The following is a 230,686-nucleotide window of genomic DNA, read 5'->3' on the forward strand; positions in this document are numbered from 1 at the left end:
GGTCTCATGTTTCTTGGAAAAAATTTTTTTTTATTGTAGCATGAATTTTTCATAGCACTAAGTAATATTACTCAAATAATTTGAAGAAGATGTTTCAAAGATCAATTGCCCTAATTCTTTAGATACACTAAATAAGTTTAATAAAAAGTCCGCATTCATTAGCGAGTCCAATAGTTCTTTCTATCTCTAGAATAATCACTTTATCTTTCTGTATGGCTAATCCTTTATAACCATAATTAGCTAAGTTACTTATTGTCTCTGCTCCTATTGTAGGTATATCAATTCTAGTATCTTGATCTTTCTTCATCATTTTAATAAGTACACCACCTATAGAATTTTTACGTAAATATGAACATCTTTCTATTAAATTATCTGTACCCTCAGCCGCTTCAATACCTATAATATACCCATTATCAACAATTACTGACTGTCCTACATCAAGATATCCTATACTATCTAATAGCTTTATCCCCAGTTCAATATCTGTGTTATCTATTTTAGATGGAACAGCTATGGTCATAACATCATTATTTGTTCTTAATATTTCATAACTAGAAATTACTTTAAACCCTTTTTCTTCTAGGAAATCTGTCACTATACTAAGAAGTTTATCATCTCCTAAAAATTTTTGTTTCAATATGCGTGCAAGTAACCTTGATCCCATTAAATCTACTTTAATTGATCGCAAATTAGGACGATTTACACTACCAGCAAGAATTATATTTTTTACATCATACTTACGAAAATATTCAATTATTGGCTTAACCATACCGATTTTAAAAAATTGGTGGGTAAAATCCTTATACAATACCGGATTTGCTTCTCCCTCCAAAGCTGCGATATAACATTGCCCGCCTTGCTTAATGAAACTATTGGCGAGTGAAATTGGCAATAAGCCATTTCCTGCTATAATTCCAACTATACTCTTTTGCTTTAAAGGGTATATTTGCAACATTTTATTTACTTACCTTATCATGTTCAACTTGTCTTGGCTGGCAAAATGCTCTACTAAGATCCTGTTTTATAAAAGTGATAATTTGTTCTACAATAGGATTACCTTTATATTGCTTTAAAACTATCTCAATTCTATCAGTAAAAATACCTTCGCCAATAAAAATCTCATCTACGGCTTTTATAGTATCAAGCGTTTCCTGATTATCAAAGCCACGTCTTTTCATCCCAACTAAGTTTATTCCTTCAAGAAATGCCCTTTCATTTGTAGCTAGCCCAAATGGAATCACATCTTTGCTCACTGCAGACATACCACCCACCATCGAATGTTGTCCTATACGTACGAATTGCAGAACAGCAGAAAGACCTCCTATAATGGCATAATCATCAACTTTAACATGACCAGCTAGGCTAACATAGTTAGCAAGAATTACATTATTACCCACAATACAATCATGTGCTATATGCACTCCAACCATCAATAAACAGTTATTACCTACAGAGGTAACCATACCACCACCTTTACTACCGGCTTGAATAGTTACATATTCTCTAATAGTATTATTATTACCTATGATAACCTCTGACTCTTCTCCCTCATACTTAAGTATTTGAGGGGGCTGACCAATAGAAGCAAATGGATATATAACTGTATTAGCACCAATTTTTGTTTTTCCCTCTATAACTACGTGCGATTTTAACTCAATATTATCCGCCAAAACCACATTCGGCCCAACAGTACAAAAAGGACCGACTCTGACATTTTTACCAATCGAAGCCTTTGTATCTATTATGGCAGTTGCGTGTATAGCTGATAAGGTCATTGTTAATTCCTATTTTTAACCATTGCAGTAAATTTGCTCTCTGCAACTATATGATCATTAACTTTGCTGTTACTTGAAAATTTCCAAACAGAGCCTCTATTTTGTTCTATTTTAGCATAAATATGTAATGTATCACCTGGCTCAACAACTTTACGAAATTTTGCCTCTTCAATAGTCATAAAGAAAACATCTTTATCTTTGAAGTCCATTGATTTGGCTACTAAAATAGCAGATAGTTGAGCCATAGCCTCAATAATTAGTACACCAGGCATTACTGGTTTTGTAGGAAAATGACCAGTAAATTGCGGCTCATTAAAAGTAACATTCTTGATACCAACAATAGACTCATGAAGCTTAAATTCTAGTACCTTATCTATTAATAAAAATGGATAACGATGAGGTAGCATTTCCATTATTTCTATAATATTAATTGTCATTATATACATTCCTCTTTCTTATCTGTAAGCTATTTCATTTTTAGGTCAGCAAATCTTAAATCGAGCTTGTAATCATTTAAAGGACGACATGCTATTATCTTAAATTCTTAAAACATAGATTTTTTAGTTATCTAAACTCATTTTTTTGTTTACAAGTTGCTTCATAATTACTGATTGTTTATGCCAATCTCTAATTGGTACTGCAGGATATCCACCAACTGTAGCTCCTAGTGCAACATCTTTTATCACGCCAGATTTGGCTGCTACTTGGACTTTATCGCCTAGTACTATATGTCCGGATATGCCTGACTGCCCACCTAAAGCACAATATGCTCCTACCTTAGTACTACCTGCTATACCTACTTGGGCAACAATAACTGACCCCCGTCCTATTATAGCATTATGTCCTATCTGCACTAAGTTATCTATTCTACAAAAATCTTCTATTATTGTATCATTTATCGATCCTCTATCAATAGTAGTATTACTACCTATTTCAACATTATTCCCTATTTTTACCATACCAGTGTGCAAAATTTTCTTATGAATTCCTTTATCTGTTGCAAAACCGAATCCATCTTGTCCAATTCTCGCTCCCGCTAATATTACCACATCATCACCTATTATACTGTAACTTACTGAAACATTTGAGTGTATTAACGCTCTATTACCTATTACTACTCCAAAATCTATACTCGTCCCAGATTCTATAATGCAATTATCTCCTATTATAACATGATCTTCAATAACAACATTATGTCCTATATAACAATTCTTTCCTATAATAGCAGAATCTGCAATATAGCTAGAAGGCATAATTTTGTTAGGATAAGTTTTTGCTTTACTATAAAATAAATCTACTAATTTTGCATAAGCAAAATACGGATTTTTTGTTTTTAATAAAATTGTTCCATTATTAGATTCGTGCGAAAAATCCTCTGGGACTATGCAGCATGAAGCTTTAGTGTTTTGGAATTGAATAATATATTTGTTATGAATTAAAAAACTTATATCACCAACATCAGCCTCTTCTAATGACTTAACATTATGGATTAACAAATCATTTGAGTATACTATCTTAGCATCTATTAATTTTACAATTTCTGATAATTTATAAGGAGCAGATTTTTTATAAAAACGTGAGTTTATCATGGTTATTTAATTTTACAAAATAATGGCAACAGTATAAACGCCAGTTAGAAAATACTCAAGTTTTCTTACAATAATTTATATTTCAGAATATTGTTCATTATTGTATAATAGTTATTATACAATTTAGAAGTATAGTATAAGAGATTTATCATAGAGATGGTGGCTAGAGCCGGGATCGAACCGGCGACACAAGGATTTTCAGTCCTTTGCTCTACCAACTGAGCTATCTAGCCGCATGAACAGACCTATTGTACCCCAATTCGGGATAAGAATTGACAAATTCTTATCCCGAATTCGCGTTGTAGCCCCATCAATCTAACTTCGTTACAACTAACTTTCGGATTTGACATCAGATATCTGAACTTGATATTCCTTATTAAGTGCTTTGATCGCGTATAGCCACAATATTACAATAACAAAAAACACACCAGCAAAATAAGGTGTAGCTTCAGTGAAGGTAAAAGCAGGGAGCAAGATAAAGAATGTTGACTGGATAATACCACCACCAGATTTACCGAACCTACCACCTATAACTTCTACTGCCGCTTGACCTTTTGTTCTAAGATCCTTATCAAGAGGAATATATGCCATATTCTTGGTAGCATCAAATAGTGAATATTTTGTTGCCTTACTTAAAATATTCTGAATCATCCCAATCATCACTGCTACTGCCAAAGGTCCAGAAGTGAATAGACCAGTAACATACATCGCAATAGTACTATCAAAGAAAATGAAAACAAAAAAAGCAATACCAGTAATTAACATCATCACAGGAGTAATCATAGCGGCGGTGAACCAAGAAACCCTTCTTAAAATGTTAGAACCAACAATCATGAATAATATAGCTGTCACACCTTGCCAAGCCTGAAATTGCCCCATATACATGGTATATTCTTCTTTAGTTGGATATAGCTGCTGAATTTTTGATTTCCATACACCTTCTACAAGATTTACTGACACACCATAACATATAATTAGTAAGGCAATAAGTCCTAAATATTTTGAGCTAAAAATCATTTTGAAGCTTTCTATGAGAGATAACTTAACCCTGCCTTTCTTGTTTGCTTTACTTGTTGAGTCATATAAAGTAGGATCGGTTAAAACATGCTGATTCATCCATCTATATAATAACATGATAACTACAGCACTACTCATCATAATAACAAATAGTGGCGTAAATTTCAGTTCTTCTGAAACTATTTGAGTTTCTTTGCTTAAAAAATAGCCAAGTATTAATGCAGTAACTGGTAAAGATAAATTTGCTAACATACCAAACATAGAATAAAAACGCTTTGCCTCTTCAGTCTTAGTAATTTGGTTAGCAAATTGCCAAAATAATAAGCTAAGCATCATACTTCCCCAAAGTTCTGATATAGCATAAAAGATTGCAAAGCTCCACTTACCAACTACCCTAATGAACCACTTAAAATTTGGATATGCAATACTTAATGTATCAATTGTTTCAGGATTGGGATGCACCAACTCTGGGTAAGGATATAAGACAAAAGTGAATAGGACAAAATATGCAAGAAAAAAACTAGTTACAGCATAAAAAACATTTTCTTGTTTTAAAATATCACAAAGCTTTACGTAAGCAACCATAAGTAGTACTGCCATTGGTAAAACAACATAGGTTTTTACAAAACTTATTGCTTCAGGACCAATAGCTGTTACCACAAATCCATCTTTTATCGATCTAAGAGTGGAATAGTTGAGCAAAATACAAAACATCATGCCAGCCATAGGTAAGAATTTCTTATTTTCATGCCATTCAATTGGCCAAACTACTCTTCTCATTTCTGAGAAATAACTATTATTTTCTACCTTATTCATACTATTTTATTATTATTATAAGTCAGTGGACTTATACAGATATATACAAGAAAAGTCAAACGAAATGATTACCTTTTGCTAGATAAGTCTAATTATAGGTTCTTATATCTTAAAAACATATTATAACCTCAGTTCGATATAAGAATTAATAATTCTTATATCGATACTTGCTTTGTTATAAGGAAAAATGCACTCTTGAAGCGGCTGACGCGGGTGCATTTTAACTTTTTTCATCATTCAATATGTGATTTTAATTGTTAAAATCACATATTGAATGGAGTGTTATATTTTAACAATCAGGTGGGCAGCCGCTTCAAACCTGATTGTTTCTATATATAATAACCTGAATTCGATGTAACTTGTTACATCGAATTCAGGTTATTATAAGTAGTTATAAGAGGGTGACTTGATAAGAGCTAGACTGAAATAGTCGTGCATAGAATAAGTACCCTCTTATCGTTAAGTTTGCTTTGAACAAATTGTAGAAGATGCTGCAATGCAGTAGCCTTATACAATAAGATGAAGGAAATTATACTATGAATAAAATAATAGGTCTAGGTGTAAGTAAAAAATGGCTTGATATATGTGTATATATAATGGTATGGACCTACCCTATATACAGAATGAGAAGCGTATGCTAATCTTCTAGGATAGGAAATGAATCCTAAACAATAATAAGGAGATCCATATGGAAGTTACCACAATTGGTATAGATATTGCAAAAAGAATTTTTCAAATTCACGGTGTAGATAAAAATGGCAAGACAGTATTGAAGAAAAAATTAACGAGAGAGCAGATTTTAACTTTTATGGCTAACGTACCAAAATGTCTAGTAGGCATGGAAGCTTGCGGTGGAGCTAGCTATTGGGCAAGAGAATTAACAAAATTAGGTCATAAAGTAAAATTAATGGCCCCGCAGTTTGTTAAACCTTATGTTAAAACTAATAAAAATGATCAAGCTGATGCAGAAGCAATATGTGAGGCAGTAGCAAGACCTAATATGAGGTTTGTACCTATCAAAACTGTAGAGCAACAAGAAATTTTATTTATTCATAGAGTAAGGCAACGATTGGTAAAAAACCGTACTGCTCTTGCTAATGAGATCAGGGGATTATTACATGAATTTGGTTTTGTTATTCCGCAAGGAATCAATAAGATTATGACAAAATTAACTGAGATTTTAGATGCAGGGGCTTTAAGCCAGCTAAGCTATCAAACGTTTAGTGAGTTAAAAGAAGAATTTGTAGAAAATGATAAAAAAATAAAAGAGCTAGAACAACGATTAAAAATCATAGCTAGCCAGTATAGTAATCACCAACAACTAATGACGATACCAGGTATAGGTTTAATAACTGCCACAGCCTTAATAGCCTCAATAGGGAATGCTAGTTGTTTTGAAAATGGTAGGCAATTATCAGCATGGCTGGGATTAGTGCCAAGGCAACATTCTAGTGGTGGTAAAGATAAGTTGCTTGGTATTAGTAAAAGAGGTGATATTTATTTACGTACTTTGTTAATTCAAGGAGCAAGAGACGTTCTGAATAGCAAGATAAGATTTACCACGGAAGAACAAAAATCTAAAAAAGATTATAGCAAGTTTACTGAGTGGATGTTTAATTTATCTGAGAGAAACAGTCATAATAAAACAGTTGTCGCGGTAGCTAATAAGCTAGCAAGGGTGGTATTTGCATTACTCAGTTCAGGTAATGATTATACCGAGAGTAAAGTTTGTAGTTAAAAAAACTGCTCCAAATAATTGATGAAATGACATTATAGGTAATAAAAGTTTAACAAATTCCAATCCGGAATATGCGAAGAATGATAATATTGATGGTAAATAAGACGAACCTTAGCTTACAAAAAAACTGAATTTAGCAATGGCTCTTTAGAAGTCGAATATATGATAAGTATAAGTTTGTAAGCCAGCGAATTCCATCAGGGCTATAGGGTAAATTGCTTGATTTATTGTCTATAAGCCGGATACATGACTGCATTCGATTTTTTTGCTGTTATATATTATTTTTTTCTTGCATTGTTGGGTAGGTCCATACATGGGTAGGTCCATACATGCCAAATAATAAACCAATATATCACTGTTTTTTAAATGAGCAATCAGGTCATGAAGAATTTATAAACTTAATAAAAGAGCAAAAAGTTAAGCTAATTGTAGCTTGTATGTGTAAATTACTTGAAGTTTGTCATAAGCTTATTCAACAAAAACGCTTATTTGTTGTTAATCAATAATATTTTTTATTGATATAAAATACAGATAAAAATATTTAATTTTTTTTAAAAGATAATTGCTTGCTAAGAGCCTTAGAACTTATAGTTCGATATATACCAAATTTATCATATAAGAATTTGGTAATTATTTTAATATTCCCATTAACTATAGCTTTGTATTATAAAATTTTTCTTTCTAATAAAGTACCTAATCTAACACTATGGAGTTTGCATAGATCAGATGACTTATTATTTATTGATAATAATACAGCCGTTGCATCCTTAATAGCTACCATCTATATAGACCTAGATAAGATAAAAATTATACCAAGAACAAATACTCTTACAACCTCAGCTAATAGTTTTATTATTCCAGTTTTTCGTTTAGAAATGAAAGCAAAAGGAAAATTAGACGCAAAAAGTTTAACTGATCTAAGTAATATTATTTTATCTGCATCTAAACCTGAACAACTGATACAATTAGATTTTGATGCCACTTATAATCAAAGAAAAATTTACTCTCAACTAATTGAAACATTAGTAAAAAACAATAGGAAAATTTCTATTACTGCCTTATCTTCATGGTGTATGTTTGATAATTGGATAGATAAACTTTCAATAGAATATGCCGTGCCAATGGTGTATCAAGGCAGAAAAGAAAATCAAGATATAAGACGAGTAAAAAAATTTTTTACTGATAATAAAAATTGGCGTAGCAAAAAATGTCAAAATTATATTGGTCTTATGGCAGGTGATGTGCTTACTGTACCAACAAGCTTTAAAGTCTTTATATTTAATAAAGATAAATGGAATAAAGAAACATATTATAAAATAACAAAAAATATTCAATCATGAAATCTAAGAACACACCAATTAAATTGATTTATGCAGGAACTCTAATATTAATTACCTTTTTCATGCATATTAGCTTAGCTTGTATGAGTACAATCGAAACAAGGTCTTTCCCGTATGAAGAAGATATCTTCGATATAACCATACCTTTAAGACAAGAAGGAATATTAAAGACCTTTGCTAGAGGTTCCATAGCAATATTGCCTGATAAAACTAATCTGCTAGGGCTAATTCTAGCATATCGTTATTTATCAAATAATCCACCTACTACAGAAAACCTAGATAATTTATCTAAACCAATAAATGAAGAAATTAACTCACAAAATATATGGCGAGAAAATAGCAATAAAATAGTTAATGAAGAAAACTATCTTTCGTCATATAAATCAGTTAGCAACAAAGAAAATCAGGTGCAAACTAGTTTCTATTTTGAGAATTGCTTGAACAATGCTTTTACCTTTGCTGTAGAATTATTTAATGATAAAAGCAAGAAATATAATGCTTCTCAAATAAAACAATGGGTATCTAACCAAAATAAAGTATTTAATAACTGTGATCAGAACGTATTAATACTACCTACTATTTTGTCAGAAAATGCAACAAAAGAAGAATTAGATGATTATAACTACCAACTTGCTTCAGCTTATTTCTATGCTATGCATTATGATACTAGTAGTGAATTATTTACCAAAATATCAGAGAGTGATTCTCAATACAAAGATTTAGCTCTTTATTTAATATTTCGTTCTCTTTTTAGGCAAATAAAATATCAAAATAAAGATAATAATGATTTTTTTGTATTATATAAAAAATTACAACCTTTAATTAATACATCACCTTTTAAAGCTGAAATAGATAAATTATTAAAATATTTTATAATTAAACAAGATATAAATAAAGAAGTAATACAACTCACTGAACAATTAATCTCCAAAGAGATAAGGTCAGAAGATTATAATGATCATACTATAAAAAATGGGCTGATTACTAACCACCCATTTTTAGAATGGGCAAATTATTTTTATATTCAAGATAATTTTTTAGATACATATAAAAAATGGCAAAACTATAATTCATTACCTTGGCTGATACTATCTTTAAAAAAGATCAAATTATCAGATATTAAATCGCAGGAAGCTCAAAAAGTTATCCAAAAAGCACAAGAAATTACTGAAAATACGCAAGGATACATATTAACTCAATATTATTTAGCCAAACTTGCCTTATCTGAAAAAAATTACAAACTATTGGATGATATTACAACAAAAGTTTTAAAAATTCCTAATTTAGCACCTTATGAGGTAAATTTATTTAATTACTTACGTTCATATGCTGCAAAAAATTACCATGAGTATTTAACTTACATAGTACAACCTGTGTTATATATGTATACTGATTCCTCAATAGAATATGCGAATGATATCTCAGGAAAAATTATGGATATAATAGGACAGAGCAACAATCTCATTGAAAATGTCCCTACTAAAATGCTTACTGAATCCCTAGATTGTAATATACCAAAATGGTTAAAGAAACGCCTAATTGCTAGTGCTTGGACACGCTATATATTATTGGGAGAAATATCAGAAGCTGAAAATATATCTTCTCTTTTGGTGAAATTAAATCCGGAATTAAATGATGTTATTAATGGATTTTTATCTGAGAAAAATTTAGAAGTTAAACAGAAATTAGCTCACCTGATTATAATGCGTTCTCCTAGTTTAAATATATTTATCAAATCATATTTATGGCGCAACGATTCTTATTATCAAAAGGATCTAAATTTAACAGAATTGAGTATGAATAGTGAGAATTGGTGGAATGACCAAGATTTAGAAAATTTTGAGCTAAATAATTATGGGGAATTTTTAACAAAAGAAGATAAAGAACTAGCTAAAAAAGAATGGTCTTTTTTCAAAAAAAATCTTCCTAATAAAGTGGATTATTTTTGTCATTCAAGTATTGATAGTTACAATAAATTTAAAAATAAAGATTTTATTCCTGAAATGCTGCATTTATGTGTAAAGATGAGTAAAAAATGTCATAATGCCCCAAAATCATCTTATGAAGCTTTTATCATGTTGCATAAATATTATAAAAATAATAAATATACTCTATTAACTCCTTATAATTATTATGTAAAGCCAAAATAAAGTCGAGTAACCTACTCCAGTTACATGTATTAGTTGATACGGAGTGGAGACCCTTCAAAAGCAGGGGGAAAGCTAAATTTTGCTAAAAATATGCCTAGCTTTTTATAGTAACTGATAAATTGCTTTTATATGTCTGACAATACTAAGATTTACCAATTTAAAGTACATTTTAAAGATATAAGTCTAATGATTTGGCGTAGATTTCTAATTCAAATTTAGCTTTGCCCCTACTTTTGAATGGTCTCCAATTGCCAATTTGACTGCTGATTCTTTAAATTCGACCGAATAAATTAGTCATTTTTGTACTTCCTTTCTGTTAATCTTTCTGTTAATATTGTCTCGTATTAACTGTCCGGAAAACTGTTGACAGATCAATTTTTTCATAATACATTTAATCAGTAAAATGAGGTTATATTCAATAAAAATGTTTTTAAGCTTTCTATTATAGATTTTCGTATTTGGCTTCATCTTGGATGTACTGAGGAAGAGAAGGTTCATCCCCAAATGATTAGTTTCAATATTGACTTGTGTTTTAAGGTGTGTCCTCAAGGTGCTTATACAGATAAGCTAAAGGATGTTGTTTGTTATCTTAAGATAGTTGAGTTAATTACCGTTTTTTGTCAAGGAAAGTGCTTTAATGTTGTTGAGCATTTGACAGAATCTATTTATAAGGCAATTTTTGATTATTTAAATTCATTCCAACATCTAATCCAATCAATTAAAATTGAGACTCGTAAAGTTTCTCCTCCTGTACCCAACATTCATGGGGGTATTAGTTGGACGCATTACATTAATTTTATTAATAGACCTCTTGCGAAATTCGCTTATGCTAGGGAATTTGTAGGAGACACGGAATCTCGACCCGCAGCGTACTCAAATGTACGTGAGGAGCAGAGTACCGGTATCACGCACAAATTACCAGCAGAAGTAGAATTACGCAAGAGGTCTAATGAGGATGCGTGATGATTTATATAAGCTTGGGATCAAATTTAGGTAATCGCCTCGATAATTTATGGGAATCTGTTAACTTAATTAGGCAATATTGTTTATCAAATATTAGATGTTCTATCATCCTTGAAACTAAGGCAATTTTACCATGCAGTGCTTCTACTGACTGGGATAAGCCATTTTTAAATATGATAGTTGCTGGAGAGACAAACTTATCACCAACAGAATTATTGAAATCATTGCAAAATATAGAAATAACCATAGGACGTCCTAGAAAGCATGAACTATGGACCCCACGTATTATTGATTTAGATATTTTGTTTTATAACGATCTAATTATAAACACAAAGTATCTTGTTATTCCCCACCCTAAACTGGAGAATCGTGATTTTCTCAAACATCTATTAGCATTAATGGGTAAAGAGCCATGGAAATTCCAACCAAGTATAGAGAACTCTTTTATAAAAAGCTCTGTCTTAAATCCTCGGTTGGTAGGAATCGTTAATATAACTAAGGATTCTTTTTCAGATGGCGGAAATTTTTATGAAACAAATAAAGCTATAAAACAAGTGATAAAGCTTGTAGAAGATGGAGCTAGCGTTATTGAAATTGGTGCTCAATCAACAAGACCTAATGCAACTATTCAACCTATTGAATCTGAATACGCTAAGTTAGATGAAGTGTTAGAGGAACTAGCCCCTATTATTACTGATAAAAAGATCGATATAAGTATTGATACATTACATCCTTTTATTGCTGTAAATCTTATAGAAAAATATCATATAAGATGGATTAATGATGTTGGTGGAGGGTTTGATGATAATACATTAAGGGCTATAGCAAAAGCTGGTTGTAAATTTTGTCTTATGCATTCTATTACTATTCCACCAAGCAAAAATCAGATTATACCCTTAAACGTCAAACCAATTGATTATCTGATTCAATGGGGTAAGGGTGCTATACAAAGGCTTACTAAGCTTGGATTTACTCTAGAGAATATCGTTCTAGATCCTGGTATAGGGTTTGGCAAGACAGCTTATCAAAATATTGAAATATTAAGAAGTATAGATCAGCTTAAAAGCTTAGGTTCTTTGATAATGATAGGCCATTCTAGAAAATCATATATTCATGCTTTTTCTGAAGAACCCCATGCTTATGCTAGAGACATAGAAACAATTGGAGCTTCCTTGGCTATTAAAGATAAAGTAGATTTTTTACGAGTACATAATGTGAAAGATCATATGAAGGCTTTGGTTGCATATCACTCATCTAATAACGAGTAATGACATGATAAGCAAACAATCTATATCTATTATAGGAATCATGGCAGCAACAAAAGATGGGGTCATAGGACGTAATAATGCCTTACCATGGTATTATCCAGATGAAATCAAGCATTTTAGAGCTATTACCCACAACAGTATAGTTATTATGGGGTGTAATACTTATCAATCTATGCCGAAAACACTATTTATAGACAGGCAGACCTTTGTTTTATCTAATGATAACAGCTTGCAATTGAATGGCACTAAGGTTTTTACCTCTCTACAAAAATGTTTAGAACATCTTAAAAAATCGAAAACTAATGATAAGATTTTTATGATCGGAGGTGGACAAATAGCTCATTTATTTCTAGAACATAATTTAATTTCTTCCTTTATTCTTACAGAAATACATAAATTATATTCTGGTGATGTATATTTGGATCTTCGGTATTTCAGAAGATGGACAAGATATACTCTAAAGAAATCAAGTAATTATACAATTTATCTATTAAAAAACCCTGAGGAGGTTTCATGGAGTTTATAAATAATTTGGACGATACATTGGAAAAATGGTCTTTACTTAAACATCCATTTTATCAAGCTTGGAATAATGGTATCTTGGACAAGAATACACTGAACGTTTATGCTCAAGAATATTATAATCATGTTGCTGCTTTTCCTAGATATATCAGTCAGATTCACGCTTTATGTGTTGATATCCAGGCCAGACAAGTCTTATTAGAGAATTTGGTTGATGAAGAACAAGGTGACAATAATCATCCGGAGCTATGGTTACGTTTTATCGAAGGATTAGGTGTTTCTCGAGATAATGATAAGAATTCCAAATTTGAGTCAACAAAAAGATTGGTTAATGGTTTTTTTGAGTTAACTCAAACAGATTATCCTACTGGACTTGGAGCCTTATATGCTTATGAAAGACAAACTCCAACAGTATCAAAAGTCAAGATTGATGGTCTGAAAAAACATTATAATATTCACAATCAAAGAACCTTAGAATTTTTCGCTGTCCATGCAAAAACTGATATATGGCATACCAATGAACTTATTAAGCTGATTAACAAACTTAATAACATAGAACAAAAACAAGTACATTATGGAGCTGTGAAGGGGGCTAAATTACTTTGGCAATTTCTTGATGGGATGGAGTTATATGCAAATTCATGCTATTAAGACTCATAAAATCCAATATGGTGAGTCATTACAAACTATATTGACTCAATATATTGCGGATTTAAAAGAAGGTGATGTTGTAGCTATAACTTCAAAAGTAATTAGTGTATTAGAGGGAAGGTTTGTTAAAAAAGGTGATATTGATAAATATACATTAATTCTACAAGAGGCAGATCAAATATTAGAGACAGAAGAAAATAGATATAATATTTATTTAACTCTAAAAAATGGCTTACTAATTCCATCTGCGGGTATTGATGAATCTAATGCCGATGGTGTTTATGTATTATATCCTCAAGATGTTCAGAAAACAGCCTATTGGATTTGGCAATATTTGTGCAGTACACATAATATCTGCGATCTAGGAATTGTTATAACCGATAGTCATACAACTATTATGAGACGAGGTGTAACTGGAATTGCTCTTGGTTGGTGTGGTTTTAGCCCCTTATATTCCTATATTGGTAAGCATGATATTTATAATCAATCTTTAAATGTCACACAAATTAATATATTAGATTCATTAGCAGGAGCAGCTGTTTTTGTTATGGGGGAAGGCAATGAACAAACCCCTATAACTATTATTAAGGATGCTCCCCGTCTAACCTTTCTTGACAGACCTCCATCGGAAGAGGAAAAACTTAGCATTGTCATTAGTATGGAAGAAGATTTATATGGTCCATTATTAAAATCGGCGAAATGGGTGAGTTAAAAAGCGTGCAATAATGACCTAGTAAATGGGTTAATGTGCGTTGAAAAATAAGATTATTAACGGTAAGAGCTTCATTTTACTTAAAAACGATGATTGATATAAACCAGCAACAAATACTAAATAAAATTTCAGATATCACTTTTAGTGACAATACAAAATTAGTCAGTATTATATCTAATATTATAATTAAGGATAAAAATATTGGGTTTGCCATTGATATTCTTGGTAAAGATTCCAAGGAAATCGATGAAATAAAAATTAAAGCTATTAATAAATTAAATGAAATACCTAATATTGGGAAAATAACTATAGTTTTAACTAGTAGCAAAGGTGTAGCTAAAAAATCAACTAATCCAAAAGTTAAACATTTCATTGACGGAGTAAAGAAGATAATATTGGTGGCATCCGGTAAAGGAGGAGTTGGTAAATCTACTATAACAGCATTGATAGCGGAGCAATTAAATCTTGAAGGATACAAGGTGGGAATAGTGGATGCTGATATTTATGGTCCGTCAATTCCACAAATATTTGGTATTAGTGGTGTACCTGAAATAGTGTATAATAAAATGACCCCTTTAAAATCGCGAGGCATTGAAATTATTTCTATCGGATTTCTTATTAAGGATAATTCAGCCATTGTTTGGCGTGGTCCAATGGCTAGCAAGACCATTTATCAACTATTATCTCTCACCCATTGGCAGGAGTTAGATTATTTAATTATTGACATGCCCCCTGGTACTGGTGATATTCACTTAAGTATTTTAGAAAATTACCAACTAGACGGAGTAATAATAGTAACTACTCCACAAAAAATGGCTGCAATAGACGTCGTTAGATCGATTGATTTATATAGAAAATTTAACCTACCAATTTTAGGTATTATAGAAAATATGAGCTATCTAGTTGAACCAAGTTCGGGAAAGACAATTCAGATATTTAACGGTAATAGTGGAGAAAATTTTGCCAAAGAATATAATATACCCTTAATCTGTAAGATTCCTATTGAACCCAAATTATCTTACAACTGTGATAACAGCACTAGCCTTACAGATATAGTTAAACTACCAATAAAAAATTTTGTTTAATGATATACTCAAATGATTTGAATATAAAACTCATAAAAAAGCAGGCCATAAACAAAGTAGGATTATATGTCAAACATAATCAAGATAGAAGAAGCTCAAACCCTTAAAAGACCTGATTGGATAAAGGTTAAAGCACCAAATTCATATCAATATCATGATACAAGAAAACTAATTGAGAGTTTAAAATTAAATACAGTCTGTCAAGAAGCTGCTTGCCCTAATATAGGGGAATGTTGGGCAAAAAAACATGCTACAGTTATGATTTTAGGATCTGTCTGTACTCGTGCTTGTAGATTTTGTAATGTTAAAACTGGTCGTCCCGATTTACTCGATCCTCACGAGCCACAGAGACTAGCACAAGCCGTAATGAAATTAGGGCTTGAACATGTGGTAATTACTTCAGTTGATCGAGATGACTTAGATGATGGTGGGGCTGAGCATTTTGCCAATTGTATAAAGGAAATAAGATTAGTTGCACCTAATACCACAATTGAAGTTCTAACCCCAGATTTTCTTAAGAAAGATGGGGCAGCTGAAATAGTGGTATTAGCAAAACCTGACGTTTATAATCATAATGTAGAGACAGTGCCTTCTCTATACAAAACTATCAGACCAGGAGCGAGATACTATAATTCATTAAGTCTTTTGCATAACGTAAAAAAATTAGACTCTGATATTTTTACTAAATCAGGTATGATGGTTGGTCTTGGAGAAACAAACGATGAAATTATGCAAGTAATGGACGATTTAAGGGAAGCTAAAGTTGATTTTCTAACTATAGGACAATATTTACAGCCAACCAAAAACCATGCAGTAGTTGCTAGATATGTTCCCCCAGAAGAATTTAAATATTTTGAAAGAGTAGCAAGGGTTAAAGGGTTTTTGATGGTTTCCGCCAGTCCATTAACCCGTTCTTCTTATCATGCTGGTGACGATTTCCAAAAATTAAAGGGTGCTAAGGCCTCGGTTTCGGCATAGTATAAGAAAATGAAAAAACTACCTAAAAAGCTTAATCTACCCGTAATAATATCGTTCTTACTCGGCATTACTACCGGGATAGGATATAATGAAGTACGAGAAACAGCTTCTTGGCATAGTTTTCATACCGAAACTGATAATTTAAATGTTTGTTTTACCCCACCATCCGGCTGCGGATCATTAATAGCAAAAGAAATATCCAAGGCTAAGGATAGCATTTATGTTCAAGCATTTGGTTTAACTTCGCAAAATATAGTGGATCAACTAATTAAAGCTAAGCAAAACGGTGTTCAAATAAGGGTATTATTGGATCGTAGTAACTTACACGATAGATATTCTAAAATGCATGAATTAAAACGGGCTGGTATTGATGTCTCAATAGATAAAGTACCAGGTATTGCTCACAACAAAGTTATGATCATTGATAAAAGTAAGGTGATTACTGGTAGCTTTAATTTTACCAATGCAGCTGATAATAGAAATGCCGAAAACGTCTTATTAATAGAGAATAGCGATATTGCAGAAACTTATTTGCAAAGCTGGTTTAGTCGTAGAGCAAAAAATTAATTAATTGAACCTCAGTTCGATATAAGAATTATTAATTCTTATATCGAACTGGCTTTGTTATAAGGAAAAATGCACTCTTGAAGCGGCTGACGCGGGTGCATTTTAACTTTTTTCATCATTCAATATGTGATTTTAATTATTAAAATCACATATTGAATGGAGTATTATATTTTAACAATCAGGTGGGCAGCAGCTTCAAACCTGATTGTTTCTATATATAATACTGAATTCGATGTAACTTGTTACATCGAATTCAGGTTAATTGAGGTATACTCGAATAATCATACGAATTGGGGTTAATTAGTCCTGACCGAAACTATAGCAGACATTCCTAGTATCAAATTACTAGTAATATCTTTAGGAGTCTCAAAATCTATTAGCACAGGAATCCGTTGAACAATCTTAGTAAAATTACCAGTTGCATTATCAGTCGGAATTAGACTAAATTTTGAGCCGGTAGCTGGTGATATATTACGTATTCTGCCGTATATGATCTTTTTTGGTAAAGAATCAAACTGTAATTTAACTTTTTGCTTTGGTTGCAATTTTGCAATTTGCGTCTCTTTAAAATTAGCTTTCACATACATTTGTTCATCCTGCACAACAAAAAATAATACTCTCCCTAGATTAATAAAATTACCTACCTGCAAGCTACTATTTGCTACTATTCCGTCAACTGGGGCTATAATTTGGGTATTTACTAAACTTCTAGCTACTATATTTTTATCTTCCAGTAACCCTTTCATTTTTTCTTCCTCAGCAGTTTTCTGTAAAGCTAAAAGTAGTAAGTTCTGCTGTGCAATTTGCAAGTTTAACTTTGCCTGATTATAATCAGTCTTTGCTTTAGTAAAAGACATTTTAGATTCATCTAATGTTTTTTTACTAGCAAATTTCTCTTTGTTAAGCTCTTGAGTTCTTATATAATCAACTGAGTTAATCTCCAAATTAGTACTAGCAGAATCAACAACCTCTTGACAAAGCTCTAAACTAATTTGAGCTATTAAAGTCTTTTGTTCTATGATTTCTATATTTTTAATAGATGCCTTAATAGAAGCTTCCAGTGAAGCAAGACGTGACTTATAATCCTGATCATCGATCTCAGCAATAAGATCACCTTTTTTTACTCTCATATTATCTGAAATAAATACATTTTTAATCACTCCACTAATCTCAGAGCTAACGCTGGATATGTCAGCCTCAATATACGCATTATCAGTCGATTCTGTATGACTCCAAATATAAATATGATAAGCTAGGTAAACGACTATTACACCAAACAAAATCAGAAAATATTTAGCAAATGGATGAGACTTATATTGTTCAAAGATTTTTAACATAAATTAACCTCAGTTTTACGTAATAAATTAATAGTAAGCTCAAGTAATCATCGCCATTAGGGGGGATGTCCACAACTGTTGAAAGTTTACAAATACCTATACCACAGCGTCATTGCGAGCGTAAGCAAAGCAATTGTAAGCCAGCGAATTCCATCAGGGCTGTAGAGTAAATTTTATCTGTATTATTGAAAATATTAATAAAATTCACTTTGCTATAAGCCGGATACATGACTGCATTTGCTTTTTTGCTATTGACGTTATTTTTTTCTTGCATTTTACAGAAGCTCCATACATAAGTTAATAGTCAACTCTAAGAAAATACAACCCACATGCTGGAGCTTTTATACCTGCTGCCTCTCTTTTTTTAGCATCCAAAGCTTTTTGTATATCACCTGCCTGCCATATATTACGTCCAACTAATACTAAACTACCAACAATATTTCGAACCATATGATGTAAAAAAGATCGAGCAGAAACATATATTTTTATATCGTTGTTTTCTTGTGTAATAACTAACTTAGATAAGGTTTTTATAGGTGACTTTGCTTGGCAATATTTACCTCTAAATGAGCTAAAATCATGATTTCCTATGAGATAGAAAGCTCCATATTTCATTGCTTCAACATCAAGAGGTTGTTTTATCCACCAAGCACGATTTAAATCTATTATAACTTGACTAGGCCTATTAATAATTCTATATACATAATGACGTTCTACAGCAGAAAATCTTGCATGAAAATCTCCGTCGACTAGAACACAATCAACTACCCCTATATTATGAGATCTTACAAAATAGTTGATAGCCTGCATAACTTTATAGGGTTGCATATATTTCACTAAATCGAAATGTGCTACTTGCCCTAAAGCATGAACCCCTGCATCAGTCCTGCCAGCTCCGTAAATTACGGCTTTTTCACCGGTAAATTTGTAGATCCCATCTTCCAGTATTTGTTGAATAGATATAGCATTACACTGTCTCTGCCAACCAACAAAAGCAGTTCCTAAATATTCAATGGTAATCTTATATCTATAAAAATCAAGTATTTGATTCATCAATTTATTTACCGCCTATTTCAGCTCTCCATACTGCAATTCATACACTCTATGCATCTTATGTGCCATTTCATGATTATGAGTTACCACAATAATAGAGGTATTTTGTTGTTTGGCAGTTTTAAGTAATAAGTTAAAAACCTCATTAGCAGTATTAGGATCTAGATTCCCAGTAGGTTCATCAGCTAAAATAATTTGAGGATTATTAATTAGGCTACGAGCAATAGCTACTCTTTGTTGCTCACCGCCAGATAGCTCACCCGGCATATTATGTATTTTATTAGCTAGCCCTAACTCTGCTAATAGCTCTTCTGCCTTCTTCAGAGCTAATTTATAACTATCACCAGCAATTAATTTTGGCATTGCTACATTCTCTAAGGCAGTAAAATCTTTGAGTAAATGATGTTGTTGATAGACAAAACCTATATTACGCAGTCTTATTATATGAGCGTGATTTTGGCAATAGTTTGTTGACTCTATCTGCACCTCTCCACTATTTGGGGTATCAAGTAGACCAGCTATATGCAGTAAAGTTGATTTACCGCTACCAGAAGAGCCTATTATGGCAACTAGTTCTCCTTGCATTACAGTTAAGTTAACATTACTTAATACTTCAATAATAGATTTTCCCTGCTTATATTTCTTAGAAATATTTTTTAACATTAATACGGCTTTATTCATAACGCAAGGCATCCACAGGATTCAACTTAGCAGCTTTATATGAAGGATAAATTGTTGCACAAAAACATAGAACTATAGAGATAGTTGATACTAATATAACATCTTCTAATCTTACCTCTGATGGTAGAGTATATAAAAAATAAATCGCTGCTTCAAAAATTTTAGTACCAGTTACTTTCTCCAAGATATTTCTAATAGACTGGATATTATAAGCAAAGCTTGTACCCAATATGATACCTAAAATCGTACCGAGCAAACCTATAAACATGCCATTACAAATAAAAATAAGCATAATCTGCCTAGTACTTGCACCAATAGTACGCAGTACTGCAATATCCGAAGTCTTGTCTTTAACTAACATAAATAAGCTAGACACGATGTTAAAGGCTGCTACCATAATAATCAAAGAGAGAATAGTAAACATTGCTATCCTTTCAACAGCTAAAGCATTTAGAAACTGTAAATGTGATTTCTGCCAACTTGTTACTTTTAACCTTAATCCTAAAAGATTTTGTATCTCCCAAGCAAAATTTTCTGCTTTATTCGGTTCTATGGTTGTTACCTCAATTAGATTAATAACTTCCTTGAAAGACAGAAAATTTTGGGCAGCAATAAGTGGCATTAAAATAGTTGCTGAATCATAATCATACATACCGCTAGTGAAAGTAGCCACAACCCTGAATTCTTTAGATCTAGGCATACTACCAAAAGCAGTAGAAATTGAATTGGGAGAAATTAATTTTATTTTTGCACCTGCTTGAACTCCTAGGTTACGAGCAAGTTCATTACCAACTGCTACCACATCTGTACCAAAAAAATCGGTAAAATCTCCAGTATTAACATTCTGTAAAATTTGATTTTTATATTTGAGTTCAGTTAAATCTATACCTTTAATTATAGCACCACTATTCATTCTTTTACCTAGTGCAAGAGCTTGACCGACAATGCTTGGAGAAATATGTTTTATATAATTCTGACTAATTAATTTTTTGTTAATTTCATCATAATTTGCGATAGAACGTGATACTGGTGTTATGCTAATGTCACCATTAAGACCAATAATGTTTTTAGTCAGTTCATAATGAAAACCGTTCATAACGGACATAACCACTATCAATGCAGCAACACCGATAGTTACACCCATCAAAGAAACACCAGCAATAATAGAAACAAATCGCTCATTCTTCTTAGCTCTAAAATATCGATCTGCTACTTTTAGAATAAAATTATCTTTTATCATTTATTTAGGTTCATCAAATATTCTATCTACTTGCAATAATTTATAACAACCAATCAATGCTATAACTATAGTGATGCACATAACAATTGCTAATTGCTTAAAAGTACCCTGATAAAAATAACTAACTAGCTGCAAACATAATGCGGTAACAATCAATCTTCCTGATACCAATATAGCAGTAATCCTGCCTTTAGCATTTGGTATACTCTCTAATGCCAAAGGCCATAAAATATTACAAGGGAATATCATGCCAATAGCCACTAATTGTGTTACTATTGTTATAGTTAATGGGTCATTAGTCTTGCATATCACCAAAACTATAGCGGCAATTATAAAAGCTACAAGTGCTAAAATACTAAAGAAAAAACATTTTTTTTGTCCAAAATTCTTCAATAAATAACCACTGCTAAAACTTACAGCCGAGAATACTGCAGCCATTGCTCCCTGATAAAAACCAAACTGCTGAATAGACACTCCTAAATCTCGCATGTACAAAATGGGAGAGATAGCAATAAAAACCCAATAACCCTGCATAATAAAAAGCATGGTTACTATATGATAGACAGCTTTTCTAGATTTAAATACTACGCTATAGCCTTTTAAAGATATGTTAATATTATAATTTATCTGCCCTTTGGGAATAAATAATAGGCCTGTTATCAAACAAAATATCCCGAATATTAACAGTATAGCAAAATTACCTCGCCAACTAAGCAAAAAATTTACATAACTTCCTACTACCGGTGCAAAAGCCATGGCTAAAGTAATTGCACCATTTAAAGTTCCCGCCATTTTTTGTTGTTGTTTAACCGAATATAAATCAGCCAGTACTACATAGCCTAATACTGCTACCCCAGATATACCTACCCCTTGCAGAAATCTACCAAATAGTAACACGTAATAATTGGGGGCAAAAGTACAAAAGCTACTACCAATAATAAATATTATAAGACCTATAATGATAATTAACTTCCTGCCAAACCTGTCCCCTAAATTTCCTACAATCAGAGAAGTAACACAGTGGGCTATGAGATTTATTCCTAATAAAAATTCTACCTTAAAAGTAGAAAGATTAAAGGTATCTTGTAAATCTGGAAAACTAGGGACAAATAAATCTACCTCTGCTCCGCATAAAACCTCCATAATTAAAATAGTAATAAACAAATTCATAAAAAAATATATACTCCTTGCAAATGAATAGTTGATAAACAACAAGGCAATTTAAACGTCATAATCAACAGTTAATATAAACATAAGCAAAACTACCTGCTTTTTTATCTAATTTTTCCAGTCCATTATATACTTAAACTTCACAATTTGTAATACATACTCTATAACTCCTTAATGCTCAATACTAAATTTAGGAAATAATATTATGAAGAATTATCATTTATTTACTTCTGAGTCTGTCTCTGAGGGACATCCAGATAAGATGGCTGACCAAATTTCAGATTCTATACTGGATGCAATTCTTAAGGAGGATCCAAAAAAGAGCCGGGTAGCATGCGAAACACTTATAAAGACTGGACTAGTATTTATAGCTGGAGAAATTACAACAGATGCTTAGGTTAACATTGATCAAATAGTACGCAATATTATAAGAGATATAGGCTATACTAGCTCTGATATAGGTTTTGACGCAGACTCTTGTAGTGTGATTACTTCAATAAGCAATCAATCTCCGGATATTGCATTAGGTGTAGATAATCGTGAAGATCATGAAATAGGTGCTGGTGATCAAGGTTTGGTGTTTGGGTACGCAACGAATGAGACTCCTACATTTATGCCTGCACCAATTATCTATGCTCATAAATTAGTTATGAGACAAGCTGAACTCAGAAAAAAGGGCATCTTGCCTTGGTTAAGACTAGATGCTAAAAGCCAAGTCACTTTTAAATATGTTGAGAATAAACCAGTTGGTATAGACACCGTTGTGCTTTCTACGCAGCATCACCCTGATATTTCTCATGCTGATTTAGTAGAAGCAGTAATTGAAGAAATCATTAAGCCTGTGTTACCAGATGAATGGATTGATAAAAATACTAAATATCTTGTGAATCCAACAGGAAGGTTCGTAATTGGAGGACCTTTAGGAGACTGTGGACTTACAGGAAGAAAAATAATAGTTGACACTTACGGCGGAATAGCACGCCACGGTGGCGGATGCTTTTTTGGTAAGGATCCAACAAAAATCGATAGATCTGCATCTTATGCAGCAAGATATATAGCAAAAAATATTGTAGCAGCAGGTGTTGCACAGCGTTGTGAAATTCAAATTTCTTATGCTATTGGAGTTGCCCAGCCAGTGTCTATAAGTATTGAAACGTTTGGAACTAGCAAAATGAGTGAATCAGCAATAATTGAATTAATAAAGAATAATTATGATTTAAGCCCAAGCGGTATTATAAAAAAACTATCTTTATATAATCCAATTTATCTTAAAACAGCATCATATGGGCATTTTGGACGGGAAGATCAAGATTTTCCTTGGGAAAGAATAGATAATATAATGGGACTATAAAATAAGTTGATAATGCAGTATATGAGTAAGATTTTTAACTATAACCCCAATAAGAAATTAGCCATTATTGCTCTTAAGGTTAAAGCTAACGCAAAGACAAATAAGATAAGTGAGTTTGTCATAATTAATAATCAATATCATCTAAAATTATCTATAAAAGCAGTTCCAAAGGATGGTAAGGCTAACGATGCTATTGTCAATTTTCTATCCAAAGAATGGAAAATTTGTAAAAATAATTTTGAGATAATATTAGGTCACACTAATAGTATAAAACTCTTAGCAATAAAAAATATTGAATTAGACTATTTAAATTTACATTTAAAGCATTATATACATAACTAATAACATTGAAGTATAGTATTTTATAGGACTTACATGACCCAAGAAAAAAAGAAGTTTGACGCTGAAGTTGGTAAGATTTTAAACTTAATGATTCACTCTCTTTATAGTAATAAAGAGATTTTTATGCGTGAATTAATATCTAATTCTTCTGATGCTTGTGATAGATTAAGATATTTATTACAAAGTGACGCAAAGCTTATTGCAGATGATCCTCACTTTAAAATTACCGTCAGAATTGATAAAGATAAAAGGCAGATTATTGTTAGAGATAACGGTATTGGTATGAACCGAGAAGATTTGATTGATAATCTAGGAACTATCGCAAGGTCTGGTACAGGAAATTTCTTAAACAATCTGTCTGGAGATGCTAAAAAAGACAGTATGTTAATAGGACAGTTCGGGGTTGGGTTTTATTCAGCTTTTATGATTGCCGATAGCATCACCGTTACCTCAAGAAAAGCAGGAGAAACAAAAGCTTATGTTTGGCAGTCAGATGGTCTTGGAGAATATACTGTAGATGATCTAGACCATGATTTTACAAGGGGAACTGAGGTGGTTATTCATGTCAAGCAAGATGAAGATAGTTATATTGATCATTTTAGATTGAAGCATATAGTTAAAAGTTATTCTGATCATATAGCCATACCTATATATTTTATTGATGAGTCAACTGCTAATGAAATACAGCTTAATTCAGCTTCAGCATTGTGGACAAGACCTAAGTCTGATTTGACTTTTGAGCAATATAAAGAATTTTATAAAACTCTGTCTTATTCGCTTGATGACCCTTGGTTAACTATTCATAATAAAAATGAGGGTACAGTTGAATTTACTAATTTATTATTTATTCCGTCAACCAAGACTTTTGATTTATTCCACCCTGACCGTAAGAGAAGAGTAAAATTATACATCAAAAGAGTTTTTATTTCTGATGAAAATATAGATTTAATACCTTCTTACCTAAGATTTTTAAGAGGAGTAGTAGATTCAGAAGATTTACCTCTAAATATTAGTCGTGAATCTTTGCAGCATAATAGTACTTTAGAAAAGATTAAAGCAGCTATAACTAAAAGAGTCTTGAGTGAACTTAAAAAGAAAAAAGACGAGTCTATAGAGGAATACAGCAAATTTTGGTCCAATTTTGGAGCTGCTTTAAAAGAAGGACTGTGTGAAGCAACTAGTGATCATGACAAATTACTTGAGACATGTATATTTAGCAGTAGCCTTTTAAATAAGATGATTAGTCTTGATGACTATATTAGCAACTTTAAAGAAGGGCAAGACACTATATATTATCTTAGTGGTGATGATCCAGCAAAATTACTTTCTAGTCCTCAAATAGAAGGATTTTTAAGTAAAAACATAGATGTACTTCTTTTTACTGATACAGTTGATGATTTTTGGGTTAATGTCAATAGTAGCTACAAGGGTTATGCCATTAAATCAGTTACTAGAAGTGATATTGATTTAGAGAAATCTGAGCAGAAAATAGAAGATGTAAAAGACGAAAATGATGAATATATAAAATTAACGGAATATTTTAAAGAAATATTAGGTGATTTAGTAAAAGATGTAAGGATTTCTAAAAAACTTACTTCAAGCCCAGCTTGTCTCGCCGTTGGAGACGGAGCTATGGATATTCGTATGGAAAGATTCTTAATTGAACAAAAACAATTAATAGCAGCATCTGCTAAAATACTTGAGCTAAACCCTAAGCATAAAATTATTGAGAAAATTAACGCTGATGTAATCTCAAATAATAAGGACTATGCTAATGAAGAATTGGTTAGATTAATGTATGACCAAGCCTGTATTGTAGAAGGTGAGCCAGTCAATAATACTGGCGGATTTGCAAAAAGACTTAATGATATTATGCAAAAAGCTATCTTATAAACTTAACAATCATATGCAGAGACGTCTCAAATCTGATTGTTTCTATAATTTCACCGATTTGGGATAAGAATTGACAAATTCTTATCTCAAATTCGCGTTATACGGGTTTACTGGGTTTCCGAAATTTGTCCAAAACTATTATATTATCTGCTGAATTAGATTTACTTTTAGAATCGCTAGACACCTTAATTGTTTCTCTTTTCTTCTCGTTAGGCAATTCATTAGATTTGATTGTTTCTAACTTAAACTTTAGGCTGTAACCATTATTAGGATCAACAAAGCTGATAAGCGAATCAAATGGTACATAGATAGTTTCTTTGATACCATCAAAACTAATTGTTACAGAAAAGCCATTGAGCCCTACAGTTAAATCTTCAAATTGATATTGTATTACTATAGTTATTTCTTTGGGATAACGCTCTTTTATCCTAGAAGATAAAACTACGGCAGGATTATCAGTTTTGTAAGAAATATACAAGAGTTGATTCAGCTGCAACTTATCGGTACGAATTTTTGAAAGAATCTTTTTTACAAATTCCAACATACATTCGTTAAGAAATTGTTGATATGGGGTCTTCATAGTTATAAACTAAACAAAGAAAATAACACAAAACTCGATATAGCTAATCCGAAAATGTTTGATCCATAGTAACAACCTTGATGTCATTCCTAGCTAAAAACGGGAATGACATAGCTTCTAGCTAGGTCACATTATAACTAAAACCTTTTCAGGTTAGCTATAGGCTGAACAAAATTTTAATAGTCTTAGTTCAAGCCTTATTCACATGAGGTTTAGTATATCTCTAGTTATGCAAGATAAAATTCTAGCGGGGCTTTTTCTGTTGCCCGGTTAAGCCCCCAACCGCGTAGGACTAAGCAGCTAGTGCTGTAGTTCCTACGAAACGTTCATTATCATTTGCGTTTCTTTTTTTTAACCCAACGACACAAGGTCCGGCGGAATTATACCGAGTAAAGATAATTTTTTTATTAAGCACGTCGATCCTATTTCGCCCCCATGAAAGCTTATGGATAAAACCTGTAGTATCCTTCTATCACAACTTAATTTGGTGGAAGCGTCGGGTACCGCCCCCGAGTCCGCAACCTCTATTCTAAATCACGTTTATTACTATAGCTACAAAATCAGCAATTTTATGCTACAACAATTATAATAGGATGTAAAGGGCAAATTTTAAAAAAGTCTATTGTATATACTTATAAGAAGTGCGATAATCAATTAACATGAGTTCGATTCTAATTCCCTCGATGTCATTCCCGCGTAGGCATTATACCCAGTATAGAAGGATAATTATTACATCGAACTCACGCGAATTTGGGATAAGAATTAGTCAACTCTTATCCCAAATTCGGGTAACTCAGATTAATTAAAACAGTTATTTGATTTTTATGAAACTAATAAAGCTATTCTTCCTTGTTATATGTTGTTCCTTTTTGATGACTGGTTGTGATAATCAATCTAAGGAACAAAATTTAATAGTTGCAACTTCTGCAGATAACCCCCCTTACGAATTTATCCAAAATGGTCAAATAGTAGGATTTGATATTGATATTATTAATGCTATAGGAGAACAAATAGGGAAAAAAGTTATAATTAAAAATTTTGATTTTAATGGTTTACTTGCATCCTTGACTACTGAGAATGTTGATATAGTGATAGCTGGGTTATCAGTAACCGAAGAGCGTAAAAAACATATTAGCTTCTCAGTTCCTTATGTATCAACGAATGTGTCAATATTGTATAGATCAGCAGATAATTTAAAGAATACTGGAGATTTGGATAATAAAGCTGTGGGTGTACAACTTGGTACAACATGGGCGGTAATAGTTCAGGATTTAGCTAAGCAGTTTAATATTAGAATAAATTATTTATCAAATAATTTAATGCTAGTCGAAGAGTTAAAGTCAAAAGTTATAGATGCGGTGGTACTAGAGGCATCCCAATCTAAGAAATTTATTGAGAATAATCCTGATCTTGCTAGCTTCAGTTTAACAGAGTTTTCATCTGAACTAGCTATCGCTATGCCAAAAAATTCTAAACTTATTGAGAGTGTTAATAAAGCTATTGTTGAATTGACAGAAGATGGAACAATTAGCCGTATTACTAAAAGATGGCTTCAACAGTGAATTCCGAACGATTTAAACAAGCTCTTAGTACTTTTCCTACAGGGGTTACTATTATCACTACTTTATACAATAATAAGCTATTTGGTTTTACTGCAGATTCCTTTACCTCAGTTTCTTTGTTACCACCTTTGGTATCGTTTTGTCTTGATAAACAAGCTTTTAGCATGAGTGCTTTTACTAGTAGCGAGTATTTTGCTGTTAGTATTCTAGCTGAGGATCAAGAAGATATTTCTAGGCATTTTTCTAAGTTTAACACTGATAAATTTGCGGGTATTTCGTATAATTTAGGGTGTACTACTAATTGTCCTTTGATTGAGGGAGCAGTTTGCCATATTGAATGCAACAAGTTTAGTCAATATGAAGCAGGAGATCATGTTATACTGATTGGTGAGGTGATAAATACTATAGTGAACAGTAACTTAAACCCTCTAGTACATTGTTTAAGACAATATAGAGGATTAAAATGACTGTTTGTATAGGTGTTTGTGGTGCAACTGGTAAAATGGGGCAGATGATAATTCAAAGAATGAATGGATTTAATGCTTGTACACTTTCTACAACATTTACTAGAAAAAATAGCATAGATGATCTTGCTAAGTTTTGTCAGAATTCTGATGTAATTATCGACTTTTCTAGCAGTGAAATATTAGAAAAATTACTTGATTATGCTATTAGCTACAACAATAAATTAGTGATTGGCACTACTGGCCTAACTCAATATCAGCTTGATCACTTAAACGCAGCTTCCAAAAGCTTGGCTATATTATATTCAGCTAATATGAGTTTAGGTGCGAACTTACTTACAGTACTGGCAGAAAAGGCAGCAAAAACTCTAGATAATACTTACGATATAGAGATTCTAGATTGTCACCATCGTATGAAGAAAGACGCCCCTTCTGGTACAGCTATAATGTTGGGTAAGGCTGTAGCTAAGGCTAGAAATTTAGATTTTGATGAATATGCAGTATTTGATCGTAGTCAAAAAGGTCAAAGACAGCCTGATGAAATTGGTATTAGTTCTATTAGGGGAGGACAGGTACATGGGGAACATGAAGTGTTATTTTTAGGTAATAACCAAGTTCTTAGTATAAAACATCAAGCATTAAGTAAAGAATCCTTTGCTGATGGTGCAATTCAGGCTGCCATTTGGTTATTTGATAAACCAGCCGGTCTTTATTCAATGCGTGATATGTTCTCGCTACTCATCTTCTAGACGAAAAAGTGCTTAAAACACCTAAAGAATAAGGTTTATAAGGATTTTGCCATAAGATTTGTAGTCATGTAAATGATATTTTTTATTTGACAATGCTAGAATTTAGAGATATAATCTCTTTCATGTATATTACAACTGTTCCAAACAGAAATTCTCGTCCTGCAATATTGCTTCGTACCTCTTATCGCTACTCATCTTCGAGACAAAAAAGTGCTTAAAACGTCTAAAGAATCAGGTTTGCAGTGGTTTTAGCATGAAGTTTGTAGTCATGTAAACATCACTTTTCTACTTGACATACTAAAAATTAGTCAACATAATGCTTCTTATGTGTATTACCATTGTTTTGTTTCAAATAAAAACTCTTGTCATTAAAGTACACTTTTATCAGTATTTCTTTATTATAAAATTCCACAGGTGAAAAAATAATGGTATGGACCTCCTGATATACAGAATGAAAAGCAGTTGCTAATCTTCTAAAGTTAATATTAAATATTAAAATAACAATCAGGATGCTAAGATGGAAGTTACCACAATTGGTATAGATATTGCAAAAAGAATTTTCCAAATTCATGGTGTAGATAAAAATGGTAAGACGGTATTAAAGAAAAAATTAATGAGAGATCAAGTTTTAACATTTATGGCTAATTTACCAAAATGTTTGGTAGGGATGGAAGCTTGCGGCGGAGCTAGTTACTGGGCAAGAGAAATAACTAAATTGGGGCATACAGTAAAACTAATGGCAGCACAATTTGTCAAACCGTATGTTAAAACTAATAAAAATGATCAAGCTGATGCAGAAGCTATATGTGAAGCGGTAACAAGACCAAATATGAGGTTTGTACCAATTAGAACTGTAGAACAACAAGATATTTTATCAATTCATCGAGTAAGAGAGAGATTGGTAAAAAATCGTACTGCCCTTGCTAATGAAATTAGGGGTCTACTACATGAATTTGATTTTATTATTCCTCAAGGGATCAATAAGGTTATGACAAAATTAACCGAGATTTTAGATGAAGGAAATTTAAGCCAGCTGGGTTATCAAACATTTAGTGAACTGAAAGAGGAATTTTTGGATAATGACAAAAAAATAAAAGAGATAGAAAAAAGATTAAAAATAATAGCTAGCAACTTAACTCAATATCAACGATTAACAGCTATACCTAGTCTTGGTTTAATTACTGCTACTGCTTTAATAGCATCAATAGGTAATGCTACAAGTTTTGAGAATGGTAGACAATTATCGGCATGGTTTGGATTAGTGCCAAGGCAGCATTCCAGTGGAGGGAAAGATAAGTTGCTTGGAATTAGCAAGCGAGGTGATGTTTACTTGCGTACTCTATTGATCCAAGGAGCTAGAGCTGTACTAAATGCCAAGATAAGATTTACATTGGAAGAACAAAAATCTAAAAAAGATTTTAGCAAATTTACGCAGTGGATGTTTAATTTATCTGAGCGAAATGGACATAATAAAACAGTAGTTGCTGTAGCTAATAAACTGGCAAGAGTGGTGTTTGCAGTACTAAGGTCAGGGGATGATTATGTAGAGAGTAAAGTTTGTAGCACAGAGCTATTATAATTAACATAAAATAAAATAAATAGTGGTTTATTAATTAATAGGTAAACAAAGAATATGTAAAAGATTCCAACCCGGAATATGCGTGAGATAATAATATTGATGGTAAATAAGACAAACCTTAGCTTACAAAAAAACTGATGACTACAATGGCTCTTTGAAGCCGATAAAATGATAAGTATATAGTAAATTTGTAAGCCAGCGAATTCCATCAGGGCTGTAGGATAAATTACACATAATTTATTAACTATAAGCCGGATACATGTATGCATTTGCATTTTTGCTATTAGATGTTATTTTTTTCTTGCATTTTACAGGAGGTTCATACATGTAGTCAGTAACGAGAATTTAATTCTACACTCCACTCGTCGCATAATACTCACGTTCTATAGCATAATTTCTGCTCATATTTATCTCGAAGATAAGACGCGAATCCTTGATATTCTCAAAAAACAATTCGTAGGAGCAGAAGAGTACACTCCCTATTAAAGAGAATCTATCCTAAAGTTTTCTGATAATTGACCTCTTCCTGGTCCAGTTTAGCTGCAAGTTTACGCATCCTATTCATGTAAAAGCCTGTTCCTGCTGGTACTAATCTACCAACTATGACATTTTCTTTCAACCCACGCAATTTATCAATTTTTCCAGCTATAGCAGACTCCGTTAGAACTCTTGTTGTTTCTTGGAAAGAAGCAGCAGAAATAAATGATCTAGTTTGCAACGATGCCTTAGTAATACCTTGTAGGATTGGTTGGGCTTCAGCCGGTCTTAAACCGTTATCTATAGCTTTTTTATTAATTTCAGCAAATTCACGATGATCTATCTTCTCATCAACCATTAATGTCGTATCCCCAGAATGGGTTACCTCTACTTTTTGTAACATTTGGCGAATTATTACCTCAATGTGCTTATCGTCAATTTTTACGCCCTGTAAACGGTAAACTGCTTGGATTTCTCCTACCATGTAGCTTGTAAGAGCTTCCACTCCCATTACCTTTAAAATATCCTGTAGAACTGGATTGCCATCAATTAACATATCGCCTTTTTTAACAAAATCACCTTCATTAACAACAACATGTTTGCCTTTTGGTACCATATATTCAATTGGTGTAGTGTTATCACTTGGCTGAATAACAATACGCCTTTTTGACTTATAGTCTTTGCCAAATTCAACTCTACCATCTACTTCTGCAATAACAGCATGATCTTTTGGACGTCTAGCCTCAACAAGTTCAGCTACTCGTGGAAGACCCCCAGTAATATCTTTTGTTTTAGTTGATTCCCTTGGAATACGTGATAAAATATCACCTACTGACACCTTAGCACCATCTTCAACATTTAAAATAGCATTCACTGGCATGTAATATCTAGCCTCCAAACCATTGGATAGCATAATAGTTTCTCCATTCTCATCAACTAATTGAATACGAGGACGTAACTCTGCTCCGCGTGAATATTGTTTTGATTCAATTATAACTTTGCTAGAAATACCAGTTGTTTCATCAGTGATATCACGAATTGACACTCCTTCTACCATATCCTTAAATACAACCTTTCCAGATTTCTCGGTAATAATCGGAATAGTGTACGGATCCCTCTCTACTAATTTTTGTCCTTTTTTTACCTTATCTGAATCATCAGCTATTAATCTTGCACCATACGGTACTTTATGTCTTGCCTTCTCATTATTATTAGCATCCAATAATAATAACTCACATGAACGACCCATTACGATCTTACGTCCCTCAGAATCAACAACCACATTACGACCTAAAATCTTCACTTTTGCATCATGAGAGGCTTCTATTGAAGATATTTCAACACCTTTCGTTGCAGCTCCTCCAATATGGAAAGTTCTCATGGTCAGCTGGGTACCTGGCTCACCAATTGACTGGGCAGCAATCACTCCTACTGCTTCTCCGACTGATACTAAAGAACCAGTGGCTAGATCTCTACCATAACATCTTACACATATTCCATCAACAACCTCACATGTTAGAACAGATCTTACCATTACCACATCCAAACCAGAAGATTCGATTTCTTCTAATTTTGCTTCATTAATTAATTCACCGGCTGATAGTAATAATGCATTAGTAACTGGGTGATATACGTTAATCGCAACTGTTCTACCTAAAATTTGCTCTGCGAGCGATACAATAACTTCACCACCATCGATAATACTTCTAACTTCTATGCCTTTTGTAGTTTTACAATCTTCATCAGTAATTATACAATCTTGAGCAACATCAACTAATCTACGGGTTAAATACCCAGAATTAGCTGTTTTCAACGCTGTATCTGCAAGACCTTTACGTGCACCATGTGTAGAATTAAAATATTCAAGAACAGTAAGACCTTCTCGAAAATTAGAAATAATCGGGGTTTCAATAATCTCACTTGATGGTTTAGCCATCAAACCACGCATACCAGCTAATTGCTTAATCTGTGCTGCTGATCCCCTTGCTCCCGAAGTAGCCATCATATATATCGAATTTACTTTCTGATGATTAGGCTTATTATTAACAGGTGTCATAGCAATTTCTTTCATCATGTCATTTGCCACTTTATCCGTACATTTAGACCAAGCATCAATCACTTTATTGTATTTTTCACCGTAAGTAATTAGACCATCAGAATATTGTTGTTCAAATTCTTTTACCTCAGTCAATGTTGAATCAATATGACTATCTTTTGATTTTGGTACAACCATGTCGTCCATACCAAAAGAAATACCTGAGGAACAAGCATATTTAAATCCAAGTTTCATTAGTTGATCAGCAAAGATCACTGTAGCCTTTTGTCCACAGTGGCGATACACCAAATCAATAACCGCAGATATATCCTTTTTAGTCATGGATTTATTTACGAACTTAAATCCAACATTATGATTACGTGGTAATAATTCTCCTATAATTAACCTACCAAAGCTAGTATCCACTATAGTTGATACAACCTCCCCTTCAACATTAAGCACATCGCGACGAAATTTTATCTTTGAGTGAATAGTTATTACCTTATTATACAAAGCATGTTCAATCTCCGACATGCTAGCAAAACTCATCCCTTCACCAAGTTCATTGTCAAAAACCATTGTTAAATAATAAAGACCTAGTACTATGTCCTTATCAGGGACGATAATCGGACGACCATTTGCCGGACTCAATATGTTGTTTGTTGACATCATAAGTACTCTTGCCTCAAGCTGAGCTTCAATTGAAAGAGGGATATGCACTGCCATCTGATCACCATCAAAATCAGCATTGAACGCAGCACAGACTAAAGGATGTAGCTGGATAGCTTTCCCTTCTATCAGTAAAGGTTCAAAAGCTTGGATACCTAAACGATGCAAAGTTGGTGCTCTATTCAGCAATACTGGATGTTCACGTATAACTTCTTCTAAAATATCCCATACTTCTGATTTCTCAGCTTCAACCATTTTCTTAGCAGCTTTTATAGTGGTAGCAATTCCATATAATTCAAGCTTTGAATAAATAAATGGCTTGAATAATTCCAACGCCATCGTCTTTGGTAAACCACATTGGTGTAACTTAAGCTCTGGTCCCACAACGATAACAGAACGACCAGAATAATCCACTCGTTTACCAAGCAAATTCTGACGAAAACGACCTTGTTTACCTTTTAGCATATCACTAAGTGACTTAAATGGACGTTTATTAGTATTTTTCACTACTTTACCACGACGACCATTATCAAATAATGCATCGACCGATTCTTGTAACATCCTTTTTTCATTTCTGATGATAATATCCGGTGCTTTTAGTTCAAGTAGTCTTTTTAATCTATTATTTCTATTAATAACCCTTCTATAAAGTTCGTTAAGATCAGAAGTTGCAAACCTTCCTCCATCAAGCATAACTAATGGTCTAATTTCAGGTGGGATAACTGGCAAAACAGTCATAATCATCCATTCTGGCTTATTCTCAGATTCAAGAAAATCTTCAACTAACTTAAGTCTTTTAACAATCTTCTTCTTTTTAACTTCTGAAGATGTATTTAATAAATCTTCTTGCAAACTCTTCTTTAATTCAGGTAAATCAAGTTCTGTAAGCATCTGCTGAATTACTTCAGCCCCAATAGAAGCAGTAAAACTATCTTCTCCGTACTCATCTTGTGCCTTTTGCAAACCGTCTTCCGATAAAAGGTCACCTTTTTGCAGAGCAGATAACCCAGGATCAACAACAACATAACTTTCAAAATATAGAACTTTTTCTAGATCCTTCATAGTCATATCTAGCAATGTACTAATCCTTGATGGTAAAGATTTCAAGAACCATATATGGGCAACTGGTGCTGCTAGCTCAATATGCCCCATTCTTTCTCTTCGGACTCTAGATGTAGTAACTTCAACACCACATTTCTCACAAGTGATGCCACGATATTTCATACGTTTATATTTACCACAAAGACACTCATAGTCCTTCACGGGTCCAAAAATTCTAGCACAAAATAGTCCTTCTTTCTCTGGCTTGAAAGTACGGTAATTTATTGTCTCAGGTTTCATTACCTCACCAAAAGACCATGAACGCACTTGATCAGGACTAGCAATATTAATTCTTATTTGATCAAATTGCTGAGTACTGCTTAATTGTCCGTAAAAATTTGTCATCCCTGTTGTCATAAAGATTCTTCCTTAAAAAATTTTTCAGATATAGTTTAGTAAAAAGCCTCTTGGATCTTCTGTAGCAATTGCAAAAAATATCTTTAATCTGTGGTAGTATCCTCAAGCTTTACATTTAAGCACAAGGACCTGAATTCTTTGATCATCACGTTAAACGACTCAGGAATACCCGATTCAAAATTATTATCACCTCGGACAATAGATTCATAAATTTTAATTCTACCAACCACATCGTCTGATTTTACAGTTAACATTTCTTGTAACGTATAAGCAGCACCATAAGCTTGCAGTGCCCAACACTCCATCTCACCAAATCTTTGACCTCCAAAATGCGACTTACCACCTAATGGTTGCTGAGTTACCAAACTATAAGGACCGATAGAACGAGCATGAATTTTATCATCAGCCAAATGATGTAATTTTAGGAAATATTTATAGCCAACTGTAACGGCACGATCAAAATACTCTCCTGTTCTACCATCAATCAACCTAATTTGACCTGATGGGTCTTGATCTGCAAGGACTAGCATTTCTTTTACATTCTCAACCTTTGCACCATCAAAAACTGGGGTTGAAAAATATACCCCCTTATCGATATTATTACAAAACTCAATAATCTCTTGATTGGACATTTTCTTTATATTTCTTGTCGTTGAGTTATGCCCATATACCTCGGAAACAAAAGATTTAAGCTCTTCTACATCAATTTTGTTGTTATGAACTTGATCCAACATAGAAGATATTTTTTTACCAAGATTTACTGCCGCCCAACCAAGATGAGTCTCTAAAATCTGCCCTACATTCATACGTGAAGGTAAGCCAAGTGGGTTAAGAACTATATCAACTACTGTGCCATCTTCTAAAAATGGCATATCTTCTTCTGGCATAATACGAGAGATAACACCCTTATTTCCGTGTCTTCCGGCCATTTTATCTCCAGGTTGTAACTTATGTTTAGTAGCAATGAATACTTTTACAACTTTAAGAGCACCTTGTGGTAAGTCATCACCACTTTGTAATTTCTCTACTTTGCTAGTAAAACACTTATTAAGCTTCTCTTGCTTTTCATCATAATGACGTTTAATTTGCTCAATTTCATTCATTACATTAGCATCTTCAACAATCAGTTGCCAAAATTGTCCTTTTGATAATGACTTAAGAGTTTGATCACTAATCAATTGACCGGATTTTACGGATTTAGGGCCGCTAACAATTATTTGTCCTGTTAAAATCTTCTCTAAACGCATAAAAACAAAATGCTCTATGATTCGAAGTTCATCATCCCTATCTTTTGATAATTTTTCAATTTGTTGTTTTTCAATAGCTATAGCACGCTCATCCTTTTCTATTCCCCTACGAGAAAACACTCGTACTTCTACCACTGTACCAGTGATCCCAGTAGGAACACGTAAAGATGAATCCCGAACATCTGAAGCTTTTTCTCCAAAAATAGCTCTGAGTAATTTCTCTTCTGGAGTCATAGGTGACTCACTTTTAGGGGTAACCTTACCCACCAAGATATCGCCTGGTTTTATTTCTGCACCAACATATACTATACCAACTTCGTCAAGATGGCGTAAACTTTCATCACTAACATTTGGAATATCGCGAGTAATTTCTTCGGGGCCAAGTCTTGTATCTCTAGCAATTATTTCAAATTCTTCAATATGAATTGAGGTATAAATATCATCTTTTACAATACGTTCTGATATTAAAATCGAATCTTCAAAATTATAACCATTCCATGGTAAAAAAGCTACTAGCACATTTCTACCAAGAGCTATTTCACCATTATCTGTACTTGGTCCATCAGCAATTACTTCACCTTTTTTTACATAATCACCAACGTTAATCAACGGCTTTTGATTAATACAAGTATTATGGTTAGATCTTTGAAATTTTAATAAATTATAAATGTCCACACTAGGTGATCCATCTGTTTTCTGCTCCTTAGTCCTTACAACTATTCTAGTTGAATCAACTTGCTCTACTATCCCATCATGCAAGGCTACAACTGAAACCCCAGAATCTTGTGCAACAATTCCTTCAATACCAGTACCAACTAAAGGGGCATCACTTCTAATAAGCGGTACAGCCTGACGTTGCATGTTTGACCCCATCAAGGCTCTATTAGCATCGTCATTTTCTAAAAATGGAATAAGTGATGCAGCAACGGAAACAACCTGCATCGGGGTAACGTCAATGTAATCCACTTCTAGAGGGGTAACCATAACAAAATTACCACCTTCAGTTCGACAGTTAATTAATTCTTCTTGTAACAAACCTTTTTGATCGACAACTGCATTAGCTTGAGCAACTTTATATTTTCCTTCTTCAATAGCTGACAAGTAAACAACTTCGTCAGTTACATGACCATACACGACTTTTCGATAAGGTGTCTCAATGAAGCCATGCTTATTAACTCTAGCATAAGTAGCCATGGAATTAATCAAACCTATGTTCTGTCCTTCTGGTGTTTCAATTGGACATATCCTCCCATAATGAGTAGGGTGGACGTCCCTCACTTCAAACCCTGCTCTCTCCCTGCTAAGTCCACCAGGCCCTAAAGCTGATAATCTTCTTTTATGAGTTATTTCTGATAATGGATTAGTTTGATCCATAAATTGAGAAAGTTGTGAAGTACTAAAAAATTCTTTTACTACAGAAACCAAAACTTTTGAATTTACTAAATCATGAGGCATAACGGCATCAAGATCAACCACCGACATTCTTTCAAGTACTGATTTCTCTATACGAACAAGACCAATTCTGAACTGATTCTCAATTAGTTCACCAACTGACCTAACTCTTCTGTTACCAAGGTGATCAATATCATCTATCGAACCTTTACCATCTTTTAGCTCTACTAAAACTTTAAGAATATTTTTAATATCTTCAATAGTTAAAATAGCTGTAGATTCTGGTATATTAAGTTCCAATCTTGCATTCATTTTAATACGACCAACTTCTGAAAGATCATATCTTTCATGGTCAAAGAACAAGTTGTTAAATAATGTTTTAGCAGCTTCAATATTAGCTGGTTCTCCTGGTCTTAATACCCTAAATATGTCTATCAATGCTGATTCATAATTTTGATTTTTATCAGCAAATAAGGTGTTCCTTATGTAAGGACTTGATTGTGGATTTATAGCAAGTACATCGACAGACGGAATTTCAAGAGTCATAATAGAGTCCAGCATATCCATTGTGATCATTTCACCAATTTCGGCTAGTACCTCACCATTATCCGGATTAACAAGATCTTGTGCTAAATATTTGCCTACTAAATATTCACGTTCTACCAAAATATTTTTCACTCCATCTTTAGCAAATTTTTTAGCAAAACGAGGAGTAATCTTCTGACCAAATGCAAGTATCACATTGCCGGTATCCGCATCCACTAAGTCATTAACTAGCCTATGAGCAGTTATAGACTCAGGTATAAACTTTGTTGCCCAGCTTGCATTTTTGGTAAAACATGTTACCGTATCATAATAGAATTTTATAATTTCATTGGTAGACATTCCAATGGCTCTAAGAAGAGTAGTAGCATAAAGCTTTCTTTTCCTATCTATTCTAAAGTAAACAATATCTTTAGCATCAAATTCAAAATCTAGCCATGATCCTCTATAAGGTATAACTCTAGCAGAATATAGAAACTTCCCTGAAGAATGAATTTTCCCATCATCATGATAGAAAAATACGCCAGGTGACCTATGCATCTGTGATACCACCACTCTTTCTGTACCATTAATAATAAAAGTACCATTCTTTGTCATTAGGGGAATATCCCCCATATAAACTTCTTGTTCTTTAATACCTTTGATTTCTTTTGCTCCAGTGTCTTCATCAATATCCCAAATACTTAATCGCAATGTGACTTTAAGAGGAGCAGCATAACTAAGACCTCTTTGAGTACATTCTTCGACATCATATTTAGGATTATCAAATTCATATTTAGCAAATTCTAAATATGCAACATTAGAGGGATCGTGAATCGGAAAAATTGAACTTAATACTGATTGTAATCCTCTGTTTTCTCGCTCAGAATCTTTAACTCCTAATTGTAAAAAACCTTTTTCATAAGAATTTTTCTGAACCTCTATCAAATTTGGTATAGACGCTACCAAATTTATGTGACCAAAATTTTTTCTTACGCGTTTGCCAATTGATAAGGATTGCGTTGTCATATAATCTCCCGATTAATGCTTTTAATAATTTTTTATTTTGAAACCAAGTAAAAATCTACTTCAAACTTGGAATCTCACATATTACAATAGTCTCAATGTCATTCCCTTCAATGTCCCCCTACGAAAGTAGCAAGGTCTAGAAAAAGCCTAGAAGGCTACTTTTTTAGATTCCACTACCCACGCTGGGATAATATAGAGTTTGCTTATCCCTGTATCATAGCTCGGATAACATCAACCCTAACAAAGATAACATTAAATTTGCTACTAACTTGTTACATCAAATTCAGGTTATTTAATTCAAAATTAAACTTTAATTACCAATTTCTTTACCTTAACATAAACTAAATTGTTATACTCGAATGATCTGAAGAATGGGGACAACAAACAAAGGGTGAACAAACGCAACGTAGTAAACCGTTGTTCGTACGCGAAATCCCCGCAACTATTTGCGAAAGCAATTCTTCAAAGCAGAAGAGTATACCTTAAATTTCTTTTTTAGTATTCCATATAAACTCCAAATAAAGATAAAAATCTAAAAAAACTCGATTTAAAAATATACTTGAATGATTTAAAGAATTAGAGCATAAAACAAGAGGGGAGCGTAGCATATGTACATTAGGAATAAAAACATGCGAATACTCTGTAATTTTGCGAAACCAATTCGTTAAATTATTCAAATATAATAGGGGTGTACTTAAATGATTTGAAGAATGGGGACAATAAACAAGGGCTAAGCGAACTAGGCGTACATCTAGTACGTAAATACACAAATACCCGAAATTTTGCCACACCAATTCTTTAAAGTAGAAAAATATACTAAAATGTACAAATCTGTTTCTTATCTTCATCTGATTCAGAATTTTGGATAAATAAATACAAAGACCTCTTAAAGCAAAAGAACTTTGTCTTAAAAGTTTTATAAGTTTTTGTACAAAATGTAATAGTTTATACGGGTATGATAACATATTTAGCAACATAACTCGTAAACCAAATAGAATATCACACAACAAGTTCATTTCCATTATTAACAATACAAACCTAGATTTAGTCCCAAAATGTTTCTACCAATCTATGTATATTCTAAATCTTGCGGTATACTCGAATGTGACTCCGAATTGGATTTGAAAATGAGGGGCGAGCAGACTAGGCGTACATAAGGTACGTGAGTACGCGAGTCCCTGATATTCTCAAAAAATAATTCGGAATCACATTCGAGTATACATATATTTATTATTGTTTTGCTTTATAAAGAAAGGCTATCACAAAACTACTACATGGGTATAACTTAAGCAGCCTAAGTATAATCTGTCTGCTTTGAAAAATTATTTTTTGAAAATATCAGGGACTCGTGTACTCACGTACCTTATGTACGCTCCATTCACTCGCCCCTCATTTTTAAATCCAATTCTCCAAATCATTCGAGTATATCATCCCTGTGACGGTTAATGTCATTCCTGCCTACACGGGAATGACATCTTTTTTGTTAAAATACTGCTCAACAATAACAAAACCCTGTGCTTAAGTTAATACCCATAAAAACTGCTGGGGATTCACATACTTACAAATGTACGCTTAATCCTTTATCCCTTTGTCCCTATTCTTTGATCACTACACTCTATAATTAACTTAGAAAGTTATCCTAACAACCTTCACAGAGCCTAATTAATATGAACTTACACAAACAAGCTATTTAATACACCCCCAAAGTAAACTCTAGGCTTTTTCTACCCGATGGTACACTCAATTATTTTAATTCAATTTTTGCTCCAACTGCTTCTAATTTTGCTTTAAAACTTTCAGCATCTTCTTTATTTACACCAGATTTAATAGTTTTTGGGGCAGCATCTACTAACTCTTTAGCCTCTTTTAAACCAAGACCAGTAAGTTCTCTAGTTACCTTAATTACCTCTATTTTTTTATCACCACTACTGACTAAAACAACTTCAAATGCTGTCTTTTCAGCTACTGCTTCTGATGCTACAGAACCCACCGCCTGTGCTACAGGAGCTGCGGCTGTTACACCCCATTTTTCTTCTAGCATTTTTGCAAGCTCTGCTGCTTGAATTACTGTAAGTGTTGACAATTGATCTACGATTTTTACTAGGTCTGTCATAATTTTCTTCCTCTTAAAACTTTTTTATTAAATTATTCTTTATTTGCATAAGCTTGAAAAACTCTAGCAAGCTTGGCTGCAGGAGCTTGCACCACACCAGCAATTTTAGTTGCAGGAGCTTGCACCACACCAATAATTTTCCCTCTAAGCTCATTTAATGAAGGCAATTTTGCAAGTTGTTGTACAGAATTCGCATCTAATATTTGATTATTTACTAAACCACCAACTACTTTCAAACATTCATTAGTTTTAGCAAATTCTACGACAACTTTCGCAGCCTCAACAGGGTCTTCAGAATATGCAAAGGCTGTCGGACCAACAAGCAAATGTACTATATCACCAATACCAGCCTTATTTGCTGCTATTTTTGACAAAGTATTTTTAACTACTTTGAACCCCGCATTTTTTGCTTTAAGAGACCTACGCAGTAGAGTTACTTGACTAACAGTAAGCCCATGATAATGAGTAATTATCACGGAATTTGACCGTTTATACACCTCTTCAAGTTCTACGACAAATTCATGTTTCTCTGATCTTAACACCTTAATTCTCCTTGTCGTATTTTACGATATACTTGCTAAATCTATTTTTACTGATGGACTCATAGTAGAAGATAGATATATTGCTTTTAAATAATTTCCTTTAGCACCAAAAGGCTTTGCTTTAACTACAGCAGATATCAAAGTTGATGCATTATCTAGCAAATCTTGTTTAGAAAATGATAATTTACCAACTCCAGCATGAATAATACCTGCCTTTTCAACCCTATACTCTACTTGACCACTTTTGGCATTTTTAATTGCCGTTACAATATCGGTAGTTACAGTCCCAAGTTTTGGATTTGGCATTAAGCCCTTTGGACCTAAAATTCTTGCCACTGCACCTATTGCTGACATCATATTTGGTGTTGCAATACAAACGTCAAAATTAATTTTTCCTGCTTTAATATCATCGATAATTTCTGTAGAACCAGCAATATCTGCTCCAGCTTCTTTAGCTTCTTCTATCTTTTCATCCTTACAAATCACTGCAACTCTACTAACTTTACCCGTACCAGCTGGTAATGCGACAACACCACGTACCATTTGATCTGAGTGCTTAGGATCTATCCCTAATTTCATCACCACTTCCAAAGTAGAGTCAAATTTAGTATAAGACACAGACTTAAGCAACTCTATTCCTTCTGCTAAAGTGCGGTTGCCAACTAGAGCTACTTTTTTTCTTGCTTCTCTAATCTTTTTGCCACCAACTAATTTTTTATCAACTAACATATATTAATCTCCTACCACTTCAAGACCCATAGATTCAGCAGTACCACGAATAATTTTAGCGGCAGCTATTAAATTATCAGTATTAAGATCTACCATTTTAATTTTTGCAATTTCAATGCAATCTGACATGGTAACCTTACCAACAAATGCTTCTTTTTTAGTAGCACTAGAACCTTTAGGAATTTTAGCAAATTGTTTTAAGTAATACGATGCTGGAGAAGTCTTAGTTACAAAAGTAAAACTATTATCTTCATAAGCAGTAATCACGACTGGGATAGGAGTACCTAGTTCAATAGCACTAGTTGCTGCGTTAAACGCCTTACAAAACTCCATAATATTAAGTTTCTTCTGACCAAGTGCAGGACCAATAGGTGGGGATGGATTAGCCTTACCTGCTGGCACAGTTAACTTAATATAAGCGGTTATTTTTTTTGCCATTATAATCTTATCCTTACTTATTTAATTAATAGCATTATTCACGTGAGCCTTGTCAATACACTCTCGATGTCATTACCATGTAGGCATTGCCCACAACTGTTGAAAGTTAAAAATCGTCTATTAGCAAAGCACTGTTGTAAGGCTTAAACCGTCATTGCGAAAAGCCGCCGCAAGCGGCAACGTGGCAATCTTGTGAAGGATACCTTACTCCACGAAGATTGCACAGCACCTAACGGCACTTCGCAATAACGGTTTTTTAACTTTCAACAGTTATGGCATTACCCACGCGTGGATCAAAAAGCCAACGTAAGTAATGGTACTTACAGAACCAAAAACGAGGTCATTCCTAGCTAAAAGCGAAAATCCAAAAAATAACCTGTAAAGGCTATTAAACCCTAACTTACGTTGGGATGACATCAACGACAAATATTATATCGAATTCAACTTAACCTCAAGTATCGATGTAACAAATTAATACTAGGCTTAGTATTATCCCTACCCCCTACGTAGGCAGAGTCTAAACAACCTAGAAGGCTCTTTTTAGACCCCAAATTACGCTGGGATGACATTAAGTTGACAATCATACACCTTTAGCTAGGATGGTAGAGACAATAAACTGCATACTCTTCTGCTCCTACGAATTGTTTTTTGAAAATATCATGGATTCGCATGTGTAACTATACTATATGTACGCTACGCTTTCTCACCATTCATTTTCAAATCCAATTCATAGGATCATTTGAGTACACACCCTACTCTAAACAAACCCTAATTATTTTTCTTAACCTGCGTAAAATTTAGTTCTATAGGAGTTGCTTTACCAAAAATAGATATAGACACACGCAATCTATTTTTGTCATAATCAATTTCTTCTATAACCCCTGTAAAAGTCTCAAATGGACCATCAGTAACAATTACTGCCTCACCAATTTCATATAATTTTGAAATCCTAGCATCTTTGGTTTCAGATTCCAGTTTACTAAAAATATTTTGTATTTCTTTTTCGCTAAGGGCTTGTGGAGTACTTTTACTACCTAAAAAACCTGTAACCTTAGTTACACTTTTTACCAAATGCCAAGAATCATCTGTCATATTCATTTTAATCAGAATATAACCAGGCATAAATTTCTTCTCTGTCTTAACGTTTTTACCACGTTTAACTTCAGGTACTTCAATAACCGGAACAACGATATCCTCAAAAAACTCCGACATACCCTGCTTAGCAATTTGATCGAGAATCATTTGCTTTACACGCTTTTCTGAGCCTGATAATGTATGAATAACGTACCACTGTACCACAACTTTTCCCTAAACCTATTCTTTACTTCCCAATATTAAGTAAAACCTGCATTATGCTATGTATACCGTAGTCTAACACCAAACAAATTATACTAAAAATAAATACAGCCACCACTACTATAAGAGTTGAAGTTATCAGCTCTTTCTTACCAAGCCAAACAATTTTATAAACTTCTTGCTTTACTTGCTCATAAAATTTGTAGACTCTATTTTCCTTTAACATATTATACGAACTCATTACAGTTGGCAGGAGCGACAGGAATCGAACCCGCAACCTTCGGTTTTGGAGACCGACGCTCTACCAATTGAGCTACACTCCTATCATATTTTTACTAAAAAATCAAACTATTTTTTTAATAAAGTTCTATATTTACCAAGTGTGCAAGTTTTATTAACTTAAGTAACCTCGGTGTCATCCCCGCTTTGGTGCGGGATATAAAATATCTAACAACATTATCCATAGTATTTTTTAGATTCCCGCCTACGCGGGAATGACATCAACCTTTAGGACTATTATACTTACTTAAACTTACACACTTAGTATATTTGTAATTTCTTCTGACCCATCCCCTATAGTAGTTACTTCCTCGAACTGTTCTTGTTCTGAATCAGTTAATGTTACGTTAGATAACGTATCTGATATTGTCTCATCAGAACTATCTTTACTATCACCGGAAATTAGTTCTTGTTTTAATGTCTTATCTCTAATCTTTGCGTAGTCTAGTAAACATTTTTCCATCTCACTATTACTAAAGCTTTCTGCCAAAAATAACACTGTATCATACTCATCTTTCTGTATGGCAACACTACTTAGTAAATAATCCATTATTTTAGTATTTTTACTAAGGCATGCCGCCTTATATAAGAGTTCTTTTTGTAGCTCTTGCAACTCATCACGGTTATTAATATCTCCGTTAATATCTTCCATCATCAAATTTAATTTTGAATAAACCCAGTTGCCATACAAGTCAATATCACCCTTAACTAATTGCAATAATTCATTAGACATTTTGCAAAATTCTACTTTTACCGATGATTCGGACATCGATACGGTACTTGAATTCTCACGTACGTCTGAGTACGCTGCGGCTTTGCGTTCCGTGTCTCCTACAAATTCCTCAACATACGACATCTTAGCCATTTTCACGCCTTATATTATTTATTCACAAAAAATAACATTATAGCATATTATATATGATACACTAATAGCTATCTTAATAATTTTTTTATTTCTTAGCTTTAATAGTTTCGGTCACCTGTAATGATACTTGCTCATAATGAGAGAAAACCATACTATATTGAGATCTACCTTGTGATAAAGATCTCAAAGTACTAACATACCCAAACATCTCGGCCAACGGCACATTTGCAGTTATAACTTGTGCATTACCTCTTGGATCCATACTTTGCATTTGTCCTCTACGACTGTTTAGATCACCAATAATATCCCCCATATACTCATTAGGAGTAATTACTTCAACTTTCATAATTGGCTCAAGTAATTTTGGATTACCTTTTGGCATACCTTCTCTAAAAGCAGCTTTTGCAGCAATCTCAAATGCAAGTACACTTGAATCTACATCGTGGAATGCTCCATCTATCAAAGTTGCTTTAAAATCAATCATTGGATAGCCGGCAACTACACCTGTATCTTTAATATTATTTAGACCCTTTTCAACACTAGGAATAAATTCTTTAGGTATAGCTCCTCCAACAATTTTGCTTTCAAAAGTAAATCCTGTTCCAGCTTCTTGAGGTTCAAATATTATTTTAACCCGTGCAAATTGTCCAGCTCCACCAGATTGCTTTTTATGAGTATAATCAATTTCACAAGGCTTGGTAATTGTCTCCCGATAAGCTACTTGTGGTGCTCCAATGTTAGCCTCAACTTTAAACTCACGTTTCATACGATCAACCATAATCTCTAGATGCAGTTCACCCATACCTTTAATAACAGTTTGACCGCTTTCCTGATCAGTTGATACTCTAAAAGATGGATCTTCAGCAGCTAACCTAGACAATGCCATTCCCATTTTTTCTTGATCAGCAGTTGATTTTGGCTCTACAGCTAATTCAATAACCGGTTCAGGAAATTCCATTCTCTCCAAAATAACCTGCTTATCCGGATCACACAAAGTATCACCAGTAGTGGTATTTTTAAGACCAGCTAAAGCAACAATATCTCCTGCAAAAGCTTCCTTAATATCTTCTCTTTCATTAGCATGCATCAGAAGCATCCTACCTACTCGTTCTTTTTGGTCTTTTACCGTATTAATGACAGTAGCACCTGAACTAATCTTACCAGAGTAAATCCTGATAAATGTAAGAGATCCAACAAATGGATCGGTCATTACCTTAAAAGCTAAAGCAGAGAAAGGTTCAGATGCTGATATTTTAAAATCTTTTTCTTCTCCAAAATTAATATCTATTCCCTTGACTATTCCAATATCGATTGGTGAAGGTAAGTAGTCAACAACTGCATCTAGCAAAGGTTGCACACCTTTATTTTTAAAGGCACTACCACATAACACAGGAAAAAAGACTCGGTCAATCGTTCCTTTCCTTATTACTACTTGAATTTCTTCCTCAGTAAATTCTTCACCTGATAAATATTTCTCCATCAAATGATCATCATTCTCAGCAACCATTTCAATTAGCAAAGCACGGTATTCCTCAGCCTTTTCTAACATATCAGCAGGGATTTCTTGGTACGAATATTCAGCTCCAAGAGATTCATCCTTCCAAATTATTGCCTGCATCTTGATTAAATCAATAACTCCTTTGAAATTCTCTTCAATACCAACTGGCAACTGAATTACTAGAGGTTTTGCACCAAGACGATCTTTAATCATTTCTACACATTTGTAGAAATTAGCACCCATTCTGTCCATTTTATTGACAAAGCACATTCTAGGTACTTTATATTTATCAGCTTGTCTCCAAACTATTTCTGACTGAGGTTCAACACCGGCCACACCATCAAATACCGCCACTGCTCCATCTAAAACACGTAAAGACCTTTCTACTTCTATTGTAAAATCCACGTGACCTGGGGTATCAATAATGTTAATCCTTATATTTTTCCAATAACAGGTAGTAGCAGCAGAAGTAATAGTGATACCACGTTCTTGTTCTTGTGCCATCCAATCCATAGTGGCACCGCCTTCATGAACTTCACCAATTTTATGTGATTTTCCTGTATAAAAGAGAATACGCTCGGTTGTAGTAGTTTTACCAGCGTCAATATGAGCACAAATACCTATATTACGAGTATTAGCAAGAGAAAATTCTGTAATCGCCATATGATTTAATTACCTTGGTTGCGATTTTTTGGGACTAAAATGAGCAAAAGCTTTGTTAGCTTCAGCCATTTTATGAGTGTCCTCTCTTTTTTTAATAGCAACTCCTCTATTATTTGATGCTTCAAATAATTCCTCCGCCAACTTATCAATCATCATTTTTTCAGAACGTTTATTTGCTGCATTGATAATCCAACGTGACGCAAGTGCATACCCTCTTCTTTCATCAACAGGGGAAGGAACCTGATAATTTGCACCTCCCACACGCACTGAGGTAACCTCAAGATATGGCTTTACATTATTCATAGCATTATTGAAAGTTTCATAAGGATCTACCCTATGTTTTTTTTCTATTTTACTAAAAGCAGAATATACTATCTTTTCGGCTAGAGCTTTTTTCCCTTCCTTCATGATATTATTAATAAACCTAGCAAGCAGAGGGCTATTATATTTCATATCAGGCAAGATAACCCTTTTCTCTGCGGCATGACGACGTGACATTTTATCTCTCTATTTCAAATTATTTTTTTACAGCTTGCTTCGCTGATGTACCATAACGTGAGCGTCCTTGCTTACGATTTTTTACACCCTGAGTATCATAAGCACCGCGTACTATATGGTACTTAACACCTGGAAGATCAGGAACTCTTCCGCCCCTTACCAACACCGTAGAGTGTTCTTGTAAATTATGCCCTTCACCAGGTATATAAGCATTCACGTACTGCCCATTACTTAAGCGAACACGTGCCATTTTACGAAGAGCAGAATTAGGTTTCTTAGGAGTAACAGTTTTCACTATTACACAAACACCTTTCAAAAATGGATTAGATTCCAAAGCTGGGGATTTTGTCCTACGAATCTTCGACTGTCTTCCAAAACGTACTAACTGATTGTTTGTTGGCATTCAATACTCCAAATTTTTCCTTTTGATATTTATCTATCAACCCTTAAAGCTATAGGGGAAACTATATACTGTACCACTTTACGCGAATTTGGGATAAGAATTAGTTAATTCTTATCCCAAATTCGGTGAAATTATCGAAACAATCAGATTTGAGACGACTCTGCATCTGATTGTTAAATTAATATTTTACTAAAAACATAATTTTAATCTTTTAAAATCATGTTTTTAGCTTTAGAAAGGTTTAAAATGCATTCGTAAAACCGCTTTAATGAATGCATTTTTCCTTTATTAAAGTCAATTCGGGATAAGAATTAACTAATTCTTATCCCGAATTGGGGTACTTTCACTATTAAGCAGCAACAAGTGGAACTATAGCTATTTTTTTTATAAAAGCAACGAGTTTTTAACAACATTGACTAGATTAGTTATTTTTATGAACTTAGGGTTGTAATTATTCCCCTTAAAGTTTGTAGTTCTGTACTAGATAATTTATCTATACGAGTAAAAATATTCATAATATTTTGAGTCATGTGTAATTTTTTCTCAGGCACTTTAAAGAAATTCTTTTTGTTTAATTCAGTAAACAAATGTTCAAAGAAATATCCTAACTCTCCTTTTGATACTACGTCCTGTTCATTACTAACATTTATTCTCAGCTGTTTATTACGAAATAGCTCATAACATATAATAATTACTGACTGTGCAATGTTAAGAGAACTAAACCCCACTGTATTAATGTTAATAATTTTATGGGCATAAGTAATTTCTCTATTTCGCAAACCACAATTTTCACGACCAAACATGATGGAAACTTTAAGACCTGTAGGATAATCCTGACTTAAATGCTCTGATAGAACATAGTTTTTATTGATATTACGTGTTGCTGAACTTGTTGCATATAAATAATCAATATCCTCTATACTTGCTTCCAAACTATCATAAATCTTAGCATTATCTATGATATTTACCGCTGATACCGCCATATTACGTGCCTGTTCATTCGGCCAACCATCTCTAGGTGAAACGATTCTCAACTCTGAAACATCAAAATTCTTCATTGCTCTAGCAGCAGCACCAATATTCTCACCCATTTGAGGTGCTACTAAAATAATAATTGGCATAAATATCTTTGATTAATATGTAATTATTTTCTTCTAAATAGCTACTTAATTCCTACTAACTACTCGTATATAATTACTATACTCTTTCATCTCTGTCAACTATTAGTTTCATAATGAGCCAATGATTTTTTTATTTTATCTAATCTTCTTTAATCAAAGAACGTATCAATGCATTAACTGCTTGCTGATGTTCTGAGTTACGAATTTTCATAAAATTCCTTGACACTTCTATACACATACGCTGATGTTGAGTAAGTACAGGCTCGACATTGTCAGCATCTTCTAAACCTTGATAGAAATAATCGATATTTTTATCTAATGCTTTAGCAATAAGAACCAACCTACCTATTGATATTCTATTAATACCCTTTTCATATTTTTGTAACTGCTGATGTGTTACCTCTATTACCTCTGCAAGTTGTTGACGTGACAACCCCTTGGCAAGCCTTAGAGAATAGATTTTCCCACCTATAAACTGATCAACTTTTTGTATGTAGTCATTTCTTCGTACCATAATTAACTCCCTTATGCATGAACTATTAAATTTTAAGAATATAATAGATTATTAACAAATAAAAAGATTACTGTCATATATTATATAACCTAGAAAGCCAACAATTCACATAGGAATACCCACATGTAAACTGTCTACTATCAGTAAGTATTGATTATATTTTTTGTTTATGTACAAGTAGTGCTTAATATTTTTTAACTATTATATAATTATACTGATCTTATAGATACTTAGCAACCTTGTAAATTATAATTTCATTTTTATCGTATTTTTTTAACCTTTTTTTACTATTCTAGATAGAATAAGACTAAAAAATTAAAATCATAGAATTAACTAGGATATTTAAAGAATTATTGCAGAATGTTAAAAAATATACTTAATATAAAAAGTGATAATGTTGAATTTTATATGTATGGACCTACCCAACAATGCAAGAAAAAAATAATATATAACAGCAAAAAAATCGAATGCAGTCATGTATCCGGCTTATAGACAATAAATCAAGCAATTTACCCTATAGCCCTGATGGAATTCGCTGGCTTACAAACTTATACTTATCATATATTCGACTTCTAAAGAGCCATCGCTAAATTCAGTTTTTTCGTAAGCTAAGGTTCGTCTTATTTACCATCAATATTATCATTCTTCGCATATTCCGGATTGGAATTTGTTAAACTTTTATTACCTATAATGTCATTTCATCAATTATTTGGAGCAGTTTTTTTAACTACAAACTTTACTCTCGGTATAATCATTACCTGAACTGAGTAATGCAAATACCACCCTTGCTAGCTTATTAGCTACCGCGACAACTGTTTTATTATGACTGTTTCTCTCAGATAAATTAAACATCCACTCAGTAAACTTGCTATAATCTTTTTTAGATTTTTGTTCTTCCGTGGTAAATCTTATCTTGCTATTCAGAACGTCTCTTGCTCCTTGAATTAACAAAGTACGTAAATAAATATCACCTCTTTTACTAATACCAAGCAACTTATCTTTACCACCACTAGAATGTTGCCTTGGCACTAATCCCAGCCATGCTGATAATTGCCTACCATTTTCAAAACAACTAGCATTCCCTATTGAGGCTATTAAGGCTGTGGCAGTTATTAAACCTATACCTGGTATCGTCATTAGTTGTTGGTGATTACTATACTGGCTAGCTATGATTTTTAATCGTTGTTCTAGCTCTTTTATTTTTTTATCATTTTCTACAAATTCTTCTTTTAACTCACTAAACGTTTGATAGCTTAGCTGGCTTAAAGCCCCTGCATCTAAAATCTCAGTTAATTTTGTCATAATCTTATTGATTCCTTGCGGAATAACAAAACCAAATTCATGTAATAATCCCCTGATCTCATTAGCAAGAGCAGTACGGTTTTTTACCAATCGTTGCCTTACTCTATGAATAAATAAAATTTCTTGTTGCTCTACAGTTTTGATAGGTACAAACCTCATATTAGGTCTTGCTACTGCCTCACATATTGCTTCTGCATCAGCTTGATCATTTTTATTAGTTTTAACATAAGGTTTAACAAACTGCGGGGCCATTAATTTTACTTTATGACCTAATTTTGTTAATTCTCTTGCCCAATAGCTAGCTCCACCGCAAGCTTCCATGCCTACTAGACATTTTGGTACGTTAGCCATAAAAGTTAAAATCTGCTCTCTCGTTAATTTTTTCTTCAATACTGTCTTGCCATTTTTATCTACACCGTGAATTTGAAAAATTCTTTTTGCAATATCTATACCAATTGTGGTAACTTCCATATGGATCTCCTTATTATTGTTTAGGATTCATTTCCTATCCTAGAAGATTAGCATACGCTTCTCATTCTGTATATAGGGTAGATCCATACCATTATATATACTTGAATGATTATATAAAACAAAAGAAAGTTACTTGATGAAAAGAATTATAAAATGCCTATATCAGGCAGCCTTTAGAACAATTGAACATGATGGTGTTGAACATTCAGGGTATATGTCATTTATGGTACTCCTAACAATCTTTCCTTTTTTAGTTTTTTTATTAGCACTAACAAGTTTTGTTGGAGCATCAGAACTGGGAAAGAATTTTATTACTATTCTTCTTGAGAGTATGCCAGAACTGGCTACTGACTCAATAAAAACTAGGATAAACGAACTTGGAAAAACTCCTCCTCAAAGTCTAATGACCTTAGCGATAATGGGAAGTATTTGGACGGCTTCATCTTTTGTTGAATGTTTAAGAACAATTTTAAATAGGGTATATGAGATAAAATCTCCTCCTACCTACATAAGGCGAAGATTACTTAGCATAGCACAGTTTTTAGTAATCAGTATATTCATTACCTTTGCCATGCTTATTCTCATTATAGTACCAATAATATTAACAAAACTACCGATTATTTTACAAATGATAGAAGAACATAAGCACACTTTAACCCTTTTTCGATATGTTATCATTTTCTGCTCATTATTTATTACCTCCTCATCACTATATTATATAATCCCTAATGCAAAATTAAATTTTACAGACGTAGTTCCTGGAGCTTTATTAACGGTAATTTTATGGGTGATAAGTGGATATTTATTATCTACCTATATAATATATTATAACCAATTAAGTATAATATATGGTTCACTTGGTAGTATAATAGTGACTTTAATATTTTTTTATATTATTAACATGATTTTTATATATGGTGCAGAATTTAATTACCTACTAAGAGAATATCCTTGAAAGCAGAAGAGTACACTCTTCCGCTTTCAAGAAAAGCTATCGCAAAACTTTGAGGCGTGCATGCACGAACAATAGTTTACTACTATAGTCAATTGATGAGAAGTAGGTAGCATCGTCTTCGCTCGCCTATTACAATAGGCATCGCTCCATTTCATAATTTCACTTCTTCAATTATATCATCAACATTCCACCATTAACATGGATAGTTTGACCGGTGATGTAGGAAGCTTTGTCGCTTGCTAGGAAAGCTACTACGTTTGCAACATCTTCGGCTTCTCCGAAAGTTCTAAGAGGAATTTTTTGCATTATAGCCTCTTTTTGAGCTTCGTTTAATTTATCAGTCATGTTTGATTTAATAAAACCAGGAGAAACTACATTAATTGTGATACCCCTACTTGCTACCTCAATTGCTAGAGACTTTGTCATACCGATCAAACCAGCTTTGGAAGCACAATAATTTGCCTGTCCTGGATTACCAGAAACTGCAACCACAGATGATATGTTAATTATTCTACCATAACGAGTTTTCATCATTTTCTTTATCGCTTCACGATTTAGAATAAAGCTAGCTTTTAAGTTTATATCTATAACTTGATCAAACATTTCATTGGACATTTTTATTGCCAGCATATCTTTAGTGATTCCGGCATTACAAACTAAAATGTCGATTTGTTCAAGACTAGACACCAAGTTAGTACATTCATCAATATTTGCTAGATTACATGGTACTATCGTATAATTATCTTTTAAGTTATTTGCAAGTTCTTGTAATTTCTCTTGGTTACTACCACTAATTATCACATGACTACCAAGAGAGTGGAATAGCTTAGCAATGCTACCACCAATTGTCCCAGATGCTCCAGTAATTAGAGATTTTTTAGCAGTTAAATCTATCATTTCTATTCTTCCTCTTCTATAGTTATCGTTTCGCTATCAAAAGTAACACTAGTATTATGAGAAGACTTTTGACGAATTAGTTGTTCTATTTCAGAGCAGATAGCAGGGTGTTCTCTTAGGTAATGTTTGACATTTTCTCTACCTTGACCTATACGAGTGTCATTATATGAAAACCAAGAACCTGATTTTTCTATTATTTCAAATTTAACACCAAGATCAATTATCTCGCTTTCTCTAGAAATACCACTACCATACATTATATCAAATTCTGCCGTTTTAAACGGTGGAGAGACTTTATTTTTAACAACTTTAATCTTAGTTTGGCTTCCTACTAGATCTTCTTTATCCTTGATTGTTGAAATTCTTCTAATATCTAGCCTTACTGAGGCATAAAATTTTAAAGCATTACCACCTGTGGTAGTTTCTGGACTACCAAACATAACGCCTATTTTCATTCTAATTTGGTTAATAAAAATAATTATACAATTAGTTCTTGAAATTGATGCAGTGAGTTTTCTAAGTGCTTGGCTCATTAATCTAGCTTGTAACCCCATATGAGAGTCACCCATTTCCCCTTCAATCTCTGCTTTAGGCACAAGAGCAGCAACACTATCTATAACGACCATATCAATAGCTCCAGAACGTACTAAAGTATCAGTTATTTCAAGTGCCTGCTCTCCAGTATCTGGTTGAGAAATAATAAGCTCGTCAATATTTATGCCAAGTTTTTTGGCATATGCTGGGTCTAAAGCATGTTCTGCATCAATAAAAGCACAAGTACCACCTTTCTTCTGTGCTTCAGCAATTACATGTAGAGTTAAAGTGGTCTTTCCTGAACTTTCCGGTCCAAAAATTTCAATAATTCTTCCCTTAGGTAAACCACCTATACCGAGTGCCAAATCAAGCCCTAGAGATCCTGTTGGTATTGCCTCAACGTCTACAGCAGGGCGTTGACCAAGTTTCATGACAGAACCTTTGCCGTAACTTTTTTCAATCTGGCTAAGTGCAGCAAGCAATGCTCTTTCTTTGTCTATAACGTTCATTTCTAGAATCAGCTTAATAAAATTAAATTAAATTTATAAAGTAACATACGAGGAAAATCCAGTAAAATAATTACAAATATTAATATCATAGTGATTTAAAAATTGCAACTAAAAATTAAAAGAATCTATTCTTTAACCTAAAGCTGATCTGTCAACAGCAACCTTAATGTTTAATTGTTCTTGACCCACAAATCCATGTTATATTGTTTACAATATTCAAGCATATCAACGGTATTAGGATGATGTATGCCAAACTCCTTAATTTGTGGCTTACCAAAGAATTTATAATTATATAAATCTTTACTTTTACAAGCAGCCTTTGCTCCTTTATTGTATAACGTACTTACTTGAGCAATATTTTTACTTCTATCCCCATATAAATAATGATATGTAACAAACGCTTTTTTATAAGATTCTATGGCTTGTTCAAACCTATCTTGAACAAACAAAATATCACCTTGTACTATATAACCAGCTGCTAGGCTTGGATTTTTAGAATAATTTGTTTTCTCAGGGGTTATGTTTTCCAGTGCTAACAACATGTGGATAGGTTTATTGATGTATTCAGAAGCTTTATCTACTTTATCTAAACCTAATGCACTTCTTGCCATTTCTATGTAAATATATGCAAATACTTCATTATCCTTATGCTTGAGAGGTTTATACATATCATATATCTGTTGGGCTTGAGTATAAGCTTCTTGATATCTACCAAGAAAACTCAATATCTCTGTTCTATACACATAAATTGTTACAGCATATGGGTCATTAATATGCAATCCATTTTTTATAAACATTTCAATAACTTTATCTATCCACTTTAAAGCTTCTTTATATTGACCTTGCCTTCCAAATAATATACCTTTTACAGTATATATTGTATATATTTCATCTTCTTGTATTACTCCTCCTAATTTTACTAGTTTTTCTATCGTTTTAAGAAATTCTTCAGCTAATTTAATTTCACCTAAAACTATATAAGCCATAGATATATTATAGAGAACATTCAATTTAATATAATAATTCACTTCTTCACCAAGTTTATCTAAAACCTTTAACGATTTAGTATAATAAATAATAGAGGTTTCAAAATTTTTTAATATTCTATGATAATATGCTCCTATTATTCCTAAATACCTAGCATAACACAATTTTTGGGATTCAGACATTTGCCACAATTTAAATTCTTTATCTTTTTGATTAAACCAATCAAGCATTTGCTCGGCTTTGCTAATATTACAAATGTTTACATATAGAGAAAATAATTCACTTCTTAAACTAAGCATCTCATGTATGTTAATATTATATTTCTCGGCATTTTTGAGAAGAATTTCTAAATTTTCTAGTATAGTCTGTGAGGTTTTCCATAAATATCCTGAATAAGACCCTTTAAATTTAGGTAATTTGGCAATAATATTTTATTATTATCACCATTTAGTTCCATTATTTTATTGCTAACTATATCATGCATTTCAAAAATAGGGTTATCTTTGTTAGGATCAATATTACTGATTAGCATAGATTTAGATAATTGATATATATCATCATCTAAAGTATCTTTATGATCAGTAATGGTGCTAAGAAGCTGTTTCGAGAAGCTTTGGTTATTTAGTAAAGCTATTTTATTAAGTAATTTTACTGCACTAGGATTTAATTGTTGAATAGCCATGCTAATATTTGTTGCTATTTTATCAGTCGATTGATAAATTTTCTTTTTATATTCCTCTTTATCTAAACCTAAATTTAAAGGGTCTTACTCAGGATATGTGTGGAAAAGAGCCAAGACTATACTAGAAAACTTAGAAATTCTTTTAAAAAACTCTGAGAAATATAATATTAATCTATACTCAATACTTACCTTAAAGGCTGAGTTATTCTCTCTGTATATCAACCTTCATAATGCCAGCAAAGCACAACAAATGTTTGATTGGTTTAATCAAAAAGATAAAGAATTTAAATTGTGGAAAATGTCTGAAACTCAAAAATTTTATTATGCTAAGTACTTAGGACTAATAGGAGTGTGTCATATTGTGATATTCAGGAATTTTGAAACAGCGATTTCTTATATTACTAAATCATTAAATATTTTAGACAAGCTTGATAACGATGAAGCTACTTATTCCTGTAAATTTAATTTTTTTGTTTATACATCTACAGCTTATATATTTTTAGGTGAAATAAAACTAGCTAAAGAATTTCTTAAAGAGATAGAAAAACTAGCAAAACAAGGAATAATACAAGAAGCTGATATGTCTGCAATAGATTATATAAAAAGTGTATTATGTTGGCTACAAGGCAAATATAAAGAATCTTTAGAATTGGAAGGTGAAGCTACTGCACTACTTATAAAAAATGGATTGCATATTGATGACCTACTCATTATGGAGCTATATATATATATAATAAATATATTGAATTATCTTGGTAGATATCAAGAAGCTTATACTCAAGCTCAACAGCTATATGATATACATAAGCCCCTAAAGCATAAGGATAATAAAATATTTGCAGATATTTATATAGAAATGGCAAGAAGTCAATTAGGTTTAGGTAAAATAGATAAAGCTTATGAATACATTAATAATGCTATTTCTATATTGTTAGTACAGGAAAACTTAACCCCTGAGAGAACAAATTATTCTAAAAATCCGAGCTTAGCAGTAAGTTACGTAGTACAAGGTGATATCTTGTTTGCCCAAGATAGCCTTAAGCAAGCAATAGAATCTTATAAAAAAGCGTTTGTTATATATCATTATTTATATGGAAGTAGAAGTAAAAATGTTGCTCAAGTAAGTTATTTGTATAATCATGGAGCAAGAGCTGGCTGTAAAAGTAAAGATTTATATAATTATAAATTTTTTGGCAAGCCACAAATTAAGGAGTTTGGCATACACCATCCTAATACCGTTGATATGCTTGAATATTGTAAACAATATGACATGTATCTGTGGACCAAGAACAATTAAGCATTAAGGTTCTTAAATCGTTGGAATTTTATATTAAGTGGCAGCTCATCGCGACTCATCTTCGAGATAAATATGAGCAGAAATTATGCTATAGAACGTGAGTATTATGCGACGAGTGGAGTGTAGAATTAAATTCTCGTTACTGACTACATGTATGAACCTCCTGTAAAATGCAAGAAAAAAATAACATCTAATAGCAAAAATGCAAATGCATACATGTATCCGGCTTATAGTTAATAAATTATGTGTAATTTATCCTACAGCCCTGATGGAATTCGCTGGCTTACAAATTTACTATATACTTATCATTTTATCGGCTTCAAAGAGCCATTGTAGTCATCAGTTTCTTTGTAAGCTAAGGTTTGTCTTATTTACCATCAATATTATTATCTCACGCATATTCCGGGTTGGAATCTCTTACATATTCTTTGTTTACCTATTAATTAATAAACCACTATTTATTTTATTTTATGTTAATTATAATAGCTTTGTGCTACAAACTTTACTCTCTACATAATCATCCCCTGACCTTAGTACTGCAAACACCACTCTTGCCAGTTTATTAGCTACAGCAACTACTGTTTTATTATGTCCATTTCGCTCAGATAAATTAAACATCCACTGCGTAAATTTGCTAAAATCTTTTTTAGATTTTTGTTCTTCCAATGTAAATCTTATCTTGGCATTTAGTACAGCTCTAGCTCCTTGGATCAATAGAGTACGCAAGTAAACATCACCTCGCTTGCTAATTCCAAGCAACTTATCTTTCCCTCCACTGGAATGCTGCCTTGGCACTAATCCAAACCATGCCGATAATTGCCTACCATTCTCAAAACTTGTAGCATTACCTATTGATGCTATTAAAGCAGTAGCAGTAATTAAACCAAGACTAGGTATAGCTGTTAATCGTTGATATTGAGTTAAGTTGCTAGCTATTATTTTTAATCTTTTTTCTATCTCTTTTATTTTTTTGTCATTATCCAAAAATTCCTCTTTCAGTTCACTAAATGTTTGATAACCCAGCTGGCTTAAATTTCCTTCATCTGAAATCTCGGTTAATTTTGTCATAACCTTATTGATCCCTTGAGGAATAATAAAACCAAATTCATGTAGTAGACCCCTAATTTCATTAGCAAGGGCAGTACGATTTTTTACCAATCTCTCTCTTACTCGATGAATTGATAAAATATCTTGTTGTTCTACAGTTCTAATTGGTACAAACCTCATATTTGGTCTTGTTACCGCTTCACATATAGCTTCTGCATCAGCTTGATCATTTTTATTAGTTTTAACATACGGTTTGACAAATTGTGCTGCCATTAGTTTTACTGTATGCCCCAATTTAGTTATTTCTCTTGCCCAGTAACTAGCTCCGCCGCAAGCTTCCATCCCTACCAAACATTTTGGTAAATTAGCCATAAATGTTAAAACTTGATCTCTCATTAATTTTTTCTTTAATACCGTCTTACCATTTTTATCTACACCATGAATTTGGAAAATTCTTTTTGCAATATCTATACCAATTGTGGTAACTTCCATCTTAGCATCCTGATTGTTATTTTAATATTTAATATTAACTTTAGAAGATTAGCAACTGCTTTTCATTCTGTATATCAGGAGATCCATACCATTATTTTTTCACCTGTGGAATTTTATAATAAAGAAATACTGATAAAAGTGTACTTTAATGACAAGAGTTTTTATTTGAAACAAAACAATGGTAATACACATAAGAAGCATTATGTTGACTAATTTTTAGTATGTCAAGTAGAAAAGTGATGTTTACATGACTACAAACTTCATGCCAAAACCACTGCAAACCTGATTCTTTAGACGTTTTAAGCACTTTTTTGTCTCGAAGATGAGTCGCATGCTCACCCTGACTTCCGCAGATTTTTTGATATTAGTTGTTATAAGTGGCATTAGTAAGGAGGTGAAGTGGTACTCTCGTTCTGTTGTGCCTAGTAGATATTTTATTATTGACTTTAACTGCGATGTTGTTTATTATTTAATTAATTAAATATAGCCCCATATTTTATAGCCCTAATATGTACATACGTCGTAAAAAAACTCCTAATAGTCCAAGGCAATCTATTCAAATAGTGGAAGGTTATCGTGATAGTAAAGGTAACGTCAAACAGCGTATAGTACGTCATTTAGGAGTCTTCGTAGATGAAGTAGAAGAAGCTAAATTAGTTGCCCTAGCACAATATTTGATTGCCAAGATTAAAGCTGAGAGAGAAGCTGCAACTGGGCAGGGGAATTTGTTTACTGATGACACTAACGAGGTTAAAAGAGGTCGTCCAACTAACAAGCTGCTAAAAGATATTCTACCTGTTAACGAAGTAAAACTAAATGAGGTTGTAGAAGTCAAGCGAGTTGTTGAAGGAGTGCATCAAATAGGGGGGCATGTTTATGATCAAATGCATTTTAACCAGTTACTAGCAAGGAAACGTGACGCTGGGATGCTGAAGGATTTAGTGTTAGCCCGTATGGTAAGACCAAATAGTAAAAAAGGGATAGTTGAGTATTTAAGCGATCAATTTGACAGGCATCATGATCTAGATGCTACTTATCGGATGATGGACAAATTACATGAGCAAATACCTAAAATTAAAGAATTATGCTTTAAAAACACCCTAACCCTGATTCCTAATAAAGAGATTAGCCTAGTATTTTTTGATGTTACTACACTATACTTTGAATCAGTAGAAATAGATGAGCTAAGAGCCTTTGGCTATAGTAAAGATCATCGCTTTAATACTACCCAACTAGTTCTTGCCCTAGCAACTAATGAGGATGGATTACCACTTGGCTATGAGCTGTTTAGTGGTAATACCGCAGAAGTTAGCACCTTAATTAAATCAATTAACAGCTGGCAAGCGTATCTTAAAGTTAAAGATGTCTGTTTTATTGCTGATCGTGCAATGTTTAGTAAAGCTAACTTGCAAGCTCTCGATGAAGGTGGTTATCGTTATATTGTGGCAGCAAAGCTTAAAACACTCAAGAAAGAAAAGAAAGAAGAAATATTATCAGAGGAAAACTATAAGCCTACTGTTATAGGCAATGATCTTACTTGGATTGCCGATCTAGAGCATGATGGTAAACGTCTAATTACCAGTTATAAATCTAAAAGGGCTATTAATGATGCACAGGAGCGACAAAAAATTTTAGATAAAATTAATAAGACTATTGGTGAGTTTGGTAGTACTAAAAAACTTATATCTAATAGTGGAGTAAAAAAATATACTTCTAGTGAAAATGGCAAGAGCTATATTGACGCAGAGAAGATAGAGCAGGATGCGTTGTGGGATGGCATACATGGGGTAATCACCAATGACCAGACTATAACTCCACATGAAGCAATAGCAAAATATGCTAGATTATGGGTAATTGAAGAGCAATTTAGAATCAATAAACATAATTTACAAATGCGTCCAATTTTTCACTGGACTAAACAAAGGATAGAAGCACACATAGCTGTGTGTTATATGAGTTTTGCAGTGCTTAAAACTATAGAATACAAGGTTGCTCTGACCCAAAAGATCAGTGTAACTAACATCGTTGAATTATTAATATCAGTACAGGATTCAATCTTAAGACATACAAAGACTGGTGATCTTTATAGACTACCAAGTGCAATAAAAAACGAAGCTAGAAAAATCTATAAAACCTTTAACATCAAACGTTCAGACCATGCTGCAATATATTTAAAATAACAAAATAATGTTGTGCCTAAATTTTAAAAATCCCAGCACTATGACCCTTCTAAGCTTATGCCTTATTAAAAAATGCGGAAGTCGGGAAGAACAATTAAGCATTAAGGTTCTTAAATCGTTGGAATTTTATATTAAGTGGCAGCTCATCGCAACTACCTTAACACTGGTTCTATCTATGTAATTGCTAATAGAGATTTCCAACGAGTATACTCTTCTGCTTTGAAGAATTGTTTTTTGAAAATATCATAGATTCGCATGCTCACGTACTATATGTACACTCCGCTTGCTCACCATTCATTTTCAAATCCAATTCTTCAAATCATTTGAGTATATATACTCCACTGAATCGGTTGATGGAGTAATAGCTAATTTATAACCATATTCCGTAATTAAGTAGTAAGTGTAATATTCATGAACATTTTCTATACTTACATCATCAATAGTTCTGTTTCCAAGCAAAATATCTGCTCTATCCTGATCAAACCTGAGGTTTGGAGCTGTTACTACAATTTTTATACCAGTGAAATTGTCATTTTGTATCTCTAGTTCAACCTTAATAACAGCATCTCTGTATATATTGCTAGATGCTGTAACAATTAAACACATAATAATCTGAGCTATATTGTCATCGATATTTGTGCTGATTAACCTTGTGAACACTAGTTCAATATTATGATTTTTTGATTTTAAAAAATCAGTACTTAATCTATTAATTTCTGCAATAGCAATTTTGTTCCCCTCAGAAGGTAGAGAGTATACATAACGATGAAACTGTAAATATCTCATGAGTCTATTTGTACTATCCTGAACCAGTTTAGTAGCTTTCTCTTGATACTCTATAGTTTTTATTAACCCAATGGCGTTATCTATAGCACCTATTGATCCTGCAAAATCATGACATATTTTTTCATTTAAAGCTTGGCATAATTTTAGTGAATTTAGCATATTCTTAATAAACTCGTTTAGCTGGCACAATGCTATCTACTTCATCTGTCAAAGTTGTAAGAGTTACAGGTTTGTAATCTAACTTCACCTTACCTTGCTCATCAATCCAAGCAAGTGTATGTTTCATCCATTCTTCATCATTACGCTCTAGGTAATCTTCCCTAGAATGAGCCCCCCTACTTTCTTTTCTAGCCGCTGCAGAATGCACAGTAATTACCGCTTGATCTAATAAATTAGCTAGTTCTAATGCTTCAACCAAGTCGCTGTTCCATATTAATGATCTATCATTAACCTGAATATTTGCATATTCTTTTCTTGCCTGATCAATCATTTCTATTCCTTCATTTAAAACCTCTTGAGTTCTAAATACCGCTGCATGATTTTGCATGATTTTTTGCATTTTAAGTCTTAAGTCAGCTACTGGTAGGCCTCCTTTAGCATGACGTATATTATCAAATCTGCTAATTATTTTATCTAATATAGACTCCGGCAAGCTTTTATGCTTTTGCCCTACTTTAACAATTTCAGCAGCTTTTTGTGCTGCGGCTCTACCAAATACTACTAAATCAAGCAGAGAGTTTGATCCTAACCGATTGGCCCCATGTACTGAAACACAAGCAGCTTCACCAATTGACATTAACCCGGAAATGATTTTATTATGATCATCCTGACCTTTATCAATAACTTGACCATGGTAATTTGTTGGTATTCCCCCCATATTATAATGCACTGTTGGTAATACAGGTATTGGCTGAAGGGTTACATCAATACCAGCAAAAATTTTAGCCGTCTCTGAAATACCGGGCAAACGTTCGTGAAGAATTTCCGGCGGTAAATGATCTAAATGTAAGAATATATGATCTTTATGCTCACCTACCCCCCTACCATCTCTGATTTCCATGGTAATAGCCCTTGATACTACATCTCTTGAAGCAAGGTCTTTAGCAGCGGGAGCATATCGTTCCATAAATCGCTCTCCATTAGAATTTACCAAATACCCACCTTCTCCTCTAGCACCTTCGGTAATTAAGCAACCAGCACCATATATACCAGTTGGGTGGAATTGGACAAATTCCATATCTTGCAAGGCAATAGAACTTCTTGCCGCCATGCCACCTCCATCACCAGTACAAGTATGAGCACTTGTCGCAGAAAAATAAGCTCTACCATACCCGCCAGTAGCTAGTACCACTAAGTGAGCATGGAAACAGTGAATTGTTCCGTCATCAAGATTCCAAGCAACTACCCCTACACATTCTCCATTATTCATTAATAAATCAAGGGCAAAATATTCGATAAAAAATTGGGCTTTATTTTTTAAAGCCTGTTGATATAAAGTATGTAATATTGCATGACCAGTACGATCTGCTGCAGCACAAGTCCTTTGAGCTGCTTGCCCCTTACCATAATTTGTTGTCATACCACCAAAGGGGCGTTGATAAATTTTGCCTTCTTCTGTTCGAGAAAAAGGTACTCCATAATGCTCAAGCTCTAGCACTGCTGCAGCTGCATGTTTACACATATACTCAATTGCGTCTTGATCACCCAACCAATCCGAGCCTTTTACTGTATCGTACATGTGCCAACGCCAATCATCTTGCCCCATATTACCAAGAGAAGCACTAATGCCACCTTGGGCAGCCACAGTATGACTCCTAGTTGGGAAAACCTTGCTAATGCAAGCAGTATTTAAGCCCTCTTTTGCCATACCAAAAGTAGCCCTAAGACCAGCTCCACCTGCTCCAACTACCACTACATCAAATTCATGGTGGATAATATTATAAGATTTAGACATTTATATAAATTCCTTTTGTTCATAGTACTCTACATTTTTCTATAATCGTCATAGCAAGGCTCTTTAGATGCCGTGGCAATCTAGGTAAACAGCGAAGCTGTTTTTTAGAGTAACGCTTCGCGTATCCTAGATTGCCACAACTGTCGAAAGTTCAAAAATCGTCATTGCGAGGAGGCATAAGCCGACGAAGCAATCCATTTTTGGTTACTTTTATGGATTGCTTCGTCGACCTACGGTCTTCTCGCAATGACGTTGACCATATACAACATTTAGGGTGCTATGCCTTTTGTTACAGAATATATCATATATTTATTCTTGACTAAGCTTTTCCAAACAAATTTTTTCAGTAATTTTTTGCAATTTCTCTACCCGGTCGATCAAATAAAGCAACTGCTCCTTAGTAATCCTGTAATGTTTGTCATATCTTGCTCTAACATAAGCATCACGAAGCAATGTAAAACATTCTTTTTGCTCTTCACTTTCATATGGAAATATTCGACAAAGGTCATGATAAAAAATCCGTGCGCTTTGGTTTAGTTCTAATAAATCATGTAATTTAGGTTTATAACCATCAAATACTAACAAAATAGCATTATAAAAACTCTCAGTAGCTTGATGAAGCAAAAAAGCTGATTCGCGATAATTGTCATCTTCAAAAAAAGCTTTTATTCCAATGAATAGTCCTTTTCCTCTACCAAACCAATTTTCATATTCTTCTGCAGCTATTGGTCTGCGATCGTGCCATGGCAAGTCCTTAGCTTCCGATAGTACAAATTCATCACTATCATATAGTAGAATTCCTTCTGTTCTAATATCACGAAAAAAATACTTACCTTTTTCAAGTTGGTCATTTACAAAGTGGATAGACTCAACTATTAATGTCACGGATGGTTGTGTCATGGCCACTAATCGGTCTGTATTAATATCTATTGGGAATTTTCTTTCTAATCTTTTTTCTATATTATGTTTTAAGTTAATAGCTTGATATCCAGCATATTTTCTTTTCTTTAAGACCAATAACAGATCTATATCACTCTGATAATACTCCCTTGAGGATAGATCTTGTACCCAATCACCTCTAGCATAGGAGCCAAATAAAATTATCATTGCTATTTTTGATCTTCCAGAAGCTAGAATTTCTTGGACAATAATGTCTAATCTTTCTTTAATAACTAATGAACGTTTAGGTAATGTGTTTTTCATAAGATTATTTTTATTAATCCATCAGATTACTATAACATAAAATAATGCTACCACTAAGAATGCAATCGTTATAATGCAAAATATTTTAAGTAATATAATTAACCCTGTGCGGAGCTTAATACAACTAATATAATCTTCAATTACCACACACATACCAAGCATTGAATGATAGAAAGCGGTAATAAGCAATATTCCTAAAGGGACAATATTGTAAGGTCTTTGTAAAGTACTAACAAAATGAGTAAAACCCTCTCCAGTAGTATATTTAATAAAAAATATTAGCCAAATAGAACAAATTGCCAAAATAATAGCTGTTATTCTTTGATGCAACCAGTGACTCGAACCACTTTTTGCCGAACCAACCCCTTTAGCTTTCGCCAAATCTGTCCTTAAATTATTATTCATATAGAGGCCATAAGTTAAATTAACAACCAAAAAACTAACGTCATCAATATCGAAGCTACTACCACAAACCAACCTGTGAAGTTAATAGCCCTTATTGAAAAGCAATGCCCACTATCCCAAATTAAGTGACGCACCCCATTACATAAATGATAAAACCATGCAAAACTTATGAATATTAGAGGAATTCTAAATAAATTACATTTAAAGCACTGTAAATATTCAGGATCAAATTTGCTAAAAGCTAATAAAATAAAGCACCACGACAATATTGATAGTCCAAAAAATAAGCCTATCCCCGTTATACGATGCAAAATAGACAAAACGGTGCTTATCTGCTTTTTATATATCGTCAAATGAGGAGAAGTAGGTCTACTATTATAAATTTCCTGCTTTGTTTTTGTCATAAGTTTCTGTCATAAATTATCTATTAGGTGTAATCTATATCCTGAAATAAATTCAGGATATAGTATACTCAAATAATTTGAAGAATTGGATTTGAAAATGAATGGTGAGCAGGCGTAGCGTACATATAGTACGTGAGCATACGAATCCATGATATTTTCAAAAAACAATTCTTCAAAGTAGAAGAGTATACCTATAACTCTAAATAGCAGCAGTATAAACGCTAGTTAGAAAATACTCAAGTTTTCATATTGTATAGTATAGTATAGTATAGTATAGTATATTGTATAATAACTATTATACAATAATGAAGTTAATTTTATGAGAACGATGAGTATTAGTTTAAACGAGACTTTATATGATAAATTAAAATATATGATTCCTTCTAAAAAAATTAGTAACTTTGTAAGCAATGCTATTGCTAAAGAATTAGAAAAAAAGGAACTGGAACTTACTTTGGCATATAAAGATGCAGAGCAAGATAATGAACGTCAAAATTTGCTAAAAGAGTGGGATGCAATAGATGACATTAGTAAAAAATAAAGAAATAATACGAGGCAATATTTATTGGGTAAATCTTGATCCAACAATTGGAACTGAAATTCAAAAAACAAGACCTGCAATAGTTATATCTAATAATATTCAGAATAAAATATCTAGTAGAGTAATAATTATCCCCATTACCTCAAATATTAATAATATTTTTCCTTTTGAAGTAAGAGTTACAGTTAACAACAAAACTGCAAAAGCGTTAACTGATCAAATTAGAACCATAGATAAATCTAGATTGGGAGAGTTTATAGAACAGTTGAATAAAACTGAGATTATTAATATTGAAAAAGCTATTAAAGTTACTTTAAGTTTGACTTAAGTAATACCATTTCCCAAAACTAAATTGCTACTCGGAGTACGAGTGTCGAACACCGGAGCGTATACTGCTATGATTTCAAGAGTTGGGTAGACGATAGTATAACTTCAAGAAGAGCTAGGAGTGTCAAAGTCGAGCAGCGGAGCGTACATTAGTACGTGAGCAGCACAGATATTTGGTCGCGGGAACGCCAATTCTTGAAGTTCACCGAGTATATTACTCCTTATACTTCATCTCCATAGAGTAAGGCACAACCTTTGAAAATATTTTACCAATTATTGGTACTCTAGTGATAACGTTACTTGCAAAAAAGAAAGAAGGTATTACATTACCTTTAAGCTTCATTTGATGTTTATTAGTATCAATTGTACCTTGCATTGTAAAATCAAAAAATGGTCCGGTAGCTGATGTATCAGCAATATTGATGGTATTACCTATATAACTAAATCTACCTGTCATGTTCCTAAACATGATATCCTTATTATTTAATATAAAACTCATAAAACCTGGGAAAGAAACAACCGATACCATTCTAGTAAGAAAAGGCACATCGGTAGTAACAAAGTGCTTGATATCAAATGTTCCATCTACGATTGGTATCACTTCTCCCTTTTTGGCATCATATCTTTTTGTATCAAGTGTCAGATTTATAATACCAGATTTCATTTTATTATACATACCAATACCTCTAAATAAAGCTCCAGCATTATCACAGGTAACTATCCATTGTTCTAGATCTTTTTTATCTGTAAGTAGCATTTTAAAAGATCTAGTACCAATTTTTGAATTTAAAGAACCAGAAAAACATTTTATTTTATTACAATCAATTTGTAAATTAAGCTTATCAAGCATTATATTATTTTTTAACCTTACCCTATCTACATCAACTGTTAAATGAATATTTTTTGCATCTCCTTCTTTCTCTAAGAATTGCATCATATTAGATTCAGACAAATCTAGTTGTCTTCCCTGAATTTTAGCATTCAAGCTATCTTTACCTAAAAGCAAATTCCCCACTAGATCAGTCGTATTATACTTTATTACAGGTAAAGTAACATCATACTTATCTTCTGCTACTTTAACCTTACCAACTATTTTTAAGTTATTTTCTCCCGAAAGATTAAAATCAATATCACCATTTAGGTTATTATATAACTTGCCAGTTAAAGTAAAGTTAGCTTCACTACCAAGTTTTTTATGTATAGATATTTTATCAATATAAAATTCTAAGTTTTTGAGGTTAGTATTGGCTTTAATTAAGCTTTTCCCATCTTTTTGCTCTTTATATTCAAAATCTAGGACACTATTACCTGAGATTAACTTTAATATACCAACCTTTTGGTTATTACCCACAATGGTAGTTTTTACTTTTAATAGATTCTGATAATCATCTTGGTTATTATCAGTGACATTAACATCGATAAGTAAATTACTGTCATAGCCATTAATTTTACCTATACCGATCAAATTTACCTTATCGCCATTAAATGTTCCAGTTATTTTAGCATTTTTTAATATGACATTGTCACTAAATGCTTTGCCATTTACTCCCGTTATTATTGTAGAAATGTCATAAGTATTTTTGATAACTGGGCTAATCGGTATTATTATGCCAATTTTTGAATTAGCAATTCCAGTAATCTTTTTAAGATCGATCCCTTGTTTTTTTATCTTGTTATAATCCTCATTTGATATGAAATCAATTAAATCGTTAACACTCCCCTTAGCATTAGCATTAACGATAAAATTTGATTTATCCATCCCTTGCCAATCAAAAGTTATTATCCCACCCGAAATAAGACTATTACTACTATATGCTTGATTTAATATGAACTTAACAGATAGCCCAAATATAGTAACATCAGTATCAATTTTTCGTAAAGGGGGATAGTCCTTATCATATTGATATTCAAGATCTACAACATGCAGCTTGGCCTTCAATGCAGTTTCTAGGGAAATATTCTTTTCTAAAGAATTTTTATCAAAATTAAAATTAAATTCTCCATTTCTAATATAACCACCTTTCATATATTCCTGTAGAAATAAAATTACTTGATTATCAGGAATAATTTTCTCAACAATTTGATAAATCATTATAGGAATATTCTGAGCATTACCAGTTGCTTGAATTATGCTACCATCCAATACACTATTGAATAATAGATAGGCTTTATCACCAAACTCTAGTTTGCAATTGATCGATTTCTTAGAAGCTCTAGAAATTTTACTGTTATAGGAACAAAATCCTTCACCATCAGGTAATTTTTCACCATAACTATCAAGCAAAGAAATATTTTTTATAGGACCTAAGTTTAACTGTGTTTCAATCTTATTTTTAAAAAAATCCACAATGGATCTAGCAGATATTTGAGCATTTATTACTGGTTGATTATCTTTAGAGATTAAGGAAAAACTATCTATATCAATAGTACTAAGAATTAAAGGCTTGGTTGTTATATCATCAATAATAAAACTGATTTTGAAATTAGTAATTTCACCTTGGGCGTTATTTGCTAAATCCATAAAGATTTTATCGATTGATAGAATATTATTTCTTACTTGTAAATTCTTAATCCGTATTTTCATAGCTTTTTTATCAAGGTAAAATTCTATTACCTTCTTAATTGGCTTATCTAAATATCCCTTACTACTACTTAATATTAATAAAGTTAAAATTACTACAATTGTGCAAACTATTATGCTTAGGTTAATAAAAAATCTTTTAATGAGCATCATCTTGTTATTTAGTACTTGATCAGTTAATATATACTTTGCAGCAATATAGCACAACAAACTTGTTGCACTAAGTATATACTGAAAAAAATTTGAAAATTATTTATGAATATTAGACTTCATTTTATAGGTACTGGTTACGTTGGATTAGTATCTGGCGTAATGATGAGTTACCTAGGACACGACGTTACTTGCTTAGATACCGATATTTCTAAAATCGATCAGCTTAAAAAAAATATTTTACCAATTTATGAACCAAAATTAGCCAAGTACCTACCGCCATTAGTAAAGTCTAGTAAGTTGAAGTTTACAGCCAGCTACTCGGCTGAATTAAGAAATGCCCAAGCGGTATTTATTACAGTAGGAACACCACCACTACCTTCAGGGGAGGCAGATTTACAATATATTTTTACTGCTATAGATAATTTATGTGAATGGATCAACGATGATTGTTTGATTGTTATTAAATCAACTGTACCTCCAACAACATGTAACCAAATTATTGATTATTTAAAAAAAAGAAATCTTAAATTTCCTGTTGCCTCAAATCCTGAATTTCTTAGAGAAGGTACTGCTGTAGATGACTTTTTAAACCCTGATAGAATATTAATTGGCACAAATAATAAACACGCAGAAGATTTATTAAAAAAGATATACTTGCCTTTGACTACAAAGAATATATCTCTTATATGTACTGATTTGGTTACTGTAGAACTTACCAAATATGCCTCAAATGCTTTCTTAGCAACAAAGATTGCTTTTATTAATGAAATGGCAAATTTATGTGAGAGAACTGGGGCAAATATCAAAGAACTTTCGATTGCTATGGGACTCGACAAGAGAATAGGTAAAGAATGTTTAAATGCTGGATCTGGATTTGGTGGTTCATGTTTTCCTAAGGATCTCTTAGCACTTTCACAAATAGCAGGGCATTATCAATGTAACTTACAAATAGTTAATTCTGTTATAAGTAGTAATGATCAGAGGGTCTATGACATGGCGGATAGGATTCATTATATCATAAATGATAATTTGACTAATAAAAATATTACTGTATTGGGTCTTACTTATAAGGCTGGTACAGATGATATTAGAAGCAGCCCTGCCATTAAAATCATCAAAATCCTAGTTGATAAAGGAGCTAATATCAGGGCATTCGATCCAATAGGTATGGATAATGCTAAAAAAGAGCTAAAAAATATATTTTTTGCCGATTCAGCACTTAGTGCTTGCCAAAATAGTGATATAATTGTAGTGGCAACCGAATGGTCGGAGTTTAAAGATTTAGATTGGTCGCTTGTTCGCCATAAAGTTAAATCTCCTATAATTATTGATTTCAGGCATATTCTTAACGGAGATATGCTAAAATCTCTTGGGTTTAAATATTATACTATTGGTACGCAATATGAAGTTTGATTTTATTCACTTAAGAGTACAAAGCTCATACTCATTTCTTGAGAGTGCCTTAACAATTGATCGTATAGTAGAACTAGCACAATTACACAAAATGCCAGCGATTTGTTTAGCAGATAAGGGTAACTTATTTGGCTCACTAGAGTTTGCTTTGAGTAGCTGCAGGGCGGGGGTGCAACCTATAAATGGGGCAATTGTAAACGTTGCTTTTACTAAAAATAACTTTTGTGAAATGGTGCTGATTGCTAAAGATGAGGTAGGTTACAAAAATTTACTAAAAGCAGTTAGTGCTAGTTTCACTGAAAATGATCGCAAAATTTGTAATCATATTACTTTTGATGATTTAGTTAAGTACCATGAAGGTCTTATTATCTTATCTGGTTATACTGATGGGATAATTGGCAAAAGCCTGATTGATGGAAACGAAGAATTAGCCATTTTTTGGGTCACTAAGCTACAAAGCATTTTTGGTGATCGTTTCTATTTTGAGATTATGCGGCATAATTTAGCAATAGAACAATCTATAGAAGCAAATTATATAAAAATAGCCGATGACCTTGGTATTCCACTAATTGCTACCAACAAAGTATTGTTTAGCGATGTTAACATGCATGATGCACATGATGTATTATTATGTATATCTGCTGGTGTTAGCAAAGAAGAGGAGAATCGTAAAAAGGTTAGTACTGGATGTTATTTTAAATCACCAAAAGAAATGCTAGAACTTTTTAGTGATTTACCTAATGCTGTACAAAATACCGTCCATTTAGCCCAAAGATGCCACTTTATGGCACATGCTAATCCACTAATGTTACCAAATTTCTCTAGTCTAGATATTAATGAAATAGATCTAATTAAGCAAAACTCCACAGCAGGGTTACTATCAAGACTTGATACAAAATTTAAATGGGAGAATATTGCCATAGATAAACAGCAAGATATTAAACAACAATATCTAACTCGTCTTAATTATGAACTAGATATTATTTGTCGAATGGATTTTGCTGGCTATTTTCTTATAGTCTCTGACTTCATAAAATGGAGTAAAGAGCAAGGTATTATGGTAGGACCTGGTAGAGGCTCCGGGGCGGGATCAATAGTTGCTTGGAGTCTTCTTATCACTGATCTTGATCCTATTAAATTTGGTCTACTATTTGAGCGTTTTTTGAACCCTGAACGTATATCAATGCCAGATTTTGATATTGATTTTTGTCAAGAACGACGAGAAGAAGTTATTAATTATGTACGTTCTAAATACGGGGATAATAAAGTTGGTCAAATCATCACTTTTGGTAAGATGCAGGCAAAAGCCGTTATCAAAGATGTATCACGAGTTCTTGGCTTGCCTTATAAATATGCCGAATATCTAACTGAGCTTGTGCCATTTAATGCTGTTACTCCCGTTACATTAAATCAGGCTATAAAGGAAGTAAAGGAGTTGAACAACGCCGCCCATGGCAACGGTCTATATAATTTAGATGGTCAAGATGAGCTAATAAAACAAGTATTGGATACATCCTTAGTGCTTGAGGGACTTAACAGGCATGCTTCTACACATGCAGCGGGAATCGTTATAGCTGGCAAAGATTTAGTAGAAATATTACCAGTTTATAAAGACCTAAATTCGGATATGTTGGTAGTACAATATTCCATGAAATATGCTGAGATTGCTGGTTTAATTAAATTTGATTTTTTAGGTCTGCAAACTCTGACTGTTATTACTAAATGTCTAGAATTATTAAAACAGCAAGACATAAATATTGATTTTAGTAATATGCTATTTGATGATCAAAAAACTTATGAACTGCTGTGTAGTGGTAGAGCTACCGGTGTTTTCCAGTTTGAAAGTAGTGGAATGCAGGATGCTTTAAGACGTCTTAAACCTGACTCCATCCAAGATATAATAGCGTTAGGAGCATTATATCGCCCTGGTCCTATGGATAATATCCCAACTTATATTGCTTGTAAGCACGGTTTGCAGCTACCAGATTACTTGCATGAGATGCTTAAACCAATTTTAGAAGAGACTTATGGAGTTGTTATATATCAGGAACAGGTCTTAGAAATTGCCAAAGTAATTGCTGGCTATAGCTTAGGTGGAGCAGATTTACTTCGTAAAGCCATGGGCAAAAAAATAAAATCTGAAATGGCAGAGCAAGAAGAAACTTTTATTAAAGGTGCGATAGCTAACAATATTTCACGCCAGCAAGCAGAGTCTATTTTTACAACAGTGGCTAAATTTGCTAGCTATGGCTTTAATAAAGCACACGCATCAGCTTATGGTGTAATATCTTATCAAACCGCCTATCTGAAAGCAAATTTTCCAGCCGAATTTTTGGTAGCTTGCTTAAATCTTGAATTAAATAATCATGATAAAATCAATCTATTCATGCAAGAAGCTAGAAATAACAACATTACTATTATTCCTCCTAATATCAATCTTTCCACTGGTTATTTTAGTACTACTCATGAAGAAGGAAAGACATTTATCATCTATGCCCTAGGTGCTATCAAAAGTGTCACAGCTACTTTTGGCAAAATATTAGCAGAAGAAAGAGTTAAAAATGGTAAGTTTAAAAATATTATAGATTTTATTGAGAGGCTACCGCTTAAATCTATTAATCGAAAATTATTAGAGAATCTTATTAAAGCCGGGTGTTTTGATACGTTACATTCTAATCGTAATCAGTTACTGTTAAGTATCGCTAAACTTTTAGCTTATGCCTCTTCCTATCATGCAGAAAAAGTTTCTGATCAATTTAGCCTGATTAAAGTAAATTCTGCAAGTCAACAAGTGTTAATTGAAGCAGAACCACTTGATAATAATACTGTCTCTTCTTATGAATTTGAAGTATTAGGACTATTCATTACGCTACATCCATTATCAAGATATCAAGATTTGCTAGCTAGGCTTAATATTGCAACATCACTTGACTTACAAAATGATAGTGGTTCTACTTCTAGTAGGCAGATAAGGATAGCTGGGGTAATACAAAAAAAAGATTCACGTATGTCATCTCGTGGAAGGTTTGTAACCTTACAACTATCCGATCAATTTGGTATTTTCGAATTAACTATTTATAGTGAAGAAATACTTAAAAATTTCGTTCACTTACTTGACATTCAATGTTTAGTTGTAGCACACTGTGATTTGTTTAAGGATGCTGGGGGAACAAGGTTAATCGCTAAAAGCTTCACAACTATTGACGATATAATGAATGAAGAACGACTAGAGATAAAACTCTATCCACAAAATCATTATGAACTATGTCAAATCGTTGATTTGCTTAAAAAGCGTATTAGCCCTGAACGTAGTAATACAAGAATAATTTTATTGCTTAAAGTAAGTATACAAGATGAATTTCAAGAGTTGGCTAGGTGTACGAGTGGTGAGCGGACTAGACGTAGTCAAACCGTTGTTCCTACGCGAAGTCCCATCGTGCCACAACGCCAACACTTGAAAGGCAAAGGGTATATAAATAATAACTTTACTGCTCGAGTCCATTTACCAGAAATTTTATGTCTAGAAACTGAAGATTTTGAATTTTTAAATCGGTTTATGCTAGGTTCTAGTTAATTCCCTAGATTTTACCTCATTCTATGTAAGAGATCATTAGACTTCTTTCGAAACTCGCTTATGCTGAGGTATTTGAAGGAGACGCGGAACCTCGACCCGCAGCGTACTCTAATGTACGTGAGGATTCGAGTACAGACGTCGCGTACAAATCACCAGCAGAAGTAGAGTTTCGAAAGAAGTCTATTTTAACAGTCTCGATGTCATCCCATAACTGTTGAAAGTTAAAAAATCATCTATTAGCGAAATGCTGTTGTAATGCTTAAACCGTCATTGCAAGAAGCGGTGACGTGGCAATCTTGTGAAGTAGTACTCAAATCACCTAGAGGCTGCCTAACAAAGGCAGATATTACTTCATGAGATTGCCACGTCTGCGATTTCATCGTCTCCCCCGCTAATAAACGGTTCTTTGGCTAAAACTTTTTCGGCTTAGCTGTAGCTTCGATCAATCCTTTAAATAAATTTAAATCTAAATCATTAGGGTTTAAATATTCAGGATGCCATTCTACTCCTATAACAAATTTGTGATTTATTGACTCAATTGCTTCAATTATCCCGTCCGGTGCTGTCGCTGCAACTCGGAGTCCCTCGCCTATTTTTCCTACTACTTGATGGTGGCTCGAATTAACCATACAAGTTTGCTTATTTCCCGATAAGTTTGCAAGAATAGTGTTTGGTTCTATCGTTATAGAATGCGATAATGTATGTTTGGGGGCAGGTTGCTCGTGGTTAATAGCCGTAGCTACTCCTGCTTGTAACTTTATGTAATCAGGTATATGCTGGATAAGGTTGCCACCGCATACTACATTTAACATCTGCATACCACGACATATTCCAAGGAAGGGCATATTCTTTTCTAGAGCTTTTTGGGTAAGTAGTAACTCAAAATTATCCCGTTGGTCGTTGGTAGCTGTTCTATCACAAGTGAATTCTTGACCATAAAATTTAGGGTGAATATCCTCATCGCCACCGGGAATAATTAGTCCATCGATAATTGACAGCATCACTTCAATTGTATCATATTGATAGGGTAGCATTAAGGGGATTCCCCCAACTTTTATCACGCTATCTGCATAATTTTGCCTAATTGCATACCAAGGAAAAGTAGCATAGGCATATTTTTCAGAATTATTAGCCAAATCTAGAGTGATTCCTATTACTGGTTTTTTCTGTATCATAATAACCTTATCTTCTTACCATCCGAGTACCACAAATTATGTCATGTAAACACTTTTTTTCATCAGTACATATCATGCAGACAATACTTATAATCCCCAATATTACAGTACTACTTATTAGTGCTAATATAATAAATCTAATCAACGCTTTTAAAAAGCTTATTCGTGTACCATCCTCGTTTATGATCTTCATGCCCAATATATAACCGCCAAGAGTTGCTTGCATTGAAGATGACTCAAATATTGCCTCATATATAATTGTTAATGATAGCATTATTAATGTCGGAATGGAAGAATAGGCTAGTGCCTCGGCTATTACTGCACCGTCTAGTAGAGAGTTACTTACTAGTATCATAGTCACACAAATTAGAAAAAAAATAATTAAAATTCGATCCAAAACTACAGCAATAGATCTTCGCCAAAAGCCACAATAGATATATTCATTCATAAAATTATTTTCCTTTATGTGATGTTTCAAAAGTATGAAATGGTGGTGGAGAGGAGATTATCCATTCAAGAGTATCAGCCCCATCACCCCAAGGATTATTTGGGCATTTCTTCCCATATTTCAAAGTATAAATAACAATGAATACAAAATAAAGAGCTGCAATAAATGAAATACTAGCTCCGATAGATGAAACCATATTCCAACCGGCAAAAGCATCAGGATAATCCGGTATTCTTCTTGGCATTCCAGCTAATCCCAAAAAATGCTGAGGGAAAAATGTCAAATTAACACCAATAAAGGTAACCCAAAAATGAATTTTGCCCATCATCTCAGGATATTGCCGCCCGGACATTTTACCAAACCAATAATAGAACCCAGCAAATGCAGTAAATAACGCCCCAAGCGACATAGTGTAATGGAAATGTGCTACAACATAATATGTATCATGTAAAATTCTGTCGATTGCTGAATTTGATAATATTATGCCAGTAACTCCGCCAATAGTAAATAGCAAGATAAACCCTATGGAAAATAACATAGGAGTTTCAAAAGTAATTGATCCTCCCCACATTGTGGCAATCCAGCTAAAGATTTTGATACCAGTAGGTACAGCTATAATCATAGTACCAGCAGTAAAATAGATTAATGCATTGTACGAAAGCCCAACCGTAAACATATGATGAGCCCAAACTATAAAACCAACAAATCCGATAATTACCATAGCTACCACCATACCAAAATAACCGAATATTGGCTTACGGGAGAAAGTAGAGATGACCTGACTGACTATACCAAATCCCGGCAATACTACAATATATACTTCTGGATGACCAAAAAACCAAAATAAATGCTGAAATAATACTGGATCTCCGCCACCATCAGGCTTAAAAAAAGTAGTACCAAAATTTCGATCAGTCAGTAACATGGTTATTGCCCCCCCTAACACAGGAATTGCCAGTATCAACAAGAAGGCAGTAACCAAAATTGACCAAACAAATAAGGGCATTTCAAATAACCCCATACCATCAGTTCTCATATTAAAGATAGTGACAATCATATTAATTGAACCAAGAATGGAGGAAAGCCCTGTAAGATGTAAACTTAAAATAGCCATATCCACAGCAGCCCCAGGATGTCCTACTAGACTACTTAGAGGAGGATAAAATGTCCAACCAGTACCAGCTCCTCCATCAACCAAACCTGACAACATTAACAATATAAAAGCAGGGACAAGTAGCCAAAAACTTATATTATTTAGCCTGGGAAAAGCCATATCCGGGGCACCTATTAAAATTGGTATGAAGTAATTACCAAATCCGCCAAATAAAGCTGGCACAATCATGAAAAATACCATAATTATAGCATGAGCGGTAATTAATACATTGTATAGCTGATAATTACCACCTAGTAGATGCCCGCCGGGTACTGCTAGTTCTAACCTAAAAATAACAGAAAATAATCCACCAACAAGCCCAGCAAATATGGCAAATATAATATACATTACGCCAATATCTTTGTGATTAGTAGAAAAAATCCATCTTTGTAACCCCTTAGGGGTTTCGTGATGATCAGATATTACTTCTGCAAGAGGTCTAGTAGAGGCTTGATCTTTAAGTGTCATAATGGTTACTATTTACATTCTTTAAGTTGATTAATATCTGCCCCTACTATGACCTTGATATTTCTAGTAATTTTATCATAATCCCAATCCCACCATTTTATTTGTACTAACTCATTGATTATATCATCGGAGAATCTTTTTCTAATAATTTTACTAGGATTACCTGCAACGATAGAGTAGGGGGGTACATCCTTGGTAACCACTGCATATGCTACGATAATTGCTCCATCTCCTATTGTTACTCCTGGCATAATGACTGCATTCGTACCAAACCACACATCATTACCAACTACGGTATTTCTTCTTTTATCAAGAGTTGGCGTATAATTGTTCCAATTCTCGAAAATAAAAAATGGATAAGTAGAAAAGCCATCCATTGGGTGATTCACATCATCCATGATGAAAATGGTTCTCATGGCGATAGAACAAAACTTACCGATAATTAATTTACATTCATGGCATCCTATGATATTATTACGCTCAAAATATTCTGGGTGCTGGTTATCATGATAGTAAGTATAATCACCTACCATTATGTTGGGATTGTGAATAAAATGTTTTAAAAATACGGTTTCTTTAACCTGTTTTGCGTAAAGATGTGGATAATGCTTGTTGAAATGTACCATAGTAACTCTTTTATTTAATTGATTTTAAGGCTAATTTTTTGTTAGTCTTCATATTCATAGAAAATTTTGATTTTGCCATAATCAACCAGTTTTGAAATTCTTCCTTACTTACCACTTCAATGGCAATCGGCATAAAACCGTGATTAACACCACAAAGTTCTGAACATTGACCATAATACACGCCTTTTTTGCTAATTTTAGTCCAAGTTTCATTGATTCTTCCAGGAACCGCATCGATCTTTATACCTAACGCTGGTACTGCAAAACTATGTATGACGTCTCCCGCCGTAATTAGAAATTTCACAGTAGTATTTTCTGGTATGATAATACGGTTATCGACATCTAATAAGCGTTTTTGACCAAGTTTTAATTTTTCATCGGTAATTAAATAACTATCAAATTCGATATTATCGTGATCAGGGTATATATAATGCCAATACCACTGATAGCCCACGACCTTAACAGTCATATCTATTTCAGGAATTTTTTCTGCAAAACGTAAAATACGAAATGATGGTATGGCAATAATAACTAAAATTATTATAGGGATTATCGTCCAAATAACTTCAATTAAGATATTATGAGAAAATTTTGCTGGAATAGGGTTGGCTTTTGCATTAAATCTAATACAAACATAGACTAGTAAAATGGTAATAAAGACAACTATTCCTCCTGATATTAACAGTAGGAAATTGTGAAACCCGTGAAGCTCTTCCATCAGAGGGCTTGCTGGAGTTTGTAACAACATTTGCCACGCCTGAGGTTCTGAGGCTAAGCAATTGTGAGCAAATAAAAGATATAAAATTACAAATTTTTTCATATTTGGTATTAGTGGGTTTGATTCTATATGCTATAGTTAGACAATATAAGGCGATATATAGTTTTATTAAAGTAAAAAATAGGGTATAGTGCAAAAACTTGAGGAATTTATCATTGACTTTAAGATGCCTTCTGATACGATTCGACCTACTAATAAGTATACTCAAATGATTTAAGATTACAATATGGCAGGTCATTCAAAATTTAAAAATATTCAGCATCGAAAAGGTACGCAAGATAAGAAAAGGGCGAAAGTTTTTACTAAGCTAATTAGAGAAATTATCACTGCTGCTAAAATGGGAACTGATGTAAGCAATAATCCACGCCTGCGGAGTAGCATAGCTGCAGCACGCAGTCAGAATTTGCCAAAGGATCGAATAGATAAGGCAATAAGTGCAGCAAGTGATTCGAATAATAACGAACATTATACAGAGATTAGATATGAAGGCTTTGCTCCGGGTGGTATTGCAATAATAGTAGAGGCTTTAACTGATAATAAAAATCGCACAGCTGCTGAAATTAGGTCGGCTTTTACTAAATTTGGTGGTAATTTAGGTGAGACTGGAAGTAGCAGTTATATGTTTGACCATCTTGGAGTAATACAATACCCAGTGGAATTAACATCGGCAGAATCTATATTGGAAAGTAGCCTAGAGGCTGGGGCAAAAGATGTGATTTCTGAAGAAGATGCGTATTTAATCTATACAGATATTGAGGATTTTGTACAAACTCTTGAATCTTTGACTAATAAATATGGACCTCCTGAGGAATCCTATATCGGTTGGATTCCTCAGAATATCATGATTATAGAAGATAAAGATAAGGCAGAGAAGCTATTAAAATTAGTGGATCTTTTAGAAGAAAGCGATGACGTACAAAAAGTTTTTGGTAATTATGAATTATCTGATGCAATTTATCAAGCTATGAAGGATATTTAATATGGATTGCCAAATTATTGTTCTAGCTGCTGGTAATGGTAGAAGAATGGAATCTTCGTTACCAAAAGTAATGCATGAAGTTGGTGGTAGACCTATGCTTGATAGGGTGCTAACAAATGCCAAAAAAGTGACTAACGATGTTATCTTAGTTCACTCATTGCAATTAGAAAAATATATTTCTTCTTATAAAGAGGTTTGTAAATTTGCATTGCAGATAGAACGATTGGGTACTGCTCATGCGGTATATACTGCTTTAGACTTAGTTGATGACAATAAAATTGTAGCAGTGCTTTACGGAGATAATCCTTTAATCACCGCAAATATTATTAACGATTTATTAGACCACCTAATTTCTACAAATTCAGCCATTACAACGTTATGCTTTAGACGTGATAACCCGGGACAATATGGACGAATAGTTACTGATGAACTAGGAAATTTTTTAAAAATTGTGGAATTTAAAGAGGCAACGAGTGAAGAACAAGCTATAACAATTTGTAATTCTGGTATTATGGCTTTTGAAGCTGGTATATTAAAAAAATATTTACCTACTATTTTTTTAGGTAAGGTTGATAGATCAAAAGAGTTATATTTGACCGCCCTTGTAAAAATAGCTAAGGATAGCGGAGAAAAAGTATCATATTTGCTATCTTCAGACCACGACATAGTGCTTGGAGTAAATACTAAACAGGAGCTAGAAGAAGCTAATAAAACTATTGCTAAGTTAATGGGCTAGGTAATACACACAAAATTCTTCAACGTCATTGTGAGGAGTCGTGAAAAAGCGGCGACGCGGCAATCTAGGATACGCGAAGCGTATTAGAAAAAACAGCTTCTTGTTTACTTGGATCGCCACGGCATCTAACGGTGTCTTGCGATGACGGTTATACAAAAAATGTAGGGTACTATGCCATGTGAGACGCGATACTAAAACATTTTCAATACAAACATATTTCTAAAAAATATAGTTTTTATTGAGTGTTTTAATGTTACAAATTAACCTCAAACGTTAAATTAATTGGCAACTTGGGTTAAAGAATTAGATGTAGACGTTGATTACAGCCTAATTTGAGTAAGTAAAAAGTCAAAAAATATGCCAAACCCAATAACTTACACAATAGAAAACTTAAGCGATGCACGAGAGTTCTTATCCAAATTCCATAATCCGGTTATTTTAACTAACAAAAGTGGTAGCACGAGATATTACGGTATGCTAGTGTGGGATTATATTTTTAAAAAACTAATTGAAGAATTTCCCCAAATCGTAAAAATTATTGTTAATGTAGGAAACGATCACGCAGCTTTATTTACCGCTATCAAACTTAATTACCAAAATATAGTTTATACTGGTAAATCAGCAGAGGCTAGGAAGTTGGCTTTGGCTAATAGTATAACATGAGAACGCGAATTCGGGATAAGAATTATTCCCTCCCTTTTCCAAAAGCCTAGCGATGTCCACGATAATAGACAGTTTTATATGACCGCTCACTATTGGGAAATTTCCGCTCCCTAATTGAGAAGCTACCGAAGCCTCTAATTTCAATACGATTTTGCTCAGCGAGGCTAGACTGTAAATAATCAAATACCAAATCTATAGAATCTTTTATATCTTCCTTAGAAAGATAATTAAGTTCCTTAGATATTTTATCCACTAAATCAGACTTTCTTGCCATAAATTAAAAAATTGCTTTTATCCCTTGAAATTTATTTTTAAAAAAACTTGGTAAAACACTATCAAAATCCTCCATAATAATTTCAAGAAATTTTGATTTCGGTTTTATTTTAAATTCTTTTACCTTCAAATCTTTATTAATTTTTTTGACTTCCTGTAACCATTTAATCGCATCATCCTCAGAACCCAGAGCATCAACAAGTTTTAGTTTCAAAGCTTGGCGACCAGAATATATCCGACCATCAGCTATTTTTTTAACTTCTTCAATTGCTAATCCCCTTCTTAAAGCAACGAGTTCAATAAAATAATCATAAGTATCCTGTACATTAGACATTATAGCCTGACGAACAGCTTCTGTAACTTTCTCAGTAGGATTAGGAGCGGCTTTTAATTCCCCGGATTTAAAATTATTGAAGGTAATACCTAGTGTCTTTGCTAAATCTGTGACTTCTAGAGTTTGGAGAATCACACCAATTGAGCCAGTAATCGTTCCATTATGACTAATTATGTAATCCCCTCCTAATGATATCAAATATCCTCCACTCGCTGCCAATGTACCCATAACAATCACTACCGGTTTTTTTGCTGATATTTTTCTGAGTATATTGTAAATTTTCTCTGATCCAACCACAGTTCCACCAGGAGAATTGACATTAACAATTAGAGCATTAATCTTATCATCATCAATGATTTTCTCCAATCTTTTATCACGTTTTGTATCCTCAAAAATTATATCTTCTATTGAAACTGCAGCTATATAGTTACTATTAGTAGTTACATATTCAGAACTTGACAAATCAAATTTCTTAATCATCACAACAATTAAAACTATAAACATTAAAATTGTTGCTAACTTCCACAGCCTTAATTTTAATTTATTTTGCTTTCTTTCAATTATGTAGTCAGGAGTTATTGTCATTAACTTTACCTATTTGTTTATATGGAAGTATAATGGGTGCTTTAGGCTCTAAGAAGTCAATTTTATCCTACTTCGCACGCATAATCCGTCCCTGATCCCTCTTCCAATCTTGTTCTTTAATAGATTGTCTTTTATCATGTAATTTTTTACCTTTTGCTATACCTAACTCAACTTTTACTTTATTTTTTTTATTGAAATATAAAGAAAGAGCAACAAGAGTGTAGCCCTTTAGGCGAATTTTACCAATTATTTTCTTTATTTCACTAGAATTAAGAAGCAACTTACGAGTCCTTCTAGTCGAATGATTAAATCTGTTAGCTTTGTCATATTCCGCAATATAGCAATTATATAAAAACACTTCATTTGCAGAATTTTCTGCATGACTATCTTCTATACTAGCTTTTCCTTGACGCAGCGATTTAACTTCACTCCCGGTTAATATTATGCCAGCTTCAATTTTTTCTTCAATAAAGTAATTGAAATATGCTTTTTTATTTTGTGCTATTATTTTCTTATATTCCGACATAGTCCATAGCTTTATTTACTTTTTCCTCAGTAACTTTCAACGCTGAAGTTAAAGGAAGCCTTAACTCGTTAGAACATAATCCTAATCTGCACGCTGCATATTTCACTGGTATTGGGTTTGTTTCTGCAAATAATGCTTTATATAAGGGTAGTAACTGCTGCTCTATTCGCAGAGCTTCTTTATAATTACCAGCATGACAATTATCCTGTAATTTCTTGCACAAACTAGGTGCTATATTAGAGGCAACAGAAACGCACCCTACTCCTGATTGAGCATTATAAGATAACGCTATTCCATCATTACCACACAATAAGTTAAAATCTTTGCTTACAGCAGCCTTAATTCTCAAAGGACGTTCTAAATCATTACCTGCATCTTTAAAAGCTACAATACGTGGTAGTTTACTGAGCCTAACTATCGTGTCATCTGAAAAGTCAACCACAGTTCTACTAGGTACTGAATACAGCATTATGGGCAAATTACTTGCCCTATCTATAGAAGCATTATGTATAGCTTCAAAATGTAAATAAATTCCTTCTTGCATGGGTTTTACGTAAGAAGGAATACTACACATAAGCCCATCAACAGGAATTTTTGTACATATTTTTATCATATCTATAGCTATACTGGTAGTAATAGCGGAACAACCTGCTATTATTTGGGTACGGTTTTTAGTAATTTCTACAGCCATTTCTAACAAAGATTGATATTCCTGTAAACTTAAGCTAGACCCTTCACCAGTAGAACCAGCAATCACTACTCCATCAACTTTATTATCAATTTGATAGTTAAGTATTTTCTCCAAAGAAACAAAATCTAATTTATTATCCTTAAACGGGGTTATAATGGCTGTAATAAGACCTTTAAATATATTATTGTTCATCGCATCAATTCCATTATATCACTATTTATTTACGCACTAAGCTATTATATTCTTTTTTTAACAAATTAGTAATTTTACTATCTTCAAAGATAATATTTTGATCACCACGGTTAATCGATTTAATCCCCTTAACTTCTGCAGCTGTACCAGTCATAAAACATTCATTAAACTCCCCTAACCTATCTAGAGTTATGTACTCTTCCTTAACCTCAAGATTTAACTCTTTAGCAAGTTTTATAACTGTTTGACGCGTTATGCCATTTAAAAAACTATCAGCTATCGGTGTAAATAATTGCTCTCCTTTTACAAAAAAGATATTTGTAGTAGTACATTCAGCAATAAATCCTCGCCAATCTAATAGAACTGCATCACTATAACCCAAAGACTTAGCTTCTTTTTGGCATACTATCATCATATTGTAATGTCCTGATGATTTACACTGTGGCGGCAGTGAGTTTGGATGGCATTTCCGCCAACGTGCAATATGCAAACTTAAATCATCAGAAGGTCTAGGAGTTGATGGAACAGCAGCAATTAATAAATTAACCGATAAATTTACATTAGTTAGATTAAGAGATTCACTACCATACCAAATTAAAGGACGAACATACGCATCTTTAATATTATTTTTTTCTATAAGTAAGTGATGAGCTTTTATAATATCTTCAAAACTATATGGTATTTCCATAGCTAAAGTTTGTGCCGATTCTATCAAACGCTGTGTATGTTCTTCTAATTTAAAAATTTTTCCATCATAGGCTTTTTCTCCCTCAAAAACTCCACCAGAATAATGTAAACTATGAGTAAGAACATGTATGTTAGCTTCTTGCCAAGCAATAAAATTACCATTAATCCAAATATAACCTGATAATTGTTTAAGGTTTCTAGGTCGCTCTTCTACAATTATATTTTCTTGTGTTATTATCATTGTCAACCTTCCATTATTAAGTTAATATATTTTCACTACTTATAAATACCGAAACTTTATTTATGCAAAGCCCTAAGCCTCACATTCTTGTAGTCGATGATGATACTAGAATACAAAAACTTTTAAAACAGTTTTTGTATAAAAACGACTTTTTAGTATCAACAGCAGCTTCTGTCCAAGAAGCTGAGGAACTATTAAAATCCTCTATCTATGACTTAATTATTCTAGACGTTATGTTGCCGAATGTTACAGGACTTGATTTTGCCCATACTATAAGATCAAGTAAAAACCTTATACCAATTGTTATGCTAACTGCACTATCACAACCAAGTGATCGTATCAAGGGATTAGAATCCGGTGCATCTGATTATCTGACCAAACCTTTCGAACCGAAAGAATTATTACTCAGGATTAATAACCTATTAAATAGCTATAATAATTATAAAAAACAAGATAAAATCAAGCGATTCGGCAATAATTATTATAATTTAGAATCAAAGGAATTTATAAAAAATAATCAACCTGTACAATTGAGTTCTACAGAACAAAAATTGCTAGAAGTATTATTAAAACACAATGGACAAGAAATGAAACGTGATGAGTTGTCAAAAATAATGGGAGGGCTTAGCCCTCGTTCTATCGACGTACAAATTGTCAGAATAAGAAGTAAGATTGAAGATGACCCTAAAGAACCAAAATATCTAAAAACCATACGGAATAGCGGTTATGCTATTTATACATAAACTTATACCACAAACTTTACTGGCTAGATTTGTTCTCATTATTATTGTTCCAACATTAATAGGACAAATTCTAGCAGTGTTTTTGTTCTATGATCGTCACTGGTATAATGTTTCTTATTATACTAGCAATATTATTGCTAATGAAATTATTTCCCTTCTTGAACAAAACGACAATAATCTATTAGAAAAAAACACAACAGAGACAAATTATTTAAATTTGTCGTATCAGTTTCATCAAGAATTAAACTTGCCACGCAAACAACCTAGAATTAGTGAAGAATTAGAGATTTTTAAAAATATTATTAACGTAAAAATTAATAAGAAAAATATAGTAAAGATTAATGATTCAAAAAGAATTGAAGTATTACTCCAATTAACCGATGGTTTACTAAAAATAACTTTCCCCGCAAAATTATTGATGAATCCAACTGCTTACATTTTTGTTCTATGGTTAATCTTCTTAACTATTTTACTACTTTCTGTTTCCTTAATCTTCTCTAAAAAGCAAATTAACTCCATTTTAACTCTTGCAGATGCTGCTGATCAATTCGGACAAGGAATTACAAGATTACCAACATTTAAACCTTCTGGTGCAAAAGAAATTAAAAAGGCTGGTATTGCTTTTCTTAAAATGAAAGAACGAATTGAAAAACAAATCACTAAAAGAACTAGAATGTTAGCTATGATTTCACATGATTTATGTACTCCTTTAACTAGAATGAAATTACAACTGGAGTTAATGAACAAATCTGAAGAAACAGAAGGTCTTAAGGAAGATATACTTACCATGCAACAAATGATAAAATCATACCTTGACTTTGCTAAGGGTGAAAATGGTGAAGAAGCTCAAATAATTGAGTTATCTTCTTGGCTGTCTACTATCATAAATAAATGGTCTGTTGCCAATATTGAGCTGCTTGCAACAGAGCAGATAATAGCACAAATCAAGCCTATCAACTTTGAACGTGCAATATCTAACGTAATAAGTAATGCTATAAAATATTCTACAAAAATAAGAATTACTGTATATTCTAGTTCTACTAATGCCATAATAAAAATTGAAGATAATGGTATTGGCATAAAGGATGCAGAGAAATTATTAGTGTTTAAAGCATTTTATCGTTCAGATAAGTCACGCCCACTTAATAATTCAGGTAATGTTGGACTTGGTCTTGCTATTACTAAAGAAATAATCATTGATCATAATGGAACAATATCCTTGCAGGATAGTAAAAATTTAGGTGGTTTATTGGTTGAAATTTCGCTACCTAACCTCAAGTGTTGATGTAAGAGCTTGTCATCAAACTAAAATTAAGGTATGATGAAGTGAACAAAGTATTATTAGTAAGAAGTATAGAAGAATGAGCAGAAAAAATTATCCAACAGATTTAACAGATGAAGAATGGTTAAGGATAGAGGGGTTGTTTCAAGTATCGTATGTAAAGGGAGGTAGACCTTTAAAACATAGCAAAAGAGAGATTTTGAATGCAATTTTTTATGTATTACGTACTGGGTGTCAGTGGAGATATATGCCGCATGACTTTCCAATTTGGAAGACAGTATATGAACAATTTAGAAGATGGAAGAAGCAAGGTGTATTTAACGTATAAACCATGAACTTATCAAGGATGTTAGAAGAAAATTAGGTAGAAATGAGTATCCTAGTGCTTGCATAATAGATAGTCAGTCTGTCAAGACAACAGAAAAAGTGGAGCTAAAGGTTATGATGGAGCTAAGAAAATTAAGGGCAGAAAGAGGCATATTATTACCGATACACAAGGCTTTGTGTTAGGTTGTTATGTCGGTTCTGCGAATGAGAATGATCGATACGGAGCTACAGTGCTACTCAGTAACATGCAAAAAGAGTACACTACTATTAAACAAATGTGGTCTGATATGGGGTATCAGTCTAAAGATTTAAAGGATCTCATTAAGGAAAAGTATAACATAGATTTAGAAATTGTTAAACGACCAGTGTGCAGATTTTGGATACCAAAAAATACACCACTAGAACTATTGCCAACAAGGGAAGTTGGGTTTAAAGTACAGCCAAGGCGATGGGTTGTTGAGAGAACCTTTGCTTGGATAAATAGAAATAGAAGGCTCTCCAAGGAGTATGATTTTCTTACTGATTCTAGTGAAAATATAATTTTTTTGGCTATGAGTCGATTACTTCTTCGTAGGATTACTTCTATTACTTAGTTTGCGGACAAGCTCTTAATACAAGTAGCGATACCGCGGAAAAATGCATGTACTATTGTTGGTGAGAACTATGAAGTATATGATTCATAAGGGAGTTTGGGCTTGTGTAATTCATAGACTTTGTTACAAAATAGTAAATATATTAATGTGGTTAAAAAGGTATCTATTACACTAGAAAAGAGCATGTTTTGCTTGCAACAATATCACGGTACTCAAATGCAATCTTAAATGTTATAGAAAAGATTTCTTGTATATAGGTGAATTTGCAAAATTCTTTTTGCAATATCTATGCCGATTGTAGTAATCTACATTATAGATAGCTGCATTACAAATATATGAAAACTGTTTTACCTGAACGCTCCCTGATAATTCAAGAAAGACTTGATAATATCGTCAAAGAAATTCTCGCTGTATCAAAGCACAAGATTGCGATGATTATTTTATTTGGCTCTTATGCTAGAGGAGATTGGGTACAAGATGAGTATAAAAAAGGTCACATTACCTACAGCTATCAAAGTGATCTCGATATTATGTTAGTCATGAAGAAAGGCAAACATGCCGGTCTTGCAGGGTTATCCATAGAAGATAAAATAGAAAAAAGGTTAGAAAAAAAATCATTAAGAAGTCCTTTTGAATTATGGGTAACTTTGAATTATGGGTAACTTTGGTGCTAGAATCAATTAAGACGGTAAATAGTCAGTTAGAGAAGGGGCATTATTTCTTTTCCGATATAAAAAAAGAAGGAATTCTCTTATATGATAGTGGTGAATTTCAGCTGGCGGAAGCTAAAAACTTACCCTGGGGAGAAAGAAGACAAATAGCTAAAGAGGATTATGAGTATTGGTTTGAAAGAGGTGTAGAGTGTATAGATGCAAGTAATATATTTTTACAAAGAAATAGCCTTAATAAGTGTGCTTTTGAGTTACACCAAGCTACTGAGTGTTTTTATAATGCTATCCTGTTAGTCTTTTCTGGCTATAAACCTAAACTACACGATATAAGAAAATTAGGTAGTATAGCCGGAAATTACAATGAAGAATTACGGCAGATATTTCCTCATTCTAGCGTTGAGCAAAGGCAATGTTTTAGATTACTTGAACAGGCTTATGTTGAGGCTCGCTATAACAAAGATTATAGAATAACTAAAGAACAGCTACTTTACCTTATTGATAGAGTTAAAAAATTAAAAACAGTGACGGAAAAAATTTGCTTGGAAAGGATTAATAAAGAGATAATTTAAGCTCCTTAATATAGACAAAGTAAGTCTATAAACGCGATGACCTATAAGTTTAAGATATTGGGGTGTTAGATGTAGTAGTTTTGTTTATTATTATTTCCAAGTGTCCGTATGACTAACCCATTCCTCAGTATTACCTATCCTTTCATCTGCTAATTTAGCTAATATTTTATCCTCTTGAAGTTCCAAACTAGTTATAATAAGATATTTTGCTACTTATAGATAAGAACTCTTTGTTGATTTTAGCAAGACCTGCAATTTCATCAAATATTTTTTTGTCAAGATCACTCCAATTTATTTGTTATGACTCAATTGTATCATATCTGATACAGAATATCAATAAGGTGATCGATGTAAACAGTGGCATTCGGTTAAGTTTTTAACTTATCTATTTTAAAGCAAACCCATATAAATAAAAAAGCCCATATTTAGACTTGGAGAGTAATAATCAAAAGTACTCCAAAATACGCAAGAATACTAAAAAGCGTTGTGCGAGCCTTGAAATAGCTAAATAAGGGTATCTATGATAAACCACTTCATAAAGTTACTCCTGCTACGAGTTAAAACAATTATTTTTACAATAACCAAAAATTATTAATGCTAAATAAATGTTACACTTGGCTCTAATACTGAAGGAGATGGGGTAATTTAATAATAATTCAACTTGACTTGTGCGGTGCTTGATATATCTCTGCTCTTTGAGTACATACTACTTTCTAATTAAAGCAAAATTTATTATCTAAGGAGAAAATATGACAGACAAAGCAACAAAATCAATAATTTTAGTTCGTGTTTCAACAAGGGAGCAAGAAGAAGGGTATTCAATTGAAGCTCAAAAATATAGATTAGTAGAATATTGCCAACGTAAAAATCTTGAAGTTATCGAAACTTTTGAAATTATCGAATCTTCAAGCAGAGGTGATCGCAAACAATTTAAAGAGATGATCAAATTTGCTAAAAGCCATAGAGAAACAATTGCTATAGTTGCTGATAAAGTAGATCGAGTACAAAGAAGAATCTCAGAAATTTCATTACTAGAAGAACCAATAAAAGCTGGTAAGATAGAATTACATTTTAGAACAGAAGGTTACATAATAGATAAAGATTCTCAGTCTCATGCAAAGCTAATGTGGGGAATGAACGTATTGATGGCACAATCTTACGTTGATAGTTTAAGTGATAACGTTAAAAGAAGCCTAGATCATAAATTGCGTAAAGGAGAGTGGATAGGGCCAGCTCCTCTTGGTTACCTAAATAGTCGAGATGAAAGAGGAAACAGTATAGTAATTCTCGATCCTGTAAGAGGTTCTATCATAAAAAAACTCTTTGAAGAATATACAACAGGAATGTATACTCTTAATTATTTGACTGAAAAAGCTAAGGATCTTGGTCTTAGAAGCAAAAACAATTGCTACGTCAATAAAACAGTAGTGCATCGCATGATCCAACAACCATTTTATTACGGTGAAATGAGAGTAAAAGGAGAGATGTGGTCACATGGTTACCAAGCAATTATAATAAAAGAGACTTTTATGGCATGTAAAGATGTACGTTTAGGGTGGAAGAAGAAGCCTTTTAAATATGGTGGTAAGGATTTTCTTTTTAGAGGATTAATCACCTGTGCAGTAACTGGTAAAGTTGTAACAGCTGAAACTCACAGCAAAACATATTCAGATGGCAAAGTGGACGAATGGACTTATTTAGGTACATGGGATCCAAAGAATCCAAACAAAAAGATTTATGTAAGAGAAGATGAGGTTTTAAAGCAGGTAGAAGAGGTTTTTAAAAGAATAGGTATAAGAGAGCCAGAAATGCTAAAAGAGACTCTAGCCTATTTAAAAAACACAAATGAGCTAAAGAAAGATGAGCATGGGCAAGCAACAGCTGCTTTAAAGAAAGAACATACCGAAAATGAGAATAGATTAAATTCATTAATAGATTTGCGACTCAATGGAGAACTTAGTACAGAAGAATTTCAAAGAAAAAAACAACAATTAAAAGATCGCCAATATGAAATCGCTCGTTTAATTAAAGTTTATGAGGAAGCAGACGATAAATTTACTGATACCGCTACAACGCTAATAACTCTAGCATCGCAAGGCCTATGAAACTTTTAAAGGTTCTGAAAGCCCTCAAAAACGCAAAATGATAAATTTCGTATTTCAGAACCTTAAACGTCAGGGGCAAAAAACTTGAGACCTCTCTACGTTTTCCGTTCGATATTTTTGAAAAAACGACGACTTGTACCACAGTGGCGGAGAGGAGGGGATTTGAACCCCTGACACGTTACCGTGAACACGCTTTCCAGGCGAGCGCCTTAAACCACTCGGCCACCTCTCCATCTATAGGAATTCAGAATAACAAGTTACATCAGATTCGGTTAACTACGTAAACAATAGGTTTGGTATACTATTCGTCTTTAAAGTGTTAGCATTGTCTTACTATCGGGACTTTGCGTACTCACATACTAAATATACGATTAGTTAACTTGCCACTCGTACTCCTAGCCAATTCTTTAAAGCAGAAGTGTATCTACAGTTTGCTACTTCAGAAAATTATTAGCATAATACTCACAATATTCTTTAACTGGGCAAGCAGGGCAATTTGGTACTCGTGCTTTGCAAATATACCTACCAAGTAATATCAACCAGTGATGAGCATGTTGTAACCATTTTATATCGATAACTTTAACTAATTCAAGTTCTACTTTTTTGGGAGTATTACTATTTGCCAGTCCTAATCTTTTAGAAACTCTAAATACATGTGTATCAACTGCGATAGTTGACTTACCAAAGAGGCAATTCAATACTACATTAGCAGTTTTTCTTCCGACACCTGGCAATTTAATTAAGTCATCAAAATTGTTAGGTACTTTGCTGTCATACTTATCTATCAAAATTCGACAAAGTGCAACAATATTTTTTGCTTTGGTTATAAATAAACCTATTGATCTTATATAAGTTCTTACCCCTTCTTCCCCGAGTTCTAATATTTTTTCTGGTGTATTATACTTCACAAACAATAATCTAGTTGCTTTATTAACTGAAACATCAGTTGCTTGTGCGGATAATATCACCGCTACTAATAGAGTAAAATTATTAACATATTCTAGTTCCGTTCGGGGAGTAGGATTATTTTGGCTTAAAATTTCAAAAATTTTATCAACTATTTGAGCTTGCATAATATAACATTTAAGAGTAAAAGAAGTTATAATTTTTATCAGGTTTAGGAATGTTAGAGAATAGAAATTTTGATTTTATAAAAAATGAAATTGCTAATCATGATATTGTATTATTTATGAAAGGCACTGCCAATTTTCCTCAATGTGGTTTTTCTGCTACCGTTGTTTCTATCTTAAAAAAACTTGGCGTAGAATTTCGTGATATTAATGTTTTAACCAATCCTAGCTTACGTGAAGATATCAAATCTTTCAGTGATTGGCCTACTATACCACAGCTTTATATAAAAGGGGAATTGATAGGTGGCTGCGATATAGTACGTGAGATGTATGAAAATGGTGTTCTTGTTTCATTATTAAAAAATAAACATATAATATCTAAGTAACCTCAATTAGATATAAGAATATTTATCTTATATCTAATTGCTTTATAAATGAGTATACTCTTCTACTTTGAGTATATATCTAGTTATGGAACTGCCTTATGGTTTCAAGTAGTTCTTCGTTTTTATAAGGTTTATGAATTAGGTATGTTGTTTGTTCTTGTAAGAATTCTTGCATTTCTTGGTGATTGCTAGAAAAACCAGTTTGAAAAATTATAGGAATATGTGCAAGGTTATCATCACTTCTTATCTGCTTATGTACTTCATAACCTGTCATATCAGGAAGAGAAATATCAAGAAATATTAACTCTATTATATTAGCATATATTTTAAATAAATTAACTGCTTCTTGTCCGGAATAAGCACTGATAATTTTATATTTTTGTTCATAATGTAGCACTAAATTTATTGCGTCATGGCAAATTGGTTCGTCATCAACAAAAAGTATAGTAAATACTTTTGCAATATTATCCTTTGTAAGCATTTTATGTCTCTTTTTTATCATATACAGGAATCATAAATTCTAATTTTGTTCCTCTTTTATGGTTATTTTCGGCATAAATATAACCATTATGAGCCAGTACAATTTCTCGGCAAATAGATAAACCAACACCTGTACCAAGAAAATTATTATTAGTTCGTGAACTACGAGTAAATACTTCAAAAATAGTCTCAAGTTCTGAGTCTGGAATTCCTATACCTGTATCGATTAGGCTAAAGCACCAATAAGGAATATTATCATGATTTTTTAAATCAATTACCGCTATAATTAATCCTTCCTTAGTATATTTGAGTGCATTATTAAATAAATTATTTAATAATTGGTTAATCCTAATTTTATCTCCATTAATCATTGCTTTTGTAATACTATGATCAATAAGAATAATATTAACTCGATCGTTAATTATGTTTAATTCTGTAAGTTGTTGCACGGTCTCTTTTATAGAAGATAATAGATCCATAGCAACAAAATTAAACTGCATTTTTCCGGTACTAAACTTAGATAGGTCTAGTAGGTCATTAATTAATTTTATAAGACGCTGATTATTTTTAGCTATTATACTGACATACTTTACGTGTTCTTGCTCATCCATTTTATCCCAATTTTCATATAAAAACTGAGCTATACTACTTCCCCCATGTATCGAAGTCCTAATTTCGTGAGTAACGTGATTTAAAATATTATCTTGCTCTGATATCTTTTGTTCTAATTCTAATATTTTAGTTTTTGAATTATTTCTTAAATTAAACCACGAAAACATCTTGTACCTGCAAATATAAAGAACTACAGGAATCAAAAATATGACTAAAATAGTCCAAAAAAGTTGGTACATATGCTTACTTTACTTAAAATAATTATATGCAAGATAAAATATAAAATAACTAATGAAAATATCTAAAAATTTCAAATTAACATTTCATATAAATAATTCTAATTTAGTAATCTTTGATAATTTATTAACAAAATTTAATATAATATATAACCAACAGCAATTATCTTTTTAAAAAAATTAAATATTTTTTATCTGTATTTTATATAAATAAAAAATATTATTGATTAACAACAAATACACGTTTTTGTTGAATAAGCTTATGGCAAACTTCCAGTAATTTACGCATACAAGCTACTGTCGCAACTTTTTTAGGTTTAAAATTATTAATAAGTCTGTCATATAAAGCTTTTAAATATTGAAAGCCATTTTTACCTGTTAGTACTGCCATATATAGTGCATCTCGTGGTATCTTTCTGCCTCCTCTAATGAATCTTCGACCTTGTTTATTACCACTATCTCGAGCATATGGCGCTATTCCAACCATAGCTGATAATTCGTTGCCGCTATAATTTTTATTTCCCAACTCAGGTAAAAAACTAATTAATTTACTAGCTAGACATTTGCCAATGCCAGGTACAGTTTCTAACTATTTTTGTTTTTTCTTGTAGTTCTTCTGATCCATCTATTATCTCATTTAATTTATCATCAATTTTAGATATTTCCTTTTGTAAGCATCCCATCAATGTTTCTATGCTTTCTTTGTCAATACCATCGACACTATTATGCAACCTCTTTTTTTCATTACTAAGCATCAATACTAAATCTTCCCGTCTTTGCTGATATCTCTTCAAATTTTCTGATTCAATTTGATGTATATAATTTGCTGTAAGTTGCATCTTATCACCGTAATACGCTAATTTAAAAGCATCTTGCTTGTCCGTTTTACAAAAATTTACTGACTTACTAAATGAATTAAAACTATAGGTATTTACCTTATGAATCCGTTGCTCATTACTATATAATTTTTGGCAAATTTCATCCTCGTAGCCTCCTGTGGGTTCGCACACTATTAGCTCAATTTTTTGCTCTTTTGTTAATTTTATAAGCTCTTCATGACCTAAATTATCATTTGCAAAACGATGATATTCCGGTTTACTGTTTGAAATATATATACATACATCAAGCCATTTTTTACTTACATCTAGACCTATTATTTTTTTCATAGTATAATCTCCTTCATCTTATTGTGCAAGGCTACTGTACTGCAGTACCTTCTGCAATTTGTTCAAAGCAAACTTAACGATAGAGGGTACTTATTCTGTTCACGACTATTTCAGTCTAGATTGCTTCAAGTCACCCTCTTACAACTACTTATAACATGTTTTTAAGATATAAGCTTATATATTATATTAAATTTTTCAACACAATAAATAATTTTTAATAAATTAGTCAAAAGGCTGTCTTAAGGTTATTGCAGCTGATAAAGTTCCTTCATCTAAATAGTCTAGTTCTCCACCTATTGGAATGCCGCTAGCTAATCTTGATATTTTGATAGTATAATCTTTAAAATATTCAGTAATGAAATAAGCTGTAGTTTGACCTTCTAAGGTGGAATTAGTTGCAATAATTATTTCATTAATGTTATTCTCTTGGCATCTAGCTAGTAATTCTGGTAGTCTTAATGCTTTAGAATTATGGCTACTTGCAGTTGATAAATTATGTCCTAGTACATGATAATATCCATTAAAAATACCACTACGCTCTATTGCCCACAATTCTGTCACTGTTTCAACAATTGCTATAATAGATTTGTTGCGATCATCAGATGAACATACTCTACAAATATGATGAGAATCTATGTTGCCACAAATATCGCACTTAACAACATTATTATCTACGTAAGAAAGAGCTGAAATTAAACCTTTTAACCTAACGTCTTTTTCTTGTAAAAGATGCAGGACTATACGCCTTGCTGATCTTTGACCAAGACTAGGTAGTTTGGAGAAAAGATAGATCAACTGATCTATTTCATTTAGTTTATTCATTTTAGCATACCTTTACTACTTATAACTGCTTTAACTCTTAATAACCACTGTTCCAGCAATTTTATCATGCAAAGCTTGGCGTTGTTTAGAAAAGAGTATAAACCAAATACCAACTAGCACTAATACATATCCACAAAATCTTTTAATTAATTGCCATTTACTAGGTTTTCCAAGAGTTATTGCATCTACTATTTTCATATGCATAATCATTTTTCCTGGAGTAGCACCAAAATAAATCCAAAAACCAATAAAATATGTTGCAGCTAGGGCAAAATTAATTATAAACATTAAAATAAATAATGTAAGAACACTACTAGCAGTTATATTTTGAACTAACTCCGGTTTCGTGCTACCCATTATTAGTATGTCCGCTATACTAGCTTTAAAAAAAAATAAAGACAGTTTAGATAACATAAAGTGGGTGATCGGAGTTGTAAAAATTGACAACAAAAACGAATCTAGGCAAGAAGCAAAGAGCCTAGGAATTAGTTTAGGGTATATAATTTGTTTATTCATTTTTTTCTATATATATCACGGAAGTTCGATGTAACTATTACATCGAATTCAGGTTATGTTATGGGAGTATTCGAACTGATTATAAATCTCTTTCAGAAGAAGTCTAATGTAATATGAAATCCAAACTATTACCAAGCATAATATTTAACACCTCACTTGAACGAGGAACTACATCAAGATACGTAGTAATGTCGATATGTTGCTTGGGGGACAGTTTAATATTTTTTTGATTCATTATATAGGATTTTACTGTTACATATTTTTTATTGAGCAATCTAACCCGAATAAGTGGTATTGTCACATCATGGTCGGAAGTATTACTTATCCTGTAGGAAACTTTCATTTGTCCCATTTCTTTATTTTGTTCAACATGTATATTTCTTATAGTTAATATATTATTATTCTCTTTATACAGAGCTGGTATATTAAACTTCTCGTGAAATAACATTAATAATAAGAAGACAATTAAACTAAGCCACAATAATATAGATAAAATATGCGATTGTTCAGGAATTTTAGTTGGTAATAAAGCCGGTAAGTTAGTACCTTTGGTTAAATATATTTTATTATTTTCATTAGTGCTAGCGTTTTTTGTGGTATTATCTGATATAATAGGAGGTTCTTGCTCATCAAACTCTGCCCTTTGATACCATATATGGTGGCATTTTGAACATTTGACCTTCCTACCAGTCATACCTATTTGTTCTCTTGAAACTATAAAGGTAGTGTTACAATTTGGGCAAGCAATACTCATTTACGTGATCTAATTTGTATACTCAAATTTGAGTATATAGGTTGACTTAAAAATAAAGTAAATTATGATTTTTTTAATAGTTTAGCAAGGACGTTATGCAAAAACACATCAATACTATAGAAGAATTGTGGCAAATACGCGATAAATTAACCAAGGATTCAGAAAAAACTAACTACGCCAAACAAATATTGAATAATATTATTGATGGTTTAAATCAAGGATTAATTAGGGTTTGTGAAAAAGAAGGGGCTGGTTGGCGAGTTAATCTTTGGGTGAAAAAAGCAATCTTATTACATTTTATTGTAACTGATTCGCAAATCCATTCTGGCGATTGTATGAAATGGTATGATAAAATTGCTCCCAAATTTTCTACAAATCATAATGAAGAATTATTTAGAACCCACGGCTGTCGTATCGTTCCCGGAGCATTTATAAGAACGGGGGCATATTTAGCTAAAAACGTTATTGTTATGCCTTCTTTTATTAATATAGGTGCATATATAGGAGAAGGAACAATGATTGATACTTGGGCCACCGTAGGATCATGTGCGCAAATAGGGAGGAATTGTCATATTTCCGGCGGGACAGGTATTGGTGGGGTACTAGAGCCAATACAAAATACCCCGGTAATAATTGAAGATAATTGTTTTATAGGTGCAAGATCAGAAATAGCAGAAGGGGTTTTAGTAGAAGAGGGAAGTGTAATTAGTATGGGAGTATTTATTGGTGCTTCTACCAAGATAGTAGATAGGGAAAGTGGAAAGATAATTTATGGTAGAGTTCCGACCTACTCAGTTGTAGTACCTGGCAGCCTGCCTGCTGATTCGGGAAAACCAAGTTTATATTGTGCAGTAATCGTTAAACAGGTGGATAAAGGAACTAGAAGTAAAGTATCTATAAATGATCTATTACGGTGAAAATTTCCTATAACTGACCGCAAATATATGTCCATTAATGGCATTTCTGTGTTATTATATAGCTAACCTGAGCAATAGTAATTGTGATAACTTCGAGTCATTCCAGCGTATATACAATAAATATGAGTACAATCAACAAAGTAAATCATTTAGCCATTATCATGGACGGTAATGCAAGGTGGGCTTTAGAAAAAGGTTTACCAAAATCTGAGGGACATAGAGCAGGTGCTAATAGAGTAAAGAAACTATTACCAGATTTTATAGAACTTAATATACCTTACGTGACACTTTATACTTTCTCATCAGAAAATTGGCGTAGGTCAAAGACTGAAGTGACCTTTTTACTAAAATTATTACGTTATTATCTAAAAAATGAGACTACACTACTACACGAAAACGGAGTCAAAATAAAAGTTATCGGTAGATTGGATATGTTAGATAATATGTTACAAAAACAAATCCATGATGCTATAGAATTAACAAAACATAATAATAACATAACTCTTTGTATTGCTTTTAGTTACGGCGGGCGAGCAGAGATTGTTGATGCATGTCAGAAAATCATCAATTCTAGTAAAACACAAATTAGCGAGGATGAGTTTGGTAATTATCTATATGATCCAGGAATGCCTGATGTAGATTTGTTAATTCGTACTGGTGGTCTATGTAGAATCAGTAATTTTCTACTATGGCAAGCTGCCTATGCTGAACTATATTTTTTACCTAAATACTGGCCTGACTTTAACAAACAAGATATACTAGAAGCGTTAAACGATTATTCAAAAAGAAAAAGGAATTTTGGTGCCAGATAAGAGGCTTAATATAGTAGTAAGAATATTATCAGCCCTAGTAATAGGATCAGTATTTATTATAGCGATAATGTTTATTAAGTCATTATTTTATATAGTTATGTTATTAATTGCCATAATTATGTTATATGAATGGTATCAAATGACAAAATCGTCCTTTTTTCATATATTACTGGGCTTTATTATTATTCCCATTCCTACTATATCTTTAATAATAATTGCTACTGAAGATAAAAATCGATGGCTATTATTACTATATTTCATTATAATATGGTCAGTTGATATATTTGCTATGATTGGTGGGAAGAATATAGGCGGACCTAAGCTGACCCCCAAGATTAGTCCTAACAAAACTTGGAGTGGATTAATCATAGGGGTATTAGCTAGTGGGCTTGCAGCGTTTTTATTAAGTTTAGTACCTAGCTTTGACTTACCAACTGACTATTTATTAAACAAACGGCACTTAATTATAGCAGCTATTTGTTTAGCACTAATAGCACAAATGAGCGATTTATTTATTTCATATTTTAAGCGTAAATTTGCTATAAAAGATACTGGCACTATAATACCAGGTCATGGCGGTGTTCTAGACCGATTTGATAGTATAATTCTTACCGCTCCAATATTATTTTTTATTATTAAAATATTATGAATTATCGATATTTTATTGATTCAGTTAAAAATTCCAAAAAGATAATATTTAATGTTTTGCTATCTTTATTATTAGCTTATTTTGTCTTCCATTCTATTTGTGGTAATAGAGGGATTATTGCTTATTTTACATTAAATCAACGACTCGAAAAAACTTATAGTGAACTAGAAAATTTAAGGGCAGAACGCATTGAACTTGAACATAAAGTAAAACTACTTAGACCAGAATCTCTAGATAGAGATATGCTTGACCAAGAAGCAAGAAGAGTTTTAGGGGTAGCGTTGCCAAAAGAACAGGTTTTTACCATAAAATAACTTAGGAGGTTATTATCAGTATTATAGTTTTTCAGAATGATCTCCCGGAAGATTTTAATATTGCAGGAGACCTAGCAATCGATACAGAAACGATGGGATTAAACTTACATAGGGATAGGTTATGCCTTTTGCAACTGAGTAATGGAGATGGTAAGGCTTACTTAGTAAACTTTATTGACAAGAATTACGTAGCACCTAATTTAAAAAAACTATTACTTGATAAGAATCGATGCAAAATATTTCACTATGCTAGATTTGATTTAGCAGCAATAAAAAAATATCTTGGAATAGATTTGGAGAACATATTCTGTACAAAAATATCTTCTAAACTGGTTAGAACCTATACTGACAGTCATGGTTTAAAGGACTTATGCCGCGAACTACTTTCAGTCCAAATTTCTAAACAACAACAATCTTCCTATTGGGGAAGGTTGGATCTTACAGCTGAACAAAAAGAATATGCCGCCAAAGACGTCCTTTACCTACATCAACTTCGTGCTATCTTGCAAGATATGTTACTAGCCGAAAATAGGTTAGATATTGCAAAACAGATTTTTAAGTTTTTACCTATTAGAGCTAACTTAGACCTAGTAGGATGGAACGATATTGATATTTTTATGCACTAAGCTCTAGATGCTGCGAACAAATATAGTTACTATTATGAGTGAAGAATTACTGCAACGCAACTTAATTAAAAATCCTCAGAAAATAGGAACTTGGAATTTTTATAATATTGGTGCAACAACTATTAGTGCTTTGAAAAAATATGATATAATAAGAAGTATAGATTATGGAAGTGTTGAACGTAGAAAAGTTGATGCAATTATTGTAAAGCAAAAGGAAGTTATAGCAATAGTTGAATATAAACATCCTAAGCAATTTAATACAGTTGACAAGAAAAATCAGGCTATTTTACAAGGAATTGAAGTTGCAAAGAAGTTAAAAACCAAGCTAATAATTGCAACTGATACTCAAGAAACGCTTTGGATTAATGTTGCAACTGGAAATAATATTAAAGATGCGAATGGTAATGCTTTTAAATATAAATTTAATCCAATAGATGAGAATTTACAAAAAATTATTACAGAAATAATACAATCGATAAATGAAAAAAATGATAGGATTTTACCTAAAAAACTAGTCAATCCAACAGATCTTTCCAAACAAATTTGGCAAGATATTTGGAGTGTAAGTGGTGCAACTCCTGAAAATTGCTTATATAGTTTTGTTGAGTTGTTTATATTCAAATATTTGAGCGATTTAAATATATTAACTGGTACTTATTCGTTTGATAAATTAATAGATATGTACAAATATGATGAATATAACGATGTACTACAACATTATGCAAATATTATAAGACCCAAAATAAAAGAGTTATTTCCAGAAAATCCTATAGATAAAACAACGATTATAAATTGCACTATATTTGTAAGTGAAGATCAAAAAGCCATTACTGGATACGGAACTGTCTTTAAAAAAGTTTTAGAAAAGTTTAGAAACTATGGTAAACTTGAACATATTGATCATGATTTTAAAAGCAAATTATTTGAAAGTTTTTTAAAGGCAAGTACCAGTAAAAAGCACTTGGGACAATTTTTTACACCGATCAAAGTGGTGCGTGCAGTGAATGAAATGGCAGAAGGTACATTAAAAGAAGGCATGACAATTTGTGACCCTGCTTGTGGTGTCGGAAAATTTCCTTTGGAATTTATAAAAGATAAACTTGATAAATTATTCACTATTGAAAATGGTGAAATAAAACAAAAGGTAAAAATAGTTGGTTTTGATAAAGGTTTTGATAAAGATGCACAAAGAATAATTATCTTAGCAAAGGCAAATATGCTGATTTATTTTTGTGACCTTATAAAAGATAATGCAGGGCTTACAAAAGGATTTGCTAATATATTCAACGAAAGCTTTATTTTAAAGAGGGAATCAATACTAGGTACATTATCAGAAATTGTTGAAAACCAGTATGATCTAATTCTGACAAATCCTCCTTATTTTAGTGATGGAAGTAGTAATTTTAAGGAAGAAATTGCCAAAACGAACCTAAAAAAACCATTACAAAATCAATGCAATGGGTGTTGAAGGTTTGTTTGTGGAATGGATTATAAAAGCTTTAAAACTAGATGGCAAGGCTTTTATAATTGTACCTGAAGGAATGTTTAACAGGCAAAATGATAAAAATTTAAGACAATATATTTTAGATATTTGCTATATTGATGCAATAATTTCATTGCCTGTTAAAACATTTTTTACAATTAGTAAAAAAACATACATTTTAGCATTAACAAAGAAGAATAATACTACTGAAATACAAACTGACCCAGTATTTACTTATTTAGTAAGTGAAATTGGAGAGAGTAGAGATATTTATAGATTTGATATTGAGCAAGATGATCTAAAAGAGGCAGTCAATTTATACAATGCTTTTAAAGGAAATAAAAAATATTTTGCTAAAATTAATCATGATAAGAGATGCAAAATACTGGAAGTTGAATGGTTTAAAAATAATTTAAGAGATTGGAATATTGATTGCAATTGGAGTGAAGAGGAAAGGATAGAACTTGGAGCAATAGATAAGTTTAATCTAATTTCTACAATAGAGTTTAGCTCTATACTTGAAGACACATCTCAATCATTAAATAATGCATCTATAGAAATAAAGGATGAATTTCATATAGAGACCTACTCTCCTCTTTATAAAGAACTGTCAATAGCTAATATTTTTAAAATTAAAAAAGGGTTAGCAAAATATACAAATATTTTTGTCAAAAATCATAAAGGTGATTATCCCCTATATTCAGCACAAACAATTGATCGAGGTATTATTGGTTACATTGATAGCTATGACTATGATTGCGAATGCTTAACGTGGACAACAGACGGAATTTATGCTGGCACAGTATTTGTGCGTAACGGTAAATTTTCCATGACAACACATTGCAGAGCATTAATAACCAAAATACCAAATATTTCTTTAGAATATGTATATTCCTATTTGACTGAAAACCTAAAAACTTATGCAAAAGGTACTGATAATAAAAGAGTTACTGTTGAAATTATCAAAAATGTTAAAGTCAAAATCCCAATAACTCAATCAGGAGAATTTGATCTACAGAAACAAAAAGAAATAGCAGAAAAATATCGTAAAATTGAAGAAGTAAAAAGAAATCTGAAAGCAGAGCTAGAAAAAATTGAAAATATTAAAGTTGATATAGGATTATACTAATTAAAAAAATATATGTTAACTATCAGTAAGTTTTTTTTCTTACCAATTAAATCACGTATTAACGTTAGTGATAATATAATTATTGGACTTAAAAGATTGGGAATAATCAATTTAAGAGATTTGTTATTTTATAGTCCTACTTCTTATCAAGTTAAAATAATTTCACCAAATTTATCTTCACTAAAAAATGGTCAGTTAATTCAAACTGAAATAACAATTGAAGAAGTTCTTGTGCCTAAGAATAAAAAACAGCCTTTGAAAATTTTAGGATATAATGAAACTGGCTCAATTCTGCTGATATTTTTTAATAGACCCTCTTATTTTATCCTAAGTAAACTTACAATAGGCAGTAAACATACAATTAATGGTAAGGTACAAGTTTTTTCTAGCTTACCTCAAATATCCCACCCAATATTTATTTTGGATCAAAAACTTACCAGCCCCCTAGAACCAATATATCCTTTGACCTATGGGATAATTAATAAGCAACTTTATTCCTATATAATAAAGGGGCTTGATTTGTTTGAAAAAGAGTGGTGCTGTATTCCTGAGAGTTTTCAAGAAGTAAAGGACTATACTAAATCATTATTAGAAGATTTAAAAACTTTACATTTATATCAGGTTAAAACTAAGAAATTAGAAGAATTACATACTCAAGCCTTAAGACGATTGGCAGAAAAAGAACTTTTTGCTAATCAAATTTCATTACAATATCTCCGCCAGCAAACAAAATTAAAACAAGGTAATTCATTTACAGGGTCTAGTCAGCTACAACAATCAATACTTAAGACATTAGGCTTTGAACTCACACTAGACCAAAAAAAAGTAATCGAAGCAATTGAAAAACATCAATTATCTCCTACAGAAATGATGTGTTTACTCCAAGGCGATGTTGGCTCTGGTAAAACCTTAGTAGCTTTATTGACAATGGTCACTGTAGCATACCATAAATTTCAAGCTGCACTAATGGCTCCTACCGATTTATTAGCAAACCAGCATTACCAATTCTTCGTTAAAGCCTTAAGTGAAACTGGAATAAGGCTTGGTTTACTTACTGGAAAAATATCTAGCAAAGAACGAAACAAAGTTCTATCAAGTCTAGAAAACGGAGATATTGATATATTAATTGGTACTCATGCATTATTTCAAGAAAAAGTAAACTTTAAAAATTTAGGTTATATCGTCATTGATGAACAGCATAAATTTGGTGTACAACAACGGTTGGATTTAATTAACAAAGCCTCGCATCCCGATGTTTTGGTGATGACCGCAACCCCTATTCCTAGAAGTCTTACTTTGACCATGTTTGGAGATATGGATATTGCTAAATTAACAAGCAAACCAAAAAATCGACTACCAATTATTACTAGCATATTGCCAAAGACCAAGCTAAATGATGTAATTTCAGTTTTGGATAAAAAGCTAAAATTTGGAGAGAAAATTTACTGGATATGTCCCCTTATCGATCAAAATGATGAAGAGTTAACAACACAGGCAAAAAATACAGGATTAATCGACATCAATACTAGACTAGTTACCATTGAGAATGCCTACCCTAGCATTACAGGTACTATACATGGTAAAATGAAAAATGAGCAAAAAGATATGATTATGCACCAATTTAAGAATGGTAATATTAAAATCTTGGTTGCTACAACTGTAATTGAAGTGGGTATCGATGTACCAGAAGCAACCTTAATCGTAATAGAAAATGCTGAACAGTTTGGTTTAGCTCAGTTACATCAGATAAGAGGTAGAGTTGGACGTGGAACTTTACAATCTCATTGTATTCTTCTATATGATCCTCAAAAATTAAGTATGGTTGCAAAATCTAGATTTGAAGTGATGAGAAACAGCAATGATGGTTTTTATATAGCAGAGCAAGATCTACTCTTAAGAGGTAGCGGAGAAATATTAGGAACAAAGCAAAGTGGTGAAATAAGATTCTTTTTTGCTGATCTAGCTAGAGATTTAGACCTTTTAACTAAAGCCAATAAATTAGCAGAAGAAGGTTCAAAAGATCATTCTGAACTCTCTCTACTTCAAACAAAATTATTTGCTAGAGTAGAGTTTAATGAATTGAACTAACAGTTCAACCGTTATTCATTCTGAAGTTATATACTTAGGTAGAACTTCAAGAATTGGCGTTGTCGTGTCTAAAGATCGAAGCTGCTCCGTTACTCATGTACGCTCCTCATCTTCGAGACGAAAAAGTGCTTGAAACGTCTAAAGAATCAGGTTTGCAGTGGTTTTGGCATGAAGTTTGTAGTCATGTAAACATCACTTTTCTACTTGACATACTAAAAATTAGTCAACATAATGCTTATTATGTGTATTACCATTGTTTTGTTTCAAATAAAAACTCTTGTCATTAAAGTACACTTTTATCAGTATTTCTTTATTATAAAATTCCACAGGTGAAAAAATGTAGTCAGTAACGAGAATTTAATTCTACACTCCACTCGTCGCATAATACTCACGTTCTATAGCATAATTTCTGCTCATATTTATCTCGAAGATGAGACGCTCTGCTGCTCGACTTTGCTACTGCCTAGCTCTTCTTGAAGTTATACTATCGTCTATCAACTCTTCATTTACGAGCAGTATATTTAGCAGAATATTCCCACATAGGATTCCAATAGGTTCCCAATAATATTTTACTAGCTTCTATACTATCTACAATAATGCCAAATTGTTGTAATGATGTTGGGTAAAAATTATGACTACCAAAATAAAAAACTTTGTCATCTACTATCCAAAACTTATTATGGCTTCTTGCATTGGTATTAATACTATGATTATAACTTATATAAGCAAGATGGAGATGCTGTTTTAATTCTTGTTCGGCTACTTTACTCTCAACATGATAGTCAGAAACTATCGTATTAAGTATATAATCATATAAATATTGTAAATCTACATGATCTGAGTAATTAAATCTGAATAAGTTGCTGGTCACTATATATGTATCTACTGCATTATTATGTATAGCATATGCTATTGCTTGAATAATATTGCCATTAACAGTACTAATTGGTGGCAGTACTTTATCTAGCAGTGGATAATTACTCTCTTTAAAAAATAGGGCTTGTTGGCTAATTTTGATAGAGCGAGTAGCATTTTTTAGAGCAAATACCCTTGCAATTTCTGATTGATCAGCATCATCACCAATGCCAACTCCATTGTTCAATTTACTAATAAACATTGCCTGTACAGGTAATGAACTATTAATATTAAATTCGTTATTTAAGGAAATAGCTTTAGCACATTTTGTTGAAATATACCCCTTCTTATATGTATAACAACGGTTTACTTCTATATCTCGATGATGTTGTACATATTTCCATAATATATTAGCATAAGTTGTTGCCCCATTTACAACAGGTCCAAATATTTTAATATTGGCGTCATTAACTGGCTCTGCTTGAGTGTAATCCTGACCAAATAAATTTTCTCCACCAGTGATTAATGTATTACCATCCACCGCAATAATTTTGCCATGATTCCAAGAGAAATCAAGAGAGATATCATGTTGTTTCTCTTGATTTCCACAATTGGATTTAAATGTACATGACCTAATATTAGCAATTGATATAATTAGTTTATTATTGGCTGGTAATTTAGAAATAATATTATTTAAATAGCTTTTCATCCATTCAGGTGGGACTTCTTTATACGTACCATATAATAAGCGTATAGTTATAAAATGAGGAGAATTAATGCTTTTTTTACCTAGCGTTATTATAGCATTTTTCAACATAGCAGTAAATGCTCCTGAACTAAAGTAATTTCTACCAAGAGTTGTAATATCTACAGATGTAGTAGCATTAATAATTGTATTATACATAGTGTTTAACACATTATATGCATTTGTTAAACATAATGTTCTATTATCCAAAGTAAAATCAGCAGTCCGACAAGTACTGATTCCACGACAATCTGATTGAGTACGGCATGTTGGGACAAAAAATTGTGCATCTATCACGTTATCTCCAACTGGTGTAAGCCCTTCTCCATATTCTTCTAAAGCAGCACCCCAAATATTTGGCGTTTGCAGCAACCAATGATTTGGTACTAAATAATTGGTTGAAGGTTTATTATAAGTGATATTATTGTATTTTGGAGATGTTACTAATAAATTTTGATATATGCTATCAATTGACAATGGCTGTGCCAAAGGGGTTTTAATCGTAAATAATAAAATTAATAGTTTAATAATTAATATATTCTTCATGGTTATTTAAACGTACAAATTTGAATAATAAGAACCTAGCAGAAATACTAATTGATATCTAGGAGAATTTAAAAACCGGTCTTGTAACATTACTAATATATAGTTATCTTGAAATCTATAAAATGGCATGTTATAATTTTATTTTTTGGTCTTAGTGATCGATATAAATTGATATATTATATGTTATAATTATGGCTAACGTTTTTTTTAATGGTCCTGCCGGTCGGATCGAAGGGCTTTATACTAAATCTAGTAATCCTAAAGCTCCCCTTGCTTTATTATTACATCCGCATCCGCTTTACGGTGGCACTATGAATAGCAAAGTGGTTTATAATGTCTATAAATCATTAGTAGCTAATGGATTCACAGTACTCAGAATTAATTTTAGGGGCGTTGGACGTTCCCAAGGAGAGTTTGATAATGGTATTGGCGAAATGACTGATGCTGCAACAGCACTTGATTGGCTGCAACTTAACAATCCTACTAGCAGTCTAAATTTGATAGCGGGGTTTTCTTTTGGAGCATGGATAGCCATGCAACTTATCATGAGAAGACCAGAGATTAATAATTTTATTGCGATATCTCCGCCAGTGAATAAATATGATTTTTCGTTCTTGTCTCAATGTCCTATTTCTGGCTTTGTAATACAAGGTGACAATGATAGTATTGTATCTGAAGAATCAGTGCTTGAACTAGTAGATAAATTATCTAAGCAGAAACATATAACTGTCGACTATAAGATTATCCAAGGAGCCGATCATTTTTTTCGGAACAAACTTGGTGAATTTACCCAAGCAATTAATGATTATTTACAATTAAGATTATTGAATAATCAGGTTACGCATTTAAAGAAGGATTTTTTAACTGAAGAAAATTTAGCAAATAAACCGCTACAAAAGGTTTTTTTAGATTAACTGCAGTTAACAATTAATTATAAATTATAAAAATTGGATCTTTATGGCAAAAAATCAAGAAGAACTTAAACAATCTTTACATACTCAATTATTTACAACTTTAATAACACTTGCAAAGTCAAAAGGCGAAGATTCAGATATAAATACTAGAATCTCTAAAAAATGTGAAGAGCTTGCTAGTAGCGTGATAGCACTTGCTCAAAAGCCATCAGAATCCAATATTGATTTGTATAGAAAGAAAATGCGGAAACTTACACATTCTAAATACATTGTAGGTGAAGCATTAAAGGTAATAAAAGAAACTTTTCCTGGAGATCAAAACCAATCACTAAGAGAACTAATAGATATTCCGCTTATGGATGCATTAGCTAAAGAAAATAAGCCAGTATTAGCAAAAAAGTTAGAAAAATCAAGAAGGATACCGCTCGAAACTATGCTACGAGATAGAACAAAAGCTCAACAGGGGGATTTTTTACCAAAGGGACATAAGCAAGCTGGTGTATCTGCTGGATATGTTGCTGAAGAAAAAGAAACACAGAATATTTTCATGTTAAAAAGTTTCTATAAACAGCATGATAATTGTTTCAACCTACAAACAAACGAACAGCAAAAGCAAGCTTTAGCAGATCGGAATGATGGTGTGCGGGAGTTAATCGGTTCTTCTATGTATCAGTTTTTATTATATGATCGTACCCCTAAAGAGGCATTAGTAGTATATGATCAGGTCAAGTCACCATTCATTGCTATACGTTCTAAATTTTTTGATAACGTGGTACAGCAATTATCTTTTTAAAAAAATTAAATATTTTTTATCTGTATTTTATATAAATAAAAAATATTATTGATTAACAACAAATACACGTTTTTGTTGAATAAGCTTATGGCAAACTTCCAGTAATTTACGCATACAAGCTACTGTCGCAACTTTTTTAGGTTTAAAATTATTAATAAGTCTGTCATATAAAGCTTTTAAATATTGAAAGCCATTTTTACCTGTTAGTACTGCCATATATAGTGCATCTCGTGGTATCTTTCTGCCTCCTCTAATGAATCTTCGACCTTGTTTATTACCACTATCTCGAGCATATGGCGCTATTCCAACCATAGCTGATAATTCGTTGCCGCTATAATTTTTATTTCCCAACTCAGGTAAAAAACTAATTAATTTACTAGCTAGACATTTGCCAATGCTAGGTACAGTTTCTAATATTTTTGTTTTTTCTTGTAGTTCTTCTGATCCATCTATTATCTCATTTAATTTATCATCAATTTTAGATATTTCCTTTTGTAAGCATCCCATCAATGTTTCTATGCTTTCTTTGTCAATACCATCGACACTATTATGCAACCTCTTTTTTTCATTACTAAGCATCAATACTAAATCTTCCCGTCTTTGCTGATATCTCTTCAAATTTTCTGATTCAATTTGATGTATATAATTTGCTGTAAGTTGCATCTTATCACCGTAATACGCTAATTTAAAAGCATCTTGCTTGTCCGTTTTACAAAAATTTACTGACTTACTAAATGAATTAAAACTATAGGTATTTACCTTATGAATCCGTTGCTCATTACTATATAATTTTTGGCAAATTTCATCCTCGTAGCCTCCTGTGGGTTCGCACACTATTAGCTCAATTTTTTGCTCTTTTGTTAATTTTATAAGCTCTTCATGACCTAAATTATCATTTGCAAAACGATGATATTCCGGTTTACTGTTTGAAATATATATACATACATCAAGCCATTTTTTACTTACATCTAGACCTATTATTTTTTTCATAGTATAATCTCCTTCATCTTATTGTGCAAGGCTACTGTACTGCAGTACCTTCTGCAATTTGTTCAAAGCAAACTTAACGATAGAGGGTACTTATTCTGTTCACGACTATTTCAGTCTAGATTGCTTCAAGTCACCCTCTTACAACTACTTATAACATGTTTTTAAGATATAAGCTTGTAAATTGTTATAGTAAGTTATAAACTATCAAATGCAATAGGAAAAAATTACAGGGCAGTTTAAAAGTCATAACTTTAGTCGGGACTTTTAAACTGCCCTGAAAAAATTACTGGAAATTTTATCTTGACAAATCAGTCTAGATCATAAATTGTTTTTTATTCATAACTAACATAGGACTTTAATATATGATCAATCATGTGAATTCAGTAGCATCTTCTCTAAGGAAAATGTAACTAAAAAATCTTATGATTTGTATTTCGCAGGTCCCTTATTTACTAATAAGGATCTTATAGGTAATTTATATTTGGCTTTAGCCCTAGAGGAGGCATCTAGTGGTAAGTATAAATGTATATTACCTCAAAATTTAGAACAAAGGGATATCCATGCTCAACACATAAAAAATAATGATTTAAAATCTGTAAAAGAAGCTGATGGAGGCATATTTAGTTTTGACGGTTCAGATCCAGATTCTGGTACAGTAGTGGAATTTATTCATAGTAAATTTTTAAATAAACCTGCAGTATTATATAGAAGTGATATTAGGTTGGGGGGAGATCATAAAAGAACCCAGGGTGATCCTTGGAATCTGATGATGTCAAATTATCCGCGTACTAAAGTTGTCATAATTGAGGATATAGTACCAAAATACCAAGATTTATATAAGCAACATTCAGGTGATGCACACAGTATATCCAAAGCATTATCTCTTTTTATGGTTCAGTCTATTATTAAGGCATTAGATGAAGCATTTGCTACACCGCCATTAGTGCTGCCTGATAACTTAGATAAGAAAATGCTAGATAAGTACTTTCATATACTTAATGATTTAGATATGTACTAGTCAAGACGGACTATTGAAAATAGTATAACAATAATATTTTTTATTGATATAAAATACAGATAAAAATATTTAATTTTTTTAAAAAGATAATTGCTGTTAAGAGCCTTAGAACTTATAGTTCGATATATACCAAATTTATCATATAAGAATTTGGTAATTATTTTAATATTCCCATTAACTAAAGTTTTTCTTTTTAAATATGATAAAGTACCTAATCTAACACTATGGAGATGGAATGTCGACCTAAATCATCATCAATTACTGTCTTCTCATAGCTACCATTACGACGATTATTATCTACTTTTTCTACTTTACTATGTTTTAAGTAGCCCAATTCATGATACAACTCACTTGCCAATATTTTTTCGACTATTTGTTTTTTGAATTTTTGGAATAATCCATCCCGACCAAATACTTCTGACGGATTTGCTTTTGCTAACAACTCTTCTACTAGCTGATTATTTATGTTTAATTTTTCTTTATCTTTATCTATTTCTTTAGCCATAATTTTCCTTTGTTTTATTTACTTCTTTTTACAGTAATCTCTTACTGCTTTTTTTGCAACTTACACAAATCCTATTATAGACTCAATCTTTCTTAATGGTCAAAATCTAGAGTATACTCGGTGAACTTCAAGAATTGGCGTCGTCGTGTCTAAATATCTCCGCTGCTCCGTTACTCATGTACGCTCCGCTGCTCAACTTTGACATTCCTAGCTCTTCTTGAAGTTATACTATCGTCTACCAACTCTTGAAATCATAGCAGTATATATTTACGAAGCCAATTCTTCAAAGCATAAGAGTGTACTTTTTTATCATCCTTTCTACTGAATTATCTAGCACAAGTTCTTGATAATTAGAAGCAAATTCTATCCATCGTAATTCGTTTGATTCAGAATTTTTTACAAAATAGTCGTTGCAAACGGTTTTTAATAAAAATCTCACATCATAATGATAATGTTCTTGGTCTATAGAATTACTAGGAATTAGATGAACATCTATATCATAAATCTGTCTAGAAACCGGTTCAATCTCTAAAATACCGGATTCTTCCTGTGCCTCTTTAATTGCTACAGCCAAAATGTCATTATTACCATCACAATGTCCTCCTAGTTGCAACCATTTATCCAACTTACGATGATGCATCAGTAAGAATTTTGTTTTATTAGAATTAAGCAAGAATCCTGAACCGGTAAAATGTCCTTCTTTTGTCTCCCTACTAAATGGATTTTTACAATTATCTAGAAAGTCCAACATCCTTTCTTTATATTCATATTCTTCTTGAAAATTGCTGACATAATTCTTTATATTTTCATGTAAGTTCATAATACTTCTTTTCGTCCCATCTCTGTCATTTCCATTACAAGCTGCTTTATTTTCTCAACTCTTGATTTATTTACGATCAGTAAAGCATCCTCAGTATTAATAATTATTATATTATCAACTCCTATTACAGCAGTAAGCTTATTATTAGAACTAATATATGAATTTGTACTATCAATGTTTATAACATCGCCTTCGCAGTAATTATTCGTTATATCTTCTTTTTGTATTTGCCATAAAGAATGCCAATTGCCAATATCATTCCAACTAAAATTGGCTTCTATCATAATCATTTGACTAATGTTTTCGATTATAGCATAGTCTAAAGAAATTGGGGTAATATGTAGGTATGGTTCTAAAGCAAGTGTTATATTATTATAATCTTTGGTTGCAAAATAATATGCATCATACGCATGTTTAAAGAGTGCTTTTTGCCATAATTTAGCTTGCTCTAAAATAAAATCTATATTAAAAATAAAAATTCCTGAATTCCAAAAATATTTGCCATTTGCTAGATAATTTTGTGCTTGTTGAAAAGTAGGTTTTTCCACAAATTGTTGGGTGTTGTAAGTTCTATCTGCTAATAACTTATTTATTTTAATATAACCATATTCGGTATTTGCAAAACTAGGCTTAACCCCTATAGTACAAATACCAAATTTTGCGACATAATTCAAAGATTCATTAATAGTAATTAGGTACTTATCAATATCATGTATATAATGATCAGAAGGCAGGAGTATGATCGTATCATAACCGTTATTCTTTGCTTGAATAGCTGATATAATTGCACATGAAGCTGTATTTTTAGGCATAGGTTCTATTATTAAGTCTGCTTCTATATTTAGCTCTCTAAGTTGCTCTTTTGCTATTAATTCATATTCCTTAGCAATTATTAAAGTTGGTTTGCCTAAAGTTCTGTTTGTAATCAAAGTTTTTTGTATTAAACTCAAATTATTAAATATTTTTATAAATTGTTTTGGTTGCATCTGTCGTGATAATGGCCATAATCTAGTTCCTAGACCACCAGCCATAATTACTGCTTTTACTTTCATATATTATTAATTATATAATTATCTAACTAAAGCAACTTATAGTTTATAACTTTAAAAAAGTCTACTAAAATAAACATGGGAAATATATATGCACAAAAATCATAAAAAAACTAATAAGCTTTTCTTTAAAATAGCTGGAGTACTTATAATTACTTATGGTTTTTACCTAGGCTATGTAGAGTTTTATGATCACAAATGGAGATATGTAACTCCTACCGACCAACAAGTACAGAAATATACAATTAGTGAAAACAAAGCCCTAAGATTGTACCAATTAATGAAAGATACTCATGAGATATTGACTAAACATAACATACCATATTGGATTACAAGTGGTACACTTCTTGGGGCAGCAAGGCATAAAGGCATCATACCTTTTGATGATGACTTAGATATTGGCGTAATGCACGCTGATGAAATAAGGTTACAAGATATACTAACAGATTTTGTCGAGTTGGGTTATAAAACTTCTCATCAAGATTTTTACACTATATGCAACAAGGTATGTATAGATATTTTTATTTTTCGCCCAAAAGACAACATGTTTATATATGCTAATTTCAGAACGTTACGTAGATTTCCTAATGATTTCTTTTATATTAACGAAGTATTTCCACTGAGGAAATATCAATTTGGTGAGATTGAAGTTTATGGTCCTCATGAATTTAAAGCTAACCTAGATAGGCAATATCCAGAATGGGATAAATACGGGATAATTCAGCAACCGCATAGTTATTTTGTTACTCTTTCGCCTATTGAACAAAAGACTAAATTCATTTTAACTCCCAAATTATTAAAGCCAGCTATGCCAACTGGTCCTTTAGAAGACCGGGTAATTCCGAAATTACTAACTAAAGAGTAAACTTATCAATGAGTTATATTCCATTATTGCTTACTACCGGACTTGTTGTTTTATTTGGTTTATTTGCTTGGTTTTATCATAAGACAACCAAATTAAATGCAGAATTAGGCTTTCTATCAAATAACTATTTAGAAGCAAATAAGCAGAATCAAATTTTGCAGCAAGAGAAAATTTCTTATATCCAAAAAATTGAGCAATTATCTAGTAAAGTAGACTATCAGAATCAATTGATAACTGAAGCAGATAAAGCAAGACAGGAGTCATATGCATCGGCAAAAAATGCTTTATTTGATCTTGGTAATGAATTGTCTAAACAATTAATTGAAATTCATAGACGGGAAAATCAAGAAGCAAGGGAATTATCAGAAAAAAATATTTCGGGGGCAACAAGCAAATTTAATAACGAGTTTGAACGTTTAATAAACATGGTTGGGTCATTAAGTAGGGATATCGAACAATCTAAAGGAACAGTAGACATTATTAAACAATCCCTTCTTTCTCCATCTGGAGCTGGATTACTTGCTGAAATTACTCTTGAGAACATTCTAAAATCATCAGGTCTACGTTCTAATTTAGACTTTATCATACAATATTCTGTGACAACTACCGATAATTTAAAACTTAGACCAGATGCCCTAGTTTTCTTACCTTCTGGTAACTTAATGGTTATAGATGCAAAAGCTTCAAAGTTTTTAGTAGATTTAGAGCCAGATAGTTCTAATCTTAGTAAAACCATGAATAATCATTTAAAATCCTTAAATAGTAAAGATTACGCGGAAAATATTTTAGTTAGTTTCCAAGATAAAAAAGAACATTTTTCTAATATAGTTACTTTGATGTTTGTCCCTACTGAACAAGCAATTGAAAAAATTCTGATTGCAGATAATAATTTTTTATACAAGGCTTGGAAAAGCAATATTTTCCCAGTTGGTCCAGCAGGACTTATGAATATGCTATCATTTGCTAAATTCCAAATTTCAGATTATAGACGGTCAGAAAATCACAAATTAATTATAGAAGAGGTAAGAAAATTATTGACCTCTATTGCTTCGTTAGCGGAGCATTCGCAGAAACTTGGCAATAATATTCAGCATATAGTCAATAATTATGATAAATTTGCCGCTTCTTTTAATCGACATTTTTTATCTAAGGCTAGGAATATTCAAAAATTAGGCATAGATATTGGTAACAAAACAATTCAGCATCCTATAGAGCGTTATCAGCTTGTTTCATCAAAATCTGAAATTATTGATGCCCAGTTGCTCGAATCATCCGATAAAATCAAGGAATTAGAATAGACCTCTTGTATAATTTGCTTATGTTGAGGAATTCGCAGACACTTCCATAATTTCAAAAAATGAGGAATTGACTTTAATTGTTAAAATGTATATACTTAAATGATTTGAAGAATTGGATTTGAAAATGAATGGTGAGCATGTTAGGCGTACATATAGTATAGTTACGCATGCGAATCCATGATATTTTCAAAAAACAATTTTTCAAAGCAGAAGAGTATACTTAAATTAACGTCATAATGACGTCAGTATGATATCAAAATTATGAGACATAGAGCGTGACAAAAATTATTAATTCTAAATATAAGGCTAGCAGAAGACTTGGTGTAAGCCTGTGGGGCGATAGTAAAGATGCCTTCAATACAAGAAATTATCGTCCTGGTCAACATGGTCAGAATAGTATGGTTAAAACTTCTGATTATGGTCTACATTTGAAGGCTAAACAAAAACTTAAATGCCATTATGGTAGAATTAACGAGAAGCAATTTAGAAATACTTTTACTCTCGCACAAAAAATGAAAGGCAATACGGGTGAAAATTTTATAGCCCTGTTGGAAAGAAGGCTTGACGCTGTTATATACAGAATGAATATTGCACCAACGATTTTTGCTGCAAGACAATTTGTTACCCATGGTCACATTAAAGTGAATGGTAAAAAGGTTAATATCCCAAGTATAAGACTAAAAGAAGGAGATGTCATCGAGCTAAAGGAATCAGCAAAACAAATCCCTGTAATACTCGAGACAGCTAGTAAACAAGGAAAAATTGTACCAAGCTATTTAACTTTTGATTCCAATTCATTGTCTGGTCAGTTTGTCAGAATCCCAGTAATTTCTGATGTTCCGTACCCATTTGAACTAGAAGTACATTTAGTAGTTGAACTCTATTCAAGATAATTAAGAGACTAAATATCATCCCTGCTTCGGTGCAGCTTACTCGCCATGTTATCACCATGTAGGCAGGGGGCTATAATACTTAACACATCCTTCTAGGCTATTTTTTTAGATATTAGCCTATGTTGGGATGACAATTCATATTAAAATCTGATCCTGCCTATAATAGCTTATTAGATATCTTTCGAAACTCGCTTATGCGCAAGGATTTAAAGAAGCCACGAAACCTCGACCCGCAGCGTACTCAAATGTGCGTGAGGAGCAGAGTACCGGGAGCATGAATAAATTACCAACAGAAGTAGAGTTTGCCAAAGATATCTATTGATTACCACGTTCCAACCAATGCCCTTCAGCTGGTGACAAGTCACTTGCCACAGCTCTTCTGTCATCAAATACAAAACATTCTCCTTGCCATAACCTATTACGATTATGGGTCACTTCTAAATATTGTAAAATACCACCTTTAAGATGGTACACATCATTAAAACCCAGTTTCTTCAAATAGGCTGTTGATTTCTCGCATCTAATCCCACCAGTACAAAACATTGCTACTTTTTTTCCAGCAAGTAATTCTTTATTCTGCTCTACCCATTTGGGAAACTGCTTAAACGTTTCTGTCTTCGGATCTATAGCCCCTTTAAAAGTACCTACACAAACCTCATAGTCATTTCTAGTGTCTACTAATACCACATTATTTTGGCTAATAAACTTGTCCCAGTCCTTTGGTTCAATATACTCTCCTTTAAGATTTGCAATATCAAGATCCCCAACTGTCATAGCAATAATTTCTTTTTTCAGCTTTACTTTTAATTTTTGAAAAGGATGGATATCACAATAATTTATTTTAATATTTACATCTTCCGCAGATGTAAGTTTTATAATTTCATCTACTAAAAAATTTACCTCTTCTTTTGTCCCAGAAATTGAACCATTAAATCCTTCTGGAGCTAAAAGAATAGTACCCCTAATTCTTCTTTTTTTACCAATAAGTAAAATCTTTGGCAGCAAAATCTCAAGGTTTTCTAGGTTAGTAAAACTATAAAAACTTAATACTGCTATTTTAAAATCATTATCCATACTGACTTCATTACTACTAATTTTCAGATTTGGTAACTGGCAAGGCTATAAACATAGAAACACCCCGTCTCTGTACCAACAAGATTATATTTTGCTTTTTAATAGATTGGGCATTGTCATACAATACATTTAATTGATCTATAGAAGCTATAGGTTGTTGATTGCTCGCTATTACTAAATCACCAATTTTAAAACCATAATTTTTTCCATCTTTTGCGATATCAGTTACAATAATGCCCTCAACTTTACTTTTAATGGCAAATTTTCGTTTAAGATTATCTGTTAAATTGCTAAAAGTAACATTATTTTTCACAACAGAAAATTTATTATCAGAAGTTTTATCGCTTACCTTGTCGTTTACTTTTTTAGCTTCTATATCCTCTTCACTACTAATCTTGCCACTTAATTCTTGATTTTTGCCATCGCGTACAACGATAATTTTTACCTCTTGATCCACGGTAGTTTCAGCAACCATTACCTGCAATCTCCTAGAATTTTTTACCGGTTGTCCAGCAAATTCTATTATCACATCCCCAGGTTTTATACCAAATTTATCAGCTGGACCATCTTTTTGTACTTCCACTACTAACGCTCCCGAAGCTTCTTTTAACTCAAACCCTTCAGCTATTTCATTAGTTACTTCTTGAATTACTACCCCAAGCCTACCGCGATTAATTTTTCCATTTTGCCTTAGTTGGTCAATAATTGATTTAGCAGTATTAGATGGAATAGCAAATCCAATACCAATACTAGTCCCAGAAGGTGAAAATATTGCTGTATTGACTCCTATAACTTCACCATTAATATTGAACATTGGTCCACCGGAATTACCATTATTAATAGCCGCATCAGTCTGTATAAAATCATCTACTATACCGTTAGTGTTATCAATATCACGTCCCTTTGAAGATATAATACCAGCAGTTACTGTTCCTCCAAGTCTACCAAAAGGATTACCAATAGCAATAACCTGATCTCCTACCCTAGCTTTACTGGAATCACCGAATTTTACAAAAGGCAAAGGAGTTTCAATCTCAATTTTTAAAAGAGCAAGATCAGTTTTTTTATCACTACCTACCAATTTAGCTGATAGCTCCCTATTATCCGTTAATTTTATGTGAATCTCATCTGTATTTGCAACTACATGATGGTTGGTAACAATAAAACCTGTAGGATCTATAATAAAACCAGAGCCAAGGGGAACAGATTTAGGATTGGAATACATCTCATCAAAATCAAAAGGTAGATTAAAACGCTCCAAAAGTTCATTAAAATGATCAAATGGAAAACGCTCGAAAGACTTTTTATGAGAATCTTCTGATTTTTGGTTATATTGTACTGTATACACATTTACCACAGCTGGAATAAGTGGCTCAACAATGTCTGCAAAACTATAATTATGGGATTCAGGTATCTTTATTGGCACTGACTGTAAATTACTAGATTCCTCAGGAGTAATTTTGCTTGACTGAATATCTTTAGCAAAAACAGAAGATGCCAACCACATAGTCATCAGAAAAGTGGCAATTAAATACTTAATTAAATACCTTAGTAAATTGTTAAACTTACAAATATTTTGAACCATATCATCTACCTAATTACTAGTCATCCTATTTACCCAAATTTAGATATTTAAATAGCTCTGCTTCCGGAGACAACACAAAAGAAGTATCATCTTTCTTTAAAGTATTTTTATATACTTCCAAGGATCTATAAAATTTATAGAATTCTGGATCAACAGAATAAGCAAGATTATATATCTTAGCTGCCTCCATGTCACCATCACCTTTTATGATTTGAGATTGCATATAAGCTTCAGCAAGTAATATTTTACTTTCTTTGTCAGCTCTTGATCTTATGCGAGCCCCTTCTTCTTGGCCTTCAGCTCTTATTTGGGTAGCTTCTTTTTCACGAGCAGTTTGCATGCGGCGATAAATTGCTGCACTATTCTCCTTCGGTAAATCAGCTCTTAAGATTCTAACGTCAATTACATCAAGTCCAAAATTCTTTGCTTCCTCATTAACCTGATTTAAGATATTTGACATTATGTCAGACCTTGCACTTGTAAGAAGACTAGTCAAAGGTAATCTACCTATAACTTTTCTCATTGAAGATTCTAGGTTTTTATTAAGTCTAATTTTAACACCTTGGTAGTTATGTACAGTTTTGTAAAACATCACAGGATCAACAATACGAAATTTGGCAAAAGCATCTACGATTACCCTTTTTCCATCAGAAGCAGTTAGCTCTTTTGCTTCTGCCTCTACATTTAAGATACGTTTATCAAAAAATTCAACATTTTGAATAAATGGAATCTTTATATTTAATCCTGGACTTTCAATGGTCCTCATTGCCTCACCAAATTGAAATACCACAGCGGAATGGCGTTGATCAACAGTAAATAAAGCACTGGTAACTGATAATAATAATCCGAAAACTACGAAACTTATATAATAAATTGTCTTCATCCAGCACTACTCCTTAATTTTATTTTGCTGAATTGCCATATGTGGCAAAACACCATTAGTACCCATAATAACTTTGCTGGTATCCGTTAGAATATTTTCTATAGCTTCTAAGTAAAGGCGATCCTTAGTTATTGACTTATTAGCAACATATTGTGTATATACAGCAGCAAACCTTTTGCTGTCTCCTTCAGCTCTTGAGATAACCTCTTGTCTGTAACCTTCTGCTTCTTGAACAATTTTAGCCGCCTGCCCTCTAGCTTTAGGTAAAATATCATTATTATAGGATTGTGCTTGATTTATCTCACGTTCTTTATCAGCTTTAGAAGTTTGTACATCCCTGTAAGCATCAATTACTTCAGCTGGCGGTTCAGCTTTTAGTAACTGCACTTTCTCAATACCAACACCAGCATTATAATGATCAAGTATTTTCTGTGTTAAAGCTTCAATCTTATTAGTGATTTCTTGTTTTTGGTCTGATAATATCGAAGAGATAGGAGTATTGCCTATAACTTCTCTTATAGCACTTTCAGCAGCTGTTTTTACAGAATCTTCTGGATTAACAATATTAAAAATATATTTTTCTAAATCAGTAATATGCCACATTATATCACAATTTAGTGCAACAATATTCTCATCGCCAGTAAGCATAGTACTTTCAGCAGCCACAGCTTTGGTGTTGTCCATATTAGACCTAAGGCTACTTGTTGATCTATAGCCGATCTCAATTCGGCGAGACTGGTTTACCTTCTCAACTACTACCTGTTCAAACGGTAAGGGAAGGTGATAATTCAAACCAGGGAATCCTTTACGAACGAACTTACCAAACCTCATTACTGCAGCTTCCTCTCCTTCCTTAACTTCATAAACTCCGGAGGCAAACCAAACAGCAACTAACGACAACAAAACTAACACCATTATGTTATTGTTGAAGCCAAACTTATTATAGAAATCATTAAGGTTAAACTTATTTTTTTTCCTTGGTCTAGTAAATATATTATATTCACTTTTTTCTTCCTCTTCAGAATCTCCCCAAGGGGATTTTTTTAGAACTTGAGTATATATTCGATTAAACATTTTCTGCTATTGCTATTTTGTTAATTTGTATACTATATCACTAAATATAGTTAGCACTAATACTATTTGATAAAAAAATTTAGTACATTATTATATCTTGTATATCTAACCGCGTCAAGGCTCGTTACTAAAAAATCAACACCTGTATTATAACATTTCTAGCATCTGAGGCTTATGAAAATATAGAAGTACTAGAACTACATGAACCTACTACTAGATTAATGCTAAAATTACTCCTGAAGTAAGTAGAGTGTAAATTGTAAGCAGTGTTTGATCCTCTATTGTAATCACATCTGACCTACCTCTTGCAATAGTAAAACCCTGATGAGGTATGGATTGTGGGGATTAAACTATGAACTTATACCATTTCCCAAAACTAAATTGCTACTCGGAGTACGAGTGTCGAACACCTGAGTGCATAACTGTCGAAAGTTAGTAAGATTTTTGCCATAATAGTTAATCCTATTTCAAAAAAATCTTATAATTTGCAGCTAAAAAGTTAAAATAGAGTAATTTAAATTTTGTTCAGAGCCTAGATATATGACACCAGTTCATTTCATCTTCCTAAAAATACAATAACCAAAACTACTCCACTGAAAGTTCAGAACAACAAAAATATTAACCATCAAAAACTATAATAACAATTTTAGCGACTGTTACTAGATTAACATTATTCTAAAAAACTTAAAAAAATTCCCTTTACTCTGCGGAAAAATAATTGTATTCATGCAAGATGATACTACGTGGTGTGGTGTTCAGCACCGAGGTTAGAAGACAATCGAACAAATTACAATCTAACCTCAGTGTCTATTTTTCGCAAAACAAAAAACAGGAGTTAATTTTATGACTAACGATGTTAAAAATCAACCACAAAATAATTTTACAAATGAAAAAATAAATAATATCATTAATATTGCGGCACAAATATTTAAAGGAGTTTTGCAGAGCAATAATATAACTTATATAGAATTTATCGCAGTTCGTATAGGTTTAGAAGGAATTGAAATACTTAGCAAAGTTTTAGAAGATAATAAGCTTATAACCGCAATACGTCTTTGCAACAACGATATTGACCTTGAGGAACTAACTATGCTTCAAACCGTTAGAGAATAATCATAGTGTGATTAATATAGATATTGGGTTTAATAATATTAGGTGTTCAGGGGCTAATCATACTAGCTGAATTTCTAGCAAGTGATAAAACCATAAAGCAAATAAGTCTTATAGGCAATGATATTGGTGATGAAGGGGCGGATATACTGGCAGGAGTTCTAACAAATAATGAAAATTGTAAAGCAAGTGGATATTGGTAGCAATAATATTACTGATAAAGGAGTAATAACACTGGTGAGACTTCTAGAGTTTAATAATAAAATTACAAGCAAAATAATAATAGAGTTCACAGATTATGACAATGAAAATATTAGTTATCAAGTAGAAGAGCTGTTAACTGAGACTCTAGAAAGCCATAACAAAACTAGGGGTAGAAAATATTTTATTTAATTTAATGTAGAATTAAAATAACGAAAGAGGCATTTTATGGAAGATATTGAAAATTGGCAGATAAAGTTTAAATCTTGCGAATATTCTGCTAAGTTACTTAGTAAATTGATTTCACTAAATGAAAAAGTAACTCACCCAGTAGATATCAGAGAAATTATCAAAGCTATCTATTATGCTAAGAAATATCATGGTAGTCAAATGCGGCAATCAGGTGAACCATGTTACTCACACCCGATTGAAGTAGCTTATATGTTCGCTAGCTATACAGCTCAAGCAGTTCACCAATTGTTTAACACTAACATGATCGTTACCAGTTTACTACACGACACGATCGAAGATACAAAACTTACCGAAGAGATGATTACTCAAATTTTTGGGAGTCTAATTGCTAGCCAAGTGGAAGCTCTAACAAGAATCAAGCCTTATGGCAAGATTAGTGCTAAAGAGACTCTAGATTTATTAATTCAACAAGAAAAATATGATGTAGCATTGATTAAAATTTTTGATCGCATTCACAACTTACAAACTCTAGGAGCTAGATCACCTGAAAAGGCACTGAAGGTAGTTAAGGAAACTATAGGATATTTTATAACTCTTTGTATTCGCTTAGAAATACCAACAGCCGAGCAACAATTAGTAAATCTATGTTACAAAAATTTGCCTATTAACTCCATACCGGCTCTAGACTATACAGTTTTTTGAGTGGATGATTTTAGCTATTTTCGTCAGGTTTTCAAAATGCAATAATCCGTAAGTAAAACCAATGATTATAGGAATTATAATAAACCATATCCCCCAATTGCCAAAACACTCAACAAGGTAGACAAAACCAAAAGCACTAATAACATATATCATAGCACGAGATACAGAAAATGTCATGCTAGCATAGGTAAAACGTTTAAATATAGGAAAGCTTTTTAAACAAATAGGAGTAGCAGGGTTTAAGCATTGTTTCCATAAGACTATAAAAAATTGAATAAAAAATAACTGATAAGGAGAATTAACATTATTCAATAAATACGGACAAAATATCATAAAAATAGAAAATATTAGCAGTGTAATTTTTATGATTAATAATGGATATACTTTTAAACTTAAATAACATAATATTAATGTGATTAACAACTCCATTATACAAACAATAAAATTATGCTTAATAATTTCGGGTACTGTGTAACCAAAGCTAGTTTTTAAAATATTACCACAATATATATAAATAAAATAAACACATACCGGTAAGGCACATTGTAGTAAAAAGAAAGCTATTACAGTTTTGTTATTAACTTTTTCTTGCCAAATAGGATCGTTTTTTAAAATATTTATATCTGTATTAGTTGTTTTAAAAACTTTCTTTATTCGACGTTTGGCATCGGCAAATTCTGGGGCTTCTCTAAGTTTTTTTCTTGCAACAGAACCAACAAATGCAATTATTGCACCAATCCAAAATGCTATACGCCAATTAATACCATAACAAACAACAAGTGAAGAAATTGCCAAAGCTCCTACTGTTCCTAGGACAGCACAAGCCCCTATCAATCCAACACTTGCATATTGTATTGGGGGCGCAAGCATTTCAGTTAAATAAAGTTCTGCCCCTACTATTTCGCCCATAGAAGACATACCTTGAACAGCCCGGCAGATAATCGCTATCCAAACCGCTACGATTCCTACTTGTTCGTAAGTAGGAAGATTAGCCATAACAACGCAAGCAGATGACATCATGAAAGTTGTGATGATAACTGTTGATTTACGCCCTATATTATCACCTATCCATCCAAATATTAAAGCCCCTAATGGTCTAAGTAGGTAAGTTGTACAAAAAGCACCTGCAGAATACAAAGCAGTAGTGTGTGGATCAGTTTTGGGAAAAAATAATTCATTAAGAACCCCTGCCATATGAACGTAAATCATCAAATCAAAATATTCAAGGAATGTGCCTATTGATAGTAACCTCACAGCTTCTTTTTGTTCTTTGTTTAAACTTCTTTGTTCTTGAGGATACCCTATCATTTTTCTTACCATCAATAGCTTGACTATTAATGATAGCAAGAAAAAATAATATTAAAAGTGAAATAATAATTTTCAGTTGACAATATCACCGAATATTTAATAAAGCCTAAATAGTCTAGGAGATACCTCTTTGACATATTCACTATATATTTCAGGATAATCACCTTTGAACTTTGGTAGGTCAAAGGTTTTGTGGGTAGCATGCTTCCACGATACAAGAATATGATCACCTTTTTTTAGGTAAACATGGAATTGCATATAATTCATCACTTCTAACTTTAAGCTATCTTCCTTGCAGAGTAGCTGTTGATGTATCTCTTCCAGCTGATTCAGCTCTTTCACTTTTTCAGCTATTGCGTCATTTGCTTCAATAATATTTTGGCTATCAACATTATTGCTAGAAATAGCGTAGTGTTTCCTTGCCTGCTCAACAGTTTGGGGCATAGTTTGGGACACAGTTTGTGGTATTACCTCAGGGGTAGTGGAAGTCTGTTTTATAAAGAACGCCGTAAAACCCATATGTCTTTAGCGTGTGGGATGTAAGGCGTTACTTACCTTGAGTTTCAATATATCGTCTAATTGTATCGGCATTAGCTTCGACAATCGAGCAAACAAAATAACCATCCGACCAAAAAGTATTTTCTTTCCAAAATTGTCGTTTTAAATATTCATAGTGTAACTTCCATATTCTGTATGTAGATATTGATTTTAAGCGATTAACAATAGAACTAATGGCAAATTGAGGAGTGAATATATAAATATGATCTTGGTCAGTTTCGATGATGTCGATCGAGAAAGAAGAGTTTTTAGATACCTCAAAAATAATTTGTTTAATATTATCTGAAATCGCTTTGGACAAAAGCTTTTTTCTATATTTACAAACAAATATTAAGTGTATTTTTATGCTGTATTTACATCTGTTTTTTGAAATATAGTTTGACATCATACCACAAATTATTATACTATATGCTATGATAGTATAATTTAATAATAATGCAAACTAATTTCGCTTACAAATATCGAATATATCCGACTAAAGAGCAAAAGCAATTACTCTCTAAACACTTTGGTTGCGTGCGTTTTGTATGGAATTATTTTTTAAACGAAAGAAAGGAACACTATTTAAAAAATAAAGAAGAAATAGAAGCAAAAAGGATAAAAGGTAATTTAAATTATTACGATAATGCCAAACAACTAACCTTGCTAAAACGAGAAAAAGAGTGGTTAAGAGATTGTAATTCTCAAAGTCTACAAGCAACCTTAAAGCATCTTGATAGTGCTTATAGAATGTTCTTTAGGAAGACTCATGCTTTTCCTAATTTTAAGGATAAAGATGCTAAACAGTCTTTTACAATTCCACAACATTTTAAATTAGAGGATAATAAAATACACTTTCCTAAATTTAATGAGGGAATAAAAGTTGAAGAACATAGAAAATTACAAGGTAAATTTGTAGTAGCAACATTATCTAAAAGCACTACAAATAAGTATTACATTTCTATCATTGTTGAGAAAGAAATACAAACCTCTTCGTTAATAGAAAAATCAATAGGTATCGATTTAGGAATAAAAGACCTAATAATTTGTTCTGACGGTAAGAAGTATCACAATATCAGATCATTATCTAATTTAGAGGACAAGTTAAGATATAAGCAAAAACAATTATCAAAAAAAGTAAAAGGAAGCAATAACAGAAAAAAAGCTAAGCATAAAGTGGCTATTGTTCACGAGAAAATTAAAAATACTAGAAGCGATTATATTCATAAAATTACTAAAGCAATTATCAACGAAAACCAAGTAATAATTGCAGAAGATCTACATGTTAAAGGTATGATGCGAAACCATAAGTTAGCTAAAGCAATTAGCGATGTAGCGTGGCATGAGATACATAGACAACTTGAATATAAAAGTAAGTGGAATGGTAGAGCCTATCATATAATAGATCGGTTTTTTCCTTCTAGCAAAATGTGCAGTTTTTGTAATTTTGTTAATGATCAACTGATGTTAAATGATAGAACATGGAATTGTCCAAGTTGTGGTACTCAATTAGACCGGGATTTAAACGCATCAATAAATATACTAAATCAAGGTCTAAACAATTTACAGGCGGTAGGGATTACCGTCTAAAGCTTGGGGAGCTGCCCGTTCTAACAAGGAGCATTGAAGCAAGAAGCCAAATGGTCTTTAGCCGTTTGGTAATTCACTAAGCAAACTTTCGGTTTCATCTTCTGCCGTAATATCTGATAGGTGCAAACTAGCTAGCGAGGTTAGGCTTTGGCTTAAATCTTTACTGCTCTCAAGACTACTTAGTTTGTCAGAACTATTAACAGAGATGATGTATTTTAGCTTTCTAACATTATAAGTAATTCTTTTTATTAGGTTCTTCAGATTATCTCTACCAACTCGGCTACCTAAGTTCCAAGGCAAGACTATATAATTACCCTCGTCCTCAGAACTCATGGCTATTTTAGTGAAAGGATGCCCAGTACCCAAATAAAAGCTTAGTGCTGCTTTAGAAAATTCTATAATTTCAGTGCCGCTCGCAGTGATTATATGCAGTTCTGCTTTTTCTACCTGATTCGGTATGAAAATCTTATCGCCTAAGTGAAATTTAGCGATATCCGGTAAATGATCACTATTACTTGAGTAAACATTTTTCATGATTTTCGATATCTTATGACTTGTTAAATTTGACAGTAATTTTTCGTATTTTTTGCATATAATCCCCTGTAGTATCTGTATTGTAGGGTAATTATTATATCATAAAAAATCACAATTTGCATTAAGTGTTGTGATATTTTTACATCATATTTTCACTAATATAAGTTAAATTGTTTTTCAACTTAACTTAGCAAATATTTGTTACTTAAAAACTATATAACAAAACAAAAAAACTGTTGCCTGTTAAAGGTTTTTATGTCAAAACACATTAAGGAACTCTCTAAAATTAGGTAGGTAAAATGACTACTAAACATTTGAAGCATGACCAAATTTTTCGCAAAGTAATGGAAAATCCACTAGTAGCACATGAATTCTTAAACGCTCATTTGCCTAAACATATTAAAGCTCTGATAGATTTTCCTAGTTTAAAATTTGAAAACACCAGTTTTATAGAGCAAAATCTAAGAGATTCTATCTCTGATGTGTTATTTTCTGCTAAGTTTGATGGTAAGGACGGTTATCTGTTTTGCCTTGTTGAGCATCAAAGTTCGGCTGATCATTTTATGGCATTCCGTTTGTTACGATATATGGTAAATATCTGTGATAGATATTTAACTACAAATCCTAAGGCAAAGTCTTTGCCATTAATATACCCACTAATATTTTTTAATGGTGCGGGGAATTATAATGCCTCTCGTAATTTGTGGGAACTTTTTGAAGATAACCTACTAGCTAAAGAGATTTGGACAAATGATTATCAAATAGTTAATGTTAATGATATTCCTGATGAGCAGTTAAAGCAAAGGGTGTGGTCTGGGATATTTGAGTTTTTTGCAAAACATATAAGAGAACGCGATCTACTTACAAGATGGCAAGAAATAGCCGATATGTTACCTGAACTAGTCAAGGTAAGTATTGGCTATAACTATATAGAGCTGCTACTATGCTATACGTTGACAAGAATAAATAAAGAGGATAAACATAGAATTAGAAAAGCTATTAACAAGTAAGTTAAATCAGGAAACAGGTACAAGTCTTATGGATAGTTTGGCACAACATTGGGAACAAATAGGAGAAGCTAAATTAATAAGAATGTTAATGAGTAAAGGAAGGTCTGTTAATGAAATAGCTGCAATGACTGGCTTACCTATCAGTAAAATTAACGAGCTATTAAAAATGGATATTCAAGGGGAAAGTCCGAAATAATAGAAACAATAAAAAATGCCTTAGAAGGATAGAAGCTACTTGGTAGGTAATCAATATTTGTTAAATTGAAACTATAAAATTCAATTTAGACTTTGTCATGTAGCTGTATAATGCGAGAATCGTTATTTATTGTTTTTGGTTTACTAGAGAAAAAACATGAAGGTATAAAGTTCTTGGTATAAAGCAACCCTTCTAAAAACGAGGACTCCACCGGCATTGTTGCAGTAGTTTTATTAATAAAGTGGACGGCTTTTAGCAAAATATATTTTTCTCTTTCATTTACAACAAAAGCAGCCTTTTCCTCAAAATACTTTTTGTTAAGCTTTTCGGGATTAAGCATATACCATTTTTGGTCTAGCTCAGATTCTTCCAATTTTTGATAGTCTTTAGGCTGGAGATCAAAAAAATCTGATTCTAATATCTCTGCTTTTGCGTATTCATAGAGTACTTGGATTCCTCTACCTACTTCTAAAAAACCAAACATAGTACTTATATTTTTAATTTCTTTAAGGAATAGAAAAATGATATCAACATTATTACAAGTAATAGGAAACTATTTTTTTAAGAGTTTTGCAAGCATAATATTGAACAAACAAATAAATGGAGTTATATATACATGATACAACCCTTGTATTTTATTCATAATTCCTAATCAAAGAAATTCCGTCTCAATTCTACCAACCATTGGTGACATTAACCGGTATTGCTCCTCCGTTCTAATTTGCACCTCAGTGGCAGTCATTTCTTTATTTTCCTTCTGCATCCTAAATATATCGATATAGAATGCCTTATATATGGCATCGCGACATTGATTTTGTTCTATCTCAGTAGGTATAAGATTTTCCATACCAGTTAGGGGCATTATTTTATCCGCCATGCCATTATGGTAAAAGTTAACACTACCCAGAGGAGGCGATGGAATCGCCTCCTCGCAATGACCTTGGTTATTTTTCTGCAACTTTTAAACTGTCATGATGAATTCTAAAACCGCTGCCTCTTTGAACTTTCGACAGCTCTGACCTACGATTCCTGAAGACGACAACGCAATTCTTGATTTTCATCGAGTATACCCTGCAAGGTCTTTTGTTTATCTTACTTTACCCATTCTAGCTGTTGGTATAGGTTTTACTGCTACAGGTTTTACTATAGGTTCTAACAATATTTCTTTAATTTTTAGGCTTTCAGCTACAACCTTTTCTGTGTCATCTATCTTAGCCAATTTTTCAGGAGTAATTTTATGCATCAAATGCTTCGATAAACTAGGGAGTCCTATTTTTTCACAAAAATTTGCTGCCTTATAACATATCTTCTCTACATTAGTTAAATTAGGGGTCGTCATTACCATTAGTTGAACTGTCTCTGCAACATCCCTAAGATAATATGGATCTTGCTTTATTTTCTTAACATCTTCATCAGTAAGGTAATTTTCTTTTTTAAGATGGGTCAATAATTTGTCATAAAAATTCTTTAGTTTTGCCATAACATTCTCGTTACTTGCTGTTACTGTTTCTTTTATGAAATCCTCAACTTTCTTTCCAAAAGATTCAAGACGTTTGTCTATATCTGCAACATATTCTGTTGGGTTCAAACTTGTTACACTTTTTTGAACCTTCGACACCGAGACTTCTACCTCTTGCCATTTACCATCTTGACTCTTTTGCCATTGTTGTTCTTGAACAGTTGTTGTTACAGGTTGAGCAGGCACTTTAATTTGATAATCATGTTCGCTAGCCCACTGTAAAGCACTTTTTCCTTCAATTTTAATATTATAGTGAGCTGCATAGGCTACCGGGTCTTTAATAAGAGATTTAGCAAAAGTTTCTAACCACTGACCGTTTTTAAATTCAGGCGATACATCACTAAATTTAGCCACTATGTCTGCTGCTCTTGCTACCTCTTTCATATTATTGAGGTTTTCCTTGATATGTTCTTTATAAAATGTGCTTAATTCATTAAAATCATTAATTTGCTTTTCTTCAAATTTATCACCTTCAAATCTAGCTGTTACAACGAGACCTTTTGGAGAGAACCCATGTTTTTTCAATTCATCAACTTTTTGATCAATTATAGCATCTATCTGCTGATCATCTAACTGACCTATCATTTGCTTTAATGCTTCACTATATTTTTCAATGTTAAATGATAAATTACCTGCCTTAATAGCTTCAGTATAGTTAACTCCCTTATGTGAAAACATTTTATGTGTTGCCTCAATCATAGCACCAAAATCTTGGTGAAACATTGCAAAAGATCTACCGTGATCTATTTTAGTTACAGTCTTCCCATCCTGCACCATCAAATTACCGGCATGATAATCCAATTCCCCTAACATATGACAAGCAGCAATAACCTTTTCAAACCCTTCTAATTCTTTTAATTTTTGATCATTTTTTCCAATGCTAGTAGTATAAGTACCCTTAGCAAATTCTGCAAGCTTATATCTTAAAAACATGTTATAAGTAGTTGTAAGAGGGTGACTTGAAGCAATCTAGACTGAAATAGTCGTGAACAGAATAAGTACCCTCTATCGTTAAGTTTGCTTTGAACAAATTGCAGAAGGTACTGCAGTACAGTAGCCTTGCACAATAAGATGAAGGAGATTATACTATGAAAAAAATAATAGGTCTAGATGTAAGTAAAAAATGGCTTGATGTATGTATATATATTTCAAACAGTAAACCGGAATATCATCGTTTTGCAAATGATAATTTAGGTCATGAAGAGCTTATAAAATTAACAAAAGAGCAAAAAATTGAGCTAATAGTGTGCGAACCCACAGGAGGCTACGAGGATGAAATTTGCCAAAAATTATATAGTAATGAGCAACGGATTCATAAGGTAAATACCTATAGTTTTAATTCATTTAGTAAGTCAGTAAATTTTTGTAAAACGGACAAGCAAGATGCTTTTAAATTAGCGTATTACGGTGATAAGATGCAACTTACAGCAAATTATATACATCAAATTGAATCAGAAAATTTGAAGAGATATCAGCAAAGACGGGAAGATTTAGTATTGATGCTTAGTAATGAAAAAAAGAGGTTGCATAATAGTGTCGATGGTATTGACAAAGAAAGCATAGAAACATTGATGGGATGCTTACAAAAGGAAATATCTAAAATTGATGATAAATTAAATGAGATAATAGATGGATCAGAAGAACTACAAGAAAAAACAAAAATATTAGAAACTGTACCTAGCATTGGCAAATGTCTAGCTAGTAAATTAATTAGTTTTTTACCTGAGTTGGGAAATAAAAATTATAGCGGCAACGAATTATCAGCTATGGTTGGAATAGCGCCATATGCTCGAGATAGTGGTAATAAACAAGGTCGAAGATTCATTAGAGGAGGCAGAAAGATACCACGAGATGCACTATATATGGCAGTACTAACAGGTAAAAATGGCTTTCAATATTTAAAAGCTTTATATGACAGACTTATTAATAATTTTAAACCTAAAAAAGTTGCGACAGTAGCTTGTATGCGTAAATTACTGGAAGTTTGCCATAAGCTTATTCAACAAAAACGTGTATTTGTTGTTAATCAATAATATTTTTTATTTATATAAAATACAGATAAAAAATATTTAATTTTTTTAAAAAGATAATTGCTGTTAATTGTATCATATATGTTGTAAATATATTCCATCAATTTCAATGTGATAAATTGTACAGCAAGTTTGCAAATCAGAATGCCCTCGTTAAATGAGGAGTTTGACGATGTCATTTACACTCCTGATAAATAATACTGCTCAAATCACTAGTTACGTTGGGATAAGGTTATAATTTAGAGGTCTATCGGCGTTATACATGTCAAAAATCACCATAAGGGATTATTTATACGAACTTTGAGATTGTAAAGATGCTCTACTGATACTAGGCTAGTGGAATTTAGGTTCAGAATTAGCAAACAAACTTTCCTACTTTTTAATGATTTTTATTATTAATATTCAAATTTAAGTTGAGTTATTTTTGCTTATTCTTTATAGTTATTCGTAATAATATGTTTTATACGTACCGTTAGGGCATAATTTATTTTTCAACAGTTTCATTATATGAAAAAATTTTTAACATTATTCATATTACTAATTATTTATAGTAATACTTTTGCTCAAGAACAAGTATCTAATTTAATCACTCCAGTTAGTTATTTTGTCAATCATGATCAACAACTTAAAATCCTTGATGAGCATTTAAATAAATATAGACAAGCAAGTATAGTTGGTACTAGTGGTATAGGTAAAACTCAGTTAATTAGGATGTATAGTTATGAGAATAAAAATAATTATGATCTAATTTGGTTTTTTGATTGTAACCTTGATTTTGATGAACAATTTGTTAAATTAGCAAAACAACTAAATATGGTTAAACAAACTAATATATCTGAAGAAGTTGCTTTAGCAAAAAAAGAAGTAATATCATATTTAACTGCTACTAATAAGTGGTTATTGGTGTTTGATAATTTAAAAGTTAATGAAAATAAGAAAGTACAAGATTTAATTGATTGGGAGCATAATGGTCAGGTCGTGTTTTGTTCGCAAGATAATGAAAAGTTATCTAATATTATAGCAATGCCCCTACTTGATGTGTCTACTATTGTAGCTTTAGCTAATAACTTATTAGACAATAAAAATAACAATAATATCGAATTTTTAACGCAATCTTTTAGTGGTTATCCAATATTGATAGTGCAAGGAGCTCAATTACTTAACAAAGTTAAAGGTAATTTGCTAATCATATTTTCTAAATATATTTTATTATTATCACCATTTAGTTCCATTATTTTATTGCTAACTATATCATGCATTTCAAAAATAGGGTTATCTTTGTTAGGATCAATATTACTGATTAGCATAGATTTAGATAATTGATATATATCATCATCTAAAGTATCTTTATGATCAGTAATGGTGCTAAGAAGCTGTTTCGAGAAGCTTTGGTTATTTAATAAAGCTATTTTATTCAACAACTTTATTGCACTTGGTTTTAATTCTTGAATAACCATGTTAATATTCGTTGCTATTTTATCAGTCGATTGATAAATTTTCTTTTTATATTCCTCTTTATCTAAACCTTTAACTTTGTTAAGTAATTGAGCTCCTTGCACTATCAATATTGGATAACCACTAAAAGATTGCGTTAAAAATTCGATATTATTGTTATTTTTATTGTCTAATAAGTTATTAGCTAAAGCTACAATAGTAGACACATCAAGTAGGGGCATTGCTATAATATTAGATAACTTTTCATTATCTTGCGAACAAAACACGACCTGACCATTATGCTCCCAATCAATTAAATCTTGTACTTTCTTATTTTCATTAACTTTTAAATTATCAAACACCAATAACCACTTATTAGTAGCAGTTAAATATGATATTACTTCTTTTTTTGCTAAAGCAACTTCTTCAGATATATTAGTTTGTTTAACCATATTTAGTTGTTTTGCTAATTTAACAAATTGTTCATCAAAATCAAGGTTACAATCAAAAAACCAAATTAGATCATAATTATTTTTATTCTCATAACTATACATCCTAATCAGTTGAGTTTTACCTATACCACTAATACCAACTATACTTGCTTGTCTATATTTACTTAAATGTTCATCAAGGATTTTAAGTTGTTGCTCATGATTGACAAAATAACTAACTGGGGTGATTAAATTAGATACTTGTTTTTGAGCAAAAGTATTACTATAAATAATTAGTAATATGAATAATGTTAAAAATTTTTTCATATAATGAAACTGTTGAAAAATAAATTATGCCCTAACGGTACGTATAAAACATATTATACGAATAACTATAAAGAATAAGCAAAAATAACTCAACTTAAATTTGAATATTAATAATAAAAATCATTAAAAAGTAGGAAAGTTTGTTTGCTAATTCTGAACCTAAATTCCACTAGCCTAGTATCAGTATTATGCAATCTAAATTATTTTCAACTTAACTTACGCGAATTAGGGATAAGAATTAACTAATTCTTATCCCTAATTGGGGTAACTTGATGGTGGTTGAATAAGGGCTAGATTCCGCATCAAGGCTAGGATGATATTTTTATACGAATGATAACTTTTGATTGCAGGAGGTAATTTATGCAGTAAGGATTACACCTGTGAGACTATCTTGTATAGTTCACTGAATAAAGTTGCAAATTCAATTTGCTCAAAACCTTTCCTAGGGATGACTATCATTGCCCAACTATTTTGTTTGAATTTTGATTCCTTGCTTAGCAGTCTAACTAAATGCCTAATGCGTCTTTTGATTTTATTACGAATAACAGCGTTTCCTAACTTTTTTCCGACTTTCATGCCAAAGAGTAATGTATTTGACGAATTATATAAAATCTCACTAGATTTCTTACATAAGTTGTCAATATTACCTTTTACATTTAGTTTTGCAAAGAGTTTAGTAGAATTCTTTGCTATTATTGTGATAAAATAAGGACTATGGAACTTTTTTCCTAACTTATTAACTAGGTCAAATTCTTTCTGATTTTTTAGGGATGAGATAAGCACTTACTACGCTGATAATTTTTTTCTGCCTTTTGCTCGGCGTTTCCTTAAAATTTCTCTACCGCCGACAGTCGCCATTCTTGCCCTAAATCCATGTCTTCTTTTTCTTACTAAATTGCTAGGTTGAAATGTACGTTTCATAAATTCATATCCAATACGAAATAATATATTTCTTTATAGTCAGATAATGTTAAACTGTCAACTTAAATAACATTATTTAAAACTAGGGTATAGCTATATTTCTCTCTTATTATCTTTAGTCTTTAAAAGATCTTGTTTTAATTTTAAGTTATTATTTTTACTAATAATAGATCTATAAACTTGCAGATTTTCCAAAACACGTTGAGCATAATTTCTAGTTTCATAATATGGTATTAGTTCAATCCAATCAATTATTTGTCGTAAATTTTTAAAATCACGAGGATCACCAAACAGATTAATCCATCTTGTGATTCTACAAGGACCAGCATTATAAGCTGCAATGGCTAAAAGATAATTACCATTATATAGTTGTAAGTATTCTTTAAAATGATTAGTACCTAGCATAATATTATATTTAGGGTCAGTAGTTAATTTTTTAATATGACATTTACAGCCAATAGATTTAGCAATATCACAAGTTTGTCTTTCTAAAACTTGCATTAGACCCTTAGCGTTGGCTGTACTAATTACGTATTGATTAAAAACCGATTCCTGTCTCATAATACTGTATGTTAAAGCTGGTTCTAGGGGGCTATTTTTTACTGCCTTAGTATAAGGGGTAGGGAAAGCATAATCCTTAATAAAAGTATGATATTGACAAGCAGTTTTTGCTACCTCTACTGTATGATAAGTATTGCCCCTTGTACTAATTATATCGGTAATTAATAAAATCTCAGAGGGTTTTGATGATTTTTCAATAGCCGTTTTAGCATATAACAGAGCTAAATCATGCTTACCATATTTAATTAGATATTTTATGGCTCTAATAATTTCACTATTTTCATTATTATGCTTAGTGGAGGTAGGCTTTTGTGGTAAAATAGGGTGATACCTGTTAATTTCTATATTAGCCAATTGCCCATAAAAAGTATAAGAATATTTACTCGCCATATGATAAAATTTATTCGCTTGCTCTTTATCCCCTTTGGCTTCGTAGGTTCTAGCTAACCAATATTGCCCCCTTGATACGCTTAATGGCTTGGCTGCAACTTTCATAAATTTGTTAAAATGACTTAAAGCAATGTCAGGCTTATGCAAAAATCTAAGGGCAAGCCAGCCACTAAGCCATTCTGCTTCTCTTACATGTTCGGGATCAACAGTAATTGGCATGCTAATTATCTTATAACTACTAGCAAAATCTTTCTGATCAATAAATTCTCTAGCATAATAAGATTGCACACGAGCCCAACAGGCGGAATGTATTTTATCTTGCTTTACTTTTTTAAATAGAGCAATAGTTTGGCTGGTAGGAACCTGTTGTTTCTTGGAATCCAAATAGTGAAATAATAAAGCTGGGGTATAATATTTTTCTGATACTTCTTGAAACAGTTTCTCACTATCACTGGATTTATTTAATATAGCAATTTGAGCAATAAAATTTTGTTTATAGCCATTACTCACATAATACATATATTTTTTTGCACTACACGTGTTCCCTGCCCATAAATATTCATCCATTTTTTTTACATGATCTTCTTCACACAATATATTTTTGAAATTACTCAAATAGTTGCTTTCTTCTGCTTGCGTGAAGACCCCATAAATCCAACCACTTTTTATAATCTTTGTTAATTTTTGTGGATCTTTTATTAATTTTCTACTGGCTAAAGCATAAAATTTGTAGCCTAAGGCAGTAATTGGTTCGTTTTCACTAAACCAGTTTACAATTAAAGCTTGGTCTGTGTCATAGTTTAAATATTGTTCTGCCATCTCTTTTAGTTTATCAACTTGTGACCAGTGGGGATTGTTTTGTATAAATTTTATTATCTCTTCAAAGCTATTTTTCTTATAATTCGGGTCTAAGAATCTTTGAGACATAATAATTTTGATTAAGGCTTTATCTTTTGAAGACTTTGCCATCTTCTCACAATCTTGCCATGCTTTTTTGTCTAAATGTATAAAAGTTTCTTTAATACAGTCTAATGCCATTGACTCTGATATTAATAAATTTAGAATGATTAAAACTATTGACAGTATTGTTGGAATTCTCATAATCGGCAGTGGATAAATTAAATTATTATGGTATTATTATGAATAGAGCATTTGTCTTTCCAGGTCAAGGGTCACAAATAGTTGGTATGGGAAAAGAATTCTACGATAACTTTCAGGTGGCAAAAGAAACATTTGAAATTGTTGATGATACTCTTAGAAGAAAATTAAGTCATATTGTTTTTAATGGACCAAGTGAAGATTTAACTTTGACTATCAATGCTCAACCAGCACTAATGGCAGTGTCTATGGCAATATTGAATGTCATTAAACAACAAACAAATAGAAATATTACTAACCTGTGTTTATATGTTGCAGGTCATTCTTTAGGAGAATATAGTGCATTATGTGCAGCGGAAAGTATCAATCTACAAGTAGCTACACAATTGCTAGCAATACGTAGTAAGTCTATGCAAGAGGCTTATCCAGTAGGTGAAGGTTCAATGGCGGCGTGTATAGGTATTCCTCTAGAAAAGCTTGAAAAGATCGTAAAAGAGTTTACTAACCTTGATATAGCCAACGATAATATAGACGGACAAATAGTCATCAGTGGTGAAACTATAGCAGTGGAGCAGGTAATATCTATCGTAAAAGATTTGGGCTATAAAGCTATTAAATTGAATGTAAGTAGTCCTTTTCATTGTAGTTTGATGAAGCCAGCAGAAGAGCAAATGGCAAAGGCTTTAGACAAAGTAGTAATTAATAAACCATTTGTTCCGGTGGTACAAAATGTTACAGCCAAACCAACCACTAACCCTATAGAGATAGAACAAAACTTAATCTCACAGATTTGCGGTAGAGTGAGGTGGCGTCAAACCTTAAACGAATTGGAAAATCTGAAAATAGAGCAAATAGTTGAAATAGGTGCAGGTAAGGTTCTAACTAATATGCTAAAAAAAACTGACCATAAATTTGATTTGATTAATATTTCGAGTCTTGTAGAATTAGAAAAATTTTTAAAAATTATGTGATTATGGTATTAGTGCTAAGACAAAAATCTGCTATGATCTCAATTAAATTAAAAAAATAAGATAATATAATAATGGCAACGCAAGCTAATACTAAATTTCCTATAAAGATTGATAAGAAACGAGATGATTTACTGACTAATTTTGGCAAAGCAGTGCTAAAAGATAGGTACTTACTAGCCGGAGAGGGGTTTCAAGATCTATTTGCTAGAGTAGCTAGCTATTATGCTGATAATGCAGAGTCAGCCCAGCAATTATATGAGTACATAAGCAAGTTGTGGTTTATGCCAGCTACACCGGTTCTTAGTAACGGTGGAACTGACAGAGGGATGCCTATCTCTTGTTTTTTAAATGAAACAGATGATAGTTTAGAAGGTATTGTAGATCTTTGGACGGAGAATGTTTGGTTAGCCTCACGTGGTGGTGGTATAGGAAGCTATTGGGGCAATGTTCGTTCTATTAATGAGGCAATTAAAGGCAAAGGTACTTCTTCTGGCATTATTCCATTTGTCAAGGTTGTTGATTCTATGACTTTAGCTATTTCTCAAGGGTCAATTAGACGTGGCAGTGCTGCTATATATTTACCAATTGATCACCCTGAAATTGAGGAATTCATAGACTTAAGACGCCATACTGGTGGTGATACTAATCGTAAAGCTTTAAACATGCATCACGGCATAGCTGCAACAGATGCATTTATGCAAGCAGTTGAGAGTGATGAAAATTTTCCATTAATCAGCCCTGCTACTAAAAAAGTTGTACGTGAAGTTAAGGCTAGAGATTTGTGGGTTAAGTTACTAACTACTAGAATAGAAACTGGAGAACCTTATATTTTATTTATTGATACTGTCAATAAATATATTCCGCAGCATCATAAAAAACTTGGGCTACAAGTAAAAACTTCTAATCTTTGTAGCGAGATTACCCTGCCAACTGGCATTGATCATTTGGGTAAGGTTAGAACCGCTGTGTGTTGTTTGTCTTCTGTAAATTTGGAATATTTTGATGATTGGCAAAATGACCCCGAGTTTATTCCTACTGTAATGCGTTTTTTAGATAATGTACTTGAAGATTTTATTACTAAAGCACCTAGTACCATGGAGCGAGCTAAATATTCAGCAATGCGTGAACGTAGCGTAGGGTTAGGTGTTATGGGTTTTCACTCATTCCTACAATTAAAGGATGTACCAATAGAGTCGGTAATGGCAAAGGTTTGGAATAATCAAATATTTGAACATATTCATAAAGAAGTTGATAAAGCTTCAGTAGTTCTATCTGATGAACGTGGTGCTTGCCTCGATGCAGCTGAAGTAGGTATTAACGAACGGTTTAGTAATAAAACAGCTATTGCTCCTACGGCATCAATCTCTATTATTGCTGGCAATAGTTCGCCTGGAATTGAACCATTTGCTGCTAATAGTTTTGTCCAAAAGACTCTTACTGGATCTTTTAATGTACGTAACAAATATTTAGAAAAGCTGTTAAGCACCAAAGGTTTTAATAATGAGCAGGTTTGGTCATCAATTGCAACTCATGAAGGCTCAGTTCAACATCTAACCTTTTTATCCAACCATGAAAAAGATGTTTTCAGAACTGCTTATGAGATTGATCAAAATTGGCTTATTGATCTAGCAGCAGATAGGACACCACATATTTCACAATCTCAATCTCTAAATGTTTTCTTAGCAGGTAATGTAAGTAAGATGTATTTAAATAATATCCATTTTAGAGCTTGGAAAAAAGGGGTTAAGAGTTTATATTATTGTAGATCAACCTCAATTCAAAGAGCTGATAAAGTATCACACGATGTCAAGAAAGCGGATTTTCAAGATATTGAAAGAGATAATAAGAAAAAACAAGAAAAAGAAGTTGTGTCTTATGATGAATGTTTATCCTGTCAGTAATGAATATACGCGAATTCGGGATAAGAATTTGTCAATTCTTATCCCAAATTCGGTGAAATTATAGATTGCTTCGTCGACCTACGGTCTTCACAACTGTTGAAAGTTAAAAAATCGTCTATTAGCGAAGCACTGTTGTAAGGCTTAAACCGTCATTGCGAGCGTAAGCGAAGCAATCTAGGAAACAATCTATAGATAAATGATGTTACTGGATTGCTTCGTCGGCCTTACAGCCTCCTCGCTAATAGACGCATAGGAAAGCTGTATTTACTAACTTTCAACAGTTGTGCTACGGTCTCCTCGCTAATAGACGTTTTATAGTAGTATACTTAAAAAGGAAATATAATATGTCTTTACTTAATGCCAGTCCAATCTACAAACCATTTTCTTATCCATGGGCTTATGAAGCGTGGCATATTCAACAACGAATTCATTGGTTACCAGAGGAAGTGCCGCTAGCTGATGATCTAAAAGACTGGAAATATAATTTAAGTCCAGGAGAAAAACATTTATTAACTCAAATATTTCGTTTCTTTACTCAAGCTGATATTGAAGTAAATAATTGTTATATGAAACATTACTCTAGGGTATTTAAGCCAACGGAAGTACTGATGATGTTATCAGCGTTTTCTAATATGGAAACAATTCATATTGCTGCTTATTCTCATCTGCTTGATACCGTAGGTATGCCAGAAACTGAATATTCAGCATTTCTCAAATATAGAGAAATGAAAGATAAATACGACTATATGCAGCGTTTCGGTGTAGAAACTAAAGAAGATATTGCTACTACTTTAGCAGTATTTGGGGCATTTACTGAAGGATTACAACTATTTGCTTCATTTGTTATTTTACTTAATTTTCCTCGTTTTAATAAAATGAAAGGTATGGGGCAAATTATTAGTTGGTCAGTAAGGGATGAGACGTTACATACTGATTCTATCATTATGTTATTTAAAACTTTTATTAGAGAAAACCCTGAAGTATGGACTGAAGAGCTTCGTAGCCGTCTTTATGAAGCGTGTGCTACTATTGTGCATTTTGAAGATGCCTTTATTGAACTGGCGTTTGAAGTTGGTGGTATTGAAGGGCTGACAGCTAGAGAAGTAAGACAATATATTCGTTATATTGCCGATCGCAGATTAATGCAGCTTGGACTTAAAGAGATTTATTTAATTGATACTAATCCGTTGCCTTGGCTTGATGAAATCTTAAACGGTGCTGAACATACTAATTTCTTTGAAGGAAGGGTGACCGAATATACCAAAGCTGCAACTACTGGATCGTGGGAAGATGTATTTGCTGAGATGGATGATAGGAAGAGTGGTACGACTTCTTAATGTGTTCTTGCTGGATTATTAGGTTTTCTACTAATGCGTGATACGTGGTCTACCATATTTGGGGGTTTTGGTGTTGGGACTTTAGCTTTAGGTAAAATCTTTTCCTCCTTAGGTGGTTTGTTAATTAGTTGTGTCAAAATCGCTAAATAAACTTGTCTGAGTTTGAGGATTTATTTTATTTTTAGCAGGATCACCAGTAATAACGTTTTTTATATAAGACAGGATGAATCGACCGCAATTTATATTATCAGCTATTTTTTGATGACCTAGATATGATGATTTAAAGGTAACTCTATCTTTTCCAAATGTTTCTTCTAGTGAGTCTCTAATTGGTTTTAGTGGGTAGAAACGGCTAAGCCATCCTTTGGAATCCTGATGATGAGATGTTATATTGCCAGCATTATCTTTATTAAGTTCTAAATATGTGAAGTGTTTCCTTGTCAGAAGTCCAAAAAAATATTTGTTAGACTGACAAATAGGAATTATTGCTTTCTTCCAGTTAGGATTTTGGTTTAATACTCCAAGTGTATCCTTTAATGGGGCTGCAGTTGTTGTAAGCGTACTACCTTTTTGAGCATCATGAGATGGGACAGTGATATAATTATTGTCATTTTTAAGATAATAATTGATTTTATTCTCAGGATTACCCGGATTTTCATACGTCTCTGCTGATAGTGTATATCCTTGCTTTCTAGATAAATCTTTCAAGACATTATATACCTGAGTAGGCTTATATGCCATGTATGGCTCAATTTCTTTCCGATCTTTCATTTCATTCCCTATAATATTCTATGGATATATATTAGTGGTAAATAAAATAATAGTATATTAAAATGACTGCAAAAAAATAAATGTTTTATAGATAGATGTTTTTAACATCATTTGAGTGTTAAAACAATTTTTGTTATTAGTGCAAGATATAAATAATAGTATAATAGAATATAATTGGGAGAATAAAATAATTATGAGTATTGAAATTATAGTTCCATCTCTTGGAGAGTCTGTATCAGAAGCGGCTATTGCTAAATGGCATAAAAAACAAGGAGATGTAGTAAAAGTGGATGAGCTACTTTTAGAACTTGAGACAGAGAAAGTTACGTTAGCAGTACATGCACTTTCCTCTGGTGTAATAAGCAAAATACTTAAGAATGAGGGCGATACAGTATATGTGGGTGAGAGCGTAGGACAAATTACCGAAGGAGCAGTTTCTAGTGTAGCTTCACCTAGTACACTAGACAAAGAGATACAACAGCAACCTGCAAGTATAAACAAGATTGATGTTCCGCCATCGGTGCAAAGATTAGTGAGCGAAAATAAACTGCAATTAGCTGACATAAAAGGTACTGGTCGAGAAGGCAGAGTGACCAAGGGAGATGTACTAGAGTTCATAAATACCCCGCCTGCAAAAGAAACAGAATTACCTGTTATAAACAATGTTATAGCCAATGTTGTACGGGCAAATGAAGGGATGGTTGAGCGTGTTAAAATGTCACGTCTTCGTAAAACTATAGCAGATCGTTTGAAACAATCACAAAATACTGCAGCTATTCTAACTACTTTTAATGAAATTGATATGTTGAAAGTTATTAATTTGCGTATGCAGTATCGTGAAGAGTTTGAGAAGAAGCATGGCGTTAAGCTGGGATTTATGTCATTTTTTGTAAAAGCTACTATTGAAGCTCTTAAAGCAGTTCCATCGGTAAACGCCGAGATAGAAGGGGATGAGATTCTGTATAAGAATTATTATGATATTGGTGTTGCAGTAGGGACAGAGCAAGGTCTAGTAGTGCCAATAGTTAGGCAGGCTGACAAATTGAGTTTTGCTAAGGTTGAGAAAGAAATTGCTGGTTTGGGTAAAAAGGCTAGAGAAGGAAAATTATCTATGTCTGATTTATCAGGTGGAACATTTACCATTTCAAATGGCGGTGTTTATGGATCACTATTATCAACTCCGATTATTAACCCTCCTCAATCCGGTATTTTAGGTCTTCACAAGACCGAAGAAAGACCAGTAGTGGTTAATGGTAAGATAGAAATACGTCCCATGATGTACATTGCTTTATCTTATGATCATCGTATTATTGATGGCAAAGAAGCAGTTACTTTTCTTGTAAAAATAAAGGGATTGATTGAGAATCCTGAGAAATTGTTATTAAATCTTTAATACAAAGAAGGAGTATAAGTTATGGTGAAAAATAAACTTGTTTTCTATGATCTCGCTGTTAAGATTGAAAAATTTCGTCCTACTAGCGAGGATATAAAGGATTATATCACAGCTCAGCATGCAGTTTTGGCAGATGATCCCAAGGGAGGTTTAAGCCTTAACCAGTATTTAAAGGAAAAATATTTTTCAGATAATAATGTAGTAGTAGTAGCAGATTTATCAGATAGGACTTTTAGTAGATCTGATAATGTAATAGACCTAAGCGGAGGAGATTTTACTGGTTGTATATTTAAAAATACTACTTTTACAGGATGTAATTTAGCTGATGCGGTGTTTTGTGATGTTGATTTTGATAATGCTTATTTCGAAGATACTGTCTTAAGAAGCGTAGATTTCAGAGGAGCTGACCTTGCTAATTGTAGGTTTTCTGATAGCTATAAAGGATACTCTCAAACAGATAAATCGAAAGATATTGATGGTATAAAATTTAGTACTACTCATGTTTTAGGTAGGAAATATGCTGATATAAAAAGTACTTCGGTACGAGAAAAAGAACAACAAGATCTTATAGATAATAAAAAAACAGAATTAGACAATGCATATAAGAGCTTGAGTTATCCACAAGCTATATTGGTTAAGGCGGGATTTAAAACTAAAAACCAGGAATATGATAGGTTACAAGAAGAACTAACGTTAATGACTGAGAAAAAGACATTTCCTAAAAAAGATAATCCAATGCACGAAACATTTAAGAATATTTTTGGTAGTAGGTGTAGTTTTGATCCAGCTTACATACGTGGGTCAACTAAGAGTCAGAGAGATGGAGAAGTACAATATGTGCGTCTTACTCGCAATGATGTAGTGGAGTATTTAGAAATAAGGAAAAGCAATAAGGATTTAAGTTTAAATGATTTTGCTAAAACCAAATTAGAGCCATCGAAGATAAAATTAACAGCAAGAATTGTTGCAGATTGTTCACCTAAAGTTAGTGCTTCTTTCATGAAGGGAGCTGTTGTTAACAATAATGCATTGCCTGGCAGAGTTGATTTATCTGGTTTAGATTTCTCAGGAGCAGACTTGCGGGGTGCTGTATTTGCAGGAGCTGATTTATCTAGAGCTATTTTTAAGGAAGCTAATATTAGTGAAGCGAGTTTTGAGAGTGCAGAACTTGTAGGAGCTAATTTTTTAGGCTCTAAAGCAGATAACGCGAATTTTTTTAATAGTAATTTAAGTCAGGCAGTCGTTGATAATAGTCAGTTTACACATGCTTTTATGGCTCGTTCTAATGGTCAAGAGGTTGTGATAAATAACTCCAACTTTGATTATGCGAATATAAAAAATGGTAAATGGAATAACGCAAAATTGACTGATTCAACATTTAATCAGGCAGATTTGCAAGGTATTTCTTTAATCTCAGCAGATTTACGAAGAATACAAATGCAGCATGCAATATTAGATAAAGCTGTTTTAACAGAGTGTCAAATTATAGAGAGTGATTTATCTAATGCTTTGATGGAAAAGGCTGAAGCACATAAAGCAAAATTTAAAGATACTATATTGCAGAACATAGAAGCAAAAGGATTAGATTTGTCGAATGCTGAGTTAAGTGGTTTGACTAAGCTGGATGGAGCGAATTTAGAAGCAGCTATTCTAAGAAGGATTAATGCTGAAGGAGTGAATTTTATTAATGCCAATCTAAATATGGTGGAAGCACAAAAGGCGAATTTCAGAAATGCAATTTTAGAAGGAGTAGAGGTCAAATTTGCTAACTTAACAGAGGCGGTTTTGGAAGGAGCGAAGGCTAAAGGAATCAATGCAAGTTATAGTATACTAAAAAAAGTTCATGCACAAAAGGCTGATTTCTCGAATAGTATAATGAGGAGTATTGACGCTCAGGAAGGTGATTTTACCGAAGTAATATTCATGAATGGTGATCTTACAAAATCAAAATTGCAGCAAGCGATATTGGAAAAAGTACAAGCAGAAAAGGTTAAGTTAGAAGGAGTTAATTTACGTGCGGCAAAGTTAGCTGAGGCTGATTTGTCTAAAGCTATGGTCGATATTGATACTGATATTGTGGACGTAAATTTGATTGGTTTACAAGGCACATTCATTCAGAATGGTCAAGAAATTATCCCGCAGAAGTTTCAAGAAGAGCAAAAACAATTGGAGCAAGTAAAAAAAGAGGAGCAATTAGAATTAACATTAGAGAATTTACCTCACATCGCTGTAGGTTTATTAAAAGAGACAGGAACATTTCTTCTTGATATTGCTACTATAGTACCTTCAGCTATTAGGAATCCGCTGGATACAAAGAAGCTATTATATGATGAGCTATATGCTGATTTCCTGAAATTTCAAGAAGTGAGTGAAAAATTATTAAGTGATAAGTTGCTAATTGAAGAAAGGCAAAAATTACAAAAAGAACAAGTAGAGCATGTATCTAATCTAATCAAAGGAGCTGGTTCAGTGGTTGATATATATATTCCTGCTCTGAATGAAGCACGATCTGATCTATTAAAAGATCAGATCGCTCAGCGTGTTTTGTTGCCAGTTTTAGGAGCTGTGTTAAATCCCGCTCCAATGATTTCACCTACAGAAGCTAGTAGAGTTAATCCTGATATATTTGATGGAGTAGATAAAAATTTTATTAGAAGGATAGTGCCGTTGGTGCTAAAATTAGGAGGTGGCATATTAGAAGGAGAATCAAATAAAAAAGTACAAGAAATTTATAAGAATCTAATAATTTCTAACAAAAATTCAGGGCGTGATATCATTAAAAATGCTTTGGAAATCTTCATTAACCCTAAAGTAGCAGAAGTAGTTAAGAAAGATTTAGTTGAGTTTTTACGTGATCCAGCTAATCAAAAGGAAATTACTAAAATTGCTGAGAATGTTCTAGACGATAAATTTACTAGATTTGTGTCAAAAGAATTTTTTAGGGATACTGTATCACTGGCAACTAATGCAAGTAGCACGATATTAGAGCATACTCCTGAAATGGTCATGATCTATGAGTTCTATATGAAACATCAAGATTTGGGCTTGGAATTATTGACTAATAAAAATTTATCTCCAACTCGAAAAGAAGAAATAATAGGAACGCAAAAAGCCATGATATTGTCTATTTTAGATAATACTAGTAAGGTTGTTCAAGATATAGCTCCTGCCTTAAAATCAACTCTACCACAATATTTTGCTGATAATAAAAAGAATATTTTAGAATTTTTGGATAAAACAGAAGTGCAGCAAAATATAAGATATCTTGGTCTGAATCCTAAATTTGTACGTGATGCAACAGCAGCAACTATTCCATTTATTGTTGATGTTTTACCGATAATAGCAGAACTTACTGAAAATTGTTTAGCAGACAAAGAGGGGTTAGAGCGAATCATTGAGCAAACTAAAGATGTTATGAACGTACCTGAATCCAAACAAGCAGAAAAAGTTGGTAAATTAGTAAACTCTCTTATTAAGTTTAATAAGGATAATCCTAAGGTTAAAGAAGTTTTACAAGAAAAAATACCTGAGCTTTTAATAAAACATGCTAAAGACCTTGGTCCTGTGGTTGAGAAATTTTTAAACGAAACCGAGATGGGTAAAAAACTAAAACTAAAAGGTGAAGCAATTGTTAAAGCGCTAGGGGATCATGCTAAGGAAGTAGGAACAATAACGGCTTCATATAAGAAGGGAGAATATAGTGCAATGGTTCGTCCATTGATTAATTTGTTATCTGATACAAAAGTTCTAAGTTTAGCTGTAGGAGCTACTGTTAACCTTTGGAAGTATAATTTTCAAAAACATTTTGTGTCTAATTCAACACGTGAAAAAGTAATTGGTGAAAAAATGAACCAAATTATTGAAGATGTCTTGCCAAATCCTCTTGTGATAGCTAAGTCGGACAAGAAAATAGATTTATCTTCCATCTTTCAGGAGCAGGCTGAGAAATATAGTCGAAATAATTCATCTGACTATTCACCGATACTTGATTATTCCTTAAATAATAAAGATTTGAGAGGATTATCTTTTGAAAAAGTAGATATGAAATTAGATGATTTTGAAATTAAAGGATTTAATTTTAATGAAGTGACATTAGGAAAATGTTCTCTGAAAAATGCTGAATTGAAAGAATGCTCTTTTAAGAGAGTTACTTTTAAAGAACATATAGACTTTGAAGGAGCTACCATTGATGGTAATACTTTAACTACACTTCTTCCGGAAATTAAAAAATATAATAAAAAACATCCGGAAAAAACAATGAATTTAGATAATATAAGAGTTGTTGGGAATATAAGCGAAGAAGTTAAATCAAATCCTTTGCTAAAAAATGTAGATTTGCATAAAGCTACTATAAAAAAAATAGAAGTTGTTCCACCAGTACCTAAAGCAAGTCAAACAATATCGTCAAATGAACATAGAGAAAGATATGATAGAAATGCTAACAAAGAAAGACAAACAAATCTGTTAATCAGATAAAATAATGTTTGACATTGTTCTGAATAATCGGTATAAAACTTCACACAGGGCAAAAATCCTGTAGCTGTTTGAAAAGTTGATAAAACTGAAAACTAAATACCTACTACGATAATAAAAATTTATGATCGTGAGTGGATACTGTAAAATAGCAGAATTAGTTCTGTACACATCGTACAATCTCAAGCTTTAAAAGAATCAAAGTAAATAAAATAAGAGCATTTGGTGGATGCCTTGGCACTAGAAGGCGATGAAGGACGTAATACGCTGCGATAAGCTTCGGGGAGCTGCGAATAAGCTTTGATCCGAAGATTTCCGAATGGGGAAACCCACCTGCTTAGCAGGTATCGTATAGTGAATACATAGCTATGCGAAGCAAACCCAGTGAACTGAAATATCTCAGTAGCTGGAGGAAAGGACATCAACCGAGACTCCGTTAGTAGTGACGAGCGAACGCGGACTAGGCCAGTGGCTTCAGAATAAAAACTAGAACAACATGGAAAGGTTGGCCATAGAGGGTGATAGCCCCTTATAGGTAAAAAGTTTTGGAGTCCTTGAGTAAGGCGGGACACGTGAAATCCTGTTTGAACATAGGGGGACCACCCTCTAAGCCTAAGTACTCTCTAGTGACCGATAGTGAACAAGTACCGTGAGGGAAAGGTGAAAAGAACCCCGATAAGGGGAGTGAAATAGACCTGAAACCGAATGCTTACAAGCAGTCGGAGCAGACATTGAGTTTTAAAGCTCGTTTATATGTTCTGTGACGGCGTACCTTTTGTATAATGGGTCAGCGACTTAGTTTATCTAGCAAGCTTAAGCCGTTAGGTGTAGGCGTAGCGAAAGCGAGTCTGAATAGGGCGACTTTAGTTAGATGAATTAGACCCGAAACCGAGTGATCTAGCCATGGCCAGGTTGAAGGTGGAGTAATATCCGCTGAAGGACCGAACCCACTACTGTTGAAAAAGTAGGGGATGAGTTGTGGCTAGGGGTGAAAGGCCAATCAAACTCGGATATAGCTGGTTCTCCGCGAAATCTATTTAGGTAGAGCGTTATAGCGATTACCGTCGAAGGTAGAGCACTGGATGAGCTAGGGGGTTCTACAGACTTACCAAACTCAACCAAACTCCGAATGTCGACGAGTACAGCATAGCAGACAGACTGTGGGTGCTAAGGTCCATAGTCGAGAGGGAAAAAGCCCAGACCGCCATCTAAGGTCCCTAAATCATGACTAAGTGTTAAAGGATGTGAGAAAACCAAAACAACTAGGATGTTGGCTTAGAAGCAGCCATCATTTAAAGAAAGCGTAATAGCTCACTAGTCTAAATAAGTTTTCTTGCGCCAACAATGTAACGGGGCTCAAGTCATGTACCGAAGATGCGGATTTGCACTTTAATAGTGCAAATGGTAGCGGAGCGTTCCGTAGGCCTGTGAAGGTGAACTGTGAAGTTTGCTGGAGGTATCGGAAGTGAGAATGCTGACATAAGTAGCGATAAAGAATGTGAGAAACATTCTCGCCGAAAGTCCAAGGGTTTCTGCGTAAAGTTAATCTGCGCAGGCTTAGTCGGTCCCTAAGGTGAGGCTGAAAGGCGTAATCGATGGGAATCAGGTTAATATTCCTGAACCTGAGGGATGTGACGGAGATAGTAAATTGTATACGCTTATTGGATTGCGTGTGCAGTGAATATTTTCCAGGAAATAACACCCTCATTAAAGACCGTACCCTAAACCGACACAGGTGGACAGGTAGAGTATACCTAGGCGCTTGAGAGAACGATGCTGAAGGAACTAGGCAAATTGCATCTGTAACTTCGGGAGAAGGATGACCTGTAAATGGGCAACCATTTATAGGTGGCACAAACTAGGGGGTAGCGACTGTTTATTAAAAACACAGGGCTCTGCAAAGTCAATAGACGAAGTATAGGGTCTGACGCCTGCCCAGTGCTGGAAGATTAAGAGGAGGGGTGCAAGCTCTGAATTGAAGTCCCAGTGAACGGCGGCCGTAACTATGACGGTCCTAAGGTAGCGAAATTCCTTGTCGGGTAAGTTCCGACCCGCACGAATGGCGTAACGATTTCCCCGCTGTCTCCAGTATCGACTCAGCGAAATTGAATTCTCCGTGAAGATGCGGAGTTCCCGCGGTTAGACGGAAAGACCCCGTGAACCTTTACTATAGCTTTGCACTGGTATTAGGAATTAGATGTGCAGGATAGGTGGGAGACTATGAAGTGGTGGCACAAGCCACTGTGGAGTCATCCTTGAGATACCACCCTTTTGATTCTTGATATCTAACCGCGATCCTTGAATCAGGATCCGAGACAATGCATGGTGGGTAGTTTGACTGGGGCGGTCGCCTCCCAAAGAGTAACGGAGGCGCGCGATGGTTAGCTCAGGTTGGTCGGAAATCAACTATTAGAGTGCAATGGCATAAGCTAGCCTGACTGCGAGTCTGACAAGACGAGCAGAGACGAAAGTCGGTCATAGTGATCCGGTGGTCCCGAGTGGAAGGGCCATCGCTCAACGAATAAAAGGTACTCCGGGGATAACAGGCTGATGATTTCCAAGCGTCCATAGCGACGAAATCGTTTGGCACCTCGATGTCGGCTCATCACATCCTGGGGCTGGAGAAGGTCCCAAGGGTTCGGCTGTTCGCCGATTAAAGTGGTACGTGAGCTGGGTTTAGAACGTCGTGAGACAGTTTGGTCCCTATCTGCCGTGGGTGTAGGAAGTTTGAGAGGATCTGCCTTTAGTACGAGAGGACCGAGGTGGACGTACCTCTGGTGGACCAGTTGTCGCGCCAGCGGCATAGCTGGGTAGCTAAGTACGGAAGGGATAACCGCTGAATGCATCTAAGCGGGAAACCCACCTCAAAACTAGACTTCCCTATCAGAGCCGTGGAAGACCACCACGTTGATAGGCTAGGTGTGGAAGCACGGTAACGTGTGTAGCTAACTGGTACTAATAGCTCGATTGTTTTACTTTGCTGAGGTTGTACTTGTGTACAGCATTAATTCTGCAAGAAACATAAAAAGGTTTTCAGTTTTATCAACAACTCAAATTTTAGACCTATTTTGAAATTAGGGTTCTATGAATAAATGTCTAAAAAAGTCTATTATACAAAAAAATTTGTATTGCTAGCTTGGTGGTTATAGCACGAGTGAAACACCCGATCCCATACCGAACTCGAACGTGAAACCTCGTAGTGCTGATGGTACTATGCCCTGAGGCATGGGAGAGTAAGTTGCTGCCAAGCTTGCAATGCAAATTTTTTATGAAGACCATATACACTCAAATGATTCTACGAATTGGATTTGAAAATGAGGGGTAAACTAAAGTAATACGTGAGTTCCTGATGTTTTTAAAAAACAATTCTTAAAAGCATAAGAGTATACAAATTGTCATTAGACATTTGTTTTGTGTTCCAATTCTCCAAATCATTTAACTACCCTTGCAAGCAAGTCTTTTAAAAAGTAAGTTTTAAAAAATCAACTAAATTATCTACTAACAATAATCCATATTATTTGATAAAATTAGAACAAAAAGAAGGAGGTAATATGAACAATATTAACACTAAGTTTTACATACTACTAGTAATACTACTTGGTATATTCACTTATTCATTAAATCTTTTTAATAAAATATCTCAGTGTTCTTTAGTATTTGTGTTTTTAGCTGTAACTGCAAATATCATATCTGAACTATATGGTAGGAAAAAAGCTTGGATTGCTGTAACGTTGTGTATAATAGTAAGCTTTTGTTTGTTATGGGACTTCAATTATTATATTCATGGTCGTGTTATTAATGGAATTATACTTGTATCTTTTGTATCTATATTGTTATCAACATATTGTAGTACAAGTGTATTTGTACAACTCAAGTCAACATGTTCTTTGAATACAAGAAATTTTGCTGGTTTAATGATGGGTGCGGTTGTAGATGGCATTGTGATGTCAGGATTTTTTGTAAATATATTCTCTACAAGTAGAGTTTTGTCGATGTTTTTAAAAGAAGTATTATTTAAATGTGCATATTCATTAACAGTTTATATATGTATATTTTTAGGATCATTTTTAGTCCAAAAAATATATTGCAATAATAGGAGTACCCGCGAACTGAAGAATTTTTGAGTAAGAAATATAGCTGAGTATACTGCTATGATTTCAAGAGTTGGTAGACGATGTAATCAAAATCATGATAGTAGCGGGAATTACCGAGGGACTAGGTTGGTGAGTACCGCTAGATAATGATGACGCAATTCTTGATTTCTATTCTAGAGTATATATACTCAAATGATATTAAAGGGTGTTGGCAAAGTAGTAATAAAGTAAAATTATCGTCATATTTTGAGAATATATTATATAATTTTACTTTTTTACTTATTTTGTTGGCAATTTAACTAAAGAATTACTTAAAAATTTGCTTTATATAGCATTTATATGACTTTGCTAACATCCTATATACCTAACCCAATGATCTCTTAGCTAAAAGCGATGTCATTTCCACTTTTGCAGGAATGACATCGATAGTAGTTAAGATTATATTTATACCAACTATTGGTACGGTTCTTAAATTGCCCTGATCAAATCTAACGGAATTAACTATATCATAACTTATTTAAACAGGAATAATGTGTATAAATTTATAGACTTGTTTTGCGGTATTGGTGGATTTAGGATTGCTTTAGAAGGAAAAGGAATGGAGTGTGTTTTTTCTTCAGATATAGATAAGGATATTCAAGAAACTTATGTAAAAAATTTCGGAGAAAGACCTTATGGCGATTTAAATGAAATCTCAGAAAAAAAAATACCAAAACACGATATTCTATGTGCAGGTTTTCCTTGTCAACCCTTTAGTATTTCTGATAAGCAATTGGGATTAGAAGGCAGTAACGGAAGATTATTTTATGAAATAATTAGAATCGCCCAATATCATAAACCATATGTTTTATTGCTTGAGAACGTCAAAAATATAATTAATATTGATAATGGATCGGTAATTAAAACAATAGATATAAAATTGGATGAAATTGGTTATAAAGTTTATAGGCATATTCTAAATTCTTCTTTTTTTGGTATACCTCAATCAAGAGAAAGGGTTTATTTTGTTTGTTTACGTAAAGATTACGATAATGATCTAAAATTTAAATATTTACCGCCAAAAGAAACTTTTGCAAAAGTTTATTTGGATGATATTTTAGAAGAAAAAGTTGATGATAGTTTATATATTAAAAGAGATGACATAGTAATAGATGGCAATAAAGAAATTTAAGACCTCTAAGAATTGGTTATGTTAATAAAGGCGGTCAAGGAGAAAGAATCTATAGCCCCTTGGGATATGCAATAACTCTTTCCGCTTTTGGTGGAAGAGTAGGTGCAAGAACTGGCTTATATTTAATTAATAATAGAATTAGACAATTATCAGTTAATGAATGTAAAAACTTAATGGGATTTCCAAAAAATCACCATGTTATAGAAGGGATAAAAGGTTATCAACAGCTTGGCAATGCTGTTATACCAAAGATGATCAGTAATATTTATGATTCAATTGGAATATCATAATTATGAATAGAAATGCTTATATAGGAAAAAATGTTGAGGTTCTTATATCTTAAAAACATGTTATAAGTAGTTGTAAGAGGGTGACTTGAAGCAATCTAGACTGAAATAGTCGTGAACAGAATAAGTACCCTCTATCGTTAAGTTTGCTTTGAACAAATTGCAGAAGGTACTGCAGTACAGTAGCCTTGCACAATAAGATGAAGGAGATTATACTATGAAAAAAATAATAGGTCTAGATGTAAGTAAAAAATGGCTTGATGTATGTATATATATTTCAAACAGTAAACCGGAATATCATCGTTTTGCAAATGATAATTTAGGTCATGAAGAGCTTATAAAATTAACAAAAGAGCAAAAAATTGAGCTAATAGTGTGCGAACCCACAGGAGGCTACGAGGATGAAATTTGCCAAAAATTATATAGTAATGAGCAACGGATTCATAAGGTAAATACCTATAGTTTTAATTCATTTAGTAAGTCAGTAAATTTTTGTAAAACGGACAAGCAAGATGCTTTTAAATTAGCGTATTACGGTGATAAGATGCAACTTACAGCAAATTATATACATCAAATTGAATCAGAAAATTTGAAGAGATATCAGCAAAGACGGGAAGATTTAGTATTGATGCTTAGTAATGAAAAAAAGAGGTTGCATAATAGTGTCGATGGTATTGACAAAGAAAGCATAGAAACATTGATGGGATGCTTACAAAAGGAAATATCTAAAATTGATGATAAATTAAATGAGATAATAGATGGATCAGAAGAACTACAAGAAAAAACAAAAATATTAGAAACTGTACCTAGCATTGGCAAATGTCTAGCTAGTAAATTAATTAGTTTTTTACCTGAGTTGGGAAATAAAAATTATAGCGGCAACGAATTATCAGCTATGGTTGGAATAGCGCCATATGCTCGAGATAGTGGTAATAAACAAGGTCGAAGATTCATTAGAGGAGGCAGAAAGATACCACGAGATGCACTATATATGGCAGTACTAACAGGTAAAAATGGCTTTCAATATTTAAAAGCTTTATATGACAGACTTATTAATAATTTTAAACCTAAAAAAGTTGCGACAGTAGCTTGTATGCGTAAATTACTGGAAGTTTGCCATAAGCTTATTCAACAAAAACGTGTATTTGTTGTTAATCAATAATATTTTTTATTTATATAAAATACAGATAAAAAATATTTAATTTTTTTAAAAAGATAATTGCTGTTTAAAAATAGCATAGGAGATCATCAAAAAATCATACAAAAAATTCAAGAAAACTGTGAAGTAGAAATTTTAGAAAAATAAAATATTTATTAGAATGATCGCGGTAGGAATCACCGGTAGTTATGCTTCAGGGAAAACTTTTGTCTTAAATTATTTAGCTAATCTAGGATTTATAACTTTTTCTGCTGACGAATATGTTAAGAACCTATACGAAGAGTCAGAAATACAAAATATGGTTCTTAACTTACTACCTGATCTAAAAAGCTTTGATAAAAGAAAAATTGCAGAGCTAATCTATGCTAATGATTCAGCAAGAAACAAACTGCAAAATTTTATTCATCCATTTGTAGTGGAAAGTTTGTTTCTTTTTAAACAGCAAAATAGTAAATCAGAGATTACATTTGCTGAGATACCATTACTTTTTGAAGCTGGATTTGATCAATATTTTGATTTTTATGTTACAACATTCTGCTCAGAAGAATCTAGATTAAAACGTGCAATATCTAGAGAGGCTTTTAATTTAACAGCTTATAATAAAATAGCACAAATTCAATTGCCACAACAGATTAAAATAGAAAAAGCAGATTTTGTTATTAATACTGATGTTAATCTAGTAGATTTAGATAAACAAATAACTCAACTAATAAGAAAATTAAAATGCAGCAATTAAGAGAAGTAATTTTAGATACTGAGACAACTGGTTTAGATCCCAAGAGTGGTCACCGAATTGTTGAAATTGGTGCTATTGAGATGGTTAATAAAGTTCTAACCGGCAAACATTTCCATTTTTATATTAATCCAAAGCGAGATATGCCGACGGAAGCTTATCGAATACATGGCATATCGGGGGAATTTTTAAAAGATAAACCACTTTTTGAAGAAATTGTTGACGAGTTCTTAGGGTTTATTAACAATAGCAGGCTTATTATACATAATGCAGCATTCGATATTAAGTTTATTAATTATGAGTTATCTCTGCTTAAAAGACCTTCTACAGAGTATTTAGAACTTTCCAATGTTACCGATACTCTTGCTTTAGCTCGGAAGATGTTTCCTGGAATGAAAGCTAATCTTGACGCATTATGTAAAAGATATAAAATTGACAATTCTTCACGTAAGTTGCATGGGGCACTTAAAGATGCGGCATTACTGGCAGAAGTTTATGTTGAACTTACTGGAGGTAGGCAAATAAGTTTCAATATTAATAGCCAAAAGGCACAAAATATAGACGAGTTAGTGGTTCAAACTACTATGGCAAATAAAAAAAATACTATAGTTATCAAACCAACTAAGGAAGAGTTACAAAAACATAAAGAGTTTTTGTCAAAAATTCTTTCTCCAATTTGGTTGTAGAACCAGTGTGTGAAAGTGAGAATGACATATATACTCTTCTGCTTTGAAGAATTGGTTTCGCAAAACTGCGTGGTATTCGCGTACTCACGTCTCATCTTCGAGACAAAAAAGTGCTTAAAACGTCTAAAGAATCAGGTTTATAAGGATTTTGCTATAAGATTTGTAGTCATGTAAATGATATTTTTTATTTGACAATGCTGGAATTTAGAGATATAATCTCTTTCATGTATATTACAACTGTTCCAAATAGAAATTCTCGTCCTGCAATATTGCTTCGTACCTCTTATCGCGAAGACGGGAAAGTATTAAATAAAACCCTAGCTAACTTAACTAACTGGGATGATTTACGCATTGAGGCTTTTAAGAAGATGCTGAAAGGTGAATTTGATGGTTTAGATGGTGTTCCTGAGGTTGGTGAAAGTTTTGGGACTATTTTTCTACTAAAAAGAATTGCTGATGAAATTGGTATTACTAAGGCTCTTGGTACTAGAAGCAAAGAAGCTTTATTGAGTCTATTTTTGGTTTTAGCACGCTTTGCTCACCAAGGGTCTAGACTTTCCAGCGTGAAATGGGCGAAATCGCATGCGATATCTGATGTATTATCTGTCGATTCATTTGATGAAACCCATTTATATCAGGCTCTAGAATGGTTAGAAGAGAACCAAGAAAAGATCGAATTAAAATTATTTAAAACTTATCAAAAGAAAAATAACAAGCCGCCTGTTATGCTTTTATATGACGTCACTTCCAGCTATTTCGAAGGAACAGAGAATGAACTTGCGGAATATGGGTACAATCGGGATAAAAAGAAGGGTAAAAAGCAAATAGTGATTGGTCTATTAACTGATGATCATGGCGAACCTTTGGCTGTTAGAGTTTTTAAGGGTAATAGTGCTGATCCTTCTACCATTTATGAGCAGATTGAGCTAGTAAAATCTAATTTTGGTATTAAGAATATAGTCTTTGTTGGTGATAAAGGAATGATTAAGAGGACAGGCAAAGAAGGATGGGACTATATTACAACCTTAAGTAAAGTTGAGATTGAAAGCTTAAAGAAAAGCGGAGTTTTGCAATATAGTTTTTTTGAAGAACAGCTATGCGAAGTAACCAATAATGGCAAAAGATATATTTTAAGGAAGAATGGTTCTATAGCCCGAAAAGTTGAGTTTGATAGGAATAACCGAGTTGAAAAATTGGTTGCAAAGATTGAAGAGCGTAATATATATGTATCAACCCATAAGAAAGCAAAGCTAGAACTTGGTTTAAATAATATTCAAAAAATTGCCAAAGAATGGCGGATAGATAAATTTATCAACCTAAAATTAGACGGCAACCAAATAGTGGTTGAAATTGATCAAGATAAGAAAAAAGAGTTGTTTGCTCTTGATGGTTGTTATGCGATTGAAACACAGATTGAAATTAAACTGATGAGTAAAGAATTGGTTGATAAAGCTTACCATAATTTACATGAAGTAGAATTGAATTTTAGCAGTATGAAGACAGGATTACTCGAGGTAAGACCGATCTTTTTAAGGAAAAGCAACAGAACGAAGGGACATGTATTTGTTTGCATGTTGGCATTAAAAATATGGCACTATATGAAAAATAAGTTGAAACAAGGTTGTGGCGTAACCAAGGATGGTAAATATAATGTGACCATTGAGGAAGCATTAAGAGAGCTGGATAAAGTATGTTTTTTATATTACACAATCAAGGGTTGCAAAGTTGCAAGATTACCAAAATTAAGCGAGTTTCAACAAAATTTATTCAATTTATTTGATTTAACGATGCCCCAAATGACAAAATCTGCAAAATGATAAAATAATGGTATGGATCTCCTGATATACAGAATGAAAAGCAGTTGCTAATCTTCTAAAGTTAATATTAAATATTAAAATAACAATCAGGAGGCTAAGATGGAAGTTACCACAATTGGTATAGATATTGCAAAAAGAATTTTCCAAATTCATGGTGTAGATAAAAATGGTAAGACGGTATTAAAGAAAAAATTAATGAGAGATCAAGTTTTAACATTTATGGCTAATTTACCAAAATGTTTGGTAGGGATGGAAGCTTGCGGCGGAGCTAGTTACTGGGCAAGAGAAATAACTAAATTGGGGCATACAGTAAAACTAATGGCAGCACAATTTGTCAAACCGTATGTTAAAACTAATAAAAATGATCAAGCTGATGCAGAAGCTATATGTGAAGCGGTAACAAGACCAAATATGAGGTTTGTACCAATTAGAACTGTAGAACAACAAGATATTTTATCAATTCATCGAGTAAGAGAGAGATTGGTAAAAAATCGTACTGCCCTTGCTAATGAAATTAGGGGTCTACCACATAATTGGTATAGCAATGCCTTTATGGCAAATAGATAATACTAAAATATTGATGTCAAGCTTACCAAATTTCCAATTTGTCCGATCAAGCACTAATAACCATTGTTCAGCATCAATTCCAGCCAACCTAACCAGTAACTTGGCTAAGGATGTGTATGAAATTCACATTTGGCAAAAAATCTCTGTAATTTCTTCCTGACTTCCGCAGATTTTTTGATATTAGTTGTTATAAGTGGCATTAGTAAGGAGGTGAAGTGGTACTCTCGTTCTGTTGTGCCTAGTAGATATTTTATTATTGACTTTAACTGCGATGTTGTTTATTATTTAATTAATTAAATATAGCCCCATATTTTATAGCCCTAATATGTACATACGTCGTAAAAAAACTCCTAATAGTCCAAGGCAATCTATTCAAATAGTGGAAGGTTATCGTGATAGTAAAGGTAACGTCAAACAGCGTATAGTACGTCATTTAGGAGTCTTCGTAGATGAAGTAGAAGAAGCTAAATTAGTTGCCCTAGCACAATATTTGATTGCCAAGATTAAAGCTGAGAGAGAAGCTGCAACTGGGCAGGGGAATTTGTTTACTGATGATACTAACGAGGTTAAAAGAGGTCGTCCAACTAACAAGCTGCTAAAAGATATTCTACCTGTTAACGAAGTAAAACTAAATGAGGTTGTAGAAGTCAAGCGAGTTGTTGAAGGAGTGCATCAAATAGGGGGGCATGTTTATGATCAAATGCATTTTAACCAGTTACTAGCAAGGAAACGTGACGCTGGGATGCTGAAGGATTTAGTGTTAGCCCGTATGGTAAGACCAAATAGTAAAAAAGGGATAGTTGAGTATTTAAGCGATCAATTTGACAGGCATCATGATCTAGATGCTACTTATCGGATGATGGACAAATTACATGAGCAAATACCTAAAATTAAAGAATTATGCTTTAAAAACACCCTAACCCTGATTCCTAATAAAGAGATTAGCCTAGTATTTTTTGATGTTACTACACTATACTTTGAATCAGTAGAAATAGATGAGCTAAGAGCCTTTGGCTATAGTAAAGATCATCGCTTTAATACTACCCAACTAGTTCTTGCCCTAGCAACTAATGAGGATGGATTACCACTTGGCTATGAGCTGTTTAGTGGTAATACCGCAGAAGTTAGCACCTTAATTAAATCAATTAACAGCTGGCAAGCGTATCTTAAAGTTAAAGATGTCTGTTTTATTGCTGATCGTGCAATGTTTAGTAAAGCTAACTTGCAAGCTCTCGATGAAGGTGGTTATCGTTATATTGTGGCAGCAAAGCTTAAAACACTCAAGAAAGAAAAGAAAGAAGAAATATTATCAGAGGAAAACTATAAGCCTACTGTTATAGGCAATGATCTTACTTGGATTGCCGATCTAGAGCATGATGGTAAACGTCTAATTACCAGTTATAAATCTAAAAGGGCTATTAATGATGCACAGGAGCGACAAAAAATTTTAGATAAAATTAATAAGACTATTGGTGAGTTTGGTAGTACTAAAAAACTTATATCTAATAGTGGAGTAAAAAAATATACTTCTAGTGAAAATGGCAAGAGCTATATTGACGCAGAGAAGATAGAGCAGGATGCGTTGTGGGATGGCATACATGGGGTAATCACCAATGACCAGACTATAACTCCACATGAAGCAATAGCAAAATATGCTAGATTATGGGTAATTGAAGAGCAATTTAGAATCAATAAACATAATTTACAAATGCGTCCAATTTTTCACTGGACTAAACAAAGGATAGAAGCACACATAGCTGTGTGTTATATGAGTTTTGCAGTGCTTAAAACTATAGAATACAAGGTTGCTCTGACCCAAAAGATCAGTGTAACTAACATCGTTGAATTATTAATATCAGTACAGGATTCAATCTTAAGACATACAAAGACTGGTGATCTTTATAGACTACCAAGTGCAATAAAAAACGAAGCTAGAAAAATCTATAAAACCTTTAACATCAAACGTTCAGACCATGCTGCAATATATTTAAAATAACAAAATAATGTTGTGCCTAAATTTTAAAAATCCTAGCACTATGACCCTTCTAAGCTTATGCCTTATTAAAAAATGCGGAAGTCGGGAAGAGTGCATTTTTCCTTATGACAAAGCCAGTTCTATAGAAGAATTAATAATTCTTCTAACAAACTGTTCTAATAGTTTGTTTATGTTTTTACATAATGCGTAGCATTTTGTTTGGTGCTTATATCGAACTTAGGTTATTATAATATACTCTTCTGCTTTGAAGAATTGGTTTTTGCAAATAATTGCGGGGATTTCGCGTACTTATGTACTTCATGTACTGCTTGCGTTCGCTCACCCTTGGTTAATATTATGGTTCAATTTGTTACCTTATCAGGCTTTTCAGAATATGAAGACACAATAAAGTTGATGGAAGATAAGGTTACAAGTTTAATCAATAAATCTTCACAAGAGATTGTTTATTTAGTTGAATATAAGGATATTTATACCGCAGGTACTAGTTTTAAGGCAAATGAATTGTTAAATCCTAGAGATATACCGGTAATTTATACTGGTAGGGGGGGGAAGTTTACCTACCACGGTAGCGGACAAAGAGTAATATATCCCATTCTTGATTTAGCCTCAGAACGAAGGCAAAAGGATTTAAAACTATATATTAAACTATTAGAAGAATGGATTATAAATAGCCTGTTATATTTTGGGATTAAAGCTTTTACTATAAGTGGTATAGTGGGGATATGGGTAAAAGAAAACGGTGTACCCGCAAAGATTGCATCAATAGGTATTAGAGTTAAAAAATGGGTTACATATCATGGTGTTGCTGTAAATATTTCAACAAATCTTGATATGTTCTCCGGAATTATTGCTTGTGGTTTGAGAGATATGCCTGTGACCTCGTTTAAGAAACTTGGTATTGATATAACGTTAGATCAGTTTGATGAAGTTATTAAGGATAAAGTCTTTGAGGTTTTTTAAAATATTCAGTATACCCCTATGAGTTCAATTTATCATATACTTGATAAGATTCCTGCTATTTATCCTGAGGACATGCAAATAGAATATGAACAATTAGCTCAGCAATTAATCAAATCAGGAAAACTTAGGATAGATACCGATAATAGTTGTAATTTTGCAAGATTTTCTGATCCAAAGTTCAATATTAGTTTGATGATAAGTAAAGAGGAAATAACCGAGCCAAATTTAATTGAACAAACTAATCAGTTATTAAGATCTCTATACAAATCTTCTATATCAGATAAAAAACTGGCATTGATTTATACAGATTTGAAAAAACAAATTCAGAAATTACAACCAGTTGACCAATCCGTTACTGAAAAATTAACAAGGCTTTTTGTTCAGTCAGCCCATCCTATAGTTATTAGGTGGTTATTGCATGATAAGGTTCAGGTATTTATTACTTATTCCCATAATATCGGTGATATGATGGATATAGTTGATTGGCAACGTTCGGGTTCTAATAGTGGTATGCAAAGTACTGACGGTAAGAATGTAGCAGTCTTTGTTTCCTGCGGTGGAAATCCATTTGCTGAAAATGATAAAAATCACCCAACTTATGGTGATGGATGGGCAGCAGCTGCTAGATTGCAAATTATAGCTGGGCAAGAACTTGGGCATTTTGCTGATATTAAAAGAGATGCAAGTGGCAGTCAAATTAGTCGTCATTCAGCAAATTTTTCTGGAACAAAAGCAACCCCCCATGTAAGACAGGCTAGAATAGATGATATTATTAATTGTGATAAACTATTAGCCAAGCTTCTCTCTATAGGGATGAGGCAAATGATTACTTATGAAGAAAAGGTAAAATTTTATAATAAAAACAAGGTGCGGGGTATAAGGGCTTATTGGGCAAGATTACTTGGCTTTATATATAAACAGAAATTTTTATTTTTCGTTAATAGAAGAAAATTGTTTTTTATTAAGAGATTCATAAAAGAGCAATATATGGGGCTGATGATTAGAGCTATGATTGAAGATATGAAGTTTAATTTAGCACCAGTCGCAGATGTTTATAAAAATAGTGACCCTGAGATCGAAGAAACAATTGCCTGTATAGAAGCTCTAGCAAGAGTACCCCAACAGGTGATGAAATGGGGATATTTAACGACTATGGCAACAATGCAAGGATTATATAAAGTATATTATTCCGAAGTTATACCTTCCTTAATTTCTAACTATGTATTAATGACTAAGCAAAGCTATAAACGTGATATGTCAAAGCCAAGATATCTAACTAATTTCTTTCGTAAAATAAACATATTTAGTAAAAAAAAATTAATATTTAAACAAATCAGAGAAGTATAATTAGCTTTAAAAAGGTTTAAAATGCATTCGCAAAACCGCTGTAAGAATGCATTTTTCCTTTCCATGATATTTTCAAAAAACAATTCGTAGGAGCAGAAGAGTATAATCAAGTTTTTTTAAATAGCCCTTCTATAGCCTATAATGTAGAACTTCTTATCTTAAAACTTTTTCTATGATAAGGCGAAAGACCGTGAAGGCTTATAGCATTTAGATGTTCTTTAGTACCATAACCGGAGTTTTTGTGCCACATATATTCCGGAAATTCTTTGGCATATTCAAGCATTAAGCGATCTCTAGTAACTTTCGCAATAATAGATGCTGCTCCAATAGAAATTGATAAATTATCGCCATTTATTATACTAATAAATCTTGGATCGTGAAATTTCATATTACCATCTATTAATACCGTATCCGGTTTAACAGCAAGATTTGCTACTGATATAGTACAAGCTTTTTTAGTTGCTTCAAGGATATTAATTATATCTATCTCATCATGATGCACTATACCAACAGACCAAATATAATTTTGGGTTATTTGTTTATATAACAACTCCCTCATTGTTTTAGTAAGTTTTTTAGAATCTTTGATACCATGTATGATTTTTGTTTGATCAATGATAACAGATGCAGCTACTACAGGACCAACTAGCGGTCCTCTGCCGGCTTCATCTACTCCAGCTACTAATCCTGAATATTTTTGTTCTAATTTAAACATCATGCCTCCCATAAAAATGACACTCTATGTACTTCCGCCTTATATATAGCTCTTCATCATCGCTATCATCTATTGTTACTGTAGTAACAGACATTATGAACTCAAAATAAAAAAATCAGGTTACTTAAAATGCTTAAATTGACACCCATGAGTTACGGCTACGGCGGGGATCTACCGTCCCTTATCTTTATTAGAATGCTTTGTGTTAGAAGGGGTGGTATTAGGTTTAATAGTACTACTACCATCTCCCATAGATATATCGTTTTTATTGAGAGTCTTTCTCAGACGGTGATATATTTGAGATCCGGCTGTACCCTCAAGTTTGCTTAATATCTTTTCTAATGCAGTCTTACTAGTTTGCAATCCATCACTTCTATTTGCTTTATCAATAGCTTGGATTGTCCCAGCACCATTTTCAATAAAAGCCTCTTTCTGTTCCTCAGGTGATTTAACAAATGATTTAATATAATGCCTCAGTTTTGCACCTAAATCTGTAATGGTTCTGACATGCATTGGATCAGCTGGTGAAAATTCCAATGCCGAATACATTTTTTCTGTACCAGCTCCTATAGTTGCAATTGTATCAATTTGTTCAGTTTTCTGTAAGGATTTATGTGGAAACTCTTCTATCAATGTATCCATTTGTTTAGCTTGTTGACCGAATTTATCTAAATTAGGTTGTCCTTTAACATATTCGGCAGAATATCCTTTAGCAAGTTCACCATGAGCATTAAGGGTGGTGCTAATATTGCCTTTAAATTCACCAAATTTTTGGCTAGTAGCTTCAACAGTTTGTGAAAGTACATTTGTTGTGTCATCATCCAACGACACCTGTATTTTTACTTCTTTCTCTATTCCCATGCTTTCCATAGCTTCAGCAAGTTCAGGAGTATATTTCGAATCAAAGCTAAAGTTGAGTAGACTTTTGAATCTATCTATATCCTGTACAAAGCCTTCCTTTGGTTCACCAACAATATTAGCTATATCTGATTTAAACTTCTCTAACTTGGGCATAAAAATATCTTTAATTAATGTTAGCAATCACTAAAAACTCTTGCAGTTACCCTGCCATCTTTTTTTATTATTTGTTTTAATTGTACATTCGTGCTGATTACAAAATATCATTATTACTTCAAACTCTCTTAGAAATTCTTTAGTAATAGTAATTTTGTTACCTTTACATTGGTTTCTACTCGACATGTTAATATATATATCGACATTTTCACATATTTTATTTGGAACAATTGGCTTATAGTTTATCAAAATTGTGTATCCATCGGAAGTAAAAATATTTTTTTCTATAGGGAATATTTTAGCATCCTGTTGACCAAACCAGTTGGCCCAATATATACGCTTAAACTCTGGTATCTCATTCACATAAATGTCAAGTTCACCATTGTTATTTTTTATACCAATAGCATTTAAATTTATATCAAATATGAAATTAGGTTTAGGAGAATTTAGCATTAATATTACAGATATAATCATTATAATCAGACCTAAGAAATGCCACTTTGTTCTCCATAAACAAGTCCAAAAAAATCCAAATAAGAAAGTAATTAAACTAATTTTGGTTATATAACCAAAATACCATACTGATAATGGTAAGGTATTAGTAAATTTCACTGCTGCAATAATTATATCAATGAAAAAACCTATTAATTTTAAACAATATTGATCTATACCAAATATCATTAAGAATAATGAGATAATAGATAACGGCATCAGAAAGAAAGACATTATAGGTACAGCAATAAGGTTCATGGGAATAGAATAAGTAGGAAATGTATAAAATTGGTTTATTACTACAGGAGCAGTTACTATGCTTGCAAGGAAGCTTGAATAAATATTAGAGGCAATATAAAATTTTATGGAAGAAAATATCCCCTTGCTTTTACCTAAAATCCATTGATTTCTTATATAAAATTCGTAACCAGCAGTTAGCGACTCATCTTCGAGACAAAAAAGTGCTTAAAACGTCTAAAGAATCAGGTTTGCAGTGGTTTTGGCATGAAGTTTGTAGTCATGTAAACATCACTTTTCTACTTGACATACTAAAAATTAGTCAACATAATGCTTCTTATGTGTATTACCATTGTTTTGTTTCAAATAAAAACTCTTGTCATTAAAGTACACTTTTATCAGTATTTCTTTATTATAAAATTCCACAGGTGAAAAAATAATGGTATGGATCTCCTGATATACAGAATGAAAAGCAGTTGCTAATCTTCTAAAGTTAATATTAAATATTAAAATAACAATCAGGATGCTAAGATGGAAGTTACCACAATTGGTATAGATATTGCAAAAAGAATTTTCCAAATTCATGGTGTAGATAAAAATGGTAAGACGGTATTAAAGAAAAAATTAATGAGAGATCAAGTTTTAACATTTATGGCTAATTTACCAAAATGTTTGGTAGGGATGGAAGCTTGCGGCGGAGCTAGTTACTGGGCAAGAGAAATAACTAAATTGGGGCATACAGTAAAACTAATGGCAGCACAATTTGTCAAACCGTATGTTAAAACTAATAAAAATGATCAAGCTGATGCAGAAGCTATATGTGAAGCGGTAACAAGACCAAATATGAGGTTTGTACCAATTAGAACTGTAGAACAACAAGATATTTTATCAATTCATCGAGTAAGAGAGAGATTGGTAAAAAATCGTACTGCCCTTGCTAATGAAATTAGGGGTCTACTACATGAATTTGGTTTTATTATTCCTCAAGGGATCAATAAGGTTATGACAAAATTAACCGAGATTTTAGATGAAGGAAATTTAAGCCAGCTGGGTTATCAAACATTTAGTGAACTGAAAGAGGAATTTTTGGATAATGACAAAAAAATAAAAGAGATAGAAAAAAGATTAAAAATAATAGCTAGCAACTTAACTCAATATCAACGATTAACAGCTATACCTGGTCTTGGTTTAATTACTGCTACTGCTTTAATAGCATCAATAGGTAATGCTACAAGTTTTGAGAATGGTAGGCAATTATCGGCATGGTTTGGATTAGTGCCAAGGCAGCATTCCAGTGGAGGGAAAGATAAGTTGCTTGGAATTAGCAAGCGAGGTGATGTTTACTTGCGTACTCTATTGATCCAAGGAGCTAGAGCTGTACTAAATGCCAAGATAAGATTTACATTGGAAGAACAAAAATCTAAAAAAGATTTTAGCAAATTTACGCAGTGGATGTTTAATTTATCTGAGCGAAATGGACATAATAAAACAGTAGTTGCTGTAGCTAATAAACTGGCAAGAGTGGTGTTTGCAGTAATAAGGTCAGGGGATGATTATGTAGAGAGTAAAGTTTGTAGCACAGAGCTATTATAATTAACATAAAATAAAATAAATAGTGGTTTATTAATTAATAGGTAAACAAAGAATATGTAAGAGATTCCAACCCGGAATATGCGTGAGATAATAATATTGATGGTAAATAAGACAAACCTTAGCTTACAAAGAAACTGATGACTACAATGGCTCTTTGAAGCCGATAAAATGATAAGTATATAGTAAATTTGTAAGCCAGCGAATTCCATCAGGGCTGTAGGATAAATTACACATAATTTATTAACTATAAGCCGGATACATGTATGCATTTGCATTTTTGCTATTAGATGTTATTTTTTTCTTGCATTTTACAGGAGGTTCATACATGTAGTCAGTAACGAGAATTTAATTCTACACTCCACTCGTCGCATAATACTCACGTTCTATAGCATAATTTCTGCTCATATTTATCTCGAAGATGAGTCGCGAGCGATCTTAGGGGATAGGGCTTCCGTCCTATCATAACTGCATAAATAAAAATTGCCGTCATAATGAATGCCCTTGTGGCAGCAATTTGCATGCCACTTAGCTCCAAATAACCATAACTGCCTATTAAAGAACAAATTGCTGCAATTGACTTTATGTTGTAATTATAAGCAATATAATTTGATAGATTTAATAAGAATCTTGCTGATATGAAAAACAGCATAGCTACCAATGACAAATGTAAACCGGAGACGCAAAGTATGTGAGATATACCGCTTTGCCTCATTTCTTTCATTAATTTTCTATCGATGGCTTTTGTTTCTCCTAGTAATATTGCTGCGGCGAAATTACCTTTAATAGAACCAAGTATTTGGATTAGGCGGTTGTAAATATTTTTTTTAATTTTATAGATAAAACTATTAGTGTAGAGATTACTATGTGCTATAATTTGGGGGGGTGATAGTGCATAGCCAGTGGCGTTGATATCTGCCAAATATGCATAAAAGCCAAAGTCATAGCCACCTGGTAGAATACTACTTTGAGGCTTATAAAGCTGAGCCACTAGGTTAATGCTATCGTTAATATTAATTTCTTGAGCATATTTTGCTGGCATGCTTATCCTAACTTTCTCTAAAACCTGATTAGACCTATTAAGTTTTTGAATTTTGACCTGATGTAAGATAATTTGCATACCATGAGTGGTCGGTTTCATCGATTCTATAGTGCCACCTATTTGTGAAATTATCGGCTTTTTAATACCAACAACATGTAAATTTGATATACGATATTTGCCCACTAACATACCGCATGAAAAAGCAATAATTATGCCCGAAATAAATCGCCCAAATATGTTATTTCTTAAGATTATTAGTGATAAAGAAATTGTGAAAATAGCTAGAATAGATATAAAGGAAGGTTCGTTACTTAAAGTAAAATAAATAACGATACCATAAATGAAACTAACGAAATACCAAAGGCTGAGATTGTGATATTCCTGTTCTAAAATGCTTTTGGCAAGCTTAAAAATTAATTTATAATCTCTTAGGGTCATTCATCTAACAGTAGGTTTTTATTTAAAATAAGCTACTATTAGATGTAATTCAAGAAATCTATTTACCCCAATTTGGGATAAGAATTGACAAATTCTTATCCCAAATTCGCGTTATTCCCTCATTTCACCCTGAATATATAAATCATAAGCTATCTGATAAAAACTAATAGCTTCTTCTACTAAGTTAGGAATATTCTCAGTCTCTATTTTATCTTTACCAACTAATTTATAAGTTTTTGGCTGTCCCTGTGGGCTTAAGATAACTAAGTGATTATCTTTCATAAAACCAAGCAATTGGTAAGTGCTGATAAATGCTCTTTTTGCCGGTATGTTTAACATATCTTGACCGAAAAACTTACTATTATAGGAAAAGTTTAATAATCCCAAAATAGTAGGAGCAATGTCAATTTGACTTGCTAAACTATCAATTATCTGTGGTTTTAATATATTAGGAGCGTATATTAATAGAGGTATGTGATATTTATTAATCGGTAAATCAGTTTTGCCAGCACTTGATGCACAATGATCAGCAGTGATAACAAAGATAGTATTATTAAACCAAGGGCGAGTTTTTGCTAATTCAAGAAACTTACCAATAGCATAGTCCGTATATTTAACAGCTGCATTACGTCCACTACCAGACGCTAGATCAATTCTACCTTCGGTGAAAGTATAAGGACGATGGTTAGAGGTAGTCATAATTAATGAGAAAAAAGTTTTGCCTTCCTTATAATTTTGATCAGCTAACTCTAGTGATTTTATTAATATATCCTCGTCAGCTACTCCCCAAATATTAGAGAAACTTATTTCATTTGATTTTAGATTACCTCGATCAACTATATTATAACCATTACCATGAAAATAATTTTGCAAATTATCAATGTAACTATAGCCACCGTTTATGAAGTTAATAACATAACCTGCATTCTTAAAAATAGTAGCTATATTAAATAGCGATTGGTTATCAGGTCTACGGATAATGGAAGAACCAGGAGTTGGTGGTACTGATAAAGTAATAGCTTCCAAACCTCTTACTGTTCTAGTTCCTACTGCATATAGATTGGTAAAAAATATGCTTTCATCAGCTAATCTATCTAAATTTGGAGTAATATTTTGTTGATTGCCAAATTTACCCATGAATTCACTACTAAGACTCTCCACAGTAATAAAAATAATATTATATTTTTTATTATTAGAAGAATTAGCTTTGATATAACGTGCTATAGTAGAATCATCTAAGTATAGTTCTTTGTTTTTTGATAAACTAGTGCGAACAGTATCTAAAGCTTGTTTTTTATCAACTACTGGATAAAATTTATTATAATCTAAGCTATTATTAAAATAGGCAGAGAAAAACTCATATGGACCGTTTTTAGCAAGTTCGATAGCATATTTATTAGAATTAAAAGCAATTTTATTAGGGTTATAGAAATAAAAAGCAACTAGGCTAAACAAAAATAGCATTATCACACAAAAAATATGTTTCTTGCCATTTAGAGTACTTGCTTGATTAATTATATATTTTCTCAAGAAAAAAACAATTAATAGTGTAATAATTATAATGCCTAGTAATATTTCTATATAGGGCAAAGACTCTTTTACAGTACCAATGATTTCATGAGTGTAAATTAGATAATCTACAGCAATAAAATTAAATCTAACACCGAACTCATCCCAAAAAGTAATCTCTGCGATGGCAATAAATATTAGTAGTGCAATAGTACAAAAATAAGCGATAAAAGAGCAGCTTACATACAAAAATTTATACCGAGCCAATAACTTGTAGAAGCCAATGATAACAAGCGAAATTACTGGTAAAAAATAACAAAGAGATATTAGATCATTAAATGTACCAATAACAAAAATTGACACTAGATCAGATATGGTTATTTGTTGTTGCCATAAAGCATATGAGCTTAATAGAATACGAGTAATAAACTGAAATATTAGGTAAATTCTAACAATAGGAAGATGAAACAGTATTTTTATCATATATATCTAAATTAACGTCATTGCGAGGAGGTCGTAAGGTCACAACTGTTGAAAGTTAAAAAATCGTCTATTAGCGAAGTGTTGTTATAAGGCTTAAGCCGTCTATTAGCGAGCGAACGTATGTGAGCGTGGCAATCCATGAAGCTTGTCAATTGCTTCGTCGACCTACGGTCTTCTCGCTAATAGACGGGTTATTTCTTTCCTTTAAAGGGACGATTTTAACTTATCTCCCTAGCTATTAGTCTTCCTATTACCATAAATGTCAAGAAAACTTATGGGTAATAGTAAGCTGCTTACGCAGGGATTGACACCCTAGGCTATTAAACCGATGTCTTAGAGCTTGTCCGCAAACTAAGTATAGAAGTAATCCTACGAAGAAGTAATCGACTCATAGCCAAAAAAATTATATTTTCACTAGAATCAGTAAGAAAATCATACTCCTTGGAGAGCCTTCTATTTCTATTTATCCAAGCAAAGGTTCTCTCAACAACCCATCGCCTTGGCTGTACTTTAAACCCAACTTCCCTTGTTGGCAATAGTTCTAGTGGTGTATTTTTTGGTATCCAAAATCTGCACACTGGTCGTTTAACAATTTCTAAATCTATGTTATACTTTTCCTTAATGAGATCCTTTAAATCTTTAGACTGATACCCCATATCAGACCACATTTGTTTAATAGTAGTGTACTCTTTTTGCATGTTACTGAGTAGCACTGTAGCTCCGTATCGATCATTCTCATTCGCAGAACCGACATAACAACCTAACACAAAGCCTTGTGTATCGGTAATAATATGCCTCTTTCTGCCCTTAATTTTCTTAGCTCCATCATAACCTTTAGCTCCACTTTTTCTGTTGTCTTGACAGACTGACTATCTATTATGCAAGCACTAGGATACTCATTTCTACCTAATTTTCTTCTAACATCCTTGATAAGTTCATGGTTTATACGTTCAAATACACCTTGCTTCTTCCATCTTCTAAATTGTTCATATACTGTCTTCCAAATTGGAAAGTCATGCGGCATATATCTCCACTGACACCCAGTACGTAATACATAAAAAATTGCATTCAAAATCTCTCTTTTGCTATGTTTTAAAGGTCTACCTCCCTTTACATACGATACTTGAAACAACCCCTCTATCCTTAACCATTCTTCATCTGTTAAATCTGTTGGATAATTTTTTCTGCTCATTCTTCTATACTTCTTACTAATAATACTTTGTTCACTTCATCATACCTTAATTTTAGTTTGAGGACAAGCTCTTACAATGATTTTAGTAATTCTACTACCACAAATAACTATTGCTAAGGATTTTGGCATATATGGAACAATTTTTGAGGTTAAAGAAGAAGGATTTTTAGCAATGATCGAAAGAAAACTAAAATTAGTTGATATAGAACAGGAGAAAAGCAAGATGTTAGAAATCGCTAAAACTCGAATAGAGCAGCCGGTAGCAGTTAGCAATATCAAACGTACTCAAAAAGCACAAGATTTTACTTATGATCCAAGCTACATAATAAAAGAGGATATTATTTTGCCAGATGGCAAGCTACTTCACAAGATAGGTACAAAAGTTAATCCACTAGATTATATAAACTTGGACAAGAAGTTGATATTTATTGATAGCAGAGATAAAGAGCAGGTTGAGTGGTTTAAGCAACAAAAAAGCAGCTCAGTAATAAAGGCAGAAGACAAATTGATATTAGTAGCTGGTAGACCACTTGATTTACAGAAAGAACTTGATAGAGAAGTATATTTTGATCAAGCAGGAGTTTTAACAACAAAATTTAAAATTAAGCAAGTACCAGCAATAATTCAGCAGGAAGGAAAAGTTTTAAGAATAAAAGAAGTAGAAATTGATTAGTGGTCGTAAAAAAACAGTTATAATGCACAATGGACTATTTTAGGTAAAATTTGAGTCATAACTAATAAAATGCTATTATAAGTAAATTAATAAAATTAGAGGTGAATTATGCAAAAATGGCAGTTACAAGAAGCAAAGGAACATTTTGAAGAATTAGTTGATAGTGCATTGCATGGTGAAATGCAAAAGATAGTAAAGTCATCTAGAGACGTAGTATATATAGTTTCTGCTGAAAAATACAAAGCAAGAGTTCCAAAGAAAAGTTTTAAAGAAATGCTTTTATCAATACCTAAAACTGTTGATGACGAAGAAGATTTATTTGAAAGAGCTCAAGGCAAAGCTAGAGATGTTGAATTATGAGATATATGCTTGATACCAATATACTTTCAGAATTAAACAGAAAGATACCAAATCCTAAAGTGCTTGCATGGATTGATAAAATTCCTACGAAGTTATTATATATTAGCTGCATTAGTGTTGGGGAGATAAAAAAGGGGATAATAAAGAAAGCTAAAACTGATAAATCAACAGCGTTAAATTTAGAGAATTGGCTAGAAGAAATACTAATAACCTATTCCAATAAAATATTAAATGTTGATTTAGCTGTCTGTCAAAAATGGGCTGAGTTATTAGTAATAGATGGAACAAATGATATAGATAGCCAATTGGCTGCCCAAGCAATAGTTCATGATATGGTTTTAGTTACTCGTAATACCAAGCATTTTACTAAATTTGCAGTAAAATTACTAAATCCTTTTGAGGAATGTGAATAATGTAAGAGGTAAAAACATTGACAAATAAAATTAAGCAAGTACTAGCAATAATTCAGCAGGAAGGAAAAGTTTTAAGAATAAAAGAAGTAGAAATTGATTAGTGGTCGTAAAAAAACAGTTATAATATACAAATAAACAACATTAGAGGTAATTTATGCAAAAATGGCAATTACAAGAGGCAAAGGAACATTTTGAAGAAATTATTGAACTTGCTGAAAACGGGCAACCTCAATTAGTAAATGATAAGAAGAGACATAAAGCAGTCTATATTATCTCAGTGGAAGATTATATGGGTGATAAAATAAATCCCCCTATGTCATTTAAAGAATTTTTATTATCCATACCAAAAGTTGATAATGATGATGAAGAGGATTTATTTGAAAGAAAACCAAGTAAAGCTAGGGAAGATATTGATATATGAGATATTTACTTGATACTAATATATTGTCAGAGTTTCGTAAGAAAAGTCCAAATAGCCAAGTAATATCTTGGTTATATCAAGTACCTATAGAATCATTATATATAAGTTACTTAACAATTGGTGAGATTCAAAAAGGGATTGCTAAAAAGAGACAAACAGATTTAATAGCCTCATTAAGTTTAGAAAGGTGGCAAGATATTTTAATTAAAAAATATACCGCTAGAACCATTGGTATAGATAATAATGTATGTAAATGTTGGGGTGAATTACTTGCTATTGATTCTACAAATCAGGTGGATAGTCTAATTGCTGCCCAAGCAATAGTTCATGATATGGTTTTAGTTACTCGTAATACCAAACATTTTACTAAATTTGCAGTAAAATTACTAAATCCTTTTGAGAAATGTGAATAATGTAAGAGGTAAAAACGTTGACAAATATCAATAACACGGTCTTGAGCAAAAAGTTTGGCGACCCAGCTCAAGGCACAAAGACACGGTTAAGTATCCTACTGTTAGTGGCTATTTTTATGCCATTTTCAGTATCTGCAAGTATTACATGTAAGGGACATTTTGTCAATCCAATTACTGATATTTGTTGGAGTTGCATATTGCCAATAAGCATAGGCAACTTAATTAATATTGGTAGTGGTGTAAGAGCTTGTCATCAAACTAAAATTAAGGTATGATGAAGTGAACAAAGTATTATTAGTAAGAAGTATAGAAGAATGAGCAGAAAAAATTATCCAACAGATTTAACAGATGAAGAATGGTTAAGGATAGAGGGGTTGTTTCAAGTATCGTATGTAAAGGGAGGTAGACCTTTAAAACATAGCAAAAGAGAGATTTTGAATGCAATTTTTTATGTATTACGTACTGGGTGTCAGTGGAGATATATGCCGCATGACTTTCCAATTAATAAGAGACTACTTATTTTAATAGTTTTGCAAGTATAAAATTAATAGAACAAATAATATTAGGATTACTGCAAGTGAGAGATGTAAATCTTACACAACTTGCCTTAACGATAAAAGGAGACAAGCAAGAATCACGCTATAAGAAATTACAGAGATTTTTTGCCAAATGTGAATTATCATACACATCCTTAGCCAAGTTACTGGTTAGGTTGGCTGGAATTGATGCTGAACAATGGTTATTAGTGCTTGATCGGACAAATTGGAAAATTGGTAAGCTTGACATCAATATTTTAGTATTATCTATTTGCCATAAAGGCATTGCTATACCAATTATGTGGGATATGTTGCCAAAAGCAGGAACTTCTAATAACGTTGAACGTCAGCAATTAATGGAAAGGTTTATTACTGTATTTGGCATAGAGAAGATGTCAGCATTGCTTGGGGATCGGGAGTTGATTGGTGATTTATGGCTAAAGTTTTTAGCTGATAAAATGATACCATTTTATATTAGAATCACAGCCAATCTTACCATTGGTAGAACAGAAGATGAATTAGCTACTGCTAATCATTTAATTAAGAGGTTACAGAATGGTGAATATATGTTGTTTAAAGGAAAAAGATATTTGGGAAGTATCTGTAGCGGCATTGCGTAATGATCAAGGGAGAATTAGTAATCATAGCTACCAATGATAACCCTAATATAGCACTAAATATATATAAAAAAAGATGGGAAATAGAAAATCTTTTTGCTTGCCTTAAAACACGAGGATTTAACTTTGAAAACACCCATATAATACATTTAGATAGAATTAGTAAATTGCTTGGTTTACTTGCTATAGCATTTACTTTTGCTTATGTTGTGGGTCAATGGCAAAATTCTATCAGACCCATAAAGCTTAAAAAACACGGTAGAAAGTCTATCTCCTTATTCAGGTATGGCTTAGATTACTTGCAGAGAATATTTTTGAATATTGAAGAAATGATGGAAGTTATAACAAAATTTATTAAGCCCATAACACCATCTTTACTTCGATTATCACCTTGTTAATCTCTTTGTCCTGTACTGAGGCCAAATACAGTAATAAACCTTTCCATTAATTGCTGACGTTCAACGTTATTAGAAGTTCCTGCTTTTGGCAACATATCCCACATAATTGGTATAGCAATGCCTTTATGGCAAATAGATAATACTAAAATATTGATGTCAAGCTTACCAATTTTCCAATTTGTCCGATCAAGCACTAATAACCATTGTTCAGCATCAATTCCAGCCAACCTAACCAGTAACTTGGCTAAGGATGTGTATGAAATTCACATTTGGCAAAAAATCTCTGTAATTTCTTATAGCGTGATTCTTGCTTGTCTCCTTTTATCGTTAAGGCAAGTTGTGTAAGATTTACATCTCTCACTTGCAGTAATCCTAATATTATTTGTTCTATTAATTTTATACTTGCAAAACTATTAAAAAAGTAGTCTCCTATTAATTGTTATAACGCTGTAATCATTCTCTTGCCTCTTAAGTCTTTAACAACCTAACTAATAGAGCTTTGTCTACGCGTTATCTACTATTTTTTATTCTCTCCTTAATCTCTTTGTCCTGTACTGAGGTACATATTATCAATACCCTAATAAGTTTGTGCTACAAGTAGATATTGTATTATACAATATTATTCATGTATACATATTTGTATAATTTTGTATAAAAATTGTAAAATATTCTACATTAGTATTTTTGACTGTTATAATTTTACTTGTAAACACATAAGCTAGAGGTTATTGTATTGACTTGAGCAAATATTGTAATAGTTACAATTATTCGATATATCAAATTTACTTTATGTTGACTACAGGTGAAATTATAAGAATATTAATGAGTGAAAAGAGGATTACTGTAACCAAACTTGCTGAGCTAACAGAAATAAAAGAAAGTACTATTACAAATATAATTTACAACAGAACTACGAAACCTGAATATTATAATAAAGTGGCAAATGTATTGAATGTCCCAATTGACACATTAGTTAAAAATAAAAAGCAATTTATTGTAAATATCAAGACATATTTAAATGCTTTGCAAATAATTATTGATGTTATTGATACATTAAAAATTCAAGAAATAAGTATTAATATTCTGCATGAATATATAGAATCATTATACCAATACTTAGAAACAAATACAAAGCCTGAGTATGCTAAAGTTTACATTAAAGGTATGATTGAAGGACACTTAAAATTCGGACTAATAAATGCTAAATAGTGCTAGATGCATTAGTTAACATTTGATTATAGAAATATAGATTATTATAGTCTATATCTATACTATCTTTAACACAGGCAATGTAATAATTATCTCCTGATATAAGTATTTTGTCTGCTCTATGAATATACTTTTTCCATACATGAGATTTTGGCCAATCGGTTGTTGAAGTACTATAAAAGCATAAAATATTTTGATAATTAGCTAATGACTGTATTGCTTCTGCATCTACAAAACGTAGTTTTGCTTCTTCTATGATTTCATCTGCACTTTCTTGGCTAAATATAAATACTCCATAGCTTTGACCATTATTATCTAATAGTAAATACCAACCCAAATCATTTAATAAATAGTATTCCGCTATATTTAAGTCTTGTATTAATTGATGGATATAATTTCTATATTCCTTAGAATGAAATGCTTTATATCTTATTAATACACTCAGATCTTTGGATATATTGTGAAAAAATTCATGGCTACTAACGGTGTATTTTCTCTAAAAATGCACTTATATTATATATTATATCTTGTTTTATATAAAATTCATTAATTATAGACTGATTTAAATGGTTTACTGCTTGTTTGTAGTCCATATTAGCTGTTAATAATATTTTATTCGCATTGGAATATTGGGCAACCTTTGTACAAAACTCAATACCTGACATACTTGGCATATTGTGATCTACTATAATAGTAGTAACTTGCTTAAATCTCTCGGGCGAATAAATATTATTACAAATTTTTTTATAGTCTATATCGTATAGTTTTTTTTCGTAATAACCGTAATCTAACAAATGTTTATACCATTGATTATCAAATTGTAAATTTGATAAATAGTTTAATGAGTCAATTGGACTAGTAGAAAAAATAATATTCTTTTTATCTTTGTATATCTCTTTTAGTTCTACGATAAACAATTCATCATCATCTAATATTAAAGTTTGAGTCGGTCAAAAAAATGGTAATAATGACATATGTTTGCTATGTATTATAATTAGGGAAATTTAATTGAAACTCTGTATATTGCCCCTCTTCAGATATACAAGATATATCACCACCAAAAGAAAGCATTATTTTTTTACAAAAAGATAACCCTAAACCTATACCATTTGCACGTCTAGTATAAAATGGTATAAAAATATTCCCTCAATCTTCTTGCTTTATACCTTCACCTGTATCTTTAAAAAAAGATAATTGTATTCATTAATTCGTTCTGACGTTATATATATTTTTGCATTACTATTTGACCTAGTATAATACAAACTATTTTTAAGTAAATTATGTATGACATGCTTAAATAAACTACTGTCACCTAAAAAACTAAAATTATAGTTTATTGATAGTATCACTTTATTTTGCTCGTCCTTTATGAATGGATAAGAATCTATTATTACATTTATTTCATGCTTGATAGATAATAGCTCTAATTTTATATCGCTACTATCTTTTTTTAATTTTGCTAAAATATTATCTACTAAATATTCTGTTTCTGTAATGACTTGATCTATTCTAGGCAAGATTTTTTTTAATGTGCCTATATCGTCTTGATTGTTTATTTTTCTTTTAATATTATTATTAATTAAGGCAAGTGTAAGTAATGGTGACTTAATTTCATGCATCATCGTTCCAGCTATATTTTTTGCAGTATTAAATCTTGCTGTACTTACTAGTTCTTTTCTTTTATTAAAAATGAATCCTATGGTTGTACTATATATTACTATATATATAAAATTATACATTGCTTCACAGTGTATTGCTTGAATAGAATGCGGTATAATAACATAATGTAATGTTATTCCCAGTATAATTCCAATAAATGAAATAATACAAAAGCTAAGCCAATCAACTAGCATAGCTAGCAGAAATATAGCAAGAGAAATATTAATTAACCAAAACTGAGAAGTAGAGTTATTCAATGCCATAAATGTTGTGAATAGAGGTAAAGTGTATATTAAAGTAAAATACCAATATAATGGGAAATATTTGATATATTTTTTATGCCAATAATCATGCGTTAATAATATTACACAAATAAGACCTGCTATAAAACGTAATGCTAGGATTACATTAAAGTTATCAACCTTATCAGAGTCCTACATGAACCATGGTACTATATAATTTATACAACAAAATGTACCATATACTTTTACATTGATAGAATTTTCTTCCATTTTATTTTTAATAAAGTGTATAAATTGGGTGATATTATACTGAGACTTAATAATATGTTGCTTTTTGCTTGTAATATTTTTATTTAACCTTAATCTAAATCCACTATTGCACCATAAATTATAAACTAATATCATGAGTGATATTAGTAACGATACTATAAGTGTACTTATACAAATCTCAACTTTAAGGTAATAATTTAAAAACATTGTAATACATGTTATAACACAGCAGTACCAAAAAAAATTAAGTGGTCTACTTAGTCTTAAAATACCTATGATCATAGGTATACCAACCATTATGCCCCATATTAATTCTAAGTCCATAATAACTCTAATAATATTTAAGTTTAACAAACCAATACTTATGCCTATAATTCCGCTAATAAATGTTGCAATTTTAGCTAACTTTAATTCATTGAAGCTAGAATGTATTTTAAATATACAATTATGTGATAGTAGGATAGCTGCTGAGTTGATATTTGAATCAGCAGTTGACATAATTACCGCAAAAATACCAGCAATAGTTAAACCTTTGACTATACTAGGTAATAAGTTTATTATTGCTATATTTAATAGGTGATGTGGTAAAATATTAGGATATATAATTAACCCAGATAATGCGATAATTGCTAAAGTAAATATAAGTGCAGACTTTATAAAACAATAAGTATACATTATTGACTGTATGTCTTTTGGATTAATTGCGGCTAGATATCTTTGTATTAATGAGGGATTTAAATGATGCGTAGGCATAGATAAGGCAAAAAATAGTATAATATAATTTAAGTAATCAGCCTGATTGAAAAATGATAGTTTATTACTTTTAGATTGTAGTAGTATAGCTGTCATACCTCCAGCCTTATTCAGCATTACACTTGCTAGTATTGGTATAACTACAATTAACAATGTAAATTGTATTACATCTGTTATTGCTACTGATCTAAATCCACCTAGTACATGAATAGACTACTATAATTAATCCGCCTATTATCACTCCCATTTCATATTGCATACCAAGTAAAGAGTTAAATATATGACCTAAGGCAGTAATTTGTACTCCAGCTATTCCTGTACAATAAGAAAATCCAATTATAGCTGTTACAATGGACGCGTTTTTACCATAAAAGATTTTAATTATATCACTAGCTGATATATTGTTATTAAATCTATTATCAATTTTTATGGCTATGAATTTTGCAAATAAAAAGCTACCTAAAACATATCCAAAATTAGGTATTATAAATATAACACCTAGTTTATATATTTCAGATATTGTTCCTACAGTAGAACCTGCACCAATTATAGTGGCAAGTGAGCTGAACAATAATATAGGGTAACTAAGTTGTTTTTTAGCAATTGCATAATCTATTATATTAACGTTTTCTGCTCTATAGTATACTCCTACTACAATAGTAATTAGTAAATATAAAACAATGATACTAATGTCCAAATAAGATAATTTTGATATATACATATAAAATTGTTTTTGTTATGCATAAAATACCTTTTAAAAATTACAATTATTTTCAAAATAATGCAATTATATTCCCGGATGTAAAATTAAAGCATAATTATGGCAATAATCAAATACTTCATTTTTGTACAGCCAATAGACCTGTAACAGATCATTTGTCTACTATAAACTACATAAAAAAGCACATGCGTGGTTGCATAATTTTTGATTGCGATGCGGATATATTAAAATTTACACTAGAAAGTGTTAAAACAGTTACTAATAGTCTTATTATTGAATTTGGAGTATGCACTGGCAAAACTATTAACATTATTGCAGCACTGAATTCTAAAAATGTTGTTTATGGATTTGATTCATTTGATGGTCTTCTAGAAGACTGGCGTACTGGAGCAAATAAAGGTACATTTAAATTAAGCGATGATATTGTCCCACCTTTATTGGCAAATGTATCAATATATAAAGGTATGTTTGAAGACACTATCCCCCAGTTTAAAAATGAAATAAAAGACACACCCATATCTTTAATACATATAGATTGTGATTTATATTCCTCAACTAAAAGTATATTTAAATATCTATCTACAAATATAGTAGTTGGCACATTTTTATTATTTGATGAATATTTTAATTACGATGGCTGGGAAGAACATGAGCATAAGTCATTTATAGAATTTATACAGCATACTAATTTATCTTTTGAATACATAGCTTATAATAAGTTTCATGAGCAAGTCTTAGTACGTATTTGTTAAATCACATATAGCCTTTATGTAGCAAATGTTTCTGACTGTTTAGAGATGAACTCTACTCTTATCTTCGAGATATAAAATGGCAAGAATTATGGTCCGGAATGGGATTAATATGTGGTGTGTGGGATATCTTGCCTCGATAGCGGACTATTTAACTGCTCCTTTGACCAAGCAACTTCATCTACTCGTCTAGCGTCGATAAAAAATAATCTCCTGTTTAAATCCATGTGTTCTAGGTTCTTATATCTAATAGTGGAGTAAAAAAATATACTTCTAGTGAAAATGGCAAGAGCTATATTGACGCAGAGAAGATAGAGCAGGATGCGTTGTGGGATGGCATGCATGGGGTAATCACCAATGATCAGACTATAACTCCACATGAAGCAATAGCAAAATATGCTAGATTATGGGTAATTGAAGAGCAATTTAGAATCAATAAACATAATTTACAAATGCGTCCAATTTTTCACTGGACTAAACAAAGGATAGAAGCACACATAGCTATGTGTTATATGAGTTTTGCAGTGCTTAAGACTATAGAATACAAGGTTGCTCTGACCCAAAAGATCAGTGTAACTAACATCGTTGAATTATTAATATCAGTACAGGCTTCAATCTTAAGACATACAAAGACTGGTGATTTTTATAGACTACCAAGTGCAATAAAAAACGAAGCTAGAAAAATCTATAAAACCTTTAACATCAAACGTTCAGACCATGCTGCAATATATTTAAAATAACAAAATAATGTTGTGCCTAAATTTTAAAAATCCCAGCACTATGACCCTTCTAAGCTTATGCCTTATTAAAAAATGCGGAAGTCGGGAAAAATGATAAAATTACTTCCCATGCTTGTTCTTCTATGTAATACTTCATATTGATAGTTCCTTTTTTTGATAACTAGAAACTACCATTTCTTCTTACTATGACAACTTTTTATTCCTTTTTCCTAACTACAATTTTTGTCAACAGCAATTATCTTTTATCTAAATTTTCAAAAAAATAAAAAATATTTATCTAAATAACAAAACAACGTTTTTGTTGAATAAGTTTATGGCACACTTCAAGTAGTTTACGCATGCACGCAACTATAGCAACCTTTTTAGGTTTAAAATTGTTAACAAGCCTATCATATAAAGCTTTTAAATATTGAAAACTATTTTTGACACCATTTTTCCCCGCCAATACCGCCATGTATAAAGCATCTCGTGGTATTTTCCTGCCACCTCTAATAAATCTTCGTCCTTGCTTATTACCACTATCACGAGCATAAGGAGCTATCCCCACAATTGCTGACAATTCGTTACTACTATAATTTTTATTTCCTAATTCAGGTAAAAAACTAATTAGTTTTTTAGCTACGCATTTACCAATACCAGGCACACTCTCTAATATTTTTACCTTCTCTTTCAACTCTTCTGATTCATCTATTACCTCATTTAATTTCTTATCAAGCTCAGCTATTTCATTCTGTAAAAATTTAATGAGTTTTTCTATACTCTCTTTATCAATGCCATCAATACTATGATGTAGCCTCTTCTTTTCATTGCTAAGCATTAATACTAAATCTTCTCGCCTTTGCTGACATCTCTTCAAAGTCTCTGATTCAACTTGATATAAATAATTAGCTGTAAGTTGCATCTTATCGCCATAATATGCTAATTTAAATGCGTCCTTCTTATCAGTTTTACACAAATTCACCGATTTACTAAATAGAATTAAAACTATAGGTATTGACCTTATGTATCTGTTGCTTATTATTATACAATTCTTGGCAAATCTCTGCTTCATAACCTCCAGTAGGCTCACATACTATTATCTTAATTTCTTGCTCTTTTATTAATTTTATCAGTTCTTCATGCCCTAACTTATCATTGGAAAAACGATTATATATCGGTTTATTGTTAGACTCATATAAACATATATCTAACCATTTTTTACTTACATCTAGACCTATTATTTTACTCATGATATAATCTCCTTCATCTTATTGTGCAAGGCTGCTGCTTCCAGCACCTTCTGCAATTTGTTCAAAGCAAACCTTGTAAGAGGGTACTTATTCTGTGCACGATTATTTCAATCAAGAACCTATCAAGTCACCCTCTTACAATTACTTATATCATAATTTAAAGATATAAGAACCTAGGTAATGATAAAATAACTTAGTGATAGCATAATTAATGATAGAATGATTTAGTAAGTAATAAAAAAGAAAAAGCTATGTTTGATTTTCTAAACTTTTTCTCGAGTGGGGCGACTCATCTTCGAGATAAATATGAGCAGAAATTATGCTATAGAACGTGAGTATTATGCGACGAGTGGAGTGTAGAATTAAATTCTCGTTACTGACTACATGTATGAACCTCCTGTAAAATGCAAGAAAAAAATAACATCTAATAGCAAAAATGCAAATGCATACATGTATCCGGCTTATAGTTAATAAATTATGTGTAATTTATCCTACAGCCCTGATGGAATTCGCTGGCTTACAAATTTACTATATACTTATCATTTTATCGGCTTCAAAGAGCCATTGTAGTCATCAGTTTCTTTGTAAGCTAAGGTTTGTCTTATTTACCATCAATATTATTATCTCACGCATATTCCGGGTTGGAATCTCTTACATATTCTTTGTTTACCTATTAATTAATAAACCACTATTTATTTTATTTTATGTTAATTATAATAGCTCTGTGCTACAAACTTTACTCTCTACATAATCATCCCCTGACCTTAGTACTGCAAACACCACTCTTGCCAGTTTATTAGCTACAGCAACTACTGTTTTATTATGTCCATTTCGCTCAGATAAATTAAACATCCACTGCGTAAATTTGCTAAAATCTTTTTTAGATTTTTGTTCTTCCGATGTAAATCTTATCTTGGCATTTAGTACAGCTCTAGCTCCTTGGATCAATAGAGTACGCAAGTAAACATCACCTCGCTTGCTAATTCCAAGCAACTTATCTTTCCCTCCACTGGAATGCTGCCTTGGCACCAATCCAAGCCATGCCGATAATTGCCTACCATTCTCAAAACTTGTAGCATTACCTATTGATGCTATTAAAGCAGTAGCAGTAATTAAACCAAGACTAGGTATAGCTGTTAATCGTTGATATTGAGTTAAGTTGCTAGCTATTATTTTTAATCTTTTTTCTATCTCTTTTATTTTTTTGTCATTATCCAAAAATTCCTCTTTCAGTTCACTAAATGTTTGATAACCCAGCTGGCTTAAATTTCCTTCATCTAAAATCTCGGTTAATTTTGTCATAACCTTATTGATCCCTTGAGGAATAATAAAACCAAATTCATGTAGTAGACCCCTAATTTCATTAGCAAGGGCAGTACGATTTTTTACCAATCTCTCTCTTACTCGATGAATTGATAAAATATCTTGTTGTTCTACAGTTCTAATTGGTACAAACCTCATATTTGGTCTTGTTACCGCTTCACATATAGCTTCTGCATCAGCTTGATCATTTTTATTAGTTTTAACATACGGTTTGACAAATTGTGCTGCCATTAGTTTTACTGTATGCCCCAATTTAGTTATTTCTCTTGCCCAGTAACTAGCTCCGCCGCAAGCTTCCATCCCTACCAAACATTTTGGTAAATTAGCCATAAATGTTAAAACTTGATCTCTCATTAATTTTTTCTTTAATACCGTCTTACCATTTTTATCTACACCATGAATTTGGAAAATTCTTTTTGCAATATCTATACCAATTGTGGTAACTTCCATCTTAGCCTCCTGATTGTTATTTTAATATTTAATATTAACTTTAGAAGATTAGCAACTGCTTTTCATTCTGTATATCAGGAGATCCATACCATTATTTTATCATTTTGCAGATTTTGTCATTTGGGGCATCGTTAAATCAAATAAATTGAATAAATTTTGTTGAAACTCGCTTAATTTTGGTAATCTTGCAACTTTGCAACCCTTGATTGTGTAATATAAAAAACATACTTTATCCAGCTCTCTTAATGCTTCCTCAATGGTCACATTATATTTACCATCCTTGGTTACGCCACAACCTTGTTTCAACTTATTTTTCATATAGTGCCATATTTTTAATGCCAACATGCAAACAAATACATGTCCCTTCGTTCTGTTGCTTTTCCTTAAAAAGATCGGTCTTACCTCGAGTAATCCTGTCTTCATACTGCTAAAATTCAATTCTACTTCATGTAAATTATGGTAAGCTTTATCAACCAATTCTTTACTCATCAGTTTAATTTCAATCTGTGTTTCAATCGCATAACAACCATCAAGAGCAAACAACTCTTTTTTCTTATCTTGATCAATTTCAACCACTATTTGGTTGCCGTCTAATTTTAGGTTGATAAATTTATCTATCCGCCATTCTTTGGCAATTTTTTGAACATTATTTAAACCGGTTTTTGGCTTTGCTTTCTTATGCGTTGATACATATATATTACGTTCTTCCACCTTGCTAACTAGTTTTTCAACTCAGTTATTCCTATCAAACTCAACTTTTCGGGCTATAGAACCATTTTTTCTTAAAATATATCTTTTACCATTACTGGTATAGAAAATATTCATATGATTCAAAAAAGACAAATTACTGGAGCTAATAATAATTTTTCTACTTTTGAGAATTTTGTTATGCTCATGGCATCATAATGTCCAGAATCTAAGGTTTTACAATTTTCGTTAGAACACGATTTACAAATGCGACAAAACCTTATATCTGCTCCACATCGTTAGGAGTAGAGGTTTCTTGTTGATCAGAACTTTCAAGGAGGTCAATAGTATCTTGCTTATTGTTCCTTGAGTAATCTTGTGCTTCAGATTCTGACCTTGCAACAATTACCGTTATATTTGTACTAAGCTCAGCGTGCAACCTAACCTCTACCACGAATACACCTGTTGACTTTATCGGTTTCTCAAGAACTATACTTAAATGTGATATTAAGTGCAAAGAAGCCTTAGACAAACTTTCAGCAATTTCTTTATTATTCACTGAACCAAACAACCGACCATCATCAGCAGACTGCTTAATAAATATTAATTCCTTACCACTTATAACATTATTAATAGCTTCTGCCTCAGATCTTATTTTTAGCTCCTTCGTTTCAAGATCATGTTTTTGGGCTTCTATGAACTGTTTATTAGGTTCTGTTGCCCTAATTGCTAATTTTTTGGGGATAAGATAATTACGAGCAAACCCCTTTTTTACCTTAAGAATCTCTGCAATCTTTCCAAGTTTTCTTACAGGTTTAATCAAAATAACTTCCATCTTATTCCTCTGCTCAAATTTGAAATACAAAAGGCAACAACGCTAGGATTCTAGCAATTTTTATAGCATTCTTCAGTTTTCTTTGCTTTTTGGCACATACATTGGTAATCCTACTAGGCAACATTCTACCACCTTCTGATACAAATTTTATTAACAAATCAGGGTTCTTGTAATCAATTACTGGAGCATTTGGAATAGAAAGAGGACATCCCTTACGTTTTCTAAAAAACACTCTTTTATTATTTCTATCAGCCATTCTAGTCATTGACTGAGAGTCAACAGCATCATTCTCAAACATTTTAATCTTTTCCAATTTTATTACTATTTAGTCTTTATTAATTGTTACATCAACTATTTCTTCATGATCTGAACCTTTACTTCTTAGAATCGGCGAAGGTTCAGCACTTATTGAATCAACATTGATATTAACAAACCTAATAATATTTTCACTTAGCTTCATTTTCCTTTCCAGTTCATTTATTACCGAAAAATCAGTTTTAAGCCCCATAAAAACATAATGTCCTTTTTTATTATTACCAATTTTATAGGCTAAACTTCTTAAACCCCAATATTCAGTTTTAATAACTTCACCGTTACTATCTTTAACAATTTTAGTAAAGTCATCAGTAATTTTATCTACATCAGCAGACGAAATATCTTGGCGTATGATAAAAACTGATTCGTAAAAAGCCATATATAAGAATCTCCAGCTACAAAATAAAGCCATTTATAACAATAAAAAACATTTAATTCAAGTGTTATCTTTATTATAGAGCATAATTAATAAATCACTAATACCTTTTGATTGCAAAAATATAACCGTTTTACACGGATTATAAATAAATAATTAAATTAGTAGACTTATATTAATAAATTTAGTAGAAATTTATTAATTAATTCGATAATATTGCACTTTAAAAAGTCAAATTAATATCATTACAATAAATTCACAATAATGTAACATTAGACTCTTGCATAACTGAATTATACTCTTTTTACTTTAAAAATTGACTCAGCAAAAACTTTGAGGATTCGCGTACTTCACATTACTTACATGTACGTTTAGCATGCTTATACCTTGTTTTATGCTCCAATCCCTCAATCATTTGGGTATACAAAGAAGAATTTAGTCATGCCTAAAGTCTTCATTTAATTAGTATTTAAAATGTTCGATAAATTACCACCTAGAATTCTTATTATAGAATCAACTAAAAGCATTAACGTTTCTTTATCTAATGTCATAGAGAGAGAATGGTTTAATCTTGTTAAGGCTAACACAATAGAAAAAGCTATAGCCTACTCTATTGCAAATCACCCTGATATAATTATTGTTGATTCAATGGTACAAGATAAAGTTGCTACAGAAATAGCAACTAAACTAAGAGAAATTAATGGTTTAGAGAAAGTACCAATAATTTTTTTGCTACATTCCGGAGAATCTCCGTCTAATTATACTTTGGAAGATAATAACTTTGTTGTTTCTCTTACTAAACCATTCACTTCAGATCAGCTAATGATTTCAATAAGATCATTACTCCGACGATCTAATTTAATTCTACAAGATAAAGTTATAAAATATAAGGAAGTAAGTATGGATCTTACTACCTATAAAGTAACTAATAACGGCAGGATAATTCGTTTAGGACCAACAGAATTTAAGATTTTACAACTTTTTATCAAAGCACCTAAAGTAATATTTTCCCGTCAAGATATTGTAGACAAAGTGTGGGGCAGAGATACAGCTATTGACCTACGTACTATTGATGTACATATAAATAGAATAAGAACATCTCTAAAAAATAAAGAATCTGAGGTATTTATAAAAACGATCCGTGCTATAGGATATTGCCTTGATTTGCCAAATTCTTAGAATTAAAGTAAAAAATTATCTATTTAACCTGAGCATCCGTAATGGAAGTCAATAAAAAAATAGTAACTTAACATAAATTTTCATTCCAGGAAGAATTATTTTTTACAATAGAGTGCATAAAAGCTAGTAATTTGCGCATAACAGCAACAAGAGCAACTTTTGCTGGTTTATGTTTAGCAATTAAGTGGTCATAAAAATTGCGTAGGTGCTTATTACATCGTAAGGCAGCTACTGCAGCCATATAAAGAACTCTTCGAAATAATTGTTCTCTTCTTTTTAATAAAGCATGTAACTGTTGTTGGCTATTACTATCATAAGTAACCTTCACTGGTAAAGCAAAGCACGTTGCATAATCATGCAACAATTTACTATCGATATTATCAGTTTTAGCAAGCCATCCTTTAGCTTTAGCATAACTACGCACTTTATTAGGGTGTACTGTAGCAAAAGGCAATTTATTTACTTTTAAAAATTCTCTTAAATTATGTTCATATCCACCAGTAGGTTCAAAGACAACAATTAACTCAGATAAGAGAACTTGGCTATTACTTATCAAGCTGCCTGATTATTACTTATTGTCAGATTAAGTCGTAACTAGTACAGAATTTCCCAGTCGAACCAAATCCACCAGAACCTCTAGAGGTTTCATCTAACGAATCAACCTCATCCCATAAGATCTGCTCATACCTAGCAATAACCATTTGAGCAATTTTCATACCACGCTCAATTACAAAATCTTCTTTAGGATGATGATTAATTAAAATTACCTTTATCTCACCACGATAATCAGCATCAATTGTACCAAGTGAATTCAGCACGGTAACACCATGTTTTAGTGCTAAACCTGATCTTGGTCTGATTTGAGCTTCTAAATGACTAGGTAATGCTATACAAATTCCAGTGGGGACTAACTTTACTTCTTGTGATTTTATAGTTATTGGTTCAATATTTGCTGCTATTAAATCCATACCAGCACTATGCTCAGTAGCATAACTAGGCAAAAGATCTGCAGAATGTTCTAATTTTTTAATTTTAATGTTCATAAATATAATATTTTTTGGTATGATATTGATCAGCTTGATTACTTAGACTCCAACTTTACTTAACCCTCTTACCATTGGCATCATAAATTTCGATCTTTTCAAGCTTCTCTGCCTCTTTATACGGATAAGTAACCCTAGCTGTAATATAACCTCGGTTATTAGATATAGCCCCTTCAACTGGAGTACCACTTCCCATACTCCAAGAGTTACAACATCAAGTACTCCATGCCCAGCAGCTCTTAAATAATTCAAACCAGATTTTCTTGCCATAGCCCTATATGTTTCCATATATTTTCCATTTTCTTCTTGATGACGATCAACGATTTCCATACCATGAGATAGAAAACAACCTTTCGTTTGGCATTTAGTTATATCTGATACTGAAATACCTTCATTAGAAGCAGCTTTATAGACAGAGCAACTAGATAAAATTAGCATTATAATAAAAAGAAAAATATTAACTACATACTTACTAAACATTCATTACCCTAAAAAAATCAATAAACAGAACACCAACTCATCTTACAGTTATAGCACTGAACTATTTATATTTCTACAATTATTCTATATTGCATGGTTAATACCAGTTACTTCTTCACTCATATATTTATTATTTTATTTTAACTTTTCTATTTCTTTAATACATCAACGGTTAGTGATTATACAACCTTGCTGATTGTCAGATAGTTTATTACAAATCGCTTTAGCTTGGCTTATACTTTGGTAATTACCTACTAATATTAAATAGAAGAAATTTCCTTTATCAGATTGCACCTTCTTGATAGTTATTACTGTATTATTAAGAATTTTTGCATATTTTTTTTTGATTCTTTCTCCTTCTTGGTTAGCTTCTGATTCAGATTTTACCGAGGCTAGTTGAATTTTATAACCACCTTGATTCGACTTATTTAACTGTGTTTCATCAATTTTGCGATGTGATTCAGTAACTTTTATGACATTTAAACCAGCTTTATTATTAGATTGTTGCTCTATTAAATTCTCTTTTTGCACCAAGTCATTTTTTATTATATTAGGCAAAATTGTTTCCGTTTCTTCTTCATCTTTACTTAGTTTGTGTTTTTCATACTTAGCTTGATCAGTTTCTACTATACTAAATAAAATCGTGTCTATCGAGTCAAGTTCTTCATCACTTTCTGCTAGTTTTTGTTTAGCGATATTTAATGGCTTTTCCGGTTCAGGTTGTAATATTACAGGTTTATTGGTCTTTTTTTGTTGTAAACTCTCATAAATTATATTATTCGCATTTGGTATCACTATCCCCCCACTATCTTGTGGTTTAATTTTTGTAGGTGATGGATCAGGGTAAATTGTTACTACTTGGCCACTATTTCGGCTGTAATTAGTATAAACTAAATAGGTAAGACCACTAATTATTGAGAAAATAATTAGTAAGAGTAAAGTGCGGTTAGTCATCAACTTATAAATTACAATACTTCATTACATTTTATTCATAGGCGTTACCCCTATAACATCAAAACCAACTTTTATAATCTTTTGAATAGACTTTGCTAAAGCAAGCCGAGCAGTGGTTAACTCTATATTATCTTCAATTAAAAACCGATAATCATTATTTTCTTTGCCAAAATTCCATAAAGCATGGAATTTTGAAGCTAAATTAATCAGATAAAAAGCTACTCTGTGGGGTTCAAAATATTTTGCCGAAATCTCTAAAACTTTTGACCATGAAGCAAGAAGTTTAATTATTTCTATTTCCTCTTCGCTGGAAAGTAACGACAAGTCATACTCATTCTCTAAGAATTTACCATATGCTTTTGGCATGGATTCTTTAGCTTTTTCCAGTATAGATATTGTCCTAACATGAGCATATTGTACGTAAAATACAGGATTATCTTTTGATTGTTCTTTTACTTTTACTAGGTCGAAGTCAAGAGCAATATCATTTTTACGGGTTAGCATTATAAATCTTATTATATCTTTACCTACCTCATTTGTTACATCTCGCACACTAGTAAAATTACCGCTACGTTTTGACATTTTTATAGCGATACCGTTTTTAACAAAATTTACTAACTGGCAAATCTTAACATCAACTTTAACTTTTTCTCCACCAAGGGCTTTAACTATTGCCTCAATTCTTTTTACGTAACCACAATGATCTGCACCTAGAATATAAACTAGATGATCAAAACCACGATCTATTTTATCCTTAGCATAAGCTAAATCAGAGGCAAAATATGACCAACTACCGTCAGATTTTTCTATTGGTCTATCTTGATTATCACCAAAAGCCGTAGATTTAAACAATTTCTGAGTTCTTGAATCCCAAGATTCATCTATTTTACCTTTAGGGGGGGGCAACTGCCCCTCATATATTAGTCCCATTTTAGTAAGCATTTGTACAACTTCATCAATCTTACCACTATCATGCAGTGACTTTTCCGAGAAGAATAACTCGTGTTCAATATCTAGCTCCTTTAAATCCTGCTTAATTATAGCTAACATTTCTTCTATTGCAAAATCCTTAACGAGTTCATGACGTTGCCTATCGACCATTGTTAATAATTTATTACCAAATTTTTCCACCAAATTTTGTCCAATATCTGCCAAATATTCTCCAGGATAAAGCCCTTCTGGTATTACGATCTCTTCTTTTGTTAATGCTTGTTTATAGCGTAAAATAACTGAATTAGCTAAGTCATCCACTTGAGAGCCGGCATCATTAAGGTAATATTCTTTGGTAACAATATAGCCAGTACTATCTAGAACTTTGGCTAAAGCATCACCATAAACAGCACCTCTAGCATGACCAATATGCATAGGACCAGTTGGATTTGCAGATACATATTCAATATTAACCTTTTGATTATTACCAAAATTAATCTTAAAAAAATTCTCCTTATCCAACAATATGTCATTGATAGAGTTATGCCACATATCTGCTTTGATAGTAAAGTTAATAAATCCTGAACCAGCAACTTCTATAGATGCAATATATGGAAGAGGCGTTAATATTTCCTTAAATCTAATAGCTAGTTCCTTAGGTTTAATATTTTGTTTTGCAGCGATAATCATAGCTATATTACTTGAAAGATCACCATTGAGATTATCTTTAGGAATTTCTATAGCCGCCAATTTTAACACATCTTCATTATCGCATATTTGTCTAGCTGCACTAATGATATCGTCACGTAATTTATTAAATATATTCATAAATCAAATATTGTTAGAATTAAAGGAATAAAGAGCCTGATATTCTTGAATAGCAAAGCGGTCAGTCATGCCAGCTATATAATCTGCTACTATATCAGCCTTAGATTTTATATCCCTTGGTATAATTAATTCTTTCCAACTAAATGGTAATAAATCAACATTATCCATATATACTCTAAATAACTCTTGTACAATTTTCTGACATTTTAAAGTTATAGAGGTCAGTTTATTATACCTATATACTTTATCATACAAGAATTGTTTAATTTCCATTATACGCTCTTTTGCTTTGTCAGTAAAATTAACAAGCTGATAATCAAGATGGCGTATATCATCGGTTGTGATTATTTTCTGTTTTTGTAAATTATTATTTGTTTGTAGCAGTAAATCAGCAATTAAATCGCTGATCAACTTACGCACTACTTCATAAATGAGTCGAGATGTTGTTATATTTTCAAATTGGGACTTAATTTCAAAAGCATATTGATCAATAAATTTAATTTCCGTTAGATGATTAAAGTCAATAATCTTGGCACCAATACTATCTTCTAAATCATGGGAAATATAACTAATATCATCAGCTAACGAAGCAATTTGGGCTTCAGCTGAAGAATAATGAGTTAAATCAAGGTTATGTTGTAAATCATACTCTACTATATATTTAGGTATATTATTTATTAAAGGACCATTATGTTTCACAATTCCTTCTAGCACTTCCCATGTCAAATTTAATCCATCATAAGCCGCATATCTTTTCTCTACTTTAGTAAGAATCTTTAATGAATGAGCATTATGGGAAAATCCACCATAATCTTCCATACATTTATTTAGTGCTATCTCCCCTGCATGACCGAAAGGAGTATGCCCAAGATCATGAGCAAGACCTATAGTCTCTGCTAAATCACTTGATAAATTAAGGGTTCTAGCAATAGAACGTGCAACCGTAGAAACTTCAATCGAATGAGTAAGGCGATTCCGATAATGATCCCCCTCGTGATTAATAAAAACCTGAGTTTTATATTGTAAACGTCTGAAAGCCTTTGAATGAATTATGCGATCCCGATCTCGTTCAAATTCATTTCTATAAGATGTAGGATATTCATTAAACAATCTCCCCCTAGTCTTGGCTGGATCTACTGCATATGAAGCAAGCATATATTAACTCCTATTTAATTTGAATTCGATGTAACAAGTTACATCGAATGATGAAAAAAGTTAAAATGCACTCGCGTCAGCCGCTTCAAGAGTGCATTTTTCCTTATAACAAAGCCAGTATAGAATTACCTAGCAAGCTTTTCAAGGTTTTTAAATGAAACTCTTGCAAAATTAGGTTTTTAGGATTATTCTAATGGTCTTTATAATATAAGATTATGTCAATAAAAGTTACTGATAATGCTTTTAAAAGAGTAGATGAGCTAATAAAACTAGAAAGTAATCCAAGTTTGGTTCTTAGAGTAGTTGTTGATGGTGGAGGCTGTTCTGGATTTGTTTATAAATACGCTCTCGTTCCAAGCAATGATATAACAAAAGATGACTGTACTATAGAAAAAGATAATATTAAAGTAGTTATCGATGAAATATCTCAGCAGCTTATGGTTGATTGTATAATAGATTTTATCGAAGAATTAGGTAGTTCCTATTTTGAAATTAGAAACCCCCTTGCAAAAAATAAGTGTGGGTGTGGTAATTCATTCTCTGTATAACTGTATATACTCAATTAACCTGAAGAGTTGGCAAAATGATTAAAAGTTATAGTCTGAAATTGGTCAGTTATAAGAGTAAGCAAATTACCTTTGATTTATCAATATTAGCAAAAAATCTATCTATAGCTTCTGAGAATTGAGCAAAATTATGGTAAAATTTATTATTTGTTACAATTCTATGCATAAATTTCCATAATCGTTCAATCGGATTAAGATTAGGGCTATAGGGAGGTAAAAATACTAATGCTATTTTGCTACTTGTGTGACTTATAGACCTTGTTACAAGCTAATTGTCAGATAAAATTACGACTTATCTTTTAGTACTTAACCTGAATTCGATGTAACAAGTTACATCGAATTCAGTGTTATATATAGAAACAATCAGGTTTGAAACGGCTGCCCACCCGATTGTTAAAATATAACACTCCATTCAATATGTGATTTTAATAATTAAAATCACATATTGAATGATGAAAAAAGTTAAAATGCACTCGTAGAACCGCTTCAAGAGTGCATTTTTCCTTATAACAAAGCCAGTTCGATATAAGAATTATTAATTCTTATATCGAACTGAGGTTACTTAATATATTTTTTTGTTTAATAGCAGATTTAAATTCTTGGTCATATTTGTAATCCTGTATAGCAAAAGTTTCTTTTGAAGAATCATAACTTTTATGTACTCCTTCTATAGAAGGAATAGTATGTCCGAGTTCTTGATATTTCTCCCGTGGAGTTCTACCATAACTGTCGAAAGTTAGTAAATATAGCTTCCCTATACATCATTGCGAGGAGTTGCGAAAAAGCGGCGACGCGGCAATCCAAGATACGCGAAGCGTTACTCTAAAAAAACAGCCTAGCTGTTTACCTAGATCGCTACGGCATCTAAAGAGCCTTGCTATAACGATTATAGAAAAATTTAGGGTACTATGGTCACGATGTTAAAAGAATTTTCCATAAAATTCCATGATCTTTTCTTTAACCTGAATTGGATCAGTCATCATATTAACCCCTCCTCTAAATTCAGCTGAGTTTGCTAAACCACTACTATACCAACCTATATGTTTTCTAGCTAGCTGAACAGCTGTATCATTTCCATAATACTCTAACATAGCATCATAATGACTCAGTATTATTTCTAGCTGCTCTGCTATTGAAGGTGGCGGGAGTTCTTCTCCGGTTTTAAGATAATGTGCTATTTGAGAAATAAACCATGGTCTACCATATACTCCCCGACCAACCATTATGCCATCAGCACCTGATTTTTGTAAGCATTCCTTGGCTTTAGACAAAGAAGTAATATCTCCATTAGCGATAACTGGAATCCTCACCACATCTTTAACTTGCCTTATAAACTCCCAATCTGCTTGACCTGAATAAAACTGGCATCTTGTTCTGCCATGAATGGTGATCATTTGCACTCCAACATCATAGGCTATTTTTGCTAAATTTGGAGCATTCTTAGTTTGCTCATCCCAACCAGTTCGCATTTTTAAAGTTACTGGGATTTTGACAGATTTTACCGTAGTTTCTAAAATTTTTGCAGCTAATTTCTCATCTCTCATTAAAGCTGAGCCAGAATATCCTCCTACTACTTTCTTAGCTGGACAACCAAAGTTTAAATCAATAATCTTTGCCCCCATATCCTCATTCATTTTAGCTGATTCTGCTATTATATCAGGTTCGCACCCAGCAATCTGTACACATGAACCAGTAGCATCGTCCCCAATAATCGCACATCTTTGCAAAGATTGTCTTGTTTCAATAATCATCGCTCTACTTGCCACCATTTCAGAAACGACAAGTCCTGCACCAAATTTTTTCACTAACTTTCTAAATGGTAGATCAGTAACACCAGACATTGGAGCTAATATCACCGGATGAGGTAGCTGAATATTGCCTATTTTTATCATAAATATATTTTCATTACTTTAAGTAGCTTTTAATTATAGAATAATTATTATAAATTATCATAAGATACCACAAACTAATGCTATCACTAAGAAAAATTTTTAGTATTATCTGCAGGATATTGTTATATAATATTATTGAGCATTATTGTTGAGTATTTTCAGCCAAGAAATTATGTCATGAAAATCAATGTAGAGATTATTCGAGCTTGTCAAGATTGGAAAAATCAAAAATTTATTAATAAACTATTAGTGAAGAAGGTTGTTGGTGCTATACTGAGTAAATATAAGAATTTTAAGAGAGTTGCAGAGTTTGAGTTAGCAATATTACTGACTAATAATAATGAAATGTTGAATTTGAATAGCCAATTTCGTGGCAAAGCAAAAGCTACAAATGTACTATCATTTCCTGATATAGAATTAGACTTTCGGCATTTACTTGAATTTACTCCTAATGTACATTATATGTATTTGGGGGACATAGCTTTTGGCTATGAAATAATTCAAAACGAAGCTATAAGTCAAAATAAAGCCTTTGGAGACCATTTTGTCCATCTTTTGGTACATAGTATTTTACATTTACTTGGATTCAATCACCAAGATGACGAGGAAGCAGATATTATGGAAAATTTAGAAATAGAAATATTAAAGGGTTTTGCTATTGCCTCTCCATATTAGGTTCTTATACCTTAAAAACATGTTATAAGTAGTTGTAAGAGGGTGACTTGAAGCAATCTAGACTGAAATAGTCGTGAACAGAATAAGTACCCTCTATCGTTAAGTTTGCTTTGAACAAATTGCAGAAGGTACTGCAGTACAGTAGCCTTGCACAATAAGATGAAGGAGATTATACTATGAAAAAAATAATAGGTCTAGATGTAAGTAAAAAATGGCTTGATGTATGTATATATATTTCAAACAGTAAACCGGAATATCATCGTTTTGCAAATGATAATTTAGGTCATGAAGAGCTTATAAAATTAACAAAAGAGCAAAAAATTGAGCTAATAGTGTGCGAACCCACAGGAGGCTACGAGGATGAAATTTGCCAAAAATTATATAGTAATGAGCAACGGATTCATAAGGTAAATACCTATAGTTTTAATTCATTTAGTAAGTCAGTAAATTTTTGTAAAACGGACAAGCAAGATGCTTTTAAATTAGCGTATTACGGTGATAAGATGCAACTTACAGCAAATTATATACATCAAATTGAATCAGAAAATTTGAAGAGATATCAGCAAAGACGGGAAGATTTAGTATTGATGCTTAGTAATGAAAAAAAGAGGTTGCATAATAGTGTCGATGGTATTGACAAAGAAAGCATAGAAACATTGATGGGATGCTTACAAAAGGAAATATCTAAAATTGATGATAAATTAAATGAGATAATAGATGGATCAGAAGAACTACAAGAAAAAACAAAAATATTAGAAACTGTACCTAGCATTGGCAAATGTCTAGCTAGTAAATTAATTAGTTTTTTACCTGAGTTGGGAAATAAAAATTATAGCGGCAACGAATTATCAGCTATGGTTGGAATAGCGCCATATGCTCGAGATAGTGGTAATAAACAAGGTCGAAGATTCATTAGAGGAGGCAGAAAGATACCACGAGATGCACTATATATGGCAGTACTAACAGGTAAAAATGGCTTTCAATATTTAAAAGCTTTATATGACAGACTTATTAATAATTTTAAACCTAAAAAAGTTGCGACAGTAGCTTGTATGCGTAAATTACTGGAAGTTTGCCATAAGCTTATTCAACAAAAACGTGTATTTGTTGTTAATCAATAATATTTTTTATTTATATAAAATACAGATAAAAAATATTTAATTTTTTTAAAAAGATAATTGCTGTCCACTTCTTCGAAAAAAGAAAACCTTACATCTATTCATTCTAAAAGGGCTATGCTGAAAAATCCTTCAAAAATTATTACTCTTAAATCTTTTTTCTCTCGGCTGTTTTCTAAAGAGAAGCTAGAGGATAATTTTTATGATGCAATTAAAAAGCTAAAATCTAACAGTAAAAAAATGACGTTAGAAGAAAAAAAGATTTTTATGAATCTTCTGAAATTTGGTCATAAAACTGTAGAAGATGTAATGATCCCTAGATCTGATATTAAGGCAGTAAAATTAACTGCCAGTATAGATGAGTTAAGCCAAATGCTTAATAGCAGAATACCTAATACTAGAACATTAGTTTATGATGAAACTCTGGATAATATAGTTGGCTTTATTCATATAAAAGATTTGTTCAAGATACTTGTTACTAAGCAACTTATTACAAATCAAGAATTGCAGCTAAAAAAAATAATTCGTAAACCTATCATCTCTGCTCATTCAATGAAATTGATAGATTTACTAGCAAAAATGCGAAGAGATCGTGTACAGATATCGATAGTTGTGGATGAGTATGGTGGAACTGACGGTATTGTAACCATGGAAGATATTATGGAGGAGATAGTTGGCAGAATAAATGATGAGCATGATAAGAAATCAGATAATGATAGTTTCAGAATTATCAATAATAATACTATTTTATCAAATGCTCGAATGAAAGTTGAGGATCTTGAATCAGCTCTAGGTGTGAAACTAAAACTCCAAAATGATGAATTCGATACAATTGGTGGTCTAGTCTTAGCAAAAGTAGGTAATGTCCCTTTGGTTGGTACTAAAATTGATATTGAGCAGCAGGTTGAACTTGAAGTGATTGATGCAAGCCCAAGATCACTTAAGCAAGTTAAGCTGCGGTTAAAAAATGGTACAATATTACATGATAATACCTTATGATTATTACAACTAATTTGGCCATGAGCTATGGTGCAAAAATATTATTTACCGACGTAAATGTTCATATCAAAAATGGTAATAGATATGGGCTTGTTGGGGCAAATGGTGCTGGTAAATCCACGTTCTTTAAGATTTTGCTTCAAGAGGAAGAGGCTAGTATCGGAGAATTTACCTATGTCAAAAATGCACGTATAGGATGTTTAAAGCAGGATCAATTTCTTTATGAAAATACCTCAATTATTAATACCGTTATTGCCGGTAGAAGTGAATTATGGCAAGCACTGCAAGAAAAAGAAAAATTATTAGCAATTGATCAATGTGATGAGGAAATCGGTTATCGATTAGGTGAGTTGGAACAAATTATAGCTGACAATGATGGATATATATCAGAAATTTTTGCAGTTGAGTTACTGCTTGGTTTAGGAATACAAGAAAAATATCATCTTCAGCCTTTATCCGTTCTATCCGGCGGCTATAAACTTAGGGTACTCTTAGCCCAAAGTTTATTCAATAATCCTGATATATTGTTACTTGATGAGCCAACAAACCATCTTGATATAGTCTCAATTTATTGGCTAGAAAATTATCTAAAACAGAAATTCAAAGGTGCTTTGGTATTTATTTCACACGATCTTGTTTTTCTTAATAATATTTCTACACATATTCTTGATATAGATTATGGTACTATCAAGATTTATACTGGTAATTATGATATTTTTGTTCGTGATAAACAGTTGGTTACCGAACAAAAGCTTAAAGAATTTTCTCATTTAGAGAAAAAAATTGCTACTATGCAGAGTTTCGTTGACCGGTTTAGAGCGTTGGCTACTAGGGCTAGGCAAGCTGCATCACGAGAAAAACAAATAGAAAAAATGGAATTACCTGACATCCAAGAAAGTTCGCGTGTTAGTCCATATTTTAATTTTAAGCAAAAAAGACCATCTGGAAAATTAGTGTTAAAAGTTCAGGGTATTTCTAAAAGCTACGAGGATAAAAAAATATTAAATAATGTGAATTTTACTGTCTCACGTGGAGAAAAAATTATTATTATTGGTCCAAATGGTATTGGTAAATCCACTTTGCTTAAGATTCTTATTAATAAAATTTCTGCTGATTTAGGAAGTTATGAATGGGGTTACGAAACACAAGTTTCTTATTTTGCTCAGGATCATCATGAATTATTAAATGAAAGTATGAGTGTTATTGATTGGTTATCCGACCAAATACCTACTGAAAGTGATAATGTGCTACGTAATGTACTAGGTCAATTATTATTCCGTAAAGATGAAGTAAGTAAGAATATTCTAAATTTAAGTGGAGGGGAAGGAGCACGTTTATTACTAGCAAAAATTATATTGGAAGAAAGTAATATATTGATATTAGATGAGCCAACTAACCACTTAGATATTGAATCTAAGGATATGTTAAAAAAAGCTCTAATTAACTATCAAGGAACTCTAATATTAGTAACTCATGATCGAGATTTTGCTAGCAATATAGCCACAAGGGTTATTGCTCTATCCCACCGAACTATCACTGATTTTAAAGGTAAATATCAGGAATATTTGCATAAATATGGTAATGATTATTTGGATAGTAGTTGGGTGTTGGCAAATAAGAGAGTGAAATAGTATAGTAAACTCAGGTTACTTTAGCAATTGCCTTTAATATAAGGAAAAATGCATTCTTAAAGCGGCTAACGCGAATGCATTTTAAACCTTTCTAAAGCTAAAAACATGATTTTAAAAGGTTAAAATCATGTTTTTAGCAAAATATTAATTTAACAATCAGATGCAGAGCCGTCTCAAATCTGATTGTTTCCATAATTTCACCGAATTTGGGATAAGAATTGATAAATTCTTATCCCAAATTCGCGTAATTGGAGATAATTATGATAGAAAATACTGAACTATTGAAAGAGTTTGTGGTTAAATGTTTAGAAGAAAAAAAAGCAGAAGATATAATAGTAATAGATATAAGACAAAAAACTACATTAGCTGAATATATTATTTTTGCAAGCGGGCGTTCAACTAAAAATGTTGGAGCAATTGCTGAATATTTAGCTTTAGAGTTAAAACATCAAGCTAATATCGATACTAATATTGAAGGACTTAGAACATCTGAATGGGTATTAATAGATGCTGGAAATATATTAGTTAATATTTTCTATCCAGAAACTAGAGAATATTTTAAGTTGGAAGAGATGTGGAGCAAAAAATAAATTAAAAATATTAGATTTTTTACTGAAAACTACTTAGTGTATTTAAAAAATAATGTATTAATACTTCTAGGGAAAAGGTGTAAATGGAAGAGCATATTCTTATCAATATTATAATTTTAATAGGAACAGCTGTATTTGTTGTAGCAATACTGAAACGCCTTAATCTAAGCCCAGTTTTGGGTTATTTAATTGCAGGAGCGGTAATTGGAGACCATGGATTTAAGATTGTAACATATGATCAAACAAAATTACTAGGAGAATTAGGAGTAGTTTTTTTACTTTTTGCTATAGGTTTAGAATTATCTTTTGAAAGATTAAAGGTAATGAGGCGGTATGTATTTGGTCTTGGCTCACTACAAGTGTTAACTACAACTATAGTAATTGCTGCCGCTGTTGTACTAATCAGCGGTAATAGTAGTGCTGCAATTATTATTGGAGGTGGTCTTGCTTTATCCTCAACTGCCCTTGTTATGCAAGTTATTGAGGAAAGCCGTAGCCAATCAACTCAACTAGGTCGTATATCCCTAGCTATCTTGTTATTACAAGATTTAGCAGTTGTGCCATTGCTAGTTATGGTACCACTATTTGCTAGCAATAGTAAAGATTCGTTAGCGATAGCTCTAGGAACAGCTTTACTTAAGGCTATCATAGCACTACTTGCAATATTTGTTGCAGGTAGAGTGTTACTAAGACCTTTATTTGGGTTAATTTCATCGGACAATGGCGATATAAACGAGCTACCAATTTCCATGACTCTATTGGTAGTTCTATCTGCAGCTTGGGCCACGCAATATTTTGGTTTATCACTTGCTTTAGGAGCTTTTGTTGCAGGTGTTTTGGTTGCAGAAACAGAATTTCGGTTGCAAGCTGAAGAAAGTATATACCCTTTCAAAAGCTTATTGCTAGGACTATTTTTTATGAGCGTTGGAATGAATATTGACGCTCAAGAAATATACGCTCAAATATCAACTATACTAACTTGTTCTATTGCCTTGATTGTAGTAAAAGCACTAATTATTGCCGCCTCTTGCATTTTATTTGGTTTTAATAAAGGAGTAGCCTTGCATGCAGGTTTATTATTATCACAAGGTGGAGAATTTGCTTTTATCTTATTCGGTCTTGGTAAAGAAACTCAGGTTATTAGAGAGAGTACGGCTAATGTTCTGTTATTAGTGGTGACATGTACTATGGCATTAACTCCATTACTGGCAATTTTAGGAAGAAAACTTGCTGAAAGACTTGATAAACAACTTGGCAAGACTCCAATACAAATTATAGAACTTGGAGCAAGAGATTTAACAAATCATATAATAATTGCCGGTTTTGGTAGCGTTGGTAGAATGGTAGCATTAGTACTGGAAGCTGAAGGAATCAATTATATAGCACTAGATGTTAATGACGAGATTGTAAAAGCAGAAACAGCTAATGGCTTTCCAGTTTTTAAAGGAGATGTATCACAGATTGATACGCTAAAAGCTGTGGGAGCAGAAAGGATTTTAACTCTAGTACTTACAATGAATAATAGTGTTACTATCAAAAAATCTCTTCGAACAATTTCAAGTCATTTTCCAGATCTTGAAGTTATTGTAAGATTAAAGAATCTAGAAAAGGCTAGAGAATTTTATGATGCTGGAGCAACAACAATCATACCAGAAAATTATGAGACGGGGTTACAGCTTGGTGGAACAATTTTAAAATTTATTGGTCTTAGTGAATATGAAATAAATCGTATCAAAGGGCAATTTAGATCAGGTAATTATGTAATAGCTAAACGAGATGATGCTTTGCGTGAATTAGAAGAGAATGATTAAAAATAACCATGGCAATCAAGTTACTAAAGCAACAGTCATATATTTTGATTATAATCTTGACCATTACACCTTTACTAACGACAGCTGATAATCAGAAATTGCCGATACCTAGATTTGCCTCAATAAAGGCTAATGAGGTAAATGCTAGAGTTGGTCCTTCGATAAAGACACCTATAGAATGGGTATTTGTTAAAAAAGGTGAACCAATAGAAATTATTGCAGAATATGAACAATGGAGGCAAATTCGTGATATAAAAGGAAAAGGAGGCTGGGTACATTCAAGTGTATTGTCCGGTAAAAGATCGGTGATTGTGGTAAGTTCCAAGTTAGTAGCTCTGACTCGAGCAGTTAATGATCAACATAAAATTGTTGCAAAAGTAAGTAATTATGTCCGTTGCCTACTTAATAAATGCAAACAAGATTATTGTCAGGTGTGCTGCAAGAATTATACTGGATGGCTACCTAAAACAGTATTGTGGGGAGTATATAAGGATGAATAATATATACTCTTGCCTCTACTGCAAATCCTTGCTCTGTGTCTTATATCTTAATTAGGTTTTAGTGTGACTAGGTTAGGACTCTAGTCACATTACAATTTTTTTCAAAAGGGGTCAAAAGCATATTGCAATCTACACTTTAAAATTATTCAGGCAAGATTCTCCCAAAGATTATTAAATTGATACATCTATACAAATGTATGATAAGGATTGGTTTATAACAATTCTTATGTTACTTTTGGTTCTAAAATCATCCACTAGGCTGAGCCATTCAAGACTAGTAGTAATTTTTTCGGATATATCAAACGGGAGTATTCTAGTAAGCTACTTTATCTCTTGAAATCATAGCAGTATAATAGACTTCTTTCGAAACTCTACTTCTGCTGGTGATTTGTACGTCGATGCGGTACTCGAATCCTCACGTACATTAGAGTACGATGCGGTTCTGCGTTCCGCGTCTCCTTCAAATCCTTCAGCATAAGCAAGTTTCGAAAGAAGTCTATTATACCATTTCCAAAAACTAATCATCATGTCGTTGTACTTCATAATCTCCGCTCCTCACGTACTAGTTATACGTTCCGGTGTTCAACACTCCTACTCCGAGTAGCAATTTAGTTTTGGGAAATGGTATTACTCAAACATAGTTCTTTTTGTAAATTTTTCCATAAAAACTGATCTGATTGAACTAATTTAATCAATTTATCTAGGGCTACTTTATCTTCATTACCATTTCCATGTATTAGTACTATGTCACCATCTTTAACTGTCTCATGTTCAGGAAGCCTATGTATCCACGCACTTGCACCTAATTGTATTAGCCCATAAGAAGTTAATATATCTAATATTTCTTGACTGGCTACTAACCCAGGAAATCTAAAAAATAGAGATGGTAATTCGCCCATTTCAATTAGCAAGTGTTCGGTTTGTAATATTTCATTTTCTATATCAGTATTTGGCAGTAATAAAAAATTGTCTGTAAAATCTTTATCAGGGTAGAAAATATGACTAAAACTATGATTAACCCACGTGATTTTTATATTTTGGGTTGGAAGAGTTTGTAACCACATAAAGTCTTCTAGATGAGTTGCTATCCATAAACCACTTACAGCTATTAATAGGTTTATTTCTTGACTTCTTTTAGCAGTTTTTAAAATTGCATCAAATAAATTATGTTCTAACATTTTTATTGATGGACACATATCTATGGATAAAAAACATCCTTTGACTCCTGGAATATTCTTGAGACCTTGATTCTCTCTACTATCTTTTATATTATTAAAATAATACAATGATCTATAGTATACAGAAGATTCAAGTTCCTTTAATGAGAAATATCTTCCATCTTGATCACTCTTACGGTAAGCACATAAGTTCTGAGCGACTATCTTAATTTCTAGAGTATTAATATTAACTATTACAAAATAGTCCTCATTACTCCTTTTAAATGACCGAATTACAATAAATGACTGATTATTAAATATGCATGGTATATGAGATGTTTTTTTGTAATTAAAGATTAACTTATTTGTTTGTTGCATAAACCTCTTTTTCTTATTACATATTGGAAATTAGGTACAAACTTATAACACCCAAACCTCACTGTTTCATGACTTAGTATAATCCCATGATAGACTATATGTTCCTGAATATCACGATAACTGTTATTGAACCTATGATATAACCATACTGCATGACTGATAATACTAACTGGAAAACGATATCTCTTTGGAGGTTTATTGATGTACATAAATATAAGTAATAGATTACGTGATTATTATGAAACCATTCTATAAATATATACTATCTATTATACAATCCAAATTATTTTTTAGCTTAACTTGACGATGCCATTATGAATGTTTACAAAAATTTTCAAATAACTGCTTGCATAAAGTGAGAATGTAGTATATGTTGCTGCAGCAATAAAAACCGTATTAAACGGTTTATCGTAAAAATAGAGTATATATGCTAAAATCTGTAGAAACAAACAACATAAATCTAACAAATTATCTAATGACAAAAGATAATGTAAATATAAAGAATGCTAATACACCATTGAGCCTAAATACCATAAATATCCATAACAAATATATAAAAGTTAAAATAACAACAGTAGATTTATTGTTCTCAACACAAAAGCAGAATAGAGGTATTCTAAATATTCTATTAACTAATCAACAAGTATATATATCATACATAATAAAAAACAAGACAAACTCCTTATTTAAAACAGTAAGTGATAGCCTTCCTTAATAACTCTTTTAAAACAAGAGGTAAAGGTACGGAAGAATCGTGACCAATATCCCGAAGTTTTATCAAACAAATTCTTCAAAGAAAATAATATACACAATCTAAATTATTAACACATTAAACTTGAGGTTTTACATGAATTTATCTAATCTTCTTATTTGGCTCTCTCCTTTGGTGAGTGGTATTAACTCTGTTTATGGTTTCAGAAATACTAATGAAATAGATGCAAATGGCACATCATTCGTAACTTACGATAATAATGATATTTTAGACTCATTTAACACTAAAACACCTTTTGATTTACTTGAGCAAGAAAAAATTGATCCGTATTTTACAGAAAAACTAGAATCTAAAACAGTACCTATAGAGAAACATTTTGTCCCAGAATTATTTAGAACCATGGATGCAAAAATATCTGACGATAACACTCCATATTTTCAGATAAAGCATCCTTTAAACATGAGCTTAACTCTCAAAGGCTTTACTGTTGATCAGATATTAAAGGTTAAGGCCAGTATTCGTGAATCTATTGCAATATTTGACAGCACAATTGGAATAATACCACTGAAATGGAACACAAATGTACTCTTACCAAGTGGGATGCTCCTCATTGATACATAGCGGGACAGTATATGCCTGGAGGTAACGATCCAGAAAATCCCAATATTATACGATGTGCAATGACAGCTATAATAGGAACACCAGAAGAGTATGATGGTAGTGTTGTGGTACATGAAGTAGCTCATGCCATTCAATATTATAACACTGATGGTAAAGGGATAAGGACGTTATTATCTGAAGGAATTGCAGCATTTGTTCAACGTAATAATGACAATTCTAAACATTTAATTAATTCAGCTCGCTCTCTTTTTGATAACAAGGCATTGCAAAATTATAATGACGATCAAGTTCTAGAGAACTCTATTGGACGATATACAATAGGACCCGTTATAATAAAGTATTATCAAGAATATACACTAGGAACAATAAGAAACTTTTTGGAATGTCGGAAAAATAAAGAAGAACCACAATGTGTAGCTACACACTTAAAACCATACTTTGATGTATCAAAGTTCAAAAAATGGCTAAGTGATAGTGCAGATCCTGCAGCAGCACAGGATACACCCTTTGTTATTATATGCAACCCTAACAGTTCAAAATATGAAATATCATCTTGCGATTCAGGTACAGTGAAATGGGCTGAGGAAGAACTTAATAACCATACCGCAATGTATCAGAGAGTCCAAGGTTGCTTCCCTCATAAACAAAAACATATACCTTCAGATAGTGATATTATAGTCTATTATGATAACTACAAAATATCCTATAATATTAAGGCAGGAGTATCGCTTACTACAATCCAGCAGAGTTCTGCTACAACATATAATTGTGGTACCCATTGGGGAGATTGGCTCTTAGAACTAATACATAGAACGGAAGATGCTATAAGTGATGACAAGAGTTGTGTCTCAATACAACAAGAGATAGGTCGGACTATAATTAAGAATATGCAGAGTTGTCATGCTACTAATAGTGTACAGCCTACTACAACTGTACAGCCTACAAGTGTAGCATCTACTACAACTCCTTATCATATAGATAAAATATTACTAATAAAATGTGATTCTTCTGACTCAGTATGTGTAGTATTTCATTGCAATACACTTAATGGTCTGAATATAGTAGATTCTTATATTAGAGATCATTGTCGATCAATGCCAGTTACAACTCATAATCATCAGGGTAATAATATTGCAGTTACTATAGTCAAAGATGACAACGCTATTCAACAGTTCGAGTGTATTGACGGCTGGGGTGATTGGTTAATGCAACAAATTCAAGGTTCTACTATACAGAGCCTGTTTGCTAATAGAGATATTCCTCATGGTTGTAGAAGTACAACAACTACTACTCCATCTACTCATACTGAAGATAATAACACTGAAGAATCAACAAGCTCTTCTATACCATTAGCTATAGTTGGAACAGGAATAGCAGTAACCACACTAATAGCAATCACAATATATGCTATAAAAAAAATTAAGAGTGGTGGTAGTTCAATTGGTCAGCAAGAAAACTCAATTGTTGAGATGACTATGTCAGCACTTGGTAAAATATTTTCACATCACAATGATGAACCTCTTTCTGCAATACCTGATCAGCCAAAAGCGATACATATAATAACAAAGCAAGATATTAAATCACCTAATCTAAATACGACGACACTCTCGCCAACAATAACTCTTATTAATATATTTGGTACTGAGAATTCAGCAGCAGAGCCATTATTAGGAATAGACGAGCATATATATTATGAGATACCATTTGAATCACTGTTATTAGGTCAGCAGGCATAGTCAAGTTAAGTTGAGAAATAATGAAGAACTTGTCAATGTAAATATAGAAAAAATAGCTTCCATGGGGAACATACTCTTCTGCTTTGAAGAATTGGTTTTTGCAAATATACTGTTCGTAAATGAAGAGTTGGTAGACGAAGGTCAACTTCAAGAAGAGCTAGGAGTGTCAAAGTCGAGCAGCGGAGCGTACATTAGTACGTGAGCAGCGGAGATCTTTAGACACGACGACGCCAATTCTTGAAGTTCATCCCGACTTCCGCATTTTTTAATAAGGCATAAGCTTAGAAGGGTCATAGTGCTAGGATTTTTAAAATTTAGGCACAACATTATTTTGTTATTTTAAATATATTGCAGCATGGTCTGAACGTTTGATGTTAAAGGTTTTATAGATTTTTCTAGCTTCGTTTTTTATTGCACTTGGTAGTCTATAAAGATCACCAGTCTTTGTATGTCTTAAGATTGAATCCTGTACTGATATTAATAATTCAACGATGTTAGTTACACTGATCTTTTGGGTCAGAGCAACCTTGTATTCTATAGTTTTAAGCACTGCAAAACTCATATAACACACAGCTATGTGTGCTTCTATCCTTTGTTTAGTCCAGTGAAAAATTGGACGCATTTGTAAATTATGTTTATTGATTCTAAATTGCTCTTCAATTACCCATAATCTAGCATATTTTGCTATTGCTTCATGTGGAGTTATAGTCTGGTCATTGGTGATTACCCCATGTATGCCATCCCACAACGCATCCTGCTCTATCTTCTCTGCGTCAATATAGCTCTTGCCATTTTCACTAGAAGTATATTTTTTTACTCCACTATTAGATATAAGTTTTTTAGTACTACCAAACTCACCAATAGTCTTATTAATTTTATCTAAAATTTTTTGTCGCTCCTGTGCATCATTAATAGCCCTTTTAGATTTATAACTGGTAATTAGACGTTTACCATCATGCTCTAGATCGGCAATCCAAGTAAGATCATTGCCTATAACAGTAGGCTTATAGTTTTCCTCTGATAATATTTCTTCTTTCTTTTCTTTCTTGAGTGTTTTAAGCTTTGCTGCCACAATATAACGATAACCACCTTCATCGAGAGCTTGCAAGTTAGCTTTACTAAACATTGCACGATCAGCAATAAAACAGACATCTTTAACTTTAAGATACGCTTGCCAGCTGTTAATTGATTTAATTAAGGTGCTAACTTCTGCGGTATTACCACTAAACAGCTCATAGCCAAGTGGTAATCCATCCTCATTAGTTGCTAGGGCAAGAACTAGTTGGGTAGTATTAAAGCGATGATCTTTACTATAGCCAAAGGCTCTTAGCTCATCTATTTCTACTGATTCAAAGTATAGTGTAGTAACATCAAAAAATACTAGGCTAATCTCTTTATTAGGAATCAGGGTTAGGGTGTTTTTAAAGCATAATTCTTTAATTTTAGGTATTTGCTCATGTAATTTGTCCATCATCCGATAAGTAGCATCTAGATCATGATGCCTGTCAAATTGATCGCTTAAATACTCAACTATCCCTTTTTTACTATTTGGTCTTACCATACGGGCTAACACTAAATCCTTCAGCATCCCAGCGTCACGTTTCCTTGCTAGTAACTGGTTAAAATGCATTTGATCATAAACATGCCCCCCTATTTGATGCACTCCTTCAACAACTCGCTTGACTTCTACAACCTCATTTAGTTTTACTTCGTTAACAGGTAGAATATCTTTTAGCAGCTTGTTAGTTGGACGACCTCTTTTAACCTCGTTAGTATCATCAGTAAACAAATTCCCCTGCCCAGTTGCAGCTTCTCTCTCAGCTTTAATCTTGGCAATCAAATATTGTGCTAGGGCAACTAATTTAGCTTCTTCTACTTCATCTACGAAGACTCCTAAATGACGTACTATACGCTGTTTGACGTTACCTTTACTATCACGATAACCTTCCACTATTTGAATAGATTGCCTTGGACTATTAGGAGTTTTTTTACGACGTATGTACATATTAGGGCTATAAAATATGGGGCTATATTTAATTAATTAAATAATAAACAACATCGCAGTTAAAGTCAATAATAAAATATCTACTAGGCACAACAGAACGAGAGTACCACTTCACCTCCTTACTAATGCCACTTATAACAACTAATATCAAAAAATCTGCGGAAGTCAGGAGCAGCGGAGCGTACATTAGTACGTGAGCAGCGGAGATCTTTAGACACGACGACGCCAATTCTTGAAGTTCATCGAGTATACTTGCGGGGTATAGTCAATTCGATATAAGAATTGTTAATTTTTATATCGCATTGAGATAAATCCAATTCTCCAAATCATTCGAGTATACACGTAATAAAACCTTGATTGCAAAGGCAGCCCTATAGTACCATACATTTTTTATATAACCACTATTAAAATGGCTACTGATCGTCTATTAGCGAGGAGACGCTGAAAGCGGCGACGCGGCAATCTAGGATACGCGAAGCGTTACTCTAAAAAAACAGCTTCGCTGTTTACCTAGATCGCTACGGCATCTAAAGAGCCTTGCTATGACGATTATAGAAAAATGTAGGGTACTATGAGGCAGCCCCTACACCACATGGAATGTTGAACTAGGATATAATACTCCTATACTAAGCAAAGCATGTGAACTTAGGGTTTACTTGGTTTTTGTTGGGGTATTTTGATCAGTCTGTCGATCTAGCTGTTGATTTGACTGTTCTTGTTTCAAAAGCTTACTTTTCTCCTCTATTGAGTTAAGAAAGAAATAAGTAAACGTTAGAAACCCGACCAAAAGCGGGATAACGACAAATATAATTGCCTTTAATTTTCTAGCCGATTCTTCACGATCCAAGCGGCTTTCTCTTTCTTCTTCTGTTTCTTCAATCTTTTCTGTTTCAACATTTAATTCGTTAGTAATAATTTCTGAATTTAAATTGTCTTTTAACATTTGTATAACCTATTAATTCTATAGTTAAGAAAGATTTTAATAAACCCTAGCATAGTTGTTTGAGTCTTACAAGTAATAATATAAAATTAATTTATAAATATCTAAAAAAATCGTTAAATCATTAAAATAATAATAATTAAGTTAATTTAAGTAATTATTTTACAACACAAGGTATTTGTGATAAAATTTTATGAGTTGATAAATCCAGTATGTTCATAATTGTATTTGGTAACAAACCTAAATAAATTATTGCTACACAAAGCGGCATAATTGCAAGTATCTCATAAAGATATAGATCTTTAAAACTTATAACCTGATTATTAGTAATTTGTCCTAGCATTACTTCCTTATAAAGTTTTAGCATATAAACAGCTCCAAGAATAATGCCAACACTACTTATAATAGCTGCTACTACATTAGCTTGATAAATACCTACCAAACTTAAAAATTCTCCTATAAAACCGCTAGTGCCTGGTAAACCTATAGAGCCAAGCATGGCAATCATGAAAAAGGTGGCGAGTATTGGCATTTTATTTGCCACTCCACCATATTTGTCTATCTCCTTAGTATGCAATCTATCATACAAAGTACCAATTATCAAAAACAAAGCAGATGCCACAGTGCCATGACTAATCATTTGATATATGGCTCCCTTAATCCCAGCTTCTGTTAAGCTAAAAATTCCTCCAGTCACATAGCCCATATGAGCTATCGATGAATAAGCTATCATCTTTTTCATGTCTCTTTGAGTCAGTGCTACTAGTGAACCATATATTACAGCAAAAATACTCAGCACTAATACATAAAATACAAATTCTTTTGATATATTTGGAAACATTGGTAATGATACACGTAAAAACCCATATGCTCCAAGTTTTAACAATATACCAGCCAAAATGACAGATCCAGCAGTTGGTGCTTGTACGTGTGCATCAAGAAGCCACGTATGGAACGGCAGCATAGGAACTTTCACTGCGAAGGCTATAAAGATTGCCCACCATAAAACCCTCTGCACCGGTAATGTTAATGAAGGTACTAATTCGTTTAGATTAAGCATATTAAAACTATGAACTTGGCTATAAATATATATGAGTGACAATAAGAAAAATACCGACCCCGAAAAAGTATAGAGGAAGAATTTTACGGCAGCATAAACTTTATTTTCACCTCCCCAAATTCCTATAATTATATACATAGGGATCAATATTACTTCAAAAAATAAGTAAAATAATAGTAAATTCATTGAGCAGAAAGCCCCAATGCAAAAAGACTCAATTAATAAAAAACAAAATAAGAATTCTTTGATATATTTTTTGACGGTAAATAAGCTAGCTATAATACAGATAAGGGTTAAAAAGCTTGTCAGAACAACAAAAAATATTGAAATTCCGTCAACTCCAATGTGGAATTCAAGACCTATAGATTGAATCCAACTATAACATTCTACAAATTGATAAAGTTTTGATGTATTATCAAATTGAACTAATAAATAAATAGTAGATATTAGGGTTAGGATAGAGCTTAAAACTGCGACATACATCGCATAAACTTGTTTATTTTGGGCTTGCTTATTTACTGACTTACTTTGGTTGATAAATAGCAGAATATATAATGCACTTACTAAAGGCAAAAAAATACTTATTGATAAGATCGGTAACCCGGACATTTTAAGCTCTAATAATCAAATTACGCGAATTTGGAATAAGAATTTGTCAATTCTTATCCCAAATTCGGTGAAATTATCGAAACAATCAGATTTGAGACGGCTCTGCATCTGATTGTTAAACTAATATTTTGCTAAAAACATGATTTTAAAAGATTAAAATCATGTTTTTAGCTTTAGAAAGGTTTAAAATGCATTCGCGTTAGCCGCTTTAAGAATGCATTTTTCCTTATATTAAAGCCAATTAGGGATAAAAATTAACTAATTCTTATCCCTAATTGGGGTAAATTAACTCCGATAACTTTAGCGTTTATTAGAATATACAAAACTAATATCTCTTGAACCACGCTCAATTGCTGCTGCTACCTTTAGAGTATTATATTCATCAAGGGCTTTTCCTATTACTTGCATGCCAAGAGGCAACCCCCTAGAAGATAATGCAGCAGGTACAGAGCAACAAGGAAGACCGGCAAGACTAGCTGGAATAGTAAATAAATCGTTTAAATACATTGTCACAGGATTATCTTGTTTCTCACCTAAGTTAAAAGCTTCGGATGGTGCAGATGGCAAAATTATTGCTTCAACTTGTGCAAAAGCTTTCTTGAAATCATCTAAAATCAAGCGTCTTATTTTTTGGGCTTTTAAGTAATAAGCATCCATAAAAGCAGATGAAAGTAAATAAGTACCAATCATAATACGTCTTTTAACTTCAGCACCAAAGCCAGCAGTCCTTGTTTTTTCATACATTTCCTCAATGGATATTCCCTCATTTCCTACCCTAATTCCATATCTTATACCATCATATCTAGATAAATTAGATGAGGTTTCAGCAGGTGCTATAACGTAATATGCAGCTAGAGCATATTTAGAATAGGGTAATGAAATATCAATAATTTCTGCCCCATCATTTTTTAGAATATCAATAGTATGCTGCCACATCTTAATAATATCCGGTTGTATACCATCTTGTTTCATAATATCAAATGGTACACCTATTTTCATGTTTTTTGCACTACTATTACATGCTGATCTTAGCTCTAGTACCTCAGAGTTTATAGAAGTAGAATCATTTTCATCAAAACCAATCATGGCTTGTAGCATTAAAGCAGTATCTTCAACAGTTCTTGTAAGTACTCCAGCTTGGTCAAGCGAACTGGCAAAAGCAATCATACCATATCTAGAACAGCGACCATATGTTGGTTTGAAGCCAACAAGCCCAGTATAACTAGCGGGCTGGCGAACAGAACCTCCTGTATCACTTCCAAGAGCTGCCATAGCTAAAAAGCTACTGACAGCAGCTGACGAGCCTCCAGAAGATCCACCAGGGACTACCGGAGTTGTAGGTGCATCTACCGCTTTCCAAGGACTAATAACGTTACCAAAATAGCTAGTAATATTAGCCGATCCCATGGCAAACTCATCCATATTAGCCTTACCAAGCATTATTGTGCCATGATCTCGAACATTTTTACTTACAGTAGATTCATATGTTGGGACAAAGTTGCTGAGTATTTTTGAGGCGGCAGTAGTCAGTACTCCTTTTGTACAAAAAAGATCTTTTACAGCAATAGGAATTCCTTCTAAGGGTCTTGCTATTCCATTATGATAATTTTGATCAGCAATTTTAGATTGCTCTAAAGCAATATCTGTAGTTTCAGTAATATAAGCATTTAACTCTTTATGTTTGTCCATTTCTTTAATATGTGCTTTAGTCAGCTCAACACACGAAAATTCTTTATTTTTTAAGGCTTTAAGGGCTTGTGTGATGGTTAATTTTATAATTTCTGACATATTTTACTCTACTACTTTTGGGACAACAAAACATTTTACTTCTTTGGCAAGTTCTGCCTTATCATTAGGCACATTAGCAAATAATTCATCAGAAATGTCACCATACAATACTTGGTCTTTTCGCATTCTTTGGTGCATATCACAAACAGAAGTAAGTGGTTCAACGTTACTACAGTCTACATCGTTTAAAATGTTGATCATATTCATCATCTCAGTTAATTGATGGGCAAAACTGCTTATCTCTTTTTGGGTAAAATTAAACCTAGCAAGTTTTGCTATTTTTTGTACTTCTTCATTTGTAATCATTATATACCTTCAAATATTATAGTCATTATAGCATGAAATATGTCTGCACTAATAGTTTATGGCTATTTTATGAAAAAATATACCTAAGTCATTTAGGTGGCATCTCTTTAAGGAATGACACCTATTTTTAGACTTAAATAGTCAGTATTTCTTGTTCTTTTTGTTTAACATGCAAGTCTACTTTATTACTATACTCATCAGTTAATTTTTGGATTTCTTCTGATAGGTTATGTTGTTCATCTTCAGTTATGATACTGTTTTTTTCTAACTTTTTTAAATCTTCATTACCATCCCTTCTTATATTACGCAAGGCAATTTTAGTATTCTCTCCATATTTGTGAGCAAACTTAACAAGCTCTTTGCGGCGTTCTTCAGTAAGTAGCGGTATTGTGATTCTTATTAGCTGTCCATCTGATGAGGGGTTTAGACCCAAATTTGTATCCATAATAGCTTTTTCTACAAATTTTACTATAGATTTATCCCACACCTGTACAGTAATAGTCCGTGCATCTGGAGTTGAGAGACTTGCTACTTGCGACAATGGTACTTTATCTCCATATGCTTCAACCAATACAGGGTCAAGTAAGTTAACTGAAGCTCGACTAGTCCTGAGTCCCTTAAGTTCGTGATCTAATACCCTTATCGAACTATCCATTTTTGATTGTAATTCTTTACGTATAGTTGCTTTATCCATACTTTACTCACCTTCTTGAATTTTTGTATATTCACCTTTTCCTTGCAGTACTTTTGCAAAATTACCTTTCTCTTTAATAGAAAATACCTTAATTGGCAAGTTGTTTTCTCTAGCCACAGCAATAGCAGCAATATCCATAACTTGTAAATTATCTTTTAAAAGATTAGTATAACTTATAGTAGAATATTTCACTGCATTAAGGTTCTTTGTCGGATCTGCATTATATACACCATTAACCTTAGTACCTTTTAGTAATAAATCACAGCTCATTTCAATTGCTCTTAAAACAGCTGCACTATCAGTAGTACAAAATGGATTACCAGTACCGCCGGCAAAAATTACTACTCTACCTTTTTCTATATGTTTTTTTGCTTTACGACGTATATAAGGCTCACAAACGCTCATCATAGGGATTGCAGAAAGGACTCTAGTATGAACACCCAAACTTTCCATAATATTTTGTAGAGTAAGTGCGTTTATTACCGTACCAAGCATGCCAATATAATCACCAGCAGCTCTTTCCATGCCAAATAAGACATCAGTGCCACGATAAATATTGCCACCGCCAACGACCACACATACTTCTATTCCAAGATCAATTGCTTCCTTTATATCTTCAGCAATTCCTAGGATTATAGAGTATTCATGACCAAATTGTTTGTTGCCCATTAAGGCTTCGCCAGAAACTTTTAATAGGACTCGTTTATATTGCAAAGAGGACATAAATTAAACTCTTGGTTTTATAAATTTTCTATGTAAACCCTAAATACACTCTCGATGTACCCCAATTCGGGATAAGAATTTGTCAATTCTTATCCCGAATTCGCATGATGTCATTCCTGCGACTCATCTTCGAGATAAATATGAGCAGAAATTATGCTATAGAACGTGAGTATTATGCGACGAGTGGAGTGTAGAATTAAATTCTCGTTACTGACTACATGTATGAACCTCCTGTAAAATGCAAGAAAAAAATAACATCTAATAGCAAAAATGCAAATGCATACATGTATCCGGCTTATAGTTAATAAATTATGTGTAATTTATCCTACAGCCCTGATGGAATTCGCTGGCTTACAAATTTACTATATACTTATCATTTTATCGGCTTCAAAGAGCCATTGTAGTCATCAGTTTTTTTGTAAGCTAAGGTTTGTCTTATTTACCATCAATATTATTATCTCACGCATATTCCGGGTTGGAATCTTTTACATATTCTTTGTTTACCTATTAATTAATAAACCACTATTTATTTTATTTTATGTTAATTATAATAGCTCTGTGCTACAAACTTTACTCTCTACATAATCATCCCCTGACCTTAGTACTGCAAACACCACTCTTGCCAGTTTATTAGCTACAGCAACTACTGTTTTATTATGTCCATTTCGCTCAGATAAATTAAACATCCACTGCGTAAATTTGCTAAAATCTTTTTTAGATTTTTGTTCTTCCAATGTAAATCTTATCTTGGCATTTAGTACAGCTCTAGCTCCTTGGATCAATAGAGTACGCAAGTAAACATCACCTCGCTTGCTAATTCCAAGCAACTTATCTTTCCCTCCACTGGAATGCTGCCTTGGCACTAATCCAAACCATGCCGATAATTGCCTACCATTCTCAAAACTTGTAGCATTACCTATTGATGCTATTAAAGCAGTAGCAGTAATTAAACCAAGACTAGGTATAGCTGTTAATCGTTGATATTGAGTTAAGTTGCTAGCTATTATTTTTAATCTTTTTTCTATCTCTTTTATTTTTTTGTCATTATCCAAAAATTCCTCTTTCAGTTCACTAAATGTTTGATAACCCAGCTGGCTTAAATTTCCTTCATCTAAAATCTCGGTTAATTTTGTCATAACCTTATTGATCCCTTGAGGAATAATAAAACCAAATTCATGTAGTAGACCCCTAATTTCATTAGCAAGGGCAGTACGATTTTTTACCAATCTCTCTCTTACTCGATGAATTGATAAAATATCTTGTTGTTCTACAGTTCTAATTGGTACAAACCTCATATTTGGTCTTGTTACCGCTTCACATATAGCTTCTGCATCAGCTTGATCATTTTTATTAGTTTTAACATACGGTTTGACAAATTGTGCTGCCATTAGTTTTACTGTATGCCCCAATTTAGTTATTTCTCTTGCCCAGTAACTAGCTCCGCCGCAAGCTTCCATCCCTACCAAACATTTTGGTAAATTAGCCATAAATGTTAAAACTTGATCTCTCATTAATTTTTTCTTTAATACCGTCTTACCATTTTTATCTACACCATGAATTTGGAAAATTCTTTTTGCAATATCTATACCAATTGTGGTAACTTCCATCTTAGCCTCCTGATTGTTATTTTAATATTTAATATTAACTTTAGAAGATTAGCAACTGCTTTTCATTCTGTATATCAGGAGGGCCATACCATTATTTTTTCACCTGTGGAATTTTATAATAAATAAATACTGATAAAAGTGTACTTTAATGACAAGAGTTTTTATTTGAAACAAAACAATGGTAATACACATAAGAAGCATTATGTTGACTAATTTTTAGTATGTCAAGTAGAAAAGTGATGTTTACATGACTACAAACTTCATGCCAAAACCACTGCAAACCTGATTCTTTAGACGTTTTAAGCACTTTTTTGTCTCGAAGATGAGAAGCGAAGCAATCTAGGAAACAATCTATAGATAAATGATGTTACTGGATTGCTTAGTCGGCCTTACAGCCTCCTCGCCAATAGACGTATAGGGAAGCTGTATTTACTAACTTTCAACAGTTATGGTACTATATGCACACTCCGCTTGCTCACCATTCATTTTCAAATCCAATCCTCCAAATCATTTAAGTATACCCTGTCTATTCCAGTGATCTGACTTTTTTAAAAAATTCCTTCATTAAATTCTCAGAAATTTTTGCTGAAAAACCACTATATATTTCAGGATGGTAAAAACAAGATTTACTGTTAAAGAAACGCCCACTATTCTCAACTCCTCCCTGTTTTGGGTCATTTGCTGCATAAAATAATCTGCCTATTCTAGCGAAAGATATTGCAGCAGCACACATTGTACATGGTTCTAAAGTAACATACATATCACAGTCTGATAGATTCTTACTAGATAGAATTTGACAAGATTGATTTATCGCGACAATTTCAGCATGGAGTAGCGGATTCTTTGTTTGTTCAACAATATTATGAGCCTTTGAAATAACTTTGTTACTTATTCTATTAACTATAATAGCACCTACCGGAATTTCATTTTCATTAAAAGCAAGTTGTGCCTGCTTTAAAGCCTCCTCCATGAAGAAATTGTTAAATTTGGTTGATGTTTTCACGGTAATTCACTTTTTCCTCATAACCATATGGATCTAGGTGAATAATTATTTCTGCACTTGGAAACTCTAATAACAATGCAATATAAATTTTATCACTAATATAATGAGAACTATACAATGACATATCTCCGTCCATTTCTATGTGACATTGTATAAACGGCTTACTTGCAGCATATCTAGTCTTCATTTCGTGTATACCTTTTACTTCTTTAAATCTAGTAATTATTGAGAGAATTTTTTTTCTATCTTCTTCAGGCATTTCTTCATCAATAAGATTTTTAAAAGCTTTTCTGAATAAAGCATAAGAGGCATATATTATATATATTGCAATACCAATGCCAAATAATGAATCTATAAACCAAAAATGAGTACTTAATTTTATAGAAACAATTACGCCAACATTTGTTAGTAAATCTGTAAAATAATGTAATTTATCTACTTTGATTATTTCAGAACCAGTTTTTTTTATCACATAAGTTTGATAAGCCACCAAAATAAAAGTTAGGATAATGCATAAATATAGTACATTAATGCCAAATTCTATATTGCTTGGAACTGATCCATCAATAAGAGACCTTAAAGAAGAAAAACCCATAAATAAACCCGAAACAACAAAGAATACTGCTTGTGAAAAAATTGCTAAATCTTGGATTTTTTCATGACCAAATCTATGGTGATAATCAGGTGGCTGCAGTGAAAAACGAATAGCAATCAAATTAATAAGAGATGATGAAATATCAAGCATAGTATCAATTAAAGACGCTAGAATAGATTGAGAATCAGTTACTAGCCATGCATAAGATTTAATAAATAAAATGAATACAGCTATACTAAAAGACAAATAAGATGAGGACTTGATTAAAATTTGATGTTCTGAATTAGTCATATAAAATTTTCGATTTTATAGTATAAAATGTATTAGTGTTAGTATATATTAGTGTATAGTATATACTAACCCTAGGGTGTGTCAAATAACGTAACTCTTAAACATATGGTTTTTATGAATTTAACATGCAAAATTATAGCAATTATTTTAGCAGCAACAATGTTACACGGCTGTTCTGGTATGAATAAACAAGGTGGTGGAACGCTAATTGGTGGTGTAGCTGGCGGACTTTTAGGATCACAATTTGGTAAAGGGACTGGTCGTCTTGCTGCAACTGGTATAGGTGTTTTAGCTGGTGCACTTATTGGTGGTCAAATTGGTCAAACTATGGATGAACATGATAGGAAATTGGCAGAGCTAAGTTCTCAGAAAGCATTAGAGGCTACTCCTAGTGGTCAGAGTGTAGAGTGGCGTAACCCAGATAGTGGTAATTACGGGTATGTAACACCAAGCAAAGCTTTCAAAGACGATAGTGGTCAGTATTGCCGTGAATATACTCAGGTAGTTGTTGTGGGTGGTAAGCAAGAAAAAGCTTATGGGAAAGCTTGTCGTAGACCAGATGGTCAATGGGAAATTGTGCTTTAAGCTCTATCAAAATTTATCATCAGTTGACCTTTATACCCCGTTTAGAATATAATAATCAGGCTAGCACTAAGCCTGATTGTTTCTATTGTAAGCCCCCCAACTTTTAAATTCCCCTTATTAATGGGATAACGTAACAAAATTAGAGAGTGAGAATGAAGCAATATAGTGATTTTTCGAAGATTATTCATCGTGAAGGCTACATATTTATCGTAAGCTTTGCAGTTGTGACTTTTTTACTTTCTACTGTTCATAATAGTTTTGGATATGTAGGATTAGTTATAACGATTTGGTGTATATATTTTTTTAGGAATCCGGATCGATTTACCCCTATTAGTGACGATCTAGTAGTCAGTCCAGCAGACGGAACAGTGCAAAAAATAACTGAAGCAATTCCTCCGCTAGAACTTGGTCTTGGTAATCAGGAAATGATTAGAGTTAGTATTTTTTTGAATATTTTTAATGTTCATGTAAATCGTATTCCAGCTAATGGAAAGATTTTATCCCTACATTATAATCCAGGAAAATTTTTCAATGCCTCTCTTGATAAGGCAAGTATATATAACGAACGTCAGTCTGTTTTAATGGAAACAAATAGTGGTCATAAAATTGCGTTTGTTCAAATAGCAGGATTAATAGCAAGAAGAATATTATGTGATTTAGAAGAAGATACTGAGGTTAGGGTTGGCGATAGGTATGGTATCATCCGCTTTGGTAGTAGAGCTGATGTCTATCTGCCGCTTAAAACTGCACTTTGTGTCACTGAGGGTCAGACTTCAGTTGGTGGAGAAACTATTATTGCTGATTTTAGGATCAAGAAAACATCTGAACTTAAGTTTGAAAAAAGGTAATATTCTTACTGCTTTAATATAAGTATACAGGTATAAATTGCTTAAAATACACAAAGTTAAAATAACAAAACCAATCCCGTTTATAAAATTGCTTCCTAATTTTATCACTTTATTGGGTCTTGTGGTTGGTGTTAGTGCTATTAAATTTGGATTAGATGGTAGATGGGAAAAGGCTGTATATTGTACCTTAGTTGCAGCTATAATAGATGGAATTGATGGTAGGATAGCAAGAATGCTAAATGCTACCAGTCCTTTTGGTGCTGAACTGGATTCATTATGTGATTTTGCTAATTTTGGAGTAGTCCCAGCTTATCTTGTATATTTATGGTCTTTCCAACAATATGAATATAAAGTATTTTCATGGGGTTCTATATTATTGTTTATGGTATGCATGGCCTTAAGGCTTGCAAGGTTTAATACTGCTATTTTTCAGGAGATACATAATAAGAAAATAGAATATTTTTTTACAGGCGTGCCTGCACCTTGTGGAGCTTTACTTGCTCTAATGCCAATGATTTTGGATTTTGAAGTAAGTAGCGTTTTAGGTATCAATATCCGTAAACATACTATTATGATAAATTTATATATTGTTGTAATTGCTTTTTTACTTGCCAGCAGCCTACCAACATTTTCAACAAAAAATATTAATATAAAACACGAATATTTATCATTAGCGATGATGGTATTTGCTGTTATCATTATAAGTCTTATTATATATCCATGGTATTTGTTACCATCCATTGCCTTTATATATATGTTATCTATACCAGTGTGCTATTTTATTAGCAGGAAATTCTATTAGATTTGTTGCATAATAACTAGGGACAAGTAAGTTAGTCAAGGAAAAGGACTTACTTTTTACAGTCTATGAGTATAAATATAGTATACTAGAATGCTCTAGAGAATTGGTCTATCGAATTATAATAGGAATTAAGTTAGGGACTTATAAGGTCATTTGTAATGGATGCTAAGATTAAGTTGCGTTTGAGTTGGATTAAGTTATATAAACAGTTAGAGCATGCAGGAAAAGTATGCGAACATTATGGTATTTCACGCTTTACATTACGCAAGTGGTACAAACGCTATGAAGTATTAGGTAAAAATGGTTTGTGTGATATTAGTAGTAAGCCCAAAAACTTTCCTTTTTAAAAAAGAAGTGAAGTTGATGAAAAAAAATGCTTAAAAAACATAATGTAGCTCCGTTGAATTTAAAACGTCATTATCGTAAACAGATTAAACGTTATAGTTCTAAGATTCCAAGAGAAAGGGTGCAAATGGACGTTTGTAAAATCGCTAATAATTTATACCAATATACTGCCATAGACGATTACACTAGGTATAAGGTATTGGCTTTATATAATCGGCGTACTGCTACAAATACTGTAACTTTCTTGGAACAGGTTATAGAACGTATGCCTTTTCCTATACAACGTCTGCAAACTGATAGAGGTCAGGAATTTTTTGCTTATGTGGTACAAGAATATTTGCAGAAGAAGATCAAGTTTCGCCCTATCCAACCATTATCTCCTCACTTGAATGGTAAGGTAGAAAGATCGCAAAGAACAGATTTAGACGAATTTTATAGTAGCACTGATCCTAAGAATCAAGAGCTTCAGAGTAAGCTTATGATTTGGGAAGAGTATTATAATAAGCATCGATCGCATAGTGTTCTGCATGGTAAAACTCCCACAACTGTTGAAAGTTTACAAATACCTATACCACAGCGTCATTGCAAGCGTAAGCGAAACAATCTATAGATAAATGATGTTACTGGATTGTTTCGTCGGCCTTACAGCCTCCTCGCGACTCATCTTCGAGATAAATATGAGCAGAAATTATGCTATAGAACGTGAGTATTATGCGACGAGTGGAGTGTAGAATTAAATTCTCGTTACTGACTACATGTATGAACCTCCTGTAAAATGCAAGAAAAAAATAACATCTAATAGCAAAAATGCAAATGCATACATGTATCCGGCTTATAGTTAATAAATTATGTGTAATTTATCCTACAGCCCTGATGGAATTCGCTGGCTTACAAATTTACTATATACTTATCATTTTATCGGCTTCAAAGAGCCATTGTAGTCATCAGTTTTTTTGTAAGCTAAGGTTTGTCTTATTTACCATCAATATTATTATCTCACGCATATTCCGGGTTGGAATCTTTTACATATTCTTTGTTTACCTATTAATTAATAAACCACTATTTATTTTATTTTATGTTAATTATAATAGCTCTGTGCTACAAACTTTACTCTCTACATAATCATCCCCTGACCTTAGTACTGCAAACACCACTCTTGCCAGTTTATTAGCTACAGCAACTACTGTTTTATTATGTCCATTTCGCTCAGATAAATTAAACATCCACTGCGTAAATTTGCTAAAATCTTTTTTAGATTTTTGTTCTTCCAATGTAAATCTTATCTTGGCATTTAGTACAGCTCTAGCTCCTTGGATCAATAGAGTACGCAAGTAAACATCACCTCGCTTGCTAATTCCAAGCAACTTATCTTTCCCTCCACTGGAATGCTGCCTTGGCACTAATCCAAACCATGCCGATAATTGCCTACCATTCTCAAAACTTGTAGCATTACCTATTGATGCTATTAAAGCAGTAGCAGTAATTAAACCAAGACTAGGTATAGCTGTTAATCGTTGATATTGAGTTAAGTTGCTAGCTATTATTTTTAATCTTTTTTCTATCTCTTTTATTTTTTTGTCATTATCCAAAAATTCCTCTTTCAGTTCACTAAATGTTTGATAACCCAGCTGGCTTAAATTTCCTTCATCTAAAATCTCGGTTAATTTTGTCATAACCTTATTGATCCCTTGAGGAATAATAAAACCAAATTCATGTAGTAGACCCCTAATTTCATTAGCAAGGGCAGTACGATTTTTTACCAATCTCTCTCTTACTCGATGAATTGATAAAATATCTTGTTGTTCTACAGTTCTAATTGGTACAAACCTCATATTTGGTCTTGTTACCGCTTCACATATAGCTTCTGCATCAGCTTGATCATTTTTATTAGTTTTAACATACGGTTTGACAAATTGTGCTGCCATTAGTTTTACTGTATGCCCCAATTTAGTTATTTCTCTTGCCCAGTAACTAGCTCCGCCGCAAGCTTCCATCCCTACCAAACATTTTGGTAAATTAGCCATAAATGTTAAAACTTGATCTCTCATTAATTTTTTCTTTAATACCGTCTTACCATTTTTATCTACACCATGAATTTGGAAAATTCTTTTTGCAATATCTATACCAATTGTGGTAACTTCCATCTTAGCCTCCTGATTGTTATTTTAATATTTAATATTAACTTTAGAAGATTAGCAACTGCTTTTCATTCTGTATATCAGGAGGGCCATACCATTATTTTTTCACCTGTGGAATTTTATAATAAATAAATACTGATAAAAGTGTACTTTAATGACAAGAATTTTTATTTGAAACAAAACAATGGTAATACACATAAGAAGCATTATGTTGACTAATTTTTAGTATGTCAAGTAGAAAAGTGATGTTTACATGACTACAAACTTCATGCCAAAACCACTGCAAACCTGATTCTTTAGACGTTTTAAGCACTTTTTTGTCTCGAAGATGAGTCGCGACTTATCTTCGAGACAAAAAAGTGCTTAAAACGTCTAAAGAATCAGGTTTGCAGTGGTTTTGGCATGAAGTTTGTAGTCATGTAAATGATATTTTTTATTTGATAATGCTGGAATTTAGAGATATAATCTCTTTCATGTATATTACAACTGTTCCAAATAGAAATTCTCGTCCTGCAATATTGCTTCGTACCTCTTATCGCGAAGACGGGAAAGTATTAAATAAAACCCTAGCTAACTTAACTAACTGGGATGATTTACGCATTGAGGCTTTTAAGAAGATGCTGAAAGGTGAATTTGATGGTTTAGATGGTGTTCCTGAGGTTGGTGAAAGTTTTGGGACTATTTTTCTACTAAAAAGAATTGCTGATGAAATTGGTATTACTAAGGCTCTTGGTACTAGAAGCAAAGAAGCTTTATTGAGTCTATTTTTGGTTTTAGCACGCTTTGCTCACCAAGGGTCTAGACTTTCCAGCGTGAAATGGGCGAAATCGCATGCGATATCTGATGTATTATCTGTCGATTCATTTGATGAAACCCATTTATATCAGGCTCTAGAATGGTTAGAAGAGAACCAAGAAAAGATCGAATTAAAATTATTTAAAACTTATCAAAAGAAAAATAACAAGCCGCCTGTTATGCTTTTATATGACGTCACTTCCAGCTATTTCGAAGGAACAGAGAATGAACTTGCGGAATATGGGTACAATCGGGATAAAAAGAAGGGTAAAAAGCAAATAGTGATTGGTCTATTAACTGATGATCATGGCGAACCTTTGGCTGTTAGAGTTTTTAAGGGTAATAGTGCTGATCCTTCTACCATTTATGAGCAGATTGAGCTAGTAAAATCTAATTTTGGTATTAAGAATATAGTCTTTGTTGGTGATAAAGGAATGATTAAGAGGACAGGCAAAGAAGGATGGGACTATATTACAACCTTAAGTAAAGTTGAGATTGAAAGCTTAAAGAAAAGCGGAGTTTTGCAATATAGTTTTTTTGAAGAACAGCTATGCGAAGTAACCAATAATGGCAAAAGATATATTTTAAGGAAGAATGGTTCTATAGCCCGAAAAGTTGAGTTTGATAGGAATAACCGAGTTGAAAAATTGGTTGCAAAGATTGAAGAGCGTAATATATATGTATCAACCCATAAGAAAGCAAAGCTAGAACTTGGTTTAAATAATATTCAAAAAATTGCCAAAGAATGGCGGATAGATAAATTTATCAACCTAAAATTAGACGGCAACCAAATAGTGGTTGAAATTGATCAAGATAAGAAAAAAGAGTTGTTTGCTCTTGATGGTTGTTATGCGATTGAAACACAGATTGAAATTAAACTGATGAGTAAAGAATTGGTTGATAAAGCTTACCATAATTTACATGAAGTAGAATTGAATTTTAGCAGTATGAAGACAGGATTACTCGAGGTAAGACCGATCTTTTTAAGGAAAAGCAACAGAACGAAGGGACATGTATTTGTTTGCATGTTGGCATTAAAAATATGGCACTATATGAAAAATAAGTTGAAACAAGGTTGTGGCGTAACCAAGGATGGTAAATATAATGTGACCATTGAGGAAGCATTAAGAGAGCTGGATAAAGTATGTTTTTTATATTACACAATCAAGGGTTGCAAAGTTGCAAGATTACCAAAATTAAGCGAGTTTCAACAAAATTTATTCAATTTATTTGATTTAACGATGCCCCAAATGACAAAATCTGCAAAATGATAAAATAATGGTATGGATCTCCTGATATACAGAATGAAAAGCAGTTGCTAATCTTCTAAAGTTAATATTAAATATTAAAATAACAATCAGGAGGCTAAGATGGAAGTTACCACAATTGGTATAGATATTGCAAAAAGAATTTTCCAAATTCATGGTGTAGATAAAAATGGTAAGACGGTATTAAAGAAAAAATTAATGAGAGATCAAGTTTTAACATTTATGGCTAATTTACCAAAATGTTTGGTAGGGATGGAAGCTTGCGGCGGAGCTAGTTACTGGGCAAGAGAAATAACTAAATTGGGGCATACAGTAAAACTAATGGCAGCACAATTTGTCAAACCGTATGTTAAAACTAATAAAAATGATCAAGCTGATGCAGAAGCTATATGTGAAGCGGTAACAAGACCAAATATGAGGTTTGTACCAATTAAAACTGTAGAACAACAAGATATTTTGTCAATTCATCGGGTAAGAGAGAGATTGGTAAAAAACCGTACGGCACTTGCGAATGAAATTAGAGGATTATTACATGAATTTGGTTTTATTATTCCTCAAGGGATCAATAAGGTTATGACAAAATTAACCGAGATTTTAGATGAAGGAAATTTAAGCCAGCTGGGTTATCAAACATTTAGTGAACTGAAAGAGGAATTTTTGGATAATGACAAAAAAATAAAAGAGATAGAAAAAAGATTAAAAATAATAGCTAGCAACTTAACTCAATATCAACGATTAACAGCTATACCTAGTCTTGGTTTAATTACTGCTACTGCTTTAATAGCATCAATAGGTAATGCTACAAGTTTTGAGAATGGTAGGCAATTATCGGCATGGTTTGGATTAGTGCCAAGGCAGCATTCCAGTGGAGGGAAAGATAAGTTGCTTGGAATTAGCAAGCGAGGTGATGTTTACTTGCGTACTCTATTGATCCAAGGAGCTAGAGCTGTACTAAATGCCAAGATAAGATTTACATCGGAAGAACAAAAATCTAAAAAAGATTTTAGCAAATTTACGCAGTGGATGTTTAATTTATCTGAGCGAAATGGACATAATAAAACAGTAGTTGCTGTAGCTAATAAACTGGCAAGAGTGGTGTTTGCAGTACTAAGGTCAGGGGATGATTATGTAGAGAGTAAAGTTTGTAGCACAAAGCTATTATAATTAACATAAAATAAAATAAATAGTGGTTTATTAATTAATAGGTAAACAAAGAATATGTAAGAGATTCCAACCCGGAATATGCGTGAGATAATAATATTGATGGTAAATAAGACAAACCTTAGCTTACAAAGAAACTGATGACTACAATGGCTCTTTGAAGCCGATAAAATGATAAGTATATAGTTTGTAAGCCAGCGAATTCCATCAGGGCTGTAGGATAAATTATACATAATTTATTAACTATAAGCCGGATACATGTATGCATTTGCATTTTTGCTATTAGATGTTATTTTTTTCTTGCATTTTACAGGAGGTCCATACATGTAGTCAGTAACGAGAATTTAATTCTACACTCCACTCGTCGTATAATACTCACGTTCTATAGCATAATTTCTGCTCATATTTATCTCGAAGATGAGTCGCGATGACGATTTTTTAACTTTCAACAGTTATGGGGTGACACCGGGCTATTAAACCTATGTCTCACATCGAATTGAGGTTAAATTACCCTAGTTTTAGATATCCATGTCATCGTTAACTGTTATACCTGTTAAAGATGATGTATCTTCATTATTGTTTAAACGATTGTCTAGTTCTAATAATAATTCAGGTAATGCTAATGCTTCATGGTCAAAACGGCTTACATTTCCACCACAAAACTTCTTGATAACCCATCCAACAGTACCTCCAACAGCACCTATAGTAGTTACAGCAAAAGATATCAGACCTAAGATTTCTCCTATTGACATTGTGCTACTAGCAGGATTATTAGGATTTGATTCCTTAGGAGTATGCTTTTCTGTAGTAGAATCAGCAACTACACCAGCAGCAATTGGTTCTGATTTCTCAGTAAGATTTTTCTTAGGAGTAGTAAGTTCTTCCTTAAGAGTAGTAGTTTTTTGAGGATTAGACCATACTGTAGCAGAATCAGTAGTAGGATTTCCAGCAGAGGAAGCAGTAGACTTTGTCGTAGTAGTACTAGACCCATCCGTAGTAGGAACAGTAGTCTCTTGCTCAGTAGTAGTCGAACCTTCAGTAGAGGAAGTAGTAACCCTCTTTGTAGTAGTACTAGACTTCTCCATAATAGGAGTAGTAGTCCCTTGCTCAGTAATATCTTCAGTGGAGGAAGCAATAGACTCATCCGTAGTAGAAGCAGTAGACTTCACAGTAGTAACAGTAGACTCTGTCGTAACAGGAACAGTAGACTTCACAGTAGTAACAGTAGACTCTGTCGTAGTAGTAGACTCCTCAGGAATAGCAGTAGTAAGCTCTTCCTCAATAGTAGTAGTGTCTTGCTTAGTAGTACTAAACTCCTTCGTAGCAGGAACAGTAGACTTCACAGTAGTAACAGTAGACTCTGTCGTAGCAGGAACAGTAGACTTCACAGTAGTAACAGTAGACTCTGTCGTAACAGGAACAGTAGACTTCACGGTAGTAACAGCAGACTCTGTCGTAGTAGGAACAGTAGACTTCATGGTAGTAACAACAGACTTTGTCGTAGTAGGAACAGTAGACTTCATGGTAGTAACAGCAGACTCTGTCGTAGTAGTAGACTCCTCAGGAGTAGCAGTAGTAAGCTCTTCCTCAATAGTAGTAGTGTCTTGCTCAGTAGTACTAAACTCCTCCGTAGTAGGAACAGTAGACTGCTCTGTAGTAGAAGCAATAGACTTTTCCTTAGGAAGAGGCTTATTAGTAGTACGAATATCACGCTTCTCTCGCTTGCCGGATATATCTTTGGAAGACTCTTCCTCAGTAGTACTAGACTCCATTGTAGAAGTGTAGGACTCTTTACTAATATGTTTATTGCATTCTAGTACCTTTAAGAGTTCTTTTAAGAGTTTTTT

Annotated in this window: 223 protein-coding genes, 3 tRNA genes, 2 rRNA genes, 1 other RNA gene and 7 pseudogenes (1 of these 236 running past the window's edge); 109 read left to right on the forward strand and 127 right to left on the reverse strand. The window is 32.6% G+C overall.

Annotation, left to right across the window (positions count from 1 at the left end):
- Positions 1-127: 127 nt before the first annotated feature.
- From AAHN03_RS01425 to AAHN03_RS01450, 6 genes are all read right to left on the reverse strand, one after another.
- Positions 128-955: an LpxI family protein gene (locus AAHN03_RS01425; RefSeq protein WP_341762025.1), complete on the reverse strand. Its 828-nt coding sequence runs from the start codon at positions 953-955 to the stop codon at positions 128-130.
- A 1-nt stretch (position 956) separates the two neighbouring features.
- Positions 957-1,775 (reverse strand): acyl-ACP--UDP-N-acetylglucosamine O-acyltransferase, encoded by an 819-nt coding sequence (gene lpxA, locus AAHN03_RS01430; protein ID WP_341763068.1) that lies wholly within the window; start codon positions 1,773-1,775, stop codon positions 957-959.
- Positions 1,776-1,777: 2 nt separating this feature from the next.
- Complete coding sequence (gene fabZ, locus AAHN03_RS01435) at positions 1,778-2,212, reverse strand: 3-hydroxyacyl-ACP dehydratase FabZ (protein ID WP_341762023.1); 435 nt, start codon at positions 2,210-2,212, stop codon at positions 1,778-1,780.
- Positions 2,213-2,335: 123 nt separating this feature from the next.
- Complete coding sequence (gene lpxD, locus AAHN03_RS01440) at positions 2,336-3,364, reverse strand: UDP-3-O-(3-hydroxymyristoyl)glucosamine N-acyltransferase (protein WP_342278871.1); 1,029 nt, start codon at positions 3,362-3,364, stop codon at positions 2,336-2,338.
- 157 nt (positions 3,365-3,521) lie between these two features.
- Positions 3,522-3,597 (reverse strand) — tRNA-Phe (locus tag AAHN03_RS01445).
- A 97-nt stretch (positions 3,598-3,694) separates the two neighbouring features.
- Positions 3,695-5,197 (reverse strand): NTP/NDP exchange transporter, encoded by a 1,503-nt coding sequence (locus AAHN03_RS01450; RefSeq protein ID WP_342278872.1) that lies wholly within the window; start codon positions 5,195-5,197, stop codon positions 3,695-3,697.
- Between the two features lie 688 nt (positions 5,198-5,885).
- On the opposite strand from AAHN03_RS01450, the gene AAHN03_RS01455 reads away from it, so the two are divergent.
- From AAHN03_RS01455 to AAHN03_RS01510, 12 genes are all read left to right on the forward strand, one after another.
- On the forward strand, positions 5,886-6,935 hold the full coding sequence (locus AAHN03_RS01455) for an IS110 family transposase (protein ID WP_342278307.1): 1,050 nt from the start codon (positions 5,886-5,888) through the stop codon (positions 6,933-6,935).
- Positions 6,936-7,264: 329 nt separating this feature from the next.
- The gene (locus AAHN03_RS01460) at positions 7,265-7,441 is read left to right on the forward strand and encodes a hypothetical protein (RefSeq protein ID WP_342278873.1); all 177 of its coding nucleotides are present in this window, start codon (positions 7,265-7,267) and stop codon (positions 7,439-7,441) included.
- 60 nt (positions 7,442-7,501) lie between these two features.
- Positions 7,502-8,275, forward strand: coding sequence for a hypothetical protein (locus AAHN03_RS01465; protein ID WP_342278874.1), 774 nt, complete (start codon positions 7,502-7,504; stop codon positions 8,273-8,275).
- 83 nt (positions 8,276-8,358) lie between these two features.
- Entirely contained in the window at positions 8,359-10,425 is a 2,067-nt protein-coding gene (locus AAHN03_RS01470) for a hypothetical protein (RefSeq protein WP_342278875.1), read from the forward strand.
- Positions 10,426-10,881: 456 nt separating this feature from the next.
- Positions 10,882-11,388: a palindromic element RPE1 domain-containing protein gene (locus tag AAHN03_RS01475; RefSeq protein ID WP_342279236.1), complete on the forward strand. Its 507-nt coding sequence runs from the start codon at positions 10,882-10,884 to the stop codon at positions 11,386-11,388.
- A complete protein-coding gene (folP, locus tag AAHN03_RS01480) occupies positions 11,388-12,656 on the forward strand; it encodes a dihydropteroate synthase (protein ID WP_342278876.1) in 1,269 nt (422 codons plus the stop codon). The genes AAHN03_RS01475 and folP overlap by 1 nt, the downstream gene beginning before the upstream one ends.
- Before the next feature lie 4 nt (positions 12,657-12,660).
- On the forward strand, positions 12,661-13,182 hold the full coding sequence (locus tag AAHN03_RS01485; RefSeq protein WP_342278877.1) for a dihydrofolate reductase: 522 nt from the start codon (positions 12,661-12,663) through the stop codon (positions 13,180-13,182).
- Positions 13,170-13,829 carry a CADD family putative folate metabolism protein gene (locus tag AAHN03_RS01490; protein WP_342278878.1) on the forward strand — a complete coding sequence of 220 codons (660 nt, stop codon included), beginning with the start codon at positions 13,170-13,172 and terminating at the stop codon, positions 13,827-13,829. Before AAHN03_RS01485 ends, AAHN03_RS01490 begins: the two co-directional genes overlap by 13 nt.
- Complete coding sequence (locus AAHN03_RS01495; protein WP_342278879.1) at positions 13,810-14,541, forward strand: coenzyme F420-0:L-glutamate ligase; 732 nt, start codon at positions 13,810-13,812, stop codon at positions 14,539-14,541. Before AAHN03_RS01490 ends, AAHN03_RS01495 begins: the two co-directional genes overlap by 20 nt.
- Positions 14,542-14,630: 89 nt before the next feature.
- Positions 14,631-15,626, forward strand: a complete 996-nt coding sequence (locus tag AAHN03_RS01500) for an Mrp/NBP35 family ATP-binding protein (RefSeq protein WP_342278880.1) — start codon at positions 14,631-14,633, stop codon at positions 15,624-15,626.
- 66 nt (positions 15,627-15,692) lie between these two features.
- Positions 15,693-16,604, forward strand: a complete 912-nt coding sequence (gene lipA / locus AAHN03_RS01505) for a lipoyl synthase (RefSeq protein WP_342278881.1) — start codon at positions 15,693-15,695, stop codon at positions 16,602-16,604.
- 9 nt (positions 16,605-16,613) lie between these two features.
- Positions 16,614-17,171, forward strand: coding sequence for a phospholipase D family protein (locus AAHN03_RS01510; RefSeq protein WP_341762010.1), 558 nt, complete (start codon positions 16,614-16,616; stop codon positions 17,169-17,171).
- Between the two features lie 296 nt (positions 17,172-17,467).
- Here the strand turns inward: AAHN03_RS01510 and AAHN03_RS01515 are convergent, their stop codons facing one another.
- The 5 genes from AAHN03_RS01515 to AAHN03_RS01535 form a co-directional block, all read right to left on the reverse strand.
- Positions 17,468-18,508, reverse strand: a complete 1,041-nt coding sequence (locus AAHN03_RS01515) for an HlyD family secretion protein (RefSeq protein ID WP_342278882.1) — start codon at positions 18,506-18,508, stop codon at positions 17,468-17,470.
- 297 nt (positions 18,509-18,805) lie between these two features.
- Positions 18,806-19,561 (reverse strand): tRNA pseudouridine(38-40) synthase TruA, encoded by a 756-nt coding sequence (gene truA, locus AAHN03_RS01520; RefSeq protein ID WP_341763058.1) that lies wholly within the window; start codon positions 19,559-19,561, stop codon positions 18,806-18,808.
- A gap of 15 nt (positions 19,562-19,576) precedes the next feature.
- Positions 19,577-20,242 carry an ABC transporter ATP-binding protein gene (locus tag AAHN03_RS01525; RefSeq protein ID WP_341753776.1) on the reverse strand — a complete coding sequence of 222 codons (666 nt, stop codon included), beginning with the start codon at positions 20,240-20,242 and terminating at the stop codon, positions 19,577-19,579.
- The gene (locus tag AAHN03_RS01530) at positions 20,235-21,482 is read right to left on the reverse strand and encodes a lipoprotein-releasing ABC transporter permease subunit (RefSeq protein WP_342278883.1); all 1,248 of its coding nucleotides are present in this window, start codon (positions 21,480-21,482) and stop codon (positions 20,235-20,237) included. The genes AAHN03_RS01525 and AAHN03_RS01530 overlap by 8 nt, the downstream gene beginning before the upstream one ends.
- Positions 21,483-22,652 carry an MFS transporter gene (locus AAHN03_RS01535; protein WP_342278884.1) on the reverse strand — a complete coding sequence of 390 codons (1,170 nt, stop codon included), beginning with the start codon at positions 22,650-22,652 and terminating at the stop codon, positions 21,483-21,485.
- 205 nt (positions 22,653-22,857) lie between these two features.
- Between AAHN03_RS01535 and metK the strand changes: the two are divergent.
- The 3 genes and pseudogenes from metK to htpG all read left to right on the forward strand — a co-directional run bounded on the left by metK (position 22,858) and on the right by htpG (position 26,238).
- Positions 22,858-24,003, forward strand: a pseudogene (metK, locus tag AAHN03_RS01540) (methionine adenosyltransferase).
- A gap of 21 nt (positions 24,004-24,024) precedes the next feature.
- Positions 24,025-24,345, forward strand: a complete 321-nt coding sequence (locus tag AAHN03_RS01545; RefSeq protein ID WP_341762002.1) for a DUF167 family protein — start codon at positions 24,025-24,027, stop codon at positions 24,343-24,345.
- Positions 24,346-24,378: 33 nt separating this feature from the next.
- Positions 24,379-26,238: a molecular chaperone HtpG gene (htpG, locus tag AAHN03_RS01550; RefSeq protein WP_342278885.1), complete on the forward strand. Its 1,860-nt coding sequence runs from the start codon at positions 24,379-24,381 to the stop codon at positions 26,236-26,238.
- A gap of 97 nt (positions 26,239-26,335) precedes the next feature.
- On the opposite strand, the gene AAHN03_RS01555 is transcribed toward htpG, so the two are convergent.
- Both AAHN03_RS01555 and ssrA read right to left on the reverse strand, forming a co-directional pair.
- Positions 26,336-26,818, reverse strand: coding sequence for a ClpXP protease specificity-enhancing factor SspB (locus AAHN03_RS01555; protein ID WP_341762000.1), 483 nt, complete (start codon positions 26,816-26,818; stop codon positions 26,336-26,338).
- A gap of 246 nt (positions 26,819-27,064) precedes the next feature.
- Positions 27,065-27,422: a transfer-messenger RNA gene (ssrA, locus tag AAHN03_RS01560) on the reverse strand.
- Between the two features lie 220 nt (positions 27,423-27,642).
- On the opposite strand from ssrA, the gene AAHN03_RS01565 reads away from it, so the two are divergent.
- The 4 genes from AAHN03_RS01565 to AAHN03_RS01580 all read left to right on the forward strand — a co-directional run bounded on the left by AAHN03_RS01565 (position 27,643) and on the right by AAHN03_RS01580 (position 31,172).
- On the forward strand, positions 27,643-28,380 hold the full coding sequence (locus AAHN03_RS01565) for an ABC transporter substrate-binding protein (protein WP_342278886.1): 738 nt from the start codon (positions 27,643-27,645) through the stop codon (positions 28,378-28,380).
- Positions 28,365-28,847 carry a flavin reductase family protein gene (locus AAHN03_RS01570; RefSeq protein ID WP_342278887.1) on the forward strand — a complete coding sequence of 161 codons (483 nt, stop codon included), beginning with the start codon at positions 28,365-28,367 and terminating at the stop codon, positions 28,845-28,847. Before AAHN03_RS01565 ends, AAHN03_RS01570 begins: the two co-directional genes overlap by 16 nt.
- Positions 28,844-29,593, forward strand: a complete 750-nt coding sequence (gene dapB, locus AAHN03_RS01575) for a 4-hydroxy-tetrahydrodipicolinate reductase (RefSeq protein WP_342278888.1) — start codon at positions 28,844-28,846, stop codon at positions 29,591-29,593. Before AAHN03_RS01570 ends, dapB begins: the two co-directional genes overlap by 4 nt.
- A 517-nt stretch (positions 29,594-30,110) precedes the next feature.
- Complete coding sequence (locus AAHN03_RS01580) at positions 30,111-31,172, forward strand: IS110 family transposase (protein WP_342278889.1); 1,062 nt, start codon at positions 30,111-30,113, stop codon at positions 31,170-31,172.
- 493 nt (positions 31,173-31,665) lie between these two features.
- Here AAHN03_RS01580 and rpoC read toward each other — a convergent pair whose 3' ends face one another.
- The 16 genes from rpoC to AAHN03_RS01660 form a co-directional block, all read right to left on the reverse strand.
- Complete coding sequence (gene rpoC / locus AAHN03_RS01585; protein ID WP_410521342.1) at positions 31,666-35,811, reverse strand: DNA-directed RNA polymerase subunit beta'; 4,146 nt, start codon at positions 35,809-35,811, stop codon at positions 31,666-31,668.
- 83 nt (positions 35,812-35,894) lie between these two features.
- Complete coding sequence (rpoB, locus tag AAHN03_RS01590; RefSeq protein ID WP_342278890.1) at positions 35,895-40,001, reverse strand: DNA-directed RNA polymerase subunit beta; 4,107 nt, start codon at positions 39,999-40,001, stop codon at positions 35,895-35,897.
- A 1,744-nt stretch (positions 40,002-41,745) separates the two neighbouring features.
- Positions 41,746-42,114 carry a 50S ribosomal protein L7/L12 gene (gene rplL, locus AAHN03_RS01595; protein ID WP_341763019.1) on the reverse strand — a complete coding sequence of 123 codons (369 nt, stop codon included), beginning with the start codon at positions 42,112-42,114 and terminating at the stop codon, positions 41,746-41,748.
- Positions 42,115-42,146: 32 nt separating this feature from the next.
- Positions 42,147-42,656: a 50S ribosomal protein L10 gene (rplJ, locus tag AAHN03_RS01600; RefSeq protein ID WP_341761990.1), complete on the reverse strand. Its 510-nt coding sequence runs from the start codon at positions 42,654-42,656 to the stop codon at positions 42,147-42,149.
- 21 nt (positions 42,657-42,677) lie between these two features.
- Positions 42,678-43,385, reverse strand: a complete 708-nt coding sequence (rplA, locus tag AAHN03_RS01605; protein WP_342278891.1) for a 50S ribosomal protein L1 — start codon at positions 43,383-43,385, stop codon at positions 42,678-42,680.
- A 3-nt stretch (positions 43,386-43,388) separates the two neighbouring features.
- Positions 43,389-43,823, reverse strand: a complete 435-nt coding sequence (rplK, locus tag AAHN03_RS01610; protein WP_342278892.1) for a 50S ribosomal protein L11 — start codon at positions 43,821-43,823, stop codon at positions 43,389-43,391.
- Between the two features lie 768 nt (positions 43,824-44,591).
- Complete coding sequence (gene nusG, locus AAHN03_RS01615; RefSeq protein ID WP_341761988.1) at positions 44,592-45,122, reverse strand: transcription termination/antitermination protein NusG; 531 nt, start codon at positions 45,120-45,122, stop codon at positions 44,592-44,594.
- A gap of 22 nt (positions 45,123-45,144) precedes the next feature.
- Complete coding sequence (gene secE / locus AAHN03_RS01620; RefSeq protein ID WP_341748453.1) at positions 45,145-45,345, reverse strand: preprotein translocase subunit SecE; 201 nt, start codon at positions 45,343-45,345, stop codon at positions 45,145-45,147.
- Between the two features lie 21 nt (positions 45,346-45,366).
- Positions 45,367-45,442 (reverse strand) — tRNA-Trp (locus AAHN03_RS01625).
- A gap of 209 nt (positions 45,443-45,651) precedes the next feature.
- Positions 45,652-46,263, reverse strand: a complete 612-nt coding sequence (locus AAHN03_RS01630) for a palindromic element RPE1 domain-containing protein (protein ID WP_341761987.1) — start codon at positions 46,261-46,263, stop codon at positions 45,652-45,654.
- Positions 46,264-46,348: 85 nt separating this feature from the next.
- Entirely contained in the window at positions 46,349-48,424 is a 2,076-nt protein-coding gene (gene fusA / locus AAHN03_RS01635) for an elongation factor G (RefSeq protein ID WP_410521343.1), read from the reverse strand.
- A gap of 9 nt (positions 48,425-48,433) precedes the next feature.
- Entirely contained in the window at positions 48,434-48,922 is a 489-nt protein-coding gene (gene rpsG, locus AAHN03_RS01640; protein WP_341747240.1) for a 30S ribosomal protein S7, read from the reverse strand.
- A gap of 19 nt (positions 48,923-48,941) precedes the next feature.
- Positions 48,942-49,325, reverse strand: coding sequence for a 30S ribosomal protein S12 (gene rpsL / locus AAHN03_RS01645; protein WP_341747241.1), 384 nt, complete (start codon positions 49,323-49,325; stop codon positions 48,942-48,944).
- Positions 49,326-49,756: 431 nt separating this feature from the next.
- Positions 49,757-50,446 carry an RNA methyltransferase gene (locus tag AAHN03_RS01650; protein WP_342278893.1) on the reverse strand — a complete coding sequence of 230 codons (690 nt, stop codon included), beginning with the start codon at positions 50,444-50,446 and terminating at the stop codon, positions 49,757-49,759.
- A gap of 139 nt (positions 50,447-50,585) precedes the next feature.
- On the reverse strand, positions 50,586-50,960 hold the full coding sequence (locus tag AAHN03_RS01655; RefSeq protein ID WP_341747243.1) for a helix-turn-helix domain-containing protein: 375 nt from the start codon (positions 50,958-50,960) through the stop codon (positions 50,586-50,588).
- 723 nt (positions 50,961-51,683) lie between these two features.
- Positions 51,684-52,733: an IS110 family transposase gene (locus AAHN03_RS01660; RefSeq protein ID WP_342278307.1), complete on the reverse strand. Its 1,050-nt coding sequence runs from the start codon at positions 52,731-52,733 to the stop codon at positions 51,684-51,686.
- A gap of 136 nt (positions 52,734-52,869) precedes the next feature.
- On the opposite strand from AAHN03_RS01660, the gene AAHN03_RS01665 reads away from it, so the two are divergent.
- Complete coding sequence (locus tag AAHN03_RS01665; protein ID WP_342278894.1) at positions 52,870-53,688, forward strand: YihY/virulence factor BrkB family protein; 819 nt, start codon at positions 52,870-52,872, stop codon at positions 53,686-53,688.
- Between the two features lie 171 nt (positions 53,689-53,859).
- Here the strand turns inward: AAHN03_RS01665 and fabG are convergent, their stop codons facing one another.
- From fabG to AAHN03_RS01685, 4 genes are all read right to left on the reverse strand, one after another.
- Positions 53,860-54,585, reverse strand: coding sequence for a 3-oxoacyl-ACP reductase FabG (gene fabG / locus AAHN03_RS01670; protein WP_342278895.1), 726 nt, complete (start codon positions 54,583-54,585; stop codon positions 53,860-53,862).
- A gap of 2 nt (positions 54,586-54,587) precedes the next feature.
- The gene (gene recA / locus AAHN03_RS01675; RefSeq protein WP_341763013.1) at positions 54,588-55,628 is read right to left on the reverse strand and encodes a recombinase RecA; all 1,041 of its coding nucleotides are present in this window, start codon (positions 55,626-55,628) and stop codon (positions 54,588-54,590) included.
- A 170-nt stretch (positions 55,629-55,798) separates the two neighbouring features.
- Complete coding sequence (locus AAHN03_RS01680; protein WP_342278896.1) at positions 55,799-56,914, reverse strand: tetratricopeptide repeat protein; 1,116 nt, start codon at positions 56,912-56,914, stop codon at positions 55,799-55,801.
- A 56-nt stretch (positions 56,915-56,970) separates the two neighbouring features.
- The gene (locus AAHN03_RS01685; protein ID WP_342278897.1) at positions 56,971-57,297 is read right to left on the reverse strand and encodes a hypothetical protein; all 327 of its coding nucleotides are present in this window, start codon (positions 57,295-57,297) and stop codon (positions 56,971-56,973) included.
- 97 nt (positions 57,298-57,394) lie between these two features.
- On the opposite strand from AAHN03_RS01685, the gene AAHN03_RS01690 reads away from it, so the two are divergent.
- A complete protein-coding gene (locus AAHN03_RS01690; protein ID WP_342278898.1) occupies positions 57,395-58,594 on the forward strand; it encodes a hypothetical protein in 1,200 nt (399 codons plus the stop codon).
- A gap of 477 nt (positions 58,595-59,071) precedes the next feature.
- Here AAHN03_RS01690 and AAHN03_RS01695 read toward each other — a convergent pair whose 3' ends face one another.
- Entirely contained in the window at positions 59,072-60,133 is a 1,062-nt protein-coding gene (locus AAHN03_RS01695) for an IS110 family transposase (protein WP_342278899.1), read from the reverse strand.
- A gap of 145 nt (positions 60,134-60,278) precedes the next feature.
- Entirely contained in the window at positions 60,279-60,440 is a 162-nt protein-coding gene (locus AAHN03_RS01700; RefSeq protein ID WP_341761148.1) for a hypothetical protein, read from the reverse strand.
- Between the two features lie 202 nt (positions 60,441-60,642).
- Between AAHN03_RS01700 and AAHN03_RS01705 the strand changes: the two genes are divergently transcribed.
- Positions 60,643-62,313 carry an IS1634 family transposase gene (locus AAHN03_RS01705; RefSeq protein WP_342278361.1) on the forward strand — a complete coding sequence of 557 codons (1,671 nt, stop codon included), beginning with the start codon at positions 60,643-60,645 and terminating at the stop codon, positions 62,311-62,313.
- A 300-nt stretch (positions 62,314-62,613) separates the two neighbouring features.
- Here AAHN03_RS01705 and AAHN03_RS01710 read toward each other — a convergent pair whose 3' ends face one another.
- The 5 genes from AAHN03_RS01710 to sdhC form a co-directional block, all read right to left on the reverse strand.
- On the reverse strand, positions 62,614-63,258 hold the full coding sequence (locus AAHN03_RS01710) for a histidine phosphotransferase family protein (protein ID WP_342278900.1): 645 nt from the start codon (positions 63,256-63,258) through the stop codon (positions 62,614-62,616).
- 4 nt (positions 63,259-63,262) lie between these two features.
- On the reverse strand, positions 63,263-65,053 hold the full coding sequence (sdhA, locus tag AAHN03_RS01715; protein ID WP_342278901.1) for a succinate dehydrogenase flavoprotein subunit: 1,791 nt from the start codon (positions 65,051-65,053) through the stop codon (positions 63,263-63,265).
- 309 nt (positions 65,054-65,362) lie between these two features.
- A complete protein-coding gene (locus AAHN03_RS01720; protein ID WP_342278902.1) occupies positions 65,363-66,256 on the reverse strand; it encodes a HEPN domain-containing protein in 894 nt (297 codons plus the stop codon).
- 21 nt (positions 66,257-66,277) lie between these two features.
- Positions 66,278-66,661, reverse strand: a complete 384-nt coding sequence (sdhD, locus tag AAHN03_RS01725; RefSeq protein ID WP_341761923.1) for a succinate dehydrogenase, hydrophobic membrane anchor protein — start codon at positions 66,659-66,661, stop codon at positions 66,278-66,280.
- A 14-nt stretch (positions 66,662-66,675) separates the two neighbouring features.
- A complete protein-coding gene (gene sdhC / locus AAHN03_RS01730; protein WP_342278903.1) occupies positions 66,676-67,065 on the reverse strand; it encodes a succinate dehydrogenase, cytochrome b556 subunit in 390 nt (129 codons plus the stop codon).
- A 319-nt stretch (positions 67,066-67,384) separates the two neighbouring features.
- Here sdhC and AAHN03_RS01735 point away from each other — a divergent pair, with 319 nt between their 5' ends.
- Positions 67,385-67,606 (forward strand): hypothetical protein, encoded by a 222-nt coding sequence (locus AAHN03_RS01735; protein ID WP_341762829.1) that lies wholly within the window; start codon positions 67,385-67,387, stop codon positions 67,604-67,606.
- On the forward strand, positions 67,587-67,934 hold the full coding sequence (locus AAHN03_RS01740; RefSeq protein WP_341748052.1) for a type II toxin-antitoxin system PemK/MazF family toxin: 348 nt from the start codon (positions 67,587-67,589) through the stop codon (positions 67,932-67,934). Before AAHN03_RS01735 ends, AAHN03_RS01740 begins: the two co-directional genes overlap by 20 nt.
- Before the next feature lie 213 nt (positions 67,935-68,147).
- On the opposite strand, the gene AAHN03_RS01745 is transcribed toward AAHN03_RS01740, so the two are convergent.
- The gene (locus AAHN03_RS01745) at positions 68,148-70,724 is read right to left on the reverse strand and encodes a DUF3971 domain-containing protein (RefSeq protein WP_342278904.1); all 2,577 of its coding nucleotides are present in this window, start codon (positions 70,722-70,724) and stop codon (positions 68,148-68,150) included.
- Between the two features lie 51 nt (positions 70,725-70,775).
- Here AAHN03_RS01745 and AAHN03_RS01750 point away from each other — a divergent pair, with 51 nt between their 5' ends.
- Together AAHN03_RS01750 and dnaE are read left to right on the forward strand one after the other, a co-directional pair.
- Positions 70,776-72,080, forward strand: a complete 1,305-nt coding sequence (locus tag AAHN03_RS01750) for a UDP-glucose dehydrogenase family protein (protein WP_410521351.1) — start codon at positions 70,776-70,778, stop codon at positions 72,078-72,080.
- Complete coding sequence (dnaE, locus tag AAHN03_RS01755; RefSeq protein ID WP_410521344.1) at positions 72,070-75,654, forward strand: DNA polymerase III subunit alpha; 3,585 nt, start codon at positions 72,070-72,072, stop codon at positions 75,652-75,654. The genes AAHN03_RS01750 and dnaE overlap by 11 nt, the downstream gene beginning before the upstream one ends.
- Positions 75,655-76,064: 410 nt before the next feature.
- On the opposite strand, the gene AAHN03_RS01765 is transcribed toward dnaE, so the two are convergent.
- Genes AAHN03_RS01765 through coxB form a run of 5 tightly spaced genes read right to left on the reverse strand, consistent with a single transcriptional unit; the run spans position 76,065 to position 80,344 of the window.
- A complete protein-coding gene (locus AAHN03_RS01765; RefSeq protein ID WP_342279152.1) occupies positions 76,065-76,826 on the reverse strand; it encodes a gamma-glutamyl-gamma-aminobutyrate hydrolase family protein in 762 nt (253 codons plus the stop codon).
- Positions 76,827-76,836: 10 nt separating this feature from the next.
- On the reverse strand, positions 76,837-77,277 hold the full coding sequence (locus AAHN03_RS01770) for an RDD family protein (protein ID WP_342278906.1): 441 nt from the start codon (positions 77,275-77,277) through the stop codon (positions 76,837-76,839).
- 4 nt (positions 77,278-77,281) lie between these two features.
- The gene (ctaD, locus tag AAHN03_RS01775; RefSeq protein WP_342278907.1) at positions 77,282-78,898 is read right to left on the reverse strand and encodes a cytochrome c oxidase subunit I; all 1,617 of its coding nucleotides are present in this window, start codon (positions 78,896-78,898) and stop codon (positions 77,282-77,284) included.
- An 8-nt stretch (positions 78,899-78,906) separates the two neighbouring features.
- On the reverse strand, positions 78,907-79,524 hold the full coding sequence (locus AAHN03_RS01780) for a CatB-related O-acetyltransferase (RefSeq protein ID WP_342278908.1): 618 nt from the start codon (positions 79,522-79,524) through the stop codon (positions 78,907-78,909).
- A gap of 10 nt (positions 79,525-79,534) precedes the next feature.
- Positions 79,535-80,344 carry a cytochrome c oxidase subunit II gene (gene coxB / locus AAHN03_RS01785; RefSeq protein ID WP_342278909.1) on the reverse strand — a complete coding sequence of 270 codons (810 nt, stop codon included), beginning with the start codon at positions 80,342-80,344 and terminating at the stop codon, positions 79,535-79,537.
- 184 nt (positions 80,345-80,528) lie between these two features.
- Here coxB and AAHN03_RS01790 point away from each other — a divergent pair, with 184 nt between their 5' ends.
- From AAHN03_RS01790 to AAHN03_RS01800, 3 genes are all read left to right on the forward strand, one after another.
- Positions 80,529-81,281 (forward strand): YebC/PmpR family DNA-binding transcriptional regulator, encoded by a 753-nt coding sequence (locus tag AAHN03_RS01790; protein ID WP_341762836.1) that lies wholly within the window; start codon positions 80,529-80,531, stop codon positions 81,279-81,281.
- Position 81,282: 1 nt separating this feature from the next.
- Positions 81,283-82,017: a sugar phosphate nucleotidyltransferase gene (locus AAHN03_RS01795; RefSeq protein ID WP_342278910.1), complete on the forward strand. Its 735-nt coding sequence runs from the start codon at positions 81,283-81,285 to the stop codon at positions 82,015-82,017.
- Positions 82,018-82,374: 357 nt separating this feature from the next.
- Entirely contained in the window at positions 82,375-82,680 is a 306-nt protein-coding gene (locus AAHN03_RS01800) for a hypothetical protein (RefSeq protein ID WP_341761934.1), read from the forward strand.
- Between the two features lie 46 nt (positions 82,681-82,726).
- Here AAHN03_RS01800 and AAHN03_RS01805 read toward each other — a convergent pair whose 3' ends face one another.
- The 5 genes from AAHN03_RS01805 to AAHN03_RS01825 form a co-directional block, all read right to left on the reverse strand.
- Positions 82,727-82,954 carry an HU family DNA-binding protein gene (locus AAHN03_RS01805; protein WP_341761935.1) on the reverse strand — a complete coding sequence of 76 codons (228 nt, stop codon included), beginning with the start codon at positions 82,952-82,954 and terminating at the stop codon, positions 82,727-82,729.
- A gap of 3 nt (positions 82,955-82,957) precedes the next feature.
- Complete coding sequence (gene sppA / locus AAHN03_RS01810) at positions 82,958-83,872, reverse strand: signal peptide peptidase SppA (RefSeq protein ID WP_341761936.1); 915 nt, start codon at positions 83,870-83,872, stop codon at positions 82,958-82,960.
- 67 nt (positions 83,873-83,939) lie between these two features.
- Positions 83,940-84,398, reverse strand: a complete 459-nt coding sequence (gene smpB, locus AAHN03_RS01815) for an SsrA-binding protein SmpB (RefSeq protein ID WP_342278911.1) — start codon at positions 84,396-84,398, stop codon at positions 83,940-83,942.
- On the reverse strand, positions 84,385-85,281 hold the full coding sequence (gene dapA, locus AAHN03_RS01820; RefSeq protein WP_342278912.1) for a 4-hydroxy-tetrahydrodipicolinate synthase: 897 nt from the start codon (positions 85,279-85,281) through the stop codon (positions 84,385-84,387). Before dapA ends, smpB begins: the two co-directional genes overlap by 14 nt.
- 25 nt (positions 85,282-85,306) lie before the next feature.
- Entirely contained in the window at positions 85,307-86,209 is a 903-nt protein-coding gene (locus tag AAHN03_RS01825; protein ID WP_342278913.1) for a branched-chain amino acid transaminase, read from the reverse strand.
- 62 nt (positions 86,210-86,271) lie between these two features.
- Between AAHN03_RS01825 and AAHN03_RS01830 the strand changes: the two genes are divergently transcribed.
- From AAHN03_RS01830 to AAHN03_RS01855, 6 genes and pseudogenes are all read left to right on the forward strand, one after another.
- Entirely contained in the window at positions 86,272-86,952 is a 681-nt protein-coding gene (locus tag AAHN03_RS01830; RefSeq protein ID WP_341762841.1) for a response regulator transcription factor, read from the forward strand.
- Complete coding sequence (locus tag AAHN03_RS01835) at positions 86,936-88,237, forward strand: sensor histidine kinase (protein ID WP_342278914.1); 1,302 nt, start codon at positions 86,936-86,938, stop codon at positions 88,235-88,237. Before AAHN03_RS01830 ends, AAHN03_RS01835 begins: the two co-directional genes overlap by 17 nt.
- Positions 88,238-88,313: 76 nt before the next feature.
- Positions 88,314-89,154: pseudogene (locus AAHN03_RS01840) on the forward strand (IS5 family transposase).
- Positions 89,155-89,489: 335 nt separating this feature from the next.
- A complete protein-coding gene (locus tag AAHN03_RS01845) occupies positions 89,490-89,816 on the forward strand; it encodes a nucleotidyltransferase domain-containing protein (RefSeq protein ID WP_342278326.1) in 327 nt (108 codons plus the stop codon).
- The gene (locus tag AAHN03_RS01850) at positions 89,792-90,394 is read left to right on the forward strand and encodes a HEPN domain-containing protein (RefSeq protein ID WP_342278915.1); all 603 of its coding nucleotides are present in this window, start codon (positions 89,792-89,794) and stop codon (positions 90,392-90,394) included. Before AAHN03_RS01845 ends, AAHN03_RS01850 begins: the two co-directional genes overlap by 25 nt.
- Positions 90,395-91,143: 749 nt before the next feature.
- Positions 91,144-92,499, forward strand: coding sequence for a recombinase family protein (locus AAHN03_RS01855; RefSeq protein WP_342278916.1), 1,356 nt, complete (start codon positions 91,144-91,146; stop codon positions 92,497-92,499).
- Between the two features lie 144 nt (positions 92,500-92,643).
- On the opposite strand, the gene AAHN03_RS01860 is transcribed toward AAHN03_RS01855, so the two are convergent.
- Together AAHN03_RS01860 and nth are read right to left on the reverse strand one after the other, a co-directional pair.
- Positions 92,644-92,731: transfer RNA gene (locus tag AAHN03_RS01860), tRNA-Ser, on the reverse strand.
- 202 nt (positions 92,732-92,933) lie between these two features.
- Positions 92,934-93,572, reverse strand: a complete 639-nt coding sequence (gene nth, locus AAHN03_RS01865; RefSeq protein ID WP_341761944.1) for an endonuclease III — start codon at positions 93,570-93,572, stop codon at positions 92,934-92,936.
- A 50-nt stretch (positions 93,573-93,622) separates the two neighbouring features.
- On the opposite strand from nth, the gene grxD reads away from it, so the two are divergent.
- Positions 93,623-93,955, forward strand: a complete 333-nt coding sequence (gene grxD, locus AAHN03_RS01870) for a Grx4 family monothiol glutaredoxin (protein ID WP_342278917.1) — start codon at positions 93,623-93,625, stop codon at positions 93,953-93,955.
- A 79-nt stretch (positions 93,956-94,034) separates the two neighbouring features.
- Here the strand turns inward: grxD and AAHN03_RS01875 are convergent, their stop codons facing one another.
- The 7 genes from AAHN03_RS01875 to AAHN03_RS01905 form a co-directional block, all read right to left on the reverse strand.
- Positions 94,035-94,436, reverse strand: coding sequence for a response regulator (locus tag AAHN03_RS01875; RefSeq protein WP_341762987.1), 402 nt, complete (start codon positions 94,434-94,436; stop codon positions 94,035-94,037).
- Between the two features lies 1 nt (position 94,437).
- Positions 94,438-95,214 carry a sensor histidine kinase gene (locus AAHN03_RS01880; protein ID WP_342278918.1) on the reverse strand — a complete coding sequence of 259 codons (777 nt, stop codon included), beginning with the start codon at positions 95,212-95,214 and terminating at the stop codon, positions 94,438-94,440.
- A 289-nt stretch (positions 95,215-95,503) separates the two neighbouring features.
- Positions 95,504-95,854 carry a transposase gene (locus AAHN03_RS01885; protein ID WP_342279153.1) on the reverse strand — a complete coding sequence of 117 codons (351 nt, stop codon included), beginning with the start codon at positions 95,852-95,854 and terminating at the stop codon, positions 95,504-95,506.
- The gene (locus AAHN03_RS01890; RefSeq protein ID WP_342278919.1) at positions 95,835-96,449 is read right to left on the reverse strand and encodes an IS110 family transposase; all 615 of its coding nucleotides are present in this window, start codon (positions 96,447-96,449) and stop codon (positions 95,835-95,837) included. Before AAHN03_RS01890 ends, AAHN03_RS01885 begins: the two co-directional genes overlap by 20 nt.
- Positions 96,450-96,671: 222 nt before the next feature.
- Positions 96,672-97,271, reverse strand: coding sequence for a recombination mediator RecR (gene recR, locus AAHN03_RS01895; protein ID WP_341761947.1), 600 nt, complete (start codon positions 97,269-97,271; stop codon positions 96,672-96,674).
- Positions 97,272-97,301: 30 nt separating this feature from the next.
- Complete coding sequence (locus AAHN03_RS01900) at positions 97,302-97,787, reverse strand: RDD family protein (protein ID WP_341762989.1); 486 nt, start codon at positions 97,785-97,787, stop codon at positions 97,302-97,304.
- Between the two features lie 103 nt (positions 97,788-97,890).
- The gene (locus AAHN03_RS01905; protein WP_342278920.1) at positions 97,891-98,541 is read right to left on the reverse strand and encodes an MJ0042-type zinc finger domain-containing protein; all 651 of its coding nucleotides are present in this window, start codon (positions 98,539-98,541) and stop codon (positions 97,891-97,893) included.
- A 95-nt stretch (positions 98,542-98,636) separates the two neighbouring features.
- Here AAHN03_RS01905 and dapD point away from each other — a divergent pair, with 95 nt between their 5' ends.
- The 9 genes from dapD (at position 98,637) to AAHN03_RS01950 (ending at position 106,846) form a co-directional block, all read left to right on the forward strand.
- A complete protein-coding gene (gene dapD, locus AAHN03_RS01910) occupies positions 98,637-99,458 on the forward strand; it encodes a 2,3,4,5-tetrahydropyridine-2,6-dicarboxylate N-succinyltransferase (RefSeq protein WP_342278921.1) in 822 nt (273 codons plus the stop codon).
- Positions 99,459-99,580: 122 nt separating this feature from the next.
- Complete coding sequence (gene uppS / locus AAHN03_RS01915) at positions 99,581-100,270, forward strand: polyprenyl diphosphate synthase (protein WP_342278922.1); 690 nt, start codon at positions 99,581-99,583, stop codon at positions 100,268-100,270.
- Complete coding sequence (locus AAHN03_RS01920; protein ID WP_342278923.1) at positions 100,257-100,919, forward strand: phosphatidate cytidylyltransferase; 663 nt, start codon at positions 100,257-100,259, stop codon at positions 100,917-100,919. The genes uppS and AAHN03_RS01920 overlap by 14 nt, the downstream gene beginning before the upstream one ends.
- Positions 100,916-101,233 (forward strand): FtsB family cell division protein, encoded by a 318-nt coding sequence (locus AAHN03_RS01925; RefSeq protein WP_342278924.1) that lies wholly within the window; start codon positions 100,916-100,918, stop codon positions 101,231-101,233. The genes AAHN03_RS01920 and AAHN03_RS01925 overlap by 4 nt, the downstream gene beginning before the upstream one ends.
- A 14-nt stretch (positions 101,234-101,247) precedes the next feature.
- Positions 101,248-101,859: a ribonuclease D gene (locus AAHN03_RS01930; protein ID WP_341762199.1), complete on the forward strand. Its 612-nt coding sequence runs from the start codon at positions 101,248-101,250 to the stop codon at positions 101,857-101,859.
- A gap of 34 nt (positions 101,860-101,893) precedes the next feature.
- Complete coding sequence (locus AAHN03_RS01935; RefSeq protein ID WP_342278925.1) at positions 101,894-103,327, forward strand: N-6 DNA methylase; 1,434 nt, start codon at positions 101,894-101,896, stop codon at positions 103,325-103,327.
- Positions 103,328-103,337: 10 nt separating this feature from the next.
- On the forward strand, positions 103,338-104,471 hold the full coding sequence (locus tag AAHN03_RS01940) for a restriction endonuclease subunit S (protein ID WP_342278926.1): 1,134 nt from the start codon (positions 103,338-103,340) through the stop codon (positions 104,469-104,471).
- Positions 104,472-104,483: 12 nt separating this feature from the next.
- Positions 104,484-106,559 (forward strand): ATP-dependent DNA helicase RecG, encoded by a 2,076-nt coding sequence (locus tag AAHN03_RS01945; protein WP_342278927.1) that lies wholly within the window; start codon positions 104,484-104,486, stop codon positions 106,557-106,559.
- Between the two features lie 125 nt (positions 106,560-106,684).
- The gene (locus tag AAHN03_RS01950; protein WP_342278928.1) at positions 106,685-106,846 is read left to right on the forward strand and encodes a hypothetical protein; all 162 of its coding nucleotides are present in this window, start codon (positions 106,685-106,687) and stop codon (positions 106,844-106,846) included.
- 215 nt (positions 106,847-107,061) lie between these two features.
- Here the strand turns inward: AAHN03_RS01950 and AAHN03_RS01955 are convergent, their stop codons facing one another.
- The gene (locus tag AAHN03_RS01955) at positions 107,062-108,705 is read right to left on the reverse strand and encodes a hypothetical protein (protein ID WP_342278929.1); all 1,644 of its coding nucleotides are present in this window, start codon (positions 108,703-108,705) and stop codon (positions 107,062-107,064) included.
- Between the two features lie 191 nt (positions 108,706-108,896).
- Between AAHN03_RS01955 and AAHN03_RS01960 the strand changes: the two genes are divergently transcribed.
- Together AAHN03_RS01960 and AAHN03_RS01965 are read left to right on the forward strand one after the other, a co-directional pair.
- A complete protein-coding gene (locus AAHN03_RS01960) occupies positions 108,897-109,619 on the forward strand; it encodes an alpha/beta hydrolase (RefSeq protein WP_341761957.1) in 723 nt (240 codons plus the stop codon).
- 43 nt (positions 109,620-109,662) lie between these two features.
- Positions 109,663-110,412, forward strand: a complete 750-nt coding sequence (locus tag AAHN03_RS01965; protein WP_342278930.1) for a hypothetical protein — start codon at positions 109,663-109,665, stop codon at positions 110,410-110,412.
- 45 nt (positions 110,413-110,457) lie between these two features.
- Here the strand turns inward: AAHN03_RS01965 and AAHN03_RS01970 are convergent, their stop codons facing one another.
- Positions 110,458-111,402 (reverse strand): IS110 family transposase, encoded by a 945-nt coding sequence (locus AAHN03_RS01970; protein WP_342278931.1) that lies wholly within the window; start codon positions 111,400-111,402, stop codon positions 110,458-110,460.
- Positions 111,403-111,883: 481 nt separating this feature from the next.
- Here AAHN03_RS01970 and AAHN03_RS01975 point away from each other — a divergent pair, with 481 nt between their 5' ends.
- Positions 111,884-112,420: a nucleoside 2-deoxyribosyltransferase gene (locus AAHN03_RS01975; RefSeq protein WP_342278932.1), complete on the forward strand. Its 537-nt coding sequence runs from the start codon at positions 111,884-111,886 to the stop codon at positions 112,418-112,420.
- Between the two features lie 211 nt (positions 112,421-112,631).
- Here the strand turns inward: AAHN03_RS01975 and AAHN03_RS01980 are convergent, their stop codons facing one another.
- From AAHN03_RS01980 to AAHN03_RS01990, 3 genes are all read right to left on the reverse strand, one after another.
- Positions 112,632-112,925, reverse strand: coding sequence for a transposase (locus tag AAHN03_RS01980; protein ID WP_342278933.1), 294 nt, complete (start codon positions 112,923-112,925; stop codon positions 112,632-112,634).
- Between the two features lie 283 nt (positions 112,926-113,208).
- Positions 113,209-113,745, reverse strand: a complete 537-nt coding sequence (locus AAHN03_RS01985) for an NUDIX hydrolase (RefSeq protein ID WP_342278934.1) — start codon at positions 113,743-113,745, stop codon at positions 113,209-113,211.
- The gene (locus AAHN03_RS01990) at positions 113,742-114,797 is read right to left on the reverse strand and encodes a mannose-1-phosphate guanylyltransferase (protein WP_342278935.1); all 1,056 of its coding nucleotides are present in this window, start codon (positions 114,795-114,797) and stop codon (positions 113,742-113,744) included. The genes AAHN03_RS01985 and AAHN03_RS01990 overlap by 4 nt, the downstream gene beginning before the upstream one ends.
- 88 nt (positions 114,798-114,885) lie before the next feature.
- Here AAHN03_RS01990 and AAHN03_RS01995 point away from each other — a divergent pair, with 88 nt between their 5' ends.
- The 3 genes from AAHN03_RS01995 (at position 114,886) to rpsD (ending at position 117,850) form a co-directional block, all read left to right on the forward strand.
- Positions 114,886-115,659, forward strand: coding sequence for a LicD family protein (locus AAHN03_RS01995; protein WP_341763007.1), 774 nt, complete (start codon positions 114,886-114,888; stop codon positions 115,657-115,659).
- An 8-nt stretch (positions 115,660-115,667) separates the two neighbouring features.
- Positions 115,668-116,957, forward strand: a complete 1,290-nt coding sequence (locus AAHN03_RS02000) for a DNA recombination protein RmuC (protein WP_342278936.1) — start codon at positions 115,668-115,670, stop codon at positions 116,955-116,957.
- 275 nt (positions 116,958-117,232) lie between these two features.
- Positions 117,233-117,850: a 30S ribosomal protein S4 gene (gene rpsD / locus AAHN03_RS02005; protein WP_342278937.1), complete on the forward strand. Its 618-nt coding sequence runs from the start codon at positions 117,233-117,235 to the stop codon at positions 117,848-117,850.
- A 315-nt stretch (positions 117,851-118,165) separates the two neighbouring features.
- Here rpsD and AAHN03_RS02015 read toward each other — a convergent pair whose 3' ends face one another.
- The 4 genes from AAHN03_RS02015 to hflK are packed head-to-tail and all read right to left on the reverse strand — an operon-like array spanning position 118,166 to position 122,466.
- Entirely contained in the window at positions 118,166-118,924 is a 759-nt protein-coding gene (locus AAHN03_RS02015; RefSeq protein WP_342278938.1) for a rhodanese-like domain-containing protein, read from the reverse strand.
- 16 nt (positions 118,925-118,940) lie between these two features.
- On the reverse strand, positions 118,941-120,509 hold the full coding sequence (locus tag AAHN03_RS02020; protein ID WP_375330839.1) for a Do family serine endopeptidase: 1,569 nt from the start codon (positions 120,507-120,509) through the stop codon (positions 118,941-118,943).
- 25 nt (positions 120,510-120,534) lie between these two features.
- The gene (gene hflC / locus AAHN03_RS02025) at positions 120,535-121,392 is read right to left on the reverse strand and encodes a protease modulator HflC (RefSeq protein WP_341755183.1); all 858 of its coding nucleotides are present in this window, start codon (positions 121,390-121,392) and stop codon (positions 120,535-120,537) included.
- A 6-nt stretch (positions 121,393-121,398) separates the two neighbouring features.
- Entirely contained in the window at positions 121,399-122,466 is a 1,068-nt protein-coding gene (gene hflK / locus AAHN03_RS02030; RefSeq protein ID WP_341763004.1) for an FtsH protease activity modulator HflK, read from the reverse strand.
- An 843-nt stretch (positions 122,467-123,309) separates the two neighbouring features.
- On the opposite strand from hflK, the gene AAHN03_RS02035 reads away from it, so the two are divergent.
- The 4 genes from AAHN03_RS02035 to AAHN03_RS02050 are packed head-to-tail and all read left to right on the forward strand — an operon-like array spanning position 123,310 to position 124,671.
- On the forward strand, positions 123,310-123,579 hold the full coding sequence (locus AAHN03_RS02035; protein ID WP_341761970.1) for a hypothetical protein: 270 nt from the start codon (positions 123,310-123,312) through the stop codon (positions 123,577-123,579).
- A gap of 23 nt (positions 123,580-123,602) precedes the next feature.
- Positions 123,603-123,779 (forward strand): hypothetical protein, encoded by a 177-nt coding sequence (locus AAHN03_RS02040; protein WP_341763002.1) that lies wholly within the window; start codon positions 123,603-123,605, stop codon positions 123,777-123,779.
- On the forward strand, positions 123,748-123,969 hold the full coding sequence (locus AAHN03_RS02045; protein WP_342278939.1) for a hypothetical protein: 222 nt from the start codon (positions 123,748-123,750) through the stop codon (positions 123,967-123,969). The genes AAHN03_RS02040 and AAHN03_RS02045 overlap by 32 nt, the downstream gene beginning before the upstream one ends.
- 36 nt (positions 123,970-124,005) lie before the next feature.
- Entirely contained in the window at positions 124,006-124,671 is a 666-nt protein-coding gene (locus AAHN03_RS02050) for an HD domain-containing protein (RefSeq protein WP_342278940.1), read from the forward strand.
- Here AAHN03_RS02050 and AAHN03_RS02055 read toward each other — a convergent pair.
- From AAHN03_RS02055 to tnpA, 3 genes are all read right to left on the reverse strand, one after another.
- Positions 124,651-125,979: an MFS transporter gene (locus tag AAHN03_RS02055; RefSeq protein WP_342278941.1), complete on the reverse strand. Its 1,329-nt coding sequence runs from the start codon at positions 125,977-125,979 to the stop codon at positions 124,651-124,653. The genes AAHN03_RS02050 and AAHN03_RS02055 overlap by 21 nt on opposite strands.
- Before the next feature lie 96 nt (positions 125,980-126,075).
- Complete coding sequence (locus tag AAHN03_RS02060) at positions 126,076-126,498, reverse strand: hypothetical protein (protein WP_342278942.1); 423 nt, start codon at positions 126,496-126,498, stop codon at positions 126,076-126,078.
- 28 nt (positions 126,499-126,526) lie between these two features.
- Positions 126,527-126,925, reverse strand: a complete 399-nt coding sequence (gene tnpA, locus AAHN03_RS02065; RefSeq protein WP_342278943.1) for an IS200/IS605 family transposase — start codon at positions 126,923-126,925, stop codon at positions 126,527-126,529.
- 47 nt (positions 126,926-126,972) lie between these two features.
- On the opposite strand from tnpA, the gene AAHN03_RS02070 reads away from it, so the two are divergent.
- Complete coding sequence (locus tag AAHN03_RS02070) at positions 126,973-128,106, forward strand: RNA-guided endonuclease TnpB family protein (protein ID WP_342278944.1); 1,134 nt, start codon at positions 126,973-126,975, stop codon at positions 128,104-128,106.
- A gap of 57 nt (positions 128,107-128,163) precedes the next feature.
- On the opposite strand, the gene AAHN03_RS02075 is transcribed toward AAHN03_RS02070, so the two are convergent.
- Positions 128,164-128,640, reverse strand: coding sequence for a hypothetical protein (locus tag AAHN03_RS02075; RefSeq protein ID WP_342278945.1), 477 nt, complete (start codon positions 128,638-128,640; stop codon positions 128,164-128,166).
- 299 nt (positions 128,641-128,939) lie between these two features.
- Here AAHN03_RS02075 and AAHN03_RS02080 point away from each other — a divergent pair.
- Positions 128,940-129,846 (forward strand): annotated as a pseudogene (locus AAHN03_RS02080) (Rpn family recombination-promoting nuclease/putative transposase).
- An 85-nt stretch (positions 129,847-129,931) separates the two neighbouring features.
- On the opposite strand, the gene AAHN03_RS02085 reads toward AAHN03_RS02080, so the two are convergent.
- From AAHN03_RS02085 to AAHN03_RS02095, 3 genes are all read right to left on the reverse strand, one after another.
- Positions 129,932-130,330, reverse strand: coding sequence for a hypothetical protein (locus tag AAHN03_RS02085; RefSeq protein ID WP_342278946.1), 399 nt, complete (start codon positions 130,328-130,330; stop codon positions 129,932-129,934).
- 168 nt (positions 130,331-130,498) lie between these two features.
- Complete coding sequence (locus AAHN03_RS02090) at positions 130,499-130,804, reverse strand: portal protein (protein WP_342278947.1); 306 nt, start codon at positions 130,802-130,804, stop codon at positions 130,499-130,501.
- A 129-nt stretch (positions 130,805-130,933) separates the two neighbouring features.
- Positions 130,934-132,298 carry a hypothetical protein gene (locus AAHN03_RS02095; protein WP_342278948.1) on the reverse strand — a complete coding sequence of 455 codons (1,365 nt, stop codon included), beginning with the start codon at positions 132,296-132,298 and terminating at the stop codon, positions 130,934-130,936.
- A gap of 155 nt (positions 132,299-132,453) precedes the next feature.
- Between AAHN03_RS02095 and AAHN03_RS02100 the strand changes: the two genes are divergently transcribed.
- Positions 132,454-133,398, forward strand: a complete 945-nt coding sequence (locus tag AAHN03_RS02100) for an IS110 family transposase (protein ID WP_342278931.1) — start codon at positions 132,454-132,456, stop codon at positions 133,396-133,398.
- A gap of 1,148 nt (positions 133,399-134,546) precedes the next feature.
- Here AAHN03_RS02100 and AAHN03_RS02105 read toward each other — a convergent pair.
- The 4 genes from AAHN03_RS02105 to AAHN03_RS02120 all read right to left on the reverse strand — a co-directional run bounded on the left by AAHN03_RS02105 (position 134,547) and on the right by AAHN03_RS02120 (position 138,563).
- Complete coding sequence (locus AAHN03_RS02105; protein ID WP_342278949.1) at positions 134,547-135,587, reverse strand: hypothetical protein; 1,041 nt, start codon at positions 135,585-135,587, stop codon at positions 134,547-134,549.
- A 372-nt stretch (positions 135,588-135,959) separates the two neighbouring features.
- Positions 135,960-136,370: a ribonuclease P protein component gene (rnpA, locus tag AAHN03_RS02110; RefSeq protein WP_342278950.1), complete on the reverse strand. Its 411-nt coding sequence runs from the start codon at positions 136,368-136,370 to the stop codon at positions 135,960-135,962.
- 3 nt (positions 136,371-136,373) lie between these two features.
- Positions 136,374-136,508 (reverse strand): 50S ribosomal protein L34, encoded by a 135-nt coding sequence (rpmH, locus tag AAHN03_RS02115; RefSeq protein WP_341748129.1) that lies wholly within the window; start codon positions 136,506-136,508, stop codon positions 136,374-136,376.
- Positions 136,509-136,601: 93 nt separating this feature from the next.
- Positions 136,602-138,563 carry a lytic transglycosylase domain-containing protein gene (locus tag AAHN03_RS02120; RefSeq protein WP_410521352.1) on the reverse strand — a complete coding sequence of 654 codons (1,962 nt, stop codon included), beginning with the start codon at positions 138,561-138,563 and terminating at the stop codon, positions 136,602-136,604.
- Between the two features lie 35 nt (positions 138,564-138,598).
- On the opposite strand from AAHN03_RS02120, the gene fabD reads away from it, so the two are divergent.
- The 3 genes from fabD (at position 138,599) to AAHN03_RS02135 (ending at position 142,766) form a co-directional block, all read left to right on the forward strand.
- Complete coding sequence (fabD, locus tag AAHN03_RS02125; RefSeq protein WP_342279155.1) at positions 138,599-139,528, forward strand: ACP S-malonyltransferase; 930 nt, start codon at positions 138,599-138,601, stop codon at positions 139,526-139,528.
- Positions 139,529-139,599: 71 nt separating this feature from the next.
- The gene (locus AAHN03_RS02130) at positions 139,600-141,429 is read left to right on the forward strand and encodes a ribonucleoside-diphosphate reductase subunit alpha (protein ID WP_342278952.1); all 1,830 of its coding nucleotides are present in this window, start codon (positions 139,600-139,602) and stop codon (positions 141,427-141,429) included.
- Between the two features lie 344 nt (positions 141,430-141,773).
- A complete protein-coding gene (locus tag AAHN03_RS02135; RefSeq protein ID WP_342278953.1) occupies positions 141,774-142,766 on the forward strand; it encodes a ribonucleotide-diphosphate reductase subunit beta in 993 nt (330 codons plus the stop codon).
- 120 nt (positions 142,767-142,886) lie between these two features.
- Here AAHN03_RS02135 and AAHN03_RS02140 read toward each other — a convergent pair whose 3' ends face one another.
- Entirely contained in the window at positions 142,887-143,537 is a 651-nt protein-coding gene (locus tag AAHN03_RS02140) for a hypothetical protein (protein ID WP_342278954.1), read from the reverse strand.
- 193 nt (positions 143,538-143,730) lie between these two features.
- On the opposite strand from AAHN03_RS02140, the gene odhB reads away from it, so the two are divergent.
- The 12 genes and pseudogenes from odhB to AAHN03_RS02200 form a co-directional block, all read left to right on the forward strand.
- Complete coding sequence (gene odhB / locus AAHN03_RS02145; RefSeq protein WP_342279156.1) at positions 143,731-144,930, forward strand: 2-oxoglutarate dehydrogenase complex dihydrolipoyllysine-residue succinyltransferase; 1,200 nt, start codon at positions 143,731-143,733, stop codon at positions 144,928-144,930.
- Positions 144,931-144,951: 21 nt separating this feature from the next.
- Positions 144,952-149,406, forward strand: a complete 4,455-nt coding sequence (locus AAHN03_RS02150) for a pentapeptide repeat-containing protein (RefSeq protein WP_342278955.1) — start codon at positions 144,952-144,954, stop codon at positions 149,404-149,406.
- A gap of 198 nt (positions 149,407-149,604) precedes the next feature.
- Positions 149,605-152,383, forward strand: a 23S ribosomal RNA gene (locus AAHN03_RS02155).
- Positions 152,384-152,538: 155 nt separating this feature from the next.
- Positions 152,539-152,653, forward strand: a 5S ribosomal RNA gene (gene rrf / locus AAHN03_RS02160).
- Positions 152,654-152,954: 301 nt separating this feature from the next.
- Positions 152,955-153,527, forward strand: coding sequence for a VUT family protein (locus tag AAHN03_RS02165; protein WP_342278956.1), 573 nt, complete (start codon positions 152,955-152,957; stop codon positions 153,525-153,527).
- Between the two features lie 502 nt (positions 153,528-154,029).
- Positions 154,030-154,668, forward strand: a complete 639-nt coding sequence (locus AAHN03_RS02170; RefSeq protein ID WP_342278957.1) for a DNA (cytosine-5-)-methyltransferase — start codon at positions 154,030-154,032, stop codon at positions 154,666-154,668.
- A 59-nt stretch (positions 154,669-154,727) separates the two neighbouring features.
- A complete protein-coding gene (locus AAHN03_RS02175; protein WP_342278958.1) occupies positions 154,728-154,958 on the forward strand; it encodes a DNA cytosine methyltransferase in 231 nt (76 codons plus the stop codon).
- A gap of 214 nt (positions 154,959-155,172) precedes the next feature.
- Positions 155,173-156,117 carry an IS110 family transposase gene (locus AAHN03_RS02180; RefSeq protein WP_342278931.1) on the forward strand — a complete coding sequence of 315 codons (945 nt, stop codon included), beginning with the start codon at positions 155,173-155,175 and terminating at the stop codon, positions 156,115-156,117.
- Between the two features lie 157 nt (positions 156,118-156,274).
- The gene (gene coaE, locus AAHN03_RS02185; RefSeq protein ID WP_342278959.1) at positions 156,275-156,850 is read left to right on the forward strand and encodes a dephospho-CoA kinase; all 576 of its coding nucleotides are present in this window, start codon (positions 156,275-156,277) and stop codon (positions 156,848-156,850) included.
- Complete coding sequence (gene dnaQ, locus AAHN03_RS02190) at positions 156,838-157,533, forward strand: DNA polymerase III subunit epsilon (protein WP_341761906.1); 696 nt, start codon at positions 156,838-156,840, stop codon at positions 157,531-157,533. Before coaE ends, dnaQ begins: the two co-directional genes overlap by 13 nt.
- A 224-nt stretch (positions 157,534-157,757) precedes the next feature.
- The gene (locus tag AAHN03_RS02195) at positions 157,758-159,350 is read left to right on the forward strand and encodes an IS1634 family transposase (RefSeq protein WP_342278210.1); all 1,593 of its coding nucleotides are present in this window, start codon (positions 157,758-157,760) and stop codon (positions 159,348-159,350) included.
- A gap of 99 nt (positions 159,351-159,449) precedes the next feature.
- A pseudogene (locus AAHN03_RS02200) lies at positions 159,450-159,875 on the forward strand (IS110 family transposase); the annotation flags it as partial.
- Here AAHN03_RS02200 and AAHN03_RS07625 read toward each other — a convergent pair.
- Positions 159,876-159,974 (reverse strand): annotated as a pseudogene (locus tag AAHN03_RS07625) (transposase); the annotation flags it as partial.
- A gap of 268 nt (positions 159,975-160,242) precedes the next feature.
- On the opposite strand from AAHN03_RS07625, the gene AAHN03_RS02205 reads away from it, so the two are divergent.
- The 3 genes from AAHN03_RS02205 (at position 160,243) to AAHN03_RS02215 (ending at position 164,220) form a co-directional block, all read left to right on the forward strand.
- Positions 160,243-161,913 carry an IS1634 family transposase gene (locus tag AAHN03_RS02205; protein WP_342278361.1) on the forward strand — a complete coding sequence of 557 codons (1,671 nt, stop codon included), beginning with the start codon at positions 160,243-160,245 and terminating at the stop codon, positions 161,911-161,913.
- 336 nt (positions 161,914-162,249) lie between these two features.
- On the forward strand, positions 162,250-162,873 hold the full coding sequence (gene lipB, locus AAHN03_RS02210) for a lipoyl(octanoyl) transferase LipB (RefSeq protein WP_341761903.1): 624 nt from the start codon (positions 162,250-162,252) through the stop codon (positions 162,871-162,873).
- Between the two features lie 18 nt (positions 162,874-162,891).
- On the forward strand, positions 162,892-164,220 hold the full coding sequence (locus AAHN03_RS02215; RefSeq protein ID WP_342278960.1) for a DUF2748 family protein: 1,329 nt from the start codon (positions 162,892-162,894) through the stop codon (positions 164,218-164,220).
- A gap of 136 nt (positions 164,221-164,356) precedes the next feature.
- Here the strand turns inward: AAHN03_RS02215 and AAHN03_RS02220 are convergent, their stop codons facing one another.
- From AAHN03_RS02220 to AAHN03_RS02230, 3 genes are all read right to left on the reverse strand, one after another.
- The gene (locus tag AAHN03_RS02220) at positions 164,357-164,947 is read right to left on the reverse strand and encodes a ribonuclease HII (protein WP_341762847.1); all 591 of its coding nucleotides are present in this window, start codon (positions 164,945-164,947) and stop codon (positions 164,357-164,359) included.
- 159 nt (positions 164,948-165,106) lie between these two features.
- Complete coding sequence (locus tag AAHN03_RS02225; RefSeq protein ID WP_342278961.1) at positions 165,107-165,949, reverse strand: hypothetical protein; 843 nt, start codon at positions 165,947-165,949, stop codon at positions 165,107-165,109.
- A gap of 30 nt (positions 165,950-165,979) precedes the next feature.
- Entirely contained in the window at positions 165,980-166,855 is an 876-nt protein-coding gene (locus AAHN03_RS02230) for a ComEC/Rec2 family competence protein (RefSeq protein ID WP_342279157.1), read from the reverse strand.
- A 47-nt stretch (positions 166,856-166,902) separates the two neighbouring features.
- Here AAHN03_RS02230 and AAHN03_RS02235 point away from each other — a divergent pair, with 47 nt between their 5' ends.
- Together AAHN03_RS02235 and AAHN03_RS02240 are read left to right on the forward strand one after the other, a co-directional pair.
- Positions 166,903-167,064 carry a hypothetical protein gene (locus AAHN03_RS02235; RefSeq protein WP_341761148.1) on the forward strand — a complete coding sequence of 54 codons (162 nt, stop codon included), beginning with the start codon at positions 166,903-166,905 and terminating at the stop codon, positions 167,062-167,064.
- Between the two features lie 145 nt (positions 167,065-167,209).
- Positions 167,210-168,271, forward strand: coding sequence for an IS110 family transposase (locus AAHN03_RS02240; RefSeq protein ID WP_342278962.1), 1,062 nt, complete (start codon positions 167,210-167,212; stop codon positions 168,269-168,271).
- Positions 168,272-168,647: 376 nt separating this feature from the next.
- Here the strand turns inward: AAHN03_RS02240 and AAHN03_RS02245 are convergent, their stop codons facing one another.
- The 3 genes from AAHN03_RS02245 to AAHN03_RS02255 form a co-directional block, all read right to left on the reverse strand.
- Entirely contained in the window at positions 168,648-169,748 is a 1,101-nt protein-coding gene (locus AAHN03_RS02245) for a ComEC/Rec2 family competence protein (RefSeq protein WP_342278963.1), read from the reverse strand.
- A 111-nt stretch (positions 169,749-169,859) separates the two neighbouring features.
- Positions 169,860-171,740 (reverse strand): LTA synthase family protein, encoded by a 1,881-nt coding sequence (locus tag AAHN03_RS02250; protein WP_342278964.1) that lies wholly within the window; start codon positions 171,738-171,740, stop codon positions 169,860-169,862.
- A 320-nt stretch (positions 171,741-172,060) separates the two neighbouring features.
- A protein-coding gene (locus tag AAHN03_RS02255) for an IS5 family transposase (protein ID WP_342278965.1) occupies positions 172,061-172,932 on the reverse strand; the annotation gives its coding sequence in 2 pieces (ribosomal slippage) (positions 172,061-172,560 and positions 172,560-172,932; 873 coding nt in all).
- A gap of 76 nt (positions 172,933-173,008) precedes the next feature.
- Here AAHN03_RS02255 and traW point away from each other — a divergent pair.
- From traW to AAHN03_RS02300, 9 genes and pseudogenes are all read left to right on the forward strand, one after another.
- Positions 173,009-173,605, forward strand: coding sequence for a type-F conjugative transfer system protein TraW (gene traW / locus AAHN03_RS02260; protein WP_342278966.1), 597 nt, complete (start codon positions 173,009-173,011; stop codon positions 173,603-173,605).
- 108 nt (positions 173,606-173,713) lie between these two features.
- Positions 173,714-173,965 (forward strand): type II toxin-antitoxin system prevent-host-death family antitoxin, encoded by a 252-nt coding sequence (locus AAHN03_RS02265; protein ID WP_341761896.1) that lies wholly within the window; start codon positions 173,714-173,716, stop codon positions 173,963-173,965.
- A 5-nt stretch (positions 173,966-173,970) separates the two neighbouring features.
- On the forward strand, positions 173,971-174,378 hold the full coding sequence (locus tag AAHN03_RS02270; protein WP_342278967.1) for a type II toxin-antitoxin system VapC family toxin: 408 nt from the start codon (positions 173,971-173,973) through the stop codon (positions 174,376-174,378).
- Between the two features lie 154 nt (positions 174,379-174,532).
- A complete protein-coding gene (locus AAHN03_RS02275) occupies positions 174,533-174,799 on the forward strand; it encodes a type II toxin-antitoxin system prevent-host-death family antitoxin (protein WP_342278968.1) in 267 nt (88 codons plus the stop codon).
- Entirely contained in the window at positions 174,796-175,212 is a 417-nt protein-coding gene (locus AAHN03_RS02280) for a type II toxin-antitoxin system VapC family toxin (RefSeq protein WP_342278969.1), read from the forward strand. The genes AAHN03_RS02275 and AAHN03_RS02280 overlap by 4 nt, the downstream gene beginning before the upstream one ends.
- A gap of 116 nt (positions 175,213-175,328) precedes the next feature.
- The gene (locus AAHN03_RS02285) at positions 175,329-175,487 is read left to right on the forward strand and encodes a TraU family protein (protein ID WP_342278970.1); all 159 of its coding nucleotides are present in this window, start codon (positions 175,329-175,331) and stop codon (positions 175,485-175,487) included.
- A gap of 39 nt (positions 175,488-175,526) precedes the next feature.
- Positions 175,527-175,721, forward strand: a pseudogene (locus AAHN03_RS02290) (transposase); the annotation flags it as partial.
- 68 nt (positions 175,722-175,789) lie between these two features.
- A complete protein-coding gene (locus tag AAHN03_RS02295) occupies positions 175,790-176,368 on the forward strand; it encodes a hypothetical protein (RefSeq protein WP_342278971.1) in 579 nt (192 codons plus the stop codon).
- Positions 176,368-176,763 (forward strand): transposase, encoded by a 396-nt coding sequence (locus tag AAHN03_RS02300; RefSeq protein WP_342278972.1) that lies wholly within the window; start codon positions 176,368-176,370, stop codon positions 176,761-176,763. The genes AAHN03_RS02295 and AAHN03_RS02300 overlap by 1 nt, the downstream gene beginning before the upstream one ends.
- On the opposite strand, the gene AAHN03_RS02305 is transcribed toward AAHN03_RS02300, so the two are convergent.
- Positions 176,760-176,990 carry a hypothetical protein gene (locus tag AAHN03_RS02305; protein WP_342278973.1) on the reverse strand — a complete coding sequence of 77 codons (231 nt, stop codon included), beginning with the start codon at positions 176,988-176,990 and terminating at the stop codon, positions 176,760-176,762. The genes AAHN03_RS02300 and AAHN03_RS02305 overlap by 4 nt on opposite strands.
- A gap of 562 nt (positions 176,991-177,552) precedes the next feature.
- Here AAHN03_RS02305 and AAHN03_RS02310 point away from each other — a divergent pair.
- Positions 177,553-177,972, forward strand: a complete 420-nt coding sequence (locus AAHN03_RS02310; protein ID WP_342278974.1) for a helix-turn-helix transcriptional regulator — start codon at positions 177,553-177,555, stop codon at positions 177,970-177,972.
- Here the strand turns inward: AAHN03_RS02310 and AAHN03_RS02315 are convergent.
- From AAHN03_RS02315 to AAHN03_RS02335, 6 genes are all read right to left on the reverse strand, one after another.
- Complete coding sequence (locus AAHN03_RS02315; protein ID WP_342278975.1) at positions 177,965-178,309, reverse strand: hypothetical protein; 345 nt, start codon at positions 178,307-178,309, stop codon at positions 177,965-177,967. The genes AAHN03_RS02310 and AAHN03_RS02315 overlap by 8 nt on opposite strands.
- A gap of 142 nt (positions 178,310-178,451) precedes the next feature.
- Entirely contained in the window at positions 178,452-178,889 is a 438-nt protein-coding gene (locus AAHN03_RS02320) for a hypothetical protein (RefSeq protein WP_342278976.1), read from the reverse strand.
- Between the two features lie 64 nt (positions 178,890-178,953).
- The gene (locus AAHN03_RS07630) at positions 178,954-179,112 is read right to left on the reverse strand and encodes an ATP-binding protein (RefSeq protein WP_410521353.1); all 159 of its coding nucleotides are present in this window, start codon (positions 179,110-179,112) and stop codon (positions 178,954-178,956) included.
- Positions 179,113-179,132: 20 nt separating this feature from the next.
- Entirely contained in the window at positions 179,133-179,894 is a 762-nt protein-coding gene (locus AAHN03_RS02325; protein ID WP_342278977.1) for a hypothetical protein, read from the reverse strand.
- A gap of 171 nt (positions 179,895-180,065) precedes the next feature.
- Positions 180,066-181,049, reverse strand: coding sequence for a hypothetical protein (locus AAHN03_RS02330; RefSeq protein ID WP_342278978.1), 984 nt, complete (start codon positions 181,047-181,049; stop codon positions 180,066-180,068).
- Positions 181,050-181,083: 34 nt separating this feature from the next.
- Complete coding sequence (locus AAHN03_RS02335) at positions 181,084-181,617, reverse strand: sodium:solute symporter family transporter (protein WP_342278979.1); 534 nt, start codon at positions 181,615-181,617, stop codon at positions 181,084-181,086.
- 17 nt (positions 181,618-181,634) lie between these two features.
- Between AAHN03_RS02335 and AAHN03_RS02340 the strand changes: the two genes are divergently transcribed.
- Together AAHN03_RS02340 and AAHN03_RS02345 are read left to right on the forward strand one after the other, a co-directional pair.
- Positions 181,635-182,369 (forward strand): TylF/MycF/NovP-related O-methyltransferase, encoded by a 735-nt coding sequence (locus tag AAHN03_RS02340; protein WP_342278980.1) that lies wholly within the window; start codon positions 181,635-181,637, stop codon positions 182,367-182,369.
- Positions 182,370-182,704: 335 nt separating this feature from the next.
- The gene (locus AAHN03_RS02345) at positions 182,705-183,106 is read left to right on the forward strand and encodes a hypothetical protein (protein WP_342278981.1); all 402 of its coding nucleotides are present in this window, start codon (positions 182,705-182,707) and stop codon (positions 183,104-183,106) included.
- A gap of 277 nt (positions 183,107-183,383) precedes the next feature.
- Here AAHN03_RS02345 and AAHN03_RS02350 read toward each other — a convergent pair whose 3' ends face one another.
- From AAHN03_RS02350 to rpsF, 7 genes are all read right to left on the reverse strand, one after another.
- Complete coding sequence (locus AAHN03_RS02350) at positions 183,384-184,067, reverse strand: transposase (RefSeq protein ID WP_342278982.1); 684 nt, start codon at positions 184,065-184,067, stop codon at positions 183,384-183,386.
- 7 nt (positions 184,068-184,074) lie between these two features.
- Entirely contained in the window at positions 184,075-184,335 is a 261-nt protein-coding gene (locus AAHN03_RS02355; RefSeq protein WP_342278983.1) for an IS110 family transposase, read from the reverse strand.
- A 711-nt stretch (positions 184,336-185,046) separates the two neighbouring features.
- A complete protein-coding gene (locus AAHN03_RS02360; protein WP_342278984.1) occupies positions 185,047-186,108 on the reverse strand; it encodes an IS110 family transposase in 1,062 nt (353 codons plus the stop codon).
- 99 nt (positions 186,109-186,207) lie between these two features.
- Complete coding sequence (locus AAHN03_RS02365) at positions 186,208-186,819, reverse strand: hypothetical protein (RefSeq protein WP_342278985.1); 612 nt, start codon at positions 186,817-186,819, stop codon at positions 186,208-186,210.
- Between the two features lie 256 nt (positions 186,820-187,075).
- Positions 187,076-187,630 carry a 50S ribosomal protein L9 gene (gene rplI / locus AAHN03_RS02370; RefSeq protein WP_342278986.1) on the reverse strand — a complete coding sequence of 185 codons (555 nt, stop codon included), beginning with the start codon at positions 187,628-187,630 and terminating at the stop codon, positions 187,076-187,078.
- Positions 187,631-187,643: 13 nt separating this feature from the next.
- A complete protein-coding gene (rpsR, locus tag AAHN03_RS02375) occupies positions 187,644-187,928 on the reverse strand; it encodes a 30S ribosomal protein S18 (RefSeq protein WP_341762193.1) in 285 nt (94 codons plus the stop codon).
- A gap of 27 nt (positions 187,929-187,955) precedes the next feature.
- Positions 187,956-188,324 carry a 30S ribosomal protein S6 gene (gene rpsF, locus AAHN03_RS02380; protein ID WP_341748149.1) on the reverse strand — a complete coding sequence of 123 codons (369 nt, stop codon included), beginning with the start codon at positions 188,322-188,324 and terminating at the stop codon, positions 187,956-187,958.
- A gap of 471 nt (positions 188,325-188,795) precedes the next feature.
- Between rpsF and AAHN03_RS02385 the strand changes: the two genes are divergently transcribed.
- Positions 188,796-189,500 (forward strand): winged helix-turn-helix domain-containing protein, encoded by a 705-nt coding sequence (locus AAHN03_RS02385; protein ID WP_342278987.1) that lies wholly within the window; start codon positions 188,796-188,798, stop codon positions 189,498-189,500.
- 67 nt (positions 189,501-189,567) lie between these two features.
- Here the strand turns inward: AAHN03_RS02385 and AAHN03_RS02390 are convergent, their stop codons facing one another.
- From AAHN03_RS02390 to AAHN03_RS02415, 6 genes are all read right to left on the reverse strand, one after another.
- A complete protein-coding gene (locus tag AAHN03_RS02390; protein WP_342278988.1) occupies positions 189,568-190,056 on the reverse strand; it encodes an IS110 family transposase in 489 nt (162 codons plus the stop codon).
- A 22-nt stretch (positions 190,057-190,078) separates the two neighbouring features.
- Positions 190,079-190,543, reverse strand: a complete 465-nt coding sequence (gene dut, locus AAHN03_RS02395) for a dUTP diphosphatase (RefSeq protein ID WP_342278989.1) — start codon at positions 190,541-190,543, stop codon at positions 190,079-190,081.
- Between the two features lie 42 nt (positions 190,544-190,585).
- On the reverse strand, positions 190,586-190,981 hold the full coding sequence (locus AAHN03_RS02400; protein WP_342278990.1) for a hypothetical protein: 396 nt from the start codon (positions 190,979-190,981) through the stop codon (positions 190,586-190,588).
- A gap of 207 nt (positions 190,982-191,188) precedes the next feature.
- The gene (locus AAHN03_RS02405) at positions 191,189-191,977 is read right to left on the reverse strand and encodes an SPOR domain-containing protein (RefSeq protein WP_342278991.1); all 789 of its coding nucleotides are present in this window, start codon (positions 191,975-191,977) and stop codon (positions 191,189-191,191) included.
- Positions 191,978-192,001: 24 nt separating this feature from the next.
- The gene (gene argS, locus AAHN03_RS02410) at positions 192,002-193,735 is read right to left on the reverse strand and encodes an arginine--tRNA ligase (RefSeq protein ID WP_342278992.1); all 1,734 of its coding nucleotides are present in this window, start codon (positions 193,733-193,735) and stop codon (positions 192,002-192,004) included.
- Between the two features lie 3 nt (positions 193,736-193,738).
- Complete coding sequence (locus AAHN03_RS02415; RefSeq protein WP_342278993.1) at positions 193,739-194,890, reverse strand: deoxyguanosinetriphosphate triphosphohydrolase; 1,152 nt, start codon at positions 194,888-194,890, stop codon at positions 193,739-193,741.
- 215 nt (positions 194,891-195,105) lie between these two features.
- Between AAHN03_RS02415 and AAHN03_RS02420 the strand changes: the two genes are divergently transcribed.
- Entirely contained in the window at positions 195,106-195,438 is a 333-nt protein-coding gene (locus tag AAHN03_RS02420; RefSeq protein ID WP_341761872.1) for a HesB/IscA family protein, read from the forward strand.
- 67 nt (positions 195,439-195,505) lie between these two features.
- Here AAHN03_RS02420 and AAHN03_RS02425 read toward each other — a convergent pair.
- Both AAHN03_RS02425 and dusB read right to left on the reverse strand, forming a co-directional pair.
- A pseudogene (locus AAHN03_RS02425) lies at positions 195,506-195,688 on the reverse strand (transposase); the annotation flags it as partial.
- 688 nt (positions 195,689-196,376) lie between these two features.
- Positions 196,377-197,348 (reverse strand): tRNA dihydrouridine synthase DusB, encoded by a 972-nt coding sequence (gene dusB / locus AAHN03_RS02430; RefSeq protein WP_341761871.1) that lies wholly within the window; start codon positions 197,346-197,348, stop codon positions 196,377-196,379.
- A 177-nt stretch (positions 197,349-197,525) separates the two neighbouring features.
- Here dusB and ybeY point away from each other — a divergent pair, with 177 nt between their 5' ends.
- From ybeY to AAHN03_RS02465, 7 genes are all read left to right on the forward strand, one after another.
- Positions 197,526-198,023, forward strand: coding sequence for an rRNA maturation RNase YbeY (gene ybeY, locus AAHN03_RS02435; RefSeq protein ID WP_342279158.1), 498 nt, complete (start codon positions 197,526-197,528; stop codon positions 198,021-198,023).
- Between the two features lie 176 nt (positions 198,024-198,199).
- Positions 198,200-199,144: an IS110 family transposase gene (locus tag AAHN03_RS02440; RefSeq protein ID WP_342278931.1), complete on the forward strand. Its 945-nt coding sequence runs from the start codon at positions 198,200-198,202 to the stop codon at positions 199,142-199,144.
- Positions 199,145-199,204: 60 nt separating this feature from the next.
- Positions 199,205-200,140: a hemolysin family protein gene (locus AAHN03_RS02445; RefSeq protein ID WP_410521354.1), complete on the forward strand. Its 936-nt coding sequence runs from the start codon at positions 199,205-199,207 to the stop codon at positions 200,138-200,140.
- Complete coding sequence (locus tag AAHN03_RS02450; protein ID WP_342278995.1) at positions 200,137-201,771, forward strand: ABC-F family ATP-binding cassette domain-containing protein; 1,635 nt, start codon at positions 200,137-200,139, stop codon at positions 201,769-201,771. Before AAHN03_RS02445 ends, AAHN03_RS02450 begins: the two co-directional genes overlap by 4 nt.
- Before the next feature lie 260 nt (positions 201,772-202,031).
- Complete coding sequence (gene rsfS / locus AAHN03_RS02455) at positions 202,032-202,361, forward strand: ribosome silencing factor (protein WP_342278996.1); 330 nt, start codon at positions 202,032-202,034, stop codon at positions 202,359-202,361.
- Positions 202,362-202,444: 83 nt separating this feature from the next.
- Positions 202,445-204,172, forward strand: a complete 1,728-nt coding sequence (locus AAHN03_RS02460; protein ID WP_342278997.1) for a cation:proton antiporter — start codon at positions 202,445-202,447, stop codon at positions 204,170-204,172.
- 8 nt (positions 204,173-204,180) lie between these two features.
- Entirely contained in the window at positions 204,181-204,672 is a 492-nt protein-coding gene (locus tag AAHN03_RS02465; protein ID WP_342278998.1) for an SH3 domain-containing protein, read from the forward strand.
- 339 nt (positions 204,673-205,011) lie between these two features.
- Here the strand turns inward: AAHN03_RS02465 and AAHN03_RS02470 are convergent, their stop codons facing one another.
- From AAHN03_RS02470 to AAHN03_RS02480, 3 genes are all read right to left on the reverse strand, one after another.
- Entirely contained in the window at positions 205,012-205,215 is a 204-nt protein-coding gene (locus tag AAHN03_RS02470; RefSeq protein ID WP_342278999.1) for a palindromic element RPE1 domain-containing protein, read from the reverse strand.
- A 65-nt stretch (positions 205,216-205,280) separates the two neighbouring features.
- Complete coding sequence (locus AAHN03_RS02475; protein WP_341761865.1) at positions 205,281-206,207, reverse strand: hypothetical protein; 927 nt, start codon at positions 206,205-206,207, stop codon at positions 205,281-205,283.
- On the reverse strand, positions 206,186-206,416 hold the full coding sequence (locus tag AAHN03_RS02480; RefSeq protein ID WP_375331513.1) for a hypothetical protein: 231 nt from the start codon (positions 206,414-206,416) through the stop codon (positions 206,186-206,188). Before AAHN03_RS02480 ends, AAHN03_RS02475 begins: the two co-directional genes overlap by 22 nt.
- Before the next feature lie 218 nt (positions 206,417-206,634).
- Here AAHN03_RS02480 and AAHN03_RS02485 point away from each other — a divergent pair, with 218 nt between their 5' ends.
- From AAHN03_RS02485 to AAHN03_RS02495, 3 genes are all read left to right on the forward strand, one after another.
- Positions 206,635-206,922: a hypothetical protein gene (locus AAHN03_RS02485; RefSeq protein WP_341761864.1), complete on the forward strand. Its 288-nt coding sequence runs from the start codon at positions 206,635-206,637 to the stop codon at positions 206,920-206,922.
- 132 nt (positions 206,923-207,054) lie between these two features.
- A complete protein-coding gene (locus AAHN03_RS02490) occupies positions 207,055-207,540 on the forward strand; it encodes a hypothetical protein (RefSeq protein WP_342279000.1) in 486 nt (161 codons plus the stop codon).
- Positions 207,541-207,551: 11 nt separating this feature from the next.
- Entirely contained in the window at positions 207,552-209,276 is a 1,725-nt protein-coding gene (locus AAHN03_RS02495; RefSeq protein WP_342279001.1) for a hypothetical protein, read from the forward strand.
- Positions 209,277-209,610: 334 nt separating this feature from the next.
- On the opposite strand, the gene AAHN03_RS02500 is transcribed toward AAHN03_RS02495, so the two are convergent.
- From AAHN03_RS02500 to AAHN03_RS02550, 11 genes are all read right to left on the reverse strand, one after another.
- On the reverse strand, positions 209,611-211,281 hold the full coding sequence (locus AAHN03_RS02500; protein WP_342278361.1) for an IS1634 family transposase: 1,671 nt from the start codon (positions 211,279-211,281) through the stop codon (positions 209,611-209,613).
- A 652-nt stretch (positions 211,282-211,933) separates the two neighbouring features.
- Entirely contained in the window at positions 211,934-212,224 is a 291-nt protein-coding gene (locus AAHN03_RS02505) for a hypothetical protein (protein ID WP_342279002.1), read from the reverse strand.
- A gap of 154 nt (positions 212,225-212,378) precedes the next feature.
- Complete coding sequence (locus tag AAHN03_RS02510) at positions 212,379-213,890, reverse strand: NADH-quinone oxidoreductase subunit M (RefSeq protein ID WP_342279003.1); 1,512 nt, start codon at positions 213,888-213,890, stop codon at positions 212,379-212,381.
- 300 nt (positions 213,891-214,190) lie between these two features.
- The gene (gene gatA / locus AAHN03_RS02515; RefSeq protein WP_342279004.1) at positions 214,191-215,678 is read right to left on the reverse strand and encodes an Asp-tRNA(Asn)/Glu-tRNA(Gln) amidotransferase subunit GatA; all 1,488 of its coding nucleotides are present in this window, start codon (positions 215,676-215,678) and stop codon (positions 214,191-214,193) included.
- A gap of 3 nt (positions 215,679-215,681) precedes the next feature.
- Entirely contained in the window at positions 215,682-215,984 is a 303-nt protein-coding gene (gene gatC, locus AAHN03_RS02520) for an Asp-tRNA(Asn)/Glu-tRNA(Gln) amidotransferase subunit GatC (protein ID WP_341751542.1), read from the reverse strand.
- A gap of 133 nt (positions 215,985-216,117) precedes the next feature.
- Positions 216,118-216,678, reverse strand: a complete 561-nt coding sequence (gene frr, locus AAHN03_RS02525) for a ribosome recycling factor (protein ID WP_341762670.1) — start codon at positions 216,676-216,678, stop codon at positions 216,118-216,120.
- Positions 216,679-216,681: 3 nt separating this feature from the next.
- Positions 216,682-217,401 carry a UMP kinase gene (gene pyrH / locus AAHN03_RS02530; RefSeq protein ID WP_341751544.1) on the reverse strand — a complete coding sequence of 240 codons (720 nt, stop codon included), beginning with the start codon at positions 217,399-217,401 and terminating at the stop codon, positions 216,682-216,684.
- Positions 217,402-217,946: 545 nt separating this feature from the next.
- Positions 217,947-219,008, reverse strand: a complete 1,062-nt coding sequence (locus tag AAHN03_RS02535; protein WP_342278860.1) for an IS110 family transposase — start codon at positions 219,006-219,008, stop codon at positions 217,947-217,949.
- A gap of 145 nt (positions 219,009-219,153) precedes the next feature.
- Positions 219,154-219,315 carry a hypothetical protein gene (locus tag AAHN03_RS02540; protein ID WP_341761148.1) on the reverse strand — a complete coding sequence of 54 codons (162 nt, stop codon included), beginning with the start codon at positions 219,313-219,315 and terminating at the stop codon, positions 219,154-219,156.
- A gap of 219 nt (positions 219,316-219,534) precedes the next feature.
- A complete protein-coding gene (locus tag AAHN03_RS02545; RefSeq protein ID WP_342279159.1) occupies positions 219,535-219,978 on the reverse strand; it encodes a nucleoside deaminase in 444 nt (147 codons plus the stop codon).
- A 10-nt stretch (positions 219,979-219,988) separates the two neighbouring features.
- Positions 219,989-220,897, reverse strand: a complete 909-nt coding sequence (locus tag AAHN03_RS02550) for a cation diffusion facilitator family transporter (protein WP_342279005.1) — start codon at positions 220,895-220,897, stop codon at positions 219,989-219,991.
- Between the two features lie 114 nt (positions 220,898-221,011).
- Here AAHN03_RS02550 and AAHN03_RS02555 point away from each other — a divergent pair, with 114 nt between their 5' ends.
- The 5 genes from AAHN03_RS02555 to AAHN03_RS02575 all read left to right on the forward strand — a co-directional run bounded on the left by AAHN03_RS02555 (position 221,012) and on the right by AAHN03_RS02575 (position 224,087).
- Positions 221,012-221,482, forward strand: a complete 471-nt coding sequence (locus tag AAHN03_RS02555) for an RT0821/Lpp0805 family surface protein (protein WP_342279006.1) — start codon at positions 221,012-221,014, stop codon at positions 221,480-221,482.
- A gap of 152 nt (positions 221,483-221,634) precedes the next feature.
- Complete coding sequence (locus AAHN03_RS02560) at positions 221,635-222,330, forward strand: phosphatidylserine decarboxylase (RefSeq protein WP_341751576.1); 696 nt, start codon at positions 221,635-221,637, stop codon at positions 222,328-222,330.
- Between the two features lie 37 nt (positions 222,331-222,367).
- Complete coding sequence (locus AAHN03_RS02565) at positions 222,368-223,132, forward strand: CDP-alcohol phosphatidyltransferase family protein (RefSeq protein WP_341761617.1); 765 nt, start codon at positions 222,368-222,370, stop codon at positions 223,130-223,132.
- Positions 223,133-223,290: 158 nt separating this feature from the next.
- A complete protein-coding gene (locus AAHN03_RS02570; protein ID WP_341762652.1) occupies positions 223,291-223,479 on the forward strand; it encodes a helix-turn-helix domain-containing protein in 189 nt (62 codons plus the stop codon).
- A 26-nt stretch (positions 223,480-223,505) separates the two neighbouring features.
- The gene (locus AAHN03_RS02575) at positions 223,506-224,087 is read left to right on the forward strand and encodes an integrase core domain-containing protein (RefSeq protein ID WP_341761619.1); all 582 of its coding nucleotides are present in this window, start codon (positions 223,506-223,508) and stop codon (positions 224,085-224,087) included.
- A gap of 472 nt (positions 224,088-224,559) precedes the next feature.
- Here the strand turns inward: AAHN03_RS02575 and AAHN03_RS02580 are convergent, their stop codons facing one another.
- A complete protein-coding gene (locus AAHN03_RS02580) occupies positions 224,560-225,621 on the reverse strand; it encodes an IS110 family transposase (RefSeq protein ID WP_342278860.1) in 1,062 nt (353 codons plus the stop codon).
- Between the two features lie 145 nt (positions 225,622-225,766).
- Positions 225,767-225,928 (reverse strand): hypothetical protein, encoded by a 162-nt coding sequence (locus tag AAHN03_RS02585; RefSeq protein ID WP_341761148.1) that lies wholly within the window; start codon positions 225,926-225,928, stop codon positions 225,767-225,769.
- Between the two features lie 46 nt (positions 225,929-225,974).
- On the opposite strand from AAHN03_RS02585, the gene AAHN03_RS02590 reads away from it, so the two are divergent.
- Together AAHN03_RS02590 and AAHN03_RS02595 are read left to right on the forward strand one after the other, a co-directional pair.
- Positions 225,975-227,681: an IS1634 family transposase gene (locus AAHN03_RS02590; protein ID WP_342279007.1), complete on the forward strand. Its 1,707-nt coding sequence runs from the start codon at positions 225,975-225,977 to the stop codon at positions 227,679-227,681.
- A gap of 99 nt (positions 227,682-227,780) precedes the next feature.
- On the forward strand, positions 227,781-228,842 hold the full coding sequence (locus AAHN03_RS02595) for an IS110 family transposase (protein WP_342278209.1): 1,062 nt from the start codon (positions 227,781-227,783) through the stop codon (positions 228,840-228,842).
- Between the two features lie 515 nt (positions 228,843-229,357).
- On the opposite strand, the gene AAHN03_RS02600 is transcribed toward AAHN03_RS02595, so the two are convergent.
- Positions 229,358-230,686 carry the 3' portion of a hypothetical protein gene (locus AAHN03_RS02600; protein ID WP_342279008.1) on the reverse strand. Its footprint extends 1,011 nt past the window's final position, so the window shows 1,329 of its 2,340 coding nt (coding positions 1,012-2,340); its start codon lies off the right edge, out of view; it ends in the stop codon at positions 229,358-229,360.

The organism is Candidatus Tisiphia endosymbiont of Myopa tessellatipennis (assembly GCF_964031105.1).
GTDB lineage: Bacteria > Pseudomonadota > Alphaproteobacteria > Rickettsiales > Rickettsiaceae > Tisiphia.

Coding starts and splice junctions, on each gene's coding strand:
- AAHN03_RS02035 (WP_341761970.1), top strand. CDS start 123,310: ATGACTAACGATGTTAAAAATCAACCACAAAATAATTTTACAAATGAA.
- AAHN03_RS02280 (WP_342278969.1), top strand. CDS start 174,796: ATGAGATATTTACTTGATACTAATATATTGTCAGAGTTTCGTAAGAAA.
- AAHN03_RS01875 (WP_341762987.1), bottom strand. CDS start 94,436: ATGCTTACAAAGGATAATATTGCAAAAGTATTTACTATACTTTTTGTT.
- dut (WP_342278989.1), bottom strand. CDS start 190,543: ATGAACATTAAAATTAAAAAATTAGAACATTCTGCAGATCTTTTGCCT.
- AAHN03_RS02355 (WP_342278983.1), bottom strand. CDS start 184,335: ATGAGTAAAATAATAGGTCTAGATGTAAGTAAAAAATGGTTAGATATA.
- secE (WP_341748453.1), bottom strand. CDS start 45,345: ATGTTAAAGGAAAATAGAGTCTACAAATTTTATGAGCAAGTAAAGCAA.
- AAHN03_RS01655 (WP_341747243.1), bottom strand. CDS start 50,960: ATGGTACGAAGAAATGACTACATACAAAAAGTTGATCAGTTTATAGGT.
- AAHN03_RS02335 (WP_342278979.1), bottom strand. CDS start 181,617: ATGTATATATCAAAATTATCTTATTTGGACATTAGTATCATTGTTTTA.
- AAHN03_RS01460 (WP_342278873.1), top strand. CDS start 7,265: ATGCCAAATAATAAACCAATATATCACTGTTTTTTAAATGAGCAATCA.
- AAHN03_RS01685 (WP_342278897.1), bottom strand. CDS start 57,297: ATGGCTATTCAACAATTAAATCCTAGTGCAGTAAAATTACTTAATAAA.
- smpB (WP_342278911.1), bottom strand. CDS start 84,398: ATGTCGGAATATAAGAAAATAATAGCACAAAATAAAAAAGCATATTTC.
- AAHN03_RS02075 (WP_342278945.1), bottom strand. CDS start 128,640: ATGAAAAATGTTTACTCAAGTAATAGTGATCATTTACCGGATATCGCT.
- dapA (WP_342278912.1), bottom strand. CDS start 85,281: ATGAACAATAATATATTTAAAGGTCTTATTACAGCCATTATAACCCCG.
- AAHN03_RS01630 (WP_341761987.1), bottom strand. CDS start 46,263: ATGGCTAAGATGTCGTATGTTGAGGAATTTGTAGGAGACACGGAACGC.
- AAHN03_RS02580 (WP_342278860.1), bottom strand. CDS start 225,621: ATGGAAGTTACCACAATTGGTATAGATATTGCAAAAAGAATTTTCCAA.
- AAHN03_RS02205 (WP_342278361.1), top strand. CDS start 160,243: ATGTACATACGTCGTAAAAAAACTCCTAATAGTCCAAGGCAATCTATT.
- AAHN03_RS02485 (WP_341761864.1), top strand. CDS start 206,635: ATGCTAAAATCTGTAGAAACAAACAACATAAATCTAACAAATTATCTA.
- AAHN03_RS01945 (WP_342278927.1), top strand. CDS start 104,484: ATGTTAACTATCAGTAAGTTTTTTTTCTTACCAATTAAATCACGTATT.
- AAHN03_RS01510 (WP_341762010.1), top strand. CDS start 16,614: ATGAAAAAACTACCTAAAAAGCTTAATCTACCCGTAATAATATCGTTC.
- AAHN03_RS01735 (WP_341762829.1), top strand. CDS start 67,385: ATGAGAACGATGAGTATTAGTTTAAACGAGACTTTATATGATAAATTA.
- dapB (WP_342278888.1), top strand. CDS start 28,844: ATGACTGTTTGTATAGGTGTTTGTGGTGCAACTGGTAAAATGGGGCAG.
- rplL (WP_341763019.1), bottom strand. CDS start 42,114: ATGACAGACCTAGTAAAAATCGTAGATCAATTGTCAACACTTACAGTA.
- AAHN03_RS01845 (WP_342278326.1), top strand. CDS start 89,490: ATGAAAACTGTTTTACCTGAACGCTCCCTGATAATTCAAGAAAGACTT.
- AAHN03_RS01935 (WP_342278925.1), top strand. CDS start 101,894: ATGAGTGAAGAATTACTGCAACGCAACTTAATTAAAAATCCTCAGAAA.
- AAHN03_RS01525 (WP_341753776.1), bottom strand. CDS start 20,242: ATGAATAAAGCCGTATTAATGTTAAAAAATATTTCTAAGAAATATAAG.
- dapD (WP_342278921.1), top strand. CDS start 98,637: ATGCAAAAACACATCAATACTATAGAAGAATTGTGGCAAATACGCGAT.
- coxB (WP_342278909.1), bottom strand. CDS start 80,344: ATGAAAAAATTTGTAATTTTATATCTTTTATTTGCTCACAATTGCTTA.
- AAHN03_RS02060 (WP_342278942.1), bottom strand. CDS start 126,498: ATGGGTTTTACGGCGTTCTTTATAAAACAGACTTCCACTACCCCTGAG.
- AAHN03_RS01770 (WP_342278906.1), bottom strand. CDS start 77,277: ATGAATGAATATATCTATTGTGGCTTTTGGCGAAGATCTATTGCTGTA.
- uppS (WP_342278922.1), top strand. CDS start 99,581: ATGAGTACAATCAACAAAGTAAATCATTTAGCCATTATCATGGACGGT.
- ctaD (WP_342278907.1), bottom strand. CDS start 78,898: ATGACACTTAAAGATCAAGCCTCTACTAGACCTCTTGCAGAAGTAATA.
- AAHN03_RS02475 (WP_341761865.1), bottom strand. CDS start 206,207: ATGCAACAAACAAATAAGTTAATCTTTAATTACAAAAAAACATCTCAT.
- frr (WP_341762670.1), bottom strand. CDS start 216,678: ATGGATAAAGCAACTATACGTAAAGAATTACAATCAAAAATGGATAGT.
- tnpA (WP_342278943.1), bottom strand. CDS start 126,925: ATGATGTCAAACTATATTTCAAAAAACAGATGTAAATACAGCATAAAA.
- AAHN03_RS01985 (WP_342278934.1), bottom strand. CDS start 113,745: ATGAACTTACATGAAAATATAAAGAATTATGTCAGCAATTTTCAAGAA.
- AAHN03_RS02405 (WP_342278991.1), bottom strand. CDS start 191,977: ATGACTAACCGCACTTTACTCTTACTAATTATTTTCTCAATAATTAGT.
- AAHN03_RS02325 (WP_342278977.1), bottom strand. CDS start 179,894: ATGGCATTGAATAACTCTACTTCTCAGTTTTGGTTAATTAATATTTCT.
- AAHN03_RS01695 (WP_342278899.1), bottom strand. CDS start 60,133: ATGGAAGTTACCACAATTGGTATAGATATTGCAAAAAGAATTTTCCAA.
- fabZ (WP_341762023.1), bottom strand. CDS start 2,212: ATGACAATTAATATTATAGAAATAATGGAAATGCTACCTCATCGTTAT.
- AAHN03_RS02020 (WP_375330839.1), bottom strand. CDS start 120,509: ATGGTTCAAAATATTTGTAAGTTTAACAATTTACTAAGGTATTTAATT.
- AAHN03_RS01990 (WP_342278935.1), bottom strand. CDS start 114,797: ATGAAAGTAAAAGCAGTAATTATGGCTGGTGGTCTAGGAACTAGATTA.
- AAHN03_RS01825 (WP_342278913.1), bottom strand. CDS start 86,209: ATGATAATAACACAAGAAAATATAATTGTAGAAGAGCGACCTAGAAAC.
- rpsF (WP_341748149.1), bottom strand. CDS start 188,324: ATGGCTTTTTACGAATCAGTTTTTATCATACGCCAAGATATTTCGTCT.
- AAHN03_RS02460 (WP_342278997.1), top strand. CDS start 202,445: ATGGAAGAGCATATTCTTATCAATATTATAATTTTAATAGGAACAGCT.
- recR (WP_341761947.1), bottom strand. CDS start 97,271: ATGAATAAACTAAATGAAATAGATCAGTTGATCTATCTTTTCTCCAAA.
- AAHN03_RS02400 (WP_342278990.1), bottom strand. CDS start 190,981: ATGCTAATTTTATCTAGTTGCTCTGTCTATAAAGCTGCTTCTAATGAA.
- lipB (WP_341761903.1), top strand. CDS start 162,250: ATGGTTCAATTTGTTACCTTATCAGGCTTTTCAGAATATGAAGACACA.
- hflC (WP_341755183.1), bottom strand. CDS start 121,392: ATGAAGACAATTTATTATATAAGTTTCGTAGTTTTCGGATTATTATTA.
- AAHN03_RS02490 (WP_342279000.1), top strand. CDS start 207,055: ATGAATTTATCTAATCTTCTTATTTGGCTCTCTCCTTTGGTGAGTGGT.
- AAHN03_RS01995 (WP_341763007.1), top strand. CDS start 114,886: ATGCACAAAAATCATAAAAAAACTAATAAGCTTTTCTTTAAAATAGCT.
- AAHN03_RS02555 (WP_342279006.1), top strand. CDS start 221,012: ATGAATTTAACATGCAAAATTATAGCAATTATTTTAGCAGCAACAATG.
- AAHN03_RS01565 (WP_342278886.1), top strand. CDS start 27,643: ATGAAACTAATAAAGCTATTCTTCCTTGTTATATGTTGTTCCTTTTTG.
- dnaQ (WP_341761906.1), top strand. CDS start 156,838: ATGCAGCAATTAAGAGAAGTAATTTTAGATACTGAGACAACTGGTTTA.
- AAHN03_RS01970 (WP_342278931.1), bottom strand. CDS start 111,402: ATGAAAAAAATAATAGGTCTAGATGTAAGTAAAAAATGGCTTGATGTA.
- AAHN03_RS01800 (WP_341761934.1), top strand. CDS start 82,375: ATGCCAAACCCAATAACTTACACAATAGAAAACTTAAGCGATGCACGA.
- AAHN03_RS01500 (WP_342278880.1), top strand. CDS start 14,631: ATGATTGATATAAACCAGCAACAAATACTAAATAAAATTTCAGATATC.
- AAHN03_RS02595 (WP_342278209.1), top strand. CDS start 227,781: ATGGAAGTTACCACAATTGGTATAGATATTGCAAAAAGAATTTTCCAA.
- AAHN03_RS01705 (WP_342278361.1), top strand. CDS start 60,643: ATGTACATACGTCGTAAAAAAACTCCTAATAGTCCAAGGCAATCTATT.
- AAHN03_RS01980 (WP_342278933.1), bottom strand. CDS start 112,925: ATGGCTAAAGAAATAGATAAAGATAAAGAAAAATTAAACATAAATAAT.
- AAHN03_RS02545 (WP_342279159.1), bottom strand. CDS start 219,978: ATGGAGGAGGCTTTAAAGCAGGCACAACTTGCTTTTAATGAAAATGAA.
- AAHN03_RS02085 (WP_342278946.1), bottom strand. CDS start 130,330: ATGTTTGGTTTTTTAGAAGTAGGTAGAGGAATCCAAGTACTCTATGAA.
- AAHN03_RS02245 (WP_342278963.1), bottom strand. CDS start 169,748: ATGACCCTAAGAGATTATAAATTAATTTTTAAGCTTGCCAAAAGCATT.
- AAHN03_RS01780 (WP_342278908.1), bottom strand. CDS start 79,524: ATGGTACATTTCAACAAGCATTATCCACATCTTTACGCAAAACAGGTT.
- fabD (WP_342279155.1), top strand. CDS start 138,599: ATGAATAGAGCATTTGTCTTTCCAGGTCAAGGGTCACAAATAGTTGGT.
- AAHN03_RS01790 (WP_341762836.1), top strand. CDS start 80,529: ATGGCAGGTCATTCAAAATTTAAAAATATTCAGCATCGAAAAGGTACG.
- AAHN03_RS02140 (WP_342278954.1), bottom strand. CDS start 143,537: ATGAAAGATCGGAAAGAAATTGAGCCATACATGGCATATAAGCCTACT.
- AAHN03_RS01485 (WP_342278877.1), top strand. CDS start 12,661: ATGATAAGCAAACAATCTATATCTATTATAGGAATCATGGCAGCAACA.
- AAHN03_RS01535 (WP_342278884.1), bottom strand. CDS start 22,652: ATGAATTTGTTTATTACTATTTTAATTATGGAGGTTTTATGCGGAGCA.
- lpxD (WP_342278871.1), bottom strand. CDS start 3,364: ATGATAAACTCACGTTTTTATAAAAAATCTGCTCCTTATAAATTATCA.
- AAHN03_RS02560 (WP_341751576.1), top strand. CDS start 221,635: ATGAAGCAATATAGTGATTTTTCGAAGATTATTCATCGTGAAGGCTAC.
- lipA (WP_342278881.1), top strand. CDS start 15,693: ATGTCAAACATAATCAAGATAGAAGAAGCTCAAACCCTTAAAAGACCT.
- rpsL (WP_341747241.1), bottom strand. CDS start 49,325: ATGCCAACAAACAATCAGTTAGTACGTTTTGGAAGACAGTCGAAGATT.
- rpsR (WP_341762193.1), bottom strand. CDS start 187,928: ATGTTTGAGAATGATGCTGTTGACTCTCAGTCAATGACTAGAATGGCT.
- AAHN03_RS02345 (WP_342278981.1), top strand. CDS start 182,705: ATGCATGGGGTAATCACCAATGATCAGACTATAACTCCACATGAAGCA.
- AAHN03_RS02105 (WP_342278949.1), bottom strand. CDS start 135,587: ATGAAAAAATTTTTAACATTATTCATATTACTAATTATTTATAGTAAT.
- AAHN03_RS01855 (WP_342278916.1), top strand. CDS start 91,144: ATGACAGACAAAGCAACAAAATCAATAATTTTAGTTCGTGTTTCAACA.
- rsfS (WP_342278996.1), top strand. CDS start 202,032: ATGATAGAAAATACTGAACTATTGAAAGAGTTTGTGGTTAAATGTTTA.
- AAHN03_RS01455 (WP_342278307.1), top strand. CDS start 5,886: ATGGAAGTTACCACAATTGGTATAGATATTGCAAAAAGAATTTTTCAA.
- AAHN03_RS01515 (WP_342278882.1), bottom strand. CDS start 18,508: ATGTTAAAAATCTTTGAACAATATAAGTCTCATCCATTTGCTAAATAT.
- AAHN03_RS02570 (WP_341762652.1), top strand. CDS start 223,291: ATGGATGCTAAGATTAAGTTGCGTTTGAGTTGGATTAAGTTATATAAA.
- ybeY (WP_342279158.1), top strand. CDS start 197,526: ATGAAAATCAATGTAGAGATTATTCGAGCTTGTCAAGATTGGAAAAAT.
- dnaE (WP_410521344.1), top strand. CDS start 72,070: ATGAAGTTTGATTTTATTCACTTAAGAGTACAAAGCTCATACTCATTT.
- argS (WP_342278992.1), bottom strand. CDS start 193,735: ATGAATATATTTAATAAATTACGTGACGATATCATTAGTGCAGCTAGA.
- AAHN03_RS01880 (WP_342278918.1), bottom strand. CDS start 95,214: ATGTTTTCGTGGTTTAATTTAAGAAATAATTCAAAAACTAAAATATTA.
- rplI (WP_342278986.1), bottom strand. CDS start 187,630: ATGGAAGTTATTTTGATTAAACCTGTAAGAAAACTTGGAAAGATTGCA.
- sppA (WP_341761936.1), bottom strand. CDS start 83,872: ATGACAATAACTCCTGACTACATAATTGAAAGAAAGCAAAATAAATTA.
- AAHN03_RS01965 (WP_342278930.1), top strand. CDS start 109,663: ATGGCAAAAAATCAAGAAGAACTTAAACAATCTTTACATACTCAATTA.
- AAHN03_RS02505 (WP_342279002.1), bottom strand. CDS start 212,224: ATGTTAAAAGACAATTTAAATTCAGAAATTATTACTAACGAATTAAAT.
- AAHN03_RS02240 (WP_342278962.1), top strand. CDS start 167,210: ATGGAAGTTACCACAATTGGTATAGATATTGCAAAAAGAATTTTCCAA.
- AAHN03_RS02070 (WP_342278944.1), top strand. CDS start 126,973: ATGCAAACTAATTTCGCTTACAAATATCGAATATATCCGACTAAAGAG.
- AAHN03_RS01650 (WP_342278893.1), bottom strand. CDS start 50,446: ATGCCAATTATTATTTTAGTAGCACCTCAAATGGGTGAGAATATTGGT.
- AAHN03_RS02270 (WP_342278967.1), top strand. CDS start 173,971: ATGCTTGATACCAATATACTTTCAGAATTAAACAGAAAGATACCAAAT.
- odhB (WP_342279156.1), top strand. CDS start 143,731: ATGAGTATTGAAATTATAGTTCCATCTCTTGGAGAGTCTGTATCAGAA.
- AAHN03_RS01830 (WP_341762841.1), top strand. CDS start 86,272: ATGCAAAGCCCTAAGCCTCACATTCTTGTAGTCGATGATGATACTAGA.
- AAHN03_RS01665 (WP_342278894.1), top strand. CDS start 52,870: ATGAAAAGAATTATAAAATGCCTATATCAGGCAGCCTTTAGAACAATT.
- AAHN03_RS02360 (WP_342278984.1), bottom strand. CDS start 186,108: ATGGAAGTTACCACAATTGGTATAGATATTGCAAAAAGAATTTTCCAA.
- AAHN03_RS01450 (WP_342278872.1), bottom strand. CDS start 5,197: ATGAATAAGGTAGAAAATAATAGTTATTTCTCAGAAATGAGAAGAGTA.
- rpoB (WP_342278890.1), bottom strand. CDS start 40,001: ATGACAACGCAATCCTTATCAATTGGCAAACGCGTAAGAAAAAATTTT.
- AAHN03_RS02575 (WP_341761619.1), top strand. CDS start 223,506: ATGCTTAAAAAACATAATGTAGCTCCGTTGAATTTAAAACGTCATTAT.
- sdhD (WP_341761923.1), bottom strand. CDS start 66,661: ATGAATAATAATTTAAGGACAGATTTGGCGAAAGCTAAAGGGGTTGGT.
- traW (WP_342278966.1), top strand. CDS start 173,009: ATGATTTTAGTAATTCTACTACCACAAATAACTATTGCTAAGGATTTT.
- AAHN03_RS01555 (WP_341762000.1), bottom strand. CDS start 26,818: ATGAAGACCCCATATCAACAATTTCTTAACGAATGTATGTTGGAATTT.
- AAHN03_RS02195 (WP_342278210.1), top strand. CDS start 157,758: ATGTATATTACAACTGTTCCAAATAGAAATTCTCGTCCTGCAATATTG.
- htpG (WP_342278885.1), top strand. CDS start 24,379: ATGACCCAAGAAAAAAAGAAGTTTGACGCTGAAGTTGGTAAGATTTTA.
- AAHN03_RS02415 (WP_342278993.1), bottom strand. CDS start 194,890: ATGCTTGCTTCATATGCAGTAGATCCAGCCAAGACTAGGGGGAGATTG.
- sdhC (WP_342278903.1), bottom strand. CDS start 67,065: ATGACAAAAACAAAGCAGGAAATTTATAATAGTAGACCTACTTCTCCT.
- AAHN03_RS01850 (WP_342278915.1), top strand. CDS start 89,792: ATGGGTAACTTTGAATTATGGGTAACTTTGGTGCTAGAATCAATTAAG.
- AAHN03_RS02470 (WP_342278999.1), bottom strand. CDS start 205,215: ATGAAGTACAACGACATGATGATTAGTTTTTGGAAATGGTATAATAGA.
- AAHN03_RS01545 (WP_341762002.1), top strand. CDS start 24,025: ATGAGTAAGATTTTTAACTATAACCCCAATAAGAAATTAGCCATTATT.
- AAHN03_RS02135 (WP_342278953.1), top strand. CDS start 141,774: ATGTCTTTACTTAATGCCAGTCCAATCTACAAACCATTTTCTTATCCA.
- AAHN03_RS02300 (WP_342278972.1), top strand. CDS start 176,368: ATGATCAAGGGAGAATTAGTAATCATAGCTACCAATGATAACCCTAAT.
- AAHN03_RS02550 (WP_342279005.1), bottom strand. CDS start 220,897: ATGACTAATTCAGAACATCAAATTTTAATCAAGTCCTCATCTTATTTG.
- AAHN03_RS01805 (WP_341761935.1), bottom strand. CDS start 82,954: ATGGCAAGAAAGTCTGATTTAGTGGATAAAATATCTAAGGAACTTAAT.
- rpsG (WP_341747240.1), bottom strand. CDS start 48,922: ATGTCACGTCGTCATGCCGCAGAGAAAAGGGTTATCTTGCCTGATATG.
- AAHN03_RS01710 (WP_342278900.1), bottom strand. CDS start 63,258: ATGCTAAATTCACTAAAATTATGCCAAGCTTTAAATGAAAAAATATGT.
- AAHN03_RS02310 (WP_342278974.1), top strand. CDS start 177,553: ATGTTGACTACAGGTGAAATTATAAGAATATTAATGAGTGAAAAGAGG.
- AAHN03_RS02225 (WP_342278961.1), bottom strand. CDS start 165,949: ATGCCCAAGTTAGAGAAGTTTAAATCAGATATAGCTAATATTGTTGGT.
- AAHN03_RS02495 (WP_342279001.1), top strand. CDS start 207,552: ATGCCTGGAGGTAACGATCCAGAAAATCCCAATATTATACGATGTGCA.
- AAHN03_RS02050 (WP_342278940.1), top strand. CDS start 124,006: ATGGAAGATATTGAAAATTGGCAGATAAAGTTTAAATCTTGCGAATAT.
- recA (WP_341763013.1), bottom strand. CDS start 55,628: ATGAACGTTATAGACAAAGAAAGAGCATTGCTTGCTGCACTTAGCCAG.
- truA (WP_341763058.1), bottom strand. CDS start 19,561: ATGAATCAAATACTTGATTTTTATAGATATAAGATTACCATTGAATAT.
- AAHN03_RS02165 (WP_342278956.1), top strand. CDS start 152,955: ATGAACAATATTAACACTAAGTTTTACATACTACTAGTAATACTACTT.
- AAHN03_RS02150 (WP_342278955.1), top strand. CDS start 144,952: ATGGTGAAAAATAAACTTGTTTTCTATGATCTCGCTGTTAAGATTGAA.
- AAHN03_RS02055 (WP_342278941.1), bottom strand. CDS start 125,979: ATGATAGGGTATCCTCAAGAACAAAGAAGTTTAAACAAAGAACAAAAA.
- gatA (WP_342279004.1), bottom strand. CDS start 215,678: ATGTCAGAAATTATAAAATTAACCATCACACAAGCCCTTAAAGCCTTA.
- AAHN03_RS02130 (WP_342278952.1), top strand. CDS start 139,600: ATGGCAACGCAAGCTAATACTAAATTTCCTATAAAGATTGATAAGAAA.
- AAHN03_RS02285 (WP_342278970.1), top strand. CDS start 175,329: ATGCCATTTTCAGTATCTGCAAGTATTACATGTAAGGGACATTTTGTC.
- AAHN03_RS02250 (WP_342278964.1), bottom strand. CDS start 171,740: ATGATAAAAATACTGTTTCATCTTCCTATTGTTAGAATTTACCTAATA.
- AAHN03_RS02000 (WP_342278936.1), top strand. CDS start 115,668: ATGAGTTATATTCCATTATTGCTTACTACCGGACTTGTTGTTTTATTT.
- AAHN03_RS02510 (WP_342279003.1), bottom strand. CDS start 213,890: ATGTCCGGGTTACCGATCTTATCAATAAGTATTTTTTTGCCTTTAGTA.
- AAHN03_RS01905 (WP_342278920.1), bottom strand. CDS start 98,541: ATGAGTATTGCTTGCCCAAATTGTAACACTACCTTTATAGTTTCAAGA.
- AAHN03_RS01425 (WP_341762025.1), bottom strand. CDS start 955: ATGTTGCAAATATACCCTTTAAAGCAAAAGAGTATAGTTGGAATTATA.
- AAHN03_RS01470 (WP_342278875.1), top strand. CDS start 8,359: ATGAGTACAATCGAAACAAGGTCTTTCCCGTATGAAGAAGATATCTTC.
- AAHN03_RS02340 (WP_342278980.1), top strand. CDS start 181,635: ATGCATAAAATACCTTTTAAAAATTACAATTATTTTCAAAATAATGCA.
- AAHN03_RS02180 (WP_342278931.1), top strand. CDS start 155,173: ATGAAAAAAATAATAGGTCTAGATGTAAGTAAAAAATGGCTTGATGTA.
- fabG (WP_342278895.1), bottom strand. CDS start 54,585: ATGATAGATTTAACTGCTAAAAAATCTCTAATTACTGGAGCATCTGGG.
- AAHN03_RS02015 (WP_342278938.1), bottom strand. CDS start 118,924: ATGGATAATGATTTTAAAATAGCAGTATTAAGTTTTTATAGTTTTACT.
- AAHN03_RS01960 (WP_341761957.1), top strand. CDS start 108,897: ATGGCTAACGTTTTTTTTAATGGTCCTGCCGGTCGGATCGAAGGGCTT.
- AAHN03_RS01530 (WP_342278883.1), bottom strand. CDS start 21,482: ATGATAAAAGATAATTTTATTCTAAAAGTAGCAGATCGATATTTTAGA.
- AAHN03_RS02500 (WP_342278361.1), bottom strand. CDS start 211,281: ATGTACATACGTCGTAAAAAAACTCCTAATAGTCCAAGGCAATCTATT.
- fusA (WP_410521343.1), bottom strand. CDS start 48,424: ATGGCGATTACAGAATTTTCTCTTGCTAATACTCGTAATATAGGTATT.
- AAHN03_RS02420 (WP_341761872.1), top strand. CDS start 195,106: ATGTCAATAAAAGTTACTGATAATGCTTTTAAAAGAGTAGATGAGCTA.
- gatC (WP_341751542.1), bottom strand. CDS start 215,984: ATGATTACAAATGAAGAAGTACAAAAAATAGCAAAACTTGCTAGGTTT.
- coaE (WP_342278959.1), top strand. CDS start 156,275: ATGATCGCGGTAGGAATCACCGGTAGTTATGCTTCAGGGAAAACTTTT.
- folP (WP_342278876.1), top strand. CDS start 11,388: ATGATTTATATAAGCTTGGGATCAAATTTAGGTAATCGCCTCGATAAT.
- AAHN03_RS02100 (WP_342278931.1), top strand. CDS start 132,454: ATGAAAAAAATAATAGGTCTAGATGTAAGTAAAAAATGGCTTGATGTA.
- grxD (WP_342278917.1), top strand. CDS start 93,623: ATGTTAGAGAATAGAAATTTTGATTTTATAAAAAATGAAATTGCTAAT.
- hflK (WP_341763004.1), bottom strand. CDS start 122,466: ATGTTTAATCGAATATATACTCAAGTTCTAAAAAAATCCCCTTGGGGA.
- AAHN03_RS02385 (WP_342278987.1), top strand. CDS start 188,796: ATGTTCGATAAATTACCACCTAGAATTCTTATTATAGAATCAACTAAA.
- rpmH (WP_341748129.1), bottom strand. CDS start 136,508: ATGAAACGTACATTTCAACCTAGCAATTTAGTAAGAAAAAGAAGACAT.
- AAHN03_RS01495 (WP_342278879.1), top strand. CDS start 13,810: ATGCAAATTCATGCTATTAAGACTCATAAAATCCAATATGGTGAGTCA.
- AAHN03_RS02465 (WP_342278998.1), top strand. CDS start 204,181: ATGGCAATCAAGTTACTAAAGCAACAGTCATATATTTTGATTATAATC.
- nth (WP_341761944.1), bottom strand. CDS start 93,572: ATGCAAGCTCAAATAGTTGATAAAATTTTTGAAATTTTAAGCCAAAAT.
- AAHN03_RS01955 (WP_342278929.1), bottom strand. CDS start 108,705: ATGAAGAATATATTAATTATTAAACTATTAATTTTATTATTTACGATT.
- pyrH (WP_341751544.1), bottom strand. CDS start 217,401: ATGTCCTCTTTGCAATATAAACGAGTCCTATTAAAAGTTTCTGGCGAA.
- AAHN03_RS02095 (WP_342278948.1), bottom strand. CDS start 132,298: ATGTTTTTAAGATATAAGCTTGCAGAATTTGCTAAGGGTACTTATACT.
- AAHN03_RS01570 (WP_342278887.1), top strand. CDS start 28,365: ATGGCTTCAACAGTGAATTCCGAACGATTTAAACAAGCTCTTAGTACT.
- AAHN03_RS01835 (WP_342278914.1), top strand. CDS start 86,936: ATGCTATTTATACATAAACTTATACCACAAACTTTACTGGCTAGATTT.
- AAHN03_RS02450 (WP_342278995.1), top strand. CDS start 200,137: ATGATTATTACAACTAATTTGGCCATGAGCTATGGTGCAAAAATATTA.
- rpoC (WP_410521342.1), bottom strand. CDS start 35,811: ATGACAACAGGGATGACAAATTTTTACGGACAATTAAGCAGTACTCAG.
- AAHN03_RS02275 (WP_342278968.1), top strand. CDS start 174,533: ATGCAAAAATGGCAATTACAAGAGGCAAAGGAACATTTTGAAGAAATT.
- AAHN03_RS02535 (WP_342278860.1), bottom strand. CDS start 219,008: ATGGAAGTTACCACAATTGGTATAGATATTGCAAAAAGAATTTTCCAA.
- sdhA (WP_342278901.1), bottom strand. CDS start 65,053: ATGTCTAAATCTTATAATATTATCCACCATGAATTTGATGTAGTGGTA.
- AAHN03_RS01890 (WP_342278919.1), bottom strand. CDS start 96,449: ATGAAAAAAATAATAGGTCTAGATGTAAGTAAAAAATGGCTTGATGTA.
- AAHN03_RS02215 (WP_342278960.1), top strand. CDS start 162,892: ATGAGTTCAATTTATCATATACTTGATAAGATTCCTGCTATTTATCCT.
- AAHN03_RS01720 (WP_342278902.1), bottom strand. CDS start 66,256: ATGAAAAACACATTACCTAAACGTTCATTAGTTATTAAAGAAAGATTA.
- rplK (WP_342278892.1), bottom strand. CDS start 43,823: ATGGCAAAAAAAATAACCGCTTATATTAAGTTAACTGTGCCAGCAGGT.
- lpxA (WP_341763068.1), bottom strand. CDS start 1,775: ATGACCTTATCAGCTATACACGCAACTGCCATAATAGATACAAAGGCT.
- rplA (WP_342278891.1), bottom strand. CDS start 43,385: ATGTTAGTTGATAAAAAATTAGTTGGTGGCAAAAAGATTAGAGAAGCA.
- AAHN03_RS01490 (WP_342278878.1), top strand. CDS start 13,170: ATGGAGTTTATAAATAATTTGGACGATACATTGGAAAAATGGTCTTTA.
- AAHN03_RS02220 (WP_341762847.1), bottom strand. CDS start 164,947: ATGGGAGGCATGATGTTTAAATTAGAACAAAAATATTCAGGATTAGTA.
- dusB (WP_341761871.1), bottom strand. CDS start 197,348: ATGATAAAAATAGGCAATATTCAGCTACCTCATCCGGTGATATTAGCT.
- AAHN03_RS02440 (WP_342278931.1), top strand. CDS start 198,200: ATGAAAAAAATAATAGGTCTAGATGTAAGTAAAAAATGGCTTGATGTA.
- AAHN03_RS01925 (WP_342278924.1), top strand. CDS start 100,916: ATGAATTATCGATATTTTATTGATTCAGTTAAAAATTCCAAAAAGATA.
- AAHN03_RS01680 (WP_342278896.1), bottom strand. CDS start 56,914: ATGCTTAGTTTAAGAAGTGAATTATTTTCTCTATATGTAAACATTTGT.
- AAHN03_RS01740 (WP_341748052.1), top strand. CDS start 67,587: ATGACATTAGTAAAAAATAAAGAAATAATACGAGGCAATATTTATTGG.
- AAHN03_RS01795 (WP_342278910.1), top strand. CDS start 81,283: ATGGATTGCCAAATTATTGTTCTAGCTGCTGGTAATGGTAGAAGAATG.
- AAHN03_RS01900 (WP_341762989.1), bottom strand. CDS start 97,787: ATGAATAAACAAATTATATACCCTAAACTAATTCCTAGGCTCTTTGCT.
- AAHN03_RS01580 (WP_342278889.1), top strand. CDS start 30,111: ATGGAAGTTACCACAATTGGTATAGATATTGCAAAAAGAATTTTCCAA.
- AAHN03_RS01660 (WP_342278307.1), bottom strand. CDS start 52,733: ATGGAAGTTACCACAATTGGTATAGATATTGCAAAAAGAATTTTTCAA.
- AAHN03_RS02265 (WP_341761896.1), top strand. CDS start 173,714: ATGCAAAAATGGCAGTTACAAGAAGCAAAGGAACATTTTGAAGAATTA.
- AAHN03_RS02045 (WP_342278939.1), top strand. CDS start 123,748: ATGAAAATTGTAAAGCAAGTGGATATTGGTAGCAATAATATTACTGAT.
- AAHN03_RS02480 (WP_375331513.1), bottom strand. CDS start 206,416: ATGTACATCAATAAACCTCCAAAGAGATATCGTTTTCCAGTTAGTATT.